We start from the raw sequence: 171,522 nt of genomic DNA, 5'->3' as shown, positions 1-171,522 counted from the left end.
AACCGAATGGAGACGAATGCCACCGCCTTTCGCTCGGTCAATCGCGGTTACTGGCGATTTTCAGATGCATTTCATGAAAAGGAAAATGGCTGATTTTAATCGCGTCAACCATTCATCAGGATCAGACGTTCCAGTTGTTTGAACGGAAATCCATGGCGAAGGCCGGAGCGGCTTTCCACTTCAGTTCCTTCTTCATGCCGGTGAACACAGCATTCTGATGCAGCACGCTGTAAACCGGATCTTCGCGCTCGCAGATTTCAAGCATACGCTTGATCGCCTTCTTGCGCTCTCCGCGGTCTGTCGAGGTTTCCATGATGACCGACAGCTTGTTGATCTCGTCGTTCGACCAGTCCTTCTTCTGCTGGACTTCGCCGTTCGGGCCAAACTGCACCACCATCGGTGTGATCGGATCGTTGATGTTGTTGGATGCCGACCAGTCGCGAACACCCTTGGTGCCTGCCGGATCATGGATTTGCGCCCAGTTTTCCTTCATCTCGATCTCGACATTCAGACCAACCTGCTTCCACATTTCAACGAGAACCTGAGCAGTCGGGGTCTGGTTGGTGTAGTAGTTGTTGAGCAGACGGTAAGGGATCGCATCGCCCTTATAATTGGCCTGCTTGAGCAGATCGCGGGCGAGTTCCGGTCGAACTGTGGTGGTTCCCAGCCTTCGATGAACATATCGGAGGTGCGGAAGCTTTCAAACTGCAGACCAGCAGGCACAACAGTCTGACCGGCCCAGAGCGAATCCACGATTGCCTGACGGTCGATCGAATGAGTCATCGCGCGGCGAACCAGCGGATCGCGCAGCACTTCATTCTGCGTGTTGAAAATCGTCGTGCGATGGTTCCAGATGGTCGAGCTCTGGACTTCGAGACCCGGATTGTTCGCAACATTGCCGATCTGATCTGGTGGAAGATCGCAGGCGAAGTCATACTGACCGGAAATCAAACCGTTTACGCGGCTTGCAACTTCCGGCACTTCGACGAAGCGGATCTGCTGCAATGGCGGGCGACCGCCCCAATATTCGTCGTGCGCTTCAAGCACCAGTTCTACGTCTGGCTTATAGTCAGCAACCTTGTAAGGGCCGGTTGTGACTGGCTTACGAGCCCAATCGGTATAGGACTTTGCTTCGTTCCAGGCGCGCTTGTTGGCAATCTGCGAACCGAAGGCGTAGAGGCGGCCTTCAAGTGTGACGTCAGGTGTCGCATTGTGGAAACGCACGGTATATTTGTCGACAGCTTCGACACCGCGAAGGGCTGGCCACAGGCGACGCGAAATGCCCGGAATTGCAGCTGGCAGTTCTTTTTCGGTCTGCGGCTTGAAGTTTGCTTCGTAAAGCGTCTTGCCACCCGATGGCTCAGTACCTGCAAAAGGCGCTCATCGGAGAACGAGAAACCACGTCTTCAGCCGTCAGTTCATCGCCATTGTGGAACTTCACACCCTGACGCAGCTTCAACTCAATGGTCTTGTCATCAAGACGCTTCCACTCGGTGGCAAGGCCGGGAACAGGTCCCTGATTGCCCATCCAGTCACGCAGGATGAGACCTTCCCACAAATTCGGGAAGAAGACACGCTCGCCAACATTCGACTGCTCGTTCCAGATGTCGAGCGTGTTGTTGTTGGTGATCTTCTGCACCGCGATCGTGATCGAGCGGCGCTGGTTGGCGCGAACGATGCCCGGCAAGACGAAAGTGCCGGCAGCAGCTCCATCAAACCCAATGCGTGACGACGATTAATAAGCATGCTTTACCCCGAACGATGGCGACCGCCGGATGAACGACGGCCAGCTTTGAGACTGCACGGGGAATAGGCCTCATTTGTAACAGTATTTTCTCAGTTCATTGAAGCTTTGAATGCTTGCGCTTTCGGGGCATCATGAGCGCAACAAAAAACCCGGCACAAAGGCCGGGTTTTGTCACAAATCAGAAGCTTGCTGATTAAGCAGCAGAAGCCTTGATCCAGTCGGCAAGGCGGCTCTTTGGAGCAGCGCCAACCATGTTGGCGGCGAGTTCGCCATCCTTGAACATCAGCAGCGTTGGGATCGAACGCACGCCAAACTGTGCGGCGAGTTCAGGATTTTCGTCGATATTGACCTTGGCGATCTTAACCTGACCAGCCATTTCAGCGGCAATCTCATCAAGAGCCGGAGCGATCATCTTGCATGGACCGCACCATTCAGCCCAAAAATCCACGACGACAGGCTCGCTCGACTGAAGAACGTCCGACTGAAAATTGCTGTTATCGACCTTTACGGTTGCCATAGGGCTATCCTCATATCTGTTTGAGAGCAAAAGACTCAAGAGAAACTGCTCATTTGACTATATCATGTGGCGTGTTGACTGCCATCCGTCAAGTTCTGGTTGGTCACCTTTCCTTGAGAGTCACTGAGCGCCTTCAGTGCTTCATCCATTGAAGCTTCTGGCAATGGCAGCAGATATGGCCCTTCGGTGAACAACAAAGCGGCCTCGACTACCCGTCCCGGATAGAGAGGCGCAAGCAATTCCCGATAGAGCGCCAGCTGCGCGCGATAGGCGAAAGGTACGGCTTCAACACTCTTTGGCGGCGGGCGATTGGTTTTATAATCCACGATCAGAACGCGAGCTTCGTCAACGCTGATGCGGTCGATCTGCCCTGACACGGCATGGTCTTTTCCGCCGAGATTGATCGTACCCATGACCGCCACTTCACCACGCGATCCTTTGGCAAAGACCGGCGCAAACTTTAGATCAGCCAGAATGGTTGCCACACTCGCCCAGGCTTTCGCGCGTTCAGCTTCGGGCCAGTCGGAAGCAATGCGCGCGAGATAGTCCTGCGCAAGCTTTCACGCTCATTTATCGCCACTTCGGGCAGATATTGCAGCAGCATATGGATCGCCGTACCGCGCCTTAACGCGAAAGCCGACGTCTCGCCGCTCTGTCCCAGAACGGGCGACAACGTATCGAGCGGTGGCTCCTCATCCGCTTCAATCAATGCCGATGCGCCCGATGGGGCAAGGGGACGCGGCAGCCCCGGTTCCGGCTTTATCGGCTTTTTAAAGTCGTCTGGCAGTGGCGGCAGTTCTGCGACTTGCACCACTTCAGGCTCGGCAATCTCAGTCAAACCGCGCGGCGTGTTGCGGTAGCGTCGGGCGGCAACGCCCGAAACCGGGTGCACAAAGGTTTCAGCCTTTGTTGTCAGCGCATCTTCGACCAGCCTGTGCCATGTCTCGCCGCTTTCACGCGATCCGCGATAGCCACAGACAATCAGCCGGTCCTCCGCACGCGTCATTCCTACATAGAGCAGGCGGCGATATTCTTCTTCGGCGCGCACCTTCAGGCCCTCAATCTGCGAAGCCAGAAAGCCGGTTTGATAACCAGCATTGGGTTGCCAGAGATAGCCTTTCACCTGTGGTCCATCATTAGTAAGATCAAACGGAATGAGCTTTGGTGCGCGCGTCCCGCTCCAGACGGCATTGCCCGGATCAACCAGAAACACTACAGCGCCTTCAAGCCCTTTGGCGGCATGAACCGTCATGATACGCACTTCGTTGCGGCCCTGATCAAGTTCGCGCTTGATTTGCGGCGAGGCTGCATCGAGCGTTTCCAGAAATGCCTGCATGCCCGGCAGGCAGCGCGTTCAGCGGAAAGCGCATAGTTCTGAAATTCGTCGATAATATCGCCTGCTTCCGGCCCAAGCCGCGCAAGCAACTTACGCCGAGCACCATCCGCACTCAAAACCCGCGCATAGAACTCGAAGATTGGCATGGTATCGGCCATATTGCGCCAGCGGCTCAGCGTCTTGTGCACACCGATCAATGCCGGTTCTTCAAGGGATGCATGATAGAGACGCTCAAACAGTGTTTCGCCGCTCTTGCGCGGATTGGCCAATGCAAACAGCCTGTCATCATCCCAGCCAAACAGCGGACTTTTAGAAGCGAAGCCAATGACAAATCATCTGACGGCTGTAAACGAAACGCCCCAGCGCCATCAAATCCTGAATGGCGATGTGGCTTGTAAGCTTGAGGCGGTCGGCACCAGCCACCGGCACATGGCGCTCTTTGAGTGCCCGCGAAAGCGCTGGCATGAACTGATCGCGCTTACGAACCAGCACCATAATATCTTTCGGCGCAAGTTTGCGGTTCTGACCTGGAATGGTTTCGCCGCGATCAAGCCAGTAGCGAATGGTTTCTGCAATCTGTTCGGCAAGTTTTATGGCAGGTGCCTGCAAGTGGTCGACCGGCACGCGCCAGTCATCCGGCTCCTCAACCACTTCCGGCGTCAGCATATCCCAGATTTCTACCTCACCCGGCTCCTGATCGCGAATGGCAGAGTGAACGGTGGCCCCTGACAAGCCGCGATTAGCCTCTGGACGCGAGAACACTTCATCTACCGCCTGCAAAACATCTGGCGCAGAGCGGAACGAGAAATTCAGGCGGACCTCTTTAAACGTAAGGTCTGCATCACGAGCCTTGGCACTGATGGCTTTACCTTGAATAGCAAAGTCTTCCGGCACGGCCCCCTGAAACGAGTAGATCGACTGCTTTTCATCGCCCACGGCAAACAGCGTGCGCTGCACGTTGCGCTGACCGAGGCCTGAGAAAAACTCTTCCGACAACATGCGGATGACCTGCCACTGATCGGGACTGGTATCCTGTGCTTCATCGACCAGAATATGATCAATGCCGCGATCAAGCTTATACTGCACCCATTGCCCTGCCCCATCACGCGCCAGAAGCGCCACCGTGCGGGTAATTAGGTCTTCAAAGTCGAGCAGGCCGCGCTTGCGTTTCAAATCATGATAGCGCTGCAGGAGATTATCAATGAGTGTGAGCCCGGCCAGATTTAGCCGGATAAGCCGCAGCTCCTTGATCTTGTCGAGACCAAGTTCAACACGCATTGCTGCGGCATTAAAATCTTCTTCGAAATCCGGCAGCAGCTTTTACGGCAGCCGAGCCCACATAAGACCCGGATTTGGCCTCGCCCGTCGCCTTCAGGAAGGAAGCACGCAGAACGGCTTCCTTGTCGAAACTGCTTTTCACTTTCTCATATTGCTTGAGCTGCAACGCGAAGTCATGCGCGCGTGCCGCACCCTTCTGGATCGACAAAATGAGATCGAGTGCATCTTCGGAAAATTCCGGCACCGGCCACATATCATCCAGTAGATCGGATTCGCGCGTGTCGGGCCTGAAACGGAAATGCCGGTGCAAAGTCTCGCTGCGCTCATCCGCATTGCCAAGCGCCATAATGTATTGCTGCAAGCCATTGCGGCGGCCCACGGCTTCATCAAGCAGTGCCTGCAAACCCATCTCGCCTGCTGCCTGCATGACATCGGCAAAAGCGTTTGCCAGTTCCGGATCGCCGCCGCCATGTGCGGTCTCAAGCTGCGGCGCGCTTCGCCAACAAGGGCCGCCTGCATGAGATCGTCCATCATCTCGAAGTGGCCTGCGATGTTCGCCTCAAGCGGGAACTGATGCAGGATCGCTTCGCAGAATGCGGATGGTCTGGATTTTCAGCCCGCCTGGCGTTTCAAGCGCCCGCGCAAAAAGCCTGCGTGCCACGGCAAGCCGTGTCGCTCCCGGACGCCTGCCTTCAAGCTTGACAAGCCTGTCGGCCAAATCCTCATCCGGCAACATTGCCCATTCAGACAATCGCGCAAAAACACGGTTCTGCATGACGGCCGCTGCCGCCTTGGTATAGGTGAGGCAGAGAATTTTCGACGGGTCGGTGCCTTCGAGCAGCAGCCGGATAACGCGCTCAGTCAAAACGTGAGTCTTGCCGGAACCGGCATTGGCCGACACCAGACAGAGGCCAGCGGATTGGCGGCACTGGCCTGCGCTGCAATTGTTTCCGGTGGAATCACACGTTGCTTTTCATTCGCCGCCCTCCCGCCAGCATCACCACCAGCGGACCATTCCAGCACGCGTGCCAGATGATCATAATCGCCCGTCAAATCTGTCTCACGAAAAGGAAGCGCGCGGGAAAGATAACCCTTAGCCGGATTCTGATAGTCGGTCAGCAACTGCGCCAGTCGCTGCCATGCCTCTTCACCAAGGGCGGGTGCAGTTTTTTCCGAAGGCGGCCTGCCAATTTTTAAAATCGACTCGGGCTTCACCTCGCCGCCTGCCCGCAATCGCACATAGGTCAGATCAGACGCTCGAACCGCGCCCAGATCGGAAAAAGCACCCCGCGCAAGAAGAGCTGCTTCCAGCGCCAACTGTGGCGACAAGAGAACATGCGCCTGTCTTGGCGATGGCGTGGAGCCGGTCTTATAATCGATCACTTCCGCTGTCCCATCACGCATCAGATCGATACGATCGGCACGGCCCGACAAAGTGATGCCAAGACTTTCAACCTCGCGCTTATCCGACGAAATTTCGGCAAAGCGGGTTTGAACATTATAAGCGCGTTCCCGCTCCCATTCGAGGAATTGCGGAATAAGAGCGGTAAAACGCGGCCACCAGACTGCTTCTATCTCAATGGGTAGATCCATTTCGCCAAAGAAATGCCGGCCAAATTCTTCGAGCTGCACGGCTGCATCGGGAGCCAGCGGATCAATGCCCTCTTCGGTGAAATGCCCGAGAATGTCGTGAAAAAGCGTCCCACGTTCTGCAGCTGCCGGATCGCGGATCAACGGCTCCAGCGGACGCAGTTTCAGAATCTTTTGGCAAAGATCGCGGATCGCGACGCAGGGTTTCGATTTCCGTGACCGAAAAATGCTTGGGCCGTGCGCTTACGGGCGGTGCCGGTTCCGGGCGTTTGACAAAAGGCACATCAGGCGCCTGATCGATTTCACGCGCCCAATGGATAAAACGTTGCCCACGCGAGCGCATATCCTTGGTCACATCTGAACCCAGAACCGTTTCAAGCCGCTGCAACCAGCGCGACGGAATAGTTGGTGCATTGTCCGAACGCTGCGAACGCGACAGCACGACATGATCCATGCCGAGCGCCATCTGGAAATCGTGCGCTGCAAGGCCGGTACGGCGCTCAGGTGGATCAAGCGCGATCATCGCCTTCATAGGGCGCGACATGAACGGATCATTGCGCGTCTTGGCGGGCCATGTGCCTTCGTTGAGGCCACCGATCACCAACGTATCCATGGTCTGCAAACGCGCTTCCAGCGCACCCCAGATGAAGACGCGCGGATGGCCGCCCGGATGTGGCTTAACGGTTTCGCCCGACATCAGAGCTTCAAGAATTGCGGGCCATTCAATAGCCTCAAAATCCAGTCCCGCTTCGCTCGCCACAAGCTGACGCAGAAATGAAGCCAACTTCTCGCCATGCTCCCCGGAATAATAACGCGTGACGCTTTCGCTTTCATCACGCGCCAGATTTTCCAGCGCTTCCACAGTTGCCCGTGTAATCTCGCCAATATCCGTTCGCCGGTTAATGGTGGCAAAAGGTGCCAGCGGCGCAACAGCTTCCGACAGGTTCACGCAAAGCGCGCGCGCCGCTTCAATCATGTCAGGCGTAACAGTCGCGTGCCATGCCGGTTGCCATGACTGGCTGGCGCTTTCTTCCATGCGGCGATCGAAAAAGGCGGGAAGATCGATGATCGATGCCCTACCCGTACCGCCACGGAACGCCACCAATTCAAGCGTTTCCGCAGCCAGTCGCCGTTCGATACGTTTGCCACCAAGCCGCAGCATCGGATGCTTGACCAGCGCCAATAGGGCCACCGGATCGCCGGGGTTGAACACCGTTTCGACCATGAGACGCATCAGCGTCGCGGTTTCGATATCGCGCAAATGGCGGCCGCCGGAATCATCGGCGTCGATGCCAAAGCGGGCGAGTTCGCCCACCACGCGCGCGAGATTTCTATCGGCAGTAACCAATGCAGCGGTCTTGTTTTCATCGCTGATCGCATCGCGAAGCGCCAGGGCCACTGCCAGCGCTTCCTCACGCTCATTAGCGGTTTCAATCAGATCGATCTTTTGAGCCGATTGCAGCAATGCTTGGGGCTGCATATCCGCATCGCGGTTAAGCAGGCTCCATGCATCCGTGGTTTCCGCCGGTCGCAGTGCTTCGCTGACCACACGCTCCAGCACGCGCTTGTTAACCGGCATATCTTCGATATGCTCGACGTCCTCGCGCAACACCCAATGGCCTGCAACAACTTGTGGAGACCATATTGCGGATGGCCGAAGGTGGACGGATTATCATCCGAGGCCCCCAGCATGTTCCACGCGCCTTCATCAAGATCACGATCCAGTCCCGGCAGAACCACAGCGCCTTGCGGCAGTCGGGCAATGACTGAAACGAGCTCGGCAGTCGCGGGAATGGAGCCTGTGGAACCAGCCGCAATCACAGGCCCCTGAGGCGGATGATCGCGCAGTCGTCGCACCTCGCCCCAGATCAGTTCATTGCGGTGCGCTGCCGGATTGGACAGCTTGCGCTCTTCCAGAATTTCCGGCCAGAGTTTCGTGACAATATCGAGAAAGCCGAGCGTAACCTGCCACCAGTCGGCAAGGTCATCAGGCGCAATGTGGCAAGCTCGCTCCATTTGGCATTGTCGGTTTCGACCTGGTCCATCAGGCCAGCCAGATCACGAGCCAAATCGCGTCAGAGGTTGTTGCGGGAACCGAAATATCATCGACCCCAAACAGCGCCCGCACATGCGCAGGCAGCGATTCACGCCATGGACGAATGAGACGCGCCAACAATAGCAGGCGCTCGGCCTTGCCAATTGGCGGATTGAGATCGAATATGCCGCTTGTAGCCGCGTTGAAAAGCCGCGTCTTCGTCCACATCGCCCAACGGGCGAATGGTGGAAGGATCGCAGATTTAGCCGGATTCATATCAACCAGAATGGAACGAAGCGCACGCGCGGCGCGCGGCGCGTCGGCACATAGATGGTGGCGCTCGCTAGTGCCAGTGGATCAGACACATTACCCGGAAAGCCTTCAATCAAACGGCCTTCCAGAAGTGCCTTGGCAAAGGCTGGTAGAAAAGCTGTGCCGGATGGAATGGAAAAAAGCTTTGGCCTCGTAATGGTCATTCCGCCATGCTCTCCTTACGCAATTGCGGAAAGCACAGCCTCCGCCTCGCCGATTGCTTCCGGTGTTCCCACCGTCAGCCAATGCCCGGTCATGGGCATACCATAAAGACGCCCGGCTGCAATGGCTTCATCAAAATAGCGGTTGAGCGATGAAACACCCGCTCGGCTTTCGCAAAATACGCGGATGAATGATTGCTGCACCGGCATAGATGACGGGATCGCCCGCGACATCGCGCAGACGGCGCAAGCGCCCCTCAACATCCGCAACGAAGTCGCCCTTGCCTTCAAAACCTGTTGCCTGATCGAGCCGGGCCGTCATGAGAAGGATATCCATGCAGGCATCGTCCCATGCATCACGAAGAGCCGTGATATTCGGCTTTGCTTCATCCCCAACCCAGAACGTATCGGCATTGAGTACGTAGAACGGCCTACCCCCTGCTGCGGCAGCACATTGACGATACCACCCGCGGAATCAAGTAGCAGATCGCGCTCGTCGGAGATCGTGATTTTCGGCTCTGCACGGTTGGCAAGATAGTCGATCAGTTGGTCGGCTAAGTAATGAACATTGACGATTGTATTCTCAACGCCTGCTACTGCCAGCGCATCCAGCCCCCAGTCGATCAGCGGCTTACCAGAAACCTTAACCAGTGGCTTGGGCATGGTTTCGGTGATCGGGCGCATACGCTTGCCAAGACCTGCTGCAAGCATGATCGCTGTATCAGGAAGTGTCATTGTTGCTCCAGCAAAGCGAGATCGTCAAACCAGCGGGCTACCGGCGCCATGACCGGATGCTTTAAGACGCGACCGAGATAGTCATGAATGCGTGGCAGATGCGCGAGATAATGCGGCTTGCCATCACGCTCATCAAGACGCACGAACAAGCCCAGCAGCTTGGCGTTGCGCTGCGCACCCATAGCGGCATAGGCCATCCGGAAAGCCGCTTCGTCAAACACATGGCCAAGCTTGCGGCGTTCATCACAATAGGCATCAACCACTGCCTTTTCGAGCTCCGACGTAATCGTCACGCGGGCATCAAGCGCCAGTGAAGCCACATCATAGGCAGCTGGCCCGATCATCGCGTCCTGAAAGTCGATGGTGCCGATTTTGTCTACACCTTTCGCATCCTCAAACCAGAACAGGTTTGGTGAGTGATAATCGCGCAGCAGCAGGCTTTTTTCGCAATCGGCGATATCGGTCAGAACCTCATCCCATGCCGCCTCATAGGCTGCAACTTCGGCTTCAGTAAGCTTGCGGCCCATGATGCGTGGCGCATACCATTGTCCCACGAGGCTCACTTCCATGATCATCGCATCGCGGTCAAATCCTGCAATGATATGATCGAGATGGCCCGGAACCGGCGCCTGATCTGGCCACTGAACACCGTGAAGATGCGCCAGAAACCGTCCCGCTGCCTCATAGCGTTCAGCGACAGGTTCGCCGGAGGGTGCGCGGATGCCTTCTGTTCCCAGATCCAAGGATCAGAAGCCCCGCATCAATATCCATTGCGCGCATTTCTGGCACCCGCAAACCATGCGCTGCAAGCAGGCCGTCAATAGCCACGAAAGCCTGAATATTCTCTGCAATATGCGCGAGCTGGCGATAGGATTTTCCGTTGCGCAGCGGTGGATCATAGGGCATCGCCGGTGCATTCATCAGAACTTCGACACCATGTGCGCTTGTAATGATCTCATATTTGCGCGGTGAAGCATCGCCCTGCAAATAGCGGCGTGTGGCAGCTGCCCGGTCGTTGTTTTCAAGGAAAGCCCGGATGTCGAGCGTACGCTGAAGCCGCGCAATCGCAGCCTCGGGACCTGCAATGGCAATGCGCCGCCCTGCCCTTCATGGGTTAATGTCACGGCGAAGCTTGGCTCCGGCAGAAAACCTTCCGCCTGCTCCGGCCATTCGGACAGCACCACACCATCTTCGAGGAATTCGACAAGCCCCAGTTCGTCCAGCTCCTCACCATGCGAAATCCGGTAAAGATCAGCGTGCGCCACGGGGATGCGCAAAGCCTCATAGCTCTGCACCAGCGTGAATGTCGGGCTTGGCACCTCAAGCCCCTCATCATCGGCAATCGCACGGATGATCGCGCGGGCGAGCGAGGATTTACCGGCACCAAGATCGCCCGATAAAGTGACGAGATCGCCTTTGATCAGCGCTAAAGCGAAATCCTCGCCAAAGCGCTGTGTAGCGGCTTCATCGGGCAGGAACAATTCAAGACGGGTTATCGGGCTATTGATTGGGGTGCTCATGCAGCACCATTTACCTTATTCGGCGGCAACACGGAAGCTGCGCGCTCCGATGGGAAGCGACAAATAACCGTCGTTCCAATATCCGCACCTGTTTCGATCTCTACGCGGCCACCATGCAGCTCGACAAAGCTTTTGACGATGGAAAGTCCCAAGCCCACGCCCCGCTTGCGCCCGCCATTCTGATAGGCCTGAAAACGCTTGAAAACCGTATCCAGCACATCGCCCGGCATGCCCGGGCCATCATCATGCACGGCAAAGACGATATCCGTACCATCGCGAGCCACTTGAAGCGCGACCGTCGAACCTTCCGGCGCATAATTGGATGCATTGGACAAAAGGTTGAACAGGACCTGCCGCACGCGGTTGGCATCGGCTCTAAAGGTTTCGACATCGTCAGCAATATCGATATCGAGCCCGATATCATGTTCGTGCAGACGCTCGCTGACGCGCTTTGCAGCAGCGGAAATCTCGTTGGTCACCGATACATCATCAATATCGAGTTGCATGATACCGGCATCGACCGTCGCAAGGTCAAGAATGTCGTTGACGATGGTCAGAAGCACCGCAGACGACGTGCCGATATGATCTAGATATTCGAGCTGGCGTTCGTTGAGCGAACCAAAGGTTGGCGTTTGCAGCAGTTCGGTAAAGCCGATGATATTGGTCAGCGGCGAGCGCAGCTCATAGGAAACATGCTGCACGAAGTCGTTCTTGATCTGATCGGCGAGCGAAAGCGCTTCGTTCTTTTCCTTCAATGCCCGTTCCACACGCACCGTATCGGTGACATCGATGAAGGTGAGCATCGTCTGACCTTTAGGCAGCGGCACCACGGCAAAAGAAAGGATGACACCATCATCAAGCTCCACCTGCCCCATGCGCCCGTTGCGTTCGTCAAGGAACCCAGTGACTGAGGAAACGAAATCGTCCCAGATACCATCGCCGCCGCGTTGGCCGCAGAGCTTGGAAATGGTCGAAATATGCGTGCCTTCAACGGTAATCGCTGCGGGCAGCGACCAGAGATCGGCAAAAGATGGATTGGAAAGGCGCAAACGGCCATCAGAGCCAAACACCGCAACCGCTTCCGCCAGATGGTCGAGTGTTTCACCCTGAACCTTGATCAGCGTATTGTAGCGGCCTTCAAGCTCGAACTTTTCGGTCATGTTCTCGAAGAACCATGTCACGCCACCTTGCGGATGCGGATTGGCGACGACACGCATGATGCGCGTATCCGGCAAGTGCCACATATGTTCTTCCGGCTCGACCGCGCGGTAGGCGGAAAGCAGAGAATCCTTCCACTTTCGCCATTCCGGCTGCTCAGGCAGCTTTCCTTCGGAACGAAGCCGATCAAAGAGCAGTGTGTTGCTCGGATGTGTTTCAAGCCATGCCGTATCAAGCGACCAGAGCGAAACGAAAGCCTGATTGAAGAATTGCAGCTTCATATCCGGATCGAAAATTGCCACCGCCGTCGAAAGCTGATCGAGCGTCTCAGCGTGGCTCTTCAGGGTGCGGTTCAGTTCCTCACGCACCTGTTCCACTTCACTCAAATCAAAACCAAGGCCAGCAGAGCCTGCCTCAGCGCTCACATCGGTGACATCATAGATCCGGCGGTCGCCGCGCACCACAGCAGGCATTTGCTCACGCATATCCGGCTCGGCAAAGCGGTCGCGCTCCAGACGCTGACGGGCCTGCGCGCCAAAAAGCTCCCGGCCTTCCGAGCTTGCCTGCGTGCCGTCCGCGGCATCCACTGCGCGCGCATAGGCACCATTGACCCATTCGATACGTCCATCGGAACCACGCACCCAGACCGGCTGTTCAATCCGGTCCAGCAGATGGCGTAAGAGCGCAAGCTTTTCAGAGAGTTCGCGGTTCTGCGATTGCAATGCTGCGCGCTCCGCCTGCACGCCTTGAAGGCTCAGGAAGCGCACAATCGCAAAACTGCCCGACGTGCGACCATAAACATCCAGAAGCGTGCCGTTGACAGTTTCAACTGTCAGATCAAAAGCATGAGCCTGCTCGCGCAAGGCCGAAACCGCGCGTTCAAGCTCGGTCACAGATTGCGGACGAAGCCAGCGACCAAAGGCCAGAAAATGCGAACGGTCCTGCGGCGCACCGCAATCAAACGGCAATTGTCCGACGACATCGGCGCGTGCGCCATGTGCATCCCAGACAACGATGCGCTGATCTTTGAGGTTAAGCAATGCGTCATTGCGTTGTGCAGCCAATCCCATATCGGACAGACGCGAGCGCAATTCATTGTTTTCATTGGCGATCTTGGAACGGTCGCGGATCAGCCAGCCAGCAGACAAAAGGGCCGCACCCATGGCACCCAGAAAAATCGAAAACTGGATGACTTCAAAAGCACCGACACTGCCACCAAATGGCAGGTCTATGCGCGTGGAATTTTCAGCACCTTGTGCAAATGCTGCCGGAGCCGCCGCAACAAGTGCGGCAAAGGAAACCGTTGCCTTGAGGATGACCCGTTTGAGAGGGCTGAAGCCAAGCGAAAGCGAACCTTTCAGGTGCCTGCCTGCGCTGAATGCGGATTTGCTCCGCAAGCTCCCCGTTGAGCCAACCTCTGGCATATTTCCCTTGTCTCCGCCGCCCGGAAGCCTCCTCAAAAAGGGTGCTCCTGTATTTCAAAATGCTTCATTCGGACCCTCGCGCATCGCCACAATGCTGAAAGCCAGACATGTTTCGAGGATGAATAGGTCGCCCGTCTTTCGCCTGAACTGGCAAAAAACGCCCAACGCAAACACCCGTCAAAACACATTGATTCGTCTTCACAATACCCTCACCGTGAATCCGCGTGAAGCGTGTTGCACGCAAAAATAAAGGCCGGGCAACGTAAAGATGCCCGACCTACAAGATGTAGCAGTATGGTTAACGGGTAATTAATACCTGTAGTGTTCCGACTTGAATGGGCCTTGTGGCGTTACGCCGATATATGCGGCCTGTTCCTCAGAAAGCACAGTCAGCTTTGCGCCGAGCTTGTCGAGATGCAGACGCGCAACCTTCTCGTCGAGGTGCTTTGGCAGGACATAGACTTCATTCTTATACGCGTCAGTGCGCGTAAAGAGTTCGATCTGACCCAGCACCTGATTGGTGAAGGACGCTGACATAACGAAGCTTGGATGGCCCGTTGCATTGCCAAGATTGAGCAGACGACCCTCCGAAAGCAGGATGATGCGCTTGCCATCCGGGAATTCAACCAGATCGACCTGTGGCTTCACATTGGTCCACTTGAGATTACGAAGACCTGCAACCTGAATTTCATTGTCGAAGTGACCGATATTGCCAACAATGGCCATATCCTTCAGCTTGCGCATATGGTCAAGCGTGATGACGTCCTTGTTGCCGGTCGTCGAGATCACGATATCGGCGGTCGAAGCGGCATCATCGAGCGTTACGACTTCAAAGCCGTCCATTGCAGCCTGAAGCGCGCAGATTGGATCAACTTCCGTGACCTTGACGCGAGCGCCTGCGCCTGCGAGCGATGCTGCAGAGCCTTTGCCAACATCGCCATAACCGCAAACGACGGCGACCTTGCCAGCCATCATGACGTCGGTGCCGCGACGGATGCCGTCAACCAGCGATTCCTTGCAGCCATACTTGTTGTCGAACTTCGACTTGGTGACGCTATCATTGACGTTGATTGCCGGGAAGGGCAGGAGACCCTTCTTCTGCAGCTGGTAAAGACGGTTGACGCCCGTGGTGGTTTCTTCGGTCACACCCTTGATCGCATCGCGCTGTTTGGTGAAGAAACCTGGCGTTTCAGCCATACGCTTCTTGATCTGTGCGAACAGAACTTCTTCTTCTTCGCTTTCAGGCTTGGAAAGAACGTCTTCGCCAGCTTCAGCGCGTGCGCCGATCAGGATGTACATGGTGGCATCGCCACCATCATCGAGGATCATGTTGGACGGCTGACCATCCGACCACTGGAAGATCTTGTCGGTATAGGTCCAGTATTCTTCTAGCGTTTCGCCCTTGATGGCGAAAACCGGCGTGCCGGTTGCTGCAATTGCTGCCGCAGCATGATCCTGCGTCGAGAAAATATTGCACGATGCCCAGCGCATCGGCACCCAGAGCCTTCAGCGTCTCGATCAGGACAGCTGTCTGGATTGTCATATGCAGCGAGCCAGAAATGCGTGCGCCCTTGAGTGGCTGTGATTTGCCAAACTCTTCGCGCGCAGCCATCAGGCCCGGCATTTCGGTTTCAGCAATATCGAGTTCCTTACGGCCCCAGTCAGCGAGGCTCATATCCTTGACGACAAAATCCTGACTTGCGGTCATCATCTGCTCCAATCAAATTGATTTTGAAGCCCCGAACAAAATAATGACAAAGGGCTTCGGCTGGCGTTCTGATTAGCAGATCAGCACGCACAGCACAACGCAACATAAAGAAATCTTTATGTGTCTATATCAATTGATTGCGAAGCGGCAGAACGCGTGGAGACTCAGCATTCCTCGCCGAATTTATCGGCGATAAGCGCCTGAAGCGCATCGAGAACGGCATCGGCCTGTTCGCCGGATGCACGGACATCGATACAGCAGCCGGGTGAGGCTGCCAGCATCATGAGGCCCATGATGGATGTGCCGCCCACCGTCATACCGTCCTTGCTAACACGAACATGGGCATCATAACTGTCCACAAGCTGCACGAACTTGGCCGAAGCGCGGGCATGAAGCCCGCGCTTGTTGACGATCTCAAAGGACCGCGACAAAGCGCTATCGGCATCGTATTCGCCAGTAACGGCCACGGTGGGATGCATGATTACTTTCCTGTGAGAACCTGGCTTGCGACGTTGATATATTTGCGTCCGGCATCCTGCGCTTCACGCAACGCCGTCTTAATGTCGCCAGCAATGCGAACGCTCGAAAGCTTGATCAGCATCGGCAGGTTCACACCTGCAATGACCTCGATCTTGCCTTCCTCCATCACCGAAATCGCCAGATTGGACGGCGTGCCGCCAAACATATCCGTCAGAACAATGACACCTCTGCCGCTATCGGCGCGCTCGACAGCATCGACGATATCCCGACGACGCTGTTCCATGTCATCTTCCGCACCGATACATACGGTCTCGAAATTGTCTTGCGGGCCAACTACATGCTCAACAGCATGGAGAAACTCCTCGGCCAGCCTTCCGTGCGTAACAAGCACGAGTCCGATCATACTTTAAAAGCTCCTGTCGCGTGCCCGCCGCTTTAACCCGCCAAAGGCGCAGATGGCACTAAAACCCTGCCGGTCCTTAACCGACGAGTTGTGCATCTTGGCAGGGCAAATCTTGATAGCAAGTGAAAAATTTCGGCATTGCCTTGAAAAGCAAAATGCCGCAGCGTTAAGCACGCTTTTGAACACGGCAAAAACACCGGCACTGGCCTCAGGGCCAGGGTTTAGAAAACAAAGTAGCCTCTATAGCCCGCGAAAGCGCGTTGGAATCGCCATTCGATGAAAGGGCAGGAGCAGCAGGCGCGGAACTTCAACACCTTCGAAATGCCATTTTTCATCACTCGGATAGCGTTCGGCCCCATCACGGTCGACCAATTTGACCACGAGATCGAGTGGCGTCTGTTCCACATAAGCAACAGTGAAAAGGCCCGCGCCACGAATTTCGACACCTCCGGCCAAGGTTTGCGGAACACTCGCAATCAGCTTACCGCTTTCCACATGCAATAAAGTGCGGTCGTCGGCGACAAGACAAGCCTGCTCATTGCGAACAATCGCACGTTCGACAAGGGTGAGGGCCAGTTCGGTCTTACCTGCGCCGGACTTGCCCATTAGCATGACACCACGACCCTGCAATTGCACAGTCGTCGCATGAAGGCCGCTTTTTTCCTCTTCGGGTGTCATGTCGGAATCACGCGCTGGCCGGAAGATCGACGATGAAGCGCGCGCCTTTCATATGATCTGGCCTGTGATCGGGTATGGCTGGATCGATGATATTTTCTGCGGTCAGCGTTCCGCCATGCGCCTCGATAATCTGGCGGCTGATCGAAAGACCAAGGCCGGAATTCTGGCCAAAAGCCTCAGAAGCCGGGCGGTCTGTATAGAAACGCTCAAAGATGCGCTCGATATTTTCGATCGGAATGCCGGGCCCATTATCTTCGACAAGCACCCGCAAACGGCTGCCTTCGCCGCTCAGCGTGACAACGATACGCCCTGTATCATCGGGGACGAAGGAGCGTGCGTTTTCGATAAGATTGCTGATGACCTGTCCAAGACGCAAATCATGACCGGCAACGAAGAAACCTTTTTTGCCGGACGGCAATTTGCCGGTATTAAACACGATCTCGGTGCCAACCTTGTTTCGGCGCACTTCGCGCGCGGCAGCCACCAGACCGTTCAGCAGCGTCTTCATATCAACGCGATCAGAATGCTCGCGTGCCAGTTCCGCATCCAGTCGCGAAGCATCCGAAATATCGGTAATCAGGCGGTCGAGGCGGCGGACATCGTGCTGAATGACGTCGAGCAGGCGTTTGCGCGAATCATCATTCTTGGCAAGCGGCAAGGTTTCAACCGCGCTTCGCAGCGAGGTGAGGGGGTTTTTCAGCTCGTGACTCACGTCAGCCGCGAAACTCTCAATCGCCTCGATGCGGGTATAAAGCGCATCGGTCATCGCACGGATAGAGGTCGACAAATGGCCAACCTCGTCCTGGCGTTCAGAGAAATCCGGGATTTCCTCGCGGCTTTTCACACCAAGACGCACGCGGTCTGCTGCTGCAGCCAGCTTTCTCAGCGGGCTTGCAATGGTGGACGCCAGAAACAGCGACAGGATCACCATGACAGCAGCAACAACACCGAACACGCGGAAAACGGCCATGCGCTCGCCCTGCACGATCTTGTCGATGTCGTCACCTTCAGTCGAAAGCAGGAGGACACCCAGAATGGCACGCGATTGCTGGATTGGTACGGCGACCGACACCACCAGCTCCCCTTGCTGGTTACGGCGCTGTGCCGTTTGCGGCGAGCCGGTCAGTGCGCGAACGATTTCCTGATAGGCCAGACCATTGCCGCCTGGCTGCTCCTGATAAAGCGGCAGACCGCCGCCATAGAATAGACGGGAAAACCAGCCTGTGAAACGCTCCCAGACACTTGGCGTATCTTCTTCGATTGCTGGCAGATCATAGCGGAATACCGGACCGCCAGAAGCGAAAGCTGGCGCGTAAAGCGAGCGGGAATCGAGCAGGAGATTCGCATAATGATCGTAAATGCGCGCGCGCGTGCTGGTCGGTGAAATCAACTGGCGCAAGAGCGGTGATACTTTTTCCGGATTGATCGGAAATTCCCAGTTATCAGGCGAATCAGGTGATGGCGTGATGCTCTGCCCTGCCTGAAGCTCCAGAAGCTTTTCCGGATCGATCATCAGCGAATTGGTGTCGACCGTGGCGGAAGAGGAAATCGCAGCAGCGATGATCTTGCCCTGTGTGAGCAGACTTTCGATCTTGGCATCAATCAGACCCTCGCGGAACTGATTCATATAGAGAATGCCGGAAACCAGCACGGCAAGGGCTGCAAGATTGAGAAACAATATGCGGCGTGTCAGACTGGAGAACAGAAACTGACCGAGAAACCGGCTGAAAGGCGCAAAAAGACGACGCAGGAAAAGCGAGCGTTGCCGCCGCGCCCTACGCTCTCATGGTAACGGCACTGTCTTTCCGGGTTTCGGCGACCATGTCGCTTCGATCTAGCCTTCTTATTGAGCATCACCGGGCCTCTGAAAGCCCGGCGATTTAAAGCGTGTCGTGTTTTATCATATTCATACGACACGCTTTAATTCTTTGTTTTTGCACATGTCTTTATCCCAAAACCGGCTTCCACTTTTGGGAGACATGCTCTCATAACTTTATTTCACGCTTCGCGGAAGCGATAACCGACGCCATAGAGCGTTTCGATCATCTCGAAGTCGTCATCAACCGACTTGAACTTCTTGCGCAGACGCTTGATGTGGCTGTCGATGGTTCGATCATCCACATAGACCTGCTCATCATAAGCCGCATCCATCAGCGCGTCACGGCTTTTCACAACACCCGGGCGTTGTGCAAGCGAATGAAGGATGAGGAATTCTGTGACAGTGAGCGTTACCGGCTCACCTTTCCAGGTGCAGGTATGGCGTTCCTGATCCATGACCAGCTGGCCGCGTTCCAGCGACTTGGCCTGCTGACCGGTCGGCTTTGCAGTGCCGTCGCGCGCAGCAACACGGCGCAGAACAGCCTTCACACGCTCAACAAGAAGGCGCTGCGAGAACGGCTTGGTGATGAAATCGTCGGCCCCCATCTTGAGACCGAACAATTCGTCGATCTCATCGTCCTTGGACGTCAGAAAGATGACCGGAAGATCGGATTTCTGGCGCAGGCGGCGCAGCAATTCCATACCGTCCATACGCGGCATCTTGATATCAAAGATCGCAAGGTTCGGTGGACGCGCCATCAGGCCATCCAATGCGGAAGCCCCATCGGTATAGGTCTCTACGCGATAGCCTTCCGACTCCAGAGCAATGGAAACGGAGGTCAGAATGTTGCGGTCATCGTCGACCAGCGCAATTGTCTGCGTTGCCGAAGCTTCCTTCATGCGGACCTTCTCCTTTTTTAACCGCCCCGATTACATCAGCGGCAGAAATTACCGAACGCCTTCTGGCGTCTCGACTTTAAACCCTCTTTGTCAACTCACTGGAGCGTTGGTCCAGCTGTCTGACAAATCAATACTATAATAGTCGTCCCGCTTGTGCAGTACAAATTAGGTACAAAATGTGGCAACGGCTCAACTTGCCATCGATGCCCCAAAGCGAAACGTTTTTGCCGCTTAACGCAATCGAGAATTGTTCCAGACTGGAAATACACGGAATAACGCAAGATTAAACGATTTAAAAAGTTTCAATTTTTAAATCGATTAAATATTTGATTTGATTTAATTAATCTGTTTCTGACTGCCATCCCGGATTTAAAATGAAATCGGGACAACAAATTTTTGAACCAGATGGCGGAGAGACCATGAAAGAGATCGGCATTCACAATACTGCCGCTTCCATTGCCACTTCAGGATTGAAGGAACTGTCCGCAGTCTTTTATAATTTTGGACCGGCACGGCTTTATGAAGAGACAATTCGCCGTGGCGAAGCAGAGCTTTCCGCGCAGGGTGCACTTGTTGCGCGCACTGGCCAGCACACGGGCCGTTCGCCAAAAGACAAGTTCGTCGTTCGCGATGTAAACACCGAAGATCAGGTCTGGTGGGACAACAACAAGCCCATGACGCCGGAAGCTTTCGAGCTCTATGCCGATTTCATCGAGCATGCGAAAGGCAAGGAGCTTTTCGTACAGGATCTCATCGGCGGCGCTGATAAAGACAACAAGATCAATGCGCGCGTTGTCACCGAATATGCATGGCACTCGCTGTTCATCCGCAACCTGTTGATCCGTCCGGAAGAAGCAGCCCTTGCGTCTTACCTGCCTGAAATGACCATTATCGATCTGCCTTCCTTCAAGGCTGATCCTGCACGATATGGTGTGCGCACCGAAACTGTCATCGCAGTTGATCTCACCCGCAAGATCGTTTTGATCGGCGGCACGTCCTATGCTGGCGAAATGAAGAAGTCGGTCTTCACCGCACTCAACTATCTTCTGCCAGCCAAGGGCGTCATGCCGATGCATTGTTCGGCCAATGAAGGCCCCAACGGCGATACGGCTGTATTCTTTGGCCTGTCCGGCACCGGCAAGACCACGCTTTCTGCAGATCCAAGCCGCACACTGATCGGTGACGATGAGCATGGCTGGGGCGAACATGGCATCTTCAATTTCGAAGGCGGCTGCTATGCCAAGACCATCCGTCTTTCGGCAGAAGCCGAACCTGAAATCTTCGCCACCACACAGCGCTTCGGCACTGTTCTGGAAAATGTCGTGCTGGATGCAAACCGCCAACCAGATTTCGACGATGGTTCGCTCACGGAAAACACCCGCTGCGCCTATCCGCTTGACTTCATTCCGAACGCATCTGCATCGGGCAAGGGCGGTCAGCCGAAAAACATCATCATGCTCACCGCTGACGCTTTCGGCGTGATGCCTCCAATTGCCAAGCTGACACCTGCACAGGCCATGTACCACTTCCTGTCGGGTTACACCGCCAAGGTCGCGGGTACGGAAAAAGGCGTGACCGAACCGGAAGCAACGTTTTCGACCTGCTTTGGCGCACCGTTCATGCCGCGTCATCCGTCCGAATACGGCAATCTCTTGCGCAAGCTGATCGCAGAGCACAAGGTCGATTGCTGGCTGGTCAATACCGGCTGGACCGGCGGCGCTTATGGCACTGGCAAGCGTATGCCGATCAAGGCGACGCGTGCGCTTTGTCTGCAGCTCGACGGCTCACTCAACAATGCGGAATTCCGCACCGATCCGAATTTCGGCTTTGCCGTTCCGGTTGAAGTGCCGGGCGTGGACGCTTCCATTCTCGATCCGCGTTCGACCTGGGCCGACAAGGCCGCATACGATGCACAGGCCAAAAAACTTGTCGATATGTTCGTGAACAATTTCGAGAAGTTCGAAAGCCATGTCGATCACGATGTGAAGGATGCCGCACCGGCAACCCAGATCGCTGCAGAATAGCTTTTTCTGCGCATGTCTCCCAAAGACCAGTTCCCACTTTTGGAAGGCGTGCATTAAACATCCTGAGGAGGAGGAGAAGCCCGGCCGAAAGGTCGGGTTTTCCTTTTGTCTAATGGACAAAAAGCGGTGTATCACTTCGCATCATGGAAGAAAGCCGCAACATCATCCGCATCACCAACCGCCTGACCATCCACGAGGATGAGGAGAGCTTTATTCGCTCATCCGGTCCCGGCGGTCAGAACGTCAACAAGGTTTCCACCGCTGTCCAGCTGCGTTTTCACGCCAGCCAATCCGGCCTGCCGGAAGATGTGCTTTCCCGTCTTTTCAAGCTTGCCGGTCAGAAGGGCACCAAGGATGGGGACATTCTGATCGAGGCCAATCGCTTCCGCACACAGGAACGCAACCGCGAAGATGCACGTGAGCGGATGATTGCGCTGATCGCCAAGGCGGCTGAACCACCGCCACCGCCGCGCAGGAAAACCAAGCCGACAAAAGGCTCGATCGAACGCCGCCTTAAGGCCAAGTCCGGGCGATCGGATATCAAGAAGGGCCGCGGCAAGGTTTCTTACGATTAAAATCTCCAGACTGTGGGAACAGACGACATGACAATCAATTATCACGAACTTGAAACCAGCCATGGCCGCATTGCGGTGCGTGAAAGTTCAGGCGAGGGCGCACCCTCCTGATGATCCATGGCAATTCAAGTTCGGTGCCATTTTGCGCCGCAGCTCGAAGAAGAAATCGGCAAGAAGTGGCGTGTGATCGCGCCTGATCTTCCGGGCCATGGCAAATCATCCGATGCCATCGACCCCGACCGCAGCTATTCGATGGAAGGCTATGCGGACGCGATGACGGAAGTCATGCAAAAGCTCGGGATTGCCGATGCTGTCGTTTTCGGCTGGTCGCTCGGCGGACATATCGGCATCGAGATGATTGCCCGTTATCCTGAAATGCGGGGCCTGATGATCACTGGGACGCCGCCTGTCGCGCGCGAAGAAGTAGGGCAGGGGTTCAAGAGCGGTCCTGATATGGCACTCGCCGGACAGGAAATCTTTTGGGAACGCGATGTGGAATCCTACGCTCGCAGCACCTGCGGCGAACCATTCGAGGCATCGCTTCTCGATATCGTTGCACGCACCGACGGACGCGCACGCCGCATCATGTTTGAAAAATTTGGCTCTGGCACCGGCGGCAACCAGCGCGACATCGTAGCGGAAGCACAACTCCCCTATCGCGGTCGTCAATGGCCGTGACGAGCCTTTTTGTTGAACTCGATTTCGTGTCGAAAGTGAAATTCGGCAATCTGTGGGAAGGTAAAACCCACGTTATCGACAATGCAGGTCATGCGCCATTCCGCGAAGCACCAGCAGAATTTGACGCTTATCTCGCGCGCTTTATCCGCGATTGCACACAATAAACACTCTGTTGCAAACGGCATCAAATGATGCCGTTTGACGACTTCCCACATCTGCCCCGCGCCCTAGGTTATCCTTCAGGATTGTGAAAGGTGGAAATCATGGGCATGACTGTTGCGGATCTTCTGGCTCAAACCTTGGCCGAAGCGGGTGTTAAGCGTATCTGGGGTGTTACGGGCGACAGCCTCAACGGACTGAATGACAGCCTCAGACGACTTGGCAAAATCGACTGGATGCATGTCCGTCACGAGGAAACCGCAGCCTTTGCCGCGGGTGCAGAAGCAGCCATCACCAGCGAACTGGCCGTTTGTGCGGGAAGCTGTGGTCCCGGCAATCTTCACCTCATCAATGGTCTGTTCGACTGCCATCGCAATCACGAGCCGGTGCTGGCCATTGCAGCACACATTCCCTCATCGGAAATTGGCCTTGATTATTTTCAGGAAACCCATCCGCAGGAACTCTTCCGCGAATGCAGCCATTTTGTCGAGCTGGTTTCCAATCCTGCGCAGATGCCCGAAGTGCTGAACCGTGCCATGCGTGCGGCCATCGGCAAACGCGGTGTGGCGGTGATTGTCATTCCGGTGATGTCGCGCTCAAGCAGGCGCCTGAAGGTTCAAAGCAAAACTGGACACCGGTCTCGCTTCCGCGTGTGATCCCTGCCGATCAAGACGTTGCGAAACTCGCAGACATTCTCAATGGGTCTGAGAAGATCACCATTCTGGCAGGCAGTGGCTGTGCCGGTGCGCATGATGCAGTGGTCTCACTGGCTAAACGGCTTGAAGCACCAGTTGTTCCGCTGCGCGGCAGGAACATGTCGAATGGGACAACCCCTTCGATGTGGGCATGACCGGCCTGATCGGCTTTTCGTCCGGCTATCACGCCATGCTCAACTGCGACACGCTGCTGATGCTCGGCACCAGTTTCCCTTATCGCAACTTCTATCCCGACAAGGCCAAAATCGTTCAGATCGACAATGATCCTTCGCAGCTTGGTCGCCGCGCACCGCTGACTTTTGGCGCAACGGGTGACGTGTCTGAAACGATCACAGCCCTGCTGCCGAAGCTTAAATCGGGCCGCAACACGAAATTTCTCGATGCCGCCAAGACCCATTACACCAAGGCGCGTGAAGCGCTGGACGATCTGGCGCAACCGTCAAAGCCCGGTCAGCCGATCCATCCGCAATATCTCACACGTCTTATCGACGAGATAGCTGATGACAATGCAATCTTCACCGCTGATGTCGGCACGCCGACTGTCTGGGCTGCACGCTATCTCACCATGAATGGCAAGCGCCGCCTGCTTGGGTCGTTCAATCATGGCTCAATGGCCAATGCGATGCTTCAGGCACTTGGTGCAAAGGCTACAGCGCCTGATCGACAGGTCGTCTCGCTTTCAGGCGATGGTGGTTTCACCATGATGATGGGCGATTTCTTGTCGCTCAAGCAGCTTAATCTGCCAGCCAAGATCATTGTCTATAACAATGGTTCACTGGGTTTCGTCGCCATGGAAATGAAGGCCGGCGGCTATCTGACCTCCGGACCGATCTCGACAATCCGAATTTTGCAGCAATGGCGGAAGCCATCGGCATCAAGGGTTTTCGCGTGGAAGAATCCGCTGATTTGCCGAATGCTTTGAAGCAAGCCTTTGCCCATGACGGTCCGGTTCTGGTTGATGTGGTGACGGCCAAGCAGGAGCTTGTGATGCCGCCAAAGATCAAGGCGGAGCAAGCCAAGGGCTTCAGCCTTTATATGCTCAAAGCCATCATCAGCGGACGTGGCGATGAAATCGTTGAACTCGCCCGTACCAATCTTGGACGGTAGGACAGGGCTTTTCCAACGGCTTTGCTAATTAAGTGTCCGTACCTATTGAGCAATTTCCGGAAATTCCTGCCTTGACCAATTTGAAAGGGGCTGTAGTTTGTTCCCCATTGATTGGCCACAAGAAGCGCTGGCTCATCTCTGGTTCTGATATTTGATTGCATGCAGCAATAAGTTAGCAACAACAGGGAGACTTGCCCGATGGGAATTTTCGATTTCGTGAAGTCGGTCGGAACCAAGCTTGGTTTCGGTGAAAATGAGCCCAAAGCTGATGATCTCAAGAAAGAACTCGACTCGCATAATCTCGGCACCGATGGTGTGCAGGTTAGCGTTCAGGGCGACAAGGCTGTTCTGACCGGTAACGTGAAGGATCAGTCAGCTTTGGAAAAAGCGATCATCGCTGTCGGCAACTCGCTTGGTGTTTCCAAGGTGGAAGCCTCGGAACTGAAAGTCGATGGTGCCGGAACGACGGGTGCTGAGCCTGTCTTCTATACGGTCAAGAAGGGCGACAATCTCTGGAAAATCGCCGAAGCCCAGTATGGCAAAGGCAAGGGCGCAAAGAACGACATCATCTTTGAAGCCAACAAACCGATGCTAACGCATCCGGACAAAATCTATCCGGGTCAGGTGCTGCGCATTCCGCCGCTGTAAGGCTAAAGACACAAAGAAAAGGCCGGTGTAAAACCGGCCTTTTTCATTTCATATCTTTCTGAGTGCCACTTCTTCGATCAGATGATCACTGCCTTTGCGCAGGATGATATCGGCGCGGGGGCGGGTTGGAAGAATGTTCTCACGCAGGTTCTTCATGTTGATATTATTCCAAAGGCCTTCGCCAATGGAACGGGCAGCATCTTCTGAAAGCTGCGAATAGCGATGGAAGAACGACTGCGGATTAACGAAAGCCGTCTCACGCAGCCGCATGAAGCGGTCGATATACCATTTGTGGATCAGCTCCGGCTCCGCATCGATATAGATAGAGAAGTCGAAGAAGTCGGACACGAAGGGCACCATCTTGCCGTCTTCCGGCAGATCACGCACCTGCAGCACATTGATGCCTTCAAAGATCAGAATGTCGGGCTTATCGACAATCTGATATTCGCCGGCAGCACGTCGTAGCTTAAATGCGAATAAAGCGGTGCCTGCACCTGGCTCATGCCTGCCTTGATCGCCGACAAAAAGCGCAAGACCGCACCAACATCATAGCTTTCAGGAAAGCCCTTGCGCTCCATCATATTCTGATCGCGCAGAACCGCATTGGGATAGAGGAAACCATCCGTCGTCACCAGATCGACCTTCGGGCTTGAAGGCCAGCGGGCAAGCAATTCTTTCAGAATACGCGCAGTCGTGGATTTGCCTACCGCCACCGAACCTGCAACACCGATGATGAAGGGCGTCTTGAAGCTTTCCTCCATATTGAGGAACTGCTGGCGCTGGCGGAACAGAAGCTGGCTGGCTTCCACATGCGCATAGAGCAGGCGGGACAGCGACAGATAAATGCGCCGCACCTCATCCAGATCAATCGGATCGCCCAGCGAGCGCAGCCGTTTGACTTCTTCGTAAGTCAGGGTGGGGCGTATCAGCACGAAAGCCTGCCCACTCTTCCGCCGAAAAGAAACGGTAAGGCGAGTAACGCGACGGCGTTAGCTGGTCCACTTTTTCCCACATATTGTCGCTGCTCTCCCTCAACGCCAATTCACGTATATCTTGTTTGATCTGCATTCAGAGCATTTCCATTTTAAAGCAGAGAAAATGCTCTGATCACTTATTCTCACGCATGTCTTTATCCAAAAACCGGTTCCCACTTTTTGGAGACATGCTTTACGCTTTCGGACGACCGGCCTTTTCCTCAAGGCCAGTCTGCGCCGTGCGGCGTTGCAACTCTGCAAGAACTTCATCAAGCGGCACATCAGCAATCTTGAGAACCACCAGCAGATGATAAAGCAGATCAGCGCTTTCCGTGACCACTTCCGCGCGATCACCGCTAACTGCGGCAATCACCGTTTCGACGGCTTCTTCACCAAGCTTTTGGCGGCCCGCGTCTGGCCTTGGCAAAGAGACTAGCTGTATAGGACGATCCATCCGTCGAAGTTGCACGTTCCGCAACGATGCGTTCAAGGTCGGAAAGTGTGAACTCAGTCATAGGATTTCCTTAAATCTTGCTCTTTAACGGACCGGATCAAGCCGCATCGGAATGCCAGCTTCGGCCATGTAGCGCTTGGCTTCGCCAATCGTATAGGTGCCGAAGTGAAAGATCGATGCTGCAAGAACTGCCGTTGCATGACCTTCGCGGATACCGTCGACCATGTGATCGAGATTGCCAACGCCACCCGATGCGATCACCGGAACGCGCACGCTGTCAGCAACAGCGCGCGTCAGGGCCACATCGTAACCCGCCTTGGTGCCATCACGATCCATCGAGGTCAGCAGGATTTCACCCGCACCAAGGCTCACCACCTTCTGCGCAAATTCCACCGCATCAATGCCAGTCGTCTGGCGTCCACCATGGGTAAAGATTTCCCAGCGGTCGCTCTCGCCAGCTCCTGAAACCTTCTTGGCGTCGATGGCCACAACGATGCACTGATCGCCAAACTTGTCGGCGGCTTCCGCGACAAATTCCGGGTTCTTCACCGCAGCCGTATTGATCGAAACCTTATCGGCACCGGCCAGCAGCAGCTTGCGAATGTCAGCGACCTGACGCACGCCACCGCCGACAGTCAACGGCATGAAGCACTGTTCCGCTGTACGGGCGATGACATCGAAAATTGTCTCGCGATTGTCCGAAGACGCCGTGATGTCGAGGAAGCACAATTCGTCTGCGCCTGCCGCATCATAGGCACGCGCTGCTTCCACCGGATCACCGGCATCAATCAGATCGACAAAGTTCACGCCTTTAACGACGCGACCGTCTTTAACGTCAAGGCAGGGAATGACGCGTGCTTTAAGTGTCATGCTGCGGCCCTCAACAGGGATAAAGCTTCTGCGGGATCGATGCGACCGTCATAAAGCGCACGACCGGAAATCGCACCTTCGAGCTTTCGGGCATCAGGTGCGGCAAGACGCTTAATGTCATCCATCGAGGCGAGGCCGCCCGATGCAATCACCGGAATGGAAACGCTGTCCGCGAGGCCAAGTGTCGAATCCCAGTTGATACCAGCCAAAACGCCATCGCGATCAATGTCGGTGTAGATGATGGCGGCTACACCCGCACCTTCAAATTTTTTCGCGAGTTCCACCACGCCAAGCTCGGAAGCCTCAGCCCAGCCTTCAACAGCGACATAGCCGCCCTTGGCATCAATGCCGACTGCAACCTGTCCCGGAAACTCCTTACAGGCTTCAATCACCAGCGCCGGATCGCGCACGGCAACAGTGCCTAGGATCACGCGGCGCAGACCTTGGAAAGCCAGCTTTCGATATGGGCAAGCGTGCGGATACCGCCGCCAAGCTGAACCGGATTTTTGGTCGCTTTCAGAATGGCTTCAACAGCCTTGCCGTTGACGCTTTCGCCAGCAAAAGCACCGTTGAGATCGACCACATGCAGCCATTCAAAGCCCTGATCCTCAAAAGCTTTGGCCTGTGCTGCGGGGTCTTCATTGTAAACGGTCGCCTGATCCATGTCGCCAAGCTTCAGGCGCACGCATTGACCGTCTTTCAAATCGATGGCGGGAAAAAGGATCATATCTTCAAGGCTTCCATTTCAGGAAATTAGCAATGAGCGAAAGGCCAAGCAGCTGGCTCTTTTCAGGATGGAACTGCGTGCCGATCATGTTGTCGCGACCGACCGTTGCGGTGACATCGCCGCCGTAATCGGTGACGGCCAGAACGTCCGCTTTGTTCTTCGCGTCGAACATATAGGAATGCACGAAATAGGCATGCAAGCCGTTCTCGCCGGTAGCGATTCCGTCAAAGACAGGATGCGAATGTTTCACGTGAATCCTGTTCCAGCCAATCTGCGGAATCTTGAGCGTCGGGTCGGTCGGCGTCATTTCACGCACATCGCCTTCGATCCAGCCAAGGCCTTCTGTCACTTGCTTTTCAAGGCCGCGTTCCGACATGAGCTGCATGCCCACGCAGATGCCAAGGAAAGGATGGGCTTTTTTCAGAACCACATCTTCCAGTGCTTCCACCATGCCAGAAACCGCATGAAGGCCGCGACGGCAATCGGCATAAGCGCCAACGCCCGGTAGCACAATGCGATCCGCGCTCGCCACGCGATCGGCATCCGCAGTCAATTCGATTTCAGCTTTCACACCGCTCTCATGGGCGGCACGCTCAAAGGCCTTGGTGGCCGAGCGAAGATTGCCGGAACCATAGTCGATAATTGCAACACGCATTTTCAGTTTTCTCCGCGATGACCGACAAATCCGATCGTCGAGCCAAATGAGGAATAGGTGGGACGAGGCGCCTGCTGCGCCCATTCAGGAGCTGGCGCCTCGGCAAGGAATGTCGCTGGCTTTGCCGCTTCTTCGAGACTGTAGAAGTAGCGGATCTCCGCTTCTTCCAGATCGGAAGCATCAACAACTGCTTTTTCGGCATAGCCCTGACGTTTGAGTTTCGCGATCTTCCAGTTGGCGCCTTCCAGCGCCACAAACAGCGAAAACAGCAACGTGATTAGCGGCACAGCATTGGAAATGTCCAATGCACTACCTGCCACACCCAGCAGGATCGTCACACCGAGAACGGCAATGGCTTCAAACCAAAGCCGTTGCAACAAAAGCCAGACTACCGGCAGGATCAGCGCCAATGTGTAGAATCCGTCGCGCACGAAAACCGCTTTTTCGGAACTCTGAGTTCCGGCTGGTTCGAGAACGACGAATTGCGCCATTGGTTTACCCCTTCAGCGACCCCTTGGTCGATGGAATTGCATCCTTCTGGCGCGGATCGGTTTCGAGCGCTGTGCGCAGAACCGGGCCACGGCCTTGAAGATCGACTCTGCAATATGGTGATTGTTGGCACCATAGTGATTGTTGATATGCAGCGTAATGCCTGCATTCATCGCAAATGCCTGGAAGAACTCGCGCACCAGTTCAGTATCGAAGGTGCCGATTTTGGCAGTCGTGAAATTCACGTTCCAGACCAGAAAGGCACGGCCCGAAACATCAATCGCCGCACCCGTCAGCGTGTCGTCCATAGCCAGATCCATCGACGCATAGCGCACGATGCCGCGACGCTCACCAAGCGCTTTTGCAACAGCCTGACCGAGCGCAATGCCGGTATCTTCCACAGTGTGGTGATCATCGATATGCAGGTCACCCTTGGCCATCACACGCATGTCGATGAGCGAATGTCGGGAAAGCTGCTCCAGCATATGATCGAAGAAGCCGACACCTGTTGTAATGTCGAACTTGCCGTTGCCGTCCAGATCGACCGAAACGGCAATGCTCGTTTCTTTCGTTGAACGTTCGATGCTTGCTTTGCGGGCGCTTTCAGCCGTCATTGCATTTCCTCAGTTGAAATCTTTTCGCGTTCTAGAACAGCTGACCGCTTTTGCCAATGCTTTTAGAACTGCTCCCAATAATCTGACTTTGTTTGCGCGCATTTTACCCAAAACCGTTTCACACTTTTGAATGCGCCCCAGCAGCGCATTTTACCCAAAAACCGTTTCACACTTTTTGGAATGCGCTTTTCCCAGCAGCGCATTTTACCCAAAAACCGTTTCACACTTTTTGGAATGCGCTTTTCCCAGCAGCGCATTTTATCCAAAAACCGTTTCACACTTTTTGGAATGCGCTGTCAGCCATTTGCATTTTGCCAGACGGTTCTTAAATATTCACAACGAAACCCGATTCAGTTAGCTCTAGAGCCGACAAACCGAGCTTCGCCCACATCAGGGGCTTATGCGTTTGCCAGATGGAAGCGTATAGGCCGCCAAAGGAGTGATCCATGATCGAACATAATCCCACGACAATTTACGGCACGACCATCGTTACCGTTCGCAAGGGCGGCAAGGTGGTGATCGCCGGTGACGGGCAGGTTTCGCTCGGCAACACCGTCATGAAGGGCAATGCGCGCAAAGTGCGCCGCATCGGCAAAGGCAATGTCATTGCCGGTTTCGCCGGTGCGACTGCAGATGCCTTCACGCTGCTCGAGCGCCTTGAAGCCAAGCTTGAACAATATCCGGACCAGCTGATGCGCGCCTCCGTCGAGCTCGCCAAGGACTGGCGCACCGACCGTTATCTGCGCAAGCTGGAAGCCATGATGCTCGTTGCCGACAGCAAGGTGACGCTGGCACTCACTGGCACTGGCGACGTGCTTGAACCCGAACATGGCGTCATGGCCATCGGGTCAGGCAATTACGCGCTGGCCGCAGCCCGCGCGCTGATCGATACCGATAAGGATGCCGAGGAAATTGCCCGCAAGGCGATGGAGATTGCAGCCGATATCTGCATCTACACCAATCACAGCATTCTTGTTGAAAGCCTCGACGCCGAATGAGCTCAATAGCGCAAGCCTCAACTTCCAAAACACAACGTTGGGGCTTAGGTGCTCTGATCGTCCTTGCCATTCTCGCTATACAAGCCTCCTGGCTTTATATCGACGGACGGATTCCCATGTGCGAATGCGGCACCATAAAATTATGGTCCGGTTCGCTGATGACCGAAAACTCGCAGCATATATCCGACTGGTATACGCTCTCGCACATCATTCATGGATTTCTGTTCTACTGGCTTCTGACAGTCATCGCGCCAAAGGCTCCGCTGGGCTTGAGACTTGCCATGGCAGTCGGCGTTGAAGCCGTCTGGGAACTGGTCGAAAACTCGAATTTCATCATCGAACGCTATCGCGCCAATACGTCCTCAGTGGATTATTTCGGCGACAGTATCGTGAATTCGATTGCCGATACCATTGCCGCCCTGATCGGCTTTTTGCTTGCTGCAAAACTGCCAACAAAAATCACCGTCGCTCTAGCGCTGTTCTTCGAAGTTCTTGCGCTGATTATCATCCGCGACAACCTTACGCTCAACGTGATCATGCTGCTGCATCCGTTCGAGTTCATCAAGCAGTGGCAAACCGGGTTATAATCATGAGTAATTTTTCTCCCGTGAAATCGTCTCCGAGCTTGACCGCTTCATCATCGGCCAGAACGACGCCAAGCGCGCCGTGGCTATCGCTCTGCGCAATCGCTGGCGTCGCCAGCAGCTGGAAGGCCAGATGCGCGAAGAGGTCATGCCAAAAAACATTCTGATGATCGGACCAACCGGCGTTGGCAAGACGGAAATCTCCCGTCGTCTGGCCAAGCTTGCAGGCGCGCCTTTCATCAAGGTTGAGGCCACCAAGTTTACCGAAGTGGGCTATGTTGGCCGCGACGTCGAACAGATCATCCGTGATCTGGTGGAAGCGGCCATCGGTCTCGTGCGTGAAAAGAAGCGCGACGAGGTGAAGGCCAAGGCACATATCAATGCCGAGGAACGCGTGCTCGACGGCCTTGTCGGCAAGACCGCAAGCCCCGCCACCCGCGAAAGCTTCCGCAAGAAGCTGCGTGAAGGCGAGCTGGACGACAAGGAAATCGAAATCGAAGTTGCCGATACGGGTGCTGGTCAGAATTTCGAAATCCCCGGCATGCCCGGTGCCAATATCGGCATGATCAATATCGGCGATATTTTCGGCAAGGCCATGGGCGGGCGCACCAAGACGCGCAAGACCACGGTCAAGGAATCCTATGCGATCCTGATCAATGACGAATCCGACAAGCTTCTCGATCAGGATCAGCTCATTCAGGAAGCCCTGCGTTCGACCGAAAATGACGGTATCGTTTTCCTGGACGAAATCGACAAGATCGCTTCGCGCGAAGGCGGGATGGGAGCAGGCGTATCACGCGAAGGCGTACAGCGCGATCTGCTGCCGCTCGTTGAAGGCACGACCGTTGCGACCAAATATGGCCCGGTGAAAACCGATCATATCCTGTTCATCGCATCAGGTGCTTTCCACGTTTCCAAGCCTTCCGACCTTCTGCCGGAGCTTCAGGGCCGCTTGCCGATCCGTGTGGAATTGAACGCGCTGACACGTGAAGATTTCCGCCGGATTCTCACTGAAACCGAAGTGAGCCTGATCAAGCAATATATTGCCCTGATGGCGACGGAAGAAGTGAAGCTCGATATCACCGATGACGCGATTGATGCTTTGGCCGATATTGCTGTCGATCTCAACTCAACGGTCGAGAATATCGGTGCGCGTCGCTTGCAGACGGTGATGGAACGGGTTCTGGACGACATTTCCTATAATGCGCCCGATAAATCCGGCTCTGCATTCAAGGTGGATGGCGATTATGTCCGCAAAACCATTGGCGATCTTGCCAAGAATACGGACCTGTCGCGCTTTATCCTTTAAGCGATGAACGTGACCAGAAAGTCACGCTTCGGTCCCATAATCCAGAAACACAAAAATCCCTCGACTTCATCGAGGGGTTTTTATTTTGCGCCAGCTTTACATGCTACTGCATAGTTTGAACTGATAGAACGACCTTTGTGCGCCCACTGGGGCGCACGGCGCTCTATAACCATATTGGGGCCGTTACCGCGCAATGACCAGCCGAATGAACCGTATTGCAGGCATCTGCCTTGCCATCGCTTTCTCCTGCCAAAGCGCCTTTGCAGCCGTTAGCGTGCCGCCGGGAAACCGCAATGACGAACAACCGCCCATTCCTGGTGCTTCAGCCAAGCGCACAAAAGAGCTGAGCACGACTTACGAAGCCAAGTATCGCAAGATTTATAATCTTCTGAAAAAGGACGCTTCGCTGCGCTCGAAAATCAAATCGACCGCTTCGGCTTACGGCATTGATCCGATCCATATTGTCGGCGCAATCGTTGGCGAACACACCTACAATGTCGATGTCTATGACCGGCTGCAGACCTATTACGTCAAGGCTATGTCCTATGTGAACCAGGGCGTGAGTTTTGGTTACGATGGCGAAAGCATCGGTCAGTTCGTGAAGCGCCCGGAGTTTTCGGAGTGCCTCAAGTTCAAGGACAGCTATTCGCTGGGGTTGCCGTGAGACGATCTGGAACAAGCAGTTCCGCGGAAAATCCGTGAGCGGCAAGACCTATCCGAACAATCGTTTCAGCGCCGTCTTCTTCCAGCCATTCTATGCAGGACAGACATTCGGCCTTGGTCAGATCAATCCGCTGACCGCATTGCAGATGTCCGACATGGTCAATCGTGTATCCGGCCTGCCGAAGCTCAACGCCGAGAACGGAAATGTGGTTTACAAAACCATCATGGACCCCGATCTCACGCTGCCATATATCGCGGCAACGCTGAAGCAATCGATCACAGCCTATCGCCAGATTGCCGATTTCGACATTTCGAAAAACCCCGGCCTGACCGCAACCCTTTATAATACTGGCGGTGCGGAAGCCCGCGCCCGTGCACTTGCCAATGAAAATGCCCAGCGCAAGGCATCCGGGCAGGCACCATTGATGCCGCAGGAAAACTACTATGGCTGGCTGGTCAACACCAAGCTCGATGAGTTGAAGGCGCTGTTTTAGAGCGAGAGGCTTCAGGTAAACATCGTTAAGTCGCAATCCCGGAAGCGGGTCTGCTCGGCCTGTTTATCAGACCAAGCAACCGCTTCTTTATTTTCGGATTAAGCTGCCGTTCGATCACCACATGATAGAGAATGGAAAACACGATCAGCCCGATTACTGTCAGGGTAATGGCACTGAACGGTGACATTGTGCCCAGAAGACCAGTTATTGCTATATAGCCAACATTCTGATGAATGAGGTAAAGCGCGTAAGTAGCGCCTCCCGAAATGCTCAAGGCGCGCCAGTAGCGTTTACTGATGTTCATTCTCATCAACATCAAGAATGCAATGATCGATAGCAGAATAATTATTGTAATCACCACCGGCGAAAATGTGACGGAATAAGCCTGTTCACCCCATGCTATCGCAGCAAGTGACGTGTATATCGAATAGGCAGTGGCCACCCGAAAAGTGCAATCGCATAAAAGAAATTGTCGGCTCAACCAGTTGAGCACAATCCCCATTGCAAAGAAGCCACTATGTTCGGTGATAAACAGATTCTGTAAATGCTCCGAGCCAACATAAAACTCATTCAAAAATGAGAGCGCCAGCCAGAATGGAACGATCCTGAGCAGGTTTCGGAATTGGCCGAGTGCAATAATGATAAAAATCCAGCCATAGAAAATGACTTCAAGCACGATCGACCAATATGCTCCATCAACAAGCGGTTCGCCCAACAATTTGGAAAAGATGAACAGATTGGCCACATATTGCTTGGCGCTGACCTGAAATAGCGGATTGACGAGAGCAATATAACCACAGCTGTCGTGCTCATGAGAATCACGAAGGTTGGATATATTCGCGCAAATCTCGACACTAAAAAATCGAGCGGTTTCTGCCCTTCAGCGGAGTATGCAATCACGAAGCCGCTGATGATGAAGAACAGGCTGACGCCGAGATAGCCGTAACGGGCAATACTCTTCACGAAGTCCGAAATGTCGAGCGCAGGCAATTCCCCTGCAGCTTCACCCCGAAATGCAAAGTGGTAAAACACAACCGCCAGGGCTGAAATGATGCGGAGAATATCGAGACCATAGATGTGTCTGGATTGTCCTGGATGCGTCATTGGAGCCGTGAGCCCCGCGATAAACGAGCAACAGCCTTCACCACAATCATCAAGAGAACCCCCATTCCCCAGCAACTTTCGCTGGCAGTGGGGTATAAAGTGTGCGGGTATAATTTCTCTTAATGTTGCTCTTAACGTTGCAGGCTTAAAGCCCCGGCGGCGCTTGCGTGCCGCCTCAATTTCTTCCGTCAGATGCTTGATCGTCTCGCGATCAATGATGCGGATGTTGCGGGCAAGCAGATTGGCCAGTTCTGTCGCCTGTGGAGAAAGACCGGACGTGTCGATCACCACGCGGGGATGCGAAACCGCCGCCAGATTTTGCAGCTCCTCGGCCTCGTCCCAGATAATATTGAAATAAGTGATGATGCGTTGCAGCAGATCCCAGGTTGGCTGGCCGCGTCGCCCATGCTCAAGCGCCGAAAGATAGGCAGGCGAAACGCGTAAGGCTGCAGCCATCTCCTTTTTGCGTCACATTGCGCTCTTCACGCAATTCACGCAGGCGTTTGCCAAAGGGGGGTCATCGGATCAGACCTCCATTCTGCGTTTGCTTGCGCAGGCGCACGTAAAGCGCGCCATGACCGCCATGATGATGGGCCGCATCTTCAAAAGCGCTCACCAGAAGCCGGAACAAGGGCGTCGAGAACCAGTGCGGCACCGCCTGTTTCAGCACGCCTTCGCTGCCAAATGAGCGGCCTTTGCCGGTAATCACCATCACATGCTTGAGCCCACGTGCATGTGCGCTCAGCAAAAAGCCATAAAGCAGCTCATAGGCATCGTTCTGCGTAAGCCCATGCAGATCGATACGCGCTTCGATATCCACGCGTCCCTTGGAAATCTTGCGGTGCGTTGGCCGATCAAAGCTATGGATCGGCATTTCCTTGAGAGAAGTAAGCTTTTTTGGCGTCGCTGGCTCGCTGGAAGGCGCGGGCGCTTTTTGCGAAGGTTTTTTATCAGCCTCCTGCGCCATCACCGCTTTGAAATCCGGAAACTCTTCCTCTACAGAGGGCTTTTTGCCAGCCAGCGGCTTGGCCGTTTTGGCCACCGTTTCCCAGAGAATACGGTCTTCTGGCCGAAGATAGTCTTTCGCAGATTTTTGGCTCTTATCGGTCATGGATCAGTTCCCGACCAGAGCGCGCGGGACGAGCGCATAAAAATCGGCTTTACTCTTGATCCCGCCAGCGATCTCACCGGCTGCATCACCCGATCCTGCAAAGAGATCACCGCGGGCAGGGCCGACAATCGCCGTACCGGTATCCTGCGCAATCATGAGACGCGAAAATGGGGCATTATCGAACGCTGTAACGCTAGGTGCATCGACATAAAATGGCGTCCCGAATGTATGCAGCAGCCTGTCCACAGCGATGGAACGACCACCCGTCAGCGGAACCTTGGCGGCTGCGATCTGCCCGACATTCGGATCATCAACCGGTGCTTCGCGGAAGAAAATATAGGAACGGTTCTGCCAGATGAGGTCATCGGCCTTTTCCGGGTGATCTCTCAACCATTGGCGGATCGTTTGCATAGAGATTTCATCAGCTGAAATCTCGCCTTCCACCACCAGAACACGCCCAATGCCTGTAAAAGGGTGGCCGGTTTTGGCGGCATAAGTGATGCGCATAAAACTGCCGTCGGTGAGCTTTAACCGCGCAGCCCCCTGCACATGGGCGAAAAACGCATCGACCCGATCAGCGACATAAGCAAGCTCCAGCCCGCGCCCGTTCAGGCTGCCCTGCTCAATTAACCGGCGATCATCATATTCTTCGATACCGTCCGCTGTTTTGCGCGCAAAAGCATAAGAAACATCCATGCCCGCAGGACGGTTTTCATCGGTGATCTTCACAAGATCATCGGGCTTCTTCAGAAAAGGCACGGTGAAATGCGAATCCGGCGTTCGTGACGCCTCAATCTCCGGCTCATAAAAAGCCGTCACAAAACCTTCAGCATTGATGCGGCATGGGATAAAATGCTCTTCGAAAAAAGCCCGCGCCTGAGCCGTATCGGGATTGTCGAGAGAGCGGGCGGCAGCGAAAGCCGGTTGCAGCATCTCAAAGGTGATACCGAGACTGCCGCTGTTATAGCGATTATGTTCCGCATAATCGGCTGAACGACGAAAGGCCGAAAAGGCCAGCGCCTGATCGTCCTGATCCCAGCCCGGGCAATCGGAATAGCCCAGCGGGTGAAAAAATTTCGCCAATTGGTTCACAGCCGGACCCGTAACAATGCGATATTGAAAGGGCCGCCAATTTCGCGGCCCTGTTATAAAAGATCTCTTTAGTCTTCCGCTTCGGTCGCGACAAGCTTCCAGTTCGGATCGCGCGAGCGCGTATCGCGCGCAAAGGTCCAGAGATCGCGGATCTCGACAACGTTCTCCTGATCGCCTTCGACCAGATTACCGTCCTTGTCGAGTGTGGAAGAAATCATCTGGCTCACAATATTGAGTGTAACATGTGCTTCCGAGCCCTTCATTTCGGCATTGGCGATTTCCGCCTTATCAATGCCGACAAAGGTCGAACGCGTGCTTTCACCGCGTGCTTCGCGTTCATCGATTGCCGAAACGAAGCCTTCATAGACGTCCTTGGACAGCAGGTTTTTCAGAACCTTGCGGTCGCCATCAGCAAAGGACATGACGATCATTTCATAAGCAATCTTCACGCCATCAACGAAACTTACGGGATCAAAAGCAGGGTCGGCTGCCTGAATGGCACGGAGCCCATCATTGACCGGTGTGCCGGCGGGCGCGACCTTGTCGATTGCGGTGAAATCTTTTTCGCCGGGTCGCTGCGGCAGGGAAACGACATTGTCTGTTTCGCCGCTGGCAGTCTGTGCATCGGTATTACGTGCAGAAGTATAGGGATCAAATGGCGGTTTTTCATTTCCCGTACGGCGGCCAAGAACATTCCTCAGCTGAAGAAAGATTACCACCGCTGCGATGAAGAAGAATATCGTGCCAAAATCAAAAAATTCCATACCGCCTGCCACCAATGGACGTTTCGGGATTACAAATCCGTCTCACGTCGTCAATTTCGTTACATATACATATAGATCGGCTTCACTGATCATTCAAATCCCGATCACGCATACCTATCTGATATTGTATGATAGAGAGTTTCAATTTTGTAAGAATGCGAAGCATTTTTGCATGTATGTCATGAATAGAACAAGCGAATGAAGTTTGCTTCATTACAAACGCAAATCAACATAAGGTCGTAACAGACGTGTCCTCTTCCCTTGCACCCCTTGCCATACTGGCAATGCCATTCATCGAGATTGCAGGTTTTGTGATCGTCGGCAGCGAAATCGGTGTGTTTGCAACGCTTGGTCTCATTATCCTCAGCGCCATGCTCGGCTTTTTCCTGCTGCGCGTACAGGGCTTCGGGCTGTTGCAGCGTATCCGCACCGAAAGTGCTGCAGGACGTGTGCCGGACCGCGAAATGATGCATGGAGCAATGATCGTCGTCGCCGCCATCATGCTCATTGTTCCCGGTTTTGTCACAAGCGCCATCGGACTTCTGCTTTTCGTTCCATTTATTCGTGATCTCGTCTGGAACCGGTTTGTGCGCAACCGACTGGTGGTGGCGACTGCATCGACACGCTATTCGGGAGCCTATCGTCCGTATGAGCCTGAAGAAAACCCATATGGGCCTAAAGAAAACAATGTGATCGATCTGGACCCGGAAGATTATACAGCAAAGCCGGACGAAAACTCACCGTGGAATCCGGACCGCAAAGATCACTAATCACGCAAATACTAACCTAAAAACGGTTTCTTGCCTCATCTACGCACACATGCTAGCCAAGCATCACTGCTTTTTGGGCAACAAGATAAATCATTAAAGAGAAGGCATACCGATAATGAGCGATAAGGCCGCTGCGGGCGAAGTAAAGAACGGCAATGGCGCAACCGCCCAGCCGTCCCTCAACATTCTGGCCCAGTACATCAAGGATCTTTCCTTTGAAAGCCCAGGCGCGCCTCTGTCGCTGCGCCCACGCGAAAAGGCTCCTTCGATCAACATCAATGTGAACGTAAACGCCAATCCTCTGTCCGAAACAGATTTCGACGTTGTTCTGACGCTTGAAGCCAAGGCTGTCGACGGTAAGGACGTTCTGTTCAACACAGAACTGACTTATGGCGGCGTATTCCGCATTCAGGGCATCGCGCAGGAGCATATGCTTCCGCTGCTGTTCATCGAATGCCCACGTCTGCTGTTCCCGTTTGCTCGTCAGATCGTTGCCGATGCAACACGCAATGGTGGCTACCCACCACTGATGATCGACCCGATCGACTTTGCGCAGATGTTCCAGAGCCGTATGGCCGAAGAAGAAGCCAGAAACGCTGTAAAGAGCTAATCTCTGCACATTATCAAAGAAAACCCCGCTTTTGCGGGTTTTTATTAGAGCATTTCCAGCAAAAGTGCGAAGCGGTTTTGCGTCGGATAATGCGAAAAAACAAAGAGATAGGGCATTTCCAATGATTCAAGAAAAATGGGAAATGCTCTAGAGATCAGTTTACGTATTTTTTCCAGATCGCCTTGTCGCCCATTTTTGCGACAAGAGCATCATGCGCGGCGCGTTCCTTTTCACTGATGCGTGACGCCAATGGCGTCGGACGCTGGCGGAGCACAATACCGCTATTGTTATCCGAACGACCATCGCCATCCGAATTTCCTGATGAGCTTAAGCCGAGTGCGGTCTGCTTGCCGCCAATCAGTTCAATATAGACTTCGGCGAGAATTTCAGAATCGAGCAATGCGCCGTGCAAAGTACGGTGCGAATTATCGATGCCATAACGCTTGCAAAGTGCATCAAGCGAATTCGGGCCCATCGGATTTCTGCGGCGCGCCAGTGCAAGCGTGTCGACAATACGATCAACGGCTATTTCCGGCTTTCCCAAACGACCCAATTCCGCATTGATGAAGCCAAGATCGAACATCGCATTATGAGCAACGAGCTTTGCGCCATCGAAAAACGCCATGAATTCATCGACAATGTCTGCAAAGCTCGGTTCAGTGAGCAATTGCTCATCAGTAATGCCGTGAACCGCAAGTGCATCGGGATGAACCTTGCGACCCTGTGGATTGATGAATTTGTGGAAGGTACGGCCCGTGGGAAAGCGATTGATCATTTCCACACCGCCGATTTCGATGACGCGATCCTCCAGCCGTTCAAGGCCAGTGGTTTCCGTATCGAAAACGATCTCACGCATGGAAAAACCTTTCAAATGATGCTGTACTTTTAAAGTGTTGGAGCGACCTTTGTACGCCCAACAGGGCGGCACGGCGCTCTAGTGCTTTATAACATGGTCGGGCTGGCAATCAGGATTGATTGGAAGGCTTTCCACGCAATTCCGCGACGATGGCTTCAATCTGCAATCTCGTTTCTTCAAAGTCTCCCGAAGAATCGATGATAAAATCCGCACGCGCACGTTTTTCTGCGTCCGGCATCTGCCGAGCAAGAATGGCTTCAAACTTTTCTTCGCTCATGCCGGGGCGGGACAGAACGCGTTCACGCTGAATGTCGGCGGGGGCTGAGACAACAGCCACCTTGTCCACGCGCTTCTCACCGCCTGTTTCAAACAACAGCGGAATATCGAGAAGCGCAATTTCGGCACCACTCGCGCGCGCACTCGCCAGAAAGGCTTTCTCTTCTTCATGCACCAGTGGATGAATGATGGATTCAAGCTTTTTGAGTGCCTCTGGCTTGCCAAGCACGGCTGCTGAAAGTTTTGTCCGGTCGACTGTACCATCCACAACGGTTCCGGGGAAGGCGGCCTCAATCAGAGGCGCGGCTCTGCCCGCATAAAGCTGATGCACCGCATCATCGGCGCTATAGACCGGAACACCGCACTCAGCAAACATGTTTGCCGCAGTGGTTTTCCCATGCCAATCGAGCCGGTCAGTCCGAGGATGATCATAAAGCGCCAGCCTTTTCATATCATCCAAAATATAACGACGAAGCGCTTCTGTCACTTGCGGTCTTTTGCCAAACCAGCGTTCAAAACCGGGAACCGCCTGATGCAGCAACATGCCGAGCCCATCAACGGTTTTGAGACCCGCTGCTTCCGCTTTGGCCAGAAATGGGGTCTTCAAGGGAATATAGACAATATCGGTTGCAACGGCTGATTTTTGCGCCTCGCTCAAATCAAGCGGAAATTCTTCTGCCTCACCATGTCCGCTCATGCCAAGTGAAGTCGTGTTGACGATCAGACCCGCTTCTTTGACAACACGCTGCGCTGCGTCCCATCCATGCGCCGAAACACCTTTGCCGAAATGACTCGCCAGTTCTTCCGCGCGGCTCAATGTGCGATTGACGATGGAGATGCGCGAGAAACCCGCTTCTGCAAAGCGTGCACAATGGCACGTCCCGCGCCGCCTGCGCCCAGAACCAGAGCCGTATCAGCATTGTCCCAATCCGGTGCCAGCGCATCCATATTGGCAGCAAAGCCATAGGCATCGGTATTGCCACCGCAAAGCTTGCCATTTTCGAGCCAGAGCGTGTTGACCGCGCCAATGGCCTCGGCCGCTTCATCGCGGCTTCCCACAGTCGCAAAAGCCACTTCCTTATGCGGGATCGTGACGTTGCCGCCGACAAAACCGCTTTGCTCAAGCGAGGTGGCAAATTCCACAAAATTTTCAGGTGCCACTTCTATGGCTTCATAGGAGCCTTCGAGACCCAGTTCCTTGAGCCAGAAACCGTGAATGAGTGGCGAGCGCGAATGTTTTATCGGGAAGCCTGTGACAAATGCCTTTTTAGCCATCGATCAAATTTTCCTTCCTCAATTCATGGAGCAACGGCAACAGGGGCAATCCGACGATGGTGAAATAATCACCTTCGATTTCCTCGAAAAGCTGGATGCCTGGACCTTCGACCTGATAAGCACCAACACTTGAAAGAGCAATATCGCCAACGCGACCAAGATAACGCCCGACAAAACCCGGATCGAGATCGCGCATGGTCATGCGGGCGACCGAAACATGCCGCCACAATGTTTCGCCATTTTTGACCAGCACCACAGCGCTGTTGAGCTGATGCGTCTTGCCCGAAAACAGTAAAAGCTGACGGCGCGCCGCGTCCATATCCACAGGCTTGTGGAAAATCTGGTCGCCCAGCGAAAGCGTCTGATCGCAACCAATCACCACGGCATCGGGATGGTTCTCACTGACAGATAAGGCCTTTGCTTCAGCCAGAACCTGCGCCACCTCTTGCGGCGTCGCACCGCTTTTATAAAGGGGGGCCTCGACCGCACGTTCGTCGATATCCGCGCTTTCGGTCGAAAACGCGATGCCGGCATTTTTCAAAATTGCCGAACGGAACGGGCTCTTGGAGGCGAGAATAAGTTTCGTGGTCATGACTGATCTTCCTTCTTGCCATCGCGCAGCAAGGCCATGATAGCAGCTGCGGTTTCCTCGATCGACCGGCGCGACACATCGATCAACGGCCAGCCATGCCGGTTGCACAGGTTGCGGGCATAAGCCAGTTCTTCTGAAATTGAAACGCGGTCTGTATAAAGTCCGGTATCAAGCGACGGCGCATTGCCAAGCGGGCGGTTCTGCCTGATCTGCGAAATACGCTCTGCGGTCGCCACAAGGCCGACAATCAAAGGTCGCTTTGCGGTAAAGAGAACTTCCGGCACCGGAATGCCCAGAACAATCGGCACATTCGTCGCCTTGATACCGCGGTTCGCCATATAAATGCTGGTGGGTGTCTTTGATGTACGGGAAATTCCCACCAGAATGACATCCGCTTCTTCTATATCGAGCGGCAATTGCCCGTCGTCATGCTCCATGGTGAAATTAAGCGCATCGATCCGACGGAAATAATCGGCATTGAGCACATGCTGGGCGCTGGCGCGGCGATGCGCAGGCGCGCCCAGATAAGACTGAAACGTGTTGAGAACCGGCTCCAGCACCGAAACGCTCGGCACCCCCATCTCCGCGCAGGATTCATCGATGATTGCAGCAAGCTTCTGATCAACGATTGTGTAGAGAACGATGCCAGGTTCAGCGTCGATATTCTCAAGCACTTTTCCTAGCTGCTTTTCGGTGCGGATAAGTGGATAGATATGCTCGATTGCCCGCGCATTGGCATATTGAGCGGCCGCAGCGCGGCCAGCCGCCAGGAGAGTCTCTCCCGTCGCATCAGAAATCAGATGAAGATGAAAGTAAGAAAGCGGTCTGGTCACAGTTTTCTCCCGTCCCTGTTGACGAGTGTGCGTAAAACGCAGGCTTCATCCACAAGCCATGGCAGGCGGTGGGAAACTTGGCAAGTCATCCACAGCGAGCCAACATGTGAGAAGCTTTGGAAAGCCATTGTGGACAAGACTCGTAACATTTGGAAATCACGGTGATATACCCAGCTTGTCCACAAAGAGACCGAAACTGCGTCAATTGGTAACCCCTTATATTCAATGAAAGATTTTAGTTTTCATTGCTTTTGTCCCGGTGATCGGTGAATTATCGCACAGGCTGAGATGGCCAGAGCGGAACTGTGGGGAAAAGACGGACAAACCTTAATCCCCGATTCCAACAGACTCTAAGAATCAAAAGATTCCTGAATCATCCTTTCTTTATGAGAGCCGGACGGGAAAACTTTCACACAGACCCAAGAAAACAGATCAGACAGGGTGGAATGTAATGAAGCGCAAGGTCCTGAAAGTGATAGACGGTGAGACAGTCTTTCCACCTCCAATCTGGATGATGCGTCAGGCCGGACGATACCTTCCAGAATATCGGGAAGTGCGCAAAAAAGCCGGAAGCTTCCTCGACCTCTGCTATTCACCCGATCTGGCAGTCGAAGTGACGCTTCAGCCAATCCGCCGTTATGGCTTTGATGCAGCCATTCTGTTTTCAGATATTCTGGTTGTCCCTCACGCCCTTGGACGAGACCTTCGCTTTGAAGAAGGCAAGGGTCCATTGATGACGCCAATCGATGCAGATGAGATATTCTGGCTTGAGACCGAAGGTGTCGCCAAAAGGCTGGAGCCGGTCTATGAGACGGTTCGGCTGCTCCGCGAGCAACTCCCCGACGAAACAACGCTGCTGGGCTTCTGTGGCGCTCCCTGGACCGTTGCGACCTATATGATCGCCGGTCATGGTACGCCTGATCAGGCTCCTGCTCGTTTGTTCGCTTATCGCTTCCCGGAAGCGTTTGAGAAGCTTTTGAATGATCTGGCGGATGTTTCAGCCGAATATCTCATCGAACAGCTCGATGCAGGCGCTGATGCCGTGCAGATTTTCGATTCCTGGTCCGGTGTTCTTGATGAAGATTGCTTTGAACGTTTCTGTGTTCGTCCGGTTGCCCGGATCGTTCAGAAGGTGAGGGCCGTTTATCCCGACGCGCGTATCATCGGCTTTCCGAAAGGGGCCGGGATGCTCTATGCGGGCTACCGCGAAAAGACCGGCGTCGATGTTCTTGGCCTCGATTGGTCTGTGCCGGTTTCTTTTGCGCAGGAATTGCAGAAGGAAGGCGCTATTCAGGGTAATCTCGATCCGCTGCGCGTTGTCGCTGGTGGCGAGGCTCTGGACGAAGGGGTTGATGCAATCCTGAAAAATCTCGGGCAGGGCCCGCTGATCTTCAATCTTGGCCATGGAATTACGCCACAGGCACCGATTGAAAATGTTCAGCGCATGATTGATCGGGTTCGTGGAGGCTGATGATGAGTGCTTCCGATAAGGCAAACAGCGGCAAGGCCGCTCTGATCCGTACCATCGTTGGTCTTGCAGTAGTGGTACTCGGTTTATGGGGATTGTTTCACGTGAATCCAGCTGATGCTTATCTTTGGATCAAATCGATCCACGTCATTGCCGTGATCGCCTGGATGGCGGGAATGCTCTATCTCCCGCGTCTTTTCGTCTATCATTGTGCCGCAACACCCGGTTCCGAAACCTCTGAAACCTTCAAGGTGATGGAAAAGCGGTTGCTTCGTTTCATCATCAATCCCGCTATGGTTGTGACCTGGATCGCTGGCCTATGGATGGCGTGGGAGATTTTTGGCTTTAAGGGTGGCTGGTTGCATGCAAAGCTTTTGCTTGTCGTGTTGATGTCCGGTCTGCACGGTTATCTGTCAAAGGCGACGCGGCTTTTTGCAGAAGATCGCAACACCAAATCGGCCAAACATTGGCGAATCATCAATGAAGTACCGACGATCCTAATGATCTTCATCGTCATTCTTGTGATCGTGAAACCGTTCTGATTTCCAAATTTTATAAAGAAAGCCCGGTATTTATCCGGGCTTTTTATTTGGCACCGGGTATTTTTAGCAGAGCCACTTTCCATTTTCTGAGACTCGCACTAGCTTTTACCTATTGAACAAAAGACCGACACGCCTTATGTGAGGCTTGCTCTTCGTGCTGCAAACCGGTATGGATGAGTCCTCTTCCCACCATGACAGCAGGCCTTCGATGCCGGTCACATTACCAAAGTGACCACCTTTCCGAACAACTGCATTTTCTCCTTAAATTTCAAAAGAGTTCCTCACACATGCAGGAAATGAAACTACAAGAACTTAAAAATAAGACCCCGGTCGAGCTGCTGGCATTTGCCGAAACGCTTGAGGTCGAAAATGCGAGCGCCATGCGCAAGCAGGAACTGATGTTCGCGATCCTCAAGAGCCTCGCTGCTCAGGACGTCGAAATTATCGGCGAGGGCGTTGTTGAAGTGCTGCAGGACGGATTTGGCTTCCTGCGCTCTGCCGACGCCAATTATCTCCCGGGTCCTGACGATATTTATATTTCTCCTTCCCAGCTTCGCCGCTTCTCGCTGAAGACCGGCGATACGGTAGAAGGCCCGATCCGTGGTCCAAAGGAAGGCGAACGTTATTTCGCGCTTCTCAAGGTCAACACGATCAATTTTGAAGACCCGGAAAAGATCCGTCACAAGGTTCACTTTGATAACCTGACGCCGCTTTATCCGAATGAGCGCTTCAAGATGGAACTGGAAGTTCCGACCTCGAAGGATCTTTCGTCCCGCGTTATCGATCTGGTTGCTCCGCTCGGCAAGGGCCAGCGCGGCCTGATCGTTGCTCCGCCGCGTACCGGTAAGACTGTTCTCTTGCAGAACATTGCGCATTCGATCACAGCCAATCATCCTGAATGCTATCTGATCGTTCTTCTGATTGACGAACGTCCGGAAGAAGTGACCGACATGCAGCGTTCCGTGAAGGGTGAAGTTGTTTCTTCGACCTTCGATGAACCGGCATCGCGCCACGTTCAAGTCGCCGAAATGGTCATCGAAAAGGCTAAGCGCCTTGTCGAACATGGCCGCGACGTTGTGATCCTTCTCGACTCCATCACGCGTCTCGGACGCGCTTACAACACTGTTGTCCCTTCATCCGGTAAGGTTCTGACCGGTGGTGTCGATGCAAACGCACTCCAGCGTCCAAAGCGCTTCTTCGGTGCCGCCCGTAACATCGAAGAGGGTGGCTCGCTCACCATCATCGCGACGGCGCTGATCGACACCGGCTCGCGCATGGACGAAGTGATCTTTGAAGAATTCAAGGGCACAGGTAACTCGGAAATCGTTCTCGACCGCAAGGTTGCCGACAAGCGCATCTTCCCGGCCATGGACATTCTCAAGTCCGGTACGCGTAAGGAAGACCTGCTCGTCCCACGCGCTGATCTTCAGAAGATTTTCGTACTTCGCCGTATTCTTGCGCCAATGGGAACAACCGACGCGATCGAGTTCCTCATCGACAAGCTCAAGCAGACAAAGAGCAATGGCGAGTTCTTCGACTCGATGAACACGTAATTTCGGTTTATCCATATTCAAACAAAACGCCGCGCTGATTAATCAACGCGGCGTTTATCTTTTCTAATCTTTGAAATTATCAGGAATGGCCTCTCAGCAGGATTTCGAGTGCGGCAGGGGTCTCGACAGGCGCGAGGCAGACTTGCCCCTTACAGAGCCAGGCTGACGGTTTATCTGCATGTGCGGTGCCGCCAGTCGGAAGTTCAATCGCTTTTCCAGCTTCAAACTGAATGAACTTATCGACCCGACGCGGATCGGGAATTCGTTGAGCCAATAAGCTGAGTTCGCCGTCGACGCTTTCATCAGCAATCACCAGAGACAGCGGTTCGGCTGCAAAGCGGGCAGCGTTCAAGATACCAATCTGACCATATTGCTGGACGAGCGCACGCCCCATGGCCTGTTCGACCAGACGTTCATTCTGCGTATAGAGATGCAAATCTCCGGTAACGAGAAACAGTCGTGTGAATGCTTCGATGATCTGGCTTGTCGCGCTTGGGATCGCTTCATCATAGTCGCCATAGCTATGCAGAATAACATCCTCGGCATTGAGAGCTGAGAGCCGATAATTGCCGGATGCATCGCGATTGTTTGCATCAAGCGCCTCTTTGAGAGCTATCGCATCGCGGATAAATGTTCTGTCCCCCGTCGCTTCAAACAGCGAAAGGGCGGCATTCATCATCGCTGCGTAATCTGTCGAGAGCGGGGTAGACCAGCACATCATCCATTTGGCAATGCGCCATGCGCCCATCATCGAACGATGCTCCTATCGAACGATAGGTTGAAACTGCATATTCAATCCAGTCTGATCGCTTGAAGCTGCGGCCGGCTTCAGCCAATGCGCGGATCATGAGGGCGTTCCAGTCTGTCAAAGCTTTCATCGCGGCCCGGTCGAACACGAGCATTGCGATAGTCGAGAAGCTTATTTCTGGCAGCCGCGATATCCGGGGGAACCGAAGGTTCTTCGTTGACGGCATGAAGACGGTTGAGAATGTTGCTGCCTTCAAAATTGCCTGCGGGCTTCACGCCATAATAGTTCTTGAAATCGCTCGCCTGATCGCCGAGGACGTTGTCGATTTCGGCCTCTGAGAAGATATAGAACTTACCCTCTTCGCCTTCGCTGTCCGCATCGAGACTTGATGCAAAGCTACCATCGGGCAACCGCATTTCGCGCACCAGCCACTCGATTATCTCTTCGATTCGGATACGGAACAATTCATCTTTGGTTTCTGCATAGGCATAAGTCGCATGGCGAATAGCTTGCGCATTGTCATAAAGCATCTTCTCAAAATGCGGAACGAGCCAGTCAGCATCGACACTATAGCGACAAAGCCCACCCCCCAGATGATCGTAAATGCCACCTTGCAACATTGTTCTGAGAGAAAGCAGAAACGCATCGCGATGTGAAACTTCGCGATTATAGAGCCAGGACAGCCATAAGGCATCCATGAAGGGTGCATTGGGGAACTTGGGCGCATTATCAATGCCACCGCGCACCGGATCGAACATCGCATGGATACGGTCTGCAACTTCGTTAAATCGCGTCACTTCATTGGCGCGTGCTTCACTTTGTGCAGCCAGTTGTACCTCCAGATGGCTGAACACAGCTTCGGCATTATGGTTAATTTTTTCTTGATTTCCCTGCCAGAGATTATTGACCGCTTTGAGCACGTCAACGAAGCCGGGCAGGTTATGACGCGCTTTCGGAGGAAAATAAGTTCCACCCCAGAACGGCTTACCATCAGGACGCAGGAACATGGTGAGCGGCCACCCACCTTGCTGGCCCATGGCACTTAACGCAGCCATATAAATCTGATCGATATCAGGCCGTTCCTCGCGATCCACTTTCACATTGACGAATAGCCTATTCATAACGCCAGCAACTTCTGGGTCTTCGAAAGACTCATGCGCCATGACATGACACCAATGGCAGGCAGCGTAACCAACGGACAGCAGGATAGGGCGGTTCAATTCGCGTGCAGCATTCAGTGCATCTTTGCCCCAAGGCTGCCAATGAACCGGATTATCGGCATGCTGACGAAGATAAGCACTAGGCTCGCGGCTAAGCCGGTTGCTGCTGATATCAGTCATAAGCCTTTTCTTTCCTGACACGAATGAATATCACGTACTCATCTATATAGAACGGGAAATCAAATGAGCGAGCCGCAACATCTTCAGGACACCATTTTTGCCTTGTCGAGTGGGCGCCTTCCGTCGGGCGTTGCAGTCGTTCGGATATCAGGTCCGCAAGTTCGATTCGTAATCGAAACGATTATTGGCAAGATGATCGAGCCGCGTTATGCTGCTTACAAGACGTTCCGCACACGGAATGGAGATGCCATCGACCGTGGGCTGGCGCTTTTCTTTCCCGGTCCGAACAGCTTTACCGGTGAAGACTGCGCGGAGTTCCATCTTCATGGCGGTATCGCTGTTGTTGAAAAACTGCTTGAGGAGCTCGGTAGCTTCCCGAATTGTCGAATTGCAGAAGCTGGAGAGTTTACGCGCCGGGCTTTTACCAACGGTAAGATGGATCTGACAATTGCGGAAGGTCTGGCGGATCTGATTGCGGCAGAAACGGAAGGGCAGCGCCGTCTGGCATTGCAGGTTGCCTCCGGCGCACAGCGTCAACTTTATACGGAATGGCGCCAAAGGCTGGTGCGCGCTCGGGCTTTAATTGAAGCTGAGTTGGACTTCGCTGATGAGAGCGATGTCCCCGGTTCCGTTTCGGGGCAGGTTTGGGAACAGCTCAAAAGCCTGCAGGGTGAGATTGGGCGTCATATAGAGAGCGGAAAACGCGCTGCAATGCTGCGTGATGGTCTACATGTGGTTATTGCTGGCGCGCCGAACGCTGGTAAGTCCAGCCTGCTCAATTTACTTGCGGGTCGTGAGATTGCGATTATTTCAGATGAGGCGGGGACAACACGCGATCTTCTGGAAGTGAAACTGAACCTTGGCGGCATTCCGGTTTATGTGACGGATACTGCGGGATTGAGAGAGACCACAAGCAAGGTTGAGAAGATCGGTATTGATCGCGCGCGGGAGCGCGCTGCTGAAGCGGATTTGGTTTTGCTGCTTGAAGATATGCAAAATCCAATTGCTGTTTCTTTAGATAATGGTGGTGCGGATGTCTGGACCATCGGGACCAAAGCTGACCTTGGTACAGGTGACAGAGCGGCCTGGCAGTATCTCATTTCAACAAAGACTGCGGATGGTCTCAGCCATCTGTTGGAAGCCTTGCAGGCATTTGCCGAAGAACGCATCGGACTAATCAATGATGCTGTCCCGACGCGCCAAAGACATATCAATCTGCTGCAATCGACGATTTCCGAAATCGACACGGCCGCCGAACGGGACGATCTTCCGCTGGAGCTGCGCGCGGAGAATATGCGTCGCGCATCTCAATATCTTGGCCGGATTACCGGTGACGTCGATGTCGAAGAGATATTGGATGTCATTTTCTCACAGTTTTGCATAGGAAAATGAGTGATTCACGTGAAACAGTGGGCTTTAGCCAATAGCACTCAACAGTGTTTCACGTGAAACATCTGTGGAATCTGTTCCGGCTTATTGACTCCCATTCACATCCGTGAGTCGCGTTCCGTATCAAATTTATCAAAGAGTTGATCGCGGTCTGGTTGGGTTACCCCTTCCGCCGAAGGCATAAACATGTCAAAGAGACTGCTTTCTAAACTGGATTCGGATGCATCAGGATGAACACCAAGAGTTCTACCGAAGTGACAGCTTTTGATGTCATTGTTATTGGTGGTGGACATGCGGGCTGTGAGGCGGCGGCAGCTTCGGCTCGCGCTGGCGCTCGCACTGCTCTCGTGACGCATCGTTTTGATACGATTGGTATCATGTCCTGTAACCCGGCCATTGGTGGTTTGGGAAAGGGACATCTTGTTCGCGAGATTGATGCACTTGATGGCCTTATGGGCCGCGTTGCCGATAAGGCTGGTATTCAGTTTCGTTTGCTCAATCGTCGTAAAGGCCCAGCGGTACGCGGTCCACGCACGCAGGCTGATCGTAAGCTTTATCGGCTGGCGATGCAGGAACTCATTTCTGAGCAGGAGAACCTTACGGTTGTTGAGGGTGGCGCTTCCGACATTCGCATCACCGATGGAAGCATTTCCGGCGTCGTTCTCGGCGATGGTCGCGAGCTCTCTTGTGCCGCAGTTGTATTGACCACTGGTACGTTCCTGAACGGCCTTATCCATATTGGCGAAAAGAAGATCCCTGCTGGACGCATGGGTGAAAAGCCTGCGCTGGGCCTTTCTGATACTTTGCGTGGTCTTGGTTTTGCAGTCGGTCGGCTTAAGACAGGGACGCCGCCGCGTCTCGATGGACGGACAATCGACTGGCAGAGCCTTGATATGCAGTCTGCAGACGAGGACCCGGTTCCGTTTTCTCTGATGACGGATAAGATCACGACACCGCAGATTGATTGCGGTATTACCCGCACGACGCCTGAAACCCACGCCATAATTCGTGCCAATCTTCATCGGTCGGCGATGTATTCTGGTTCTATCGAAGGGATCGGTCCACGCTATTGTCCATCGGTGGAAGACAAGATCGTCAAGTTCGGGGACCGGGATGGACATCAGATCTTTCTGGAACCAGAAGGACTGGACGACCACACTGTTTATCCGAACGGAATTTCGACGTCGCTGCCTGAAGAAGTCCAACTTGCCTACCTCGCGACCATTCCGGGTCTGGAGAAGGCGATTATGCTTCAGCCGGGATACGCTATTGAATATGATTTTATTGATCCGCGCGAGTTGAAGCGCAGTCTGGAGACACGACGCGTCACCGGGCTTTTCCTTGCAGGGCAGATCAATGGCACCACTGGCTACGAAGAAGCGGGAGCGCAGGGACTTCTCGCTGGCCTCAATGCCGCCAAGCGGGCAGGGGGCAGCGATCCAATTATCATACAGCGCACTGAAGCTTATATCGGCGTCATGGTCGATGATCTGACTTCCAGAGGTGTGAGCGAACCTTATCGTATGTTTACATCACGCGCGGAGTTCCGTCTGTCGTTGCGTGCTGACAATGCGGATCAGCGACTGACGCCTTTAGCGGATCAGCTCGGTATTCTCGGCAGCGATCGCCGCGATAAGTTTGCTGCCCGTCAGGATGCTTTGTCGTTGGCGCGTAGAATGACTAAAGAGCTGACTATCACACCAAATCAGGCAAGCCGACATGACCTTCATCTTAATCAGGATGGCGTTCGTCGCTCGGCCTATGATCTGCTGTCTTATCCGGATATCGATTTGCAGAAGCTGCAGACTATCTGGCCAGAGCTGAATGCAATTGATTCTATCACGCGGGAAGCGCTGGAAATCGAAGCACAATACTCGGTTTATATGGATCGCCAGCAAAGCGATATCGCTGTGATGGAACGCGAGGAACGGCTTTTCATTCCGGCAACATTGGATTTTGATGGGATCTCGGTCTTTCCAATGAGCTTAAAGCCAAGCTCAAGCAGCGTAAGCCTGAGACAATTGCCGAGGCGCAACGCGTTGAAGGTATTACACCGGCAGCGCTTGCATTGCTTATTACGCATATCAAGAAGCACGGCACGCGCGAACGCGCGGCGGCTGAACTAAGCGCCGAAAAGGGCGTAGCATGACTGTGGATAGACGTTATTCGAGCTTGAAATCGATTGTTCCTGATGTTTCACGTGAAACAACGGACCGGTTGATTGCCTTTGAAGAGCTGTTCCGCAAGTGGTCATCGGCCATCAATCTGGCATCTCCTTCGACACTCGCTGATCTCTGGAACCGCCATATTCTCGATAGCGCACAACTATTTCCGCTTGCATCAGATGCAAAGCGATGGCTCGATCTTGGTTCCGGTGGTGGCTTCCCCGGTATTGTAACTGCCTGTTTTCTGAAAGAATCTCCCGGCGCTTCGATTGATCTTGTTGAAAGTGCGGGAAAAAAAGCGGCCTTCCTTCGTACCGCAGCTGGTCATTTGACTGTGCCAGCACGCATTCACTCCGCACGTATTGAAGCTATGTGGGATAAAATCGATGTGCCGGATATCGTAACAGCCCGTGCACTCGCCTCGTTGAGCGATCTTTTCAAGCTTGCCGAGCCCTGGTTAACCAGTGGTTCAAAGGCACTTTTCCAAAAAGGTCGGGATTACCAGAGAGAAATCGATGAAAGCCGTGTCGGCTGGAGTTTCGATCTGGTACAACATGAAAGTGCTATCGATAATAGCTCGGTGATACTTGAGATCAGCAATCTGCGACGCATCTCCGGTTAATCCGGCCCAGTTATTCCGGAATCGATATGACAGAAAGCAGCAGGGCGACGGTAATGAGCAAAAGATCCAGGATCATAACCATTGCAAATCAGAAGGGTGGCGTTGGTAAGACAACGACAGCCATTAACCTTGCGACAGCACTTGCAGCCATTGGCGAAACTGTGCTGATCGTTGACCTCGACCCGCAGGGAAATGCCAGTACTGGCCTCGGAATTGATCGCCTTAACCGTCCGCTTTCGTCTTATGACGTGCTGACGCAGGCGGCCTCTGCAAATGAGGCGGCCATGCAGAGCGATGTTCCAAACCTTTATATCGTTCCTTCTACGCTCGATCTTCTCGGTATCGAGATGGAAATAGCACAGGCACCTGATCGTACACGTCGCTTGCGCGATGCATTGCGCTTTGATTCCGCTGTTGCTGACAAGTTCTCTTACATTCTGGTTGATTGCCCGCCATCATTGAATTTGCTGACGCTGAATGCAATGGCTGCAGCGGATTCAGTTATGGTTCCCCTGCAGTGTGAATTCTTTGCACTGGAAGGTCTGAGCCAGCTTCTGCAGACCGTTGATCAGGTACGGTCGAGCATTAATTCAGAGCTGACAATTCAGGGAATTGTCCTGACAATGTTCGACAGCCGTAACAATCTCGCCTCGCAGGTTGTCGATGATGTTCGCGCCTTCATGGGCGAGAAGGTCTATCGCACCGTTATCCCACGCAATGTGCGGGTGTCGGAAGCACCATCCCACGGCAAGCCAGCTATTCTCTATGATTTGAAATGTGCTGGCAGTCAGGCTTATTTGCAGCTCGCATCGGAAGTCATCCAGCGGAGCGGCAGCTTAAAGCCGCATAATTAGTGAGTGTTCCCCAAATGGGACACTTGATCGATTCGACTACGTAACAATTGCAGGAACTGCCGACGATGAACGACGATCCTTCAAAAAAGCGCCTTGGCCGCGGCTTGGCCGCACTGATTGGTGAAATCGACCGCCCGGCGGAAGAACGCAAGGTGCCGATCAGCAGCGAGCGTAACGTTCCAATTGAGTTCGTCACGCGCAATCCACGCAACCCGCGTCGCATGTTCTCGGAAGTAGATCTCGAAGATCTGGCGCAGTCGATCAAAGAACACGGTGTTGTTCAACCAATCGTCGTGCGTCCGGCACCAGGTGAGCCAGATCGCTTTGAGCTGATCGCTGGTGAACGTCGCTGGCGCGCATCGCAGCGTGCGGGCATCGATACGATCCCGGTTATCATTCGCGATGTCGATGATCGCATTGCACTTGAGATCGCAATCGTTGAAAACGTTCAGCGTGCCGACCTGAATGCGGTCGAAGAAGCAATGGGATATCAACAGCTTATCGATAATCACGATTATACGCAGAACGATCTTGCACAGGTGATCGGTAAAAGCCGAAGCCATGTGGCCAATACGCTGCGTCTTCTGAAGCTGCCGCAGCGCGTGCAGGATTTCATCTCGGATGGTGCTTTGTCTGCCGGTCATGCGCGTAGCCTGATTACCATGGAAGATCCGACAGCTCTGGCGGAGCGCGTGGTCAAGGAAGGTTTGTCTGTTCGTCAGGTCGAAGCGCTGTCACAAGCGCGCAGCGGTGCTGAGCCAAAGCCGGGTAAGCGCGCCGATTGAGAAAGATGCCGATACAAAGGCGCTTGAAAAGCTGCTTTCCGACGTCACCGGCATGAAGGTCGAAATCAATCACCGGGAGCGTGGCGGTGAGGTTAAAGTTCGTTACAGCTCTCTTGAGCAGCTCGACGAAATCTGCCGTCGCCTGCAGAGCTGACGACATCTGTTTAGAAATCAGACTTTGAGGCCGTGGAACATTTGTTTCACGGCTTTTTCGTTTTATCGACCACGCGCTTTGATCAGCGAAAAGACGATAGTTATCATCAGGATGACGCCGATGATAACGCCAGCCGCGCTTCCCCAGAAGGCGCCATAATCACCGCCGATCAGCCAACCAAGCAAAGCGCCTAGCATGAGCAGAAGAATTGGAGGGATGCAGCCGATCATTCTTTTATTCCAATGAATTATAGAGAAACTGGATCAACGACAAAGTTGTGGTTGTCATTTCAGCTATGAAATTGAACCATAGGAAGTCTTGTTCGGTGCGCCAACAAGCTCAAGATTGGGAAAGAGTGGTCACGCGCTATTGATCGATTGCTAAATTATCGCGGCTTTTTAATGCCCAAAGTGGTTTCTGCCGGACTTTCGATAAGTCTTATATTATTGAAACATTGCTTTTGGATCGCCGGGCTGGGGAGATACCGTATCTATGGAAATGCTGACGCAAATTATCATTCACACGCCTGTCTATGTTTGGGGGCTGCTTGCCTATCTCATCATCGCGGGGATCAAGGGACGAGAAACACAAACGGTGACAGTTTGGAGAATGCTGTTTGTGCCGGTGATCTTCATCGCCGTCGGCTTCCTGAATTTTGATCGTGGTTCGGACCAGTTCGGTTCATTTCTGATCGCATGGTTTGTCGGTCTGTTGCTGCTGGCACCTGTCGGGTATCTTACGGGACCGCGTATTATCGCGGTTGATCGCGAGAACAAGCGTATCGAGAGTGCCGGAACGACTTTGCCGCTGATCCGCAATCTGATCTTCTTCTGTGCGCAATATGTTCTGGCAGTGCTCAATGCGTTCTATCCGCAGGAACAATCCACTTTGATGCTGATTACAGCTGCCGTATCGGGCGCTTCAGCAGGTTATTTTGGTGGCTGGCTCATTTCACTGTGGTTCAAATATCAGGAAAGCCCACAGCTTAAACTGGGATAAGGCATGATGAAACGTGAAGCAATTAGCCCAAAACATGTCGTGGAAAGTGGGAACCTTTCGCGGGGAAATTAGTCTGATAAATATTATTTAGTTAAATAAAAATTATAAGGTAGCTATTTTTTGCTATTTACCGCCTTAACTTAGAATTATATAAATTTATATTAACTTATAAATCGGATTTATTAACTTACTTTTAAGTTCGAACCAGATTTGATTTTGTTTCAATAGTATTAGGAGTAGAAAATGCACATCGGTAAAATATTAACAATTTGTTTAGTTTCTGCCTTTGCATCTATATCTGGCGCAAATGCAGAAAATACAAAGGGAATAGATACGCCATTAAAAATTGAATCGGACACTTCAAAATCAATTACAAAAACAACAATGCAATTCGATGGCAATGTTTCCATTAAAGTTGGTAACACTGAAATAAAAACAGATAAAGCAAAAGTTGTTAGCAATAAGAAAAAAGTTACCATATATATAGATGGTATGGTTGTAACAGTAAATAAATAGCTTGTTTTAATTTACTTGAATAATTGGATTTTAGTTTTTATAGCGATGTATAGTCCGATGTTCAAAGAGCGCTATTTTGATGTGTGCGACATACTTTATATACGCCATTATAGCTGGCTTACAATCTGAGACTGTTTTATCTGAAATAAATGATAGCAAAGTATGATGTCGATCAGAATCGTTTGACTGTGATCGCTGATGCTATGCATTGATCTATAAATTTTCGCAATAGAGCCTTGTTCGCTTGAAAGAATCTGCTTAGCGGCGCGATAATTTCACGGCTTCAACAGAAATGGCGAGCAGGCACTGGCGAATGATCGGAACAGCCAGTGCCGCATTCTGACGGCTTTCAAGAACGGCGCGTTGCAGGCGTTCCATCACGCGGGAAAGGCTTTCCGCATTCCAGCGACTGACGGCATTTTCAATCAGCTTCTTGCGATTGAAGAAGACCGGCGGACGCGCAGAAGCTACCACGACAGAAGCACTTTTGCGTTCGGTGTCCGCGATATGGCGGAGGTTTTGTATCTGCTGGAATTGGCGCGCCGCTGTGTTCAGAACCAGAAACGGTGCGGTTCCCGATTTCACGACGCGATCAAATGTCGTCTCAAAACGCGACAGATCGCCGTTCAGAACAGCATCCACTACTTCGTCGGTCGAAAGCCCGGCCACATCGCCAACGGCTTCCCGCACATCGTCTATATCGATGCGTTCTTTGCCGCGCGCATAGAGGCAAAGCTTTTCCAGCTCGCCACGCGTGGCCAGACGATCACCGCCAAGGCTCGCCCGCAACAGCTGGCGCCCATCCATCGTGATCTGCATTTTCCATTCGGCCAGAACGTCGTCAATCACGCCATCAATACCGCGTGCATCGTCTGAATAGCAGGGCAGGGCCATGCCAGCGGTCGCGTTCTCGACAGCACTGCGCAGGCCAGCACCCTTCTTGAGGTCGCCGGCTTCCACCAGAATATATGTTTCACGCGGCGGCTCTGTTGCCAAAAGTTTCACAGCATCGGCAAGCTTCTTCTGCCCGGCTGCATTCTTGATCCAGATAAGCCGCTCGCCACCAAACATGGAGATTGTGCGTGCCTCATCGGCGAGCTTTGCGGGATCAGCATCGATCTCGTCGGCTTCCATGCGGATGACGGCGAAGGGATCGTCCAGCGGCAGTTTGGTGGCCTTCGCATAGCGGCGCGCACGTTCGCTTACCAGTCCCTTATCAGGGCCGTAGAGCAACACCACCGGAAACGAGCTGCTCGGCTTTCCAATAAACTGATCGACTTCGTGTGCTTTCTTTTGCGCCATTAGGATTAAGTAGCGCAATTCGTTTTCAAACGAAACAGCCGCCGGTCAAACTGAGCGGCGGCTGTGAAACAAAGCTGTTTGTAATATTATTCGATCAGCAAAGCATCGTCATCGAGTGTCTGTCCGCGCACTTTGCGGAACATTTCGATGAGGTCTTCAACGCCCAGTGTCTTGCGCTTGTCGCCTGTCACATCGAGCAGGATCTTGCCACCATGCAGCATGATGGTGCGGTCGCCATAGTCGAGCGCCTGACGCATGGAATGCGTGACCATGAGTGCTGTCAGCTTGTTTTCGGCAACCAATGTGCGGGTCAGTTCCATGACGAATTCAGCCATGCCCGGATCAAGGGCTGCGGTATGTTCATCAAGCAGCAGCACTTCTGAACCGGCGAGAGTGGCCATGATCAGCGAGAGCGCCTGACGCTGACCGCCAGAGAGAAGCTCCATGCGATCCTGCATACGGTTTTCAAGGCCAAGATTAAGACTTGCCATGCGTTCGCGGAACCACTCACGGCGCTTGGAATTGAGCGCATGGGTCAGGCCACGGCGTGTTCCACGCGATGCAGCCAGTGCCAGGTTCTCTTCAATCGTCAGCGTGCCGCAGCTGCCCGCAAGCGGGTCCTGAAACACGCGTGCCACAAGACCGGCGCGCTCGGCAGTGGACTTGCGGGTCACATCCTGTCCGCTGATCACGACCTTGCCTGCGGTGGGGATGACATCGCCTGCCAGAACGCCAAGCATTGTCGATTTGCCAGCGCCGTTGGAGCCGATCACGGTCACGAAAGAGCCTTGCTCCATCGTCAGGTTGATCTTGTTGAGCACCTGTTTTTCAAGCGGTGTTCCACGACCGAAAATGACTTCGAGATTGGAAACTTCGATCATGATGATGCTCCTCCACGGCGCAGGCGCGGCAAGATCAGTGCGAAGGTGACGAGAAGCGCTGTGGCGATATTGAGATCGGAAGCCTGAAGCCCGACGATACTGCCATTGGAAAGTGCGAGCTGGATAGCGATGCGGTAGATGATCGAACCGGCAACACAGCCAATGAGAATGACGAGGATGAGACGCGAGCGCAGCAATGTTTCACCGATGATCACAGCGGCAAGACCAACAACGATGGTGCCAACGCCGGAGGTCACGTCTGCAAAGCCGTTTGTCTGGGCGAAAAGCGAGCCGCCAAGTGCCACGAGCGCGTTGGAGAGCGCCATGCCAAGATAAATCTGGCGATCAGTGCGTACGCCCTGCGCGCGGGCCATTTTAGGATTGGCACCGGTTGCACGCATGGCGAGGCCCATGTCGCTTTCAAGGAAGCGCCAGACGAGGAATACCGTGATTGCAACCAGAACGAACAGGAAGGCCGGACGCACATAATATTCAGGGATGCCGTGACCGAAAAACGGAGACAGCATCGTATCCTGATTAATCAGTGCTATATTCGGACGGCCCATGACGCGCAGATTGACCGAGAACAGTGCAATCATCGTCAGAATGGAAGCCAGCAGGTTGAGGATCTTGAAGCGCACATTGAGCGTCGCAGTCACCAGACCGGCAATCGAGCCTGCAATCATCGCAACACCGGCGGAAAGCCATGGATTCCAGCCAGCAAGGATCAGAACGCCGGTTACGGCCGCACCAAGCGGAAACGAGCCATCCACGGTCAGATCGGGGAAATCGAGCACTCGGAAAGCCAGATAAACGCCGATGGCGACAAAAGAGAAGACGAGGCCCAATTCGACCGCACCCCAGAAGGCGATCTGACTCACATTGAGATTCCTTGTTCTTTGCCGTCATTGAAAATGAAAACGCACCATTCGAGGCACATAGATTCACTGGCTTTCGCACATTCAGGCATTTGCCCCTACATGTCCGAAAGACCTGTTTCAATCACGACCGGTTTTGATTTGAGTTTGTTCCAAACACATTTGCCTTTGGAACCATTCCCCGGTTTTTCATGCGCAATTTTATTGCTTGCGATTGTTCTGGCTCTGTCTTTTCCCGATACAACCCAAAGCTCCAATAAGCAAGCATTATCGCTGCAAATGCGCCAAAAAGCACCAGTCTGTGCGCCTGTTACAATATTCGGCTCACTCGGTTTCGCTCACACTTCACCGCGTGCACGCCATAGCTCCCAGGCAAATCGTGCGCGCACGCCGATATCGAGGAATGGTCGTGGCGGCAGTTCGGTCGGGCTGCCAAGCTTCAGCATGTCGTCGATCATCGGATTATCGATATCGCAGGCCATATCGGCTGCAAGTATGCCGCCTATCGTGCCTTTGGTGATGCCGACGCCGTTCTGGCAAAGCGAGGTGTAAACATTCTTGGCGATCTGCCCAAAACCCGGAGCGCCATTGCGCGACAGGCAGATGAAGCCCGTCCATGTGTGTTCCATATCGACGTTTGACAGCATCGGGAAACGCTCATCGAAAAGCCGCTTATGCTCACGCTTGATTGTTTCACGCCGCGCATTCGACTGGCGGAGCGACGGGCAGAAATGCACGTTCTGCCGGACCAGTATGCGCCGATCCGATGTCAAACGCATGGTGATACCGGCAAAGGAATTGGCCGGTGTCAGGCCCCAGGGCTCGATTTCGCCGATGGCCCTGTACTCGTCATTGGTGAGTTGTCGGCTTAAGCTCGCATGGGCTGCAAAGTTCAGGAGCTTGCGCCTGAAAACCGAACTGCTCACCGAAGCCGTTGACCGTCAGGATCATGGCAGGTGCCTGAATGCTGCCTTTTGGCGTGGTAATGAGAATGCGGTCGCCATAGTCGATTTTGGTCACGGCAGAGTTCTCATAAAGCGTAACATTGTCGGGCAGGCTGTCGGCAAGGCCACGCACCAGAGCTGCCGGGTTTAAAAGCGAGGTGCCATAGGTGAAGATCGCTGCTTTGAAATGGCTTGTGCCGAGCCTTTTAGCCAGAGCATCGCCTTCCAGCCAGTCGAAGGGCTCTTTAAGACGCTCCAGCTCTTTGACTGTCGGTTCGAGAACCTCACGCATCCCCTGATCTGAAACCGCTGCGTGAAACTTTCCGTCCTGTCGCCAGTCGCAGTCGATGCCGTGCTGGTCAATCTGCTGTTTGAGATGGTCGATAGCGGCACGCGCCAGCGCACGGTAGCTGTGCGACTTAGCCAGCTCCTCCATCGAAGAACTGACATTGTGCGGCAGATCGATGGCAAAACCCGCAGCGCGCCCGGATGTGCCTTTTCCGACCTCCTGCGCATCGATCAATGCAATCTGGTCGTTGGGGCGGTTCTCGGCCAGCCTTCTTGCGGCGGCAACACCTGCATAGCCAGCACCCAGCACAATCCAGTCGGCCTTGATATCGCCTTTGAGCGCCGCATTTGGCGTGCGAATTGGTAATATCCTGCTCCAGCCATTGGTGTTGTCATCAGCAGGAAGGATACGAATGGCAGGCATTTTAAAGGCTCAACTGTTGGAAAGAGATTTCAAAGAAAAGGGCGGGAGATCATCCCGCCCTTTGCAATTATATCTGGAGACCGATCATTCGACCTTGCTGGTTGCGCGGTCGATAACAGCCTGCGGGAATTCGACGCCCATCTTCTTGGCTGCAGCAAGATTGATGACGAGGTCGGTGCCCTTGGCAATGTCGACAGCGATATCGCCTGGCTTTTCACCGTTGAGGATTTTCACAACGACAGCGCCGGTCTGCTTGCCAACGTCGTAATAGTTGAAGCCGAGAGCCGCGAGCGCACCGCGCTTGACGGAATCCGTATCCGCGGTGAAGAGCGGCAGTTTGCTTTCTTCAGCAACACCGACGGCGCTTTCCAGAGCCGAAACGATGGTGTTGTCGGTCGGAACATACATAGCGTCCGCGCGGCCGACGAGGGCGCGCGCTGCACCCTGAACTTCAGCCGACTTGGTGGCAGCCGATTCCACGATTTCGATGCCTTCGGCGGAAGCGGCTTCCTTCAGTGCTGCCAGAAGCGACACGGAGTTGGTTTCACCGGAATTATAGAGATAGCCAAGCTTTTTGATGTTCGGCATCACTTCCTTGATGAGCTTGATGTGCTCAACAACTGGCGACATGTCGGAAAGGCCGGTTACATTGCCACCCGGCTTTGCCATGTCCTTGACGAGCTGTGCGCCAAGCGGATCGGAAACGGCGGTGAAGACAATCGGAATATCACGCGTTGCGGAAACAACGGCCTGTGCAGAAGGTGTCGAGATCGGAACGATGACGTCCGGAGCTTCGCCAACGAACTGGCGTGCGATCTGGGCGGCTGTTGCCGGATTACCCTGAGCGGACTGATAGACGAATTTGAGATTTTCGCCTTCCTTGAAACCGGCTTCAGCCAGCGCATCCTTCACGCCGTCGCGCGCAGCATCAAGTGCCGGATGTTCAACGATAGCAGTAACGGCAACCGTTACATCCTTGGCCTGTGCCGAAGTGGCGATAGCCGTTGCGGCCAGCAAGGCCAGAAGCATAGAACGCATAAAAATCTCCCCTGTTTTAGTGCGCTGCCTGTTTGGGCATTTTGTGGACATTGACCTTTCATCCAATCCCAAACTCTATGTTGGGCCCAAACTCTATGTTGGGATGGAAGGCCAATCCGCCTCATATCGAGGCTTAATCTGGTCTGTTTGGGCTGTCAACGTGTTGTCCTCGCGTTGCCCGCACGTTGTCAGTATCGGGCAATCCACTGCCCGTTATATTCCGTTTCATGAACACTGTGTTCAGGGCCCTTTCAATGACTATCGCCTGCCGCCATATTCTGACAAAACTGATGAAAAGTGCCACTGCACAACGTTTGAAGCATAATCCTGCCGGTCAACGTTTCACGCCGGTCGGAGTACGCTCTGAGGAACATAGTCATGAAAAAAATCGGCTTTCTTTCATTTGGCCATTGGTCGCCATCGCCGCAATCGGGAACCCGTTCCGCAAGCGATGCGCTTCTGCAATCGATTGACCTTGCTGTTGCCGCCGAGGAACTGGGCGCGGACGGCGCCTATTTCCGTGTGCATCATTTTGCGCGCCAGCTTGCCTCGCCATTTCCGCTACTTGCAGCCGTTGGTGCCAGGACGAGCAAGATCGAGATCGGCACTGCTGTCATCGATATGCGGTATGAAAACCCGTTCTATATGGTTGAAGATGCCAGTGCTGCGGACCTGATTTCCAAGGGCCGTCTGCAGCTCGGTATCAGCCGCGGCTCGCCGGAACAGGTGATCGATGGCTGGCGTTATTTCGGTTATGCGCCGGAAGAGGGCAAGACCGATGCCGATATGGGCCGTCAGCATGGCGAGGCGTTCTTCGAAGCGCTGAAAGGCGAAGGCTTTGCCCAGCCGAACCCACGTCCAATGTTTCCGAACCCTCCCGGTCTGCTGCGCATCGAGCCGCATTCGGAAGGTCTCAGAGATCGTATCTGGTGGGGCGCTGCCTCGGACGCAACCGCAATTTGGGCCGGAAAGCTTGGCATGAACCTGCAAAGCTCGACCCTGAAGAAGGACGAGTCAGGCGAGCCTTTGCATATCCAGCAGGCCAAGCAGATCCGCGCCTATCGTGAAGCCTGGAAAGAAGCGGGCCACACCCGCACGCCACGTGTTTCGGTGAGCCGCAGCATCTTCGCATTGGTCGATGATCGTGATCGCGCATATTTTGGTGGCGGCAGCAACGAGCAGGATTCGATCGGCTACATTGAAGAGGATTTGAGAGCCGTCTTTGGCCGCTCCTACGCGGCTGAACCGGATAAGCTCATCAAGCAACTCGAAAAGGATGAGGCGATTGCTGAAGCCGATACGCTGCTTCTCACGGTGCCGAACCAGCTTGGTGTCGACTACAACGCGCATGTAATCGAGTCGATCCTCAAGCATGTTGCGCCAGCACTTGGTTGGCGCTGAGTACCCTTAAAGACAGGCGGTGAAAGCATGTCTTCTGAAAGTGGAAACCGGTTTCGGGAGACATGCGCAGAAATAGACCACCGCCTGTTTTCATTCCATGCCGTAAATCGCCAGAAGCTGTTTCATGCGGCGGATGGCGAGTTCTGGCTGGTCGAGAACATTGGCCTGATCGGCGAGACGGAATATGTCGGCGTAATGCGAAATGCCACGCGCCGACTGCATTCCGGCTGGCATGGTGAAATGGCTTTGGTGTCCATTGAGCCAGGCGAGAAATACAACGCCTGCTTTGTAATATTGCGTCGGTGCTTCAAAGATTTTCCGCGATAGCGGCACGGTCGGCTCGATGATGGCGCGGAAGCGGGCATTGTCGCCTGCGGCCAGTGCCGCGAGCGCGCTGGACGCCTGTGGTGCGACCGCATCAAAGATACCGAGCAGCGCATGACTGTGCTTGTTTCCGTCGCCTTCGATGAGCGGCGCATAGTTGAAATCGTCGCCCGTGAAACAGAGCACACCCTCCGGCAGGCGGTCGCGTAACGCGATTTCGTAGCGCTCTTCCAGCAGTGAGATTTTGATGCCTTCCACCTTGTCGCGATGGGCTCTAATGATGCCTATCACCGTATCAAGCGCATTGTCGAAATTTTCCGAACCCCAATAGCCTTTCAGCTGCGGATCGAACATATCGCCCAGCCAGTGCAGCACGACCTTTTCCCGCGCCTGACCGAGAATCCGGCCATAGACCTTGGCGTAATCGTCGGGGGACTTGGCGATGCGCGCCAGGGCACGGCTCGCCATCAGGATGAAACGCCCGCCATGCTTTTCGATGAAGCCTGCCTGTGTCTCATAGGCCTTGATGACGTCATCAAGGCTTTTCGCATCGGCGGGATCAAGGTGGTCAGTGCCTGCACCGCTCGCGAGATCAGCGCCCGCTACGGTCTTGCTTTCTGCCAGTGAGCGACGGATCAGCTCCTGCGCGCCAGCCCAGTTCAGGCCCATGCCGCGCTGTGACGTATCCATCGCTTCCGCGATCTTGAAGCCGAGGCTCCAGAGATGATGCCGGAAAGCCATCGTTGCTTCCCAGTCTATGGCCGGGTCATTCCATGGACGGGCATCTTTCAGCGGATCGGAAACCACATGCGCTGCCGCGTAGGCAATGCGGTTGAAACGTGGAGGTGAGACCGGTCTTGGTGTCGGTGTGCCGACTAAGCGATAAGGCCTGAGGCTTCCGTCAGCACACGGCAGGGCCAACACATTTTCAGACAATGCGCTCATATCACTCCTCCATACGAATAGTCATATCCTTAATTTAGATCGTTCCAATTATCAAGATGAGGTCAAATAAGGCGATACTTCGTAAAAATAGAAGGTTTCTTGTGAAATATGGAAAATGGACGCTGTATGTACATAAAATTTGAAAATTGGCGCTAAAATCCGAATTTCATACCGTATTATGCGCGCGGTTTCGCGGCTTTCCTGATGCTGTTCAAAACCGTTGACAAATTTGGAACGTTCCAATTAAATGACGCGAACAGGAGATTGGCATGAGCAAGAGCAGCATTACGGTCATCGATATTGCACACGAAGCAGGCGTGTCGAAATCGACCGTCTCGCTTGTGCTCCGCGACAGCCCGCTTGTTCATGCCGAAACCCGCGCCAAGGTTCAGGAAGCGATTGAGAAGCTCGGTTATGTCTATAACCGTTCGGCTGCCAATCTCCGCCAGGCGAAATCAAAGATCATCGGCCTTGTGGTCAATGATCTGACCAACAGTTTCTTTGCCGAGCTTGCGGTGGGTGTTGATCGCGTCATGCAGTCGGCGGGTTATGTGCAGTTTCTCGCCAATACGGCGGAAAGTATTGACCGGCAGCGCGAAGTGATTGCGTCGATGCGCGAGCATGGCATTGCCGGACTGATCGTTTCGCCAGCGCGTGGAACCGACGCTAATGATCTGAAACCACTGGCAAAAAGTGGTCTGCCGGTTGTGCAGATGGTGCGCGATGTGCCCGGATCGGGTGTGTCATCCATCGTTTCTGACAATCGCGGCGGCGTGGCAAAGGCGGTCGAGCATTTGGTGTCTCTGGGGCACAGCGTTATCGGTTTCATGGGCGGTTATGCCGATACGGCGGTGTTTTCCGAACGGGTTGCGGGCTATCGTGCGGGACTTGAGCAGGCGGGCATCGTGTTTGATGATGCGCTGGTCTTTACCTCTGCGCCTTCACGCGCTGGCGGTGTGGAAGCGGTGGAGCGCATGCTGCGGCAAGGCATGAAGCCGACGGCTGCGGTGTGCTTTAACGATGCTGTGGCTTTTGGTGTCTGTGATGGTTTGCGCGGCGCGCAACTGGAGCCGGGCCGAGATTTCGGTGTGGTCGGTTTTGACGATGTGATCGAAGCAAAGACCGCTGTTCCGGCACTGACAACTGTGGCTGTCGATCCGCAAGGTTTGGGAGAACGTGCGGCGCAGCTTTTGCTGAAACAGATCAATTCTGAACGAGTGGAGGCGGAGGCGCAGCGTTTGTCGGTGCGTCTTGCGGTGCGCGCAAGTTGTGGGGCGCCGTTCAGAAAACAGGAGGAGAAATTCGCATGGCAAAGTGGGGCCTTATAGGCGCAAGCACCATTGCAAAAGAATGGGTGATCGGAGCTATTCGCGCCACCGGTGGCGAGGTCGTTTCCGTTTACAGCACCAATGCTGAGCGTGGTGAAAATTACGCTCGCGAAAACGGTATTGCCCGCTCCGTGACAAGTCTTGATGCGCTGTTGTCCGATCCGGAAACCGACGCTGTCTATATCTCCACCACCAATGAATTGCATCGCGATCAGGCAATTGCTGCTGCCAAAGCAGGCAAGCATATTCTCTGTGAAAAGCCGCTGGCACTGACGCTGAGCGACGCGCATCAGATGCTGAAAGCCGTGCGCGAGACGGGCGTGGTGGCAGGCACCAACCATCATCTGCGCAATGCTGCAAGCCACCGTGCCATGCGTGATGCAATTGCCACTGGCAAGATTGGCAAGGTGCTGGGCGCGCGGGTTTTTCATGCGGTTTATCTGCCGCCGCATTTGCAAGGCTGGCGTATAGAACGCCCTGATGCGGGTGGCGGCGTGATCCTCGACATTACCGTGCATGATGCTGACACGCTGCGTTTTGTGCTGGGTGAAAACCCGGTTGAAGCTTTGGCTTTCAGCCAGCAGGGAGGTCTGAGTGGTGAAGGTCTGGAAGATGGTGTGATGGGCGTTTTACGCTTTCCATCCGGCGCAATTGCCCAGTTCCACGATGCTTTCACCACCAAATATGCGGAAACCGGCTTTGAAGTGCATGGCAGCGAAGGCTCGCTCATCGCACGCAATGTCATGACGCAAAAGCCGGTGGGAACCGTCATTTTGCGTGACAAGGACGGTGAGCACGAATTGCTGCTTGATCAGAAAAATCTCTACGAAACCGCCTTGCAGGCTTTCCATGATGCGATTGCAGGCAAAGGCCAGCCTTCTGCAACACTGGAGGATGGCGTCTGGTCGCTGGCGACCGGGCTTGCTGTGCTTGAGGCCGCAAAGACCGGTAAGGCTACTGCCGTTCATTCAGGACTTTAAAGTTATGAGCAAACATATTTCCTTTGCGGAAGCAGCATCCCTCATTCCCGACAACGCTGTCGTTTCGGTTTCTTCATCGAGCGGTCTCGGCTGTCCTGACATGATGCTGAAAGCCATTGGCGAGCGGTTTGATGAAACCGGTCATCCCCAAAATATAACCACGCTGCATCCGATTGCGGCTGGCGATATGAGTGGCATCAAGGGTGTCGATTACATCGCCAAAAAGGGGCTTCTCAAAAAGATCATCGGCGGTTCCTATCCGTCAGGACCATCGAGCGCCGAGCCTCCGCTGATCTGGCAGATGATCACCAATAATGAGATTCCGGCCTATAATATCCCGTCGGGCATTCTGTTCGACATGCATCGTGAGGCAGCTGCCAAGCGTCCCGGCGTGATGACCAAAGTGGGACTTGATACCTTCGTTGATCCCAAGCGTCAGGGATCGGCAATGAACGACAAGGCGCGTGAGGAGCCGGTCGTCAAGCAGGTCAGTTTTGAAGGTGAGGACTGGCTCTATTTCCCCAATATCGTGCCGCATGTCACGATCATCCGGGCAACGACGGCGGATGAACGCGGCAACCTCACCTATGAACATGAGGGTGCTTATCTTGGCGGTCTTGATCAGGCGCTGGCTGCACGCAATAATGGTGGCATCGTCATTGCGCAGGTCAAACGCATTGCCAAGGAAGGCACGCTGAAACCGCATGATGTGCGCGTTCCCGGCGTTCTGGTTGATTATATCGTGGTTGATCCCGACCAGAAGCAGACAACGCAGACGCTTTATGATCCGGCGATTTCCGGCGAGATTTTCCGTCCGCTCGATACGTTCCGCTTGCCTGAGTTCAATATTCAGAAGGCGATTGCGCGGCGTGTAGCACAGGAGTTGCAAGCGGGAAGTGCGGTTAATCTCGGCTTCGGTATTTCCGCCAATGTGCCGCGCATTCTGTTGGAAGAAGGGCTGCATGGTGCAGTCACCTGGGTGATTGAGCAGGGTGCAGTTGGCGGCGTGCCGCTTCTCGACTTTGCCTTTGGCTGCGCGTCGAATGCTGATGCTTATATGCCGTCACCCTATCAGTTCACCTATTTTCAGGGCGCAGGCTTCGACGCCTCGCTTCTGTCCTTCCTTGAGATCGGACGCGACGGCTCGGTCAATGTGTCGAAGCTGTCATTCCGTCCGCATGTGACGGCGGGCGCTGGCGGTTTTGTCGATATTACTGCAAGGGCCAAGAAGATTGTCTTCTCCGGCATGTTCAATGCCGGAGCGAAATTGTCGGTCACGGATGGCAAGCTTGTGATCGAAAAGGAAGGCAAGCTCAAAAAGCTCGTCAATGAGGTTGAGCATGTTACTTTCTCAGGTCCGCGTGGTGTCGAGCAGGGGCAGGACATTACCTATGTCACTGAACGTGCGGTTTTGAAGCTGACGCCAGAGGGCATTGTGCTGACCGAGATCGCGCCGGGTGTGGATTTGCAGACGCATATTCTGGACCAAGCCGAGTTTTCGCTGATTGTTTCGGATCAACTCAAGCTCATGGATGAAGCCTTGTTCCGTGACGAGCCGATTGGCCTCACGCTGCCGCAAAAGCCTGCGCGAAAGCTGGAGGTTTAACATGGCTCAACGGATAGAAATAGCGATTGAGAACCACATCGCGGTCATGACCATCAAGCGGCCCGAAAAGCTCAATGCGTTTGATATTGAGCTTTTGCAGGAATTGTCTGCCGCCTGTGATCAGGTGGAAGCGGACAGCAGCGTGCGGGTAGCGATCCTGACCGGTGAGGGCAAGGCTTTTTCCGCAGGCGGCGACATCAAGGCTTGGGGTGGCATGGAGCCAGCTGAATTCGGTCATGCCTGGGTGCGCTATGGTCATCGTGTGTTTGAGCGTCTTGCTACTTTGCGTGTGCCATTGATCGCAGCGATGAATGGTCATGCTTTGGGCGGCGGACTGGAACTGGCAGGCGCTGCCGATATCCGCATCGTTGAGCGACAGGCCAAGATCGGCCTGCCGGAAACCTCGCTCGGCATGATCCCCGGCTGGTCGGGTACGCAGCGCCTTGTGCGCCGTTTCGGTGCGCAGATTGTGCGCCGCATGGTGCTGGGCGGCGAGATGTTTACCGCAGAAGAAGCGCTGTCGCATGGGCTGGTCGATGCAGTGGTGGAGACGGGCGCAGCCTTGCAGGCGGCACAGGATTATGCGGCGCGGGTGGCCAAGCGCGGACCCGCCGCACTCGAAATTTCCAAACTGATGCTGTCGGTGGCGAATGGCGAGGACAATGGTACGGCAGTCGAGGCGCTGGGGTCCATCCTTGTCGCCAAGACCGGCGATCTGAAAGAAGGCGTGCGCTCGTTTGCCGAAAAGCGCGAAGCGAATTTTGAAGGAAAATGGTGATGAGCGTAGTCGTAAAACCGCAGCCGCTGAACGGGCTTGAAGTTCGTGAATTCTCGATGCTGATCGATGGAAAATGGGTTGGCAGCCAAAGCGGCGAGACAATTGAACGTGTGGCCCCCGGCCATGGCGTCACGGTAAGCCGCTATCCTGCCGGCAACAAGGCCGATGTGGAACGCGCGGTTGCGAGCGCGCGTAAGGCTTTCGATGACGGGCGCTGGTCATCCAAAACTGCTTCGCAGCGTTCGCTGGTTCTGCTGAAAGCCGCTGATCTGATTGAAGCACGGGCGGAAGAGCTTGCCTATCTTGACGCAATTGAAGCCGGCAAACCAATTTCTCAGGTGCGCGGCGAAATTGCCGGTTCCGTCGATATCTGGCGCTATGCGGCAGCGCTTGCGCGTGATCTGCATGGTGAGAGCTACAACAATCTGGGCGATGGCACTCTGGGCGTCGTGCTGCGCGAGGCAATTGGCGTTGTTTCCATCATTACGCCTTGGAATTTCCCGTTCCTGATCGTGGGCCAGAAGTTGCCATTTGCTTTGGCAGCGGGTTGTATGGCAGTGGTGAAGCCTTCGGAACTGACGTCCGGTTCGACATTGTTGCTCGGCGAAATTCTGACCGAGGCAGGGGTTCCAGATGGTGTCGTCAACATCATCACCGGGACGGGTGCTGATGTCGGCCAGCATATGAGCACGCATCCGGATGTTGATATGGTTTCGTTCACCGGTTCAACCGGCGTGGGCAAGCTGACCATGGCCAATGCGGCGCAAACGCTGAAAAAAGTATCGCTGGAGCTTGGTGGCAAGAATCCGCAAATCCTGTTCCCGGATGCGGATATGGATGCCTTTATCGACGCTGCGGTGTTCGGCGCATGGTTCAATGCAGGCGAGTGCTGCAATGCCGGTTCGCGACTGATCGTGCATCGCTCGATTGTCGATGAGATTGTCGGGCGCGTGGCCGATCTGTCGAAAAAGGTCATCGTCGGTGATCCGCTCGATGTCAGTACGCAGGTGGGCGCGATCATTACGCCGCAGCATCTGACAAAGGTTGGCGCCTATGTTGATCAGGCCAAAAAGGCGGGTGCTGCAATTGCCCATGGCGGCGATGTGCTGGATCTCGGCCTTGGCCAATATATGGAGCCGACCATCATTGCTGGCGTGAAGGCGGATATGGCCGTGGCGCGTGAAGAAGTGTTCGGGCCGGTTCTGTCGGTGCTTTCCTTCGATAAGGTTGATGAGGCGATCTCCATTGCCAATGCGGTTGATTATGGCTTGTCAGCAGGCGTGTGGAGCCGCGATTTCGACACTTGCATGAGCATCGGGCGCAAAGTGCGGGCAGGTACTGTCTGGATGAACACCTTCATGGACGGCACGCCGGAACTGCCTTTTGGCGGTTATCGCCAGTCGGGTCTGGGCCGCGAGCTGGGCCGTCATGCGGTGGAGGATTACACCGAAACCAAGACGCTCAACATGCATATCGGTGCGCGCACCGGCTGGTGGATGCCGCAAGCAAAGTAAGGGAGGCGGCTTTGGGAGGACAGCCGGATATTGTCATCATCGGATCGGGTATCGGCGGCGCGAGCATAGCCGCTGGTCTTGCCGCGTCAGGTGCCGACATTCTTATTCTTGAGGCAGGAGAGCGCTTGCCGGACAGGCCGGAAAACCGCGACCCGCGCGCCATTTTCCAGCGGGGATTCTTTCGCCCGAAAGAGTTCTGGTACGAGATCGATGGCACGCCGTTTAATCCCGGCAATTATTACAATGTCGGCGGTAATTCTAAGTTCTTTGGCGCGGTGCTGATCCGCTATCGCCGCGAGGATTTTGTCGAGATGGTGCATCTGGAAGGCGTGTCTCCGGCATGGCCCTTTGCCTATGAGGAGCTGGAGCCGTGGTATAGCCGTGCCGAACAGCTGTTTCAGGTGCGGGGCGAACTGGGCGATGATCCGACCGAACCGGAACATTCAAAGTCCTATCCATATCCGGCGATCCGTGACGAACGACCAATGGCCGATGTTCGTGCGCGGTTGAAGAAAGCGGGGCTTCACCCGGCTTCCCTGCCGCTTGGCGTTGATATCGACCGCTGGTTGGCAAAGGCTAAAACGCCATGGGATGCATTTCCCAACAGCGATGACGGCAAGATGGATGCGGAATCCTGTCCGCTTGCGGCTGCTCTCAAACATCCGAATGTACGGCTGGAAACTTCTGCGCGGGTGACGCGGTTGGAAACCGGGCCGGATGGCAAGGCGATCACCGCAGTTCATTATGTGAAGAATGGCGAGACGCTGGTGCTGCGCCCCAAGCTCGTTATTCTATCCGCTGGCGCAGTTCAGTCGGCAGCGCTCCTGCTGCGTTCAGGACTGGCGAACCGTTCCGATCAGGTCGGCCGCAATTTCATGAACCACAATTCCAGCGCGGTGATTGCTTTCGACCCACGCTATCGTAACGATGCCGTCCACCAGAAGACTTTTGGTTTCAATGATTATTATCTGTCGGATGGAGCAGGCGGACCGCCGCTTGGCAATGTGCAACTGCTTGGCCGCGTGTCGGGCGAAATCCTGAAAGCCAATATGCCCCGCGTGCCGGAATGGCTGCTGACTCGCGTTGCGCGTCATACGATCGATTTTTACGCGATGAGCGAAGACCTGCCATCGCCGGAAAGCCGCGTGACAGTTGATGGCGACCGCATCATTCTGCATTGGGTGCGTTCCAACTGGAAGGCGCATCTGATGCTGGTCGATAAGCTCAAATCCGCGCTCAGGCAGGCAGGTTTCCCGGTAGTGATGTCGCGGGCTTTCGACCGGCGCACGCCATCGCATCAATGTGGCACGGTGCGCATCGGTGATGACCCGGCGACCGCGCCGCTTGATCCTTATTGCCGCGCTTATGATCACCCCAATCTCTATGTGGTTGATGCGTCGTTTCTGCCGACATCGGCGGCGGTCAATCCGGCGCTGACCATTGCCGCGCAAGCCTTGCGCGTGTCCGACAGTCTTAACCGGGAGGTGCTGGCATGAACCGTCAAAGACCTGTTGCAGTGGTAACCGGCGGGCGGCGCGGGATCGGACTTGGTATTGCCCGCGCACTGGCTGCCAAGGGTTTGATCTGGCGATTACCGACCGCGAGCATGATGAGGCCACCATCCATGAATTGCGCGAGCTTGGCGGACGAGTGGCTTTCTTTGAAAGCGATCTGGCTGCGGTTGGAATGCATGCGGCAACGGTCGCCGCAGTGCTGAAAGAATTTGGCGGCATCGATTGTCTGGTCAACAATGCGGGCATGGGTTCGGTCGAGCGCGGCGATTTCCTTGGGTTGAAGCCGGAAAACTTCGACACGATCATGGATGTGAACCTGCGCGGCACGGTGTTTTTCACGCAGGCCGTGGTGAAGGCGATGCTGGCCGCAACCGAAGTGCGTTTTCCACGCAGCATCGTGACGATCAGCTCGGTTTCCTCCGTGATGACTTCGCCCGAACGGCTTGATTACTGCATCAGCAAAGCCGGATTGACTGCCTTCGTGCAGGGGCTTGCGCTACGTCTGGCCGAAGCGCGGATCGGGTGTTCGAGGTGCGTCCCGGCATCATCCGCACCGATATGACAGCAAAGGTCACTGAGCGTTACGACGGGCTGATCGAAGCCGGTCTGGTGCCGATGAAACGCTGGGGCGAGGCGGGTGACGTCGGCGCGATTGTGGCCGGGCTTGCCGGTGGCGATTTCATTTTTGCGACAGGTTCGGCGATTAATGCCGATGGCGGCCTGTCGATAGCAAAGCTTTAGGAACGGCGTGATGGATTACGATTATATCATCGTGGGTGGCGGGCCTGCCGGTTGTGTTCTTGCCAATCGTCTGAGCGAAGATGCTTCGATAAAAGTGCTGCTGCTTGAGGCTGGTGGAAGCGACTGGAATCCGCTGTTTCACATGCCCGCCGGTTTTGCAAAGATGACCAAAGGTGTGGCGAGCTGGGGGTGGGAAACCGTTCCGCAGAAGCATCTCAAAAACCGTGTGTTGCGCTATACGCAGGCGAAAGTCATCGGTGGTGGCTCCAGCATCAATGCGCAGATTTATACGCGCGGCAATGCCGCCGATTATGATCTCTGGGCTGGCGAAGACGGTTGCACCGGCTGGGATTATCGCCATGTGCTGCCCTATTTCAAACGCGCCGAAGACAATCAGCGCTTCAACGATGATTTTCATTCCTATGGCGGGCCGCTTGGCGTTTCGATGCCATCCGCACCACTGCCGATCTGCGACGCCTATATCCGCGCGGGTCAAGAACTCGGCATTCCATACAATCCGGATTTCAATGGTCGCGAGCAGGCAGGCGTGGGCTTTTATCAGCTCACCCAGCGCAATCGCCGCCGTTCCTCCGCGTCGCTTGCCTACCTTACGCCGATCAGGGATCGCAGGAATCTGACTGTGCGGATGAATGCGCCGGTGCGCACTATCGAGCTGGAAAAGACCCGCGTAACCGGCGTTACGCTGATGAGCGGCGAGGGCTTGCGCGCAAGCCGCGAGGTGATTGTTTCATCCGGCGCTATCGGCTCACCGAAACTCCTGCTGCAATCGGGCATCGGTCCTGCCGATCATCTCAAAAAACTCGGTGTCAGTGTGAAACACGATCTGCCGGGTGTGGGCGAGAATATGCAGGATCATCTCGACCTGTTTGTCATTGCCGAATGCACGGGCGATCACACCTATGATGGCGTGGCAAAGCTGCACCGCACGCTGGGAGCGGGGCTGCAATATATTCTGCTGCGCTCTGGCCCGGTGGCATCGAGCCTCTTTGAAACCGGCGGTTTCTGGTATGCCGATCCGGACGCCCGCTCGCCGGATATCCAGTTCCATCTGGGGCTTGGTTCGGGCATCGAGGCGGGTGTTGAGAAGCTCAAAAATGCAGGCGTAACGCTCAACTCCGCCTATCTGCATCCGCGCTCGCGTGGAACGGTGCGGCTGGCGTCCAATGATCCGGCATCAGCACCGCTGATCGATCCCAATTACTGGAGCGATCCACATGATCGCAAAATGTCGCTTGAAGGTCTGAAGATCGCGCGCGAAATCATGAGCCAGAATGCATTGAAACCCTATGTCATGGCCGAGCGCCTGCCGGGGCCGAAGGTCGTCAGCGACGATGACCTGTTCGATTATGCCTGTGCCAATGCCAAGACCGACCACCACCCTGTTGGCACCTGCAAGATGGGAACCGATGCGATGGCTGTTGTCGATCTTGATCTGAAAGTGCGAGGGCTGGAAGGTCTGCGGGTTTGCGACAGCTCGATCATGCCGCGGGTTCCTTCCTGCAACACCAATGCGCCGACCATCATGATCGGCGAAAAGGGTGCGGATATTATTCGCGGTCTCGATCCGCTGCCGCCTGTCGTGTTTTCCTGGGAGAAAAACGAACAAAAACGGCGCGCAAGGATTTAGTCGGCTTCCACAACCGGTTCGAAACGAAGATAGCCAGCGATACCTGAACCTTTGTAGTTCGGATTGTCGGATGGATGGTTCACGCCGTCATTGACGGGAATAACCTTGAAATCGAAGGGGGAAATACCTTCGAGGCAGGCAGCATTTACACCAAACTGGTGTGGGCTGGAGCGGCGCTGGTGGAAGGTGTAAATCCCGCATTTCGAGCAGAAATAGTGCTTAGCCGCACCGGTATTGAATTGATACAGCGTCAGCGCATCTTCACCTTCGAGGATTTCCACGCCATCGAGATCGGCGGAAACAGCGACTGCTCCGCGCATCCGGCAATAGGAGCAGGTGCAGCGCCGCGCCGTGTTAAGGCCATCGGAAAGTTTGACGCGAAAGCGCACCGTTCCGCAGTGGCAGGCGCCGTTGGCGACTTGAATATCGGGGTTCATGCTGATCTCCTCTTTCGGGAAAACTGATATTTCGATTTTCACAGCTTTACCATTCCCCAAACTCGATTAAATTCACTTCGACATGTTGGGGAGGAATTTTATGAGTGGGTTTGCGATTGTCACAGGCGGAAGCACCGGCATCGGTCGACATCTGGTTTCGGCATTTGCGGAAGCCGGATATGCGGTCGCTTTCAGTTTCAGAGGCGACGACGAAGCCGCAAATACACTCATGGAAGAAGTGGAAGCTGCGGGTGGTCAGGCGCTGGGGATCGAATGCGATGTCGGTTCCGGAGCCGAGGTCGAAGAGTTCTTCGATGAGGTCTGCAGCTGGTATGGTGATGCACCCGATGTGCTCGTCAACAATGCAGGCATCCAGACATGGGCGCCTTTACTGGAGCTTTCCGAGGAAGGCTGGGACGATGTGATCCGCACCAATATGAAAGGCTGCTTTCTCAACACGAAGTCTGCTGCCAAGCGGATGGTCGATGTCGGCAAGGGTGGTGCAATTATCAATATTGGCTCGGGCTGCAATAAGCTCGCATTCCCGAAGCTCGTTTCCTATACCGCGTCCAAGGGCGGGATTGAGCAGTTCACCAAAGTGTCTGCAGTGGAGCTTGGACCCCATGCCATCCGCGTCAATTGCGTGGCTCCCGGTGCGATTTACAATGAACGCACGGCTCAGGAACAGCCTGATTATGCAGAAACATGGGGTCGGATTACGCCACTGCGACGGGTCGGCACAGTAGAAGATCTTTCCGGTCCGGTGCTGTTTCTGGCGTCCGATGCTGCGCGGTTTGTTTCAGGCCAGACGATCTGGGTCGATGGCGGCCTGTTTTCACAGGCCAACTGGCCTTATGAGGGGTGAGGGATTGCTAGTATTCTGTAATTTTCGCACCAATTGGGCGTTCCTCAATCATATCTACCACCGGCTTTATTGATGGGCAGAAATGCTAGTGTTTTAGCTTGTATAATTACTTGATACTCAATTCATACTACCAATGAATTGCACTTTTCATATCCTTTGTGTTGGTTACGGTTTACTGGCCTTCATTGGAAGGTAAACAATATGGGAGTAATACAATGCAAATTGACCTTAAAGATCAAGTATCAATAGAAGCGCTGACGAAGGGGCTTTCTATCACGCTAACGCGACCAGAGTGCACGGATAGCCAATCCACTCTAGGGTATAATGATAAAAATGGTTCGGGCAACAAGCCTGTTTAAAATTTTCTTTACAGGGGCGATTGTTATCGCCCCTTTCGTCTTTAATGGGAGAAGATATATTGATGAATGCCGTTCAATCTCAAGCTCCAATTTTTTCGATCGGTGTCGAGAATGCCCGCGATTTTGCCTGCAAAAATTTACGGATCGATGACGCTCCCCTCCCGCTAGCCCATACGCGAGACAGATTGGTAATGGGCAGGTTAACCGAACAAGCTTCTCTCTTGTTTGCCGATCTAATTCCCAAAATCCGGCATCAGCTTGATCATCCGTTGGTCGGGATCGTTGCTATTGACGTACCGCAAGTGTCTAAAGATGCCACCGTCGATGCAATCGTAGGTTCCTTGATTGCAGTATCACTTACACAAGCAATTATGCCGAGCTTGCCCGATCGTGAGAACGAAACGCCGTTTTCAATTTTTACTGCGTCAAAAGATAATAGTAAGAAGCTGGATCGCGTAGGTATACGCGGCCTCTCTCCTACTGATGTTCTGGATTTTCATTCTGATGGGTCTATTGTCGATGGTAAACTGTCAGTTCCAGACTACATTTCCATTTTTTAACGTGTTTATCAATTACCACGATAGAGGCAACTTTTATTGGGTTCCGACGAGCACAATTTCAAGCTTTTCTCATATCGTCGAAAAGGTAGGATTGTCGCAGGAATACTGTTTCAGCCTCACTCCTGCTGTTTATGATAACGGCCAATCTGATGTTAAGGTTGTAGATAGGCGCGCAAGGGCGGCAATTTTTTACCCGTGCTCTAGACGGGTCAATTACCACTTTTATGAATGGTACTTTTGAAGGTCGGGCCGGTACTAGCATCGATCAAGCAGAAGACATCACCGCTGAAATCAAGACAGCTATTTCGACCAATCCGATTCGTTATTCAATTCCGCAGGAAAGCCGGAGGCTTATCCTTCTCAATAATGCGAACGGGTTTCATGCTCGCGATATTTTTGAAAACCCTATGGAAGAATATCCCGTTACCCGAACATATCTGCGAAGCGCTTCCATTGCTGGTAAAGTTGTCGGTCAGATAGTTGAGGACTGATTTTGCTTCAAAGAGTTTTTAAGTATTTTGAACAGTTAGTTGATTTTCACTATCATGGTCTGCGGGCGCATCAGTCGCGTACTGTGCTCGCACTTTTCTTTGTTCTCATAAAACCGTTTCGGTGGCTGATTGTGGCATCTGCGCTGTCTGGTGCTGCCCTTACGGCGATTGACCTGCTTAGAATGTGGGCTGTGGCGTATATCGTTGATATGGTCGCGCATTCGCCCGAACTCAATTTAACTTTTGCAACGTTCACCTTTTTTGGCTCGTTGATTGTCGCTTATGCGGTAGCTGATCCTGCATTCTGGCTCATCAATTACATGCTTCGAATGCAGGCGCTTCGATCACAGACAAAATCATCAGCCCTTTGGCAGTCGCACAAGGCTGCTTCTCAACACGATATGGAATATTTCCATTCGCACCACGCAGGCCAGATTTCCGGGCGCATAGGGCAACTCTCGAATGCAGTGCAATCGGGTATAGAAATTCTAGCTGGTCGTTTCCCACTCGGTTTTGTGCGTTTTGCAGGCTCTGCCGTTCTTATTGCCTATCTTGCCCCTCTATTTGTCGTTCCAGTGTTGATTTGGATTTTACTAAATGGATTGTTAGCGATCTATCTTGTGCCAAAGTTCAATGCTCAAGCTGAAAAAAATTTCCGAGACGTCCAGCATTGTAAATGGCGCTATTACAGAATATTTTTCAAATATTCGTGCGATAAAAACCTTATTTGCTTACGATGCAGAGAACAGTTTTGTTCTTTCAAAAAATCGATAAGCAACACGAAACAAACCTCGATATCAACCGTTTAACAACGATTGCTGGACTGTTCATTCGTGTGCTGAACACAGGTCTGGTTTCCAGTATTCTCACATTGGGCTTATACGGATTAGCACAGGGATTGATATCGCCTGGTGAGTTTGTTGCAGGAATTACCCTAGCCGGGGGCATGGCTGCGGATGCTGGTTGGTTTGTAGGTGTGGGAAGGGCTAACTCAGACATTCGGCACGATCAGAGATGCGCGTTCAACTGTTACGGCAAGACCAATCGTTAAAGACGGCAGCGAGCGTCTACGGGTATCCAATCCACTACACATTTCATTGCATAACGTCAGTTTTCTTACGGATTACGGCAAACTTTGAGGAATATCTCGTTCGAGATAGAGGCAGGCCAGAAGGTTGGTATTGTTGGGCCCTCTGGAGCGGGTAAATCTACGCTTATCGATCTAATGCTGAGATTATACGATGTTGATGCAGGACAGATTGCGCTTGATGGGCAGGATATTCGCTCTGTAAAGATTTCTGAGTTACGGGTGTGTTTTCGGTTGTTGCGCAAAGCGACATGCTGTTTCATCGTTCGATAAAGGAGAACATCGCGTTTGGCGCGGAAACCTCCAACAATGCAGTAATAAAACATGCAGCCGAGTTGGCAGATGCATCTTCGTTTATTGAAGAACTTGCCCCGGACGGGAGGGGCTTTGACGTAGTAGTTGGAGAGGGGCGAGACTTTCCGGTGGTCAACAACAACGCATTTTACTCGCACGCGCCTTCCTACAAAATCGGCCCGTTCTTATTCTTGACGAAGCCACCTCCGCTCTCGATACCAATAGTGAAAGCTTGATTAAGAATGCAATTGCGTCGCTTGACGCAGATACAACTGTTATCGCAGTTGCACATCGCCTTTCCACCGTTAGAGACTTTGATAAAATCATAGTTCTAGACAACGGTGCTGTCGTGGCAATGGGACCACATGACAATCTCATTCAATTCTGTGAGCTTTATCGTGAGTTGTGGATTAAGCAGGCTGGCCTGACGGCGATGTAGAATACGCTGTAGCGAGGTCGGAGACCGTAGGAAACGCGACGGGTTGGTATAATTGAAAAACACCAAAATCAGTGACTTTCACCTGATTGATACCAACTTAAACTCTTTAATGAACTAAAGGGATTAAATGGTGATCCCGACTGGATTCGAACCAGTGGCCTCAAGATTAGGAATCTTGCGCTCTATCCTACTGAGCTACGGGACCAGTCATCAAAAACGCCCGGATTTAATGGCTTAGAGCGACCTTTGTGCGTCCGAAAAGACGCTCGGCGTTCTAATGGGCCAGAGCATTTTCCGACACATACTGTTTTTCATGGCTTTCGCCAACCCCGCAAAAAGCGGGGCAGGCGCATTTCTTCTTCTGAAACGAATTTAAGCGGCCAGCGCGGTTTCAACCACCGACACAAAATAGCTCACGCCATAGGGAATGGCTTCGTCGTTGAAGTCATAGGCGGGATGATGCAGGCCCGGCGTGTCACCATTGCCGAGGAAGATGTAAGCGCCCGGACGTGCTTCCAGCATATAAGAGAAGTCTTCGGCGGCCATCATCGGGGCCACATCGGTCTTCACCTTGCCTTCGCCCGCCACATTCTTTGCAACACGAGCCGCAAAGTCGGTCTGGTCGTCATGATTATAAGTGACAGGATAGTTGTTCTTGTAGCGCACGGTGATTTCAGCACCTGTAAGCATGGCGATACCTGCCGCTGCTTCGCGAATACGCCGTTCAGCATAGGCACGGGTTTCTTTGCTCAATGTGCGTACGGTGCCAGATAATTTCGCCGTTTCCGGAATGACATTATAGGCTTCGCCCGCATGGAACTTCGTGATGGAAATGACGAGTGAATCCAGCGGATCGATATTGCGTGCGACAATGCCCTGAATGGCAAGATGCAGCTGTGAACCGGCAAGGATTGGATCAATCGTGCGGTGCGGTTGTGCTGCATGACCACCGCGCCCTTGATGGAAAGATCGAACTCGTCGGTTGCCGCCATGATCGGGCCTTTGCACATGGCGAACTGGCCGACGGCAAGGCTTGGCAGATTGTGCACGCCATAGACTTCCGCAATACCGAAACGATCCATCACGCCGTCCTGAACCATGGCGAGCGCGCCTGCACCGCCTTCTTCAGCTGGCTGGAAAAGCAATACGGCAGAGCCACGAAAATTACGGGTTTCTGTCAGATATTGTGCGGCACCCAGCAGCATGGATGTGTGGCCATCATGACCGCAGGAGTGCGCTTTTCCCGGGTTTTTCGATGCCCATTCGACACCGCTTGTCTCGGTGATCGGCAGCGCATCCATATCGGCACGAAGACCGATAGCCGGACCATCGCCATGCCGCCCCTTGATGACCGCGACAACGCCACTACGGCCGACACCGGTTTCAACGAGATCGCAGCCGAAGGATTTCAGCTTTTCTTCGACAAAGCGCGCCGTCTCGTGAACGTCATAAAGAAGTTCGGGATTCTGGTGCAGATGACGACGCCATGCGGCGATCTCCGCTTGAGTCTCGACGGCACGATTGAGCACTGGCATTTCGGAAATATCCTGAGATTCTTATGATGCAGAAGTTGCGAGAATATGACGTTTCGGTGAAAGCGGGCAATCCCTATTTGCCTTTTCCTTGCCACATGGCATAGATAAGAGCAGTGCAAATTCTCCTTTTTGACTGGTGTATTCGCAAGCCGTTGCGGCTTTTGGAGGTCGATGCAACAGGAAGCGGAACCGATAACCCGCAGGCATTGCGGCTCTCGTTGATTGGAACTACGAAATGATTTCGAAACCGTTGAAAATCTGGTTTGCAACTGCGGCAATTTCTGGCCTTGCCCTGGCTGGTGCTTTGTCCGCTGCTACCGCCAACCCATCGATTGCGGTGGATGTTGCAAGTGGCAAGGTTTATTCTGCGCAGGATCCTTTTCAGCGCTGGTATCCGGCTTCGCTCACCAAGATGATGACGGCTTATGTCACTTTCCGTGCTCTTCAGGCAGGACAGATGACGCTTGAATCCCCTGTAAAAATGACGGTTAACGCCTCGAAAGAACCGCCGAGCAAGATGGGCTATCGTCCTGGCTCCGTGTTGACGCTCGACAATGCACTCAAGATCATGCTCGTGAAATCGGCCAATGACGTTTCGGTTGCCGTTGCGGAAGCCGTTGGCGGTACGGAATCGGCTTTCGTGCAGCGTATGAATGCGGAAGCCCAGCGCATCGGCATGAGCGGATCGCATTTTGCCAATCCAAACGGTCTGCATGATCCGAACAATTATTCGACCGCGCACGATCTGGCTGTTCTTGGCGTGCAGCTGCGTCGCGAGTTTCCGCAATATGCGCATTATTTCAATACAGAAGCCATTGATGCGGGCGACGGCAAGAAGCCACAGGCCAATTACAATATTCTGCTTGGCCGCTTCGATGGTGCCGATGGCATGAAGACCGGTTTTGTCTGTGCATCAGGCTTCAATCTGGCCAGCTCTGCAACCCGTCAGGGCCGCACCATTCTCGCAGTTGTGCTGGGTGCTGATCGTCAGGAAACCCGCGCTGTGCAGGCAGCACAGCTGATGACCGATGCATTCCGCAGCAATGGTGCCGGTGTGCCGACACTTGGTGGAATGGTGCCGCCAGCAAGTAGCTCCGTCTATCAGGCCGTGGATATGCGCAAGACCATTTGCAACCAGCAGGCCATGGCTGATCGCTGGGACGGTCGCGATGTCGAAGGGCGTTTGCAGCTCAATTCGCCTTATATTCATGCGATGACCCGTGAACCGGTGCCGGTTCAGGTCGGACTTGTCTCAGCGCCGCCTGCAAAGGTAACAAAAGTCGGGCAGCTCGATATTTCGCAGATTCCTGTGCCGATGCCACGCCCGCAGCGTGCTGCGGCCTCAATCAACTAAGAATAGAGCCATGCCGCATCCAATTCCTGTTTCCGTGCTGACCGGCTTTCTTGGCTCGGGCAAGACAACGCTGCTCAATCGCCTGCTGAAAGACCCTGCACTCACGGATACTGCCGTCATCATCAATGAATTTGGTGAGGTCAGTATCGATCATCTGCTGGTCGAAGAAGCAAGCGAAGGCGTGATAGAGCTCGCCGATGGCTGCCTGTGCTGCACGGTGCGTGGTGAATTGGTGGATACACTGGCCGATCTGATCGACCGTCTGCAGACCGGGCGTATCAAGGCATTGAAGCGGATCATCATCGAGACGACCGGCCTTGCCGATCCGGCTCCGGTGTTGCATTCGATCATGGGACATCCGGTGCTGATGCAGGCTTTACGCCTTGATGGTGTGCTTGCGACCGTTGATGCCGTCAATGGCATGGCAACGCTCGACAACCATGAGGAAGCGGTCAAACAGGCTGCGATGGCCGACCGCATCATCATCACAAAAGCAGATATGCCAGAAGCGCAGGCGGGTCTGGCAGCCCTGAAAGCAAGGCTGCAACTGCTCAATCCGGGTGCGGATATACTGGAAGCTTCCGATACGCGCACGGGATATGCGGCTCTTTTTGAATGCGGGTTGTATAATCCCGAAACCAAGACGGCTGATGTGCAGCGCTGGCTGAAGGCGGAAGCTTACGAGGATGATCATCACCACGATCATGCTCATCATCACGACCACGATCATGTGTGTGGGCCGGATTGCAATCATGATCACGATCACGCCCACAATCATGGGCATCACCATCATCATGACGACGCAATCCGCTCCTTCTCGCTGCGGCACAAGGAACCGATCCCGTTTTCGACCTTTGAGATGTTTCTCGATCTGCTGCGTTCGACCCATGGTGAAAAGTTGTTGCGCGTGAAGGGAATTGTGCAGATTGCCGAAGATCCTGATCGTCCGCTGGTCATCCATGGTGTGCAGAAAATCTTCCATCCACCGGCACGCCTGCCGAAATGGCCCAAGGATGAGCACGAGACGCTTCTGGTGATGATCGTGAAGGATTTGCCGGAAACCTACGTGCGCGAGCTTTTCGATGCGTTTATGGGCAAGGCAGGGATTGATCGTCCCGATCGCGCGGCCATGATGGATAACCCGCTGGCTATTCCCGGATTTTCCACCCGATAAATAGTTGCGCTGATAATTATTTCTTCTGAATAAGAAAACGATGCAGGTTTTCGTCACGTTCCTGCGCGAGCAGGGCGTGGCCTTCCTGCGTGCAGAAATGTGGAAGATCAATGCCGGATAGCGGGTCAGTCGCTTCCACCCAGAGACGTGCGCCGCTCGGCATGTTTTGAAGGCGATTGCGCGTCTTTAAAACAGGAAGAGGGCATTTAAGCCCTCTCAGATCATAGACGGGAACGTCTTTATCCATCTGCTGTCAATTACCGCCCAGTTTCCACCATGGCTTTTTCTTTTCAGGCGCAGGTGCCGCGACATTATCTGCAACTGTGCTTGCAGTGGTCATTGGCGAAACAGCTGTCGGGTTTTCCTGCGGAACAGGAACAGCCGCGGTCTGAGCCGGAGGAGTTGCAGCGGGCGCCGATGCTGCAGGAGCCGCGAGCGCTGGTGTTGCGGCAATTGCTGTCGGCTGTGCCGAGATTGGGGTTGCTGCAGGCGCAATATCCGGTGCATTCGGCGTTTCAGCCGAAGTTGGCGAAAGCGACGGCGGTTCGCGCGTTACCTTTTCGCCGCGTGCACGAGCGGCACTCCAGGCGGAAACGAGCTTTGCTTCGGTAATGCCCTGAATGGACGGTGCCGGCTTCTTCTGTGCTGCGCTGAAAGCAGACTGGAAGGTCTTTTCATACGACGTGGTATAAGCCATCGATTCCGCATTGGCCGAAGGCGGGCAGGCGTCGTTTGCTGAAAGTGGCTGGCCGTCTGGTGTCGGTACGTTGAAGACATAACGCTTTTCGCAGACGTCAACTTTGGCGGTACTTTGGTCACTTCAAAGAATCATAGCCCTGCTTGAGCATTTTCCAGAAGCTGTAATTCGGATCGCTCTTATAGCGCGCCATGTTGGCAGCGGTCATGCGAAACGGAAATGCCTGAATCTGGAAATCACGCTGGCCACCCTTGAAGGCATCGCGACCAAAGGCATAAATCTCGCTGACGCTCTCATCGGTCATCGAATAGCAGCCCGACGACGAGCAGGCACCGTGCACCATCAGATTCTGGCCGGTGCGGTTGTGGGCGCGGTCATAGGCATTCGGGAAGCCCATGTTGAATGCAAGGTGATATTGTGAGTTCGGATTCATCTGAGCGGGCGGACGTTATAGAAGCCCTCCGGTGCCTGACGATCACCTTCGATGAATTTGGGACCGAGCTTGCCCGACCATTTGCAGATCTCATAAGATGCAATTTGATCGTATTTGCCGTTATTCTTCTGTTTCCAGACTTCGAGGACGCCTTCTTCCTTGAAAATACGCACCATGACCGGCGAAGTGCGGGTCATGCCCTTCGTCTTCATTTTGGCAACGATTTTCTCGGAAAGTGGTTTTTCAGCCCGCAGGCTGAGATCGGAAACGGATGAACCCTGACAGCCCGCAAGCAGAGCGGATGCCATAAGTGTTCCAAGAAGTGCGGTTCTGATCTTCATATCGCATCGAGCCTGTTAGAGCTGCGCCTTCTGACGCATTTGAGCAAATCTGACTTTTTCGGTGCCGGGATATTAACAACTAAACCTTTCGGTATCGTTGATAAACCGTTGCTCAATTACCTAAAAAACACAGTGACCGCAATATGGCGGAAATGACGACATGATGCAAATCCGGCGCAGTTTGAGCTGCGCCGGCATGGCTTTTTGAATTTTATAGTAAATTAAAGGTTACGACCGATGTCGAGGAACTTCTGACGACGTTCCTGCTTGAGTGTCTCGCCGTCGATATCCTTCATTGAGCGTAGCGAGGCGGTAATGATGTCGCCTGCAGCTGCAATGGTGGATTCCTTGCCGCGATGTGCACCGCCAAGCGGTTCCGGGATGATGCCGTCGATGACCTTGAGGTCGAACAGATCCTGCGCGGTGATGCGCATGTTGGAGGCAGCATCCTTTGCACGGGTCGAATCGTGCCAGAGGATCGAAGCCGCACCTTCCGGCGAAATCACCGAATAGATCGAATGTTCGAGCATATAGACGCGGTTTGCGACAGCAATCGCGATTGCACCGCCCGAACCGCCTTCACCGATGATGATCGAGATAACAGGCACGCGCAGCTTGAGACATTCTGCCGTTGAGCGCGCAATGGCTTCTGCCTGACCGCGTTCTTCTGCACTGACGCCCGGATAAGCACCTGCTGTATCAACGAAGGTGATCAGCGGCAGCTGGAAACGGTCGGCCATTTCCATGATGCGGACGGCCTTGCGGTAGCCTTCAGGACGGGCCGAGCCGAAATTGTGCTTGAGACGCGTCTTGGTGTCCGAGCCTTTTTCCTGACCGAGAATGGCAACGGGCTGGCCATTGAAGCGGGCAAAGCCGCCCTGAATGGCTTCGTCATTGGCAAACTGGCGGTCGCCGGCCAAAGGCGTGAACTCGGTGAACAGTGTGCTGATATATTCAAGGCAGTGCGGACGATCCGGGTGGCGGGCGATCTGTGCCTTCTGCCATGGGGTCAGCTTGCGATAGATATCCTTGAGCGCATCGGCCGATCGTTTCTCGAGACGGCTGATCTCGTCGCTCATCTCGACGCTGCCCTGTTCCTGTGCGAGCTTTTTCAGCTCAAGGATCTGGCCTTCGAGGTCTGCGACGGGTTTTTCAAAATCGAGATAGTTGTACATCGGGCCTGACTATTGTGCGTTTCCAGAGATGTTGGCCATAGAACAAGCCCAATAGAGGCTGTTTTACGACGCCTTACATATTTACTTCGCGCGCATCTTGCAAATTTTTCTGAAATTCTCTTACCCGCCGCGCGCTTAATCGGCAAGCGGATGATGTTCACTTACCAGCTTATGCAGTCTTTCTTCCAGAACATGTGTGTAGATTTGGGTCGTTGAAATATCCGCATGTCCAAGCAATTGCTGCACTGTTCTGAGGTCAGCACCGTTTTGTAAAAGGTGGCTGGCGAAGGCATGACGCAGCACATGCGGGGAGATGGAAGCGCTCGAAAGCCCGGCGCGGGCAGCAAGACTTTTGAGTTCACGCGCGAAAACCTGGCGCGCCAGATGGCCGCTTTCAGAAAAAGCCGGAAAGAGCCAGGGGTTATCGTCGTAGCCCGGCAGGGAATCGCGCAGCGACAGAAAGCGCTGCAATGCCTCGCGCGCCTTTTGTGACAGGGGCACCATGCGATCCTTGGAGCCTTTGCCGCGCACGATCAGAAAGCGATGGTCTGTGCGGGCGACACTTGCGGGAAGACCCACAAGCTCCGAAACACGCAATCCCGTCGCGTAAAGCGTTTCAAGCAGCGCGTGAAGGCGAAGCGCTTTGATGCGGTCTGCAGGCTCAAGTGCTTCTTTCGCCTCAAGATCGGCGCGATCAAGAAGGCGCCCGACATTTTCGACGCTCATGATTTTCGGAAGAGGTTTCTGCTTTTTGGGGGCATCGATGACACCGGTGGGATCATCCTGCCTGAAACCCTCCGAATAAAGAAAGCGAAAGAACTGTCTGATTGCGGACAGGCGGCGTGCCTGTGATGTCGCAGCAAAGCCTTCATTGGCCATGCCATCGATTACATGGCGTATATCGTCGGTTTTTTGCTTCAGCAAGATTGATGCCGCGCGCGGTCATCACTTCGGCGCAGGCTTCCAGATCGCGTCGATAAGATTCAAGCGTGTTATGCGCGGCTCCGCGTTCGGCGCTCATCATTTCGAGAAAATTCTCAATCGCCAAAGATGCCCGCATGTCTACTCCTGCTTATCCGTCGTATCGGAACCATTGGTCTGGCCGTCTGTGACGGTTTCTGCCGGGGCCAATGCTGGTGCTGGTGCCGGTGCTGGCGGTGGGGCGACGACTGTCTGTTTCAGTTTTGATGCGGGGATTTCGACGGTGATCTCATGGGTAACCGGCTTCACGAAATTGGCGAGCGAGAACATTGCGCCGTAGACAATGGCAGCGATCACAGCAAGCAGGACAAGAATGCGCGTCAGCGTGGGCATGGTGCGTTTATGCTGTGCTATTGAGACGAAAGCAAGGACAGCCAAAGCATGCGCATAAAAAGCCCCATTTGGTGCAGTTCAGGCGATGAAAGCGGATGAAAGCGATTGACGCCGCGCGGTTTTTCATGTGGAACCGGAGGAAATGGATGAGGTTTATGAGCAGTACAACAAAACAGACAAATCTTAACGAGAAGGCGGATGCTGTCCGTCAGCTTCTTGGTGCGAAAGTGGTTGTTCTTGTTGGGCTGATGGGCGCAGGCAAGTCGACCGTGGGTCGCAAGGTGGCGACGATGCTCGGTCTGCCTTTCCGCGATGCCGATAACGAGATTGAGTCCGCCGCCCGCATGACGGTTCCTGAACTGTTTGAAGCCTATGGCGAAGCCGAGTTTCGTGATCTGGAGCGCCGGGTTATCCTGCGGCTTCTTGAAGATGGCCCCATGGTGCTGGCAACCGGTGGCGGCGCTTATATGAATGCTGAAACCCGTGAAGCAATTGCCGCAAATGGTGTTTCGGTTTGGCTCAATGCCGAACTGGATGTGCTGATGGACCGTGTGTCTCGCCGTCAGAATCGCCCGCTTCTCAGGAATGATGATCCGCGTGGTGTGATGCAGCGGCTGATGAATGAACGCTATCCGGTTTATGCGCTTGCTGACCTGCATGTGATGACACGTGACGACAAGAAAGAAGTGATCGCCGGAGAACTGATCGACGTTCTGACCGAGCATCTGGATAAGAAATAGGCCCCTGATCCTGAGTTGGGCCTGAATTGAGCCTGAGTTTAGACTGCTTTGGAGTGCATTATGACCGCTGCCGATACTGTTACGGTTCCCGTCTCGCTGGGCGACCGATCCTATGAGATCCTGATCGGCAAGGGGCTTATTGCGCGGGCAGGTGAAGAGATTGGCAAGCGCCTCAAGGGCAGGCGTGTTGCTGTCGTTACCGACGAGAATGTGGCGGATGCACATCTCAAGAATCTGGAAACAGCGCTTTTCCTGCAAGGTTTTGATGTGACGAGCATCGTCGTCAAACCTGGAGAAAAGTCTAAATCCTTTCCGGTGCTTGAGACCGTCACAAATGCAGTGCTGGAAGCCCGACTGGAGCGCGGCGATGCGCTGATTGCTTTCGGGGGAGGGGTCGTGGGTGATCTTTCCGGCTTCGTCGCTGGCATTGTGCGTCGCGGCATGAATTTCGTGCAGATGCCGACCTCGTTGCTCGCGCAGGTGGATTCGTCCGTTGGCGGCAAGACCGGTATCAACACGCAATATGGCAAGAATCTTGTTGGTGTTTTCTATCAGCCGCAGCTGGTGCTGGCGGATACGGATGTGCTCGACACATTAAGCGCGCGTGAATTCCGTGCGGGCTATGCGGAAGTTGCCAAATATGGCCTGATCGACCGTCCGGATTTCTTCGCCTGGCTCGAAAAAAACTGGAAAGAGGTTTTTGCGGGAGGCGCCGCACGTACCGAGGCTATTGCTGAATCATGCCGCTCGAAGGCAGCTGTTGTTGCACGCGATGAGCATGAAAATGGTGATCGTGCGCTGCTCAATCTTGGCCATACATTCGGTCATGCGCTTGAAACCGCCACAGGCTACGATTCAAGCCGTCTGGTGCATGGCGAGGGCGTTGCCATTGGCATGGCGCTTGCGCATCGTTTTTCGGTGAAGATGAACCTGTGCGGTGTTGAGGATGCTGAACGCGTCGAGGCGCATCTGCAGGCCGTCGGTCTGCCGATCTCGCTCAAAGATGTTCCGGGTGGTTTGCCGGACGCTGAAAAGCTGATGGACTATATTGCTCAGGACAAGAAAGTCTCCCGCGGTGCGCTGACCTTCATTCTGACGCGCGGTATCGGCCAGTCCTTCATTGCCAAGGATGTGCCGCCTGCGGCAGTATTGGAGTTCCTGAAGGAGCGCCTCTCCGTCTGAATCTGAAAGGAATACGAGAATGGGTTTCGAGCTATGGGTAATGTGCGGCATCATCCTGCTCTGCATCGTTCTCTCTGCCTTTTTTTCCGGTGCCGAAACGGCGCTGACGGCCGCTTCCCGCGCCCGCATGCTCACCTATGAGCATAATGGCGATCAGCGTGCCTCGGTCGTGCAGCATTTGATCGGCAAGCGGGACCGCCTGATCGGTGTGCTTCTGATCGGCAATAACCTTGCCAATATTCTCGCATCCTCAATCGCAGCCAGCATCTTTCTCACCCTGTTCGGCGATGCGGGCGTTGCCTATTCGACATTGGCGATGACGGTCATTCTGGTCATCTTTGCCGAAGTGCTGCCCAAGTCGTGGGCCATTTCCAGTCCCGACCGGTTTTCACTCAACGTTGCACGCCCGGTTTCAGCGGTGGTGACAGTGCTGGGTCCGGTTTCGGGCCTGGTAAACTGGATTGTGCGCGTGATCCTGCGGCTTTTCGGCATTAATTTGGCCGCTGGCCGCTCGATGCTCTCAGCACAGGAAGAATTGCGTGGCGCGGTTGAAGTGCTGCATCGTGACAAATCGCTAATCAAGGAAGACCGTGACCAGCTGGGCGGTTTGCTTGATCTGAAAGAACTGGAAGTCAGCGATGTCATGGTGCATCGCACATCCATGGGGACCATCAATGCCGATGCGCCTGCCGAGCAGGTGGTGCGCGAAATTCTGGCGAGCCCGCACACACGAATGCCGGTCTGGCGCGATGAGATCGATAATATTATCGGCATCATCCACACCAAGGATCTGCTGCGCACGCTTTACGACGTTGATAATGATTTTACGCGCATCGATATCATGAAGGTGGCACGCAAACCCTGGTTTGTGCCCGATACCACAACACTTCAGGATCAGCTCGACGCTTTCCTCCGCCGCAAGGCGCATATTGCTATCGTCGTTGATGAATATGGCGATGTGCAGGGGCTGGTGACGCTCGAAGATATTCTCGAGGAGATTGTCGGCGATATTTCCGATGAACACGATCTCGACATGCAGGGCGTGAGACTGCAACCGGATGGTTCGGTGCTGGTCGATGGTTCGCTGCCGATCCGCGATCTCAATCGTGCGCTGGGCTGGAACCTTCCCGACGAGGAAGCAACGACAATTGCCGGTCTTGTCATTCATGAAACCCAGACGATACCGGAAGTGAAACAGGCCTTCACTTTCCATGGAAAGCGCTTTTCCGTGTTGAAGAAGGAAAAGAACCGCCTGACCCGACTGCGCATTGTGCCGCTCGATGGCGACGGAAAGCCCATTTCAGGTGTTATCGCCGCAAAGGCCTCAAACTGATGGCTGTGCCTGCAACCAAGCAGGAACTCCTTGCAGCGATCGAAACGAACTATACCCGACTGGTACTTGATCTTGCACGCGTGACGCCTGAGCAGGCCATGGAAAACACCATGGAAGGCCATGCGAAAGGCACGATGATGAGCGTGCACAATCTCGTCTCCTATCTGGTCGGATGGAACGAGCTGGTGTTGAAATGGTGCGCACTCAGCGATAAGGGGCAGCCGGTCGAGTTTCCGGAAACAGGATTCAAATGGAGCGAACTCGGCAAGCTGGCATCCAGATTCTACCAGGATTATCAGGGTTTGCCGTTTGCGGAGCTTCTGCTGCGTTTTGAGGCTGCGAAAAATGTGCTGGTCGAGCTGATTGAGGCACGCAGCGATGCGGAGCTCTATGGCGTTGCATGGTATGAGAAATACACGCTTGGGCGCATGATCCAGTTCAACACGTCATCGCCTTACGCCAATGCGCGCGGGCGTCTGCGCAAATGGCTTAAAGCGCAGAGCTTAGAGCGCATCCCGAAAAGTGTGAAACGGTTTTCGGACAAAGATGCGCGTTAAAATAAATATTTAGAGCGCCGATCTGATCCAATCAGATCGAAACGCGCTCTAAAGCATGTCGCCCAAAAGTGGGAACCGGTTTTGGGATAAGACATGCTTGAAAACAATGACTTAAAGCGTGTCACATGGATATGATAAAATGCGACACGCTCTAGTACGAAAACGGGCGCTATAGCGACAGCGCCCATCGTAGCATTCTCGGGATATGGGAAAACCTACCGATACATCAGTGCATCACATCCGGCGAGGATCGAGCAGTTGCGGCAGCGTAGCTGGCCTGCATCGTTGAGCGTTTCGCCCTGCATGGTCCAGACAGCGCCCATATCCAGTGTTGCACGCTTGCCGCACTGACAACAGCAGGCAAAACTATTCTGTTTGGCTATCGACATTGCTGATACCGTATTCATCGGTTTCTCCTTTCGGAGTCAGCCCTCAGAGATTCTATGATAATTTCAGTCTTCTTGTAAGCTTGGCTCAATCGCTTGCAGCTTTGGGAGGTTTGCGCCGAAGCTATCGCGCCGGTTGACGGGCTCACTCTCTCGTTGCCAGTCAACCTTAACAGCCTGAGACAATCCCAAAACCCCAATAATAGGGATCAGGCGTAAAAAGATCAGCGCCGGGTTGGTTCGCCGGGGGCGGAAGGTTCGAGTGCCAGTGCATGAACGCCGCTATTGAGCTCTTCTTTGAGAAGCTCGTTGATAGCGCGATGGCGGGCAATGCGACTCAGCCCTTCGAACTTGCCCGATACAATACGCACACGAAAATGTGTCTCGCCGGTGCCGTCGTAAACTTCATGATGACCACTATCTTCGTGGTGATGACCTGCATGAAGATGGCTTTCATTTATGATTTCAAGCCGTTCTGGCGTGAAAGCGGCTGTAAGCTTCGCTTCCATTGAAGATTGTTTGCTATTGTGAATGGACATTCGAGCCAGTTCTCCCCATATAGGTGCTGTGCTTCATATAGACGTCGCCTCGGCGGCAATTGGTGGGGCAAATCCGCACAGGAAATGCAGTCTGCATCAAAATTTCGCCCTGAAGAATGGCCAAAACCAGTCAGGACGAAATGTCAATTCTTGTTTAGTTCCTCTTAATTCGCATAATCCGATTCGATGACAACGAACTCAAAATTTTTCGACAGCATCCGCATCCGTCCCAAGAAGGAAGCGGAAAAGAAGTCCAGCGGTCCCTGCTGCCAGTGGGATGGTTGCGATAAGCCGGGCACACATCGTGCGCCGGTCGGGCGCATGCGCGAGGGCGAGTATCTTCACTTCTGTATCGACCATGTCCGGGAATATAATAAGACTTTCAATTATTTCTCGGGTTTGTCGGACAAAGATATCTCCAAGTTCCAGAAGGACGCCATCACTGGAAACCGTCCAACCTGGTCGACCGCATCCAATTCCACAGCCACAAAACACACCTCGCCGGATGTGGCGCAGAGGCGTTCGGGTTCGGCTGCCTATCAGAACCGTATGCGCGATCCTTTTGGCTTCGTGAAGGAAGCGAAAGCAGCACCTGCGGGTAAAACTGCGCTTCGCAAGCCACGGACGCTGGAAGTAAAAGCGCTCGCTACGCTTGGTCTTGAACCAAATTCGACTAGCGATAAGATTAAGGCGCGCTATAAAGAACTCGTGAAGCAACATCATCCCGATGCGAATGGTGGCGACCGCGGATCCGAAGAAAGATTTCGCGAGGTCATTCAAGCTTATCAATTGCTCAAGACGGCAGGTTTTTGCTAAAGCCTGTCTGGCTTTTGTAAGCTGAGCATCGGAGCAAGCGTTGCTTCGACGGACATTCATCTGCCGCGCATTTGCGCGGACGCAAGTACGGATGCCCGCAACTGAACAGAAGGGGCGTCATCTGGCTCGCCGGAACCTGGCTCCCTGATCAAATTTGAATGTCGCGGCGGGACAGTCCTGCCGCTCTGGAGGCATGATGAACAAGGTTGAGCGGGATATAGCCAATTTGCCGGATACGACGGTTTCGGTACGCGAAGTGTTTGGAATTGATTCCGACATGCGCGTTCCAGCCTATGCGGCGGGCGATTCCTATGTGCCGGAAACGGATCCGGATTATATTTTCGACCGTCAGACGACGTTAGCCATTCTCGCAGGTTTTGCCTATAATCGCCGCGTGATGGTTTCCGGTTATCACGGAACGGGTAAATCGACCCATATCGAACAGGTTGCAGCCCGTCTCAACTGGCCTTGTGTCCGTATCAATCTCGACAGCCATGTCAGCCGTATTGATCTCGTCGGTAAGGATGCAATCGTCGTCAAGGACGGCATGCAGGTTACCGAATTCAAGGACGGCATTCTGCCTTGGGCCTATCAGCACAATGTTGCGCTGGTTTTCGACGAATATGATGCAGGTCGTCCGGACGTCATGTTCGTGATCCAGCGTGTTCTGGAAACGTCGGGCCGTCTTACGCTGCTCGATCAGAGCCGCGTGATCCGTCCGCATCCGGCGTTCCGCCTGTTTGCAACCGCCAACACGGTTGGTCTTGGCGATACGACTGGCCTTTATCACGGCACGCAACAGATCAACCAGGCCCAGATGGACCGCTGGTCGATCGTCACCACGCTCAACTATCTGCCACACGACAACGAAGTAAACATCGTTCTCGCCAAGGCCAAGCATTACCAGAATGCGGAAGGCCGTGAGATCGTGAACAAGATGGTTCGCGTTGCCGACATGACCCGTCAGGCCTTCATCAACGGCGATCTGTCGACCGTGATGAGCCCGCGTACTGTCATTACCTGGTCTGAAAATGCCGCGATCTTCAACGATGTCGGCTTTGCATTCCGCCTGACCTTCCTCAACAAGTGCGATGAGCTGGAACGCCAGACAGTGGCTGAGTTCTATCAGCGTGCTTTCGGTGAGGAACTTCCAGAATCGGCTGCCAATATCGTTTTGGCATAAGGCTGGATGATGCCTGCCGCCCTGCTGCATAATTCCTTAAATTTGAGATCGTTTAAGGTTAAATTATGCAGCAGATATATTTGTTAGAGCGTCCTTTGTGCGCCTAATGAGGCGCACGGCACTCTAATGGGCGGCAGCACTTTATAAGAAGTCAGGATAGGCAGATGTCGGGCCAAATGTCAGGAATGGGCGATAATTCGCGTGAGCGTAAAAACGGACCGGTGGATTCCGAACCGTTCAAGCGGGCGATGACGGCAACAATGCGTGCCATTTCCGGTGAGAATGAGCTGGAAGTTGCTTTCAGCAATGATCGTCCGGCGCTGACCGCCAATCGTGCCCGCCTGCCTGACCTGCCAAAGCGCCCGACTGCCCATGATATTGCGGTTACGCGCGGCCTTGGCGATTCCATGGCGCTGCGTCAGGCGCGCCATAATGCCCGTATTCATGCAAGCCTTGCTCCGGAAGGCAAACAGGCGCGTGCGATCTACGATGCGGTCGAACAGGCCCGCGTTGAAGCCATCGGTGCTCGCGCCATGGCCGGTGTTGCAGACAACCTTGCGACCATGCTTGCGGATAAATATACCCGGGCCAATTTTGCTTCCGTTACCGACAAGGAAGATGCGCCGCTTGAAGAAGCCGTATCGCTTCTCTTGCGCGAAAAGCTGACCGGACGCGCAGCACCAGCTGAAGCTGGGCCGGTGCTCGATCTCTGGCGTGAATGGATTGAGCAGAAGGCTGGCGCAGAGCTTGCACGTCTTGGCGAAAACCTGGAAGATCAGCAGGCTTTTGCGCGCACAGTGCGCGATATGCTGGCCTCCATGGACATGGCCGAGGAGCTTTCGCAGGAAGAGCAAAGCGACGAACAGGATCAGGACGACGAACAGACGCCGGACTCGGATGAAAACGAGGATGGTGGCGAGGAAAGCCAGGAAGGCTCTGATTCAGCTGAAAGCGATGAATCGGACAGCTCGAGTGAAGAGGGCGAGCAGGGCGAAATGGATGCTGCCGATGCGGCCTCCGACGATATGGATGACAGCGAAGATGTCGACGCGGAAACGCCGGGCGATACACGCCGTCAGAACCAGCCTTTCGCCAATTTTTCCGAACATGTCGACTACAATGTCTTCACGCGCGAATTCGATGAAGAGGTTGAGGCGACCGATCTTTGCGATGAGGCCGAGCTTGATCGTCTGCGCGGATTCCTCGACAAGCAGCTTGCCAATCTGCAGGGCGTGGTCGGAAGACTTGCCAACCGTTTGCAGCGCCGCCTGATGGCGCAGCAGAACCGTTCGTGGGATTTCGATCTGGAAGAGGGCTATCTCGATTCGGCTCGTCTGGTGCGTATCGTAATCGATCCGACACAGCCGCTTTCCTATAAGCAGGAACGCGATACGAATTTCCGCGATACGGTTGTGACGCTGGTTCTCGACAATTCCGGCTCTATGCGCGGGCGCCCGATCACTGTTGCGGCCACCTGCGCCGACATTCTGGCCCGTACGCTGGAGCGTTGCGGTGTGAAGGTCGAGATTCTTGGCTTCACCACCAAGGCGTGGAAGGGTGGCCAATCGCGTGAGGCATGGCTCGGTCGTGGCAAGCCTTCCAATCCGGGTCGTCTCAATGATCTGCGCCACATCATCTACAAGAGTGCTGATGCGCCATGGCGGCGTGCACGGCGCAATCTTGGCCTGATGATGCGCGAAGGGCTGCTCAAGGAAAATATCGACGGTGAAGCACTGATCTGGGCGCATCAGCGGTTGTTGGCGCGTCCTGAGCAGCGCAAGATCCTGATGATGATTTCAGATGGCGCGCCGGTGGATGATTCGACGCTGTCGGTCAATCCGGGCAATTATCTGGAGCGTCACCTGCGCGCGGTGATCGAAGAGATCGAAAATCGCTCGCCGGTGGAGCTGATCGCCATTGGTATCGGCCATGACGTAACCCGCTATTATCAGCGTGCTGTAACCATTGTGGATGCGGAAGAGCTGGCTGGTGCGATGACTGAGCAGCTTGCCTCGCTCTTCGAGGAACAGGGCGCAGAGGCGTCTGGCAGAGGTCGCCGCCGCGCAGGCAGGCGATAATTACTCTGAAATCACTTTGTGATGCGAGGAAGAAAAAAGGGACCGTTGGGTCCCTTTTTTAGTGCATTTCCAGCAAAAGTGCGAAGCGGTTTTGCGTCGGATAATGCGAAAAAACAAAGAGATAGAGCATTTCCAATGATTCAAGAAAAGCAGGAAATGCTCTAGTGCTTGTTTGATGCTGTGCGGTCGGGCGCATAAAGGGTTGGTGCGAAAATGGCCAGAATGGCACCATAGGGCACCAGCATCAGCGTTCCCATGGCAACCTTCACAAAGAAGTCGCCGGTTGCCAGCGAAGCCCAGAGAGGCATTCCAAGGCCAAGGAAGGCGGCAGGTTCGGCGAGAGACGAATCCGGCATGCCGGTGATCGCATCGATCCACGCAAAGCTTGCAGCAAAAGCGATGGAGAAAAACAGTATAGTATCGACAACGGAGCCGAACATGGCGGCAGCAAACGGTGCTTTCCACCATGTCTTGCGACGCAGGCGGTTGAAGACCGTGATGTCCATCAATTGTGCGATCAGAAATGCCGAACCGGAGGCAATGGCGATACGTGGTGTTGCCAGCCAGATCGACATGAGCACGCCGAGCACAAAACCGGCATAGACAACCTTGCGTGCAGCCGCGGGGCCAAAGCGGCGATTCGTCAGATCGTTGACGAGAAATGCCACCGGATAGGTGAAGGCACCATAGGTGAGCAGTTCACCAAGGCCAAAATGCTGAAAAGGATATTGGACAAGGATGTTCGAGGCGGCAACTGCCGCACACATCGCTATCACGGCCGGCCAGAGCCGGGCAAAAGAAGGACCTGTCATAGGCATTTTTTTATCCTGGGTGATGGAACCAGCAAAAAAGGCTGACGCAAGTCAGCCTTTTTTGTCAAACTTTAAAAAGCTGATTGCTTACGCTGCAACTTCAGCCTGCTTCTTGGCGATCTGACGCTTCAGCAGGCGAGCGCGCTGCGAGAGTTCCTTGTCGTCAGACTTGACGAGGAAAGCGTCGAGGCCACCGCGATGCTCAACCGAACGCAGAGCAGAAGCGGAAACGCGAAGACGGTAGCTCTGGCCGAGAACTTCGGACATAAGCGTAACGTTGCAGAGGTTCGGCAGGAAGCGGCGACGCGTACGGTTGTTTGCGTGGCTCACATTGTTGCCGTACTGGACCGAGGTGCCGGTCAATTCACAAGCGCGGGACATTTTGGTCTCACCTTCAAATTTTTGTTTCTCAGGCCCCGACCCGAATGTCCGAATTCAAAGCAATCATAGCAGTTTGCTGCTGCTGGCGCGCGATCTCGGACAGGCGGCCTATTGGGAAAGTCGCGTTTCTATAGTGACAGTAGCGGTTACAGTCAAGACAGATTCCATCGTGAAGGTCCCAAGGCGCGCATTTACAGCGTTTTGCAGCGTTTGGTGGTCTGCCCGATCATAACTTCGCCGGTTTTTCCTGTTCGACAGAGAATGTAAAACGGGAATCTGGAGCCATTTATAGTCAGAAGCTTAAAGACAAACCAGAGCATGGGTCAGATAAACAGAATCGTTTTATAAGTGCAGTGCATGGATTTGGGCATGCACTTGGGCAACGACTTGGGCATGGACCAGGTTTGCTGAAGCGCTGTTCGTGCGGGTGTACGGTGCTCTCGAAGTCAATATCGCGAAAGGAAAATCTGGCATGATCGAGCAATCGCATTTCTTCAAGCCGGTTGAGAGCAAGATGATCACGAATGGGGTAAAGCGGCGGGCACTTGCATTTCTAACCGGATTGACGATTGCGAGTGTAGCTGCGGTGGGAACCGCAAAAGCAGACGCTCTCTACCGAACCGAATATGAAATCTCGATGTTTGGTCTTTCCATTGCACGTTCAGCGATCGAGACCATCGTCAAAGGTGCCAATTACGGCGTCAATGGCCGCTTCAAGACGTCCGGCCTCGCTCGCGTTTTTGATGATACGGACGGGACGGTCTATGTGGGCGGCAGTTCAGCTCAGGGCAAGGTGACGCCTTCGGCTTTCGATCTTGCCTATAAGCATGGGCGCAAGAACAAGAGCACCAAGATACGTTTTGCAGGCGGCAAAGTGACCGCATCCGAAAATGTGCCGCCGGTGAAAAAGCGCGATCCGTGGGTGGAGACCGCACCAAATGATCTGGTCAATGTGAGCGACCCGTTGAGTGCGCTGATGATTCCGACCAAAGACCCCAAAGCTGTTTGCAATCGCACACTGAGTGTCTTTGATGGTCAGACCCGCGCCGATATTCGACTGACTTTCAATGGCACTGAATCCTTCACCACCGAAGGCTTCACCGGCGAATCGGTGATCTGTTCGGCGAAGTTCATGCCGATCTCGGGTTATCAGAAGGGCAAGAAAGCTATCGACTATCTGAGCACGCGCAGCAAGATCACGATCTCCTTTGCATCCTTGGGCGATTCCGGTATCTATGCGCCCGTCGTGGCACGCATCGGCACACAGCTGGGGACGCTGAAGATCGAGGCGACGCGATTTGAAAAGATAAGATAACGGGACGCAAAAGACGGTTTGAGCCGCGCGAGCGATCCCGGAAAATGGGGGATCAATCATGAAGCTGGCAACGCTGATCGGCTTTTCGGCCATAGCGATGTGGGCGCTTCTGGCGCTTTTTACTGCCGGCTCCGGTCAGGTTCCGCCATTCCAGTTGTCCGCCATGACATTTTCAGTCGGCGCATCCATCGGCCTCATTTCCTGGCTGTGGCGCCCGGATGCCGTGAAACATCTGCGCCAGCCGCCCATCGTCTGGCTTGTCGGCGTGGTTGGCCTCTTCGGCTATCATTTTCTTTATTTTACGGCGCTTCGGAATGCGCCTGCGGTTGACGCCAGCCTGATTGCTTATCTCTGGCCGCTGCTGATTGTGGTCGGGTCTGCCCTGATGCCGGGCGAACGGCTGCACTGGTATCATATCGCGGGCGCACTTCTTGGGCTTGGCGGGACCGTGCTCATTGTGAGCAAAGGCGGTGGCTTCGGCTTTGAAGCCCGCTACAGCTTTGGTTATGCAATGGCTGCACTTTGCGCCTTGACGTGGTCGAGCTATTCGCTGCTCTCACGCCGCTTTTCGAGCGTTCCGACTGATGCTGTCACTGGCTTCTGCGTGGCGACCGCCGTTCTCTCGCTGATCTGCCACCTGATGCTTGAGCAGACCGTCTGGCCGGAAACGGCAATGCAGTGGCTCTGTGTTCTGGCGCTTGGCCTGCTGCCTGTGGGAGCGGCCTTCTATGCCTGGGATTTTGGTGTGAAGCGCGGCAATATTCAGGTGCTGGGTGCTGCAAGTTATGCCGCCCCGCTTCTATCCACGCTCGTGCTGATCTTGGCCGGTACGGCGCAGCCATCCATGCGTATTCTCGCTGCCTGCCTGTTGATCACCGCAGGTGCGGCGCTGGCCGCAAAAGACATGATTTTTTCGCGGCGCAAAGAAGCGGTGCCGGCCGAGTAAAGTTAAAGCGCATTCCGAAAAGTGTGAAGCGGTTTTCGGAACAAGGTGCGCGTAAAACAAAGAGATAGAGCATTTCTAATGATTCAACTGAATACTGAAATGCTCTAGTGACTGGGATGCAGGCATTCCTCGTGGTTGCCGAGAATTTCGATCACCCGGCACTGATCGATGCGGCCATGAGCCGTGCAATCGAGCATGCGTAGCAATTCCGTCTTGAGGGACATCAGTTTTGCAATACGGTGCTCGACATCGATCAGCCGCGCACGCGCGATAGAATCAGCGGCAGCGCAAGACTGGTCGGGGTTGTCCTGAAGGTCGAGAAGCGTTCGGATTGCATCCACTTCAAAGCCCAGATCACGGGCATGACGGATAAACAGAAGTCGCTGGACATCGCTGTTGTCGTAAAGGCGGCGGTTGCCTTCGGTGCGTGGCGGAACCGGAAGAAGCCCGATTTGCTCGTAATAACGGATCGTTGGCACTTTTACGCCGCTGGCTTTCGATGCCTCGCCAATCGGAACATTGGTGTTCATTTTTTCTCTTGCTCCTCTAGTCACTAGAGGATGTAGACCTTGTTTCAGATAATTCAAGGGCGTTCTGAAAAGGGCAAGTCATGAACGAGGTTCTGAAACAAAACCGGTTTCGTGTGGAAGGCATGGATTGCGCTTCCTGTGCAACGAAAATCGATACGGCTGTGCGCCGCGTTGCAGGTGTAGAAGATGTGTCCGTGTCGGTGACGACTGGCATGATGACCGTGCGCCATGATGGCAGCAGCGATCTGGAAAGCGTTGCCAAAAAAGTACGCAGCCTTGGTTACAGTGTTGAGCCGGTGGCGGATGAAAAAGCGCCTGCTAAGCGCGAGCATCATGATCACGATCATGCCGGTTGCAGCGGCCATGACCATGACCATGACCACGATCACGACCATAAGCATCATGATCACAGCCATGAAGAAACCGAAGCAAAGCAGATTGCAACTGGCGCGAACAGTTTCCGCTTTCAGGTCGATGGCATGGATTGTGCTTCCTGCGCGGCCAAGATCGATACGGCTGTGCGGCGTGTTGGTGGTGTGCAGGATGTTTCGGTCTCCGTGACCAATGGCACGATGACTGTCAACCATGACGGCTCGGCCAACCCTGACGAGATTGCTGCAAAGGTGACGGGACTTGGCTATAAGGCCAGCGCAAAATCCGCAGCCACACGAACGTCTAAGTCGATTGCACCAGCAAAACCCAAGCGCTGGTGGCAGAGCAGCAAAGGCCAGATGATGCTCGCCTGTGGTGGCGGTCTGGTGGTTGCTTATATTGTCGGCCATCTTTATCCGCCGATTGCCTTGTGGGCCTTCACGGCTGCGATGCTGATTGGTCTTATACCGATTGCAAAACGCGCTTATTCGGCAGCCATCAACGGCACGCCTTTCTCTATTGAAATGCTAATGACGATCGCCGCAATCGGCGCGGTTATCATCGGTGCCACTGAGGAAGCGGCAGCGGTCGTCTTCCTGTTTCTGGTTGGCGAATTGCTCGAAGGTGTTGCTGCTGGCAAGGCACGCGCAAGCATTCAGTCGCTGACGGCGCTGGTGCCCAAGACCGCATTTCTGGAAAGCAACGGTTCAACAAGGGAAGTGCAAGCGGAGGACCTCAACGTCGGCGATATAATCTCTGTGCGCCCGGGTGACCGTATGCCTGCTGATGGCGAAATTATTTCCGGCGAGAGTGCTGTCGATGAAGCGCCGGTTACGGGCGAAAGCACGCCGGTTGGCAAGGACGTGGGCGATAGTGTGTTTGCAGGCACCATCAATGGCGACGGGCTGCTGCGCGTGAAGGTGACAGCCGCAGCGCAGGACAACACCATCGCACGCGTTGTGCGGCTGGTTGAGGAAGCGCAGGAAGCCAAAGCACCGACTGAACGTTTCATCAATCGCTTTTCAACTTATTATACGCCGGGTGTTGTTGTGGTTGCGGCTTTGGTTGCGATCCTGCCGCCGCTGGTGGCGGGTGCTGCATGGGATGAATGGATCTATAAAGGCCTCGCCATTCTGCTGATCGGTTGCCCTTGCGCGCTGGTTATTTCGACGCCTGCCGCGATTGCGGCTTCGCTTTCTGCAGGCGCACGACGCGGACTTCTGTTGAAGGGCGGTGCGGTTCTTGAGACAATCGGTAAGATCACAACCGCTTGCTTCGATAAGACCGGCACGCTGACTGAAGGCAAGCCGCAGGTAACGGATGTCCTGTCTGCCGGACTTTCGGAAGAAGACGTTCTGCGTCTTGCTGCATCGCTTGATGCGGGCTCAAGCCATCCTCTTGCGCTGGCAATTGTTGGTGCAGCAGAAGCGCGTGGTCTGAAGCTATCCGAAGTTTCGACTGGCAAAGCCCATGGCGGCAAGGGTGTGTCAGGCACTGCCAATGGCATTGAACTGTTCCTTGGTTCGCGCAAGGCTGCCAATGAAATCTCTGCCATTCCAGACGAGCTGGCGGCCCGAATTGCCGCTTGTAACGACGAAGGCAAGACCGTTTCTGTTCTGGTTGCAGACGGTAAAATTGCAGGTGCCATAGCCATGCGTGATGAGCCGCGCGCGGATGCGATCGCGGGGCTTAAGACGCTGAAAGATGCAGGCATTCGCACTGTGATGCTGACCGGCGATAATCGCCGCACGGCAGAAGCTATCGGCAAGGATCTGGGCATCGAAGTGCGTGCCGAACTCCTGCCGGAAGACAAGCAGCGGATCGTTGGCGAGTTTCGCAATGCGGGTCAGGTTGTTGCCAAGGTTGGTGATGGCATCAATGATGCGCCAGCGCTGGCTGCGGCTGATGTTGGCATTGCCATGGGCGGCGGCACCGACGTGGCTCTGGAAACGGCAGATGCGGCAGTGCTTCATGGTCGTGTGGGCGATGTTGCAGCGATGGTTGATCTGTCCCAGAGGACCATGCGCAATATCCATCAGAACATCACAATCGCCCTTGGGCTGAAGGCTGTGTTTCTTGTGACCACTGTGCTGGGAATTACCGGCCTCTGGCCCGCCATTCTGGCCGATACAGGCGCGACCGTTCTGGTGACGATCAATGCGCTGCGATTGCTAAGGCAGCCAGGCTGATAAAAAAACCGGCGAAGGAAACTTCGCCGGTTTTTCCTTGATGCATTACTCGCCGATCAATTCGCGAATGCGCTCGCCATATTGTTTGCCGAAGGCCACGTGCTCGGGATTGACCTGCTTCACTTCATCGACAAGCTGATCTTCTTCCTCTGCATCAGCGGCGGCAAGCGCGCTCATCATGGCGAAATAGGCGAGAAGATAATCGCGTGGCGTAATATTCTCGGCCTTCATCACGTCCACCACCTGAGGGCGCGATTCAATGCTCTTCACCATGGAATCCATGGAAGGCTGCGCATCCTGACCTTCTTCAGCAGTCGGTGAAAGCTGCATGTCCTCGAGCTTGTTATGGATCTTCTCCATGCGCGCGAGAAGGTCTTCGGTCAGCTTGAAATTATTGATGTCAGCAGGCGTCTGCGGCGGCGTTGCGATGGCCAGAATGTCTTCGGCAACGGCCACTTTCACAGACTGTGGCAGGATCATAAGCGATAAGCCGAAGAGAGCTGCTGCGCGGAGTGTTTTAAAACGGGAAATGTTCGTCATGATCATGTCCTAAAATATATCCTTGCGCTTACGGATTTCGGCAAAAACCGCTTCATCCGTTGCGTTCTGCATTCCAAGTCGTGCGCGAATGCGGCTGTCGTGCCAGCGCAGGAACGGATTGGTTGCCATTTCAAGTGCGATGCTGGAGGGCAGGGTCATCTTATCTGCCGCACGCAATCGCGCAATCTCCTGTGCCCGCTCTTTGAGTGCTGAATTGTCCGGGTCGATGGTCAATGCGAAGCGGGCATTGCTCTCGGTATATTCATGACCGCAATAAACCGCCGTGTCACCGGGCAGAGCCACGAGCTTTTGCAACGACTGGAACATGGTTGCAGGTGTTCCTTCGAACAAGCGTCCGCAGCCCAGCGCGAAAAGCGTGTCGCCCGTGAACACCACTTTCGCTTCCGGCAGGTAGAAGGAAATCTCGCCAGCCGTGTGACCGGGCGTGGAAATGACTTTCACCCTGAAAAGCCCGAAGGTGAATTCATCGCCATCCTGAACGGTGCGATCAATGCCGGGGATTTTGCTTTCCTCGGCCTTCGGGCCAATGATGCTGACGCCGAATCTGGCTTTCAGCTGCTCATTGCCTTCAACATGGTCGAGATGGTGGTGGGTTGTGAAGATGAAGTCCAGCGTCCAGCCACGACGCTTTAACGCCGCTTCGATGGCATTTGCATCAGGTGCATCGATTGCAGCCGTCAGCGCGCTTTCAGGATCATGGATGAGAACGCCATAATTATCGCTGCGGCAGATGAATTGTTCAATGTCCAGCCTTTTGTCGATTTGGGACATGGCGTTCTCCTGATCGAATTTTATTCTGCCTTGGTTTCAGGCAAAGTGTGCTTCTGGATAAGCGGCATTTGTGAAAGCGTGAAGACAATGGTGATCGGCATAATGCCCCAGACCTTGAAGGAAACCCAGGCATCGGTCGAAAAATTCCGCCAGACAAGTTCATTCACAATCGCGAGGAAAACAAAGAACAGGCCCCAGCGGAAGGTCAGCTTGCGCCAGCCCTCGGCATCCAGTTTGAAAGCTGAATCGAACACATAGCCGAGCAGAGATTTGCCAAACAAAAGCCCACCCAAAAGGATCGCGCCAAACAGCGTGTTTACGATGGTCGGCTTCATCTTGATGAAGGTGTCGTTGTGCAGCCAGAGTGTCAGCGCGCCAAAGACCAGAACCACGATGCCGGAAATGAGTGGCATCATCGGCAATGTGCGTGTCAGCGACCATGAAACGGCAAGTGCAATAACGGTTGCCACCATGAAAAGTGCGGTTGCCAGAAAGATCGGCTCGCCGATCTGACCAAGCACGGGAAAGCGCTCGATCAGGCTTTCGCCGCGCGCATTGGCGAAAAAGAACACCAGAAGCGGTCCGAGTTCCAATGCAAGCTTGAGCAGCGGCGGAACTTCTTTGCGTTCGGCTTCTGTCTTCTGTGACGGATCGCGTTCGAAAACGGGATGCTGCATCAGGCAACTCCTGCAATGGCGCGGGCAAAATCCTTGGCCGCAAATGGTTCAAGATCGTCGACACCTTCGCCGACGCCGATGAAATAGATCGGCAGCTTATGCTTGGCTGAGATTGCCACCAGAATGCCGCCGCGTGCCGTGCCGTCAAGCTTGGTCATCACGAGGCCGTTGACGCCAGCGATGTTCTTGAAAATCTCGACCTGATTGAGCGCGTTTTGCCCGGTGGTGGCATCAAGCGTCTGGAGAACCGTGTGCGGTGCTTCTGGATCGTGTTTGCCAAGAACACGGACGATTTTTGCAAGCTCGTCCATCAGCTCGGCCTTGTTCTGCAAACGGCCAGCCGTGTCGATGATGAGCACGTCGCTGCCTGCATCCTTTGCCTGCTGCCATGCATCATAGGCAAGGCCTGCCGCATCGGCGCCGAGTTTGCTTGAAACAACTGGTGAGCCGGTGCGTTCACCCCAGATGTGGAGCTGTTCGATAGCGGCTGCGCGGAATGTGTCGCCCGCTGCAAGCATGACCTTGAGGCCACCGGCGGTCAGTTTTGCGGCAAGCTTGCCGATGGTTGTGGTCTTGCCGGTGCCGTTAACGCCGACAACCAGAATGACATGTGGCTTGTGCGACAGGTCAAGCTCCAGCGGCTTGGCAACAGGGCCAAGCACCTTTTCGATTTCCGCACCCATGATGTTGCGGACTTCTTCGCCGGTCACATCCTTGCCGTAGCGGCCGGATGACAGCGCGTCTGTCACGCGCATTGCGGTTTCAAGTCCGAGATCGGCCTGAATGAGAACGTCTTCAAGGTCCTGCAGCGTGTCTTCATCGAGCTTGCGCTTGGTGAAGATGCTGCCGATGGAATCACTCAGCGAATTTGATGAACGCAACAATCCGCGACGCAGACGCTCGAACCATGACAGCTTTGGCTCTGGAGCAGCTTCGACCGGCGTTTCGTCCTGATGTTCTTCAACGGCCTTTGCGACCTTGACCTTTTTAGGCTTTACCGGCTCAGGCTGAGATACGGCTTCGACGATTTCCTCGACAACCGGCGTCTCAATAATTTCCGGGACTTCCGGCTGTTCCGGTTCGATGATTGGCTCTGGCTCAACAACAGACTCTGGCGCTGGTGCTTCAACCACGATCGGTTCCATCACCGGAGGCTGTTCAATCGGGATTTCGATCTCGGCAACCGGATGTTCGGCCTCAGCGACGGGTTCTTCAACCGGCTCAGGCTCAGTAACGACCGCAAGTGCTTCCGGTTCGGAAACGATCACTTCGGCAGCGGGAATTTCGACTTCTTCCAGCGCTTCGACGGCTTCAGGAAGCTGTGCTTCCACAGCATCGGGAGCCGGTTGTTCGACCGGCTTTTCTTCGACCTCCTTCTTGCCGAAGGAGAACATTTTCTTGATGAAACCCATTGCCATGAAATCTGATGCCCTTAAGCTTTAAGCCGCTTGCGGCTCTGTCTGACGGGTGAGGAGTTTTTCACCGTCATGCCCCGCCACAATTCGTTCGATAATTTCGCCAGCATTGCCCTGATCCACAGCGGCCAGCGTGAAGCCTTCCGTGCGGGCAATGCCTTCCTTCTCGATCAACAGGCGTTGCACAGTTCCATTGAGAGAAGCGAGGTGTTTTTCATAAGCGCGGTCGCCGACAGCGCGCAGCCTTTTGGCGCGATCTTTCACGATTTCGCGCCTGACCTGCGGCATACGTGCAGCCGGTGTGCCCTCGCGGGCGCTGTATGGAAATACGTGCAGATGCGTCAGGCCGCATTCCTCGACGATCTTCATCGAGTTTGCGAACATGTCTTCAGTCTCGGTCGGAAAACCAGCAATAATGTCAGCACCGAACACGATATCGGGACGCAGCGCGCGCACATCCTCACAGAAGCGGATGGAATCATCACGCAAATGGCGGCGCTTCATGCGCTTCAAGATCATGTCGTCGCCTGCCTGAAGCGACAGATGCAGATGCGGCATCAGACGCTTTTCATTGGCGATGGCGTCCATAAGATCGTCGTCAGCTTCAATGGAATCAATGGATGAAAGACGCAGACGCTGCAAACCTGGCACCTGACTGAGAACGGTTTTTACCAGCTTGCCGAGACGCAGGCTTCCCGGCAGATCGGGGCCATAGGAGGTCATGTCCACGCCGGTCAGAACCACTTCGGCATAACCGTTATCGACGAGGCGCTTTACCTGATCGATGACGCCGCCCATTGGCACCGAACGCGAATTGCCGCGACCGTAAGGAATGATGCAGAAGGTGCAGCGATGATCGCAGCCATTCTGCACCTGAACGAAAGCACGCGCACGGCCCTCAATGGCATCAACCATGTGGCTTGCGGTTTCGCGCACTTCCATGATGTCGTTGACGCGGACCTTTTCGAACTGGTTCACGCCGAAGTCGGGCAGCATGCGGTAGGAGTTGGCCTTGAGCTTTTCCTCATTGCCCAGAATGAGGTCGACTTCATCCATGGCCTCGAATTTGGCAGATTCCGTTTGCGCGGCACAGCCGGTGACGATAATGCGCGCTTCCGGATTGTCGCGACGGGCTTTGCGGATAGCTTGACGCGCCTGACGCACGGCTTCCGATGTTACCGCACAGGTGTTGAATATGATCGCGCCGTCTTTCAGCTCGCCGAGCCCGGCGCTATCTGCTTCGCGCTTCATCACCTCGGATTCATAGGTGTTGAGACGGCATCCGAAAGTTACGACTTCCACAGCCATCAGGCAGCTCCCCGGCTAGTCTTTGGGGCGTACTCCCATGCGCCGGTTGCAGGATCGAATGTGCCATCAAATTCCCACTCAGCGGGGCCGGTCATCATGACGTGATCATCCTCGCGCCATTCGATCTTGATAGGGCCACCGGGGACGTTGACTGTAACCTCACGCTCGGTGCGGCCAGTGCGCGCGCCCGAAACGGCAGCAGCACAGGCCGCAGAACCGCAAGCAAGCGTAAGCCCGGCACCGCGTTCCCATGTGCGCAGGTTGATGTTTTCGCGTGATGAAACTTGCGCAATAGAAATATTGGCGCGTTCCGGGAAGATCGGATCGTGTTCCAGCCCCGGTCCATACTGATCGAGCGCATAGGTCCAGACGTCGTTCTCGACCCAGAAGATCGCATGCGGATTGCCCATGGAGGCAATCGATGGTGATTGCAGGACGGGAGCGTCTGCAGGGCCGGCAGTGAGGTTGATGGCACGCGTGTCGTCAACTTCATGGGCGAGGGGGATTTCCTGCCAGCCGAAATGCGGCTTTCCCATATCGACCGTGATCAGCCCATCTTCATGCTCATTGGCGGTCAGGATGCCAGCCAGCGTCTGGAAGATATAGTTCTGTTTACCGCTTTCGTTGGAAAGCCATTGCACAACGCAGCGAGTGCCATTGCCGCAAGCCTGCGCCTGCGTACCATCGCAATTGATGATCTCGATATAATGATCGGTGCCGGGTGTTTGGGGATCATGGATGGCCATGATCTGGTCAAACGAGGTTGCCTCATCGCCTGCCAGACGGATTGCAGCGGTCGGCGCGATATGATCGCTGCGTCCGCGCATATCGGCAACTATGATTTTGTTGCCGAGTCCGTTCATCTTGGCGAAGATAGCCTTGCTCATTGCTGGTTCCGGGTCCTGTCTATATCGGAAAGGCTCTGGAGCGCGTTTCGATCTGATTTGATCAGATCTGCGCTCCGACTTATTTGTTTTAAGGCGCATCTTAGTCCGAAAACCGTTTCACACTTTTCGGGATGCGCCCTATATGGCGGAAAAGCCCACAAATTGCCAGTACCGGCGCGCTTTTGGCCGCACTGGTATTGGTTGACCATCTTCAGGAATTGCAGATTGCTCAAAAACTGTGTCCTTCCTGCGCCATTTTGAAAATTTCTAAGCTATTTCAAGTCTTCTTGATGCGATCTCATCCATATTTGCCTCATTGCACAGTTGATTTTTTAACCATATCGCCATTTTATCGGTGCAATATTGTTTTTAGGTCGAGTCTTCAAACTCGACAGTGCGAGGGGCACTCCCCCGAATAATTGGCCCCACGAACATGATGAAATTGGAGAACCAGATGGGAATTTCAAAAGCAAGTTTGCTCAGCATTGCTGCAGCGGGCGTCATTTTGGCCGGTTGCCAAAGCTCCCGGGTCGGAGGCTTTGACAACAATGCATCGCCGCCGCCGCCAGCACCGCTGAAATCTGCTCCTGTCAGTTCCGTACAGTCTGGTAATCTCAGCGCTCCAAATTCGTTCCCAACCGCGCCGACCACTGACATGTCGCAGCCAGCCGCTGGCACGCAGGTTGCAAGCCTGCCGCCCGAATCAGCGCCTGATCTGACGCCGGGTACGGTAGCCGGTGTGTGGAATGCATCGCTTGCCGGTCAGAATTGTAAGATCGCAACACCACAGACCAAGTATGGTCAGGGTTTCCGCGCGGGTCCGCTGCGTTGCCCAGGCGAACTTGGAAGCCTTGCTTCGTGGTCGGTCAGCGGCAAGCAGCTTTCGCTTTATGATGCGAATGGCGGAACCGTCGCGACGCTCTATTCTTCCGGTCAGGGCCGTTTCGATGGTCAGACCACAGGCGGTCAGGCAGTTTCGCTGTCGCGCTAAGAGGTTCTTTCGCTTAAAGACAGGCGGATCATCGCGAGATGGTCCGCCGTTTTTGCAATTGAAAGGTTGAACGGAAGCAATCATGTCTTTCGACGGTAATCTGAAAGCGTTCCCCTCGGTCAGCGAGCATTATGATGCGCTGGTGAGGGCAGGCGAAGTTGAAGTCGATCCAGCGCAGCTTGAGCTCACCAAACGCTATGATCGCCTGATCGAAGAAGTTTGCACCAAGCGTTTGTCACGCAAGTCGAGTGCACTTGGCTGGCTGTTCGGCAAGCGCAAGGAAGTCGCAATCGTTAAGGGGCTCTATGTGCACGGCGAAGTCGGGCGCGGCAAGACCATGCTGATGGACATGTTCTTTCAGCTTTTGCCGGTCGAACGCAAACGCCGCGCGCACTTCAATGATTTTATGGCTGACGCGCATGAGCGCATCAATGCGCATCGTCAGGCCTTGAAGCGGGGCGAAACCAAGCAGGAAGACCCGATCCCGCCAGTCGCAGAAGCTCTCGCCGAACAGGCATGGGTGCTTTGCTTTGACGAGTTCACCGTGACCGATATTGCCGATGCGATGATCCTGTCGCGTCTGTTCAGCGCCTTGTTTGCACGCGGCGTGGTGTTGATCGCAACATCCAATGTTGCACCTGACAATCTCTATCGCGACGGGCTGAACCGCCAGCTCTTCCTGCCATTCGTCAATATCCTCAAGCAGCATGTCGATGTAATCAATCTCGATTCGCGCACCGATTACCGTCTGGAAAAGCTCGATCGTCAGCCGGTTTATCTGACGCCACTTAATTCCGAGACGACCAAACGCATGGATGCGGCATGGGCTGCCCATAAAAATGGTCGGCAAGAAAAGTCTGATGTCGTCCATATCAAGGGTCGCGACATTCCCGTGCGTCACGCGGTGCCGGGAGCGGCACGTTTCACCTTCAGCGAGCTTTGCGCGCAGCCGCTCGCAGCAAACGATTATATCGCCATCGTCACACGCTATCAGACGCTGTTCATTGATGATGTGCCGGTGCTCGACCATTCACGCCGCAATGAGGCCAAGCGCTTCATTCTGCTGATCGACGTGCTTTATGATCATCATGCGCGGTTGTTCATCTCCGCCGAAGCGCAACCTGAAAAGCTCTATGAAGCAAAGCAGGGTGTGGAGGCTTTCGAGTTTGATCGCACAGCGTCGCGCCTGTTTGAAATGCAGAGCGCGGAATATCTCGATGCATTTTCCGAGAAAACAAAAGGCTGAGACGGACCTGTTGGTCTTTCTCTTCTTATCATCGAACTGCCACAGACTCGACTTATAGCAACGACGGGCTATGTTGCTCTGACAAGAGCTTGGGTTGAATGCGGTTGATTGCCGATCGTATATCCCTGCCTGCAAAAATGAATGGCGGCCCGGCTGGCGTATTGTAAGCAACGCGAAACAGCCGGACGACGGGACTCAATTGCCTCCATTTTGACAAAATATCTTACGTTTACGTAAGAACATATAAATCTAACCGATTGAAAACATTGGTCGCAAAATAATGAGTTGAGTTTTTTTGCAAAGAGTCCTATCGAACCCTCGCAGCGCAGACGCGTTTTCCGGGAGGAAACCGGATAGCTTCATGCGTTTCTGGATCAAACTTGAGGAAAGAAACAATCATGGCACGCAACAAGATTGCCCTCATCGGCTCCGGCATGATCGGCGGCACGCTCGCTCATCTTGCTGGTCTGAAGGAACTCGGCGACGTCGTCCTTTTCGACATTGCGGAAGGCACTCCGCAGGGTAAGGGACTGGATATCGCAGAATCTTCACCGGTTGACGGTTTTGATGCGAAGTTCACCGGTGCAAATGACTATGCCGCAATCGAGGGCGCAGACGTTGTCATCGTAACCGCTGGTGTGCCGCGTAAGCCGGGCATGAGCCGCGACGATCTTCTTGGTATCAACCTGAAGGTCATGGAACAGGTCGGCGCAGGCATCAAGAAATACGCTCCTGAAGCTTTCGTCATCTGCATCACCAACCCGCTCGATGCGATGGTTTGGGCTCTGCAGAAGTTCTCCGGTCTGCCAGCACACAAGGTTGTCGGCATGGCTGGCGTTCTCGATAGCGCCCGTTTCCGCTACTTCCTTGCAGAAGAATTCAATGTGTCGGTCGAAGACGTCACTGCATTCGTGCTTGGCGGCCACGGCGACAGCATGGTTCCGCTGGCTCGTTACTCGACCGTTGCCGGTATCCCGCTGCCAGACCTCGTCAAGATGGGCTGGACCAGCCAGGAAAAGCTCGACAAGATCATTCAGCGCACCCGTGATGGCGGCGCAGAAATCGTCGGCCTGCTCAAGACCGGTTCTGCTTTCTACGCACCGGCAGCTTCCGCCATTCAGATGGCTGAATCCTACCTCAAGGACAAGAAGCGCGTTCTGCCTGTCGCAGCACAGCTTTCCGGTCAGTATGGCGTCAAGGACATGTATGTCGGCGTTCCAACCGTGATCGGTGCCAATGGCGTTGAACGTATTATCGAGATCGATCTCGATAAGGACGAAAAGGCCGAGTTCGAAAAGTCGGTCGCATCTGTTGCCGGTCTTTGCGAAGCCTGCATCGGCATCGCTCCGTCACTGAAATAAGTTCCAGACAAGGCCGGATCGCTCTTGAGCGTGGCCCGGCCTTTTCCGGCTGTCAATTATCGGTCGAAGATTCGGGCCGTACCGGCTCAGTTGAAAGGGCCGGGAATCCGTAGAGGACAACCAGATGAATATTCACGAATACCAGGCCAAGCGCCTGCTTCACACCTTCGGCGCCCCGATCGCCAATGGTGTGGCTGTCTATTCCGTCGAACAGGCGGAAGAATGGGCAAAGACGCTTCCAGGCCCGCTTTACGTCGTCAAGAGCCAGATCCATGCTGGTGGACGCGGCAAAGGCAAGTTCAAGGAACTCGGTCCTGATGCCAAGGGCGGCGTACGCCTGGCAAAGTCGATCGAAGAAGTTGTTTCCCATGCGAAGGAAATGCTCGGCAACACGCTCGTCACCAAGCAGACCGGCGAAGCTGGCAAGCAGGTCAATCGTCTTTACATCGAAGATGGCGCAGACATTGAGCGCGAGCTTTATCTCTCGATCCTGATCGACCGCACCGTTGGCCGTCCTGCTTTCGTCGTTTCGACTGAAGGCGGCATGGACATCGAAGCTGTCGCTGAAGAGACCCCTGAGAAGATCATCACGGTCGCAATCGATCCTGCCAAGGGCGTGACCGATGAAGATTCCAACAAGCTCGCCGATGCGCTGAAGCTTGAAGGTGAAGCCCGTGAAGACGGCCTCAAGCTGTTCCCGATCCTCTACAAGGCCTTCACAGAGAAGGACATGAGCCTTCTGGAAATCAACCCGCTGATCGTCATGACCAACGGTCGCGTTCGCGTTCTCGATGCCAAGGTATCGTTCGACGGCAATGCACTGTTCCGTCATCCAGACATTCAGGAACTGCGCGATCTGTCGGAAGAAGACGAAAAAGAAATCGAAGCTTCCAAGCACGATCTCGCTTACGTCGCTCTTGATGGCAACATCGGCTGCATGGTCAACGGCGCAGGCCTTGCCATGGCGACCATGGACATCATCAAGCTTTACGGTGCAGAGCCAGCTAACTTCCTCGACGTTGGCGGCGGCGCTACCAAGGAGAAGGTAACGTCGGCATTCAAGATCATCACCGCTGATCCGGCTGTCCAGGGCATTCTGGTCAACATCTTTGGCGGCATCATGAAGTGTGACGTGATCGCTGAAGGCGTTATCGCTGCGGTCAAGGAAGTCGGTCTCAAGGTTCCATTGGTTGTCCGTCTTGAAGGCACCAATGTTGAGCTTGGCAAGAAGATCATCAACGAGAGCGGCCTGAATGTTATTTCGGCTGACGATCTCGACGATGCGGCACAGAAAATCGTCGCTGCAGTGAAGGGGAATTAAGGCATGTCCATTCTCGTTAACAAGGACACCAAGGTTCTCGTACAGGGCCTGACCGGCAAGACCGGTACTTTCCACACCGAACAGGCGCTTGCTTATTATGGCACGCAGATGGTCGGCGGTATCCACCGGAAAAAGGGTGGCGAAACCTGGGAAGGTTCGAAAGGCGAAAAGCTTCCGATCTTCGCAACTGTTGCAGAAGCCAAGGAACGCACAGGTGCAGACGCATCGGTGATCTACGTTCCGCCGGCAGGTGCAGCGGACGCAATCATCGAAGCGATTGAAGCTGAAGTCGGCTTCATCGTCTGCATCACCGAAGGCATTCCGGTCATGGACATGGTTCGCGTCAAGGAGCGTCTGGAACGCTCAAAATCGCGCCTGCTCGGACCAAACTGCCCGGGTATCCTGACCCCTGAAGAATGCAAGATCGGCATCATGCCGGGCAATATCTTCAAGAAGGGTTCGGTGGGTGTTGTATCCCGCTCCGGCACACTTACCTATGAGGCAGTGTTCCAAACCTCGAACGAAGGCCTCGGCCAGACCACTGCTGTCGGTATCGGCGGCGATCCGGTCAAGGGTACCGAGTTCATCGACGTGCTGGAAATGTTCCTCGCCGACGATGAAACCAAGTCGATCGTCATGATCGGTGAAATCGGTGGCTCCGCTGAAGAAGAAGCAGCGCAGTTCCTGAAGGACGAAGCAAAGCGCGGTCGCAAGAAGCCAATGGTTGGCTTCATCGCTGGCCGTACGGCTCCTGCCGGACGCACCATGGGCCATGCTGGCGCCGTGATCTCCGGTGGCAAGGGCGGCGCAGAAGACAAGATTGCAGCCATGGAATCGGCTGGCATTCGCGTGTCTCCTTCGCCAGCACAGCTTGGCAAGACGCTGGTTGAAGTCCTCAAGGGCTGAGATCGCATTGCTGATTGAAATGCCCCGGCAGTGGCGAAAGCTGCTGCCGGGGAAAGCGCATCCCGAAAAGTGTGAAACGGTTTTCGGATAAGATGCGCGCAAGAAGACCGGATACGGCCGGTTTAAGAGAATGTCAGGCTTTGGCCATCATTCTTCCGCAGGAATTGAGTTTGTGATCGAGTTTGCCGGGGTCTGTTGTGGTTCCTCCCCGGCGGCGTGAGGGATGAAGTTGAGAGAGCTTCCGGCCCGCGCATGATGAGCTACTACAAGGAGACGGAGCGGAGGCTCCGGATTAGGTTATGGCAAGGCAAGAACAAGCCAACGACGTTTTCGCCCTTACCTCGTTCCTCTATGGCGGCAATGCCGATTATATCGAGGAACTTTACGCCAAGTATGAGGATGATCCCAACTCGGTCGATGCAGAGTGGCGCGATTTCTTCGCGCAGCTGAAAGACGACGCCGACGATGTGCGCAAAAACGCACAGGGCGCGAGCTGGACCCGCAAGAACTGGCCAATTCAGGCTAATGGCGAGCTGGTATCTGCGCTCGATGGCAACTGGGCCGATGTTGAAAAGCATGTGACCGACAAGCTGAAGGGCAAGGCCGCTAAAGGCGATGCCAAGTCCGCTTCTGCTGCCGCACTGACTTCGGAAGAGATTGCACAGGCTGCACGCGACAGCGTTCGCGCCATCATGATGATCCGCGCTTATCGTATGCGTGGCCATCTGCATGCCAATCTCGATCCGCTCGGTCTTGCTGAAAAGCCAAATGATTTCAGCGAACTTGATCCGGCAACCTATGGCTTCACGCCTGCCGATTATGACCGCAAGATCTTCATCGACAATGTTCTTGGTCTTGAATACGCAACTGTTCCGCAGATGCTTGAAATCCTCAAGCGCACTTATTGCGGCAATATCGGCGTTGAATTCATGCACATTTCCGATCCGGTCGAAAAGGCCTGGATTCAGGAACGCATCGAAGGTCCGGACAAAGGCTATGCTTTCACTGCTGAAGGCAAGAAGGCCATTCTGTCGAAGCTGATCGAAGCTGAAGGTTTCGAACAGTTCATCGACGTGAAGTACAAGGGCACCAAGCGTTTCGGTCTTGATGGCGGTGAATCGCTGATCCCGGCGCTGGAACAGATCGTCAAGCGTGGCGGTCAGATGGGCCTCAAGGAAGTCGTGCTCGGCATGGCGCACCGCGGTCGTCTGAACGTGCTTTCTCAGGTTATGGGCAAGCCGCATCGCGCAATCTTCCACGAGTTCAAGGGCGGTTCTTACGCACCGGACGACGTCGAAGGTTCGGGCGACGTGAAGTATCACCTTGGTGCTTCGTCGGACCGTGAGTTCGACGGCAACAAGGTTCACCTTTCGCTGACCGCCAACCCGTCGCATCTTGAAATCGTCAACCCGGTCGTCATGGGCAAGGCACGCGCCAAGCAGGATCTGCTTGTTGGCCGCACCCGCGACGATATGGTGCCACTGACGGAACGCGCCAAGGTTCTGCCGCTGCTGCTGCACGGCGATGCTGCTTTCGCAGGTCAGGGTGTTGTTGCAGAGTGTCTTGGGCTTTCCGGCCTGAAGGGCCACCGCGTTGGCGGTACGCTGCACTTCATCATAAACAACCAGATCGGCTTCACCACCAATCCGGCCTTCTCGCGTTCGTCGCCTTATCCGTCGGATGTGGCGAAGATGATTGAAGCGCCGATCTTCCACGTCAATGGTGACGATCCGGAAGCGGTTGTGTTCGCAGCCAAGGTTGCGATGGAATTCCGCATGATCTTCCACAAGCCGGTAGTCATCGACATGTTCTGCTACCGTCGCTTTGGCCATAATGAAGGTGACGAGCCTTCATTCACCCAGCCGTTGATGTATAAGGAAATCCGCGCGCACAAGACCACTGTGCAGCTTTACAGCGACAAGCTGATGGCTGAAGGTCTGCTTGCACAGCCTGATATCGACAAGATGAAGGCTGACTGGCGCGAAAAGCTTGAGCAGGAATTCGAAGCAGGCCAGAGCTATAAGCCGAACAAGGCTGACTGGTTTGACGGTGCGTGGAGTGGTCTGCGTACGGCAGACAATGCCGACGAACAGCGCCGCGGCAAGACCGGCGTTCCGATCAAGACGCTCAAGGAAATCGGCAAAAAGCTCGTTGAAGTTCCGAAGGACTTCAACGTCCATCGCACGATCCAGCGCTTCCTCGATAACCGCGCCAAGATGATCGATACCGGCGAAGGCATCGATTGGGCAACGGCTGAATCGCTGGCATTCGGTTCTCTGGTTTCCGAAGGAAGCCCGATCCGCCTGTCCGGTCAGGACGTGGAACGCGGCACCTTCTCGCAGCGCCACACGGTTCTCTATGATCAGGAAACCCAGAACCGCTATATTCCTCTGAACAACATTCAGAAGGGGCAGGCGATCTACGAAGCCATCAACTCGATGCTTTCGGAAGAAGCGGTGCTCGGCTACGAATACGGCTATTCGCTGTCCGATCCGCGTGCACTGGTTCTCTGGGAAGCCCAGTTCGGCGATTTCGCCAACGGTGCACAGGTCGTCTTCGATCAGTTCATCTCGTCGGGTGAACGCAAGTGGCTGCGTATGTCGGGTCTCGTTTGCCTTCTGCCGCATGGCTATGAAGGTCAGGGTCCTGAGCATTCCTCGGCACGTCTCGAACGCTGGTTGCAGATGTGTGCGGAAGACAACATGCAGGTGGCCAACGTTACGACGCCGGCTAACTACTTCCATATCCTGCGCCGTCAGATGAAGCGTGACTTCCGCAAGCCGCTCATCATGATGACGCCGAAGTCGCTGTTGCGCCACAAGCGTGCTGTGTCGAGCCTCAACGAACTGTCGGGCGATTCTTCGTTCCACCGTCTGCTTTGGGATGATGCGCAGTACAACAAGGGCGATGGCATCAAGCTTCAGAAGGACGGCAAGATCCGTCGCGTGGTTCTGTGCTCGGGCAAGGTCTATTACGATCTTTATGAAGAGCGCGAAAAGCGTGGCATCGACGATGTCTACCTGCTGCGTGTCGAACAGCTCTATCCATTCCCGGCCAAGGCGCTCATCAATGAGCTGTCGCGCTTCCGTCAGGCAGAAATCGTCTGGTGTCAGGAAGAGCCGAAGAACATGGGTGCATGGTCGTTCATCGATCCGTATCTGGAATGGGTTCTTGCACATATCGACGCCAAGCATCAGCGCGTTCGCTACACCGGTCGTCCGGCAGCGGCTTCGCCTGCAACGGGTCTGATGTCGAAGCACCTTGCGCAGCTTGAGGCTTTCCTTGAGGATGCGCTCGGAAACTAATTAATTTGTCAGTAGGAAGCGGTTTGTGAAAACCGCTTCCTACTGAATTGAACATAAATCTAAAGATCGAAGATCACGGAAGAAGAAACCATGGCCACCGAAATTCGCGTTCCCACGCTTGGGGAGTCCGTTACTGAGGCAACCATCGGAAAGTGGTTCAAGAAGGTTGGCGACGCTATCGCTGCTGACGAACCGCTGGTGGAACTGGAAACCGACAAGGTGACAATTGAAGTTCCGGCGGCAGCAGCCGGCGTTCTCGCTGAAATCGTTGCGCAGGAAGGCGACACGGTTGAAGTAAACGCTCTGCTCGGTCAGATTTCGGGCGCGGGTTCGGCACCTGCTCCGAAGAAGGAAGAAGCCAAGCCGGCAGCAGCGGCTGCTCCTGCTGCATCGGCGCCTGTCGCTTCTGCATCATCCGGTCCAGCAATGCAGCCCGCACCGGCTGCCTCCAAGATCCTTTCTGAAAATGGCCTTTCGGCTGATCAGGTAGAAGGTTCGGGCAAGCGCGGTCAGGTCCTCAAGGGCGACGTTCTCGACGCTATTGCTAAGGGCGTTTCGGCTGCTCCAGCTGCCGCCGCAGCACCTGCTGCTGCCCGTCCGGCATCGTCGGCTGGCGACGCATCGCGCGAAGAACGCGTGAAGATGACCCGCCTGCGTCAGACGATTGCACGTCGTCTGAAAGACGCTCAGAACACCGCTGCAATGCTCACGACTTACAACGAAGTCGATATGTCTGCGGTCATGGAACTGCGCACCAAGTACAAGGACGTCTTCGAGAAGAAGCATGGCGTGAAGCTCGGCTTCATGGGCTTCTTCACGAAGGCCGTGACCCATGCGCTGAAGGAAATCCCGGCCGTTAACGCCGAGATCGACGGCAACGACATCATCTACAAGAACTTTGCACATGTCGGCATGGCTGTCGGCACCGACAAAGGCCTCGTCGTTCCTGTCATCCGCGATGCCGATCAGCTTTCGATTGCTGGTGTTGAAAAGGAACTGGGACGTCTTGCGAAAGCTGCACGCGACGGTTCGCTTTCGGTTGGTGACATGCAGGGCGGCACCTTCACCATCACCAATGGTGGTGTTTACGGCTCGCTGATGTCCTCGCCGATCCTCAATGCGCCGCAGTCGGGCATTCTCGGCATGCACAAGATCCAGGATCGTCCGGTTGTCGTCGGCGGCCAGATCGTCATCCGTCCGATGATGTATCTTGCTCTCAGCTACGATCACCGCATCGTTGACGGCAAGGAAGCCGTGACCTTCCTCGTCCGCGTCAAGGAAAGCCTGGAAGATCCAGAACGTCTCGTTCTCGATCTCTAAAAAGGTAAAAAATAATGGAGCCGGGTTTGTTTTCCGCGTCGCCTTTTCTCCCGCTGATTGGCTGGAGTGTTGTTCTGCTGGTGGTTCATATTCTCCTGCAGGGTTTTACGGCGACGAAGGAACTCGGCTCCAAATGGAATGCGGGTCCGCGCGATCAAGGGTTGAAACCCACCGGTCATCTTGCCGGTCGCGCGGAGCGCGCCTCCAACAATTTCCGTGAAACCTATCCCGCTTTCATTGCGCTCGCTTTGGCACTTGTGTTCAAGGGCGATGCTCAAGGATGGGGGCTTTGCGGCGCGTGGATCTGGTTTGCCTGTCGCCTCCTCTATATTCCGCTTTATCTCGCGGGTATTCCTTATATCCGCTCGCTGGTCTGGCTCGGTTCGCTGGCCGGGCTGGCGCTGATGTTTTTCAATCTGGTTTTTTGACGGTTGCCTGCATCTTGTCGATGCGGGGCGAAGGATAAGTGATGCATCCCTATCTGTTTGAACTTGCATCTCTGATGGCTATTTTCGTCTTTGCCATCGTCTCCCCGGGTGCTGATCTCGCCATGGTCATCCGTCAGTCGCTGATGCAGGGGCGCCGCGAGGCGATCATCACCAGCTTCGGCATTGGTGCAGCCTTCATGATGCATGTCACCTATACGGTGCTTGGTCTGGGACTGATCATTTCTCAGTCGATCTATCTTTTCAATATCGTGAAATGGTGTGGCGTAGCCTATCTGATCTATATCGGCATTAAGGCGCTGCGTGCTGGCACGACGAAGATCGATATCGACATGAGCGTGCAGGAACCGCGCGCCAGGCAAAGTGCGCTCAAGGCTTTCAGCCTGGGCTTTGCCGCCAATGCGCTTAATCCGAAGGCTGTGTTCTTCTTCCTGTCGATCTTCTCGACTGTTGTCAGCCTTCATACACCGACCGAAGTGAAGCTCGGCTACGGTGTTGTGATGGCCACAGCATTGATTTCATGGTTTATCGGTGTCAGCCTTTTCATGACGACTCCAAAGATGCGCGCAGTTTTCTCGCGTGCTTCAAAATGGATCGACAGAACAAGTGGCGTGGTTTTCATCGCACTTGGTCTGAAACTTGCTGCTGAAAAGGCGCATTAAAACTGCCGGATAGTTGAGGAGAACCGACAGATGCATGACATGAAAAAGCTCTTCAAGGTGGTGGCTGCATCAGCACTGGCCGTGACGGTTTTCTCGAGCGCCGTTCAGGCCGCTTGCACGCAGAACCGTGCCGTCTATCGTGATCAGGGTGATGCCTACACACTGACCTTCCATGCCGCGCAGTCCAACGCGCTGAAGATGAGCCCGGCACCAACCAACGAATTCACCATCACTGCCGATGATAAGCCAGAGTTCAAACTCTCTGGCCTCGTCATTTGGCCCGAAGAGGGGGTTGCACGCCCCTATGCACTCATTACCTATAACTGCAAGAATGGCGGCACCGATCCGGAGGACCTCGATGATTGCAGCATCTGGCAGAGTGTTGTCTACGCGCTGAAGGAAGGTGCAGAGGCGGATGTGCTGCCAAAGGCCGATGAACCTGCAGCACAGGCCATTCTGTTTCCCGATCTGGCAACGGCGCTGGACGGATATGATTTTGGTGCCGCGAAGCCTGAAAAGCCGCTTGAATTTGAAAGCTTCCGTTTCAAGTCGTGCACGCCTGAAGAAGAATGATCGGATTTCCGGTCGTATCAATGTTTAAGGGTCGTGAAACGGCCCGTCCAAGATCAGACTGAAGAAGGAAAGTTCAATGTCTTACGATGTGGTTGTCATCGGTACCGGCCCTGGCGGTTATGTTGCCGCAATCAAGGCCGCACAGCTCGGCCTTTCTGTGGCTGTCGTGGAAAAGCGCAAGACCTTTGGCGGCACTTGTCTCAATGTTGGCTGCATTCCTTCAAAGGCGCTGCTGCACGCATCCGAAGTGTTTGCTGAAGCCGGTCATTCTTTCGATACGCTCGGCGTCGAAATCAGCAAGCCGAAGCTTAATCTTGAAAAGATGATGGCCCACAAGGACGCGACCGTGAAGTCGAATACGTCCGGCGTTGAGTTCCTGTTCAAGAAGAACAAGATCACGCCTTACATCGGCACTGGCAAGATCGTTGCGAAGGGCAAGGTTTCGGTGACTGCTGAAGATGGCAGCGTTCAGGAAATCGAAGCCAAGAACATCATCATTGCAACCGGTTCGGACGTTGCAGGCATTCCGGGCGTCAAGGTCGATATTGACGAGAAGGTCATCCTGTCCTCGACCGGTGCGATCGCTCTCGACAAGGTTCCGGGTCATCTGGTTGTTGTCGGCGGTGGTGTGATCGGTCTGGAACTTGGTTCCGTCTGGGCACGTCTCGGCGCGAAAGTCACCGTTGTCGAATATCTCGACAAGGTACTTGGCGCGATGGACGGCGAAGTCTCCAAGCAGTTCCAGCGTCTTCTTGAAAAGCAGGGCATTGTCTTCAAACTCGGTGCAAGAGTGACCGGCGTTGAAAAGGCTGGTAAGGGCGCGAAAGTGACTTTTGAGCCAGTCAAGGGTGGCGATGCTGAAACCATTGATGCCGATGCGGTTCTGATTTCCACGGGCCGTCGTCCTTACACGGATGGTCTGGGCCTTGCGGAAGCTGGCGTCAATCTCGATGATCGCGGTCGCGTTGCAATTGATGGTCATTGGCGCACCAATGTCGAAGGCATCTATGCTATCGGCGACGTGGTTCAGGGCCCTATGCTGGCACATAAGGCTGAAGATGAAGGCATTGCCGTTGCCGAAATTATCGCCGGTCAGGCAGGACACGTAAACTTCGACGTCATTCCGAGCGTTGTTTACACGCAGCCGGAAGTGGCTTCTGTCGGCAAGACAGAAGAAGAGCTGAAAGCCGCTGGCATCGAATACAAGATTGGCAAGTTCCCGTTCACGGCAAACGGTCGCGCACGCGCCATGCTGCACACCGATGGCTTTGTGAAGATTCTTGCCGATAAGGCGACGGATCGCGTTTTGGGCGCACATATCCTTGGCTATAACGCTGGTGAAATGATCCACGAACTGGCTGTTCTGATGGAATTCGGCGGCTCGTCCGAAGATCTGGCACGCACCTGTCACGCACACCCAACCATGTCGGAAGCTGTTCGTGAATCTGCCTTGGCAACCTTCGCCAAGCCGATTCACATGTAATCACTGGTTTAGTTCGGTAAGCAGAAAGGCCCGCGAAAGCGGGCCTTTTCGTATGGTTAGTTCTGTGCCGGAGGCGTAGCAGGCGGTGCTGCCGGAGGCATTGTTGTTTCGCCCTGTGTCGTGGGCGGCGGCGGTGCCGTCGTGTCAGTGCTGCTGCCACTGAGGTAAAAGAAATAACCAAGGATCAGAATTGCGGCGATCAGGATGATAGCGAGCATAAGGCCGCTGCTACCTTTCGGTTGTGGCGGTCTACCAACCGGGTCTGCCATCGGATCGGCATGACGCGGGTTATTCAACGGGTCGTTGCGTGGATCGAGTGGGTCAACCATTAGCTCTCCTCCAGTTGGTTGCAACCATTGGAAAGTTTAACGCGAGCAAGCAGCGATTGTTCCGTGTTACATCGCCGTGACGCGATAGCCTTTATCGCGCAACAATTCGACAAGCCCTTCTTTGCCGGGCAGATGAAGGGCACCGACAGCGACAAAGACGCCGCCTTTTTCCAAAAGCGGCGTTGCGCGTTCCGCCATGATGTGGTTGCGGTCGGTGAGCATGACTTTCTGGAAAAGGTCGTAATCCTCATCGGTCAGATCACCGGGTACGATTTTGCGCAGAGCTGGCATGATCATTCCGGTTTCGCCCTGAAGATAAAGAGCGATCATTGTCTCTGTGGTGTCTTCGATTGCGTCACCAAAGTCGGCCGTGGCAATCAGATTGCGCATATGAAAATCAAGCGGAAGCTTGTTCATGGCGCCCAGCTGTTCGGCTGCTGTCTCCAGCCCTTCAACGGAGCGTCCTTCTTCCTCGGCATCACCCGCGAGCTGACCATCGAGAAAAGCTTCGCCGCGCAGCTTGCGCTCCCGTTCGCATTTGGGAAGTGCCAGCAGGCTGCTGACGATCCAGGGCTTCATTTTGGCGACAGCGCCAAGAACAATGCCGCGCTCCTCGAGCTTCCTGGTGATTTCGACCACGCGGTCGGGTGGCATATGCGATTGCAGCGTCGAGCCGTCGGTAAAAAGCATCAGCTCCGGCTGTTCGAGCTTGAGGCGCAGAAGCGCTTTCTGATCGAGAACGTCGGTGGCTTCGATCACAATGGTGTCGGCAGACGCATAGGCCTTTGCGGCAGCGTCGGGCAATTTCATTACACGCGGGTCGCTGAGATGAATGGTGCCGAAGAGATAGGAGGGGGGCAGTCCATCCTTCTCTATCTTCCAGATAATGCCTTTGTGGTTGGGAATATTCTCTGTGTCTTCCCGCAGCTCCTCCCAGAGTTTGGGATCTTTCTTGTCCAATCCGTCGAGCAGATTGACGCCGCGTGTGGTGCAGGTCGCGGAAGTTTCCTCGGCACGAACATGGATTGAGCTTGCAAAAAGCGCGCAGGCAAACAGGAGAAACAGTTTTTTCATAAAGAGAATATAGGTGGTCGGGCGCGATATGGAATGGCAATTCTCAGGCGCGCGGATGTGCCTTGTCATAAACATCGAGAAGTCGCGCCGTATCGACGCCGGTATAGACCTGCGTTGTCGACAGGCTCGCATGACCGAGCAATTCCTGAATGGTCCTGAGATCGCCACCGCGACCCAAAAGATGTGTCGCAAAGGAGTGGCGCAGCGCATGTGGAGTTGCAGTATCGGGCAGACCGAGACCCGCGCGGAGCTTCTGCATTTCGCGCTGGATGATTGCTGAGTGAAGAATGCCACCTTTCGCGCCGCGGAACAGCGGCTTGTCGGCGGAAAGGTCAAACGGACAAAGCGAACGATATTGTGCGACAGCACGGTGCACTGCCGGAAGCAGTGGCACCATGCGCGCCTTGCCGCCCTTACCGGTGATCGAAATCGAGAGGGCGGACGCGTCATTGAGCGCATCACCGGCAAGGCCAAGCGCCTCCGAAATGCGCAGGCCGCATCCGTAGAGAAGTGTCAGGACAGCAGCATTGCGCGCAGCAATCCACGGTTCCTCAGCCATCTGTCCATCGGCTGCAACAACCCGACGCGCATCTTCGGCGGTTAGTGGTTTTGGCAGAGATTTTGGTTGGCGGGGTGCGCGTATGGCGCTTGCACCGGCTGCATTAACCAGACCACGCTTTTCCAGATGCCGCAGCAGCGAGCGTACACCGGCAAGACCACGGCCCAGTGTGCGGGCACCAACACCCCCATTGCGTCGATTGGCAAGAAATGAACGCAGATCGGCGACACGCAGATTGCCGACATCCTTGATCGAGGGCGGCTCGCCCAGATGATGGGTGAGGAAATGCAGAAACTGGCGCGTGTCGCGCTCATAGGCTTCAAGCGTGTTTTCAGAAAGACGACGCATATCTTTCAGCGTTTTCAGCCATTCCTCGCGCGCGGCCGCAAGATCGGCACGGGCAGGGATCAGGATTTCGCTCTGTGTCGCCATCTTCGGGATTCGCTCTCGCATTGTGTTGATTATAGTCTGCCAGCGATAGGTTGCCGGGCGGTAAATGCCCCACTTTTCGTTTTTCTTGGCGTTTCTGCGGGAAATTGAGTAAGCGATTTAAAAACAGCCCTTAAATTATGGAAATTTTCATGTCGCGCCCAGAGAACCCGATCCAGCTTGCCGTTATCGGAGCCGCCCATGGCATACGCGGCGAAGTCCGGGTCAAGACATTTACCGACGATCCTCTGGCCATTGCCGATTATGGCCTGCTTTATGACGGACAAGGCAAGGCCTATGAGGTGTTGGAGGCACGTTCGGCCAAGACGGTTGTCGTCGTGCGCTTCAAAGGTGTCAATGATCGCAATGCAGCCGAAGCGCTGAACGGAACGGAGCTTTTTATCGACCGTTCGCAATTGCCCGATGACGAGCTTGATGAAGACGAGTTTTTTCAGACCGATCTGATTGGTCTTGAAGCACTTGATGCAGATGGCAAATCTTATGGTGTTGTCAGCGCCCTTTTTGACTTTGGCGGTGGTGATCTGATTGAACTCAGCCTCAAGGGCAAGCGCCCAATGCTGATCCCTTTTACCGAAGCAGCGGTGCCGGAGATCGATTTTGAGAAAGGCACCATACGTGTCGATCCGTATGCGGCGGGATTGATCGCAGACGAAGATGACAATCCGCTTCGCGACGACGAAGAGTCCCCAAACGAAAAGAAGCGGCCGAAGAAGTCATGATCGACCTGCCTGATACGGATAATGCCGAGCAGACTTTTCATGCTTCCGTGCTGACCCTTTATCCTGAAATGTTCCCCGGACCTTTGGGTGTTTCTCTGGCTGGCAAGGCGCTTGCCGAAGGCACATGGTCGCTTGATACGGTGCAGATCCGTGATTTTGCGGAGGGCAAGCACCGCATGGTTGACGACACGCCTTCGGGTGGTGGGGCAGGCATGGTGATGAAGCCGGATGTGGTGGCGCGGGCGCTCGATTCGGTTGGTGATGATCGTCCCATGTTGCTGATGAGCCCGCGTGGTGCGCCACTGACGCAAAAGCGCGTGCGCGAACTGGCGGAAGGTCCGGGTGCCATCATTCTTTGCGGTCGTTTCGAGGGCGTGGACGAACGTGTGATCGAGGGGCGTGAGCTCGAAGAGATCTCGATTGGTGATTATATCCTGTCGGGTGGCGAGACGGCGGCAATCGTGTTGCTCGATGCTATCGTAAGGCTGCTTCCGGGGGTCATGGGCAATCGGGAATCGGGTGAAACAGAAAGCTTCGAGACCGGGCTTCTGGAACATCCGCATTATACGCGTCCGCAGGTTTGGGAAGGGCGTTCCATTCCTGAAATCCTGACATCCGGTAATCATGGCGCGATTGATAAATGGCGGCATGCAGAGGCCGAGCGTATCACAAAGGAACGGCGTCCTGATCTTTGGGAAGCCTATCGAGAGGCAAAACGCAAATGAACCTGATCCAGCGGCTCGAAAGTCTTTCCTTAGCATTGTTGGCGCTTGGTGCTTACTGGATAAGCGGCGTGAGCTGGTGGCTTTTTGCAGCCCTGATTCTCGCACCTGACCTGTCTTTCTTTGCCTATATGAAAGGACCGCGTACGGGTGCGGTCGTCTATAATATCGCGCATAGCTGGATCGGGGTTGTGTTGCTGTCTGTGCTGGGTTGGGCGATGAGCTGGCCGCTCTGCTTTGCGATTGCACTTATATGGGCGGTGCATATCGGCGTGGATCGTGCGCTTGGGTTCGGCCTCAAATACGGGACCGGCTTCAAAGATACCCATCTCGGGCGCATTGGCAGCTGATCGTTATTTCGTTCCCCGATATTGATTCATTTGCGGCAATGGTGTATTGCCGCGCCAGTTCGGGGAAACCCGACATCGTAATATCCGGTTCGGGCAAAGCCCGAGACGTCCGTAAACCAATAAATGGTGTACCGCTCCTGCCTGATTTTCGGGCATAACCGCAAGGCCAAGGTTGCTTGGCGGCAAGTGCAGAGCGCTCTGGCTGTTTGAGAAGAATTCAGAAGGAATCAGACGATGACCGATATCATTCGTCAGCTCGAAGCCGAACAGGCAGCAAAGATCGCTGAAAAGCGCACACTTCCAGATTTCAAGCCAGGCGACACAGTTCGCGTTCAGGTTCGTGTTACTGAAGGTACCCGTACCCGCGTGCAGGCCTATGAAGGCGTTTGCATTGCCCGTTCCGGCGCTGGCATCAACGAAAACTTCACCGTTCGTAAGATTTCTTACGGCGAAGGCGTAGAACGCGTATTCCCAGTTTACTCGCCAATCGTAGAAGGCGTTGAGCTCGTCCGCAGCGGTAAAGTCCGTCGCGCGAAGCTTTACTACCTTCGTGGTCTTACCGGTAAGGCTGCACGTATTGCTGAGAAGAAAGACAACCGCACCAAGGCAGAGCGCGAAGCCGACAAGGCCGCTGCTGCTAAGGCAGAAGCTGCAAAGACTGCTGCTGAATAAGCCAGTTTAGCAAGAATCTGAAAAAGGCGGTCCTCGGACCGCCTTTTTTATTTGCAAAAGCCAAAAGGACGCGTAACATATTGCATAAATCTGCCTTAATTACGCAAGATTGTTACTGCGACACCCTGTTGCGGTTTGTGTTTCTTGACGAAACGCCAAGGCGGGTGCATATGACAGCTCAAATTAAGAACTATTCAAAGGAACTCTCGCAATGAGCGCGCCGCGTACACTTTATGACAAGATCTGGGACGACCATGTAGTGGATCAGCAGGACGATGGTACCTGCCTCCTTTATATTGATCGCCATCTTGTGCACGAAGTGACGAGCCCGCAGGCTTTTGAAGGTCTGCGCATGACGGGCCGCAAGGTGCGCCATCCTGAGAGAACACTGGCAGTTGTTGACCACAATGTGCCGACCTCACCGGACCGTATCAACGGTATCAAGAACGAGGAAAGCCGCATTCAGGTCGAAGCTCTGGCCAAAAATGCCGCTGATTTCGGCGTTGAATATTATTCCGAGCGCGATCGTCGTCAGGGCGTGGTGCACATCGTTGGTCCGGAACAGGGCTTTACGCTGCCGGGGATGACGATTGTTTGTGGCGACAGCCACACATCGACCCACGGTGCCTTTGGTTCGCTGGCACATGGCATCGGCACGTCGGAAGTCGAGCATGTTCTGGCAACCCAGACGCTGATCCAGAAGAAGGCTAAGAACATGCTGGTGCGTGTTGATGGCGAACTGGCTCCGGGCGTCACCGCCAAGGACATCACGCTTGCAATCATTGGCGAGATTGGCACGGCTGGCGGCACAGGCTATGTGATCGAATATGCTGGCAGCGCCATTCGCTCGCTGTCGATGGAAGGCCGCATGACGGTCTGCAACATGTCGATTGAAGGCGGCGCACGCGCCGGTCTGATCGCACCTGATGAGACGACCTTCGCTTACATCACAGGCAAGCCACGCGCACCAAAGGGTGAAACCCTTGAGCAGGCAATTGGCTACTGGAAGACACTGCATTCGGACGAAGGTGCGCATTTCGACAAGATCGTCGAACTGGATGCGGCCAAGATTTCGCCTGTTGTTTCCTGGGGCTCATCACCGGAAGACGTGGTGTTTGTTACCGACATCGTGCCTAACCCTGATGAGATCAAGGACGAAACCAAGCGTGCATCGAAGTGGCGTGCGCTTGACTATATGGGTTTGAAGCCCGGTACAAAGATGACGGATATCACGATTGACCGCGTCTTTATCGGTTCCTGCACCAATGGCCGTATCGAAGATTTGCGCGATGCTGCACGTATGGCCAAGGGCAAGAAAGTTGCCGCTGGCGTAAGTGCAATGATCGTACCGGGTTCGGGTCTTGTGAAGGAACAGGCAGAAGCTGAAGGTTTGGACAAAGTCTTCATCGAGGCTGGTTTTGATTGGCGTGAGCCGGGCTGCTCGATGTGCCTTGCTATGAACGACGACCGCCTGAAGCCGGGTGAACGTTGTGCATCGACCTCGAACCGTAACTTTGAAGGCCGTCAGGGCTTCAAGGGACGCACGCATCTGGTGTCACCTGCCATGGCTGCCGCCGCTGCTATCGCCGGTCATTTCGTGGACATCCGCGACTGGAACTAATCTTTCTTTTGAGAGAGTTTAAGTAAGTTTGAAAATAGCCGTCGGAGTAATCCGGCGGCTTTTTCGTGCTTGGAGTGGCGTCTGAAATCCGACTTTTACTTACTAAATTAGCTGCATTTTTATGCGTTGAATGTATAATGCGTTCTGGTTGGCAAGTGCTTCTTCAGCCTGGCTGAAATGAGGGGTATTGTCAGGTAATCGGATCGGGGGATACGGGCCTATTGGAATGGTTCGTAGGCGTATGCCGGAAAGCGCGGATGGACGGAGCAGAGTTCATACTCCTGATCAACATGACCGTTTCAGGTCTGTTTGTTTTTACCTTTCTCGGTATCGCGGCCTTTGCACGCGACAATGCTGCTGCACCAGTTTTTGCTATCGGCTTCGTTTTTGCGATGCTCTACTTCCTCATAGAACTGCTGATGCCATCGATCCCAAGCCAGAAACTTGGCTATATGCTGGCATTTGCCGCTTATTTCATGACGCTGGCGTCTCTGGTAATCGGGCTTGCGCGTATGTATTCGTCGCCTGTTCCATGGTGGCCGCTCGGGGTGCTTCTGATCGGATCACTGGCAATGGTCTACGGCATTTATGACATTGCGCGCAGTGAGATGATTGGCCAAATTCTGTATCAGGTGCCTTATTTCCTGACATTGATGGTTGCTGTCTGGGTTGTAATGCGCGGGCGTTCAAACACGCGTGCGCAAAGCCGCCCGTTTGGGCGGTCATGGGGTGCGCTTGACGGGCTGATGGCGGGTCTGTTCACAATGGGCGCCATTCATTTTCTGCTCAAACCAGTCCTGGCCTCGCTGGTGGGTGGCGTTGGTGTTGATCCGGACGACTATGTTCGAACCGACTATGCCTTGTTGGTGCAATCAATTGGTGCCGGGCTTTCGGTTGCGGGGGGATTGCTGCTTTTGCTGAGCCTTATGGGCGAATTGATTTCTGATGTGACGCTGCGCTCGGAAACCGATCAGCTTTCGAGCCTTCTCAACAGGCGCGGGTTTGAGTTCAGGGCAGAAGCTTTGATTGATAAATCAAAGCGTATGCGGCAGGCGCTATCGCTCATCGTCTGCGATATCGATTACTTCAAGTCGATCAATGACACCCATGGGCATGCTCTTGGTGATCGGGTGATTGCGGCTTTTGCCGATGAATTGCGCCGTTCGGCGGCCTCCAAGGGCGGCATCGCTGCGCGTATGGGCGGTGAGGAATTTGCCGTTCTGCTTCCCGGCCATACGATCCAGTCGGCATGGCGGTTTGCAGAAAGGGCGCGCCTGGCCTGTGCTGATATCACACTTCCCGGCGTTTCAGGCGATGTAGGCTTCGCGGTGAGTTTTGGTGTCACAGAAATGGAGTTTGATGACTTCTTTTCCGATGTTTACAAACGTGCCGACGGCGCGCTTTACGAAGCCAAGAAGAATGGTCGTAATTGTGTCCGCACAGCGCTGCCGATGATGCTTGATGACAATGTGGTCGAGTTTCGAGGCTTAAACAATGGCCGCAGGCTGAGCTGATGTCGCGTGCACTGGGCTTTACCTTTGGTCGGGGTCTTGTCTACACCGAGCTCTTGTCTACAATTGAGGTGTTTCCGATTTCAGGAAATATATTTTGAGGGAAAGATTGCTCATGACCGTAGATCATGCCGTCGATATAGCGCTTCTTCATCTGCGCGATGCCCATGAGTTCGCGCCGCTGCTTGCGAGCTATGCGCAGGCACTGAAGCGCGGTGCGCCGCGTCGTCCGGATGAGTTTTACGCTGAGCATTTGCTGCAGGACCGCGCCACTGAGATTCTGGGCGCTCGCGTTGACGGCGACCTCGTTGGCTTCGTTATCTTTTACGATCTCCCGGAGCCGGTATCCGGTCTTCGTGCAGGGCAGGTGGATCATATCTACGTGCATCACGATCATCGCGGTAAAGGCATCGCCAAGGCACTCATCGACTTGCTGGCCGACAAGGCAGAAGAACGCAGCTGGTCGAAGCTGGTGCTCAATGCGCCGCGCGTGCCGGAAGATGGCCGCAAGCTCTATGAGCAGATCGCGACTGCTGCCGACTGGTCGAGCTATGTGATTCGCTTCGGCAACTAGGCCTCATCCGCAAAAGTGGATGAAATTACACATGTTTTTGGGAATCCCTGACTTCAATCGTTTGAATGCCGCAATCACGCGATTGTGTCGCTAAGGTGCGACCAATTGTTAGTCTTTTCGTGAAAAAGCTTCTTTGACGAGAGGGTAAAAGCGCAGTAGAAAGCGCCAGATAGGGTCGTGCGACACGATCCAGCCACATTTTCTGGGTCGTGCCGGCGCAGGATCGAAAAATTCTGTTTCCTGCGTTGTGAGCGACATCGAACTCGGTTCTGAATGAACCGCCATTCGTTTCATTCTGCCAATAAAAGACTGGTAAGATGAAGCGGGTAGAAACGTCAGGGAAGCCCACGAGAGCCATGACACAACCGACCGTTACGCGTCAGCGTCCTTTGTCGCCGCATTTGTCGATCTATCGACCGAAGATCACGATGACGATGTCCATCATCCATCGTATCACGGGTGGCGCGCTTTATTTCGGAACCCTTCTCCTCGCTGCATGGCTGATCGCTGCTGCAATCGGCGAAGATGCCTTCAAAACCGTAAGCTGGGTCTATAGTTCGTGGATCGGCTATATTGTGCTGTTCGGCTACACATGGGCGTTGTTGCACCATCTGGCTGGCGGCATACGCCATTTCATCTGGGACATGGGCGCTGGACTTGAAAAGCACACAGCCAGCAAGATTGCCTGGCTGACGTTGGCCTTCTCGCTGCCTGCGACGATCCTTGTCTGGGTTGTTGCTTTCGCAGTGCGCTGAAAGGATTTCTGACATGAGCGATATGCGTACGCCTCTCGGCAAGGTTCGCGGTCTGGGGTCGGCCAAGGAAGGCACCGGCCATTTCTGGTTTCAGCGTATGAGTGCTGTCGCACTCGTGCCGCTGGTTTTGTTTTTCATTGGTCTGGTCATTTCGCTTCATGGCGCAAGCTATGCGGAAGTGAAGGCCGTTCTGGCGTATCCATTCACAGCGCTTGTCATGGCGCTGTTCGTGCTGACCGGCGTTTACCACATGCGTCTTGGCATGCAGGTTATTATTGAAGATTACATTCACGGCGAAGGCATGAAGGTCCTGCTCGTCATGCTCAACACCTTCTTCACGGTGTTTGTTGGTGTGGCTTGCGTTTATGCGATCCTCAAGCTGAGCTTCGGAGGTTGATAGCCCGATGGCTAGTGCACAAAATAATGCAGCCGGTGCTGCGGGCGAAAAGAACTACAAGTTCATTGATCATAAATTTGATGTTGTCGTGGTTGGTGCCGGTGGCGCCGGTCTGCGCGCAACGCTCGGCATGGCTGAACAGGGCCTGAAAACAGCCTGCATCACCAAGGTTTTCCCGACGCGTTCCCATACGGTTGCAGCGCAGGGCGGTATTGCAGCGTCGCTCAAGAATATGGGTCCGGATAGCTGGCAGTGGCATATGTACGATACCGTCAAGGGATCGGACTGGCTCGGCGACACCGATGCCATGGAATATCTGGCGCGTGAAGCACCTGCTGCGGTTTACGAACTGGAGCATTACGGCGTGCCTTTCTCGCGTACCGAAGAAGGCAAGATTTATCAGCGCCCGTTTGGCGGCCATATGCAGAACTTTGGTGATGGTCCTCCGGTTCAGCGCACCTGCGCTGCTGCTGACCGCACCGGCCACGCGATCCTGCACACGCTTTACGGCCAGTCGCTCAAGAACAACGCGCAGTTCTTCATCGAATATTTTGCGCTCGATCTGATCATGACCGACGGCGTCTGCACAGGCGTTGTTGCCTGGAACCTCGACGACGGGACGATCCATCGCTTCTCCGCCAAGATGGTGGTTCTGGCGACGGGCGGTTATGGCCGTTCGTATTTCTCGGCTACGTCTGCTCACACCTGCACCGGCGACGGTGGCGGTATGGCCGCTCGCGCTGGCTTGCCTTTGCAGGATATGGAATTCGTTCAGTTCCATCCGACCGGCATTTACGGCGCAGGCTGCCTGATCACTGAAGGCGCGCGCGGCGAAGGCGGTTATCTCGTCAATTCCGAAGGCGAGCGCTTCATGGAGCGTTATGCGCCTTCTGCCAAGGATCTTGCTTCGCGTGACGTTGTCTCGCGCTGCATGACCATGGAAATCCGCGCTGGTCGCGGCGTTGGCAAGAACAAGGACCACATCTACCTGCATCTCGACCATCTCGATCCGGCTGTTCTGCATGAACGTCTGCCGGGTATTTCCGAGTCGGCCAAGATTTTCGCAGGTGTCGATGTGACCAAGGAACCGATCCCGGTTCTGCCAACCGTTCACTACAATATGGGCGGCATTCCAACCAATTACTGGGGCGAAGTGCTGAACCCGACCTCGGAAGATCCGGACCGCGTACAGCCGGGCCTGATGGCTGTCGGTGAAGCAGGCTGTGCGTCTGTTCATGGTGCTAACCGTCTGGGTTCCAACTCGCTGATCGATCTCGTGGTGTTTGGCCGTGCGGCGGCAATCCGTGCTGGCGAAGTCATTGACCGCGCTGCGAAGATTCCGGACATCAACGAAGCAGCCGTTGAAAAGATCATGGATCGTTTCCATCGTCTTCGTTATGCCAACGGCTCAACGCCGACCGCAGAACTGCGCGAAAAAATGCAGCGCACCATGCAGGAAGATGCGGCCGTGTTCCGCACGGATGAATCGCTCAAGCAGGGCGTGGCACGTATGGCTGAGATCTGGAAAGAACTTCCGGACATCAAGGTCAGCGACCGCTCGATGATCTGGAACTCCGATCTGGTTGAGACGCTGGAACTGGAAAACCTGATGGCAAACGCGATGGTAACAGTCGTTTCGGCTGAAGCCCGTCACGAAAGCCGCGGCGCGCATGCGCATGAGGATTTCCCGGACCGTAACGACGCCGAATGGCGTAAACACACCCTGTCGTGGCTGTCGCCAAATGGCGACGTGAAGCTTGATTACCGCCCAGTTCATCTCGATCCGCTGACGACCGAGGATGAAGGTGGCATCAGCCTGGCCAAAATCGCGCCGAAAAAGCGCGTTTACTAATTGAGGGAATGAGCAATGGTTGAACTCGCACTTCCCAAAAACTCCCGTATGCAGGAAGGCAAGACCTGGCCGCGTCCAGATGGTGCCAAGAATGTAACGGAGTACCGCATTTATCGCTGGTCGCCGGATGACGATGCAAATCCAAGCATCGATACCTATTATATCGACCGCGACGATTGCGGCCCGATGGTGCTCGATGGTCTTCTTTACATCAAGAATAAGATCGATCCGACGCTGACTCTGCGCCGTTCGTGCCGTGAAGGCATTTGCGGTTCCTGCGCGATGAACATCGATGGCGCCAACACGCTCGCCTGCACCAAGGGCATGGACGAGATCAAGGGGCCCATCAAGGTTTATCCGCTGCCGCATATGCCGGTTGTGAAGGATCTGGTGCCTGATCTCAGCAACTTCTACGCCCAGCACCGTTCGATTGAGCCTTGGCTCAAGACGGTTTCGCCTGAGCCGCAGAAGGAATGGCTGCAGAGCCACGAAGATCGTCAGAAGCTCGATGGTCTTTACGAGTGCATTCTCTGCGCCTGCTGCTCGACCTCGTGCCCAAGCTACTGGTGGAATGGCGACCGTTATCTTGGACCAGCCGTGCTGCTTCAGGCCTATCGCTGGCTGATCGACAGCCGCGATGAAGCCAAGGGCGAACGTCTCGACAACCTCGAAGATCCGTTCCGTCTGTATCGCTGCCACACGATCATGAACTGCGCGCAGACTTGCCCGAAGGGTCTCAACCCTGCAAAGGCGATTGCCGAGATCAAGAAGATGATGGTCGAGCGCCGCGTATAATCGCGGCAATCGCCTCTTTTTTGATCCCTGTTGGCCTGCGGCCTCCACGCCTCTTGTGCCGAGATCAAGAAGATGGTGGTCGAGCGCCGCGTTTAGAACGCACTGCATTGAAAGAAAGAAAAGGGAGGCTCTGCCTCCCTTTCCTTTTGTCTCATCTATTGGCAGGGACTTGATCTTTGCTGTTTTGCCGATATCTGATCTAATTAGTGGAATTCATCGCTGCTTTGAAGGTCTTTCATGCTCGATCATATCGGTTTCAACATTTCCAGCATGCCAAAATCCCGCGCATTCTATGATGCAGCGTTAGCCCCTCTGGGCATCACGCGGGCGATGGAATTTGGTGATTGGGTCGGTTATGGCCGAAATGGCAAGCCGGAATTCTGGATCGGTAAGCAGAAAGGCTCAAAGCTTGCAGGCGTGTTGCATGTGGCTTTTTCGGCAGGCACGCGTTCCGAAGTCGATCGCTTCTATGAGGCGGCACTTACTGCAGGCGGACGCGATAACGGTAAACCCGGTCTGCGTGAGCACTATCACCCGGACTATTATGCGGCTTTTGTGATTGATCCCGATGGACACAATATCGAGGCTGTCTGCCATTTGCCGGAATAAAAAAGCGGGCACGGCCCGCTTTTTTCATATTGATCGCTCAGACCAGCTTGGCATCCAGTGTTACTTCGATTGCGCCCAGTGCTTTCGAAAGTGGACAGGATTCCTTTGCTTTCCTGGCGAGACTTGCAAAGTCATCTGCGGAAATCCCAGGTATGGTGGCGTTGAGTGTCAACGCGCTGCGTGAGATTGCGAAACCGCCGCCTGATGCGGGGCCGACTGTTACCGTGGCAGTGGCTTCCAGCTTCTCAGCTGGTGTACCGTGCTCGGTCAGAAGTGCGGAAAGTTGCATTGCGAAACAGCCAGCATGTGCTGCCCCCAGCAGTTCTTCCGGATTGGTGCCAGCGCGGCCACTTTCATCTTCAAAGCGCGCCTTGAAGTCGTAAGGCAAGTCTTTCAATGCACCACTTTGCGTGTTGAGCGTGCCTTTGCCGTCTTTGAGTGTACCTTTCCAGACTGCCGTTGCTTTTCTGTCCATGGGAAGCTCCTCTGTTTGGGTTACACCTCACATAGGGCGGTGCTCCGCTGCTTCCAGTGCAGCCTTCCGGTTTGTATCCGCTGCCCATGCAAGGGAAAGCATCAGAACCATAATTATGATCATGTTGAAGAAAAAGCGGTCATAGGGCATCGGGAAATAGACGAACTTGCCAAGCATCCCGATGAACATGGCGAAAACAATGCCATTGAGCCGAGGAATTGTGGTCTTGATACCGGCTCTCGCCATTGCCGCCCACGCCACCAGTGATACCAAAAGCATTGAAGGCCAGCTTTCGAGATAAAGCGCCAGAATGACACCGCGAATATAAGCCTTGATGAGGAGCAGAAGCGAGAAGTCCGGTTTGAAGCCACTCATGGAATTCTGCATTTGGATGCAGGTGAAATAGAGATGTGCCCACCAGCCGGGATGCCCGGCACGACTGGAGATAAGGAGGCCTATGATAATGGATGCGATGAATGCCGTAAGCAAAGGCAGCTTGCGCCAGCCAAAAAGCACTGCAGCTATCAACAGGGCAAAAATCATTATTATATTGTCGGGTCTGATCGTAAATGACAGAACGAGCAGGACAGATGCGAGCCAGTCCCGCTCTTTCAACAGGGCAAAAATGGCTGCAAAGGAAAATGCAGCCAGAACAATGTCTGGAAAGACAGCAGACGTCATCGGTCCAAAGCCTGCCAGCAGAAGGGCGGGCCCGACCAGAAGCCCGGCCTGAAGCGCGTTATAATAGGCGAGGATCGCAAGGATAATCAGACCAGAAGCAATCGCTGCTGCGAGACTGATGAGATGCCCTCCCAGCACAAGCCCTGTATAGGGTTCGATGAGACGCAACATCTGCACATAGCCGATCTTGACCCTGTACATGATAAGTTGCGACTGAAAGTTATTGGGGCTTTCCCATTGCGCGCGGCGATAATCACCGGCGTATTTCAGAGCGTTGATCTCGTCTGGCGTGGTAACAGCTGCAACCTGCCGCCATGTTTCTTCGTGAAGCGCTGTCGCATCCGGGTAGCGATTCTCAATCGCGGTGGCGATATAAGGGATCATGTCCCAGTTGTTATCGGGTTTCGTAACCGAATAGATCACTGTAACAGCGATAGCCGCCAGAACAGCCAGAGCGCCTGCGATTTTGGATAATCTGTGCAGCAATTCTGCCGACAATAAGCCGCTCTGCATGCGGATGGCTTTGTCTATCAGTCTGTCATCCGTATGCATATGCTCGCGAGTCCCCCGACGCCTAAGCTAGTGCCTGCTCTTTTTTAGCAAAGGTTGAAGCTTTTGCCATCAGGAAGCGTTGCGTTATTCCCGAAAAGTAACGCCCCTTTTGCGCGTTTGACTCGATCTATTTGTTTTGACGCATTTCTGAGCGCAAAACCGGTTCCCGATTTTGGCTCAAATGCTTTAAATCGCTTCACCCTGCAAAAGACGTGGAGTATCGCCTGATAGTCCTGCTGCCTGTTTGATGAAGAAGGATTTGAGGCTTGGTACGCGGTCGACAAGCCCAAGGCCGATGTCGCGGATCGTGCGAATAGCGGGATTGTCATTGGAGAACAATTTGGTCAGCACATCGGTCGTGACACCCATCTGCACCGTGTCGAAGCGGCGCCATGCCTGATAGCGTTCAAGGGCCGCAAAGGAGCCGATATCGAGACCAAGACGATCCGTTTCGACGATGACTTCGGCGATGGCTGCTGCATCACGGAAGCCAAGATTGAGACCCTGGCCGGCAATCGGGTGGATGCGGTGTGCAGCGTCACCCACAAGCGCAAAGCGTGGTTTCACGAATTCACGTGCCAGTGTCAGGCCGAGCGGAAATGCACGGCGCGGGCCTTCGACAGTGAGTGCACCGAGGCGATGGCCGAAACGCTGTTCAAGTTCGGCTTCAAAGATGAAATCATCTTCGCGGATCAACCGTTCGGCATCTGCTGTGCGTTCTGTCCAGACAAGCGAACTGCGGTTGCCGGGAAGCGGGAGAATCGCGAACGGACCGGCAGGCAGGAAATGTTCATCGGCGCGGCCGCCATGCGGACGCTCGTGGGCGACGTTACAAACGATGCCGGACTGATCATAGTCCCAGTTGACCGTCTTGATGCCTGCAATGTCACGCAGGCGCGATTTTGCACCATCGGCAGCAATCAGCAGGCGTGTCGTGAGCGTTTCGCCATTTGCCAGTTTGACAGTGACGGATTCCGGATTGGTTTCGAAATTCTCGACGCTCATGCCTTCGATGAAGGTGATGCCGAGCTTCTCTGCCTGTTTGTGAAGTGCGGTGTTGAGAACGCGGTTTTCAACCATATGCGCGAACGGCTCACCGGGGTTAACGTCGCCTGCAAAGGTGAGATACACCGGACGCACGGGATCAGATGTGCGGGAATCGGTGACAACCATTTCGGTGATGGGCTGAGCTTCGGTAACGATTTCCTGCCAGCAGCCAAGCTTGTCGAGCATCCGGGAGGCTGCGGCTGCAATGGAAGACGCGCGCGGGTCTTTTTTCCATGCGCCAGCCGGTGCGCCATCAATCACCGTAACAGAAAGATGCGGAGCGGCGGACTTGACGGCAACAGCAGTCACAAGCCCGACATAGCCGCCGCCTGCAATGATGAGATCGTTCTTGTCCGTTGTCTTTTGACTGTTAGCTGCAGACATCGCTCGTTCCTTTCGGATATTCAGATCACCCTTCGGTGAAGCAAAGGCTTCCACTTGACAGTTTCTCTTGTGCAGGCACAAACAGTTCACCGAGAATATATTGCCTATATAGGATTTCAGGAGACAGGCTGTCCATGTCAGATAATGAAAAGACTGGGTCCGATAATGAAAAACCGGGTGTCGTGAAAAGCGAACAAACCGCTGCCATGCAGCAACTGCTTGTAACGCTTGATCTCGAAACACTTGAAATGGATCTCTTCCGTGGCAACAGCCCGCAGGTCGGCTGGCAGCGTGTGTTCGGCGGGCAGGTGATCGGTCAGGCGCTGATCGCTGCGCAGCGCACCGTTGAGCCGGATCGGCACGTTCATTCCCTGCACGGATATTTTGTGCGCCCGGGTGATCCGTCCATTCCGATTGTCTATGAGGTTGACCGCATCCGTGACGGTTCCAGTTTCAATACGCGTCGCGTGCTGGCCAAGCAGCATGGCAAGGCGATATTCACATTGTCTGCGTCCTTCCAGATTGATGAAGATGGTCTGAGCCATCAGATTGATATGCCGAAAGACCTGCCGATGCCGGAACAACTGGTCGGCGATCACGATCTGAAGGAAGAATATCTCCACCTGGCCCCTGCAGGCGTGCGCAAATACTGGGAGCAGGAGCGGCCGATTGAAATCAAGCCGGTTTCGCTCAAGCATTATTTTTCGCGTGAGAAGCTCGCGCCCAGCCAGCATGTCTGGGTGCGTGCGCGTGGCATCGTGCCCGACGATCGTGCTCTGCAGGCGGCAATCCTCGCTTATCTGTCGGATATGACGTTGCTCGATACATCGCTTCATCCGCATGGACGCACCATTTTCGACCGTGATTTGCAGGTGGCGAGCCTTGATCATGCAATGTGGTTCCACCGTCCTTGCCGGCTCGATGACTGGCTCCTGTACACGCAGGACACACCAAGTGCTTCCGGTGCACGCGGGTTCAATCGCGGTGCGCTTTACACGCGTGACGGTCTTCTGATTGCTTCAGTCGCGCAGGAAGGACTTATTCGCGTGCATGAAAAAGACAAGTGATGTTATTTTAATCACCAAGGAATTCAGTGGTTAAATTTTATGCATTTGTGAAGTGGCTTGAGCCTGCATGAAATGCAAAAGCTGAATCCGATGAATCACTTAGAGCGGTTTTTCTGTCATCAGAAAGCCGCTCAATTTTTTTATGTTCATATTTTTTTGAGAACCTGGCACCGCTTCAAAGCTCATCTGAAAAGCCCGGAGTTTGGGCGAAAATGCGGTAATCCGTCTCCTGCTTCCATCATTTGTCGTGCAGTGAATATCAGAAAAATTGCACTTGAGCGGTGCTGCCCAACCCAACTGGCACGATTTTTGTTTCTCTCAGTCTGAACCGGTCTTTTCAGCGCAGACGCGTTTGAAGCCGCCATTCGACGGAGATACTCGATGCTCATAACAGGAAGATTCAAGCAAACGGCTTTGGCCACCTTGCCAGCACTGCTCGTTCTTGCAGGAACGGCACTGGCTCAGGATGCAGCCGCGCCCACCCCGACACTTGATACCGGCGATACGGCCTGGATGCTGACTTCAACCGCGCTCGTGTTGATGATGACCATCCCGGGCCTGGCGCTGTTCTATGGCGGTATGGTGCGCAAGAAGAACGTACTTTCGACGGTCATGCAGAGCTTTGCCGTCACGTGCCTTATGTCGGTTCTGTGGATGGTCGTCGGCTATTCGCTGGCCTTCACCGATGGCGGCTCCATGAATGCTTATATTGGTGGATTCTCCAAGGCATTCTTCTCCGGTGTGACGATGGATTCGCTCACGGGCACCATTCCGGAATATCTCTTCATCGTCTTCCAGATGACGTTTGCGGTCATCACACCAGCGCTTATTGCCGGTTCGTTTGCTGAACGCATGAAGTTTTCATCCATGCTGGTCTTCCTGACGCTCTGGTTGTTCATCGTCTATATCCCGGTTGCTCACTGGGTATGGGGCGGCGGTTTCCTCGGTTCAGACGGCGTTCTCGACTTTGCTGGCGGTACGGTTGTTCACATCAATGCCGGTGTTGCAGGCCTTGTTGCAGCGCTCATCATTGGCAAGCGCGACGGTTACGGACAGACCAACATGGCGCCGCATAACCTCGTTCTCTCGGTCATTGGTGCAGCCCTTCTGTGGGTGGGCTGGTTCGGCTTCAACGCTGGTTCGGCTCTCGGTGCAAATTCCCTTGCAGCTGTTGCCATGCTCAACACGCAGGTAGCGACCGCTGGTGCAGCCCTTGCCTGGATGTTTGCAGAATGGGCGATCGCCGGTAAGCCAAGCGTTCTTGGTATCATTTCGGGTGCTGTTGCAGGTCTCGTTGCTGTCACTCCTGCCGCTGGCTTCGTCAATCCGATGGGTGCGCTCATTCTGGGTATTATCGCGGGTGCTGTCTGTTACGTTGCAGCCGTCAAGATCAAGCATGCGCTTGGCTATGACGACTCACTCGATGCATTCGGCGTCCATGGCGTCGGCGGCTTCGTCGGTGCGATCCTGACCGGTGTCTTTGCTGACGCGACGATCAACGCAGCCGGTGAAGGTGCAACCGTAGGTAAGCAGTTTTTTGGTGCTGCGATCACTGTTGTCTACACGGCAGTTGCAACCGCAATCATTCTGTATGTTGTCAAGGCCGTTATGGGGCTGCGTCCAAGCAAGCAGGCCGAAATGGAAGGCCTCGATATCGCTTTGCACGGCGAGTCTGTTCAGTAGAACAGAGTTGTCTCAACAGGAAAAAGGCGCGGGAAACCGCGCCTTTTTCATTTGCGATTGAATTCCTTTGGATAAGTCAGTGCATGGTTAATGGGGAATTAACCATCACAAGGCTAGGATCGCCCCGATTCATTGCGCCCGAGGTTTAATAACCAGACGGCAATAAAACATGGTTCGGGACAGGCTTTATGCGGCAAGGATATTCGCCCTCATACCCGCTTCGTGACGAGCGGATTTCGGAAGACAGGCTGAAACTGGCCAACATCTTCCGCAGGCAGTTCTATATCCTCTTTGGGCTGGGGTTGCTTTCGCTGACCGCTGCGGCTGTGGGCGCGCTTGCGACATGGAATGTTGCGGACCCAAGCCTTAGCCACGCGACGGATAATCCCGTTACCAACGCGCTTGGCTATCCCGGCGCAGTTTTCTCCGATCTTGCGATGCAATTCTTCGGCCTTGCCAGCGTTCCGGTTCTGCTGCCTCTCGTCATCTGGTCGCTGCTGCTCATGACGCGCGGCGGCATAAGCCGGGTTGCGAAGCGCAGCTTTGCCTGGATGGGTGCTGCTTTGCTGTTTGCAGCCATTGCGAGCTGCTTTGCCGTGCCGCAAAGCTGGCCGATGCCTATTGGTCTTGGCGGTGTGTTTGGCGATATGATGCTGCGTCTGCCTGGACTGTTTCTGGGAGCGTTCCCGCAGGGTGCCATTGCATCGGGGATCGCGCTGGTGCTTGCCTTGCCAGCACTCTGGCTTTGCCTGTTTGCAAGTGGAATTGTCGGGCGCCGTGAAGCGCTGGTCAACACGCGGGCTTCACACGGCGCACCTGCTGAAGACGATTTTGCAGATAGTGACGACGAAGAGGATGAAAGCTCTTCAGGCGGCATATCGCAATATGTAGGTGCTCTGACCCATACGATGCTCAGCGCATCTGCGACTTTCAAGCGACTGACTGGACTGAACCGTCGTAAACCGCGTGAAGACGAATATGGCGATATGCGCAGCGTGCGTCGCAGCGCTGAAACCCGCAATAATGCGCGTCGCGATCCGGGTTTTGGTGGTGCTTCCTCCGAACAGCCTCCATTCGATAATGATGATGATTTTGACGGCGGCATGGAAGGGGCACCGCTTGCAGGTGAAGAATGGCACGATGCGCCGCCACAACGCACCAAGGCGCGGGTTGGAGAACGTGCGCCCGCACCAAAGAGCGGTGCGCGTATCCAGCGTGAGGCTCAGCCTTCATTCCTGAAGGAAGGTGGCGCTTTCGAAATGCCGTCTCTGCATTATCTGGCCGAACCAAAGCTCGTGCAACGCGATGCGTCGCTTTCCAAGGATGCGCTCGAACAGAATGCGCGTCTGCTTGAAGGCGTGCTGGAAGATTTTGGCGTGCGCGGCGAGATCATCAATGTGAAGCCGGGGCCTGTTGTTACGCTTTATGAACTTGAACCGGCGCCGGGCATCAAATCATCCCGTGTCATTGGACTGGCGGATGATATCGCCCGTTCCATGAGCGCCATTGCTGCGCGCGTCGCTGTTGTTCCGGGTCGCAATGTTATCGGCATTGAACTGCCGAACCAGAAGCGCGAAATGGTTTATCTGCGCGAAATGCTGGCAAGTCGCGACTTCGAGCAATCGAAATCCAAGCTTGCACTTGCGCTTGGCAAGACCATCAATGGCGAGCCGGTGATTGCCGATATCGCCAAGATGCCGCATTTGCTGGTCGCCGGTACGACGGGGTCTGGTAAATCGGTCGCCATCAATACGATGATCCTGTCGCTGCTCTATCGCATGACGCCGCAGGAATGCCGCCTGATCATGATCGATCCGAAAATGCTGGAACTCTCGATCTATGACGGTATTCCGCATCTCCTGACCCCGGTCGTGACCGATCCGAAAAAAGCTGTTGTTGCGCTCAAATGGACTGTGCGCGAAATGGAAGACCGTTATCGCAAGATGTCCAAGGTGGGCGTCCGCAATATTGACGGCTTCAACCAGCGTGTCGGTCAGGCGCAGAAGAAGGGTGAGCAGATCGCCCGCACAGTGCAGACCGGCTTTGACCGCAATACGGGCGAAGCGATCTACGAAACCGAACAGCTCGATCTTGAACCAATGCCATATATCGTCGTGATTATCGACGAAATGGCTGATCTGATGATGGTTGCAGGCAAGGACATCGAAGGCACGGTGCAGCGTCTGGCGCAGATGGCGCGTGCGGCTGGTATCCACGTCATCATGGCGACGCAGCGTCCATCGGTTGATGTTATCACCGGTACGATCAAGGCCAACTTCCCGACCCGTATCTCGTTCCAGGTGACATCCAAGATCGACAGCCGCACCATTCTTGGCGAACAGGGTGCCGAGCAATTGCTTGGTCAGGGCGACATGTTGTTCATGGCAGGCGGCGGACGTATCCAGCGTGTGCATGGTCCATTTGTCGGTGACGATGAAGTTGAGCGCGTTGTTCAGCACCTGAAGCTTCAGGGCGTGCCGGAATATCTCGATGCTATCACCGAAGATGATGACGAGGATGAAGGCGGCGGTCCAGCCGGAACGTCGAACCTCGAAAATTCGGATGATCCGTATGATCAGGCCGTGGCGGTCGTGTTGCGCGACAAGAAGGCTTCGACTTCCTATATCCAGCGTCGCCTGGGCATTGGCTATAATCGTGCGGCTTCGATCATCGAGCGCATGGAAGAAGAAGGCATTGTCGGGCCTGCCAATCATGCGGGCAAGCGCGAGATATTGGTGCCGACCGGTGACGACGAGTTTTAGAGCATTTCCAGCAAAAGTGCGAAGCGGTTTTGCGTCGGATAATGCAAAAAAACAAAAAGATAGAGCATTTCCAATGATTCAAGAAAAACAGGAAATGCTCTAGGACTCAAATCTCATCGGCTTTAGCTGCCACACTGGTGCCTAACTGCCGGACTATTTTAAGAAGATGATGAAAACAGAGAGTTTGCCGATGATGTTCTCCCGTATTTCCGCATTTGCGAAAGCCAGCCGCTTTGCAGCCGTACTCGGATTGGGAGCATTGGTTCTTGGCGCGGCAGCTCCGGCATTCGTACCAGCTGTCGCACAGGCGCAGGGCGCAGGAAATGCTGCAGCGGCTCAACAGATTGCGGATCACTTCTCTTCCCTGCGCACACTGACCGGTGAATTCGTTCAGTTTGGCCCCAAGGGTGAGCAGACCGGCGGAACCTTCTATCTGGAGCGCCCGGGCAAGATTCGTTTCAACTATGACAAGTCGCCGATCCGCGTCATTTCGGATGGCAATCAGGTTGTCATCAACAATCGCAAGCTCGACACCTGGGATATGTATGCGCTGGGCACCACGCCTTTGAAAATGCTTCTGGCCGATCGTATCGATCTTGGTGGTGGACGTCTTCAGAGCGTCAAGCAGGACCCGGACATGACCACTCTGGTGGTTGCTGACAAAACGGCCTTCGGTAATTCAAAGATCACCATGATGTTTGAGCCAAAGACCATGGATCTCAAGCAGTGGACCATCACCGACGCACAGGGCCTCGACACCACGATCATGGTGTTCAATGTCCGTAGCGGTGTTCGCTTCACCGATGATATGTTCAAGATCGACTATCAGCGCATCGCGATGAAGCGTAAAGGCCAGTAAATCTTCACGCTCGATAATTGCAATTGTCAGATAAATCGTTAGGTTCGCGGCCATCTTTTGATGGCTGCGAGTCTTATCCCCATGACCTTTTCTGTTGCTACCTGGAACATCAATTCCGTTCGTCTGCGCATGCCGCTGGTCGAGCAGTTTTTAAGCGATTATCAGCCGGATGTTCTCTGCCTTCAGGAAACAAAATGCCCGGATGATCAATTCCCTTCCAAGGGCTTTCGTGCGCTCGGGTACGAGCATATCGCGATCAGTGGCCAGAAGGGCTATCATGGTGTTGCGACGATCTCCAAGCGCCCGCTGAGTGACGTCGAGAAGATCGGCTTTTGCGAGATGGGCGATTGCCGCCATCTGAGTGCTGTTGTTTCAGCCGGCGACAAGAAGCTGCGTATCCATAATTTCTACGTGCCTGCGGGTGGCGATGAGCCTGATCCTGCAATCAACCCGAAATTTGCGCACAAGCTCGGCTTTCTGGAGGAAATGCGCGCTATTGTTGCTGACCGGCAGGACGGGAACTCGTCAATTCTCGTGGGCGATCTCAATATTGCGCCGCTGGAAAACGACGTCTGGTCGCACAAGCAGCTTCTCAAGATCGTCAGTCACACACCGATTGAAACCACAACGCTGGAGGATTTGCGTGTGAAAGGTGGCTGGAGCGATCTGATGCGTCAGGTCATTCCGGCTGACCAGAAAATCTACACGTGGTGGAGCTATCGCGCCAAGGATTGGGATGCAGCTGACCGTGGCCGCAGGCTTGATCACATATGGGGTTCGGCTGATCTGGAAGCGCATATGCAGGGTCTGCAAATTCTGCGTGAGGCGCGCGGCTGGGACCGTCCATCCGACCATGTGCCAGTCATTGCGACGTTTGATCTGGATTAATCGAACGCTCAAGCCTATATAGAGCGAAGTTCAGAAGAGGAGAGAAGAGCAATGGATCGTACAGCACTGTTTCAGATGACCAGTGTTTTCAACGTTTCCGGGGCTCTTCATGTCTTCTCTTCTCACTCTTCAGGATATTTCCTGCGTTACGGCTGATGGCCGTACTCTTTTTTCCGGCATTAATTTCAGCGTAACCGGGGGGCGTATCGGCCTCGTCGGGCGCAATGGTATTGGCAAATCCACATTGCTCAAAATCATGAGCCGTGATTTGACGCCTGCAAGTGGAACTGTCACACGAGGCGGCAGGATTGGTGTGCTCGCGCAGAATAGTGGCTGCGACGGTGAGCGAATGCTGGCTGATCTGTTTGGTGCGCGTGATGGTTTTGATACGCTTGCGCGCATTGAATCCGGGCAGGGTGCCGATACCGATTTCGAGCAGGCGGACTGGCTTTTGCCGCAGCGCTTTGATGACGCTTTGCAGATGTTCGGGCTGTCGTTGGAGCCACAGGTATTGCTTTCAGAATTAAGCGGTGGCCAACAGACGCGGGCGGCACTTGCCGCACTTTTGTTTCAGCAACCCGATCTTATTTTGCTGGATGAACCCACCAATAATCTTGATCGCGATGGTCGTCAGGCTGTGGCCGATATGCTGGCCAAATGGTCGGGAGCGGCTGTTGTCGTCAGCCATGACCGTGAATTGTTGCGGACCATGGATGTGATAGCTGAACTTTCACAAGGCGCTTTGACGCTTTATGGCGGCAATTGGGATTTCTATCACGAGCGCAAGGAGCAGGAGCGGGAAGGGGCTGTAGGCGATCTGGAGATTGCGCAGCGTGATGTGAAGCAGGTCAGGCTCAAGGCGCAGGAAGCGGCAGAACGGCAAGCCAAGAGCGATGCACGAGGGCGCAAGTCGCGTGCTGATGCAGGCATGAGCAAGTTGCTGCTCGATGCCCGAGAGGATCGGGCGCAGAAAACCGGTGGCCGCGGCGATGCGCTTGCTGAACGCAATGCGGATCGTGCTCAGAGCCAGTTGCGTGAAGCGGAAGCGAAGGTCGAGCGTGTCAAACCGATGCGTTTTGATGTCGAGGCATCGCTTTCACCATCCGGGCGTGTGGCTCTGGAAATGCTCAATGTCTCCGGCGGGCCGGTGCCTGACCGCCCGGTCATTCGTGATGTCTCGCTCAAGGTTGTCGGGCCGGAGCGTATCGTCATTCGTGGCGCAAATGGTGCCGGTAAAACCTCGTTGCTGCGCTTGATAACCGGGGACTTGCAACCCATTGCAGGAGAGGTCAGGCGCTTTGTCCCGGTTGCCATGTTCGACCAGCAGATGAGCTTGATGGATCGTGAGGCAACGCTCTATGAGAACTTCCGCAGATTGAACAAGGGGGCCAGCGATAATGATGCCCATGCAGCATTGGCGCGCTTTTCATTTCGTGGTGAAAGCGCCTCGCGTCTTGCCGGAGGCTTAAGCGGTGGCGAACTGCTGCGCGCGGCACTTGCCTGCGTTCTGGGCGGAACGCTTAAGCCTGAATTGCTGATTCTTGATGAGCCAACCAACCACCTCGATCTCGACTCCATCGAAGCGCTGGAAACAGCGCTGAATGAATATGAGGGGGGATTGCTGCTGGTCAGCCACGATCAGGCATTTCTTGATGCCATCGGCATTGAACGCGTTATTGAGCTGTAATCAGTCGTTGCCGTTAAGCTGTGGGGCGATTTTCTCAATGTCGGCAATCAGCTGCAGCAGATTTTTGCTGATATGTGCGTGCAGCGAGGCTGCAGCTTCCGGATATTCTTCCAGAATCCGCCGGAAGATAGCGCGGCTGATGCGGATGACTTCTGTCTCTTCCTCAGCCATCGCACCGGTAAGGCGTGTGGTTTGCGCAATGAGCGCCATTTCGCCCAGCATCGCACCGGGGCCTACGGGGCGGATCGTGATCCGCCCTTCGTCTGCATCGTGAAACAAGGTGATATTGCCGGATACGACAATATAGCCGCAGTCAGCGCTTTGGCCTTCGCGGAACAGTTCACGACCGGCGCGCAGCACCAGCCGTTCTGCACCAAAGGCGAGCAGACGCAACTGTTCGGGTGTGAATGACTCGAACAGGCCTACTGAGCCGAGAATGCGGATATCGTCATCGAGCGCCATGGCTTGTCATTACACCCGCATCAGGCGCTGTCCATCATGGGACAAGTTTGTATCCCCCGCTTTCTGTAACCAGAAGCGATGCATTGGACGGATCCTTCTCGATTTTCTGGCGCAGACGGTAGACATGGGTTTCCAGCGTGTGGGTCGTGACACCGGAATTGTAACCCCAGACTTCCTCAAGCAGCACATCGCGGCCGATGACCTTGTCACCTGCACGGTAGAGATATTTGATGATTGCGGCTTCTTTTTCAGTCAGGCGAATCTTGCTGCCCTTCTCATCGAGAAGCAGTTTCTGGCCTGGCTTGAAGGTATAGGGACCAACGATGAATGTCGCGTCTTCGCTCTGCTCGTGCTGGCGCAGCTGCGCGCGGATGCGGGCAAGGAGAACTGCGAACTTGAACGGCTTGGTGACATAGTCATTCGCGCCCGATTCAAGACCGAGAATCGTGTCCGATTCTGTATCATGACCCGTCAGCATGATGATCGGGGCCTTGAAGCCGCCTTTTCGCAGGAGCTTTACTGCTTCACGACCGTCCATATCCGGAAGGCCGACATCCATGATCAGCAAATCGACGACGCCATTGCGGGCGGTCTGGATGCCTTTCGTGGCATTGTCTTCCTGAAGAATCTGGAACTCTTCGCAAAGTTCAAGCTGTTCGACGAGGATGGAACGAAGATCTTCGTCATCGTCCACAACCAGTATTGTACGACCTGTCATGCCTGTCCTCGTTACTCTTTGATTCAAATAGCTGTTCGTGTTTTATGACATTTAATGGCGATAAGTTGAAGCCGTGAAAAAACGCGAGAGCTTTTCGTGTATACCACCAAAAGTTTTCAAGCAGTCAGCATTTGAGGAGGCAGGCTTGACCAGAAATCAAAAAAGCCGCGGAATTGGCATCATCGATGTACGGGCAAAGCCCGGCCATAAGACGCGCGGCCTGCTTGCTGCTGGCAATTTGGTGCTCCAATGTGCACTTGGCAAGGGGGGAATCAGCGCTTTCAAGCGCGAAGGCGATGGCGCGACCCCTCTTTCGTCCTTGCGATTGCGCTATGGCTATCGGCGCGGCGATGCCGGACACCTGCCTTTGTCCCGTCTGCCCTTGAGACGCGTGCGCAAACTGGATGGCTGGTGCGATGCGCCCAATGACGCCAATTATAATCGCCCCGTCAATCTGCCCTTCAAGGCCAGTCATGAGAAGATGTGGCGCAATGATGATGTTTATGATGTCTGCATTGTCATGGACTGGAACATCAGCCCGCGCAGACGTGGCTGCGGCAGTGCAATTTTCTTTCATCTCAGTCGTTCAGGTTTCAGCCCGACTGAAGGCTGTATAGCATTGAAGCGCGCCGACATGGCGCGCCTCCTGCCTCATTTGACCGATAGAACGGTCATTCGTGTTTTGCGGTGATTAGAGCATAATTTTAAAGTGTTAGAGCGACCTTAGCGCGCCCGATAGGGCGCCCGGCGCTCTAATGCGCCGCCGCAGGCACGATCTTCACTTCATTGCCTTCAGCATCATAGAGCTTACCGTTCTGGATATAATCGCCATCATGCAGTTCTGCGATCTGGTGGTGGCGAATGATGCGTTCGGTGCCTTCTGCAAAAACCGACATCTGGTCTGAATTGCCAGCCTTGAACTCATTGAACATGAGATTGAGCGCGATTGCCATCAATGCAGCGGAGCTGATGCCTGAATGAAAAATGGTTTCAAACCAGGCCGGGAACTGATGGTAGAATTCTGGTGCTGCAATCGGGATCATGCCGAAGCCGATGGAGGTAGCCACAATGATCAGATTGATGTTGTTCTGATAGTCGACCTTTGAAAGTGTGCGGATGCCGCTTGCGGCAACCGTTCCGAACAGCACGATACCGGCACCACCCAGCACTGCAGGCGGCACGCAGGCAATCACCCGTCCCATAACAGGCAGAAGACCGAGTGTGATCAGAATAAGGCCGCCCGTTGCCACCACATAACGGCTTTTCACGCCGGTTACGGCCACAAGACCGACATTCTGTGCGAAAGCGCTTTGTGTGAAAGAGCCGACCACGGGTGCCAGAATGCTCGATGCCATATCTGCACGCAGACCGTCGCCCAGGCGGCGGGAATCGACCTTGGTTTCCAGAATGTCGCCAACCGCCAGAATATCGGCCGAAGTTTCCACCAGCGTTACGATGATGACGATGAACATCGAAAGCGTGGCGGCAATGCTGAAAATCGGCCATCCGAAATGGAAGATTTCAGGCAGCGCCATGACAGGGCCTTCCGCGACCCGCGAAAAGTCCGTCATGCCGAGTGACCACGCAATCCCCGTGCCAATAACCATGGCGAGCAGGATCGAAAGGCGTGAAATCGTGGCATTGCCGACCTTGCTCAACAGCAGCACGATCAAAAGCGTTAGTCCGGCTAGGCCGATATTGCTCATACTGCCGAAGTCCGGCGCTTTGCTATTCCCACCCATTGCCCAGCGTGCAGCGACCGGCATCAATGTGAGGCCGATGGTCGTAATCACAATGCCGGTGACAAGTGGTGGAAAGAAACGCGTGACGCGCGAGAATATCGGCGTGATGAGAAAGCCGATCAGCGATGCCGCCATTACTGCACCGAGTACGACCTGAAGCCCGGCCTCTCCTGTTTGTGCTGATGTGACGATGGCGACCATAGTTGCGACACCGGCAAAGGACACGCCCTGAACCAGTGGAAGCTGGCAGCCGAAAAACGGAATGCCGATGGTTTGCAAAACGGTTGCCATGCCGCCTGCGAAAAGCGACGCAGTAATCAGCAGGCCGATTTCGCTGGGACTGAGGCCTGCTGCCTGACCGATGATCAGTGGTACAGCAACAATGCCGCCATACATGGTCAGAACATGCTGGAAGCCATAAGCGAGGTTGGCCGCAACGGATAGTTTTTCATCTTCGGGACGCGGACTGGCCGCTATCCCGGTTGGGTGTGTATTCACGTTTATCCCTCCCGATGTCTCTCCTCAAAGACAGGGGGTGAGTATATCCTTCAAGTGTCCACTGACTGCATTGCTTTTGGTTGAAGTTGTTTTCGATGTGAGCGGGTGAATGCAATCATGCTAATGCTTCGCGCATCGCATCGCTCAGAACGGCAAAGATATAGGGCTCTATCGATTGCGCAACATTGAAACGCAGATAGCGGGTTGCACTGCGTGATGGGCTGAACACATCGCCAGGTGCAAGCAGAACACCTTTTTTGAGCGCATAAGCCGCGATCTGGCCGGAGTCCATCCCTTCGGGCAATCGTGCCCAGAGAAACATGCCGCCCTGCGGCTCGGTCCAGAGTTCAAGCCCTGTCGCCTTGAGCCTTTTGGCAGCCATGGTCATGGCATCTGCAAGCTTTGCACGCAGGCCATCGATGTGGCGTCGATAAGTGCCATCGGTGAGAAGAGAGTGCACAATCTGCGCTGAAACCGTGTTGCCCGCAAATGTGCTGGCAAGCTTGAGATCGGTCAGGCCGTCGATCCAGTCACGACGACCGGCAATATAGCCAACACGTGCTGCAGCCGAGAGAGTTTTCGAGAAACTGCCGATATGCAGCACCCGATCAAAGCCGTCGAGTTCAGCAAGCAATGGCGTGGGAGACGGATGAAAATCGCCAAAAATATTGTCTTCGACCAGCGTGATGTCATGCATTTCTGCAAGCTTGAGCAGTCGGTGTGCAATGGCGGGCGTCATGGTGCCGCCGGTTGGATTGTGTAGCCCGGCATTGGAAATATAAAGCTTTGGCGCCTGCTCTTCTGCAGCTTTGGCGAAGGCCTCAAGGTCTGGGCCATTATGGGTATAGGGAATACCTATGATTTTTACCCGGTGAGAGAGAAGCACCGCCTGAAAATTGAAATAGCAGGGATCATCCACCAGCACTGTATCGCCGGGCTGCAACAGAAAGCGGCAGATGAGGTCGATGGCATGGGTGCCGGAATCGGTCAGCAATATATCCCCGCTGGACATATCGATCCCCTGTTCGGACAATTTGCGTGCCAGATGGTTTCGCAAAGGGCGGAAGCCAAGCGGCTCACCATAGGTGGTGAGATTGCTGTTCTCATCGCGTGCCATCGCCCGCATGGCGCGACGAATGCCTTCCAGGGGCAGCCATTCATCGGGTAGCCAGCCGCAACCCGGCTTATAAGTCTCGCTGTCAGCTTCAAGCGATTGCCGCATGACCCAGAAAGGATCAATCTGCCGGTCCTTCTGGGGCATGTTTGCCGCCACGGTGAAAGGCTGGCGTGCGCGTTCGGAAACATAGAAACCCGCACCACGGCGCGATTGAATGATACCTTCCGCTACCAGACGGTCATAGGCTTCGACAACGGTTGATTTTGATACATGCATGGTTTCGGCCAAACGGCGGATCGACGGCAGTCGTGCACCGGGAGCGAGGCTCATGGCCGCAATACGGTCGCGAATGATGGTCATGACCTTTTCAACGAGCGATATTTTCTCGGGCGCATTTTTTTCATCACTGCGCTCGCTTTGTCCGCCGAGATAGGCGGCCTCTACAGCCTCAAGACTGCGCAAAAGGCCCGTCGAAATCATCTGTACCATCCTTCGTATCAGTACAGTTTACCAAAATTGTCCGGTAATTGTCTCTGATTATTTGGCCAACTTCGCGGCACTGTACCGGAATCATCTATACAAAATTGCAAAAGATCGAAAAGACACAATGAACAAGACAGCGGGTTGGATTAACGGATTTCTGGGGGTTCTCATTTTCAGCGGGTCGTTGCCTGCGACACGTCTGGCGGTAATCGATATCGACCCGACCTTCCTGACCATGGCACGAGCGACGATTGCAGGTCTTCTGGGCTTGATACTTCTGCTCGCTTTCCGTGAGCCTTTCCCGCGTCGCAATGACGTTATTTCACTGATCGTCGTAGCGCTTGGTGTGGTGGTTGGTTTCCCGTTACTGACAGGCATTGCGCTGCAGCACATGACATCGGCACATGCGATTGTCTTTATCGGTCTGCTGCCTTTATCGACGGCTTTGTTTGCCGTGCTGCGTGGCGGTGAAAATCCGCGCCCTCTGTTCTGGCTGTTTTCGGTTGCAGGGGGCCTCATCGTTGCCTCCTATGCTTATGGGCAGGGTAGCCAGTCCACACTGCTCGGCGATGTTCTGATGCTGGGTGCAATCATTGTCTGCGGACTTGGCTATGCGGAAGGCGCGAGCCTGTCGCGACGGCTGGGCGGCTGGCAGGTGATCTGCTGGGCGCTGGTCTTCTCGTTGCCGGTCATGCTGCCGCTCAGCATCCTGACGCGTCCGGAAACGTGGTCCGGTATCGGGGCGATGGCATGGGGCGGGCTTGCCTATGTCACGCTGTTTTCAATGCTGATCGGCTTTTTCTTCTGGTATCGTGGGCTTGCCCAGGGCGGTGCGGCGGCTGTCGGCCAGTTGCAATTGTTGCAGCCATTCTTTGGGCTGATGCTGGCCGCATCCATCGCCGGTGAGCCGGTGAGCATGGGCATGGTGTTGACCGCTGGTGTGGTTGTTCTGTGTGTGGCTGGTGCGAAAAAGTTTGCTTAGAGCGCATTTCGATCTGATTGGATCAGACCGGCGCTCTAAATATTTGTTTTAACGCGCATCTTTTCCGAAAGCCGTTTCACACTTTTCGGGATGCGCTCTAGACAAAAGCTTGTCGCCCAAAAGTGGGAACCGGTTTTGAGATAACGACAAGCGTTATAAAAAAGTCCAAACCGTCGTGCGCTTGACTTCCGCATCCTCAAGCGCACGGGTGACCGGCACTGTGTAAACGGCAAGCTGCTCAAGCCTGTCCTTTGGCAGATAGGCGCGACCCGGATCACCGACAATGATGCGGGCACCGCGTGCCGCAAGCTTTGAAAACCACGGGATCAGACGATCTGCGAGCGGTCTTTCGTAGAAAACATCGCCAGCAAGCACCACGTCCCAGTCATGATCCTGATCGATCAGGTCTGTGAGTGTCGGGGTGATGGCAACGCTGTTTGCAGCCGCATTGATTTCGATTGCCGGAAGCGCAAAGGGATCGATGTCTGAAGCCAGAACGCTTTTCGCCCCCGACTTCATCGCTGCAATGGCAACGAGGCCCGAGCCGGATGCGAAATCCAGCACGGTTTTGCCCGTAACCCTATCGGGATGATCAAGAATATAGCGTGCGACGCCCTGACCGCCGGCCCAGGCAAAGGCCCAGAAAGGTGGCGGAAGACCGATGGTCGCCAGCTCTTCCTCGGTTTTATGCCAGAGGTCGTGGGCTTCATCGGCCAGATGGAGGCTGATTTCCGGCACATGCGGTGGCGCTTGCAGGCCAGTATTGGCCAATATGAACTCACGCGCATTTTTATGTGCCGGATTGAGCATCAGATGTCTTTGGCGTCCAGTCCGCCCATGCGGCAAACTTCGATCCATTCGTCTTCCGTTACCGGCTGTACCGAAAGACGCATGGACGTGACGAGCGCCATTTTTTCGAGCTTCGGATTGGCTTTCACATCTTTCAGCGTGACAGGCTTTGGCACATCGCACACGGCCTTAATGTCTACGCAATCCCAACGCGGATCATCTGTGGTGCTGTCAGGGTGCGAAAGCGCGCAAATCTCGACAATACCCACCACTTCCAGACCTTCGTTGGAATGGTAGAAAAAGCCTTTGTCGCCGAGCTTCATGGCGCGCATGTTGTTGCGTGCCAGATAGTTGCGTACGCCGTCCCACTGCTCGCCTTGTTCGCCGCGGGCTTTCTGCATTTCCCATGACCATTTGAACGGTTCGGACTTGAACAGCCAGTAAGCCATGATGAATCCTTATGCGTTTGCTGGATTGTTGATGGCCCAGTTCCATGGGCGCACGGTCACATCGGCAAAAAGGCCAGCCAGAGCATAAGGATCATTCGCCGCGATCTTTTCGGCTTCTGCCTTGTCGGCAGCTTCCACAACAACGAGGCTGCCATTCGGCTTGCCATCTTCACCAAGGAACGGGCCTGCAAATTTCAGCACATCACCGAGCGACTTGAGATAGTCGAGATGGGCCGAGCGCGTATCAAGGCGCACTTGCAGATGATCGGGCTTGTCGTTGCACAGAAGAGCAAAAAGCATGTTATTCTAACCTTTTTATTTGTGCATGATCTTATCTGAAAACCGGTTCCCACTTTTCAGGATCATGCATTAATCCTCGGTCTTGAGTGGTCGGTTAAGAAGAGCCGTAACGGCCTCATCAATCGTGATTTTTCCGGCAAGAAGCGCTGCAACAGCCGTAATGATCGGCGCAGGGATAGCATGCTTCTTACAGAGTTCGGCGGCAATTGGAGCGGTTGCAACGCCTTCGGCTAGTGGGCGATTGGAGAGGTCTTCACCACGTCCGATAGCAAGCCCATATGAATAATTGCGCGATTGCGAGGAAGAACAGGTCAGCATCAGATCGCCAAGGCCTGAAAGCCCCATGATGGTTTCAGGCTTTGCACCCATGGCCTGCCCTATGCGTCGCAATTCGGCAAAGCCGCGTGTAACGAGGGCTGCCTGAGCGCTGGCACCATAGCCGCGCCCAATGGCAGCACCTGCCGCGAGAGCCAGAACATTTTTGAGTGCGCCGCCGATTTCAACGCCCTTGAGATCGGTGGTGGAATAGCAGCGAAAAGCGGGTCCAGAAAGCGTTGCAGCCAGCTGATCGGCGATGGTGGCATCTTCGCAGGCAATGGTCACAGCCGTTGGCAGACCGCGCGCAACATCGGTTGCAAAGCTCGGACCGGAAAGCGCACCGATCGTATGATTGGGCAGAACTTCTGCAACCACTTCCGACATCAGTCGCCCGGTCTCGCGCTCAATGCCCTTGGCGCAGAGAATAACGGGTGCGGATTGCGGGATAAGGCTGCTTAGTTCCTGAAGCCCTTTGCGCATGACCTGCGCCGGAACCACAACAAGAACGATGTCGGCATCCAGGAAAACGGCCTTGGCGTCTGTGCTGGCGCGAATGCCTTCCGGCAATTCTATTTCGCCAAGATATGCTGGGTTGCGGTGCTGGTTGTTCACATGTGCAACCGTTTCGGCATCACGGGCATAAAGCCATGCGTCGTGGCCACCGATCGCCGCCATGGCCGCGAGAGCGGTCCCCCATGCGCCGCCACCCAGAACGGCAATTTTAGCTTTGTCGCTCATGCTTTTGCTCCGCGACGTCCGGTGCCGAACATGGGCGCTGATTTTTCATCAAGCGGCCAGCGTGAGCGCGGAGCAAGATTGAGCGAATCAGGGCCTTTGGTTGCTGCACGCTCGGCACCTGCCCATGCAATCATTGCCGCATTATCGGTACAGAGATTGAGCGGCGGCGCGATGAAGCTGAAACCATGCTTTTCGCAAAGCTTTTCCAGCGAAGCGCGCAAGGTCTTGTTGGCCGCAACACCACCCGCAACGATCAGCGAAGGTGTCGCGCAATCCGGGAATTCTTGTTTGAAGCGCTCCAGCGACCGCTTCACGCGATCTGACAAGGTATCAGCTACTGCATCCTGAAATGATGCGCAAATGTCTGCCACGTCCTGATCGGAAAGGGGGCTAAGTTCTGTTGCAGTCTGGCGCACGGCTGTCTTGAGACCGGAGAAGGAGAAGTCGAGCCGTGCTTCGCCCTTGAGCGGTCTTGGCAACGGAAAACGCTTGGCGTCGCCCTGCAAAGCCATGCGTTCAACAGCCGGACCGCCGGGATAAGGCAGGCCGAGCAGCTTGGCGGTTTTGTCGAAAGCCTCGCCCAGCGCATCGTCGATTGTCGTGCCGAGGCGCTCATAGTCGCCGAGGCCACGCACCAGAACCATCTGTGTGTGACCGCCGGATACAAGCAGCAGCAGATAAGGAAACGGAAGATTGTCGGTCAATCGTGCGGTAAGCGCGTGACCTTCCAGATGATTGACCGCATAGAACGGCTTGTTTGCTGCCATGGCCATGGCTTTTGCGGTCATCAGCCCGACAATAAGCCCACCGATAAGGCCGGGACCGGCGGTCGCAGCAATCGCGTCCACTTCATCAAGCTTCACATTGGCGTCTTTGAGCGCGCGTTCTACCAGCCGGTCAAGCGCTTCTACATGGGCGCGCGCGGCGATTTCCGGCACCACGCCGCCATAAGGTTCGTGTTCGGCGATCTGGCTGAGTACCACATTGGACAAAATATGCCCTTTGCCGTTATCGTCACGTTCGACGATGGCGGCGGCTGTTTCGTCGCAACTTGTCTCTATTCCAAGAATGCGCATTTGCGGTTAGACCCTGCCTGTCTCAAAACTTTACATAAGTATTTCCCGGAAACCCGGTATCATGGACGGCGCGATATGCAAACAGCATCCTTGAAGATTGGTACTAGAGGCAGCAAGCTTGCGCTCGCGCAAGCCTATGAAACCCGTTCCCGCCTGATTGCCGCGCATGGCCTCAATGAAGATGCGATTGAAATCGTTCCGATGTCGACAGCCGGAGATCGCATTCAGGATCGCCCGTTGTCGCAGGTTGGCGGCAAGGGGCTGTTTACCGAAGAGATTGAAGCAGCGCTGAAAGACGGCCGCATCGATCTTGCTGTGCATTCCACCAAGGATATGCCGACTGTTCTGCCGGAAGGTCTACATCTTTCCACATTTCTGGAGCGCGAAGATCCGCGCGATGCTTTCGTTGGCCGCACATCAAAACGCTTTCTCGATCTGCCACAGGGCTCGGTCGTGGGCTCGTCATCGCTGCGTCGTCAGGCAATGATCAAGCGTCTGCGCCCCGACATTCAAGTGGTGATGTTCCGCGGCAATGTCCAGACGCGTCTTCGCAAGCTGGAAGAAGGCGAAGTGGATGGCACGTTCCTCGCCTGCGCCGGATTGAAGCGACTCGACCTTGCCGATGTGATTACCGATTTGCTTGATCCATCGATCTTTCTGCCTGCGCCGGGACAGGGCGCAATCGGTATCGAAAGTCGTATTGGCGATGAAAAAATCGATGCATTGCTGAAGCCGTTGGCGCATCGCGACACGCATGTGGCGCTGGCTTGCGAACGCGCGTTTCTGGCAACCCTTGATGGCTCTTGCCGCACGCCGATTGCAGGCCTTGCGATTGTCAATGGAGACAAGGTCTCGTTCCGTGGCATGATCCTGACGCCAGATGGTCGTGAAGCGCATGAAGTAACCGCAGAAGGTTCTGCTTCCGATGCTGCCGCGCTCGGATCGGAAGCCGCCAAACGTGTACGGACGCAAGCTGGTGCAAAGTTCTTTGAAGGCTGGGAGTAACATTGGCGGAAGAGCGAAAGGCAGTGCTTGGCGGTCGTGTTCTGATCACTCGGCCAGAACCATCGGCATCATTGACGGCGGCAAAGCTTGCCGATCTGGGGTTTTCGCCTGTCTCTTTGCCGGTTAGCCATACGGTCGCGCTTCAATTCTCAATCAGGAATCAATCGTTTGATGCGCTTGCAGTGACGAGCGCCAATGCGTTTCGACACGTACCAAATAAACAACTTCAACCGTTGAAAACCCTGCCGCTGTTTGCTGTCGGCGAAGGTACAGCGCGTGCCGCACGGGAAGCAGGTTTTCGGACTGTGATTGAAGGCGGCGGTGACGCGGTGCGTCTGGCTGCCGGGATGGCTGAATATCTGCCGAAAAGCGCACGGGTTCTTTATCTCGCAGGACGTGTGCGTCAGCCCGTATTTGAGCATCAGGTGTCGAAGACGGGCTTTACTATGACAGTCCGGGATGTCTATGACATCGCGACAATCGACTATTCAGTCAATGAAATCAAAGCCACGCTTGCCAAAGGTCCATTTGTCGCGGTGCTGCTTTATTCTGCTGTCGCCGCGAAGCTGTTTGTCGAGTTGATGCAGAAAACTGACGCGCAGTTTGACGAGAAAACGCGGTTTCTCAGCATTTCTGAACGTGTTGCCGACTGCTTGCCAGAGGAATGGCGCGCGCAGGCACTAATTGCGGATCATCCCGATGAGAGTGGTATTTTTCGTTTGTTTTCCAAACTTTGACTCTTTTGCGCGCAACCTTTCTTCATCTCCTGATTTTATCTGATAAGCTTTAAAGACATTCTTTGCACGACGAGAGGACCCATGGCGAAATCCGGCACTCCGCGACATTCCAAACCGGCCCGCAAGCCTGTGACGATCAATCTGGATCCGTCGGATGTTAAACGTGTTGACGAAGCGGCAAAACCACAGGCGACACTTCAGACGACGGTTCAGGCAACACCGGCAGCCGAGCCAGTAGGGGATTTCTCGAAGATGACCGATACAAAGCCTGCCGCCGCTGCTGCTCCAAAACCTGAACCCAAAGCGGAAAAGCCCCCCTTTACAGCTGGTGTTAAGCCTGAAACCTCAAGGGAAGCGCCGCACGCCTCCACGTCTGTACCGCCGGTATCTGAAAAGAAATCCGGTTCAGGCGGCGCTTATCTTCTGGCCGGCGTTGCCGGTGGCGTGATTGCGTTTGGCGGTCTGCTGGCTTTGCAATGGGGCAATGTGGTGCCTTCGCCGGGATCGCGCGTCACTGCCGAACAATTGGCGCGTATGGAGCAACAGATTGCCGATCTGCGCACCAATCCAGCGCCAGCGCCTCTGGATGATGCCAGCAAGGTGCAACTTGCCGATTTGCAGAAAAATGTCGAAGCGGCTGAGATCAAGTCTGAAGCTGTTGTCGGAAGTCTCACCGAAATTCAGCAGCAGTTTGCAGCACTGCCCAAGGCAGGCGAGGGCGGTTCTGCTCCGGTCGATATTTCTGCGTTGACCGAGCGTCTTGCAGCACTCGAATCGCAATTGAGCGATGCAAAAAGCCAGGCCGATCAGGTCGCGGCTGGTGTTTCGGGAAATAGCGGCACGATTTCGAGCCTTGAGCAGAAGCTGGTTTCGCTTCAGAACAAGGTGAGTGAAAGTGCGCGTCAGCCGGATGCATCGGCGCTGATTGCCGCCAACGCATTGAAGACGGCGATTGATCGCGGTGGTTCGTTCAAGGCGGAGCTCGAGACTTATGCGTCTGTTGCGCCACAGGATAAGTCGGTAGAAGGGTTGAGTGCTTTTGCCGATAAAGGTGTTCCGACCATCGCCGATCTCAATGCGTGGTTTGGACCTGTTGCAAACAAAATTATAGCTACAGAAAACAAGCTGCCTGCCGATGCAGGCGTATGGGATCAGCTTGTCGCCAGCGCCAAAGGTCTCGTCAGCGTGCGCCCCGTTGCAGGCAATGTGAGCGGGACGGGTGTTGGTCCGACCACAGCACGTATGGAAGCAGCCCTTCATGCCGGTGATCTTGAACGGGCAATCTCCGAATGGGAGCAATTGCCTGCTGATGCGAAAGCGGCTTCAGAAGAGTTTGCAGGCCAGATGAAGGCGCGGCACAACACAGATGCATTGATCCAGCGTCTTGTGACCGACAGCCTCAAGCCAAAGACCGCAACAGACGCCACGGCGCCAAACTAAGGAGGCGTCGTCTATGCTGCGTGTGATATTTTACTTCGCTATTGTTGTCGTTCTAGGATTTGGCTTTTCGTGGCTCGCGGATCGTCCGGGTGAGCTTGATGTCACCTTCGCTGGCAATCATTATAATGTGCCGCTGATTACCGCCGCTGCGGGTGTGGTGGCGATTGTTGCCGCGATCCTGATCCTCTGGTGGCTTATCAAGAGTATCATCCAGTCGCCTTATACGCTGCGCCGTCATTTCCGAGCCCGTAAACGCGACCGTGGCTATCAGTCACTATCAACCGGACTGATTGCTGCGGGTGCAGGCGATGCGGAGGCCGCACGCCGCATGAACAAGCAGGCAGCCAAGCTTTTGAACTCGGATCAGGAGCCACTGATCAAGCTTCTTGAAGCGCAGACTGCCATGCTGGAAGGCCGCACCGACGATGCCCGCAAGGGCTTTGAAGCCATGATTGAAGACCCGGAAACCAAGCTGCTTGGTTTGCGCGGTCTTTATATCGAAGCGCAGCGTGTCGGCGCGCGCGAGGCCGCTCGTCATTATGCGGCGGAAGCCGCAAAAGAAGCACCACAGCTTGAATGGGCATCCTCTGCCGTCATGGGCCAGCTCTGCTCTGAAGGCGATTGGGATGGTGCATTGAAGTTGGTGGATGCACGCAAACAGGCACTCGCTCACAGCAAGGATGTGGTGAAGAAGGAGCGCGCAGCGCTTCTCACTGCCAAAGCAATGGCGACGGTGGATGTGGATCATGCACATGCCAAGGTCATTGCGCTTGAAGCCAATAAGCTTGCGCCTGATCTGGTGCCTGCGGCTGTTGTTGCTGCACGTGCGCTGTTTGCCGATGGTGAAGTGCGCAAGGGCTCAAAAATTCTTGAAGCTGCCTGGAAGCGTTCGCCGCATCCCGATATTGCTTCGACCTATGTGTATGGTCGGGCAGGCGACACGGTGCAGGACCGTTTGAAACGGGCGAAACATCTGGTGACGCTGCGTTCAAACAATGCCGAAGGCAGTCTGGCGCTCGCACGTGCAGCTTATGAGGCCGGTGATTATCGTCTTGCGCGCGATAATGCTGAACAGGTGCTGCGCGGCTCTCCTCGGGAAAGCGCTTATCTGCTGCTTGCGGATATCGAAGAGGCCGAGACCGGCGATCAGGGCAAGGTGCGGCAGTGGCTTGCTCAGGCTGTCAAGGCGCCGCGCGATCCTGCATGGACGGCGGACGGCTATGTTTCCGAGCAATGGTCACCCGTGTCGCCTGTTACCGGACGCTTGAACAGCTTTGAATGGAAAGTGCCGGTTGAGCAGCTTTCGCCGGTGATTGAGATTGAAAAGCCGGAAATTGCGGAAGCAGTTCCGGATCACATCGCAGAAAGCAGGGCAATTGTTCCGGTCGAAAAACCTGCGCCTAAGCCAAAGTTTGAGGATGTGGTCGAGGCCGAAGTGGTTGTGCCTGAAGCCGAACCGGTAAAGGTTAAGACCGCACCGCTGCCGCCAAAAATCGCTGCGGTCGACAACCCAGCTGTGATCGATGCCATTTCACCAGAAAGTGCTGAAGATGATGCCGACGCTGTGAAAAACCGTACAGCGCATATCATTGTCGATGATCCTGGCGTGGATGAAAGCAAGTCATCACAGAAGGCGCCGAACGGGCTGCGGTTGTTCTAGGGTCTGTGGGGAATTAGTTTTGAAGCGTGGTATGGATGAAAATGGCTCAGGTTTAGGAGCAAAGCCGAAGGTGGAGTGGTTCTCGATCGAGGTTTTGCGACGCGAAGCTGGGCCATTTTCACCATATCCCTTTAGGACGTGGCGGATTTTCTCTCTGAATGCGTCGAACAGCCCTTATGGAGATACACTCCACGGCGTCCTGTTCTCCTGTTCAGAAACAAAATCCGTCTCACGCCACGCCCAAAACCTAATTCCCCACAGACCCTAGAGCATTTCCAGCAAAAGTGCGAAGCGGTTTTGCGTGAGGTAAATGCGGCGAAACAAATACTTAGAGCGGTTCCGGCGACTCCGTTTTGACTGTAACCGCTCTAAAATGACTTTTAAAGGGGGTGGGCTAATTGTTGCCTAAAGACCACGGCAACCCTCTCTTGAGCAGTCAAAACCGAGACAGGGCGGTTTGCCGTCTTGTGCCTCGCCATTAGCCCGCTATTTTCAATAGTTCTAAAGAACGGCGTTTTGCTGGCATAAGTGTTTTTGTGGCGAGGGTGAATGTTCGAGCGTTTGCTGGATTTTCTGAAAGAGTTGCCGGGCAACGGTTTACGTGAGCGGGGCGAAAAGTTTTCCGATGCCGACCCACGGCTTGCAGCAGCTGCCCTTCTGTTTCACATCATGGATGCGGATGGCGAAACGCGCGAAAGCGAGCGTGCAAAACTCTCGGCCATGCTTTCGCAGAAATATGGCCTCAAAGGTGATGCGCTTAAAAAGCTGATCAAGGCTGCAGAAGAAGCTGATCAGGAATCTATCAGCCTCTCAGATTTTACTTCCGTGCTGAAGCGTCATCTCGATTATCAGGCCCGCGTCGATTTCGTGGCCTTGATGTGGGAAATCGTTTACGCGGATGGGATCGTCAGCGAAGTAGAAGCAGATGTGATGTGGCGCGTCGCCCATCTCATCGGCGTCACCGAACAAGATCGCAATATGATCGAGGCGCGTGTCCGCGCAGCCAATAAGAGCGCGCCAGAGGTCTGACACGCTCTGGGGTTTAAGTTCTGCCCTGCAAATTGCGTGCTTTGCGCAATTGCGGGAACATGGCGGCCCAGGCGGCTGCAACGGCAATCGATCCAACGCCGCCAATCACCACCGCAGGAACCGCACCAATGGCAGCAGCCATCAACCCGGCACGGAATTCACCCAGCTCGTTAGAAGCGCCCACAAACACCATGTTGACCGCATTGACGCGACCGCGAACATGATCGGGCGTCCAGAGCTGCATCAGGGTTTCACGAATATAGACGCTGATCATATCGGCAGCACCGGCAAGGGCGAGAGCGACGATCGAAAGCCATGTCAGTGTTGAAACGCCGAAGATGATGTTGAACAGGCCAAACAGGGCAACAAAGACGAACATCACACGCCCGGCATGATCGCGGATCGGGTGGCCCGCAAGCCAGACCGCCGTGAGTACGGCACCGATGCCGGGAGCTGAGCGCAGAAGACCGAGCCCCCATGGACCGAGATCCAGAATATCGCGGGCATAGATTGGCAAAAGTGCAACCGTGCCGCCAAGCAGAACGGCGAAAAGATCGAGCGAAATGGCACCGAGTACGATCTTCTCTTTCCAGATATAGCGGAAGCCCGCGAGCATGGTGGAGAGCGAGCGCTCTTCTGTCGTTGTATGCTGTTTGGGCTTTGGAATGGAGAAGATCAGGATGGAGCCAGCGATCAGAAATACGGTCGCCACACCATAAGCCGCAATGTGTGAGACGCCGTAGAGCAGTCCACCTGCGACGGGGCCGACAATGGTCGCCACTTGCCATGCCGATGCGTTCCACGAAACTGCATTGGCGAAATCCTCGGTCGGAACCAGATTGACCACGAGGGAAGCGGAAGATGGTCCGAGGAATGCACGTGCCACGCCAAAGATCAGCAAGGCTGCAAAGACGGTCAGCGGCTCAAACAGTCCGGTGAGTGTCAGGACCAGCAATATTGCCGTGACCACGCTTTCAAGAATGAGCGACAGCCCCATAACGAGGCGTCGGCCAAAGCGATCGGCTGCGGCCCCGGTGAACAGAACAAGCAGCAATGCAGGCAGGAATTGCACCAGCCCGACCATGCCGAGATTGAAAGCGTCTCGGGTCTGGTCATAAATCTGCCAGCCGACGGAAACACTGACGATCTGGACGGCGAATGCACTCAGGAAGCGTGCTGCCCAGTATTTTTTGAATGGAGTATGACGGAATGCGGCATAGCGATCCGCATGAGAAGCATCGGTGCTGGGGGACATTGCTCAGGACATCTGTAAAAGGGAATTCTTTCTTACAGCAGTTTTTAGCGGGAAATGATCACTTTTTCTTGGAGAATCCCACGGTTCTGCAACATATGCGGAGTAGTTTTCTGTTTGTTGCTGATCGGGAAAAGCAAAAAGGCCGATATAAACCGGCCTTTTCGATGATTGTGCATGGTCTTTGTTGATCAGTTGGTGCTGATCAATCTTTACCGAGCAGGCCTTTCCAGATGATGGCACCAATCGCGGCACCTACAAGTGGGGCCACCCAGAACAGCCAGAGCTGCCCCAAAGCACCAGTTTCTGCAAACAGGGCCGCAGCCGCAGAACGGGCTGGATTGACCGATGTATTGCTGATTGGGATCGAGATCAGATGGATCAGGGTCAGAGAAAGGCCGATGGCAATCGGTGCAAAGCCCGATGGTACGGCTGATGAGGTCGAACCGAGAATGACGATGAGGAAGAACGCCGTCAGTACGATTTCAGCAATCAATGCCGCCGTGAGGCTAAAGCCACCGGGCGATAGCTCGCCATAGCCGTTGGACGCGAAGCCACCTGCCGTGAAGCCGGTCTTGCCGGTTGCAATGAGATAAAGAACGGCTGCCGCAGCAACGCCGCCCAGAACCTGTGCAACCCAGTAAGGGATGAGGTCTTTCGCCGGAAAACGTCCCGCAACCAGAAGGCCGAACGAGACGGCTGGATTGAAGTGGCCGCCGGAAATGCCGCCGACAGCATAAGCCATCGTCAGAACGGTCAGACCGAAGGCGAGAGCGACGCCAGAAAAGCCGATGCCCAGTTCAGGATAGGCTGCAGCGAAGATCGCGCTGCCGCAACCACCGAAGACGAGCCAGAATGTTCCGAAAAATTCCGCAGACAGTTTGTTCAACATGGAAGTCCCCAGTGTCGGTGCAGTGATAAATGCCGGTGCGAATCAGATAGCTAAATATATAGCCGGGTTTTTCTTACATCAATCGTGTTTAATTGGGCGATAAGTTTGTAGAAATTGTCGGATATTGCAATGATAGCAGTAAATTTCAGTTTGATTTTAATTTGTATTAGAATGTTCTTTTAAATAGTTCCAAACTTTCAAAACAGCCAGAAAAACCCATAAACTGGCCGCTTTTTGGCCTTAATTTAAATCATGCTTGGTTTTGTCTTGTATATTGCGGTCGTGGTCGCACGCGCGTTATAAGAAACTTGTTCATGCAGATAATTGCGATGAAAACGATCTCGGCAAAGCGGGTGTTTCGTGGGGCGTTATAGGGAGTTGCCAGCCTTGAAGATTCAAATTGAGGCACGAACATGCAGATCGATTCTGCAATCCGTGATGGTGGTTGCCGTTGGTGCGGTATTGTCCGGTTGTTCGGCCAGTGCATGGTCTGAAACGGTCAGGATCGACAGCGCTCCTGCTATGCCGAAGGAATGTGGCGGCTGGCAAAGGATCGACCTCAAGCAGCGTACGACCATGGTTCTGTTGCGTGAAGATGCTCGCCTCGTCACAGATATCGATTCCCATAATCTCAAAGGCCGCAATCTCGGTTGCTGGGAATAGCACTGTTTCTTTTCGCGCATCTCTTTGCCGAAAACCGTTTTGCACTTTTCGGTATGCGCCCTAAATTTTCCTGTCAAATTGGAGGCGATTTGACGATTGTCAGATCGTTTCGGATTTCTTTGCGCACATTCCAATAATTGCCTGAATGTTCTGCGTTATAAAAACACAATGCTCGCGCAATTTTTATTGATGATTCCAGTCGCGTTAACCTCACATTAACCATGGGGGTTAAAGGTCATTTTGATATCGATTTCATCCGTAGCCCAATCGGAATGCGGACAATTTAGAGAAGCACACCGGTGATACGTTTCGAGAATGTCGGCCTGAGATATGGAATGGGGCCAGAGATCCTCAAGGATGTCAGCTTTCATATTCCGCCGCGCTCATTCCAGTTCCTGACCGGCCCTTCCGGGGCAGGCAAGACGTCATTGCTGCGCCTCTTATTCATGGCACTGAAACCGACGCGCGGGCTGATCAATATTTTCGGCAAGGATGTCGCGCGGCTCGACCACAAGGAAGTGCCGCTTTTGCGTCGGCGGATCGGGATTGTTTTCCAGGATTTTCGGCTGCTCGATCATATGACGACCTATGAAAATGTAGCACTTCCGTTGCGTGTGCGCGGCAAGGAAGAGGCGACTTATCGGCATGAGGTGGAGGAACTTCTGCACTGGGTCGGGCTTGGCGACCGCATGAATGTGCTGCCGCCTGTACTTTCGGGCGGGGAAAAGCAGCGTGCTGCCATTGCACGCGCATTGATTGACCAACCCGAACTTCTGCTTGCGGATGAGCCGACAGGCAATGTTGATCCGCCACTAGCCAAACGTCTGTTGCGGCTTTTTGCAGAGCTTAACCGCTCAGGTACTGCTGTTATCATTGCGACGCACGATCTTTCCTTGATGGATCAGGTCAATGCACGGCGCATGGTTCTCGAACATGGGCGGCTCGATATCTATGATTGAAGCTGACAAAGACTGGCAAAGAGCTCTCCGGAAAGTCATGGACGATCTGCGCATACGCTTTGAAGACCTCAAGGATATGCTGATGGTCCGCATCGGTAAGCGCCGAAAGCGGCAAGGCCCAAGTCCAATCGTCCCAGATGGAAGCGTGACGGGTACGGCGCTGGTGATCGTGATCGCGATCATGACCTTTCTTGCCTGTCTTACCCTTGGTGGCGTGACTTTGGTGCGTGCTTCGGCTGCCCAATGGCAAAGCCAGATTGCGCGCGAGGCGACCATTCAGATCCGTCCTGTCGATGGGCTCGACATGGACAAGGCGCTTCAGGATGCAAGCGGTATTGCTCGCGGTTTTGCTGGCGTGAAAGACACCAGCATTATCGACAAGGATGCGACCGCTCGCTTGCTTGAGCCATGTCTTGGCAGCGGCCTCAATATCGATGAATTGCCGGTTCCGCGTCTGGTTGTTGTGACGATAGACGAAAATGCACCGCCGGATTTTGAAACCATGCGCGCTGAAATCACCCGCGCCATTCCGAGCGCAAGTTTTGATGACCATCGCACATGGGTCGACAGACTTGTTTCGATGGCCAATACGACGGTACTGATTGGTACGGGCGTCTTGTCGCTTGTGGTGGCGGCAACGGTCCTGACGGTTATCTTTGCCACCCGTGGCGCTATGTCCGGCAACGGGCATATCATCGAGGTTCTGCATTTCATTGGTGCGGAATCGAAATTCGTCGCGCGCGAATTTGAATGGCATTTCTTCCGCACAGCTCTTAAAGGCGCACTGTTTGGCGGTATGGCTGCCATGTTTGTGTTTTTCGTCTTTTCATGGTGGGCGTCGCGGCATATGGGGACACCGGCTGCAGATCAGGCTGCTGCGATGTTTGGCAATTTTGCCATTGGGCGCGACGGCTATATCGGCGCGGCTGCGATCATCATTCTGGTAAGTGTGCTGACGATGCTGACAAGTCGTCTGACCGTTGTTCGCCAGCTCTCCACGATGGATGGTCCGGGAGTGCGGGCCGAATGACTGTCTTTTTTGCCAATACCAACCGGAAGTCACGAATTTCCGGTAACTTTCCGAGTTATCGCCGCAATGATGGTTATGATAGCAAGGTGAGTGAACGCAAGGTTCAGAAAACGGTATTGGCGGAGCGTTCGGGAAGCGTTGATGCGGTGGCAGGCAGAGAAGCAAAGGCGGAAGCGCATAGGGGCGCTGTGGTGTGGCGCCGCAGCCCCACAACGGATGCGCCGTCTACACTTTTGCCATCCATGCTTGCGTTGGCTGTCGGTAAATTCATATGGTCTGTCCTGATGCGTATATTTCGACGACTTCAGCCTATTTCCATTGTGCTTTTTCTGGCCCTTGTCGCCTTTCTGATCGGCTTTGTCGCGTTCAGCGAGAAGGTCACCAGCATGCAATCGCCTGTGTTGGATGAGCCAGCGGACGCGATTGTCGTTCTGACCGGCGGGCAGTCGCGCATACAGGCGGCGCTCGATCTTCTGAAAGGGAAACAGGGCAAGCGCTTGCTGATCAGCGGCGTGCATCCGTCCACCACGGAAAAATCGCTACAGCGTGCAACGCATACCGATCCGAGCCTGTTTGATTGTTGCGTCGATCTGGATCGTTCGGCGCTTAACACTGTAGGTAATGCGACTGAAAGCGAACGCTGGATCCGCGCCAACAACTATCATCGCGTGATCGTCGTCACCAATAATTACCATATCCCGCGCAGCATCCTGGAGATGTCATACCGGATGCAGGACGTGGAATTTGTGCCCTATCCTGTGGTGAACGGCGAAAAGCGCGCTCATAGTTGGGTGGCCGAAGGCGATACGCTCCGAGTCCTGTTCATTGAATATGTCAAATATCTGGGAGCAGCTCTTCGTGTTGGTGGGGCGAAGATTTTCGGCGATACATTCACTCCCGACCTTGGCTGACACTGAATTGATCATTCGGCACTGAGATTTCCTTATGGAAAAAGTTGCGCTTCCTGATATATCGGGTGCCGCTGCTTTCTTGGAAAAGCTCCCAGTTTCTTTTTACCTGATCTGTTCGCGTCAAACCGATACGAAGACCAGGTTTAACCAAGGTTCTCGCCGATACGATGCTTCTCTATCTGCGCTCCATTTTATTCAATCTGGCTTTTTACGTCGGCACTCTCGTGCAGATGATCCTCTATACGCCGTTCTATTTTCTGCTTCCGCGCAAGAAAGCCTGGATTGTTCCCAAGACCTGGGCACGGGTTAATCTCTGGCTTCAGAAATATATTGCTGGCACCGATTATGTGATCGAAGGCCTCGATAATATTCCTGAAGGTGCTTATATCGTGGCGCCCAAACATCAGTCGGCCTGGGACACCTATGCTTTCCTGCCGCAGCTCGATGATCCGGTTTTGATCCTCAAGCGTGAACTGATGCGGATACCGCTCTTTGGCTGGTATGTTGCGAAGATGGAAATGATTCCGGTTGATCGTGGATCGCGCGTCAAGGCGCTGCATTCCATCACGAAAGGCGCGCAGAAGGCTATTGCCGAAGGTCGGCAGATTCTCATCTACCCTGAAGGAACGCGTCGTTCGCCGGGTGCGCCGCCGCAGTATAAATATGGCATCGTGCATCTCTACGAAGCGCTGAATCTTCCGGTTTTGCCGATAGCGCATAATGCCGGGCTTTACTGGCCGCGCCGTAAATTCCTGCGTTTTCCGGGGACTGTCCGTTGCCGTGTGCTGCCGCTTATTCCGGCAGGCCTCGAAAAGGAAGAATTTCTGCGTCGACTGATCGAGACAACAGAAACGGCCTGTGACGAACTTCTGGTCGCAGCAAGTCGTGACACCAACGCTCCACCCATGCCACCAACAGCCGTTCAGCGGCTGAAAGAACTGGGTGAATAATCACTAAATCGAACAAATAACCTGATCGCGCTCTATTCCATTCAAGAGAACGACAATTCGTCGCGTTTTGTTGAACTTTCGTTTTTCTTGCACGCAAACATGAAACCCGTTATCAGAGCGCGACACGAAAGGACCCATCATGAATATTGATGCTATCTCCATCGGCAACAATCCGCCAGAAGACGTCAACGTTATTATCGAAGTGCCGGTCGGTGGACAGCCGATCAAGTACGAGATGGACAAGAAGGCTGGCGCCCTGATTGTGGACCGCTTCCTCTACACACCTATGACCTATCCGGGCAATTACGGCTTCGTGCCGCATACGCTTTCGGAAGATGGCGACCCGATTGACGTTCTGGTTTGCAACACCCGTCCGCTGATCCCTGGCTGCGTGATCAATGTTCGCCCAATCGGCGTTCTGGTCATGGAAGACAATTCCGGCAAGGACGAGAAGATCATTGCAGTTCCTTCGCCAAACCTGACGCAGCGTTATGCCAAGGTACATGATTATTCCGATCTTCCGGAAATCACGCTGAAGCAGATCGCGCACTTCTTTGAACACTACAAGGATCTGGAGCCCGGCAAGTGGGTCAAGATCGGCGATTGGGGCGATGAAGATTACGCTCGCAAGTTCATCGTTGAAGCGATCGAACGTGCCAAGGGCAAATAATTAGCCTCGCAAAATTGAACAAAAACGCCCGGATGAAAGTCCGGGCGTTTTTGTTTGATCTGTTCTGAGCGTTCCCTAAAGAAGCACAGGAAGCAGCGTCGTCCACATGAACTGACGGATGAAGAAGATAATCAGCAGCACGACGATCGGCGAAATATCGATGCCGCCGAGATTGGGCAGGATATTACGGAGCGGGCGCAGAACCGGTTCGGTTACTTTGTAAAGAAACTCACCGATTGAAGCCACGAAGCGGTTGGAAGAATTGATGACGTTGAACGCATAGAGCCATGAGAAAACGGCACTAGCGATAATGATCCAAGTATAGATATCGAGCGCCAGATCAATGGTGCGGAACAATGCGATCATAAAGGTCTCCTTGGCAATCGGAGCGGTGCAGATCAGAAACTGACCCAGCTAGACCACTCCAACCCTTTGAATCTCTGCATCGTATTGTCCAAAATCCAGTCAGGCTCCGGAGCGATGCTTTAGCCGAGATGTAGCGGTTGCTTTGGGCAAGAACAAGGGCAAGCCGTGTAAGCAATGCAACTTTAATATCCATCGTATGCCTGCACGAGAAAACAGCCGCATTTTGCTTCAGTTGCAGCCAGAGTTTTCTGCGCTGTGCGTTCAGGCACCAATTTGTCTGCGATATTCGTCGGGCGTGATACCCATCAGTTTGCGAAACATGGCGATGAACGCCGATGCGCTGGCATAGCCAAGGTCCAGCGCTACATGTTCGACCTTGGCTCCCCCTTCGAGCAGCGGCATGGCTTTCAGCGTTCTGAGACGCTGTTTCCATTCAGGAAAGCTCATGCCAAGCTCCTGCTTGCAGCGGCGCATCAGTGTTCTTTCGGATGTATTTGCGACCTTTGCAAGATCGTGAAGTGTACGATTGTCGCTTGGATCGGCTTCCAGGATAGACAGGATTTTTTGCAGGGCAG

At 54.4% G+C, this 171,522-nt stretch carries 144 protein-coding genes, 1 tRNA gene and 26 pseudogenes (1 of these 171 cut by a window edge); 91 read left to right on the top strand and 80 right to left on the bottom strand.

Going from position 1 to position 171,522, the window contains the following annotated elements; all coding sequences use genetic code 11:
* Window positions 1–121 precede the first annotated feature (121 nt).
* The 13 genes and pseudogenes from C9380_RS28505 to C9380_RS12260 form a co-directional block, all read right to left on the bottom strand.
* Window positions 122–1,746: pseudogene (locus C9380_RS28505) on the bottom strand (ABC transporter substrate-binding protein).
* A 194-nt stretch (window positions 1,747–1,940) separates the two neighbouring features.
* Window positions 1,941–2,264, bottom strand: a complete 324-nt coding sequence (trxA, locus tag C9380_RS12310) for a thioredoxin (RefSeq protein WP_007872546.1) — start codon at window positions 2,262–2,264, stop codon at window positions 1,941–1,943.
* Window positions 2,265–2,326: 62 nt separating this feature from the next.
* Window positions 2,327–5,841 (bottom strand): annotated as a pseudogene (gene addA / locus C9380_RS27395) (double-strand break repair helicase AddA).
* Between the two features lie 24 nt (window positions 5,842–5,865).
* A pseudogene (gene addB, locus C9380_RS26825) lies at window positions 5,866–8,979 on the bottom strand (double-strand break repair protein AddB); the annotation flags it as partial.
* A gap of 15 nt (window positions 8,980–8,994) precedes the next feature.
* A pseudogene (locus C9380_RS12300) lies at window positions 8,995–9,711 on the bottom strand (nucleotidyltransferase family protein).
* Window positions 9,708–11,219 (bottom strand): annotated as a pseudogene (gene tsaE, locus C9380_RS12295) (tRNA (adenosine(37)-N6)-threonylcarbamoyltransferase complex ATPase subunit type 1 TsaE). Before tsaE ends, C9380_RS12300 begins: the two co-directional pseudogenes overlap by 4 nt.
* Before the next feature lie 27 nt (window positions 11,220–11,246).
* A pseudogene (locus C9380_RS12290) lies at window positions 11,247–13,813 on the bottom strand (sensor histidine kinase).
* Window positions 13,814–14,122: 309 nt separating this feature from the next.
* Window positions 14,123–15,521 (bottom strand): annotated as a pseudogene (gene ahcY / locus C9380_RS12285) (adenosylhomocysteinase).
* A gap of 164 nt (window positions 15,522–15,685) precedes the next feature.
* Complete coding sequence (locus C9380_RS12280; protein WP_024898423.1) at window positions 15,686–16,000, bottom strand: HPr family phosphocarrier protein; 315 nt, start codon at window positions 15,998–16,000, stop codon at window positions 15,686–15,688.
* Window positions 16,001–16,002: 2 nt separating this feature from the next.
* Complete coding sequence (locus tag C9380_RS12275; protein WP_024898424.1) at window positions 16,003–16,404, bottom strand: PTS sugar transporter subunit IIA; 402 nt, start codon at window positions 16,402–16,404, stop codon at window positions 16,003–16,005.
* Between the two features lie 208 nt (window positions 16,405–16,612).
* Window positions 16,613–17,082, bottom strand: a pseudogene (locus tag C9380_RS12270) (HPr kinase/phosphorylase).
* Between the two features lie 7 nt (window positions 17,083–17,089).
* Window positions 17,090–18,832 (bottom strand): sensor histidine kinase, encoded by a 1,743-nt coding sequence (locus tag C9380_RS12265; protein ID WP_128093607.1) that lies wholly within the window; start codon window positions 18,830–18,832, stop codon window positions 17,090–17,092.
* A gap of 248 nt (window positions 18,833–19,080) precedes the next feature.
* Entirely contained in the window at window positions 19,081–19,800 is a 720-nt protein-coding gene (locus C9380_RS12260) for a response regulator transcription factor (RefSeq protein ID WP_024898427.1), read from the bottom strand.
* 419 nt (window positions 19,801–20,219) lie between these two features.
* Here C9380_RS12260 and C9380_RS12255 point away from each other — a divergent pair, with 419 nt between their 5' ends.
* The 5 genes and pseudogenes from C9380_RS12255 (at window position 20,220) to lysM (ending at window position 25,707) form a co-directional block, all read left to right on the top strand.
* Entirely contained in the window at window positions 20,220–21,824 is a 1,605-nt protein-coding gene (locus C9380_RS12255) for a phosphoenolpyruvate carboxykinase (RefSeq protein ID WP_128093606.1), read from the top strand.
* 143 nt (window positions 21,825–21,967) lie between these two features.
* Window positions 21,968–22,399: an alternative ribosome rescue aminoacyl-tRNA hydrolase ArfB gene (gene arfB / locus C9380_RS12250; RefSeq protein ID WP_128093605.1), complete on the top strand. Its 432-nt coding sequence runs from the start codon at window positions 21,968–21,970 to the stop codon at window positions 22,397–22,399.
* 27 nt (window positions 22,400–22,426) lie between these two features.
* Window positions 22,427–23,241, top strand: a pseudogene (locus C9380_RS12245) (alpha/beta fold hydrolase).
* Between the two features lie 99 nt (window positions 23,242–23,340).
* Window positions 23,341–25,059 (top strand): annotated as a pseudogene (poxB, locus tag C9380_RS12240) (ubiquinone-dependent pyruvate dehydrogenase).
* 198 nt (window positions 25,060–25,257) lie between these two features.
* Window positions 25,258–25,707: a peptidoglycan-binding protein LysM gene (lysM, locus tag C9380_RS12235; RefSeq protein ID WP_128092759.1), complete on the top strand. Its 450-nt coding sequence runs from the start codon at window positions 25,258–25,260 to the stop codon at window positions 25,705–25,707.
* 48 nt (window positions 25,708–25,755) lie between these two features.
* Here the strand turns inward: lysM and coaA are convergent.
* The 7 genes and pseudogenes from coaA to hisB form a co-directional block, all read right to left on the bottom strand.
* Window positions 25,756–26,721, bottom strand: a pseudogene (gene coaA / locus C9380_RS12230) (type I pantothenate kinase).
* Between the two features lie 153 nt (window positions 26,722–26,874).
* Window positions 26,875–27,196 (bottom strand): annotated as a pseudogene (locus C9380_RS12225) (phosphoribosyl-ATP diphosphatase).
* Window positions 27,197–27,219: 23 nt separating this feature from the next.
* The gene (gene hisF, locus C9380_RS12220; RefSeq protein WP_105705585.1) at window positions 27,220–28,005 is read right to left on the bottom strand and encodes an imidazole glycerol phosphate synthase subunit HisF; all 786 of its coding nucleotides are present in this window, start codon (window positions 28,003–28,005) and stop codon (window positions 27,220–27,222) included.
* Window positions 28,002–28,732: pseudogene (gene hisA, locus C9380_RS12215) on the bottom strand (1-(5-phosphoribosyl)-5-[(5-phosphoribosylamino)methylideneamino]imidazole-4-carboxamide isomerase). The gene hisF and the pseudogene hisA overlap by 4 nt, the downstream one beginning before the upstream one ends.
* Before the next feature lie 4 nt (window positions 28,733–28,736).
* Entirely contained in the window at window positions 28,737–29,387 is a 651-nt protein-coding gene (gene hisH / locus C9380_RS12210) for an imidazole glycerol phosphate synthase subunit HisH (protein WP_128092758.1), read from the bottom strand.
* A gap of 2 nt (window positions 29,388–29,389) precedes the next feature.
* The gene (locus C9380_RS12205) at window positions 29,390–29,878 is read right to left on the bottom strand and encodes a DUF2628 domain-containing protein (protein ID WP_128092757.1); all 489 of its coding nucleotides are present in this window, start codon (window positions 29,876–29,878) and stop codon (window positions 29,390–29,392) included.
* Window positions 29,879–29,882: 4 nt separating this feature from the next.
* Window positions 29,883–30,490, bottom strand: a pseudogene (gene hisB, locus C9380_RS12200) (imidazoleglycerol-phosphate dehydratase HisB).
* A gap of 446 nt (window positions 30,491–30,936) precedes the next feature.
* Between hisB and hslV the strand changes: the two are divergent.
* From hslV to C9380_RS12180, 4 genes and pseudogenes are all read left to right on the top strand, one after another.
* On the top strand, window positions 30,937–31,488 hold the full coding sequence (gene hslV, locus C9380_RS12195; protein WP_128093604.1) for an ATP-dependent protease subunit HslV: 552 nt from the start codon (window positions 30,937–30,939) through the stop codon (window positions 31,486–31,488).
* A complete protein-coding gene (locus C9380_RS12190) occupies window positions 31,485–32,075 on the top strand; it encodes a DUF2585 domain-containing protein (RefSeq protein ID WP_094540893.1) in 591 nt (196 codons plus the stop codon). The genes hslV and C9380_RS12190 overlap by 4 nt, the downstream gene beginning before the upstream one ends.
* A 25-nt stretch (window positions 32,076–32,100) precedes the next feature.
* Window positions 32,101–33,381 carry an ATP-dependent protease ATPase subunit HslU gene (hslU, locus tag C9380_RS12185; RefSeq protein WP_128093603.1) on the top strand — a complete coding sequence of 427 codons (1,281 nt, stop codon included), beginning with the start codon at window positions 32,101–32,103 and terminating at the stop codon, window positions 33,379–33,381.
* A gap of 193 nt (window positions 33,382–33,574) precedes the next feature.
* Window positions 33,575–34,538, top strand: a pseudogene (locus C9380_RS12180) (DUF1402 family protein).
* Between the two features lie 25 nt (window positions 34,539–34,563).
* Here the strand turns inward: C9380_RS12180 and C9380_RS12175 are convergent.
* The 6 genes and pseudogenes from C9380_RS12175 to C9380_RS12150 all read right to left on the bottom strand — a co-directional run bounded on the left by C9380_RS12175 (window position 34,564) and on the right by C9380_RS12150 (window position 38,609).
* Window positions 34,564–34,842 (bottom strand): hypothetical protein, encoded by a 279-nt coding sequence (locus C9380_RS12175; RefSeq protein WP_128093602.1) that lies wholly within the window; start codon window positions 34,840–34,842, stop codon window positions 34,564–34,566.
* Between the two features lie 266 nt (window positions 34,843–35,108).
* Complete coding sequence (locus C9380_RS12170) at window positions 35,109–35,642, bottom strand: acyltransferase family protein (protein ID WP_128093665.1); 534 nt, start codon at window positions 35,640–35,642, stop codon at window positions 35,109–35,111.
* Window positions 35,643–35,786: 144 nt separating this feature from the next.
* Window positions 35,787–36,141, bottom strand: a pseudogene (locus C9380_RS12165) (helix-turn-helix domain-containing protein); the annotation flags it as partial.
* Window positions 36,142–36,159: 18 nt separating this feature from the next.
* Window positions 36,160–36,753, bottom strand: a complete 594-nt coding sequence (locus tag C9380_RS12160; protein WP_128093601.1) for a Smr/MutS family protein — start codon at window positions 36,751–36,753, stop codon at window positions 36,160–36,162.
* A gap of 3 nt (window positions 36,754–36,756) precedes the next feature.
* Window positions 36,757–37,845: a murein transglycosylase A gene (mltA, locus tag C9380_RS12155; RefSeq protein WP_111785603.1), complete on the bottom strand. Its 1,089-nt coding sequence runs from the start codon at window positions 37,843–37,845 to the stop codon at window positions 36,757–36,759.
* 68 nt (window positions 37,846–37,913) lie between these two features.
* On the bottom strand, window positions 37,914–38,609 hold the full coding sequence (locus C9380_RS12150) for a Tim44/TimA family putative adaptor protein (RefSeq protein WP_024898448.1): 696 nt from the start codon (window positions 38,607–38,609) through the stop codon (window positions 37,914–37,916).
* 248 nt (window positions 38,610–38,857) lie between these two features.
* On the opposite strand from C9380_RS12150, the gene C9380_RS12145 reads away from it, so the two are divergent.
* Window positions 38,858–39,379, top strand: coding sequence for an FxsA family protein (locus tag C9380_RS12145; RefSeq protein ID WP_100558410.1), 522 nt, complete (start codon window positions 38,858–38,860; stop codon window positions 39,377–39,379).
* A 115-nt stretch (window positions 39,380–39,494) separates the two neighbouring features.
* Complete coding sequence (secB, locus tag C9380_RS12140) at window positions 39,495–39,989, top strand: protein-export chaperone SecB (RefSeq protein ID WP_024898450.1); 495 nt, start codon at window positions 39,495–39,497, stop codon at window positions 39,987–39,989.
* A 154-nt stretch (window positions 39,990–40,143) separates the two neighbouring features.
* Here the strand turns inward: secB and dnaQ are convergent, their stop codons facing one another.
* From dnaQ to C9380_RS12115, 5 genes and pseudogenes are all read right to left on the bottom strand, one after another.
* Window positions 40,144–40,845, bottom strand: a complete 702-nt coding sequence (gene dnaQ, locus C9380_RS12135) for a DNA polymerase III subunit epsilon (RefSeq protein ID WP_024898451.1) — start codon at window positions 40,843–40,845, stop codon at window positions 40,144–40,146.
* A 109-nt stretch (window positions 40,846–40,954) separates the two neighbouring features.
* Window positions 40,955–41,553 (bottom strand): annotated as a pseudogene (gene coaE, locus C9380_RS12130) (dephospho-CoA kinase).
* Window positions 41,550–42,396, bottom strand: a pseudogene (locus tag C9380_RS12125) (shikimate dehydrogenase). Before C9380_RS12125 ends, coaE begins: the two co-directional pseudogenes overlap by 4 nt.
* Entirely contained in the window at window positions 42,389–42,988 is a 600-nt protein-coding gene (locus C9380_RS12120) for a Maf-like protein (RefSeq protein WP_111788070.1), read from the bottom strand. Before C9380_RS12120 ends, C9380_RS12125 begins: the two are co-directional and overlap by 8 nt.
* The gene (locus C9380_RS12115) at window positions 42,985–43,821 is read right to left on the bottom strand and encodes a pyruvate, water dikinase regulatory protein (protein WP_024898455.1); all 837 of its coding nucleotides are present in this window, start codon (window positions 43,819–43,821) and stop codon (window positions 42,985–42,987) included. Before C9380_RS12115 ends, C9380_RS12120 begins: the two co-directional genes overlap by 4 nt.
* 451 nt (window positions 43,822–44,272) lie before the next feature.
* Between C9380_RS12115 and hemE the strand changes: the two genes are divergently transcribed.
* The 3 genes from hemE (at window position 44,273) to rho (ending at window position 47,384) form a co-directional block, all read left to right on the top strand.
* Window positions 44,273–45,292 (top strand): uroporphyrinogen decarboxylase, encoded by a 1,020-nt coding sequence (gene hemE / locus C9380_RS12105; protein WP_024898456.1) that lies wholly within the window; start codon window positions 44,273–44,275, stop codon window positions 45,290–45,292.
* A 2-nt stretch (window positions 45,293–45,294) separates the two neighbouring features.
* Window positions 45,295–45,831, top strand: coding sequence for a protoporphyrinogen oxidase HemJ (gene hemJ / locus C9380_RS12100; protein WP_128093664.1), 537 nt, complete (start codon window positions 45,295–45,297; stop codon window positions 45,829–45,831).
* A 287-nt stretch (window positions 45,832–46,118) separates the two neighbouring features.
* Window positions 46,119–47,384 carry a transcription termination factor Rho gene (rho, locus tag C9380_RS12095; protein ID WP_024898458.1) on the top strand — a complete coding sequence of 422 codons (1,266 nt, stop codon included), beginning with the start codon at window positions 46,119–46,121 and terminating at the stop codon, window positions 47,382–47,384.
* 79 nt (window positions 47,385–47,463) lie between these two features.
* On the opposite strand, the pseudogene C9380_RS12090 reads toward rho, so the two are convergent.
* Window positions 47,464–49,472: pseudogene (locus C9380_RS12090) on the bottom strand (thioredoxin domain-containing protein).
* 63 nt (window positions 49,473–49,535) lie between these two features.
* Here C9380_RS12090 and mnmE point away from each other — a divergent pair.
* From mnmE to C9380_RS12065, 5 genes and pseudogenes are all read left to right on the top strand, one after another.
* Window positions 49,536–50,864: a tRNA uridine-5-carboxymethylaminomethyl(34) synthesis GTPase MnmE gene (gene mnmE, locus C9380_RS12085; protein ID WP_128093600.1), complete on the top strand. Its 1,329-nt coding sequence runs from the start codon at window positions 49,536–49,538 to the stop codon at window positions 50,862–50,864.
* A 227-nt stretch (window positions 50,865–51,091) separates the two neighbouring features.
* Window positions 51,092–53,010 (top strand): annotated as a pseudogene (gene mnmG / locus C9380_RS12080) (tRNA uridine-5-carboxymethylaminomethyl(34) synthesis enzyme MnmG).
* Window positions 53,007–53,648: a 16S rRNA (guanine(527)-N(7))-methyltransferase RsmG gene (rsmG, locus tag C9380_RS12075; RefSeq protein WP_128093599.1), complete on the top strand. Its 642-nt coding sequence runs from the start codon at window positions 53,007–53,009 to the stop codon at window positions 53,646–53,648. Before mnmG ends, rsmG begins: the two are co-directional and overlap by 4 nt.
* Window positions 53,649–53,701: 53 nt before the next feature.
* A pseudogene (locus C9380_RS12070) lies at window positions 53,702–54,498 on the top strand (ParA family protein).
* A 69-nt stretch (window positions 54,499–54,567) separates the two neighbouring features.
* Window positions 54,568–55,441, top strand: a pseudogene (locus C9380_RS12065) (ParB/RepB/Spo0J family partition protein).
* A 62-nt stretch (window positions 55,442–55,503) separates the two neighbouring features.
* On the opposite strand, the gene C9380_RS26820 reads toward C9380_RS12065, so the two are convergent.
* Entirely contained in the window at window positions 55,504–55,671 is a 168-nt protein-coding gene (locus tag C9380_RS26820) for a hypothetical protein (RefSeq protein ID WP_164844619.1), read from the bottom strand.
* A gap of 262 nt (window positions 55,672–55,933) precedes the next feature.
* On the opposite strand from C9380_RS26820, the gene C9380_RS12060 reads away from it, so the two are divergent.
* Both C9380_RS12060 and C9380_RS12055 read left to right on the top strand, forming a co-directional pair.
* Window positions 55,934–56,440: a DUF6622 family protein gene (locus tag C9380_RS12060; RefSeq protein WP_128093597.1), complete on the top strand. Its 507-nt coding sequence runs from the start codon at window positions 55,934–55,936 to the stop codon at window positions 56,438–56,440.
* Window positions 56,441–56,683: 243 nt separating this feature from the next.
* Window positions 56,684–56,956: an LptA/OstA family protein gene (locus C9380_RS12055; protein ID WP_024898465.1), complete on the top strand. Its 273-nt coding sequence runs from the start codon at window positions 56,684–56,686 to the stop codon at window positions 56,954–56,956.
* Window positions 56,957–57,214: 258 nt separating this feature from the next.
* Here the strand turns inward: C9380_RS12055 and holA are convergent, their stop codons facing one another.
* The 6 genes from holA to C9380_RS12030 form a co-directional block, all read right to left on the bottom strand.
* Complete coding sequence (gene holA / locus C9380_RS12050) at window positions 57,215–58,258, bottom strand: DNA polymerase III subunit delta (RefSeq protein WP_024898466.1); 1,044 nt, start codon at window positions 58,256–58,258, stop codon at window positions 57,215–57,217.
* A gap of 86 nt (window positions 58,259–58,344) precedes the next feature.
* Window positions 58,345–59,139 carry an ABC transporter ATP-binding protein gene (locus C9380_RS12045; protein ID WP_128092748.1) on the bottom strand — a complete coding sequence of 265 codons (795 nt, stop codon included), beginning with the start codon at window positions 59,137–59,139 and terminating at the stop codon, window positions 58,345–58,347.
* Window positions 59,136–60,020, bottom strand: coding sequence for an ABC transporter permease (locus C9380_RS12040; RefSeq protein ID WP_024898468.1), 885 nt, complete (start codon window positions 60,018–60,020; stop codon window positions 59,136–59,138). The genes C9380_RS12045 and C9380_RS12040 overlap by 4 nt, the downstream gene beginning before the upstream one ends.
* A 335-nt stretch (window positions 60,021–60,355) precedes the next feature.
* Complete coding sequence (locus C9380_RS27390; RefSeq protein WP_252869758.1) at window positions 60,356–60,943, bottom strand: FAD-dependent oxidoreductase; 588 nt, start codon at window positions 60,941–60,943, stop codon at window positions 60,356–60,358.
* Window positions 60,867–61,673 (bottom strand): NAD(P)/FAD-dependent oxidoreductase, encoded by an 807-nt coding sequence (locus C9380_RS27385; RefSeq protein WP_252869757.1) that lies wholly within the window; start codon window positions 61,671–61,673, stop codon window positions 60,867–60,869. The genes C9380_RS27390 and C9380_RS27385 overlap by 77 nt, the downstream gene beginning before the upstream one ends.
* A gap of 84 nt (window positions 61,674–61,757) precedes the next feature.
* Entirely contained in the window at window positions 61,758–62,711 is a 954-nt protein-coding gene (locus tag C9380_RS12030; protein ID WP_100558423.1) for an ABC transporter substrate-binding protein, read from the bottom strand.
* Window positions 62,712–63,089: 378 nt separating this feature from the next.
* On the opposite strand from C9380_RS12030, the gene C9380_RS12025 reads away from it, so the two are divergent.
* The gene (locus tag C9380_RS12025; protein ID WP_100558424.1) at window positions 63,090–64,112 is read left to right on the top strand and encodes an LLM class flavin-dependent oxidoreductase; all 1,023 of its coding nucleotides are present in this window, start codon (window positions 63,090–63,092) and stop codon (window positions 64,110–64,112) included.
* Between the two features lie 90 nt (window positions 64,113–64,202).
* Here the strand turns inward: C9380_RS12025 and C9380_RS12020 are convergent, their stop codons facing one another.
* Window positions 64,203–65,381 carry a dihydrodipicolinate synthase family protein gene (locus C9380_RS12020; RefSeq protein ID WP_128093596.1) on the bottom strand — a complete coding sequence of 393 codons (1,179 nt, stop codon included), beginning with the start codon at window positions 65,379–65,381 and terminating at the stop codon, window positions 64,203–64,205.
* A 269-nt stretch (window positions 65,382–65,650) separates the two neighbouring features.
* Here C9380_RS12020 and C9380_RS12015 point away from each other — a divergent pair, with 269 nt between their 5' ends.
* The 8 genes and pseudogenes from C9380_RS12015 to C9380_RS11980 all read left to right on the top strand — a co-directional run bounded on the left by C9380_RS12015 (window position 65,651) and on the right by C9380_RS11980 (window position 75,490).
* Window positions 65,651–66,709, top strand: coding sequence for a LacI family DNA-binding transcriptional regulator (locus tag C9380_RS12015; protein WP_128092745.1), 1,059 nt, complete (start codon window positions 65,651–65,653; stop codon window positions 66,707–66,709).
* Window positions 66,688–67,689: a Gfo/Idh/MocA family protein gene (locus C9380_RS12010; RefSeq protein ID WP_128093595.1), complete on the top strand. Its 1,002-nt coding sequence runs from the start codon at window positions 66,688–66,690 to the stop codon at window positions 67,687–67,689. Before C9380_RS12015 ends, C9380_RS12010 begins: the two co-directional genes overlap by 22 nt.
* Before the next feature lie 4 nt (window positions 67,690–67,693).
* Entirely contained in the window at window positions 67,694–69,295 is a 1,602-nt protein-coding gene (locus tag C9380_RS12005) for an acyl CoA:acetate/3-ketoacid CoA transferase (protein WP_128093594.1), read from the top strand.
* A gap of 1 nt (window position 69,296) precedes the next feature.
* The gene (locus tag C9380_RS12000; protein WP_100558430.1) at window positions 69,297–70,073 is read left to right on the top strand and encodes an enoyl-CoA hydratase/isomerase family protein; all 777 of its coding nucleotides are present in this window, start codon (window positions 69,297–69,299) and stop codon (window positions 70,071–70,073) included.
* Entirely contained in the window at window positions 70,067–71,587 is a 1,521-nt protein-coding gene (locus tag C9380_RS11995) for an aldehyde dehydrogenase family protein (RefSeq protein WP_128093593.1), read from the top strand. Before C9380_RS12000 ends, C9380_RS11995 begins: the two co-directional genes overlap by 7 nt.
* 11 nt (window positions 71,588–71,598) lie before the next feature.
* On the top strand, window positions 71,599–73,083 hold the full coding sequence (locus tag C9380_RS11990) for a GMC oxidoreductase (protein ID WP_128093592.1): 1,485 nt from the start codon (window positions 71,599–71,601) through the stop codon (window positions 73,081–73,083).
* Window positions 73,080–73,842, top strand: a pseudogene (locus C9380_RS11985) (3-ketoacyl-ACP reductase). Before C9380_RS11990 ends, C9380_RS11985 begins: the two are co-directional and overlap by 4 nt.
* Window positions 73,843–73,852: 10 nt before the next feature.
* Window positions 73,853–75,490 carry a GMC family oxidoreductase gene (locus tag C9380_RS11980; RefSeq protein ID WP_105705604.1) on the top strand — a complete coding sequence of 546 codons (1,638 nt, stop codon included), beginning with the start codon at window positions 73,853–73,855 and terminating at the stop codon, window positions 75,488–75,490.
* Here C9380_RS11980 and C9380_RS11975 read toward each other — a convergent pair.
* Window positions 75,487–75,927 (bottom strand): GFA family protein, encoded by a 441-nt coding sequence (locus C9380_RS11975; protein ID WP_100558434.1) that lies wholly within the window; start codon window positions 75,925–75,927, stop codon window positions 75,487–75,489. The two genes, C9380_RS11980 and C9380_RS11975, sit on opposite strands and share 4 nt — an antisense overlap.
* A 100-nt stretch (window positions 75,928–76,027) precedes the next feature.
* Between C9380_RS11975 and C9380_RS11970 the strand changes: the two genes are divergently transcribed.
* The 7 genes from C9380_RS11970 to C9380_RS28500 all read left to right on the top strand — a co-directional run bounded on the left by C9380_RS11970 (window position 76,028) and on the right by C9380_RS28500 (window position 80,022).
* Entirely contained in the window at window positions 76,028–76,792 is a 765-nt protein-coding gene (locus C9380_RS11970) for an SDR family NAD(P)-dependent oxidoreductase (RefSeq protein WP_128092741.1), read from the top strand.
* A gap of 418 nt (window positions 76,793–77,210) precedes the next feature.
* The gene (locus tag C9380_RS11965) at window positions 77,211–77,711 is read left to right on the top strand and encodes a hypothetical protein (protein WP_128093591.1); all 501 of its coding nucleotides are present in this window, start codon (window positions 77,211–77,213) and stop codon (window positions 77,709–77,711) included.
* Window positions 77,712–77,935: 224 nt separating this feature from the next.
* Window positions 77,936–78,202 (top strand): hypothetical protein, encoded by a 267-nt coding sequence (locus C9380_RS11960; RefSeq protein ID WP_128093590.1) that lies wholly within the window; start codon window positions 77,936–77,938, stop codon window positions 78,200–78,202.
* Between the two features lie 2 nt (window positions 78,203–78,204).
* Window positions 78,205–79,011, top strand: a complete 807-nt coding sequence (locus C9380_RS11955) for an ABC transporter ATP-binding protein (protein ID WP_128093589.1) — start codon at window positions 78,205–78,207, stop codon at window positions 79,009–79,011.
* A gap of 326 nt (window positions 79,012–79,337) precedes the next feature.
* A complete protein-coding gene (locus tag C9380_RS11950) occupies window positions 79,338–79,562 on the top strand; it encodes an ATP-binding cassette domain-containing protein (RefSeq protein ID WP_128093588.1) in 225 nt (74 codons plus the stop codon).
* A complete protein-coding gene (locus C9380_RS26815; RefSeq protein ID WP_164844621.1) occupies window positions 79,514–79,819 on the top strand; it encodes a hypothetical protein in 306 nt (101 codons plus the stop codon). The genes C9380_RS11950 and C9380_RS26815 overlap by 49 nt, the downstream gene beginning before the upstream one ends.
* Window positions 79,729–80,022: a hypothetical protein gene (locus tag C9380_RS28500; RefSeq protein ID WP_128093663.1), complete on the top strand. Its 294-nt coding sequence runs from the start codon at window positions 79,729–79,731 to the stop codon at window positions 80,020–80,022. Before C9380_RS26815 ends, C9380_RS28500 begins: the two co-directional genes overlap by 91 nt.
* Before the next feature lie 128 nt (window positions 80,023–80,150).
* Here C9380_RS28500 and C9380_RS11940 read toward each other — a convergent pair.
* The 3 genes and pseudogenes from C9380_RS11940 to C9380_RS28490 form a co-directional block, all read right to left on the bottom strand.
* Window positions 80,151–80,227 (bottom strand) — tRNA-Arg (locus C9380_RS11940).
* Window positions 80,228–80,394: 167 nt separating this feature from the next.
* Window positions 80,395–81,030: an amidohydrolase gene (locus C9380_RS28495; protein WP_353954640.1), complete on the bottom strand. Its 636-nt coding sequence runs from the start codon at window positions 81,028–81,030 to the stop codon at window positions 80,395–80,397.
* Window positions 80,949–81,557: pseudogene (locus tag C9380_RS28490) on the bottom strand (amidohydrolase); the annotation flags it as partial. The pseudogene C9380_RS28490 and the gene C9380_RS28495, both read right to left, overlap by 82 nt.
* 235 nt (window positions 81,558–81,792) lie before the next feature.
* Between C9380_RS28490 and C9380_RS11930 the strand changes: the two are divergent.
* Both C9380_RS11930 and C9380_RS11925 read left to right on the top strand, forming a co-directional pair.
* Entirely contained in the window at window positions 81,793–82,911 is a 1,119-nt protein-coding gene (locus C9380_RS11930; protein WP_100558439.1) for a D-alanyl-D-alanine carboxypeptidase family protein, read from the top strand.
* A gap of 10 nt (window positions 82,912–82,921) precedes the next feature.
* Window positions 82,922–84,085, top strand: coding sequence for a CobW family GTP-binding protein (locus C9380_RS11925; protein WP_128093587.1), 1,164 nt, complete (start codon window positions 82,922–82,924; stop codon window positions 84,083–84,085).
* A 16-nt stretch (window positions 84,086–84,101) separates the two neighbouring features.
* Here C9380_RS11925 and C9380_RS11920 read toward each other — a convergent pair whose 3' ends face one another.
* The 5 genes and pseudogenes from C9380_RS11920 to C9380_RS11900 form a co-directional block, all read right to left on the bottom strand.
* Window positions 84,102–84,332 carry a sulfurtransferase TusA family protein gene (locus tag C9380_RS11920; protein ID WP_024898489.1) on the bottom strand — a complete coding sequence of 77 codons (231 nt, stop codon included), beginning with the start codon at window positions 84,330–84,332 and terminating at the stop codon, window positions 84,102–84,104.
* 6 nt (window positions 84,333–84,338) lie between these two features.
* A pseudogene (locus C9380_RS11915) lies at window positions 84,339–85,556 on the bottom strand (hypothetical protein).
* 221 nt (window positions 85,557–85,777) lie between these two features.
* Window positions 85,778–86,731 carry an acetyl-CoA carboxylase carboxyltransferase subunit alpha gene (locus C9380_RS11910; protein ID WP_100558442.1) on the bottom strand — a complete coding sequence of 318 codons (954 nt, stop codon included), beginning with the start codon at window positions 86,729–86,731 and terminating at the stop codon, window positions 85,778–85,780.
* A 135-nt stretch (window positions 86,732–86,866) separates the two neighbouring features.
* Window positions 86,867–87,791: pseudogene (gene xerD / locus C9380_RS11905) on the bottom strand (site-specific tyrosine recombinase XerD).
* A 2-nt stretch (window positions 87,792–87,793) separates the two neighbouring features.
* Window positions 87,794–88,045 carry a hypothetical protein gene (locus C9380_RS11900; RefSeq protein WP_105731195.1) on the bottom strand — a complete coding sequence of 84 codons (252 nt, stop codon included), beginning with the start codon at window positions 88,043–88,045 and terminating at the stop codon, window positions 87,794–87,796.
* A gap of 155 nt (window positions 88,046–88,200) precedes the next feature.
* On the opposite strand from C9380_RS11900, the gene C9380_RS11895 reads away from it, so the two are divergent.
* From C9380_RS11895 to C9380_RS11880, 4 genes are read left to right on the top strand one after another with little or no spacing between them, the layout of a single operon-like run.
* Window positions 88,201–88,785, top strand: a complete 585-nt coding sequence (locus C9380_RS11895; RefSeq protein WP_024898494.1) for a shikimate kinase — start codon at window positions 88,201–88,203, stop codon at window positions 88,783–88,785.
* 60 nt (window positions 88,786–88,845) lie between these two features.
* Window positions 88,846–89,967: a 3-dehydroquinate synthase gene (aroB, locus tag C9380_RS11890; protein WP_024898495.1), complete on the top strand. Its 1,122-nt coding sequence runs from the start codon at window positions 88,846–88,848 to the stop codon at window positions 89,965–89,967.
* A 19-nt stretch (window positions 89,968–89,986) separates the two neighbouring features.
* Complete coding sequence (locus C9380_RS11885; protein WP_100558444.1) at window positions 89,987–91,300, top strand: HlyC/CorC family transporter; 1,314 nt, start codon at window positions 89,987–89,989, stop codon at window positions 91,298–91,300.
* Complete coding sequence (locus C9380_RS11880) at window positions 91,300–91,857, top strand: ClbS/DfsB family four-helix bundle protein (RefSeq protein WP_128093586.1); 558 nt, start codon at window positions 91,300–91,302, stop codon at window positions 91,855–91,857. Before C9380_RS11885 ends, C9380_RS11880 begins: the two co-directional genes overlap by 1 nt.
* A 215-nt stretch (window positions 91,858–92,072) precedes the next feature.
* Here C9380_RS11880 and C9380_RS11875 read toward each other — a convergent pair whose 3' ends face one another.
* Both C9380_RS11875 and C9380_RS11870 read right to left on the bottom strand, forming a co-directional pair.
* Window positions 92,073–92,264: a hypothetical protein gene (locus C9380_RS11875; RefSeq protein ID WP_128093585.1), complete on the bottom strand. Its 192-nt coding sequence runs from the start codon at window positions 92,262–92,264 to the stop codon at window positions 92,073–92,075.
* 203 nt (window positions 92,265–92,467) lie between these two features.
* A complete protein-coding gene (locus C9380_RS11870) occupies window positions 92,468–92,782 on the bottom strand; it encodes a BolA family protein (protein ID WP_024898499.1) in 315 nt (104 codons plus the stop codon).
* A gap of 186 nt (window positions 92,783–92,968) precedes the next feature.
* Between C9380_RS11870 and C9380_RS11865 the strand changes: the two genes are divergently transcribed.
* The 3 genes from C9380_RS11865 (at window position 92,969) to cobT (ending at window position 96,859) form a co-directional block, all read left to right on the top strand.
* Window positions 92,969–93,598 (top strand): J domain-containing protein, encoded by a 630-nt coding sequence (locus C9380_RS11865; RefSeq protein ID WP_024898500.1) that lies wholly within the window; start codon window positions 92,969–92,971, stop codon window positions 93,596–93,598.
* A gap of 196 nt (window positions 93,599–93,794) precedes the next feature.
* The gene (gene cobS, locus C9380_RS11860) at window positions 93,795–94,781 is read left to right on the top strand and encodes a cobaltochelatase subunit CobS (RefSeq protein ID WP_024898501.1); all 987 of its coding nucleotides are present in this window, start codon (window positions 93,795–93,797) and stop codon (window positions 94,779–94,781) included.
* Window positions 94,782–94,945: 164 nt separating this feature from the next.
* Complete coding sequence (gene cobT / locus C9380_RS11855) at window positions 94,946–96,859, top strand: cobaltochelatase subunit CobT (protein ID WP_105705610.1); 1,914 nt, start codon at window positions 94,946–94,948, stop codon at window positions 96,857–96,859.
* Between the two features lie 161 nt (window positions 96,860–97,020).
* Here the strand turns inward: cobT and C9380_RS11850 are convergent, their stop codons facing one another.
* Window positions 97,021–97,677 (bottom strand): queuosine precursor transporter, encoded by a 657-nt coding sequence (locus C9380_RS11850; RefSeq protein ID WP_105705612.1) that lies wholly within the window; start codon window positions 97,675–97,677, stop codon window positions 97,021–97,023.
* An 81-nt stretch (window positions 97,678–97,758) separates the two neighbouring features.
* The gene (gene rpmB / locus C9380_RS11845) at window positions 97,759–98,052 is read right to left on the bottom strand and encodes a 50S ribosomal protein L28 (protein ID WP_024898504.1); all 294 of its coding nucleotides are present in this window, start codon (window positions 98,050–98,052) and stop codon (window positions 97,759–97,761) included.
* A 514-nt stretch (window positions 98,053–98,566) separates the two neighbouring features.
* Between rpmB and C9380_RS11840 the strand changes: the two genes are divergently transcribed.
* Window positions 98,567–99,367 carry a DUF3108 domain-containing protein gene (locus tag C9380_RS11840; protein WP_051514788.1) on the top strand — a complete coding sequence of 267 codons (801 nt, stop codon included), beginning with the start codon at window positions 98,567–98,569 and terminating at the stop codon, window positions 99,365–99,367.
* A gap of 58 nt (window positions 99,368–99,425) precedes the next feature.
* On the top strand, window positions 99,426–100,313 hold the full coding sequence (gene yddG, locus C9380_RS11835) for an aromatic amino acid exporter YddG (protein WP_024898506.1): 888 nt from the start codon (window positions 99,426–99,428) through the stop codon (window positions 100,311–100,313).
* Between the two features lie 104 nt (window positions 100,314–100,417).
* On the opposite strand, the gene C9380_RS11830 is transcribed toward yddG, so the two are convergent.
* Window positions 100,418–100,843, bottom strand: coding sequence for a MerR family transcriptional regulator (locus C9380_RS11830; RefSeq protein WP_024898507.1), 426 nt, complete (start codon window positions 100,841–100,843; stop codon window positions 100,418–100,420).
* Between the two features lie 80 nt (window positions 100,844–100,923).
* Between C9380_RS11830 and C9380_RS11825 the strand changes: the two genes are divergently transcribed.
* A complete protein-coding gene (locus tag C9380_RS11825) occupies window positions 100,924–103,404 on the top strand; it encodes a heavy metal translocating P-type ATPase (protein ID WP_128093584.1) in 2,481 nt (826 codons plus the stop codon).
* 45 nt (window positions 103,405–103,449) lie between these two features.
* Here the strand turns inward: C9380_RS11825 and C9380_RS11820 are convergent, their stop codons facing one another.
* The 6 genes from C9380_RS11820 to dapF are packed head-to-tail and all read right to left on the bottom strand — an operon-like array spanning window position 103,450 to window position 109,023.
* A complete protein-coding gene (locus tag C9380_RS11820; protein WP_128093583.1) occupies window positions 103,450–103,944 on the bottom strand; it encodes a hypothetical protein in 495 nt (164 codons plus the stop codon).
* Between the two features lie 9 nt (window positions 103,945–103,953).
* Window positions 103,954–104,736: a hydroxyacylglutathione hydrolase gene (gloB, locus tag C9380_RS11815; RefSeq protein WP_128093582.1), complete on the bottom strand. Its 783-nt coding sequence runs from the start codon at window positions 104,734–104,736 to the stop codon at window positions 103,954–103,956.
* Between the two features lie 20 nt (window positions 104,737–104,756).
* Window positions 104,757–105,413 (bottom strand): septation protein A, encoded by a 657-nt coding sequence (locus tag C9380_RS11810; RefSeq protein WP_024898511.1) that lies wholly within the window; start codon window positions 105,411–105,413, stop codon window positions 104,757–104,759.
* Entirely contained in the window at window positions 105,413–106,831 is a 1,419-nt protein-coding gene (gene ftsY, locus C9380_RS11805) for a signal recognition particle-docking protein FtsY (RefSeq protein WP_128093581.1), read from the bottom strand. The genes C9380_RS11810 and ftsY overlap by 1 nt, the downstream gene beginning before the upstream one ends.
* Window positions 106,832–106,852: 21 nt before the next feature.
* Window positions 106,853–108,136, bottom strand: coding sequence for a tRNA (N(6)-L-threonylcarbamoyladenosine(37)-C(2))-methylthiotransferase MtaB (mtaB, locus tag C9380_RS11800; protein WP_024898513.1), 1,284 nt, complete (start codon window positions 108,134–108,136; stop codon window positions 106,853–106,855).
* Entirely contained in the window at window positions 108,136–109,023 is an 888-nt protein-coding gene (gene dapF, locus C9380_RS11795) for a diaminopimelate epimerase (protein WP_128093580.1), read from the bottom strand. The genes mtaB and dapF overlap by 1 nt, the downstream gene beginning before the upstream one ends.
* 454 nt (window positions 109,024–109,477) lie before the next feature.
* Between dapF and C9380_RS11790 the strand changes: the two genes are divergently transcribed.
* The 11 genes from C9380_RS11790 to lpdA all read left to right on the top strand — a co-directional run bounded on the left by C9380_RS11790 (window position 109,478) and on the right by lpdA (window position 122,637).
* On the top strand, window positions 109,478–110,014 hold the full coding sequence (locus tag C9380_RS11790) for a protease inhibitor Inh/omp19 family protein (protein WP_024898516.1): 537 nt from the start codon (window positions 109,478–109,480) through the stop codon (window positions 110,012–110,014).
* 82 nt (window positions 110,015–110,096) lie between these two features.
* Window positions 110,097–111,260, top strand: coding sequence for a cell division protein ZapE (gene zapE / locus C9380_RS11785; RefSeq protein ID WP_024898517.1), 1,164 nt, complete (start codon window positions 110,097–110,099; stop codon window positions 111,258–111,260).
* A 398-nt stretch (window positions 111,261–111,658) separates the two neighbouring features.
* On the top strand, window positions 111,659–112,621 hold the full coding sequence (gene mdh, locus C9380_RS11780) for a malate dehydrogenase (protein ID WP_105534738.1): 963 nt from the start codon (window positions 111,659–111,661) through the stop codon (window positions 112,619–112,621).
* Window positions 112,622–112,745: 124 nt separating this feature from the next.
* A complete protein-coding gene (sucC, locus tag C9380_RS11775; RefSeq protein ID WP_128093579.1) occupies window positions 112,746–113,942 on the top strand; it encodes an ADP-forming succinate--CoA ligase subunit beta in 1,197 nt (398 codons plus the stop codon).
* A 3-nt stretch (window positions 113,943–113,945) separates the two neighbouring features.
* Entirely contained in the window at window positions 113,946–114,848 is a 903-nt protein-coding gene (sucD, locus tag C9380_RS11770; protein ID WP_128093578.1) for a succinate--CoA ligase subunit alpha, read from the top strand.
* 299 nt (window positions 114,849–115,147) lie between these two features.
* Window positions 115,148–118,153 carry a 2-oxoglutarate dehydrogenase E1 component gene (locus C9380_RS11765; RefSeq protein ID WP_024898521.1) on the top strand — a complete coding sequence of 1,002 codons (3,006 nt, stop codon included), beginning with the start codon at window positions 115,148–115,150 and terminating at the stop codon, window positions 118,151–118,153.
* 90 nt (window positions 118,154–118,243) lie between these two features.
* Window positions 118,244–119,473 (top strand): 2-oxoglutarate dehydrogenase complex dihydrolipoyllysine-residue succinyltransferase, encoded by a 1,230-nt coding sequence (odhB, locus tag C9380_RS11760; RefSeq protein WP_100558459.1) that lies wholly within the window; start codon window positions 118,244–118,246, stop codon window positions 119,471–119,473.
* 14 nt (window positions 119,474–119,487) lie between these two features.
* Window positions 119,488–119,901 carry an MAPEG family protein gene (locus C9380_RS11755; protein WP_024898523.1) on the top strand — a complete coding sequence of 138 codons (414 nt, stop codon included), beginning with the start codon at window positions 119,488–119,490 and terminating at the stop codon, window positions 119,899–119,901.
* A 41-nt stretch (window positions 119,902–119,942) separates the two neighbouring features.
* Window positions 119,943–120,581 carry a LysE family translocator gene (locus C9380_RS11750; protein WP_024898524.1) on the top strand — a complete coding sequence of 213 codons (639 nt, stop codon included), beginning with the start codon at window positions 119,943–119,945 and terminating at the stop codon, window positions 120,579–120,581.
* Window positions 120,582–120,611: 30 nt separating this feature from the next.
* On the top strand, window positions 120,612–121,154 hold the full coding sequence (locus tag C9380_RS11745; protein ID WP_024898525.1) for a hypothetical protein: 543 nt from the start codon (window positions 120,612–120,614) through the stop codon (window positions 121,152–121,154).
* A 76-nt stretch (window positions 121,155–121,230) separates the two neighbouring features.
* A complete protein-coding gene (gene lpdA, locus C9380_RS11740) occupies window positions 121,231–122,637 on the top strand; it encodes a dihydrolipoyl dehydrogenase (protein WP_128093577.1) in 1,407 nt (468 codons plus the stop codon).
* A 56-nt stretch (window positions 122,638–122,693) separates the two neighbouring features.
* Here the strand turns inward: lpdA and C9380_RS11735 are convergent, their stop codons facing one another.
* The 3 genes from C9380_RS11735 to C9380_RS11725 all read right to left on the bottom strand — a co-directional run bounded on the left by C9380_RS11735 (window position 122,694) and on the right by C9380_RS11725 (window position 125,031).
* The gene (locus C9380_RS11735) at window positions 122,694–122,966 is read right to left on the bottom strand and encodes a hypothetical protein (protein WP_024898527.1); all 273 of its coding nucleotides are present in this window, start codon (window positions 122,964–122,966) and stop codon (window positions 122,694–122,696) included.
* Between the two features lie 66 nt (window positions 122,967–123,032).
* The gene (locus C9380_RS11730) at window positions 123,033–124,040 is read right to left on the bottom strand and encodes a TraB/GumN family protein (RefSeq protein WP_128093662.1); all 1,008 of its coding nucleotides are present in this window, start codon (window positions 124,038–124,040) and stop codon (window positions 123,033–123,035) included.
* A 43-nt stretch (window positions 124,041–124,083) separates the two neighbouring features.
* Window positions 124,084–125,031, bottom strand: coding sequence for a tyrosine recombinase XerC (locus tag C9380_RS11725; RefSeq protein WP_128093576.1), 948 nt, complete (start codon window positions 125,029–125,031; stop codon window positions 124,084–124,086).
* A 149-nt stretch (window positions 125,032–125,180) separates the two neighbouring features.
* Between C9380_RS11725 and rimM the strand changes: the two genes are divergently transcribed.
* The 7 genes from rimM to C9380_RS11690 all read left to right on the top strand — a co-directional run bounded on the left by rimM (window position 125,181) and on the right by C9380_RS11690 (window position 131,218).
* A complete protein-coding gene (gene rimM, locus C9380_RS11720; protein WP_105705668.1) occupies window positions 125,181–125,768 on the top strand; it encodes a ribosome maturation factor RimM in 588 nt (195 codons plus the stop codon).
* Window positions 125,765–126,493, top strand: coding sequence for a tRNA (guanosine(37)-N1)-methyltransferase TrmD (gene trmD, locus C9380_RS11715; RefSeq protein WP_024898531.1), 729 nt, complete (start codon window positions 125,765–125,767; stop codon window positions 126,491–126,493). Before rimM ends, trmD begins: the two co-directional genes overlap by 4 nt.
* A complete protein-coding gene (locus C9380_RS11710; RefSeq protein ID WP_024898532.1) occupies window positions 126,490–126,840 on the top strand; it encodes a DUF4260 domain-containing protein in 351 nt (116 codons plus the stop codon). Before trmD ends, C9380_RS11710 begins: the two co-directional genes overlap by 4 nt.
* 234 nt (window positions 126,841–127,074) lie before the next feature.
* Window positions 127,075–127,512 (top strand): 50S ribosomal protein L19, encoded by a 438-nt coding sequence (gene rplS / locus C9380_RS11705; RefSeq protein ID WP_024898533.1) that lies wholly within the window; start codon window positions 127,075–127,077, stop codon window positions 127,510–127,512.
* A 211-nt stretch (window positions 127,513–127,723) separates the two neighbouring features.
* The gene (gene leuC / locus C9380_RS11700) at window positions 127,724–129,133 is read left to right on the top strand and encodes a 3-isopropylmalate dehydratase large subunit (protein ID WP_100558464.1); all 1,410 of its coding nucleotides are present in this window, start codon (window positions 127,724–127,726) and stop codon (window positions 129,131–129,133) included.
* Between the two features lie 257 nt (window positions 129,134–129,390).
* Window positions 129,391–130,647, top strand: a complete 1,257-nt coding sequence (locus tag C9380_RS11695) for a GGDEF domain-containing protein (protein WP_024898535.1) — start codon at window positions 129,391–129,393, stop codon at window positions 130,645–130,647.
* A 112-nt stretch (window positions 130,648–130,759) separates the two neighbouring features.
* Window positions 130,760–131,218, top strand: a complete 459-nt coding sequence (locus tag C9380_RS11690) for a GNAT family N-acetyltransferase (RefSeq protein ID WP_024898536.1) — start codon at window positions 130,760–130,762, stop codon at window positions 131,216–131,218.
* A gap of 25 nt (window positions 131,219–131,243) precedes the next feature.
* On the opposite strand, the gene C9380_RS27380 is transcribed toward C9380_RS11690, so the two are convergent.
* Entirely contained in the window at window positions 131,244–131,576 is a 333-nt protein-coding gene (locus C9380_RS27380; protein WP_244430463.1) for a hypothetical protein, read from the bottom strand.
* Here C9380_RS27380 and sdhC point away from each other — a divergent pair.
* From sdhC to C9380_RS11660, 5 genes are all read left to right on the top strand, one after another.
* Window positions 131,575–131,973: a succinate dehydrogenase, cytochrome b556 subunit gene (gene sdhC / locus C9380_RS11680; protein ID WP_024898537.1), complete on the top strand. Its 399-nt coding sequence runs from the start codon at window positions 131,575–131,577 to the stop codon at window positions 131,971–131,973. The two genes, C9380_RS27380 and sdhC, sit on opposite strands and share 2 nt — an antisense overlap.
* Window positions 131,974–131,986: 13 nt before the next feature.
* Complete coding sequence (gene sdhD, locus C9380_RS11675) at window positions 131,987–132,370, top strand: succinate dehydrogenase, hydrophobic membrane anchor protein (protein ID WP_374844430.1); 384 nt, start codon at window positions 131,987–131,989, stop codon at window positions 132,368–132,370.
* A 7-nt stretch (window positions 132,371–132,377) separates the two neighbouring features.
* The gene (gene sdhA / locus C9380_RS11670) at window positions 132,378–134,222 is read left to right on the top strand and encodes a succinate dehydrogenase flavoprotein subunit (RefSeq protein ID WP_128093575.1); all 1,845 of its coding nucleotides are present in this window, start codon (window positions 132,378–132,380) and stop codon (window positions 134,220–134,222) included.
* Window positions 134,223–134,237: 15 nt separating this feature from the next.
* Complete coding sequence (locus C9380_RS11665; RefSeq protein ID WP_024898540.1) at window positions 134,238–135,017, top strand: succinate dehydrogenase iron-sulfur subunit; 780 nt, start codon at window positions 134,238–134,240, stop codon at window positions 135,015–135,017.
* Between the two features lie 237 nt (window positions 135,018–135,254).
* On the top strand, window positions 135,255–135,626 hold the full coding sequence (locus C9380_RS11660; protein ID WP_024898541.1) for a VOC family protein: 372 nt from the start codon (window positions 135,255–135,257) through the stop codon (window positions 135,624–135,626).
* Between the two features lie 37 nt (window positions 135,627–135,663).
* On the opposite strand, the gene C9380_RS11655 is transcribed toward C9380_RS11660, so the two are convergent.
* The 3 genes from C9380_RS11655 to C9380_RS11645 all read right to left on the bottom strand — a co-directional run bounded on the left by C9380_RS11655 (window position 135,664) and on the right by C9380_RS11645 (window position 138,765).
* Window positions 135,664–136,101, bottom strand: a complete 438-nt coding sequence (locus C9380_RS11655; protein WP_024898542.1) for an OsmC family protein — start codon at window positions 136,099–136,101, stop codon at window positions 135,664–135,666.
* Between the two features lie 27 nt (window positions 136,102–136,128).
* Entirely contained in the window at window positions 136,129–137,334 is a 1,206-nt protein-coding gene (locus tag C9380_RS11650; RefSeq protein WP_128093574.1) for a hypothetical protein, read from the bottom strand.
* Window positions 137,335–137,520: 186 nt separating this feature from the next.
* Entirely contained in the window at window positions 137,521–138,765 is a 1,245-nt protein-coding gene (locus tag C9380_RS11645) for a ubiquinone biosynthesis hydroxylase (protein WP_024898544.1), read from the bottom strand.
* Between the two features lie 134 nt (window positions 138,766–138,899).
* On the opposite strand from C9380_RS11645, the gene tesB reads away from it, so the two are divergent.
* From tesB to C9380_RS11615, 6 genes are all read left to right on the top strand, one after another.
* Window positions 138,900–139,832 (top strand): acyl-CoA thioesterase II, encoded by a 933-nt coding sequence (gene tesB / locus C9380_RS11640; RefSeq protein WP_024898545.1) that lies wholly within the window; start codon window positions 138,900–138,902, stop codon window positions 139,830–139,832.
* Between the two features lie 381 nt (window positions 139,833–140,213).
* Complete coding sequence (locus C9380_RS11635; RefSeq protein WP_024898546.1) at window positions 140,214–141,515, top strand: ammonium transporter; 1,302 nt, start codon at window positions 140,214–140,216, stop codon at window positions 141,513–141,515.
* A gap of 188 nt (window positions 141,516–141,703) precedes the next feature.
* Window positions 141,704–144,277 (top strand): DNA translocase FtsK, encoded by a 2,574-nt coding sequence (locus C9380_RS11630; protein WP_128093573.1) that lies wholly within the window; start codon window positions 141,704–141,706, stop codon window positions 144,275–144,277.
* A 190-nt stretch (window positions 144,278–144,467) separates the two neighbouring features.
* A complete protein-coding gene (locus C9380_RS11625; protein ID WP_024898548.1) occupies window positions 144,468–145,136 on the top strand; it encodes an outer membrane lipoprotein carrier protein LolA in 669 nt (222 codons plus the stop codon).
* Window positions 145,137–145,217: 81 nt separating this feature from the next.
* A complete protein-coding gene (locus C9380_RS11620) occupies window positions 145,218–146,024 on the top strand; it encodes an exodeoxyribonuclease III (protein WP_100558471.1) in 807 nt (268 codons plus the stop codon).
* A gap of 109 nt (window positions 146,025–146,133) precedes the next feature.
* Window positions 146,134–147,711 carry an ABC-F family ATP-binding cassette domain-containing protein gene (locus C9380_RS11615; protein ID WP_128093572.1) on the top strand — a complete coding sequence of 526 codons (1,578 nt, stop codon included), beginning with the start codon at window positions 146,134–146,136 and terminating at the stop codon, window positions 147,709–147,711.
* Here C9380_RS11615 and C9380_RS11610 read toward each other — a convergent pair whose 3' ends face one another.
* Complete coding sequence (locus tag C9380_RS11610; protein WP_024898551.1) at window positions 147,712–148,173, bottom strand: cyclic nucleotide-binding domain-containing protein; 462 nt, start codon at window positions 148,171–148,173, stop codon at window positions 147,712–147,714.
* A 34-nt stretch (window positions 148,174–148,207) separates the two neighbouring features.
* Window positions 148,208–148,891 (bottom strand): response regulator OptR, encoded by a 684-nt coding sequence (gene optR, locus C9380_RS11605; protein ID WP_024898552.1) that lies wholly within the window; start codon window positions 148,889–148,891, stop codon window positions 148,208–148,210.
* Window positions 148,892–149,036: 145 nt separating this feature from the next.
* Between optR and C9380_RS11600 the strand changes: the two genes are divergently transcribed.
* A complete protein-coding gene (locus C9380_RS11600) occupies window positions 149,037–149,582 on the top strand; it encodes a L,D-transpeptidase family protein (protein WP_024898553.1) in 546 nt (181 codons plus the stop codon).
* A gap of 61 nt (window positions 149,583–149,643) precedes the next feature.
* Here the strand turns inward: C9380_RS11600 and C9380_RS11595 are convergent, their stop codons facing one another.
* Together C9380_RS11595 and C9380_RS11590 are read right to left on the bottom strand one after the other, a co-directional pair.
* Window positions 149,644–151,131 (bottom strand): nucleobase:cation symporter-2 family protein, encoded by a 1,488-nt coding sequence (locus tag C9380_RS11595; protein ID WP_024898554.1) that lies wholly within the window; start codon window positions 151,129–151,131, stop codon window positions 149,644–149,646.
* A gap of 115 nt (window positions 151,132–151,246) precedes the next feature.
* Window positions 151,247–152,728, bottom strand: coding sequence for an aminotransferase-like domain-containing protein (locus C9380_RS11590; protein ID WP_024898555.1), 1,482 nt, complete (start codon window positions 152,726–152,728; stop codon window positions 151,247–151,249).
* 127 nt (window positions 152,729–152,855) lie between these two features.
* Between C9380_RS11590 and C9380_RS11585 the strand changes: the two genes are divergently transcribed.
* Entirely contained in the window at window positions 152,856–153,713 is an 858-nt protein-coding gene (locus C9380_RS11585; RefSeq protein WP_100558475.1) for a DMT family transporter, read from the top strand.
* A gap of 153 nt (window positions 153,714–153,866) precedes the next feature.
* Here C9380_RS11585 and C9380_RS11580 read toward each other — a convergent pair whose 3' ends face one another.
* The 5 genes from C9380_RS11580 to tsaD all read right to left on the bottom strand — a co-directional run bounded on the left by C9380_RS11580 (window position 153,867) and on the right by tsaD (window position 157,383).
* Complete coding sequence (locus C9380_RS11580; protein WP_100558476.1) at window positions 153,867–154,523, bottom strand: class I SAM-dependent methyltransferase; 657 nt, start codon at window positions 154,521–154,523, stop codon at window positions 153,867–153,869.
* On the bottom strand, window positions 154,523–154,951 hold the full coding sequence (locus C9380_RS11575) for an EVE domain-containing protein (protein WP_024898558.1): 429 nt from the start codon (window positions 154,949–154,951) through the stop codon (window positions 154,523–154,525). Before C9380_RS11575 ends, C9380_RS11580 begins: the two co-directional genes overlap by 1 nt.
* A 9-nt stretch (window positions 154,952–154,960) precedes the next feature.
* Window positions 154,961–155,251 carry a YciI-like protein gene (locus C9380_RS11570; protein WP_024898559.1) on the bottom strand — a complete coding sequence of 97 codons (291 nt, stop codon included), beginning with the start codon at window positions 155,249–155,251 and terminating at the stop codon, window positions 154,961–154,963.
* 69 nt (window positions 155,252–155,320) lie between these two features.
* Window positions 155,321–156,307, bottom strand: a complete 987-nt coding sequence (locus tag C9380_RS11565) for an NAD(P)H-dependent glycerol-3-phosphate dehydrogenase (RefSeq protein WP_128093571.1) — start codon at window positions 156,305–156,307, stop codon at window positions 155,321–155,323.
* A complete protein-coding gene (gene tsaD, locus C9380_RS11560; RefSeq protein WP_100558480.1) occupies window positions 156,304–157,383 on the bottom strand; it encodes a tRNA (adenosine(37)-N6)-threonylcarbamoyltransferase complex transferase subunit TsaD in 1,080 nt (359 codons plus the stop codon). The genes C9380_RS11565 and tsaD overlap by 4 nt, the downstream gene beginning before the upstream one ends.
* 75 nt (window positions 157,384–157,458) lie before the next feature.
* Between tsaD and hemC the strand changes: the two genes are divergently transcribed.
* The 5 genes from hemC (at window position 157,459) to C9380_RS11535 (ending at window position 163,254) form a co-directional block, all read left to right on the top strand.
* Window positions 157,459–158,388 (top strand): hydroxymethylbilane synthase, encoded by a 930-nt coding sequence (gene hemC, locus C9380_RS11555; protein WP_128093570.1) that lies wholly within the window; start codon window positions 157,459–157,461, stop codon window positions 158,386–158,388.
* 2 nt (window positions 158,389–158,390) lie between these two features.
* Window positions 158,391–159,125 carry a uroporphyrinogen-III synthase gene (locus tag C9380_RS11550; RefSeq protein WP_128093569.1) on the top strand — a complete coding sequence of 245 codons (735 nt, stop codon included), beginning with the start codon at window positions 158,391–158,393 and terminating at the stop codon, window positions 159,123–159,125.
* A gap of 81 nt (window positions 159,126–159,206) precedes the next feature.
* Window positions 159,207–160,565 carry a COG4223 family protein gene (locus tag C9380_RS11545; RefSeq protein WP_128093568.1) on the top strand — a complete coding sequence of 453 codons (1,359 nt, stop codon included), beginning with the start codon at window positions 159,207–159,209 and terminating at the stop codon, window positions 160,563–160,565.
* Window positions 160,566–160,578: 13 nt separating this feature from the next.
* Entirely contained in the window at window positions 160,579–162,225 is a 1,647-nt protein-coding gene (locus tag C9380_RS11540; protein WP_128093567.1) for a heme biosynthesis protein HemY, read from the top strand.
* A 549-nt stretch (window positions 162,226–162,774) separates the two neighbouring features.
* The gene (locus C9380_RS11535) at window positions 162,775–163,254 is read left to right on the top strand and encodes a tellurite resistance TerB family protein (protein WP_024898566.1); all 480 of its coding nucleotides are present in this window, start codon (window positions 162,775–162,777) and stop codon (window positions 163,252–163,254) included.
* Window positions 163,255–163,267: 13 nt separating this feature from the next.
* On the opposite strand, the gene C9380_RS11530 is transcribed toward C9380_RS11535, so the two are convergent.
* Together C9380_RS11530 and aqpZ are read right to left on the bottom strand one after the other, a co-directional pair.
* A complete protein-coding gene (locus C9380_RS11530) occupies window positions 163,268–164,509 on the bottom strand; it encodes an MFS transporter (protein WP_128093566.1) in 1,242 nt (413 codons plus the stop codon).
* A 202-nt stretch (window positions 164,510–164,711) separates the two neighbouring features.
* Window positions 164,712–165,398 carry an aquaporin Z gene (gene aqpZ / locus C9380_RS11525; protein ID WP_024898568.1) on the bottom strand — a complete coding sequence of 229 codons (687 nt, stop codon included), beginning with the start codon at window positions 165,396–165,398 and terminating at the stop codon, window positions 164,712–164,714.
* Between the two features lie 387 nt (window positions 165,399–165,785).
* Here aqpZ and C9380_RS11520 point away from each other — a divergent pair, with 387 nt between their 5' ends.
* The 6 genes from C9380_RS11520 (at window position 165,786) to ppa (ending at window position 170,581) form a co-directional block, all read left to right on the top strand.
* Window positions 165,786–166,061 (top strand): hypothetical protein, encoded by a 276-nt coding sequence (locus C9380_RS11520; RefSeq protein ID WP_100558485.1) that lies wholly within the window; start codon window positions 165,786–165,788, stop codon window positions 166,059–166,061.
* A gap of 335 nt (window positions 166,062–166,396) precedes the next feature.
* Window positions 166,397–167,020 carry a cell division ATP-binding protein FtsE gene (gene ftsE / locus C9380_RS11515; RefSeq protein ID WP_024898570.1) on the top strand — a complete coding sequence of 208 codons (624 nt, stop codon included), beginning with the start codon at window positions 166,397–166,399 and terminating at the stop codon, window positions 167,018–167,020.
* Between the two features lie 37 nt (window positions 167,021–167,057).
* Window positions 167,058–168,050 carry a cell division protein FtsX gene (locus C9380_RS11510; protein WP_435373146.1) on the top strand — a complete coding sequence of 331 codons (993 nt, stop codon included), beginning with the start codon at window positions 167,058–167,060 and terminating at the stop codon, window positions 168,048–168,050.
* Window positions 168,047–168,961: a YdcF family protein gene (locus tag C9380_RS11505; RefSeq protein WP_024898572.1), complete on the top strand. Its 915-nt coding sequence runs from the start codon at window positions 168,047–168,049 to the stop codon at window positions 168,959–168,961. The genes C9380_RS11510 and C9380_RS11505 overlap by 4 nt, the downstream gene beginning before the upstream one ends.
* Before the next feature lie 167 nt (window positions 168,962–169,128).
* On the top strand, window positions 169,129–169,911 hold the full coding sequence (locus C9380_RS11500) for a lysophospholipid acyltransferase family protein (protein WP_024898573.1): 783 nt from the start codon (window positions 169,129–169,131) through the stop codon (window positions 169,909–169,911).
* Window positions 169,912–170,050: 139 nt separating this feature from the next.
* Window positions 170,051–170,581, top strand: a complete 531-nt coding sequence (gene ppa, locus C9380_RS11495; protein WP_024898574.1) for an inorganic diphosphatase — start codon at window positions 170,051–170,053, stop codon at window positions 170,579–170,581.
* A gap of 75 nt (window positions 170,582–170,656) precedes the next feature.
* On the opposite strand, the gene C9380_RS11490 is transcribed toward ppa, so the two are convergent.
* The gene (locus C9380_RS11490) at window positions 170,657–170,947 is read right to left on the bottom strand and encodes a YggT family protein (RefSeq protein ID WP_024898575.1); all 291 of its coding nucleotides are present in this window, start codon (window positions 170,945–170,947) and stop codon (window positions 170,657–170,659) included.
* Window positions 170,948–171,208: 261 nt separating this feature from the next.
* Window positions 171,209–171,522, bottom strand: partial view of an AraC family transcriptional regulator gene (locus tag C9380_RS11485; RefSeq protein ID WP_100558487.1) — the final stretch only. The gene runs 481 nt beyond the window's last position; 314 of the gene's 795 nt are visible here — the last part of the coding sequence; the start codon falls outside the window, past its right edge; its stop codon occupies window positions 171,209–171,211.

Source organism: Brucella pituitosa (genome assembly GCF_003049685.1).
GTDB lineage: Bacteria > Pseudomonadota > Alphaproteobacteria > Rhizobiales > Rhizobiaceae > Brucella > Brucella pituitosa.
This window is presented reverse-complemented; position numbering and strand designations above follow the sequence as displayed.

Bases quoted from the DNA above. Each gene is read 5' to 3' on its own strand.
- trxA (WP_007872546.1), bottom strand. From the start codon at position 2,264: ATGGCAACCGTAAAGGTCGATAACAGCAATTTTCAGTCGGACGTTCTT.
- C9380_RS12280 (WP_024898423.1), bottom strand. From the start codon at position 16,000: ATGCATCCCACCGTGGCCGTTACTGGCGAATACGATGCCGATAGCGCT.
- C9380_RS12275 (WP_024898424.1), bottom strand. From the start codon at position 16,404: ATGATCGGACTCGTGCTTGTTACGCACGGAAGGCTGGCCGAGGAGTTT.
- C9380_RS12260 (WP_024898427.1), bottom strand. From the start codon at position 19,800: ATGAAGGAAGCTTCGGCAACGCAGACAATTGCGCTGGTCGACGATGAC.
- C9380_RS12255 (WP_128093606.1), top strand. From the start codon at position 20,220: ATGAAAGAGATCGGCATTCACAATACTGCCGCTTCCATTGCCACTTCA.
- arfB (WP_128093605.1), top strand. From the start codon at position 21,968: ATGGAAGAAAGCCGCAACATCATCCGCATCACCAACCGCCTGACCATC.
- lysM (WP_128092759.1), top strand. From the start codon at position 25,258: ATGGGAATTTTCGATTTCGTGAAGTCGGTCGGAACCAAGCTTGGTTTC.
- hisF (WP_105705585.1), bottom strand. From the start codon at position 28,005: ATGACACTTAAAGCACGCGTCATTCCCTGCCTTGACGTTAAAGACGGT.
- hisH (WP_128092758.1), bottom strand. From the start codon at position 29,387: ATGCGTGTTGCAATTATCGACTATGGTTCCGGCAATCTTCGCTCGGCC.
- C9380_RS12205 (WP_128092757.1), bottom strand. From the start codon at position 29,878: ATGGCGCAATTCGTCGTTCTCGAACCAGCCGGAACTCAGAGTTCCGAA.
- hslV (WP_128093604.1), top strand. From the start codon at position 30,937: ATGATCGAACATAATCCCACGACAATTTACGGCACGACCATCGTTACC.
- C9380_RS12190 (WP_094540893.1), top strand. From the start codon at position 31,485: ATGAGCTCAATAGCGCAAGCCTCAACTTCCAAAACACAACGTTGGGGC.
- C9380_RS12175 (WP_128093602.1), bottom strand. From the start codon at position 34,842: ATGAACATCAGTAAACGCTACTGGCGCGCCTTGAGCATTTCGGGAGGC.
- C9380_RS12170 (WP_128093665.1), bottom strand. From the start codon at position 35,642: ATGACGCATCCAGGACAATCCAGACACATCTATGGTCTCGATATTCTC.
- C9380_RS12160 (WP_128093601.1), bottom strand. From the start codon at position 36,753: ATGACCGATAAGAGCCAAAAATCTGCGAAAGACTATCTTCGGCCAGAA.
- C9380_RS12150 (WP_024898448.1), bottom strand. From the start codon at position 38,609: ATGGAATTTTTTGATTTTGGCACGATATTCTTCTTCATCGCAGCGGTG.
- secB (WP_024898450.1), top strand. From the start codon at position 39,495: ATGAGCGATAAGGCCGCTGCGGGCGAAGTAAAGAACGGCAATGGCGCA.
- dnaQ (WP_024898451.1), bottom strand. From the start codon at position 40,845: ATGCGTGAGATCGTTTTCGATACGGAAACCACTGGCCTTGAACGGCTG.
- C9380_RS12120 (WP_111788070.1), bottom strand. From the start codon at position 42,988: ATGACCACGAAACTTATTCTCGCCTCCAAGAGCCCGTTCCGTTCGGCA.
- hemE (WP_024898456.1), top strand. From the start codon at position 44,273: ATGAAGCGCAAGGTCCTGAAAGTGATAGACGGTGAGACAGTCTTTCCA.
- hemJ (WP_128093664.1), top strand. From the start codon at position 45,295: ATGAGTGCTTCCGATAAGGCAAACAGCGGCAAGGCCGCTCTGATCCGT.
- rho (WP_024898458.1), top strand. From the start codon at position 46,119: ATGCAGGAAATGAAACTACAAGAACTTAAAAATAAGACCCCGGTCGAG.
- mnmE (WP_128093600.1), top strand. From the start codon at position 49,536: ATGAGCGAGCCGCAACATCTTCAGGACACCATTTTTGCCTTGTCGAGT.
- rsmG (WP_128093599.1), top strand. From the start codon at position 53,007: ATGACTGTGGATAGACGTTATTCGAGCTTGAAATCGATTGTTCCTGAT.
- C9380_RS26820 (WP_164844619.1), bottom strand. From the start codon at position 55,671: ATGATCGGCTGCATCCCTCCAATTCTTCTGCTCATGCTAGGCGCTTTG.
- C9380_RS12060 (WP_128093597.1), top strand. From the start codon at position 55,934: ATGGAAATGCTGACGCAAATTATCATTCACACGCCTGTCTATGTTTGG.
- C9380_RS12055 (WP_024898465.1), top strand. From the start codon at position 56,684: ATGCACATCGGTAAAATATTAACAATTTGTTTAGTTTCTGCCTTTGCA.
- holA (WP_024898466.1), bottom strand. From the start codon at position 58,258: ATGGCGCAAAAGAAAGCACACGAAGTCGATCAGTTTATTGGAAAGCCG.
- C9380_RS12045 (WP_128092748.1), bottom strand. From the start codon at position 59,139: ATGATCGAAGTTTCCAATCTCGAAGTCATTTTCGGTCGTGGAACACCG.
- C9380_RS27385 (WP_252869757.1), bottom strand. From the start codon at position 61,673: ATGCCTGCCATTCGTATCCTTCCTGCTGATGACAACACCAATGGCTGG.
- C9380_RS12030 (WP_100558423.1), bottom strand. From the start codon at position 62,711: ATGCGTTCTATGCTTCTGGCCTTGCTGGCCGCAACGGCTATCGCCACT.
- C9380_RS12025 (WP_100558424.1), top strand. From the start codon at position 63,090: ATGAAAAAAATCGGCTTTCTTTCATTTGGCCATTGGTCGCCATCGCCG.
- C9380_RS12020 (WP_128093596.1), bottom strand. From the start codon at position 65,381: ATGAGCGCATTGTCTGAAAATGTGTTGGCCCTGCCGTGTGCTGACGGA.
- C9380_RS12015 (WP_128092745.1), top strand. From the start codon at position 65,651: ATGAGCAAGAGCAGCATTACGGTCATCGATATTGCACACGAAGCAGGC.
- C9380_RS12010 (WP_128093595.1), top strand. From the start codon at position 66,688: ATGGCAAAGTGGGGCCTTATAGGCGCAAGCACCATTGCAAAAGAATGG.
- C9380_RS12005 (WP_128093594.1), top strand. From the start codon at position 67,694: ATGAGCAAACATATTTCCTTTGCGGAAGCAGCATCCCTCATTCCCGAC.
- C9380_RS12000 (WP_100558430.1), top strand. From the start codon at position 69,297: ATGGCTCAACGGATAGAAATAGCGATTGAGAACCACATCGCGGTCATG.
- C9380_RS11995 (WP_128093593.1), top strand. From the start codon at position 70,067: ATGGTGATGAGCGTAGTCGTAAAACCGCAGCCGCTGAACGGGCTTGAA.
- C9380_RS11980 (WP_105705604.1), top strand. From the start codon at position 73,853: ATGGATTACGATTATATCATCGTGGGTGGCGGGCCTGCCGGTTGTGTT.
- C9380_RS11975 (WP_100558434.1), bottom strand. From the start codon at position 75,927: ATGAACCCCGATATTCAAGTCGCCAACGGCGCCTGCCACTGCGGAACG.
- C9380_RS11970 (WP_128092741.1), top strand. From the start codon at position 76,028: ATGAGTGGGTTTGCGATTGTCACAGGCGGAAGCACCGGCATCGGTCGA.
- C9380_RS11960 (WP_128093590.1), top strand. From the start codon at position 77,936: ATGAATGGTACTTTTGAAGGTCGGGCCGGTACTAGCATCGATCAAGCA.
- C9380_RS11930 (WP_100558439.1), top strand. From the start codon at position 81,793: ATGATTTCGAAACCGTTGAAAATCTGGTTTGCAACTGCGGCAATTTCT.
- C9380_RS11925 (WP_128093587.1), top strand. From the start codon at position 82,922: ATGCCGCATCCAATTCCTGTTTCCGTGCTGACCGGCTTTCTTGGCTCG.
- C9380_RS11920 (WP_024898489.1), bottom strand. From the start codon at position 84,332: ATGGATAAAGACGTTCCCGTCTATGATCTGAGAGGGCTTAAATGCCCT.
- C9380_RS11910 (WP_100558442.1), bottom strand. From the start codon at position 86,731: ATGTACAACTATCTCGATTTTGAAAAACCCGTCGCAGACCTCGAAGGC.
- C9380_RS11900 (WP_105731195.1), bottom strand. From the start codon at position 88,045: ATGCCCACGCTGACGCGCATTCTTGTCCTGCTTGCTGTGATCGCTGCC.
- C9380_RS11895 (WP_024898494.1), top strand. From the start codon at position 88,201: ATGAGCAGTACAACAAAACAGACAAATCTTAACGAGAAGGCGGATGCT.
- aroB (WP_024898495.1), top strand. From the start codon at position 88,846: ATGACCGCTGCCGATACTGTTACGGTTCCCGTCTCGCTGGGCGACCGA.
- C9380_RS11885 (WP_100558444.1), top strand. From the start codon at position 89,987: ATGGGTTTCGAGCTATGGGTAATGTGCGGCATCATCCTGCTCTGCATC.
- C9380_RS11880 (WP_128093586.1), top strand. From the start codon at position 91,300: ATGGCTGTGCCTGCAACCAAGCAGGAACTCCTTGCAGCGATCGAAACG.
- C9380_RS11875 (WP_128093585.1), bottom strand. From the start codon at position 92,264: ATGAATACGGTATCAGCAATGTCGATAGCCAAACAGAATAGTTTTGCC.
- C9380_RS11870 (WP_024898499.1), bottom strand. From the start codon at position 92,782: ATGTCCATTCACAATAGCAAACAATCTTCAATGGAAGCGAAGCTTACA.
- C9380_RS11865 (WP_024898500.1), top strand. From the start codon at position 92,969: ATGACAACGAACTCAAAATTTTTCGACAGCATCCGCATCCGTCCCAAG.
- cobS (WP_024898501.1), top strand. From the start codon at position 93,795: ATGAACAAGGTTGAGCGGGATATAGCCAATTTGCCGGATACGACGGTT.
- cobT (WP_105705610.1), top strand. From the start codon at position 94,946: ATGTCGGGCCAAATGTCAGGAATGGGCGATAATTCGCGTGAGCGTAAA.
- C9380_RS11850 (WP_105705612.1), bottom strand. From the start codon at position 97,677: ATGCCTATGACAGGTCCTTCTTTTGCCCGGCTCTGGCCGGCCGTGATA.
- rpmB (WP_024898504.1), bottom strand. From the start codon at position 98,052: ATGTCCCGCGCTTGTGAATTGACCGGCACCTCGGTCCAGTACGGCAAC.
- C9380_RS11840 (WP_051514788.1), top strand. From the start codon at position 98,567: ATGATCACGAATGGGGTAAAGCGGCGGGCACTTGCATTTCTAACCGGA.
- yddG (WP_024898506.1), top strand. From the start codon at position 99,426: ATGAAGCTGGCAACGCTGATCGGCTTTTCGGCCATAGCGATGTGGGCG.
- C9380_RS11830 (WP_024898507.1), bottom strand. From the start codon at position 100,843: ATGAACACCAATGTTCCGATTGGCGAGGCATCGAAAGCCAGCGGCGTA.
- C9380_RS11825 (WP_128093584.1), top strand. From the start codon at position 100,924: ATGAACGAGGTTCTGAAACAAAACCGGTTTCGTGTGGAAGGCATGGAT.
- C9380_RS11820 (WP_128093583.1), bottom strand. From the start codon at position 103,944: ATGACGAACATTTCCCGTTTTAAAACACTCCGCGCAGCAGCTCTCTTC.
- gloB (WP_128093582.1), bottom strand. From the start codon at position 104,736: ATGTCCCAAATCGACAAAAGGCTGGACATTGAACAATTCATCTGCCGC.
- C9380_RS11810 (WP_024898511.1), bottom strand. From the start codon at position 105,413: ATGCAGCATCCCGTTTTCGAACGCGATCCGTCACAGAAGACAGAAGCC.
- ftsY (WP_128093581.1), bottom strand. From the start codon at position 106,831: ATGGCAATGGGTTTCATCAAGAAAATGTTCTCCTTCGGCAAGAAGGAG.
- mtaB (WP_024898513.1), bottom strand. From the start codon at position 108,136: ATGGCTGTGGAAGTCGTAACTTTCGGATGCCGTCTCAACACCTATGAA.
- dapF (WP_128093580.1), bottom strand. From the start codon at position 109,023: ATGAGCAAGGCTATCTTCGCCAAGATGAACGGACTCGGCAACAAAATC.
- C9380_RS11790 (WP_024898516.1), top strand. From the start codon at position 109,478: ATGGGAATTTCAAAAGCAAGTTTGCTCAGCATTGCTGCAGCGGGCGTC.
- zapE (WP_024898517.1), top strand. From the start codon at position 110,097: ATGTCTTTCGACGGTAATCTGAAAGCGTTCCCCTCGGTCAGCGAGCAT.
- mdh (WP_105534738.1), top strand. From the start codon at position 111,659: ATGGCACGCAACAAGATTGCCCTCATCGGCTCCGGCATGATCGGCGGC.
- sucC (WP_128093579.1), top strand. From the start codon at position 112,746: ATGAATATTCACGAATACCAGGCCAAGCGCCTGCTTCACACCTTCGGC.
- sucD (WP_128093578.1), top strand. From the start codon at position 113,946: ATGTCCATTCTCGTTAACAAGGACACCAAGGTTCTCGTACAGGGCCTG.
- C9380_RS11765 (WP_024898521.1), top strand. From the start codon at position 115,148: ATGGCAAGGCAAGAACAAGCCAACGACGTTTTCGCCCTTACCTCGTTC.
- odhB (WP_100558459.1), top strand. From the start codon at position 118,244: ATGGCCACCGAAATTCGCGTTCCCACGCTTGGGGAGTCCGTTACTGAG.
- C9380_RS11755 (WP_024898523.1), top strand. From the start codon at position 119,488: ATGGAGCCGGGTTTGTTTTCCGCGTCGCCTTTTCTCCCGCTGATTGGC.
- C9380_RS11750 (WP_024898524.1), top strand. From the start codon at position 119,943: ATGCATCCCTATCTGTTTGAACTTGCATCTCTGATGGCTATTTTCGTC.
- C9380_RS11745 (WP_024898525.1), top strand. From the start codon at position 120,612: ATGCATGACATGAAAAAGCTCTTCAAGGTGGTGGCTGCATCAGCACTG.
- lpdA (WP_128093577.1), top strand. From the start codon at position 121,231: ATGTCTTACGATGTGGTTGTCATCGGTACCGGCCCTGGCGGTTATGTT.
- C9380_RS11735 (WP_024898527.1), bottom strand. From the start codon at position 122,966: ATGGTTGACCCACTCGATCCACGCAACGACCCGTTGAATAACCCGCGT.
- C9380_RS11730 (WP_128093662.1), bottom strand. From the start codon at position 124,040: ATGAAAAAACTGTTTCTCCTGTTTGCCTGCGCGCTTTTTGCAAGCTCA.
- C9380_RS11725 (WP_128093576.1), bottom strand. From the start codon at position 125,031: ATGGCGACACAGAGCGAAATCCTGATCCCTGCCCGTGCCGATCTTGCG.
- rimM (WP_105705668.1), top strand. From the start codon at position 125,181: ATGTCGCGCCCAGAGAACCCGATCCAGCTTGCCGTTATCGGAGCCGCC.
- trmD (WP_024898531.1), top strand. From the start codon at position 125,765: ATGATCGACCTGCCTGATACGGATAATGCCGAGCAGACTTTTCATGCT.
- C9380_RS11710 (WP_024898532.1), top strand. From the start codon at position 126,490: ATGAACCTGATCCAGCGGCTCGAAAGTCTTTCCTTAGCATTGTTGGCG.
- rplS (WP_024898533.1), top strand. From the start codon at position 127,075: ATGACCGATATCATTCGTCAGCTCGAAGCCGAACAGGCAGCAAAGATC.
- leuC (WP_100558464.1), top strand. From the start codon at position 127,724: ATGAGCGCGCCGCGTACACTTTATGACAAGATCTGGGACGACCATGTA.
- C9380_RS11695 (WP_024898535.1), top strand. From the start codon at position 129,391: ATGGACGGAGCAGAGTTCATACTCCTGATCAACATGACCGTTTCAGGT.
- C9380_RS11690 (WP_024898536.1), top strand. From the start codon at position 130,760: ATGACCGTAGATCATGCCGTCGATATAGCGCTTCTTCATCTGCGCGAT.
- sdhC (WP_024898537.1), top strand. From the start codon at position 131,575: ATGACACAACCGACCGTTACGCGTCAGCGTCCTTTGTCGCCGCATTTG.
- C9380_RS27380 (WP_244430463.1), bottom strand. From the start codon at position 131,576: ATGGCTCTCGTGGGCTTCCCTGACGTTTCTACCCGCTTCATCTTACCA.
- sdhD (WP_374844430.1), top strand. From the start codon at position 131,987: ATGAGCGATATGCGTACGCCTCTCGGCAAGGTTCGCGGTCTGGGGTCG.
- sdhA (WP_128093575.1), top strand. From the start codon at position 132,378: ATGGCTAGTGCACAAAATAATGCAGCCGGTGCTGCGGGCGAAAAGAAC.
- C9380_RS11665 (WP_024898540.1), top strand. From the start codon at position 134,238: ATGGTTGAACTCGCACTTCCCAAAAACTCCCGTATGCAGGAAGGCAAG.
- C9380_RS11660 (WP_024898541.1), top strand. From the start codon at position 135,255: ATGCTCGATCATATCGGTTTCAACATTTCCAGCATGCCAAAATCCCGC.
- C9380_RS11655 (WP_024898542.1), bottom strand. From the start codon at position 136,101: ATGGACAGAAAAGCAACGGCAGTCTGGAAAGGTACACTCAAAGACGGC.
- C9380_RS11650 (WP_128093574.1), bottom strand. From the start codon at position 137,334: ATGCATACGGATGACAGACTGATAGACAAAGCCATCCGCATGCAGAGC.
- C9380_RS11645 (WP_024898544.1), bottom strand. From the start codon at position 138,765: ATGTCTGCAGCTAACAGTCAAAAGACAACGGACAAGAACGATCTCATC.
- tesB (WP_024898545.1), top strand. From the start codon at position 138,900: ATGTCAGATAATGAAAAGACTGGGTCCGATAATGAAAAACCGGGTGTC.
- C9380_RS11635 (WP_024898546.1), top strand. From the start codon at position 140,214: ATGCTCATAACAGGAAGATTCAAGCAAACGGCTTTGGCCACCTTGCCA.
- C9380_RS11630 (WP_128093573.1), top strand. From the start codon at position 141,704: ATGCGGCAAGGATATTCGCCCTCATACCCGCTTCGTGACGAGCGGATT.
- C9380_RS11625 (WP_024898548.1), top strand. From the start codon at position 144,468: ATGATGTTCTCCCGTATTTCCGCATTTGCGAAAGCCAGCCGCTTTGCA.
- C9380_RS11620 (WP_100558471.1), top strand. From the start codon at position 145,218: ATGACCTTTTCTGTTGCTACCTGGAACATCAATTCCGTTCGTCTGCGC.
- C9380_RS11615 (WP_128093572.1), top strand. From the start codon at position 146,134: ATGTCTTCTCTTCTCACTCTTCAGGATATTTCCTGCGTTACGGCTGAT.
- C9380_RS11610 (WP_024898551.1), bottom strand. From the start codon at position 148,173: ATGGCGCTCGATGACGATATCCGCATTCTCGGCTCAGTAGGCCTGTTC.
- optR (WP_024898552.1), bottom strand. From the start codon at position 148,891: ATGACAGGTCGTACAATACTGGTTGTGGACGATGACGAAGATCTTCGT.
- C9380_RS11590 (WP_024898555.1), bottom strand. From the start codon at position 152,728: ATGATTTCGACGGGCCTTTTGCGCAGTCTTGAGGCTGTAGAGGCCGCC.
- C9380_RS11585 (WP_100558475.1), top strand. From the start codon at position 152,856: ATGAACAAGACAGCGGGTTGGATTAACGGATTTCTGGGGGTTCTCATT.
- C9380_RS11580 (WP_100558476.1), bottom strand. From the start codon at position 154,523: ATGCTCAATCCGGCACATAAAAATGCGCGTGAGTTCATATTGGCCAAT.
- C9380_RS11575 (WP_024898558.1), bottom strand. From the start codon at position 154,951: ATGGCTTACTGGCTGTTCAAGTCCGAACCGTTCAAATGGTCATGGGAA.
- C9380_RS11570 (WP_024898559.1), bottom strand. From the start codon at position 155,251: ATGCTTTTTGCTCTTCTGTGCAACGACAAGCCCGATCATCTGCAAGTG.
- C9380_RS11565 (WP_128093571.1), bottom strand. From the start codon at position 156,307: ATGAGCGACAAAGCTAAAATTGCCGTTCTGGGTGGCGGCGCATGGGGG.
- tsaD (WP_100558480.1), bottom strand. From the start codon at position 157,383: ATGCGCATTCTTGGAATAGAGACAAGTTGCGACGAAACAGCCGCCGCC.
- hemC (WP_128093570.1), top strand. From the start codon at position 157,459: ATGCAAACAGCATCCTTGAAGATTGGTACTAGAGGCAGCAAGCTTGCG.
- C9380_RS11545 (WP_128093568.1), top strand. From the start codon at position 159,207: ATGGCGAAATCCGGCACTCCGCGACATTCCAAACCGGCCCGCAAGCCT.
- C9380_RS11540 (WP_128093567.1), top strand. From the start codon at position 160,579: ATGCTGCGTGTGATATTTTACTTCGCTATTGTTGTCGTTCTAGGATTT.
- C9380_RS11535 (WP_024898566.1), top strand. From the start codon at position 162,775: ATGTTCGAGCGTTTGCTGGATTTTCTGAAAGAGTTGCCGGGCAACGGT.
- C9380_RS11530 (WP_128093566.1), bottom strand. From the start codon at position 164,509: ATGTCCCCCAGCACCGATGCTTCTCATGCGGATCGCTATGCCGCATTC.
- aqpZ (WP_024898568.1), bottom strand. From the start codon at position 165,398: ATGTTGAACAAACTGTCTGCGGAATTTTTCGGAACATTCTGGCTCGTC.
- ftsE (WP_024898570.1), top strand. From the start codon at position 166,397: ATGGGGCCAGAGATCCTCAAGGATGTCAGCTTTCATATTCCGCCGCGC.
- C9380_RS11510 (WP_435373146.1), top strand. From the start codon at position 167,058: ATGGACGATCTGCGCATACGCTTTGAAGACCTCAAGGATATGCTGATG.
- C9380_RS11505 (WP_024898572.1), top strand. From the start codon at position 168,047: ATGACTGTCTTTTTTGCCAATACCAACCGGAAGTCACGAATTTCCGGT.
- C9380_RS11500 (WP_024898573.1), top strand. From the start codon at position 169,129: ATGCTTCTCTATCTGCGCTCCATTTTATTCAATCTGGCTTTTTACGTC.
- ppa (WP_024898574.1), top strand. From the start codon at position 170,051: ATGAATATTGATGCTATCTCCATCGGCAACAATCCGCCAGAAGACGTC.
- C9380_RS11490 (WP_024898575.1), bottom strand. From the start codon at position 170,947: ATGATCGCATTGTTCCGCACCATTGATCTGGCGCTCGATATCTATACT.